The organism is Chitinophaga tropicalis (genome assembly GCF_009758205.1).
GTDB lineage: Bacteria > Bacteroidota > Bacteroidia > Chitinophagales > Chitinophagaceae > Chitinophaga > Chitinophaga tropicalis.
The window spans coordinates 288,357-519,042 of record NZ_WRXN01000005.1 but is presented as its reverse complement, the minus strand read 5'-3'; the positions used below and the strand labels follow the sequence as shown (position 1 = coordinate 519,042).

Below are 230,686 nucleotides of genomic sequence, written 5' to 3'. Positions count from 1 at the left end.
TTTCGGATAGATATTCTTATAAAATAATATCCGCCACGTCCTGCGCAATCTTCAATGTATTGGTCGGCTCTGAATTCGTTAATATAATAATTGCTGTACGCTCCTCGGGAAACCTGTAAAACATCGCCCTGAATCCCGGTAATACCCCGCCATGATATACTGCCTTCCTGTTTTTATAATTGCTAACATAAAATCCATACCCATAATAAACAGCAGTGCTGCTCGTATCGGTGGCATTGGTTTTTGAAGGATTCGACCACATCTGCTGCCACCTGTCCTGGGGTAAGATCTTCCCTCGCTGTATCAGCATTTCCCATTTTATCATATCATCGATAGTTGACAGGAAAGCCCCACTGGGCCTTAGCGCAACATAATTTAAAGCATTAATGATGGTATCTCCTCCCAGGTGCGCGTACCCGTCTGCCCGTCCATAAACCATGTCCTTCAGAGACGTAACCCGTGTTACCGGCAACCCATTCTTTTCGAATATCTCTTTCTTCATATACTCGGTAAAACTTCGCCCGTCTATTTGCCTGATAATGTCTGCCAGCATAAAATATCCCAGGTTGCAATACTGCCATTTACTTCCGGTTGGAAACACAAGCGTGTCCTTGTAGGCTGCCCTGATAAGTAACGAATCTGGTTGCTCCGCCATAGCATCGAAAGCAGGAGATTCCCTTTTCAACCCGGAAGTATGATTTAACAGGTGCCGGATAGTGATTTTACTCCAATGCGATGGCGCATCCGGATAAAATTTAGCCACCGGGTCTTCCAGCTGTAATTTACCTTCCTGCACTAATTTCATAATGGCTACAGCAATTATGTGCTTGCTCACTGAACCCAGTTTAAACACTGTGCTGGTAGTAACAGGGGTATTAAGCTCAAGGTTTGAATACCCGTATCCTTTAACTTTAATAACTTTTCCGTCTTTTATTACTCCAACGGCCAGGCCAACTATATGTTGCCTTGCCATCGTATTTTCAATAAATGTATCAATCCTTTCCTTTTGGGCATGAAGCACTCCGGGAAAGAGCAGCAACGCACAAACAGCAATAACTGATAAAAGTGGGAGTTTAAATGTACCGTTGTTGAATGAAGATCGCATATAGAGAGGGATTTGCTTAATACAGTTCCAAATAAATTTAGGTAAATAAAGGAAGTATGCAATAGCCCTTTGTACCGGTGGAAATTAAACCTTATAACCGGTCCTGATAACCGAAAAGTCCCCCTCCATAAATATAAAAACGAATCTCAGGAAAGGATTTTCATAAAAATACCAGACAATTCTTCATCTTTGGAGAAATCCAACTTAGAAATGAAGTATTATCGATTGTTTTTGTTAGTGCTCTTAAGCAGCATTGCACAGTTTACCTCCGCTCAGAATAAGGTTTTGCTTAAAATCTCAATGGCCCCGGACAAGACTTACAAAACCCTGATGACTAACCTGATGGACATGGAAATGACCGTTAAGGGAGATTCAGCCATGATAAATGAGATACGTGCCAGAGGTATGAAGCTGCCTATTATTATGCACATGAATCAGAACATGGCTATAACAACAAAGACCGGTGCACAGCGGGCTGATAAAAAAATACCGCTGACTATGACCTATGATAAGTTTAGTATTATCCAGTCAGTTGGCGGACAGGAAACCACCCAGGATGTCAACCCTTTCCTGAACACTGTCGTAGAAGGTACAACTATGGGAGATGGAAAGATCTCCATTGATACCATCAAAGGAGAATTAGACGATGCACTGAAAACTTCCCTGCGCCAAATGGTGACCAACCTGCAGGGGAATATCAAATTCCCTGCAGAAGAAATAAAAATTGGTGACTCTTTTGACCAGGAACTGCCTATGAACCTGCCGATTCCACAGGCAGAGATGAAAATGAAACTCATTGCAAAATATACACTGAAAGAGATCAGGGATAACAAAGCAATATTCGATCTGAAGTACACCATTGTTATGGATATGAGTATAACAGAGAATGCCGGCAAAGGAGGCGGTACTGGTACCGGTACAGGTACTATGATTTATGATATAAACAAGAATATAGCGGAGCAAACTGATTCTGATATTCAGTTCCAGTTTGAATTCGCTGTTTCCGGTTTGACAATGAGTGCAACCTGTAAGGGTAAGACAAATGTAAAATGCAGTGTTGAGTAGAATAAACACATTGGTTAGAAGCTGATAATAAATCGGCTTCTAACTTAATTACCTGAAGACTTTCCTTTTAACCAGTCCCGCCAGTCCGCCGCTACTTTATCCCAGTTAAATACATCATAATTGGGTTTATCATCTGGTAATAACGGGAAAAAGTTATGGTCTACGCCAACATAATCCATAAAGGTGAAATTTGTTTTTCGCGTAGCAATTGCAGCAACTCTTAAGTAATCATTCTGTGCAACCGCCCCGAAATCTTTTGTGCCATAAGTAACCAGGACAGGAATGTTTAGCTTTAGTAGAAGCTCTATAGGTGGTGGATTTGAGAACTGGTACAATCCCTTGTAAGTGTCACCTGTAGCATTAATATCATTTCTGTTTTCAACTGTCTTTTCCCAATCACTAAAAGACGCCGTCACATCTACAGTACTATCTTTCCATTGCTCGCTCCTTGCCCGCTCAATAATTGTCATTATTCTTCCTAACGGACTACCTCCGGAATAGATCAACGCTGTTACCTTCTTACATTTGTAAGCAATATTCGCAGCTATAGCCGAACCTTCAGAATGGCCTGCAACAACAAGTTTCGCAGAAGAAACGAAACGCTGTTGCTGCAGGAAATTTATTACTTCAATATTTCTCCCTACATAATAGTCCAGCAGGTTTCTTCTTCTGTAATTACCTGAGCTATCTTCAACAGTAAGATCATTCGATAACGACTGCTGGTCCGCGATCAATGGAACAAAAGGCTTGCTGATAATGGCTAAGTGATAGTCTTCACTTAAACTGTCCGGATTAAAAGGGAAAACACTGTAAATACCGGTCATCCCATTATTGTTATACTTTATTATTAACGGAATTGGCAAACTGCCCTGGCAAAACAGGAGCAAAGGCTTCTTAATTTGCTCTTCCCCTTTTTTTGATTTTATCAGTATGTCAACTGTATCATGTTTATAAATTGTTTGCAAGTGCCTGAACCCAAAATCCTCCGCTTTTTGTCCGGATAGTGAAATGGGAAAAAATAGAAGAAATATGCTGAGCAACGGTTTCATATCCTTGTAATATTATTACTTTAAGTACTACACGATTTAATATAGAGGTAAAATAAATATATTATATTACAGATCAAATTAGTCAATATGCCATCATTTTCAGCATTCCTGGCAAAGCTTTTTAAACCCGGTCACCCCTCAATCCTGACAGAAAGGGAATTTGCAGAGGTATATCTGAAGGCGTTAAGAGAAGAATATCCAACAGTAAATTTTACCCTTAACCCTGACCTTGTCATTATCTCAAAAAAAGATGACATGGAATACAAACAATATATTGATAATGCTTTCGTAGCTTATAAAGCTGAGCCGGATTCAATTGATGATATCATAAACAGGTTCGTTGAAGCCGCGGCCAGCTTATACCAGGAATCAGAAGAAATAGATCTCAATAATGTAGTGCCATTAGTTAGAACGAACGATTTCGTAAAAGAACTAATCAAAGATAACGGTGGCAAGTCTTTTTTATTGAGCCGGAAATATAATGACGAATTGGTAATTGTCTACGCTGAAGATTCAGAACATAGTGTCAGATATTTAGGAGAAGACGATTTAAAAAGTCTCTCTGTTTCAATAGATATTTTAAATACCATTGCAGTAGAGAACCTTGGCAGAATATTATCTGAGATCCAGACTCATGGAGAAAATGGCCTCTATATGTTAACGGCAGGAGGCACCTACGAAGCCAGTTTAATTCTAATGACCACTCTTTGGACTTCCGGAAATTTTCCTATTGATGGAGAGTTAATTGTCGCAATTCCGAATAGAGATCTCCTTTTAATCACTGGAAGTGAAGATGAAGAGGGGATGAGTAAGATCCGGGAAATAGCTGCAGAATCATACAATACAGGGAATTATCGTCTTTCAGAATATTTATACAGATGGACAGGAGCAAAATTCGAAAAGTACAGCTAACAAAATATAAAGGCCGGAGTGAAAGCTCCGGCCTTTAACTATATCTTCACCTGCAGTGTCAGATAATATCCTCTTCTGTCCGATGGTATGATCCCCGGCCCGGGATAGCCATCCGCTCTCCTCGTAAAATATTTAGCATTAGCAAGGTTATTGATACTCGCAAAAATACCCAGCCATCTCCACTGATAACTGAAACTCATATCCATTACCTGGTAAGCCGGCACAACACCATCTACCGCTGTGGGGGTGAATTCTGCATTGGTAGCATCAGAATACTGCCTAGCTACATAAGAATATTGGTAAGTAATATTATACTTCTTATTACCGAACGATAAGCCTGTCCTGAACAGTACAGGAGGCACATATTCCACCAGCTTATCCTTTATCGCAGTTTCCTGTGTATTGATATAACGTGAATCGATCAATGCAAAGTTGGTATAAACTGACAAACGGTGACGTGATACTCCTGCAGAAAGTAGCTTCAGCAGATCTGCTTCGATCAGGCTTTCAAAGCCAATATTACGGCTGTCAGCCACATTGGTACGAAGGCGATACACCATATTATCCTGGTCTTTCGTGAAGATAGAACCTATACGGTCATTATACCTGAGTAAGAAAATACTTGCGTCGAAGTAAAGCCAGTCATTCAGTTTGCCTCTGACACCACCATCAGCTGTAAAGCCCGTTTCATCTTTCAGCAATGAATCTACTTTTGCATTATCATTCTGAACGCGCAGGTCATTAAAGTTAATAGAGCGGTAATTCTGTGAGATGTTCGCATACAACTCTATCCCGCTTTTAAACTGGTAGGAGGTACCAATACCAAAGAGCACAAAAGAACGGTTATTCTCTTTTTGCTCCGGCATTTTCACATTCGGTACAAAACGCATGATCTTGTAATAGTAGCCATCCGCTTTGGTGGAGATATGTTCAAAACGTACGCCGGGAGTGATGCTCCATTTATCCGTTATCTGGAATATATTCTCTGCAAAAGCAGCAATATTGGTGCCTGGGAACTTATAGGATGACAGGTTGGGTTCTTTAGGATCAAAATTAAAAACAGCCCCTGAACCGGCATCGGCATCTCCCTGGTCGCGATAGGTAAGGCCTTTATATACCCTTACTCCGGTAAGTAAAGAACTGGTTTGTCCATTAAACAACCGGTACTGATGTAACAGTCTCAACTCAGAGCCATAGTTCCGGTAAGTGTCTGCCAGGAGATCTCTGGGTCCACCCGGATCAGGACGGTTAATATAACTGAGAATGCCTAATGCTTCCCTTCCTGCCCGCAAAGCATAACTCCGCCAGTTCAACTTTGTGCTGCTGTTGATCTGGTAATCAAATGTGATATTATAGAGATTCCAGTCTACTTTGAACCAGTTCCTGCTTCTGACAGACATGGAAGGGTCTTTATCAAAGTCACTGTCAGTCAATCCCCCTGGCTGCTGGGCAAGGTAATGCATGAAGGTATATTCCCCCGTTATCTTTAATTTATCGGTTATAGGATAATCCACGTGTATATAGGCGGTTTGCTGGTTGAAATGGCTGTTAGCCCTCCAGCTGTCTGCTCTTTTATACTGGAAATAGGAGTAGTAGTTAAGCTTGTGTGTAGTGCCTCCTATGCTGTTGAACGAATTAAAGAAACCAAAAGAACCGCCGGTCTGCCGGCTGATAAACTCAAAAGGCTTATCAGCAGGACCTTTCTTCAGCTGGAAGTTTACTAATCCGCCGAATTGCGTGCCATATTGCAGGCTGGCTGCGCCACGCACTACCTCTATGCGTTCAATGGCTTCAGTAGGAGGGGTATAATAACTTTCAGGGTATCCTAATGCATCCGCGCTGATATCATAACCATTCTGACGGGTGTTGAAGTTAGATACACGGCTGGGATTTAACCCACGGCCCCCAATACCCAGCTGAACGCCGCCGCCATCATATTCCCAGATATTCAACCCTACAATACGGCCGTATACCTGGCGGGGATTATTAGTAGCCAGGTTGGCATTTATATTGGCAATATTGACCACTTCTGTCTTCTTCCCTGCATAGATAGCTGTTCCTTCTACCTGCCTCAATTTACCTGCCCCATGCTCATTGGCAGAGTATACTACTATATCATCCAGCTGAGTGCTTTTTGCAGGTGTAAGACGGAGCGTTAATATTACGTTCTCTGATCTCACTGTTACCTTCTGCTTATATTCTTCTGCACCCACCCTTTGTATAGTAAGCTCATAATTTCCCGGAGCTACTCCAGGAAAACTGAAATTCCCTTTTTCGTCAGTGGTAGTACTTAAACCCCCTGGCGTCAGTTTCACAATAGCCCCATCCACTATGGTCCCATTCATCTCAATTCTGCCACTCAGCGATAGCTGCTGTGCATAAACGGCTACAGTAAAAAGCAGCATGCCTGCCAGGCATACCCATCTTCTCATATTACTCATGTTTCTCTTTATAAGGTAAAATCCATTGATAATGACGCCAGCTGTACGGCTGTGCAGCAAGATTCACAGCCGGATCTATATACAGTGCCGATCTTCTGCCATTCAGCGCCACATAACTTTCCACATAAACTTCGGGTTGCTGTACGCCCCTTATTGCAAAAACTTTTGCCAGGTAATGCGCGTATTGTAATATCATGTCCGGTTGAGTGCTCATCATCTTATCCTGTAACGGAGTGAGGAACTCCCGGTTGTTGACTTCAAATGTTTTACCGGTGGCAGGCTCCTTTACATAGAAAAATGTATTGCCTGATTTCTCCATCAGCATTACCCGCCAGGAAAACCGGAACCCTTCCTCTGTCCAGAACAATTTATCCGGGTATAACAGGTACCTGAAGGGTAGCAGCAGCTGGAAGATAAAATGGATACAAAGCAGGGCAAGTATCAGCTTGTTTGCATAAGGTAAATAGGTATAGGCCTTACCTGTCTGCTTCTTTTTAAAAAACGGCAGATAGCTGAGCAGGCGCAGATGAAAGTCGCTGCTGAAAAATATCAGGCTGCCAGCTATCATCACATAAGGAAACATGCCTATTCCCGGGAAGAATACAGCCGTCGCCAGGTGGAAAGCCAGTACAAAAAGATATGCTACTGGTCTTGTTTTCCGGAACAACAGGAAGAATGCAATGAAAAGATCATAACAGGCGCCAAACCAGCTGAAGAAATAAGCTACCCATTCTTTGTACATCAGCGTACCAATTACCGGCAAATGGCTTTTTGCGGGCAGCCATATTTTCATAGGCATGGCCTCAAAAAGCCAGTCGTGACCCAGCTTTGCAAGCCCGGCAAAAAAGTACACCATCACCATCTGCAAACGGAAGATCCCTATTGTCCAGGCAGGCGCCATTGTCTTTTCAGCAGTCAGCCGTAGCCGTACATCCAGGGAATAGCAGGCATTGGCAGGCACCCATATCAGCAGAAAGCTGATAATGCTGATAAAATAATAGTGATTGAGGTAGTTGGTGATATCTATCAGCTCCACATATGTAAATGTAAAGAAGAAGATAACCACCGCTACCCTGTAGAAAAGCCCCAGCATGATCAGCAGGGCGGCTATTGCCATTACGGCAAAAAGGATATGCATACCGGTAGCGCCCAACGGACGTATCCAGTCCATACCCTGAAGGGGAAAATAGAAAACCGGCGTTACATACAATGACGTGATCCATCCGTTTAACCAGAAACGGATAATACTCAACAGCATCATGGCGCCAAACGTGATCCTGTAGGTGACCAGCGGCGCTATATGTACCGGTCGTTGTATATTAATCCCCATCGCTGTCCTGGTAAGTGATCCTTACTCCGGTGGCAGAAGCCACATCCGTTTTTAACAGGGTGAGCAAAAGCTGTACTTCCTTATAGGCTGCATCTACCAGGTCTGCATTGCCGGTAAAGGCTGCAGACATAGGATCAGGAATAGCTTTTAATTTGGTAAGTGTTACATCAAACTGTTTCAGCACATCTGTATTCAGCTGATCTTTCTTCAGGGATATCAGGTAATCATCTATTCCTTTATTGTCGCCACCTGTATAAGTGTTGCGAAGATTGGTCAGGTTCTCCACCGCCAGTGCTGCTGAAAAACCGGAATAATAAGCCTCACATTTATCAGCAAACACAATACCGCCGGATTGTTTGCCAAACGGCCAGCCTATGCGCGGGCCTTTTAGCTGGTCCATCTCATAGGCAAACTGGTTAACCAGGTATCCTATAGGACTGCCCACATCTGAACGGGTATTACCAATAAATTGAGAGCGATAGGTACTTTTCCAGTCGGCCAGTGTCTTATCAACGAGGCTCTTTACCTGTGCCAGCACATCCTGCACATATTTCTTTCTGCCTGCGCTGCTCAGTTGCTGCACAGCACCAGGGCCAAACAGCAGGTAATCCAGTGCCGGTAACCCTTGCTGGGCAACAGTACCGGTGCTTGCAAAATTGTAGGTGCCGGATTGTATGTTGGTATTTATCTTCACCGTATCGGCAGGGAAGGTATTGACAAAGTTACCTAAGAGATAAGTTTCAGCAGGGCCATACTGGTGTACAGAAACCCGCTCAAATTGCAGATAAGCATTTTTAAAAGCCGACTGCGCCTGTTGCTGATTGGCATCTGTGGGCGTTGTCAGGAATGTGGTAACGGCAGCGTCAAGTGTCTGCAACTGTGTTTGCAAAGTGGTATAACCAGGTATCACCAGGTTATCAGCATAGTTGGTCAGCATAGCTGTTTTATCAAACCCGGTTTCAGGCTGCGGATCGGATGATCCTCCACCTTTACTGCAGGCATAGAAAATGATAGAGATCGCTCCTGTGGCCAACATTACGAATAATGTATTCTTTCTCATCCTGTAAAAATTATCTGGTTTATATACGTTTAACAGCACGCTCCCGGTAGGTTTACCAGGAGCATGCTGCATAAAAGGTTGTTGTGATATCTATCTGTTAATGGTCCTTAGAGACTATAAGTCTTTGTAAGAATATCCTTTGCTTCGTTAAGGCTCTTGAATCCTGCTTCGTTCACCAGTGTATAGAAACTGGTGTTGATGATCGTTACCAGTTTCTGGTAGTCCGTGGCAGACAACTTACTGCTGGAAGCCCTGTATTTAAGTGAAGAAATAAAACCATGACACTCAGACAAAGCATGGAACTGGGCCCCCAGGTTGCCGATGCTGGAAGAGCTCTGCGGTGCAGTCACATAAGCCAGTGCCGCTGCTGCTGCCAACCTTTCCCAGGTGCTCTGAATGGTTTTGATAGCTTCGTCGCGTACAGTGTAGTCTTTTGCCCCAATGGCAGCACGTCCTTTACGGAATGCTTCGAAAAGAATACCACCCGCCTGGATGGCTTTACCTCTTTCTGCCAGGTAACCGCCCCAGAGCAATGGCCTGTTGGCATCAGCGGAAGTATATGTTTTGGAGGAATCGTAATCTGTAGGGATAGCCAGGTAGCCGAATGCCTCATCCCAGTGATGCTGCATAGCCGTACCCTGTCCCGTAACAACAGTGTTATTATCATCCTGTGAGATCTTGCCTAAAATGGTCATCGCTTCTTTAAAGAACAGACCACCCATCATCCCTTTCAGGGCTGCCTGACCATATTCAACACCTTTGGCGCCTACAATGATCTTGCCGCTTCCACGGGGAACGAAGCCCGGAATACCCTCAGATGCCTGCACATCATTCACCTGGCTGTTTGACACTACGCTGTCCACATAACTTTTATACGTTGTAGCATCAGAGGTTTTTTCTGCCAGGCTTAAGCCTGAACCATCCAGTTTGGTATCACTGAATGGATTATTGGTATTATTGAACATGTTGTTAACTGAATCCTGGCTCAGTTTTACAGTCTGGGCCTTCTTCATGTAAGCATCCAGCTTTACCATCATGCTGACACGGGCAGTAGAGGTGCTATAATCCACATTATCAAATGAATATGTTGCAGGTACAGTATACTGCGGAATTTCGGTGTTATCGTCGTTAGAGCAGGAAGACAGAAATGCAGCAGCGCACATGGCTAACGCCACAGCCTTTGCAGGGAGTAAATTTTTCACTGTTACTGTTTAATTTAGATATTTGTAATAGTTTAATAGGATAAAATCCTCTCGATACGGATGCAAAGGAAGGGAGAAATTTTAAAAACCATCGCTCAAATCGGGAAATTTAGCGATCAAAAGCGGAAATTCGGTGATTTAGGAAAAATGAAGGCTCCCTTCCCATATGGAAAGGGAAATATTTATAATATATTATTTTTTTGACACCAGCTGATATACCTGTTCCGTTTTATACAATTCCAGGATTTGACCCCATCCTACTTTTACAGTATAAAACTACAAACAATGAAACGGATACTTTTTAGCTATTTAATTATTGCCATATTCTCATTGTCTTCAGCAAAAGCTGCACCGGGTGAAACACTGGTCCAGGTATTCAGCAATACATTTCCTGATGCGAAATACGCCAGGTGGACTGAAAACGGAGAATACTATATTGTATCTTTTACACGGAATGAAACCCGTTACAGGGTATGGTATGATAAGGCCGGCACACTTGTTTACTCATTAAGGTACTGCCAGGAAGGCGAATTGCCTGTGAAAGTATTGCTGGAAGTAAAGAAAAAGCACCCTGACAAACACATTGATGGTGTTATTGAAATTACAGACACGAATGGTGTTATTTACGAACTTATACTGAAAGGGAAGAAGAAATGGTATGTGGTCCATGCTGCCCCTTCCGGCGATATAGTCCTTAAATACTCTTTGCTGAAGCAGGAGTAGCCTGTCAGGATTCCAGCCAGCGTAAAAAATCCTGGCTCTTTAAACGGCTGATAATGATCTTTTCCGGTGTAGGACAGATCGTATCTATCAGCAACCTCCTGTTGAAGTAATGTTCCACACCGCGGATAATATCCCGGTTAATAATAAACTGCCTGTTGGCCCGGAAAAATTGCTGTTTATGCAGCATGCCTTCCAGTTGATCTATAGTATAATGAATAACATATTCCTGCTTGTCAAATGTGCGTAGTATTACCGAGCCCTCCCCAACATGAATAAAATATATGTCTGTCGTTTTTACAGGAATTATCTTCTCCCTGTAATGTACCAGTATAGACTGTTTATAGTTATTTTCAATCTGTGTCAGCACCTTGTTGAAACTGTTGGTGTACGCGGCTGAAGAGTAATGCTCCCTGATACGCTGGAATTTTCTAAGGCTGCGCTCCAGCATATTTTCTTCTATAGGCTTTAACAGGTAATCTATGCTGTTGGATTCAAATGCCTGTACAGCATATTCATCATAAGCAGTACAAAAGATAACAGGAACATTGACCTGTACTTCCCTGAAAATATCAAAACAAAGCCCGTCCCCCAACTGTATATCTGAAAAGACCAGGTCCGGGGCCGGGTTTTCCCGGAACCATTTAATAGCTGTATTAACAGAAGGTAGAATATTAGCGATAGCAATGTCCTGGTCAATGCCAGACAACATTTTCTTCAGCTCTTTTGCCGTCTTTGGCTCATCTTCAATGATAATAACTTTCATAGCTTATCAGTGGTAAATTGACAACAAACGAGTCCGTTGTTATAATGATCTCCGGTTCTTTCCTCAAAAGTAGCTGGAAACGCTCTTTAATATTGGCCAGCCCCAGGTTGGTACTCTCTTCAGGCGTTTTCCGGAGAGACAATGAGTTCTCTACTCTTAGTATCCCGTTACATGGTATACCGATCTTTATCTGTAAGGGAGATTCTATAGAAAAACTATTATGTTTTATTGCATTCTCGATCAACAGCTGAAGAGTAAGGGGAGGGATCACATAATTATAATGGTCCTCCGGCACATGAATGGTGACCACCAGGGCATTTTCAAAACGCTCCTGGAGTATGTAAAGATACGACCGGACAAATGAAAGCTCTTCTTCAAGCGTAGTTACATCCTTCTCTTTAACATTCAGCAGATAACGGTACACATGAGACAACTGCACAATAAACCTCTTTGTATCCGGGTCAGTAGCAATTGTTTTCAGAGTACTGAGAGAGTTGAACAGGAAATGTGGACTCAACTGCTGCTGTAAGGAAAGCAATTGAGCCCGGAGCTGTACCTGTTTAAAATGTTCATTTTCCAGCTGTTTTTTCTGCAGGGTATCATTCGTGTAAATGATATTAAATATGATGAAACAGAGAGTGGTCAGGAATGCCGAGGTGAGCAAGCGTTTAATGAGATCAATAAATGTAAGTTCAGGGGCCTCCCCCGGGCCCATACGAAGGCTGCTGGGTATAGACATTGCACAGGTGTAATTCAGAAGCAATGCTACCAGTATACCGGCAGTGATACTTATAGCAATTCTTGCATTCCTGGCAAACGGAGGCAGATCAACCTGTTTAAAATAAGCCTGTATCAGCCAGGCAGGGAAAATGTTTATGGAGATCAGTAGAATATGTATCAGGAAGCGATAGGAGTATAATTGCTTCGTATCTCCTACACGTACAATGGCGGCGCCAACAGCTGTGGTACCGATCATAATAAAACACCATTTCAGGTAATATGAACGCTGCATCCGCAAATTTAACGGTTATACCACATTAAGTAAGGACCGGCAGGTGAAGTGTACAGGATAGGGGTTAAACTGTACATTTTCCTTTTCAGAATATCTTCTCATTATTCTATCGTTGCCGCAGCCGGCGCCTGCAGAACATATCCCTGCGAGCCTTTATATGTGTAAAGCCTGGTAACAGTAAAATTACCCTTCTTTTTGTTTTTAATAAGCGGACGGATTTCTTCCGGCAGCTCTTCCATCTCTGTTGTATTATAATTCCCCTTAATAGTAACAATGATATCCCGGAAAAACTTCTTTCCACCTGTAGATACCTTATACGTAGCCGACCATGATGACATCCCCGTTGCTGCATCTACCCCTGTCCGTTCTACATTCGCCGCTGCCATAACCTGCCGGTAGGCGCCCCCGCTTCCGGCTACCAGGTAGAACCAGCTATCATACGGCCCTCCGGCCCCTCCATTTACAGTCCTGATCATAAAGGCATACTGGCCCTGTCCTATAAGCAGGAGGACCGGTTTCGGACAACTTGAAAACGCACCATAAGCAGCTACCGCAGGTTGAAAGAATTTTAATGTCCATACACTGTCTGTCAGCACAAACTTGGCAAGCCCCAATAACCCGCCGGTAAAGCGTCCTACCCTTGCGCCTTCAGGATCATACTCGGAATGATTAATAGCAAGCATCTTATATTGCGTTCCTGAAGAATCACTGTAACTCATTACATTCAGCAGCCTGGTAGCTACCCCTGCTTTATAAGGAAATGAAACATCTCCATCTTCATTTGCATCTGCATATGTTTTAACCTCACAGGTGCTGCATTCCCAGTTGATCACCTTATCCTCGTAATTCTTGTCGGAGAGATCATAGTATTTGCCGGGAAATAATTTCAGCAGGGCTTTTTGTCCGTCAAAAGGAGAGGGGAGGGTCAGAGAACGGTCTTGTAGTAATATAGCGCTGTTCAGCTCCTTCTTTTCAAGATCTCCTTTATTGGCTTGCGCAAAGCAATGAAATACCAGGGAACAATTAAAGAGCAGGAATAGGAATGATTGTTTCATTGAACATATTTATTGACATAATATGCCCGAAATTACTCTTTTCAGCATTTCTCAGGAAATCTCTCTTTAGTGCTTTCAGCAACAACCATAAATAAAAAGGCTGTATCAGAAATGATACAGCCCCAAACCATTATAATTCAAATCAGTTTCCTACCTTCTTTTATATTTTCCATAACTAATAAGAAGAGCAGGTATTACCTGTTAATGTAGCGCCAGCACCGGTTGCTGCCGTCACAGTCGATTTTACAGCAGAAGTATCAATTTTTGAAATACTGTAAGGAGGCGTAAATGCAGCTGTGCCATTACCTTCAGTATTACCTGATACGCTGATGAATTCATTGTTCTTAACTTCTACAGCAGTAGAATTCTTATCCATCAGGTCAATCGGATTTTTCACTTTCTCAAAAACATTCGATTCAATTAACAGGTTAGCTTCAAAACCAGCCTGTATACAGCTCTTGCTTACTGTGCTGCTGTAATAGCTGTTCAGAACATGTACCTGGCCAAATCTTACACGAGGCATACGGGCAACACAACCCTCAGCCCACCAGCATCTTACAAAAGTGATGCGGAAATGCCCCCTGTCAGTAGTAGCGCCATCACTGGAACCTATCAGGTCAGAGAACCTGTGATCATCAGAACCACCAGGTCCGCCCGCTTTAGGCGCTTTCAGATAATTGAACTTGCAGTAAGAAACAGTAATGTAATCGGAAGTATTCTTGATATCAAAGTTCCCGTCAAGACCGTCTCTGAATTCACAATGATCTACCCACACATTAGTGCAGGCATCCAATGTAGCATTGTCCCATCCATCAGTATCATATGCACCGGGACCATCAAAAATAAGATTGCGGATAATAATGTTGCTGCATCTCTTTACATAGATGATGCCGGACTTATCCTTCGTCTGATCTGTCGATACCAGCTTCGCACCGGCAGAACCATAAAGGGTTTTCCCTGACTGGTCCTGGAAAGAGATCCTGCCACCGGAAGGAATTGTAATAGCGCCATCCACCTGTATCACTTTAACAGTCTTATCAGCGATAGCAGCTTTTAAAGCATCATAGGTGGTAACCACTGTAGCAGTTGCGGACCCGCCGCCAGTCACTCCGCCGTTCTCAGACGCCCATCCCTGTACTGAACAGGTAGTGGCGTTTGTTGTGCTGTCTGTAGTCATCGCAGCAGAGCTGGTGTCTATAGTCTCAGAAACTGAGGAATCACTTTTTTTTGTGCAGCTTGAAAATGTACATGCCATTGCAACAGCCACTGCTGCGGCATATAAAGAGTAGGTCTTCATGGGTAATCGGATGGTTTAATTTAATTAATGTTCACTGGTTTAAATAAAAGCAGGTGCTCGGCTTGATTTGCGTTTAATGGTTTTTCAATGCCGCAAATTTACAAAAGGAATTAATATGAAAAAAGTTTAATTTATCTAGTGCATGCCGGAAAGCAATGAAATCACACTCATTAGTTAGCTCTTCTTTCTTTCTGCAAACAGACCTGTAAATCACAACAACCTCACATTGAAGTTTTAATGTTTGTATACCGCCGGTATAGAAATAGAATGTTACCGTATTATTAAATGTTAATTGTCATTATTACATTTATGCCGACCTATAAGTTCACTTAGAAAACCCGGTTATACCCACTAAAAACTACGTTTATGAAAAAACTTCTGACGCTGCTTATGGCCTTCCTGGTCATAGGTACCTATGTCTCAGGACAAAATCCCCCGGTTAATGTCACCGGCAAAATTACAGGCAGGGAAGGCTCTCCACTGCCAGGTGTTTCTGTTCGTGTAAAAGGCACGCCTGCAGGAACATCTACAAATAATGAAGGAAGCTTCACTCTCTCCGGCGTACAGGAAAATGCTGTACTGGTTATCTCAAGCATCGGCTTCGATGTAATGGAAGTTAAAGTGAGACGCGAAAATCCTCACCTGGACATTACATTGAACTCTTCAGTGAAAGACCTGGGAGAAAGCGTCGTCATCGCCTATGGTACCGTCAAGAAAAGAGACCTCACAGGCGCCGTTGTTTCCATCAGGGAGGCTGATATCACCGCTACGCCTGTAAACAATGTAATGGAAGCACTACAGGGCAAGGTGGCAGGCATGGATATTATGCGGCCCTCCGGTGCTGTTGGCTCCAACGTAGATGTACTGCTGCGCGGTACCAGGTCCATTTATGGAGATAACTCTCCCCTGTTTATCGTCGATGGTATTCAAAGCAGTTATTCACAGATCAATCCTTCAGACATCGCTACGATAGACATCCTGAAAGATGCTTCTTCCACCGCCATCTACGGCTCTGCAGGATCAAACGGAGTAGTGATCATCACCACTAAAAAAGGAAAGACCAACAAATCAAACATCAGCTTTGATGCCTTTTACGGCCTCAGCGGTAGTCCGCATTTCTTTCACAGTATGACCGGGAACGAGTACGTAAAATACCGGCGGGAACTCTATCGCACAGTGAATGGAGAATACCCGCAGGACATGTCCCAGATCTTTACCACCGAGTCAGTACTGGATGCTTACAACCAGAACAAATGGATAGACTGGGTAGGGCTGATCACCAACAATACCGCCACACAACAGAAGTATAACCTGTCCCTTTCCGATGGCAGCGCTAAAACAAAGATCTACACATCTTTCACCTACACACAGGAAGATGGCTTGCTGAGTAACGAAAACCTGAAACGCTATGGAGTAAGGATGAACCTGGACCATGATGCCACCACATGGCTGAAAATGGGGACCAACATCAACGTGAATTATACTATCCAGAACGCAAGGGCAAAGAATATCTTCACAAAGTCATTGTCAGCCCTTCCTCTGGGAGATGCCTATGACGCCAACGGAAATATCAATGTCGAATACGTTACAGGTGAGACCACTCCATTGGGAGACCAGCTGCCCAACCAGTTTGCTGATAATACACGTACCACATTTGCTAACCTGAACGCCTATGTTGAACTGAAACCGTTGAAAGACCTTTCCTTCCGCTCCGTTATAGGTACTACACTGAATAATTACAGGAATGGCAAATACTGGGGAAAACAGGCTGTTTCCAATGTGGTATCAGGGTACGCATCTCCGCTTGCTGCCATCTATAACGGCTTCAGCTATGGATATATATGGGAGAATATCCTTACCTGCAACAAAACAATAGCGAAAGACCACAACTTTACCGTTACCGGCATCACCTCATGGGCAAAGAACAGCGCCGATTATAACAATGCCCTGGGTCAGGGCCAGAAGCTGGACTATTACCAGTTCTATAACATAGGGAATGGCACCGACAAGACCGGCAACGCTTCTTCCTACGAACAACGGCAGAGAATGTCTTTTGCCGGCAGGGTTAACTACAGCTTTAAAGGAAAGTACCTGCTGTCATTCACCAACAGGTGGGATGGCGTTTCCCACCTGGCCAAAGGACATAAGTGGAGCGCTTTCCCGGCAGCTGCAGCAGCCTGGCGCATCTCTGACGAACCTTTCATGACAGATGCAGCCGGCTGGCTGAATGAATTGAAACTCCGTGCCGGTTACGGCGTTACCGGCAACTCAGGCGGCATGTCTGCCTATTCCTCACAAACGCAGGCGTACACCTACCAGGTCATTTCCCTGGATGGTAAACTGGTACCCAACGTACAGAACTATGGCACTTATTCTAATCCCAATATCAGCTGGGAAAGAAGCTACAACCTGAATATCGGCGTAGACCTGTCACTAATGAAAGGACGCATAGATCTCGCATTAGACCTGTATAATACAGATACCAAAGGACTACTGTTCAAACGCACCCTACCGGTTACTGCCGGTCTGACGGCATGGGGATCGCCACTGGCCACCTGGCAGAATATCGGACAAACCAATAACAAAGGCCTGGAAGTCACACTCAGAACACGCAACATCGTAACACCGGCATTTGAATGGAGCAGCAGTTTTTCTTTTACAAAAAACAAAGAGAAGATAGTCAGCCTGCCGGATGGAGATATCATCGCTGAAAAACTATTCAAAGGCCAGCCCATCAGCACGCATTACGATTACAAATACCAGGGCATCTGGTCCACCGCTGAAGAAGCCACAGCCGCTCTGTACGGCGCTAAGCCGGGTTTCCTGAAAGTTGCTACCAAAGAGAAGTTTGACGCCAGCGGAGTAGGAGATAAAGGCGTACATCCCTATTCCGCTGAAGACAGGATGATATTAGGCTCATCAGTACCCAAATGGCTGCTAGGCATTAATAACAACTTCACCTACAGGAATTTTGATCTTAACATATTCACTATGATACGCTGGGGACAAATGATCAACAGCGGCCTGCTGGGATGGTACACCACTACAGACGATGGCCAGCCTGCCGGAATCGACTACTGGACACCGGAAAACCAGTCCGCCCATTTCCCCCGCCCGGGCATCAACGGTACCACAGGTATAGAATCACTGAAATACGTGGATGGCTCTTTTATAAAGATAAAGACCATCACAGCAGGATATACGCTGCCTCAACGTCTGACACGCTTCACTCACATGGCCAAAGGCCGCATTTATGCCACTGCCTATAACCCGCTGATCTATACCAGGAACAAAGCTTTAAAAGGCTCAGACCCGGAAACAGGAGGCTCAGACACTTTCCCCCTGTTTACCACCTATGTATTTGGTATGAACATCACTTTTTAATCCTCAAAACTCTAATGATATGATCTCTCGTTTACTATTATTGCTGCTGGCTGTTGCAGGTATCTCTTCCTGCTCGCTTGAGGAAAACAACCCATCAGGATTTACAATTGAATCAGTCGCCGCATCTTCTGTAGAAGGATACAGGAACCTGGTGAACAACTGCTATTTCGGTATGGAAAGGCAACTATACGGTTACAATCAATGGATGATGTTCTGCGAAGCAGGAACAGATATCTGGACATACCAGAAGAACGGTGTATCTTTTTCCCAGTTCTTCAAATATGGAGCAGGAGCTGCCATGAACCTGACTATGGGAGGAACGGTATGGAATGTCTGCTATGACGGGATAGGCTCCTGTAACACTGCTATCAGATATGCCAATATAGCACCCTTTAAAACAGAGGAAGAAAGGAACGCCATGGTGGCGGAAGCCTATTTCCTCAGAGCTATGTATTACTATAACCTGGTAGAACAGTTCGGTGGAGTAACAGTTACAACAGATGTTGTAGTAGATGTAAACCTGCATCCTGAAAGAGCAACGCCGTTAGATATCTATAAAAACGTCATTATTCCTGACCTGGAGTTTGCCGTAAAATGGCTGCCCGTGAATAATGGTATTACCAAACCTTCCCGGAAATCAGCTTTAGGCTTCCTGGCAAGAGCTTACCTGCAGACAGTGGAATACGACGAAACGAAATCCCTGGCCGGAAAAGCCCTCGAAACAGCAAAGCTGCTGATAGACGATTGTGAAGGCGGTGGTAGCCTCTACAATACCTACCTGTATCCTACTTTCGATGAAGTGTTCCTGGAAGCTAATAACGCCGCCAACAGGGAAGCCTTATGGGCACACCGTTTTGTAGTAGGTGGCGTGAGTAATAACGCCTGGTACATGAATATGAATAATGAACTGTTCTACTGCGTTGTGACCGATTTCGGAGCAATGCAGCAGCTGGGCTCGGATTATACCACCTGGGGCCGCCGTTCCGGCGGACAATTCATGCCCACTTCCTACCTGCTGAACCTCTACGTGCAGGAAAACGGAACACTGGACCCCCGCTATCATAAATCCTTCCAGACCTCCTGGACAGTCAACAAAACATCCTATACCTGGACAGATGCAGGCCTGAAGATCTTTGACCGGGATGCATCTGTCACCAATACCACCAGTCTGGCCGCCGGCAACCTGGCTATCGACTTCATTCATCCCAATGATCCGGACTATGCCTCAAAAGTGACCGATAAGCTGAAGAAACCATACCTGGTAGTAGATTATGCAGATGTCTATGACGCCGCTGCCAGGTCTGTCAAAATGCAGTACAACCGGGTAAACAGACCCCTTGATGGCGGCGGAACATTAACCACCAACCCGTTCTTCAGTTTCTATCCCTCGCTGGTAAAACATAACAGCAGTAACTATTACACCAACAACGCATCCAATAACCGCTATGGCAATTTAAACGCCACATTCATGATGCGTATGGCTGAAGTATACCTGATAGCTGCAGAAGCAGATATTTACGCAAATGGTGGCGGAAACGCGCTACGGTATCTTAACAGGATAAGAAGCAGGGCAGGGGCAGCACAGCTAACCACAACCCCCACTGTACAGACAGTACTGGATGAACGGGCCAGGGAACTATGTGGTGAATATGTTAGGTTCTATGACCTGAAACGGGCTAAAAAACTAAACAAAACCTACCTGATGGAAACAAACCCGGACGTAGGTCAGTTCTTTACAGACAACAGGAATGAATTGAGACCTATCCCAACAGGATTCTTAAATACGTTACAGGATGGCGGCTCATATTATCAGAACCCAAATTATTAAAGGGGGATTAAATCCCCACCCCCTTCCCTCAAAAAGAAAGCGTTTGCCGCAGGCAAACGCTTTCTTTTTGAACAATCCCTCTACGCATTTAAAAGCGAATGCCTTTTCTTCGCCCTTCTCCCCCTCTTTAAAAGATACCACTTCTTATTCTTAGGATAACTCCTGTAAGAAGTCCTGTTATTAAAAAATATAGCCACTATCAACAGGATAATACACCCTGTCAGCACAGGACTTAACACATACCAGTACCCCATTGACAATATCCTTTCCGACCCTATATTCGCTATTAAAGCAGTAGCCCCTCCCGGCGGATGTAACGTTTTTGTGATCTGCATACACACAATAGACAGGGAAACTGCTAAGGCCGCTGCCAGCCATATCTCATCCGGCACTATCTTATGCACAGTCACCCCGATAATAGCAGAGATCAGATGCCCGCCCAGCAGGTTTCTGGGCTGTGCCAGCGGACTGTTAATCACACCATAGATCAGTACGGACGATGCTCCAAAAGACCCGATCAGGAAAAGATTATCAGTAGCAACAAGGTATTGGCTGTGCAACAGGCCTATCAGCCCAATACCGGTGAAAGAACCGAGGAAGGTCCATAGATGCTCACGGTAATCTACCAAAGTCTCTTTGTACAATATATAACGGGCCGTACGCGCATGCCGTCTCAATTTTTGTCTCATTTCTTCTCGTGGTTTCCGTATTTGAGGGGCAAAATTAATATTATTTGGATTTTAGCAAAAATGGAGTCCTCAGTTTGGCCCTCTATAAGTTGTGTACATAAGAGAAAAGTAACCCGGTAGAAAAAAAGACACCTTTCACATAACCAGGATTCCCCAAAAGAAGATTATACTCATTCGGATTGTCGAAATTGACCGGCTGTTTATATCGGGACGTTCTGCCATAACTGAACATCAATCCACTGCGAAGGTTAAATTTGCGTCTTCTGAAGTTCCCACCCAGCTGCGCATGCCATGTATTCCAGGTTACCTTATATGGCCTGTTGCCATTAAACTCAGCAGGCTCGGGTGTTGCATAGCTGAAGTCAGTCCGGAATGATCCAAAAGCAGTAAAGTTGGGATTCAGGAAATAGCTTATACCCAATGCAAAATTGGTTACTTTTTTATGTTCATCCCGTAGCCGCAGCAGAGCTGACGTATTTGTGTTTATATTGCCGGTATCAGGCCTAATAAAAGATTCAGTCCTCGGAGTAATAATGTTGTAACCGCTTACCTTGCTGAAATATTCGGCAGCCAGGTATATCTGTCCCTTATTATAGTCAATGGCGTAAGCCGCCGCTATGCTGAATGGAAGTTTGTATCTGGCAGGAAGTTCTGTTTGCCGGTCATTCGCCAGTAGATTTTCATTGAGACCGGTATTGGGAATATGCAGGTTTGATATATACAGGTCACTCTGAATAACAGAAAACCCTTTCAATGTGATCATCGGAGAAGACAACAGCAATCCAAAATGATGTTTGCCCGCATCATATGAAAGACCGGCTTTCATACGCATACCAATATGTGTATAAGATGCTTCATAAGAATAACTGCTGCTGGTAACAGGCCCCAGAACAGTAGTATCTGTGTTGACAATGGCCCTGGACCTGTAATCTTCAAAGATGTCCTGCGATCGTTGCTGCACCTCCATCGTAAAACCCAGCGCCAGCCGTTCATTCAGCTTCCTGCCGGCACTGATGCTCGCAATGGTCTGGTTAATATGATTACTCGCAGAGTATTGCCCTACATAGTATTCCAACCCCGGGCTATATGAATTGTCCAGTACATCCATTTGTTTATCCTGCCTTTGCCCGGTAGTATAACTGATAATTGGATTATGGATCAGCGCATAACCAATAGCCAGTTTATTGAAGATAAGAGTACCAGACACCATTTGAGGAACAATACGGGGCCGGCTGCTTTTCAAAGGCTTATTCCTGCCTATGCCGTCCCTTATCCTTACCCGCTCAAATTCGTATATGTTTGCTGAAATTGAAACACTGTTCTTGGGATGAATGGCCAGTAGGGCAGGGTTATAGTAGAACAACCCACTGTCCCGGTCATTTGCTATCACTGCTCCCGGAAGCAGGAATCCCCCGGGACTGAAAGATGATTCCCAGTAATGGGCATCCTGTGCATTGCTCTTATTAACGATGAAAAGTATCAGTAAAGAAACGGTCAGTAACTTTCTTTTCATTTGCGAACATTTAAATTGGAGATTCGGGGTACTATCCGGATTAACCTGTTAATTAAAGATAGTAAAAAATAACCTTTGCATTTTCCCGCGCTGATACCAACGTTTACGCTATTGTAATATATTTACATTACCCAAACTCATATACTACCGGTATCCTTACATAATTGTTCTTTCATATTTATGCTTTATGGTTAAAAAGAACCTTTTGATCCTACTGATCCTTTTGCGTTACACCTGCCTGTACCCGCAAAGCCTCACATTCACGCAACCCATGACTTTTCTGAAAGGAGCTGCATCAGATAAGGCGATAGATATTACTAACTTCAGACAACACTATTTCGCAACATGGAAGAGCATCGGGAATAATGGCAGTATAAACGTAAGTTACCTCGGCACAAGGGCAGACACAGCGTTTGTCCAGACCAGCATGGCAATACCGGATGCTGTATCCGGTATTGCGCCTGTTTTCCGGACAACGGATAATCATATATATCTTTTCTGGATAACAAAGGATGGTACCGTAAAGTATATTGTTAATACCTCAGATACAGGCTTTGCAATGGCGCCTGTTCATACCTTATCTACCAGTGAACCGGTATCATTCACGAAAGGGATCAACGCAGCATTTGTTGGTAAGAAGGTTATGCTGGCAAGTCATACTGATAATAAAGACGGGATCTTTATTGCTATCAGCCAACCCGGCAAAGATGGTATATTGGAGAACGCAGCCATTGTACCGGTTAAAGGAGCAAAATCGCCGGATTATCCTTTTGTGGTACCGGTCAGTGATCAGGCACAGGTCAGATGCTCCTGGGTAGATATTAAAGACAGGAAGGTATATTATGCTGATTTTGATCCTTCACTGAATACCTGGTCAACACCGCGATCCCTGCCGGATGCGGCTTCAGATATAGCGCCTGCCCTGTACAGTGTATTTCATAATGACTGTCTGTTCTATATATGGAATTGTATTGACAGGAAAGGACAATTAGCCTACCTGACACAGACCGGCGGAACATTTGCCGGTCAGCAGACATACCTGCCTGCTTATTTTTCAACAGATAACCCGGTCTCTGTCAGTTATGTTGACCAGAACAATTTCATAATGGGCTTCACCGGAAAAGACCATCAGCTCTATATCAGCTATTTTTCAGCCTACGATCCTGCCTCCTGGATAGGAGACCTGCTATATCCCGGAAAAGCAGATTACAGTCTCCGGGACATTGTCATCCCGGGTGCGCACGACGCCGGCATGTCTGTGTTAAGCGGCACCGGAGGCAGTGAGAGCGGATCAATAAATGAGTGTAATACGCTTACTCAATCGCTTAAAATAGAAAAACAACTGCAGGCCGGGATAAGGATGTTTGACCTGCGGATAGATAAATATAACGGACAGCTCTATACAAAGCATTCCTCTTCAGATTGTATGGAAGATGCTATTGGAGGCGGATGGGGAGAGAGTATAAATGAAATACTGAATGCCACTAAGACTTTCCTCAATACAAATAAGAAAGAGTTTGTAATTCTCAATTTCAGCCACTTTTGTGAAAGACATATTCCTGTAAAAGAGCAGGCCAGACTAATAACAGATCTGTTGGGAAAAGAATATATATACTACAGGCAGGAGGGGAGACTGGCAGATACAAAATTGAAAAACGTTGCGGGGAAAGTGATAGTACTGTTTGAAAATTATGCCTATCCTGATCTGTTGGTAGATTCAGGGACAATGACCACCGGTTCAAAGGCCTTTATCAATTATCGCCGTGAATATGCTGCCACTAACGATCTTCAGAAACTATTAACAGCACAGCAGCTTTTTTTCAAAGAACTTAAAGGGAATATTCATGATAATGATCTGGTCCGCCTGGACTGGCAATTGACCGAGGCGGGCAGTGAGGCTGCCATGATATGTAATGAGTTCCAGTCAGAAAAGACGAACCCCCTGGTAGATGGAGTGTTGCTGTTAACCAACGTGATAAAACATCATAAAAGCATTATTACACTCTCACTTATCGGCAATCGCTACCTTGCACCAAAAGTAGTGGAGTGGATCAGGGATGGTACTATCAATAGAGAGAATAAGCCCAACATCCTGTATGTAGATGTAGCAGGAAGCTGGATCACCGATTTCTGTATAGATCTTAATCGCACGCCTTTGTATAGTAAACAACCCGATTGATGAGGTAAATACAACTTTTAGCACATTCCTGACTGCCCTAACCTTTTTAAATTTGTATATGCTTAATACCCCTACATGGTGCCGGAAAGGGAACACCGGACGCTTTGTTCTCATAACAGTATACCTGCTGTTGACCCTGTTGATGCAAACAGTCGCACTGCACGCTCAGCAGAAAGGAAGACCTCATTATCAGTTGCTCTGGCGTATTAATGGCCCGGGATTACAAGCCCCTTCCTACCTGTTCGGCACTATGCACCTCACAGATAAACGGGTATTCGAATTCAGCGATTCAGTATTAACCGCGCTGCGCAACGCATCCTCCTTTGCCATGGAAGTAGATATGGACTCACTGATGGCTTATATGTTATCGCCCGACGGACCACTACTCGATACCGTAAACCACCTGCGTCATGTCCTGAGCCCGGATGAATACCGTTATGTAGACAGCCTGGTGATAGAAAAGACCGGCGCTCCCCTGGAAGAGCTGAGACTGAAACGCTTATGGTTTGTAGAGAAGCTGCTTATCGACGAGGACGAAGTATTGGACAAAAGCACCGGTCCCGCCCGTAAAACAGAGAACATATTCCTGGATGGCTGGCTCCACCAGAAAGTTACCGGGCTGCACAAACCGGTACATAGCCTGGAAAGGATCCGGAACCAGATGGATATTATGGACGCTAATATCTCAGATGTACAGAAGGAAGCATTTCTATGGAATCTCGGCTATAATAATACCGGTCAGACACAGAATATAACAGACAGGATCAGAGAGCGGGCAACATCCTTAGAGTCGCTCGTAGACCTGTATTATGAAGGCAACCTGGAAGAGATAGCAAAAGTAGTGAACGATTGGGGGAATAGCGGAGAAGACCTTGATCTTGAGCTCCGTAATAATGAAATGGCCAGGAACCTGGCTGCCCTGATCAATAAAGGCAGCGTTTTTGCGGCCGTGGGAGTAGCTCATCTGCCTGGCGAAAAAGGTATCTTATCATTGTTACGGGAGAAGGGCTATTCTGTAACTCCCGTCAAAGCCACTTTTACTGGTATAACCCAGCGGGAGCGTCAGCGGCTGGACAGCCTGAAAGGCTATTCACTGAACAGGATCGTTGACGGTTACAGTGTCGAGCTGCCGGGCATCCCGATGGCTTATCCCATCCCCAATTTAAACCGTAAAATGTATATAGGTGGCGGCGAGACCGAAGCCGGTTTCGCCTTTACCATGGATATTCCCCAACTGGCAACAGATAAACGGGAACTGGTAAATACCATGATCAACAATATGGCGGCCCAGGGGAATGCTGTACTGCAAAGATCCTATCCTATCACTTATCGCAATATAGCCGGAACAGAAGCTGTGTTGCTGCAGCAAAGCTCACCTTTATATATACGTGTGTTTATCCGTAATAACAGGGCTTTTGTATTCATGCACAGTTATCAGGGAAAAGACAGCAGCGCCAGGAAGACATTTTTCCAGTCCGTACGCTTCTATGATATTGTGCGCCCCGTTACAGTATATGATACCCTCCGTAATGTGCAACAGGGCTTCGCTGTCATCATGCCTTCCGAAGCTAATCATATACAAACCGGTAACAGCGGAAATTCCCGTCCGCAGGAAGTATATTCTGCTCTTGACGATGCTAACAATATCTCCTACGTATTGCAGATCCAGAAGATGCAGGTAGGTTATTATAACATAAATGATAAACAGGTGCTTGAAAGCATCCGGGAACAACTGCTCAGGCAGGATAGCGCTATGAAACCGGCAGATTCAGCACTGGATACACAGGGCGGATTACCACGCTACCGCTATAGTTACCGCTATGGCAATAGTTTTATTTCCCGCTTGCATTTTATACCACGTGGTAACCTCATGTACTGCCTGGTATGCACTTATGACAGCGTCCGTACAGACAGCAGCTACTGGCAACGCTTCCTGTACGGCTTCCAGCTACTGCCTTTACAGGCGCATCCTCCGACTGTTACTTTTACACCGGCAGACAGCAGTTTTACTATAGCAGGGCCGGGTATCTTTACCGGCAATTCCCGCGACTACAGCTACGGCTCATCGCCTGTCAATGTACAGTACTACGCTGTTATGGACAGCGGCTCCAGCTCTATGTACATGATAGAAATAGATAAATACTCGCCTTACTATCACGATGAACCTGACAGTCTCCTGAAGAAATTTGTGCTCGAGGTAGATACCACATTTATCTTAAACAGTAAGAAACAATATGTTTCAGATGGCCTGCCTGTATATGAGGTAGAAATGAAGGTGCGGTCCAGTGGTTTACGGTTCTACCGAAAGGCGGTGATAGCAGGTCATACCGTCTACAGGATGTCTGCCATTCTGCCGGAAGAATTGGTAACCACAGGTTACGGCCCGCAGTTCCTTGCTTCTTTCCGCCCCGGAAGGAAGGAGAAAGCAGATACCCGCCGGCTCCAGCAGAAGAAACTGGATCTGTTGCTGAAAGACCTCCGGAGCACAGATACAATGGCATTTAATGCCGCCAGTAAATACCTGCCCAACTTTACTCCGGACAGCTCAGACATAGGACCTGTTTTAAATGCACTGGCCAAACCTTTTCCGGCAGATACCGGTGATAATAATACCAGGATTAAGCTGCTGCTTTCATTAGGAAAGATAGGAGGGGATGCTGTTGTCCATACAACAGAGATGTTGTTTACTGCCACAACCGATCTTCAGCTAAGAAAGCGTATGCTGCGTTTCCTGAACGGCCTGTCTTCAGATTCTGCTATCCGTACTTTTTTCCGCCTGGCTCCGGAATTGCCGGAAGGTTGTGCCGACAGGGGGATCTTTACAGGCTCTTTCAAGACAGACAGCCTGTATCATCTGTATCTGCCTGACATGATAGCTGCTGCTGAACGTTCCGGAAGCTTCCTCCATGCCTTCACCGCATATACCAGTCACGATTCCCTCTGGCTGCCGCCTCAGTTTAATCAGCATAAACTGGAACGGCTATTGCCTGGTGTAACAGAAATGTTTAAACGACAGTTGAGAAAATGGAAAGACAGGGACCCGGATGCAGATAGCAGCTGGAACTGGGAGAATGACCTGTTGCAGACCGGCCATATACTTGCGTTGCCGGGAATGCCTTCTTCCTCTGCAGAGCAGTTTCGCGAGCTGCTGGCAGATACTACTATGTCATTGCGTGCACTGGGAGCACGTGGATTAATGAGACAGGGTGTTAAAGTAAGTGATAAAATACTTAACAGTATTCTCACAGATCACAGTACAGCATACACATTCATCCAGACAATGAAAGAACAGCAACAGCTGCAGCACATCCGTCACCTGCTTTCCCAGGACCTGCTTGGACGCAGTTATCTGACCTATTACCTGGAAGAGGAATATACTTTGTCAGCTATTGAGATGGTAACTCATATAAGGGTACAACCGGAAAAGACACCGGCTGTATCGCTTATATTATACCGTTATAAAACAGAAGATAGTGAAGACTGGGAGTATGTCTTAAACGGCCCCCATCCGCTGGAGCCTGCTAAGCTTAATTTCGAGCCTGAGCTAACGCATTGGATCAACGATAAAAGTATAGTAATGGATAGAAAGCAATTAACAGCCGTCGCAACAAAAGCATATAAAGATTACCTTGAAGAAAAGGACTAACGTGAGCTGCCGCATAAATCTCATCTCCCAACATTCTTTATAAAGCAGCCGGCCGCAGGCCCTCTCCCTTGCAAAAACGCTTTTGCCCAAGGGGTTTATTACTATTTTCTGCACGGAAAAGGAATGAGACTTGTACCTTTTTTGATAAGTCCGATGAAATGCAACGAGGGTAGTTTTCATTGAAACTACCCTCGTTTGTTTAGAAGAGCTTTTTAAAATACTTATTCAATACCGATAATAAAGACCAGGAATTGTGATCCTTGAAATCATCCTCATCCCACCAGGCCGGAACATCTTTCATCTTTCTTATTTTGCTGGAATTTTCCCTGATTATAAAAGGTGAAGATGGAATTACCTTGCTGTTATCAACACCAGGTAAATTGCTGGTTGTTCCAAACTTTATTGGAGGCTTGCCGGAATTGGTTTTTTTGGCGTCATACATAATGGAATCTAATTTATAAAGATGTAAATTAAGAATTTTCTCCTGCTTAATAATTTTCACTTTCTGAATTTTATCTTCTTTCTTCATAATATGGAACCCCAGGCATATTAAAAATGGGACAGCAGAAAGGAGGCTAAATGTAAGTGCGTTGTAATAAAATGAACTTTTCTTAACAAATGCCCGGATGTTTGTTGTAAGTATACGTTCGAGCTCACCTACATATGATGCCTGTAGCTGTTTATCAATATTTTCCTGCCAATCAAATGATTGTTTTTCGATTAACTGCTCATATTCCCAACGAAGAGTATTATAATACCTCTTCGGTGAGCCGAGATATGCAACATCTTCGGGAATAATCAAACGTATAGTAAAGTATAATGAAAATGAGAATAGCCCCACAAAGATCACGAAACTGCTAATAAATAACCAATGCGTAATCTCAGACTGAAAGAGATCCTGACAGATAGGAATAAAGAAAATTGCAAGTGCGGAATAAACGATTACTATATTGGTAAGTCTTTCCAATATTTTCTGATAGGCAGAAATATATTCTTCTATTCTCTTTTCATTTATCTCAATGAGATACTCAAGATCGTAAAATGATTTTTGACTCATAGTGGTTCAATTTGCAATCCCTATGAGGTTGAGAAGAGAATACCTGACACAAGTATACGTAAAATATTTAACTAAAACGGCAACACCGTCGACTGTTTAATATACCTCATTACAAAAGAACTCTGTATCTTGCTGATATTAGGAATCACTGAAAGCTTCTTCGTAACAAAATCATTAAACGCATCCGGATCTTTAACCACAACTTTCAGTATCACATCAAATATCCCACCTGTAACATAAGCCTCCATAATCTCATCCAGCACAGCTACTTTTTCCAGAAACTCCTCAACATATTCTATCCGCTGACTATTCAACGCAACATTCACAATAACCGTAAAATTCAACCCAACTTTCTTATGATCAACAAGAGCAACATAATCCTTTATATACCCTTCATTCTCGAGCTTTTTAATCCTGTCGTAGACAGAAGTACGGGACATATTCAACCGCTCCGTCAGCTCAGTAATGTCAAACCGGCAGTTCTTCTGAAGTATCCTCAACAGCTCCAGTTCTTGTTTACTTAACTCTTCCATCGGATTTTTTTACTAAGCTAAAAAAATAAAACTACTTTCGTAGAAAGCACAGCGCTTCGCTAAACATCTCAGCTTAGCCCGCAGGACCAGACCACTCCAGGTAAAAAACTTAAATCGGTACGCCGCTGTTTTCAGGAATTATATACAAAAGTTATCTTGATATCTTACACATTGTTTTGTTTATATATAACTTTGTACGCCAACGGCAGCACCGTTAAGCTATCTTGTAACCGGTCATGTTATCAACCACCTGAACATAATCAAAGAAAAGATACTTATAGAACAGAACGCATAACCTTAAGCACATTATTTACTCTAAACATATCCTTATGTCGGATTCCGTTAAAGGAACTGTAAAACGCCGGATTGAATCTATCGACCTTCTCCGGGGAATTATCATCATCATTATGGCACTGGATCACACCCGTGATTATTTTCACGCCTATTCCTATATCAATGATCCAACAGACCTGCAGCACACAACCGCCCCCATCTTCCTTACCCGATGGATCACTCACTTCTGCGCACCCATTTTCATGCTCCTGGCTGGTACTTCCGCCTGCCTCTACGGACTCAAGAATGGCAAAAAAGCCCTTTCCGGATTCCTCCTCACAAGAGGTCTCTGGCTGGTAATAGTGGAGGCACTTTTCGTTACGCTGGCATGGACCTTTAACCCTCATTATCCTGTTTTCATCCTGCAGGTCATCTGGGCATTTGGCATCAGCATGATGACGCTCTCCCTGCTCATCCATTTACCACGCCCGGTACAGTTGTTCATTGGAATAGTGTTAATAGCAGGGCATAATGCTTTGGATAGTGTTCACATTACCGGCAACAATGCGCTGACATTCTTATGGTCTGTTTTACACCAGCCCAACTTTGCAGGATTCAATGTAGGTTTTTCTACTATCATTGTAGGTTACCCGGTTCTCCCATATATAGGCATCATTACCTTAGGCTATTGTCTCGGTAGTCTGTATACACAGGGCATAGCCCCGGAAATCCGTAAAAGATCACTGCGCAACATCGGTATCGGAGCCATCCTCCTTTTCATCGTCTTAAGATGGACAAATATTTATGGTGACGCCGCGCATTGGTCAGCACAGAAAGATTTCCTGTTCACGGTCTTCTCCTTTATCAATACAACAAAATACCCACCCTCTTTTCTCTATATACTCATGACCCTCGGTCCTGCTTTGCTCTTCCTGGCTTATGCAGAACAGCCGCTGAACAAGCTTACCTCTAAGGCAATCGTCTTTGGCAGAGTACCTATGTTCTTTTACCTCGTGCATATCCCGCTCACACATGGCATGGCCATCATTGCAACTATGCTGACAGGGTTCGGTGCCGGGAATATGGTAAATCTCACTACCTGGGTTACATCCAATCCTCAACTGAGAGGATATGGATTTTCTTTACCTGTAGTGTATATTTTATGGGTAGTGATAATAGTGGGTCTTTACCCGTTATGCCTTCGCTTCAGCCAATACAAACAGGCAAACCAGGCAAATAAAAAGTGGTTAAGTTATTTTTAGTGTAATAAGACAGGATCCGCGGGAAATATTTTTTTTAAATTTCATTTGGAAAAAATATTCACTTTGTTATAAATTAGCTGGCCTTTTTTAAAGGCGCTTTTATTTTATTAATGAATTTAATTATTTGTTAGTTTTATGTTAGCGCTAATTCGTCAATCGCGGCGAAACAGGGGCCGCGGATCCTGCTTTTACAACCTTTTTGGTCTTATTGTTGTATTTTCCTTTATCCCACTTTCATTCAAGGGAAGTCCACCCACAAACATCCGGGCTACAACGTTCACCGCCCGCCTGATCAACCTGGAAGCCACCGCCAAAGAAACATTCAGGTACAACGCTTCCTTACACAATGGCAAAGGGCATACCGCCATCTTCGAACTCGCCGCCCGCGTGCCCGCCGGCTGGAACACAGCATTCCGGGTAGAGGGTATGCAGGTCACTTCCTTCAGACTGGACTCAAACAGAACACAGGACATATCTATCGAGTTCACTCCCCCGCCTGCGGTACAGCCAGGTAAATACAATATTCCGGTTACTGCCACAGCGGAAGGAGATACAGTACTGCTGGAATTGGAAGCAGTGGTCAAGGGCACATATACTGTCGAACTGACAACCCCCGACGGACGGCTGAGCGATGACATCACAGAAGGCAGCCGTAAACCCGTTCACCTGACTATAAAAAACACAGGCTCCCTTCCCCTCGATGGATTGGAGCTATCCGCACAATCACCCCCCAAATGGGATGCAACCTTCGATCCCGCAAGAATTGAGCGGCTGGAACCCGGCAAATCCGCAGACGTAATTGCAATGGTACATGTACCAGACAAAACGATTGCCGGCGATTACGTAACAAACTTCTCTGTTAAAAATGCCAATACAAGCAGTAACGCCTCTTTTCGTATGACCGTCACCACCTCCCTGCTCGCAGGATGGCTGGGCGTAATGGTGATATTGCTGGCTGTTGGAATTATCTATTACCTGATCCGGAAATACGGCAGAAGATAAGCGTGTTTACATATGGAAAACGCAATTATTGAACTGGAAGGATTAACGAAATTCTATGGTTCTCTGAAAGCTGTAGACAACCTTCATCTCAAAATTAAAGCCGGCGAGGTATTTGGCCTGTTAGGACCCAACGGTGCAGGTAAGACCACCACCATATTGATGATGCTGGGACTCACTGAACCTTCCGCAGGTACAGCAAAAGTATGCGGCTTTAACGCTACCCGTGACCCCATCAGCGTAAAACGAAAGGTTGGCTACATGCCCGATAACGTAGGGTTCTATGACAACATGACCGCTTTCGAGAACCTGTTGTATATCGCCAGGTTAAACGGACTGGGAATAGATAATGTGCATGATCGCGTACAGGAAATGATGGAACTGGTAGGACTGGGCGCCGCCATGCACAAAAAAACAAGCGCCTATTCCCGGGGAATGAAGCAAAGACTCGGCCTGGCAGATGTATTGATCAGGCAACCCGAAGTGATCATCCTGGACGAACCAACACTTGGTATCGATCCAACCGGCGTAAAAGAGTTCCTTCAGCTTATTCGGGAGTTAAGCCGGCAACAGGGCATCACCGTACTGCTTTCTTCTCACCACCTGCACCAGGTACAACAGGTTTGTGATCGCGTAGGGATCTTTGTCGGCGGTAAGTTGCTTGCAGAAGGAAATATCCATCAGCTCTCCCAAAACCTGTTTTCTGAAGAATCCTGCCTGGTAACTATAACGCTTGCAGATACACCGCCTGATACCGCGGAATTGGAATCTATGCTGTCGGAAATAGGGGCTGTCAGGAAAGTAACAGTATCTGGTAACGGCGTTGATATTTCATGTGTGGAAAACATCACTCCTGAACTGGTAAGACTTTTTGTGGAAAAAGGTTTCGGAATTACAGGGGTATATCGGAAAGAATACGGATTGGAAGAAATTTATCAACAGTATTTTGATAACAATCTAACTGAAAACGTGTCTCATGGAAAGTCCAGCGGTTTATTTCAAAGATCTTTTTTCAGGAAGACTGCGAATTAAAAAAGCAGCAAGGTCAGAGGCTGCATTTTACAACCGGCCATTTGCGGTAATGGTACGTAAAGAAGTTGCCGATCATATTCGCAGCTGGCGGTTTATTGTATTGCTTATACTTATTGTACTGACTTTCGCGGGAGCTATGTATGTTTCCCTGAGTAACCTGAAAGCGGCTGTATCGAATGAAAATGATCCTGACCATCTGTTCCTTTACCTGAAACTACTGACGGCAACAGATGGCTCCCTTCCTCCCTTTCATATTTTCATGAGTTTCCTCGGGGCTCTTCTGGGAATCAGCCTGGGGTTCGACGCAATTAATGCAGAACGGAACAATGGCACGCTGATCAGGTTACTGGCACAACCCGTATATAGAGATAATTTGTTACTCGCCAAATTTGTAAGTGCATTGATCATTGTGGCGGCCTTATTTTTATCACTTAGCCTGTTGATGATTGGCGGCGGGTTGGTCATTACCGGCGTCCCGATTGAAACAGCAGAGGTTTTCCGGATATTGTCTTTTGTTATACTTACCGTGCTGTATGTTGGCTTCTGGTTAAGCCTGGCCATCCTGCTTTCCGTAAAGTTCAAACAAGCCACTACATCGGCGCTTACAGCTATTGGTATATGGTTGTTCTTTACTGTTTTTTACAGGATCATCGTAAATATGATCGTAAGGTCGTTCTTCCCTGATCCCAACCTCCTGGCGCAGGACGATATTCTTTTTTATAACAACCTGATACTCGACCTGCTCCGGTTAGCGCCCAGCCAGCTGTATACCGATGCCACAACAACCCTGCTGATGCCTTCGGTCAGAAGCCTTGGCCCCCTGACCATGGAACAAATGGCAGGAGCTATTCCCTCTCCTCTGCCTTTCCGGGAAAGTGTATTGATCGTATGGCCTCAGGTCAGCGGGTTACTCGCTTCAACAGCAGCCTGTTTTGCATTGGCGTACTTCTGGTTTATGAGGAGAGAAATAAGGACCTGAAGCAGCAATTAAGGTTACTCGTTCTCTCCCGGATGTAAAGACCGGGAGAGAACGAGTAAAAACTATAATAGTGCTCAGCGCCAAAGTCAGTTATTACAGGAATTTATGAGATCCCATATTCAGCGCCTCATTACCAGGCCCTGACACGAAATTGAACAATTTTATGGCTTTAAAGAACTACCACCTCGCTATCTCCCTCACCCTCGCCAGATGATGATCATCATGCTCAGCTACAAAATATGCCAGGTCTATGATCCTCATCGGCGTTTTCAGCCTTGGGTGTAATGCCGATCTTTCCAGCTGTTCATCCGTCAATGCCAACAGCTTGTTCACAAAGGCTTTCCTTTGCTCCCTGAACCGTTGCAGAAGCGTAACCGTTTTTGCAGAATTATGATCAGCTGTATGCGTGGTCTGGTTAGTCAGATCTGCTGCTCTCAGTTCAGTTCCTCCATTTACCAGGTCATCTATTCTTCCGTACCACAATGGCTCCAGGTCGCCAAGATGTCCTATTTCCTCTTTAATGCTCCATTTCCCTTCCTGCTTTAACGTCAGCAGGTCAGGATCTAATGTGCCTATTATCTCCTCCACACGGGCCGGAGTGCCACTAAGTCTTTCTATGATTGTAGGCAACAGCCCGTTATCTTCAATGACAGGGAACGTTCTCTTAAACCATTCAGTTCTTTTCATGGTGTAATGAATATGTCAGACTCAAATGTAGAGAAATTTAGGTTAGTGAATTTCAACCAGGAATATTGTATGTATATAAATTGTTATATTTGAATATGTATAAGATAACTATCCTGAAAACACTTTTTTCCCTGCTGCTGTCAAACTCCCCGGACAAGCCAGCATATGTCAGTATACCTGACACTGTTATCACAGTCAACCATTCCAGTATCCAAACCGGCACTACTACCCCGGCAGAGCTGATAACATTCTCTAAAACACTGAAAGGCATCACTTATAAATACAGTTCAACCGATCCCAAAAAAGGATTCGACTGTTCCGGCTTTATAACATACGTATTCAATCACTTTGATATAAAAGTTCCCAGGACCTCCACCGGTTTTACTAACGAAGGAAAAGAAGTAAAGCTCGCGGAGACCCAACCCGGAGATCTCATTCTCTTTACAGGCACAGACAGTACCATCAGAACAGTAGGACATATGGGAATTATCACCCAATCGGGCGATAAAGTGGTCTTTATCCACTCCACCTCAGGAAAGGCATACGGGGTCACAGAAACAACGCTTAATCCCTATTACATGGGAAGATTTGTAAAAGTGATCAGGGTTTTCTGAACACCGTTACAACTCTTATATGAAATCCATAAGCATGCTTATCTTTGAATACTATATCAAACAATAAATTATGGATATTAAATCGCTGTCACTGACATTGCCATCGCCTTTAGACGCAGTATCAGCTATATGCACAGTCCCCCAAAAGCCCATCTGCATGATGACCCTGGCCCATGGCGCCGGTGCAGATATGAATCATGCTTTTATGGTAACACTGTCAGCTGCCCTGGCCGAAACAGGCATTGGAACATTAAGATTTAATTTCCCTTTTACCGAACAAAAGAAGAAGAGACCAGACTCTCCGGCTGTAGCCCAGCAAACGATAGCGGCTGCTATTGATAAAGCACTTGAATTATATCCCTCACTTCCCCTGTTTGTATCAGGAAAATCCTTCGGTGGAAGAATGTCCTCACAATACTTATCAATAAACCAGCGTAAAGATGTAAAAGGAATAATATTCTATGGATTTCCACTACACCCTGCAGGCAAACCTTCCATAGATCGGGCGGAACATTTGAAAAACGTAAAGGTGCCAATGCTCTTTTTACAGGGAACGAAAGATACCCTTGCTACATGGGACCTGATTGAGACCGTATGCCAGTCGCTAAAGAAAGCAACATTAATAAAGTTGGAAGATGCCGATCATTCTTTTAAAGCCGGTAAGAAAAAAGATACAATGCCACTGTTAACAAAGGCAACAAAAGATTGGATAGAGAAGAAAATCAAATAGCTCCCAATTTAATTATTCCCCGTCTCCTTAAACTTCCTGGGAGAAACACCCATGATCTTTTTAAACACCCGGGAGAAATGATACTGATCATCATATCCTAATTTTGAAGCAACAGTTTTTATGTTGTAATCACTTTCCTGTAACAACTGGCTTGCCTTTTGGATCTTAAGAGAAGTAAACAGACTGATAGGAGAGTATTTGGTTTTTTCCCTGAATAGAGCCGATAAATGAGAAGCTGATATATTTACAGCAGCTGCAAATTCTTCTAGGGTCAGGTTTTTATCCAGGTTGTCCTTCATCAGTGCAATAACGGTTTGAATAGAATTACCTTTTTTATCGGCGGTCTTTAATTGCACTTGCTTAAACGAGGTTATAAAAGCATACAAATTACAATTTGCATAAACAATGCTTTCCGTATTGTTCATAAATTCCAGGTGATGCAGGATATCGTCAAAGATCATCTGCCGCATTGGCGAACGGGCAACCGTTTGCGGGCCTGCTTGCTTCCGCGGAGTTAAAAAGCGATAAAGATGCTCAGCCTGCTCTCCTGTAAAATGTACCCAATAGATACTCCACGGCTCTTTATCTGCTGCCCCATATTCGTGTCCCTGTAGCTTTGGCAGTATAAAGTATTGATCGGCTTTTACCATAAATGTCTTATCATACAACCGGTACCATCCTTCTCCCTCAATACAATAAATGAGGATATATTGAGTACATCCTTTAGGCCGCTCCCTGTTGTGCAGTCCTGCATGCGGATAAAATCCAATGTCAGTAATATATAATTTCCGGCACAGCGCATGCGTTGCACAAAACCTCTTCGTAGCTTCCGGCAAAATACAGGATAGCTGGCCTTCAAAACCCTCGGAAAGCTTTTTTATGGCGTATTTATTGTCCGGCATAATATCCATCCTTTTTATAAGGTGAGCATAAATTAACCATATTTTTACTAAAAAAGAGATAATAATTTTATCCATCAATTTCCCTCTTTTTTCTATTGTTTAAATATGCAAAATGGCGAACCTTTGACTTTAACAAGTATCTGTATATGCAAAATTCCACGACATATAACAATCGGTTTATTCTCCGGGTATCTTTTATATCTGCTCTTGGCGGATATCTTTTCGGGTTTGACTTTGCCGTGATAGCCGGGGCATTACCATTCCTGAAAGCTCAATTCGGATTTAATGAATATTGGGATGGATTTGCTACCGCCTCCCTTGCCTTAGGCTGTATGCTGGGTTGTCTGATAGCTGGTAGAATTGCGGACAGATACGGACGAAAGCCCGGGCTCCTGCTGGCCGCAGGAATTTTCTTCATCTCCTCAATAGCTATGGCGCTCTCGCCAGACAGGATCTTCTTCGTCTCCTGCAGGTTGATCGCCGGAATAGGTGTCGGCATGGCTTCCACATTATCTCCGCTTTACATCGCAGAAATCGCTCCCGCAGAAAGCCGCGGCCGCATGATAGCTATCAATCAGCTTACCATCGTACTGGGAATCCTGATCACTAACATCGTCAATTATCTTCTGCGCAATGAAGGCGTTGATGCCTGGCGATGGATGGTAGGACTGGGAGCTGTCCCTTCAGCATTATTCCTGACCGGCGTATGCTGGCTGCCTGAAAGCCCCCGCTGGTTAATGAATACCGGGAATACAGATAAGGCAACAAAAATATTACTACGTATCGGCGGCACGCATTATGCAAATACCATCATCGAAAAGAATACGCCGGATAATAGCAGAAAAGGTTACGCAGGATTATTTTCCAAAGCCGTTCTGCCGGCTTTACTGATAGGTATGGTGCTGGCCGTCTTTCAACAACTCTGCGGCATCAATGTCGTATTCAATTTCGCCACTACCATTTTCCAAAGCGTCGGCTTCAACCAGGACGACCAGCTGAAACAAACAATTTTCATCGGCATCGTCAACTTGCTGTTTACCATATTAGCCATGTGGCAGGTAGATAAACTCGGCCGAAAACCACTGATGCTCCTGGGTGCCGGCGGACTGGCAATCCTCTACGTTGCCAGCGCCTTCCTCCTTCAGCAGAAGTCTGGCCTCGCCGCCTGGACACTGCTGGCCAGCATCGCTGTATATGCTATGTCATTAGCGCCGGTAACCTGGGTGCTGATCGCAGAGATCTTTCCCTCAAAGATCAGAGGAATAGCAGTATCCGTTTCAGTGCTGGCACTATGGTTCGCTTACGCCATTCTCGTATTTACTTTCCCCATTCTGGCCAGCCGGCTGGGCACTTATACACCCTTTTACCTCTATGCCATCATTTGTGTGCTGGGCTTCCTGTTCATCTACAGGAACGTTAAGGAGACAAACGGCAGATCATTGGAAGATATCGGGGATATCACTCCTGGTCATTAGTGGCATCAATATTACTAATCAGAAAAACAAATAATAATGCAGGTCAAAGCATGGAAGGAATATGTTGTGATCCCCACCTATAAAGTAGGCGATCCCGATAAGAACCCGATGTTTTTAGAAAAACGTGTTTACCAGGGCAGCAGCGGCGTGGTATATCCCCATCCGGTCATCGATAAAGTGTATGATGAAAAAGAAGATAAAGAATGGACAGCCCTTTACCTGGAAAACGATTATATCAAAGTAATGATCCTGCCGGAACTGGGCGGAAGGATCCAGATGGCTTACGATAAAACGAACAACTATCACTTTGTTTATCACAACAGCGTTATTAAACCTGCACTGGTCGGTTTGACAGGCCCCTGGATCAGTGGTGGCATCGAATTCAACTGGCCCCAGCATCACCGCCCTTCCACATTCGGTCCCACAGATTACAAAATTGAAGAACATGCCGACGGAAGCAAAACAGTATGGGTCAACGAATATGAAGTAATGTTCAGAACACGTTGCTCCCTGGGTTTCACACTCTATCCTGACAAAGCTTACATAGAACTGCACGCTAAGCTGTATAACAGAACGCCATTCCCGCAAACCTTCCTCTGGTGGGCCAATCCCGCGGTAGCCGTAGACGAACATTATCAAAGCGTTTTCCCGCCCGATGTGCATGCTGTGTATGACCACGGTAAACGTGACGTAAGCTCTTTCCCCATCGCTACTGGTACTTACTATAAGGTCGATTACTCCCCCGGCACAGATATCTCAGTTTATACCAACATACCCGTGCCTACTTCTTACATGGCGGTAAACAGCTCCTACAACTTTGTAGGAGGCTACCACCATAAGCGCAAAGCAGGACTGATGCACGTGGCAAACCACCATGTCAGCCCCGGCAAGAAACAGTGGACCTGGGGAGCAGGGGAATTCGGTAAAGCCTGGGACCGCCAGCTGACAGATTCCGATGGCCCTTATTTTGAACTGATGTGCGGCGTATACACAGACAACCAACCCGATTTCAGCTGGATCATGCCCAACGAAGTGCGCGAATTCCATCAGTACTTCATGCCCTATAAAGAGATCGGCTACGTAAAGAATGCCTCTACAGATGCCATGCTCAATTTTGAGATTAAAGGCCAAAAGGCAGAGATCGGCGTGTATGTCACGAGCCGGCGACAGGTAAACATAAAAGTCACAACAGGCAATACCCTGCTGTTCAGCAAAGATGTACACCTGTCCCCCCATGCAGCATTCCTGGATACATTTTCCCTTCAGAACGCTGCCCTCGAACCGTCATCTTATACCATTACCATCAGCGACGAACAGGGAAATGAGATACTGTCCTACACCCCGGAAAAGCCCCGGGAAAACGCCTTGCCGGATCCCGCGAAAGCCATACCATTACCTGCCGATGTAGATACAGTGGAATCACTGTACCTGGCAGGCCTACACCTGGAACAATACCGCCACGCTACCTATCGTCCTGAGGACTATTACCTGGAAGCGCTCCGCCGCGATCCTTCAGATATCCGCACAAACAATGCCATGGGACTACTACGCCTGCGAACAGGCGCTTACGAAGAAAGCAAAAAACACTTCACCCGTGCCATTGAAAAGCTGAACAAACACAATCCGAATCCCTACGATAGCGAACCGCTCTACAACATGGGCATAGCCCTATGCTACCAGCGCCGCTATAACGAAGCTTTCCCATACCTGTTTAAAGCTACCTGGACCACATCAGTACAGGATAAGGCTTACTTTGAACTGGCAGCTATTGAAGCTTACCGGGGTAACTGGACATCCGCATTGCAACTGATCGATCGCTCCCTTACCAGGAATCAGAACAGTCAGCAGGCAAAACACCTGAAGACTATCATCCTGCGCAACCAGGGTAAACACCAGGACGCACTGACACATTGCAGGCAAGCCATCCACCAGGATCCTTTTGATTTTGGAAACTACTTTGAACATATACAGTTACTGACACTTACCGGGCAACCGGAACAGGCCACCAGGGGCACAGAAGAGCTACTGTCCCTGATCGGCGGACGGGAACACACCTTCCTGGAAATAGCGATCGACTATGCCCGGACAGGACAATATACAGCCGCTTATGACCTGCTGGCCATCGCAGATCAACAGGGTGCCCTGTTACTTTGTTACCTGGGTTTTTACGCCTTACAACTCGGACAAAGAGAACAAGCCGGTCAGTGGTGGACAAAAGCATTTGCCTGCTCCCCGGACCGCGTTTTCCCCAACAGACTGGAAGATATCGAAGTGCTGAATGAAGTGCTCAAACATCGCCCCGGTGACTATAAAGCTCATTTCTACCTGGGAAACTTCTTCTACGCCAAAAGACGCTATGAAGACGCAAAAACACATTGGGAAAAAAGTATCCGCCTGCATGACGCATTCCCTACCGTTTTACGGAATCTTGGGATCGCCTGCTTCAACAAATTTGACAGGAAGGACGAAGCCCTGCGCCTGTTCGAAAAAGCATTCCTGGCAGATCCGCAGGATGCCCGTGTATTGTACGAGCTTGATCAGCTCCATAAATTGATGCAGGCATCACCAGCAAACCGCCTGTCTGCATTACAGCAACATGAAAATATCCTTAAAGAACGCGACGATTTATTCATTGAATATATAACGCTCCATACGTTAACAGGACAACCTGCTAAGGCCCTGCAACTGTTACAATCCCACAAGTTTCATCCCTGGGAAGGAGGGGAAGGCAAAACCTCCAACCAGCATATTGCCATCCACATCCAGCTTGCGCTTAATGCTATAGCAGATGGTGATTACGAAAAGGCTATAGAACTATTGCATGCAGCTCAATCATACCCTGAAAACCTTGGAGAAGGAAAACTCTTCGGCGCCCAGGAAAATGATATCCATTACTGGATAGGCTGCGCCTGCGAAAAGATGGGCAGACAGAACGAGGCTATCGCCAGCTGGGAAAAAGCTTCCGTTGGATTGAGCGATCCCGGGCAAGCCATCTTTTACAACGACCAGCAGCCGGATAAAATATTCTACCAGGGACTAGCCTTGCTGAAACTCGGCCGGCCGGCAGAAGCCGATCAGCGATTCGCACGACTGATCAAATATGGCGAAACCCACCAGGACGATATCGTTCGCATGGACTTCTTTGCCGTATCTCATCCCGACCTGACTATCTTTGAAGATGATCTTACACGGCATAATGCTATTCACTGTTATTACCTGCAGGGTTTAGGATGGCTCGGGAAGCAGGAATATAAAAAGGCAGCAGAATTCTTTCATAAGGGACTAAGTCACAACCCGGCGCACCTGGGCATTCACCTGCATGAATCACTGAGATCGAAATGGGCTGCAACTACTGAAATACACACTGAAAACAGGCCTGCTTAATATTTAGTTCCCTGGTGTATATATTTTATCTGAACAGGTTTGAGTTGTTGATAATTGGTATCGGGCAGGATGATGTTCATCTGAATTTTGTGAATAAATCACTCTTTAAAAGAAAAGATATGAAAGTCAGGAAAGAACAGATCCGCTTGAAACAGAAGGGAGATAAACTGATTCTGTTGATCGATAGCCAGCAACAGGCAATCGTCCGGAAGAATGCAGTAAACGCATCTGATTGGGAGAAATTATTGAATACACTTACAATTTAAACTGGCAATATGTTCACAATTATTGTCTGCTTGACTTGCTGACTTCTTCAAGTGTCATTTTCCTGAGCTTGCTATATGTCGCATCACTTACCTTTTTATAGTAAGCATATGTTTTACCATTCCATCTCCATACAGGAAATTCAAAACCTGGTCCTCCTATCAGCAGATCAGGATATCCCTGGTAGGAGGTCGCAAGCACATCTGGCGTAGTGCCGGGAAAGCCCAAATTATTTGTATAGACTCCGGCAGCATTTTTAATGAACAGGGCAACACTGGACCCCGCTGCTCCGGATGTGTAAGAATTCCCAAACACAATAAAGATTTCGTCCTTACCATCTTTATTGAGATCTGTAGGATAGACAGTCGCTGCAAAGGGATACTCCTTACTATCTTTATCCAGCGCAAATGGTTCATTCTGATTTCCGGAAGGTATAAAACCAAGTTTAGCGGCAATCTGGTTTTTATCTGCCGCCGTTAGCGTAGTCTTAATATCCTTGAATAATAGTGATGCTACAGCATTTTGATTATTCTGCCGGCTGAATAATGGATTACTCAATAAGAAAGCAATCATTGGTAGAAGGAACTTTTTCATTGTACTGTATTTTAAAAGGACAATGCAGGATTAATTGCTCGCTTTAGGGGGAAGTATAGTAAAACCTGGTTGACAATCTGTTTATGTGAAGTGTTCTTAGTGAAGCTACTACAATTAAGTGGGAAACCGAAAAAATATTACAGGTAGTGCACCAATTTGAATTCTTAGCTGGGCCGTAAACCCAGAAAGGCCGGCCCTTAGGCCAGCCCTTCTTTGAATACAGTCCTGATGTATTAAATGCAGTATTTAATTCGATGTAACGCGGTACACACTGTTTCCCGTATGAGATACAACATACACTTCCCCGCTTTCAGTTTCCCCGAAATCCACAATTCCTGTCGGAGAAAGTGTTTGAGTAGTAACAGTCCATGCAGAGCCATTAGGAACGATCTTATAGAAAACGCCGGAATAGAAATCCGCACTCAGGTAACAACCCTGTAAAGCCGGGTATGCAGTTCCTCTGTAAACCACACCTCCTGTAATACTTGCAGCAGGATTCTGTGTAGCGTAAGCATGCACCGGGAAGATATAATTTGTTCCATTACATCCGGAGGTATTATATGCGGCATTCCCTTCATAACAACGCCATCCATAATTGGCTCCTGAAGTACCAGCTGCTGCGCGGAAATTGATTTCCTCCCACGAATCCTGTCCTACATCACCTATCCACATGTCCTGGGTAGCTCTGTCAAAGCTCCAGCGATAGGGGTTACGTAGCCCATAAGCATATACTGCATTTGAAAAAGGATTACCTGCAGGAATGCTGTAATATGGAGCAGTGGTGGAAGTATTAACAGCCAGGCGCAATATTTTCCCCAGCAGAACAGAGGTATTCTGCGCGTTGTTGGAAACATCACCGCTGCCGCCGCCATCACCGGTAGATAAATACAGGTACCCATCACTGCCAAAGTGGAGCTCGCCTCCATTATGGTTTGAATAAGTAGGGTGGGGGATGGTCAGTACGATCACTTTGGATGCCGCATTCAGCGTATTAGGGTTACTTGTGCTTACACGATACCTGGCAAGCTCAAGATTACCTGCTGTATTGGTATAATAGACATAAACGAACCCATTCGTTGAATAGTTAGGGTGAAAAGCCATGCTAAGCAGCCCTCTTTCACCATTAGTACTCACATTTGACACAGTACCAAACACAGAAATAAAGTTAAACACAGAATCATACACTCTTATACTACCGGTTTTCTGCGGAATAAAAATACGTTTACTGCCGTCACGGACATGCACAAACTGCATCGGACCACTCAACCCGGAAGTAATTACCGGCGTCAGCGATATCTGGGGTGCCGCCGCCAGGGTCGTTGTCTTCTTTAAAATGTTATCTTCTTCTGTTTTACAGCTCAGCATTAAAACTGTCAAAAGGGCTACAGACAATAGTTGCCTGGGAAATAGAGTTGATAGATTTTTCATACTTTGAGGGTTAAGAATTTAAAAAAGGGTCTCATCAGGACTGATTAGTGGATAGTTTCCGTACTTACATTTTTCTGCATTATCCTAAATATACCCAATTTATCAGGAGTATCTCTCCCCTCAGCATATAAAAATTCTTTTAGTTAGATTCTTTGTTCCCGGAGTTGCACCAGTATTTCAGTGTAACGTTCAATCATATTTAACTTTTCAGGCAATGATGCCGCAGAACATTCTGCGGCATCAATATATGCATAAAATCAATAACTCAACGCCTTTTCAGCATTGATCTGGCCATATCCAAAATAAGGGTCCTTCCCCGGCGCGCCATAATCATCAGCTGATCGTCTCAATATCGCATCTACAATTACTGAGTTCGCCCACGGATGTTTACCATATATCAGCGCAATTACCCCCGTTGCATGAGCAGCTGCCAGTGCTGATCCATAAGCCCACCATGAATAAGGAGAATTTCCCTCGTCTGAAGGAACATAGAAGCCAGTGTTGTACACATAATTGAAGAGGTATTCATAATTGGCAAACCCGGCTACCTCTGCAAACGCGCTGAAATCGGTCCGGGGATCGTAATTCCCGCCCGGTGCTCCGAAACGAACATAAGACTTCCCATAATTTGTAAAGTATGATGGAACATAAAGGGAAGTGTCATTGTTAATACCCCAGCCATTAGGCCCGTTAGATCCTATGCAAAGCACCCCCAGGGCAGCAGCGGGGTATATTGCAAAGTCTGTCTCAGTATCGAAGTTGATACGGTCGTCGCCTGCAGGGGCAACAAGTGTAGCTCCGCGAAGGTTGGCGTAAATGGTCGCGCGGTTTAGTGCAATGACCAGGTCTTTAACGTCACGGTCATACACCACTTCATAGTCATCTCCCGGATAGGAAGGAGTGCCATTGTCGTCTGTATAGGTCTTACGCGGCAGTTTTCCTGCTACATTCATCTGGATCACGTTAGCGCCTTTTTTAACAGCATAACAGATCCCATTTATCAGGGTACTCCAGGGAGCCTGAGGTGTCGTTATGTTATCGGAAAGGATCTTGATGAGTATCAGTTTCGCTTCCGGGGCAATACCTACTACTTCCCTGCCATCATGAGCCGCTGCAATAATACCGGCGGAGAAGGCGCCCCGGCTAACATATTCGCGCTGTCCGAGAGCTGGAAATGGCTCAAAGGGCTCATCCGGGACCAGGTTAAGCGTGTCAGTAACCTGGGAGGCTGTCTGCCCGTCAGTAAGCAGAAAGCCTCCATCCAGTATCGCCACTTTGGCGCCATTTCCCTTATAGCCTTTCGCCCAGGCGCCATAAGCGCTGACAGACTGCATATCCCACTGTAATACGCCATAAGGGTCACCCGTTGGCGCAGGTATTAACTTCGACGCTTCCGCCTGTTTACTGATTAACTTTGTTGCCGGCGCTTTAGCTATTTTAACAGGTACCTGCCAGTCGGTCTTAATATCTATGACAACTGATTGTACGCCGGTTATTTTTCTGGCTCTTTCAGGAAAAGTAGGATCGGGCGTCTGTACATAAATAAGCCCCAGTTCAGGAACTACACCTTTTACTTTGTAGTTGACCGCTTTCAGGCCTTCCAGGCTTTCCGCGATCTTATCAGCTTTTTCTCCTTCCTGCGCAATCACTATAAAGGTCCTGTCCTGTTTAGAAGTGCCCGCCACAGTTTCCCTGTTAGTGGCGGCAATGTCTTTGTCGTCTTTACTGCATGACACAATAGAAAGAATAACCGCACATAGCGGCATAGCAATGAATAGTTGCAATGTTTTCATGGTAATTCAATTAAATGGTAACTTAATTAAGGTTAATCTGAATAATAATTGGCAATGGCTCTCGATCTTATCTCCTTGAGGTTCTACATGAAATCTATACCAAGATAAATAGATTTCTGCATTAATCAGCGGTATGATATTTTTGGGCAATTTTTCCAGGTTACCTTATCACCACCCGCTATAAATAACACAAAGTAGAAATGCCATTTTATATCTTTGCATCTTACTTAAGATTTTAATACTATGGCAAACCCATATATATCCCTGTTACGTACAGCCTGGAAGTACGCACGGAAGGAACGGAAGAAGTACGTACTGGTATATGCCATGTTTATAGTTTCCGCTATTATTTACGCATTATATCCAGTGCTGCTGGGATGGTTTATCAGCAAGATCCAGCAGGATACGCAGCAGGTGCTGCACTATGCCTTCTTATACGCTGCCAGCTATTTCGGCCTTAAAATGCTGGAATGGTCTTTCCACGGCCCGGCCCGCGTTATGGAACGTGAGCTCGCTTTTAACCTGAGCCGTAACTTTTTACAGGAACGGTATCACCAGGTATTACATCTGCCGGTAAAATGGCACCAGGACCATCACAGTGGCGCCACAATTAATCGTATACGTAAAGCATATGATGCACTGAAGAACTTTTTTGATCATGGCTTTATGTATTTACGGGCGGTGGGCAAGCTCATTTTCTCCGTAGCAGCCATTATATACTTTTCACCATTATTTGGTACTATCGGCGTTGTGCTTGGTGTCATCACCATCTGGGTACTTTTTAGATTTGATAAACCTTTTATCCGCACGCTGGACGAGGTAAACGAAAAGGAACATGTGGTATCTTCAAACCTGTTCGACAGTCTTTCCAATATCATGACTGTGATCACCCTCAGGCTGGAAAAGAGCATGGAAACCGGACTCCTGGCTAAAGTACACCAGATCCTGCCGCCGTTTAAGAAGAACATCCGGGTCAATGAGTGGAAATGGTTCGTAGCAGATATACTGATAACCATCATTTATTGCGTAGTAACAGTAGGGTATATCATGCAGTACTGGCAGCCGGGAAAGTTGTTTTACGTAGCAGGCCTGGTTACCTTACTGGGATACGTGAACCAGTTCACCAGCGTGTTTTATGACTTTGCCTGGCAGTATACGGATATAACTCAATACAACACCTACGTACAAACGGCTTCCAATATTGACGAGGCTTTTAAACAACACCACCGCCCTGATGCTCCTACAGATCTGCCGGATACCTGGCAGTCTATCCGCATAAAAGACCTGAACTTTTCTCACCGGGAACAATATGATGCCGCACATGCGCCGCAAAGCCTGCACGGACTGAATATCACGATATTCCGTGGCAAACGTATTGCACTGATAGGGGAGAGTGGTAGCGGTAAAAGCACGCTCTTGTCATTACTGAGAGGATTATATGATCCGCAGCCAGGTATGGAGCTTACGGTGGATGGAAAACCATACGACCTGGACACTCTCAATGAAACGGTGACCCTCTTTCCGCAGGAGCCGGAGATCTTTGAGAACACTATCGCTTATAATGTTACCCTCGGCCTGCCTTTCAGCGAAACAGATATCGAGGAGGTATGTGAAAGCGCACATTTTACAGAAGTGGTCAAACAGTTGCCCCTGGGACTGGAATCTGATATACGTGAAAAAGGAGTGAACCTCTCCGGCGGACAAAAACAGCGGCTGGCTCTTGCCCGTGGCATACTCGCCGCTCGCGAAAGCGAAGTCGTGTTGCTGGACGAGCCAACCAGCAGTGTAGATCCCAGAACGGAAGCCATGATCTACAACAAAATATTCAAAGCCTTTGCAGATAAAGCAGTCATATCTTCCATTCATCGCCTGCACCTGCTGGCGCAATTTGATTATGTATATGTACTGCAGCAGGGAAGTATTGTAGATGAAGGCACTTTTGAGCATCTGTTGAACAACAGCCTGATTTTCCAGGAACTATGGAAACATCAGAAAGATGCCATGGGGAAACATTAGTTGCGCATCAGTGGGAATTTCAGCTGGCCGCAGGCCCAATCTCCCTTATTAAAAAATCAGCTGCATGCAGTAAAAAAGTCTTCTCTCAAAAACCAGCTTTTGCGGAATACATGTGATTGCTATAACTATGTTTGAGTTGTCTCATCACTAGTCTGACGCTGTTAACTGTGTTTTCCGAAAACGAATTGGTAAGAATAATATATGCCAAACCCTTTTTACGATCTATCTGAACAAGGGAGTAGTAAGTTCCTGCGGTGCCTGAATGTGTCGAAAAACTGTCGCCATTCTCATAAACATTAAACCATCCTAAGGAATAATCAGGAATGCCCTCGTGAATGAAATGATAGGTGGACGATTTCAGATAGTTATTATGTCCTTTTAAACCATCAAGATTTAGCTGAATGAACCTGATATAATCTTTCAGCCTGATATTAATGTCGCCGGCCGGTTCCGTATAATCCAGGTGATAATCTGTATTTGAAGGCACTGGCGCCAATTTCCCATTTTCTTCTGTATGGCCCCAGGTATCTTTATTTTTCTGATTCTCCGGCCAGGAGAAGCCGATGTTCAGGTGCAGGTCATGATTAAATCTATTGATCATTAATTGTTCCCATGTCTGGTTAGTAACTTTTTCGATCATCAATGTGGCCAGCGTATAACCTGCGTTCGAATAGATAAAATGGTGCGTTGAATCTGGCTTTACCGGCTCCTGCTGCAGCACAAATTTTCCAAATAGTCTTCTCTGCTGCTGTTTCGTTCCCTTAAAACCGGGAATAGCCGGATCATTCTCTCCCTGGAATGGTTGAATCATCGCCCGGTGAGACAACAGGTCTTTAAGAGTGATATCATAGTATTCCTTTCGCGAAGTCCTTTTCCAATCCGGGAAAATATCGAAGAACTTCGTAGTCCACCTCAGCGCACCTTTTTCAACATATTTTGCGATCATAAAAGCAGTCATCGCTTTAGTATTGGAACCAATATGAAACCGGTCATTCAGCATTGCGGTGTCTGGCAGATTGACCGAGTGATGGCCAAGGGCAGAAGTCTCTAAAATGGCTTTATCATTGATAACCGCATAACTAAGCTCAGGAATGTGATTGGCCCTTCTTACAGAATCGGCATATTGGAAATTTTGCTGTGCAGAACTTATTGCTGAGATGAACAGCAATGCGAAAAAAGTTGCACTGAAGATGATTCTTGTCATTTATAACAGATGATAGAAAATTTAATTACTGTCCCGGTTCTATTATCGCAAAAGAAAAGATGAAGTAAGCTTTTTATCTCATTTTGATGAATGTGGATATCCTGTTAATTTCTCTCTTCCCGTGTACCACTTTTGCCACACGTCGTGGTGCAGAATAGCCACACATATGCGTATCAAAAATGCGCCACATATGTGTGCTCAAAGTGCATCACATTGCGGTGCTAAAGTGCACCACATTTATAAACAATATAAACAATTATAAACAAGAGAGAAACACGCGCGCGCGTTTTTTTTTAGTTAAAAAAATAAATTAAAAATTCCGCCGCAAAAAAATCTTCCTCGCCGTCGCGCAGCAGTCGCGCCCGGAAATCTCATATAGCAATTAGTGCGCAGTCTTTTTGCGCAGCTTACTAGATAGAGAATTTATTTTTTACCCCGTTTTTTTTTTCACTTATCCCCCTTAAATTTGCGCAAAGCCCTAAAAACGAGCATTTTTTCACAATCATTATAAATATGCGACACGATGATTTATCGTTCTTTAGCCAAACTATCAATGTTGATCTTAAGAACACCCTGACAGCCTCCAGCGGTGAAACCGCCAGCTTTATTCAGTCAACCACGACTAAGTTGACAACCTACAGGAACAACTTCATTGGCAACTTTAACGCCCGTTTGTATGGAAGCATATCTGATGCAAAGCAGATCGGCCAGCACATACAGTTTTGTCAGCGTGAATTAACCCGGCTCATCGACGATGTCATACGATGCCTCCTACTCGGCGGGAATATACGCTGCGAAGGAGCAGGAAATAAATCATTTTCTCCAATTTATCTGTAATACCCTTCAGGACCTCCTGAATTTTTTGCACAGGGAATACCCCCGGTTTATAGATCCGGACTGCAGGATACCGGCAAAAGATATCCCTGCATTGTCCGATGAGCTGATGTTCAGATGGAGCTCAATACAGGACACTTTCGACAGGAAAGGCATAGACGCTGAACTCTCAGATATCCTGGAGGAGCTTTTCTTTTCCTTTAAGACTGATTATACAGGCAACAGACAGGTTACGCTCTATGAGGCAGGTTATCTCAGGATGTTGTTGGATGAGCTCTGGCTCTTTGCCGGGGCAGATGAAGAAGGAGAGCTGCATCCCGTTTACCAGCTGAATCTGCGGTTACAGTCAATCAATTTCAACCACTGGAAATACGTAAACTATTTCACGGGCTTTATGGAGAAAGAGATTGAGTGCATAGACGATCCTGATGAGAAGTTGATGCAGATCATCCTGCTGCAAAAGAAATTAGCCCGGTTGCCCGGAAAAGCAAACAAAGGATTTAACCCGGAAAATGAATCTCTCAAAGATCAGACGTTGAAATGGCTGGATACGGAACTGCATTACTGTGAAACCTTAAGGAGGCTTAACATAAAAGAACAGCCTCAAAAAAAAGCAGGTAAGTGGGACGGCTTTAAGATAGAAACCAATCTGTCCGTCGCCGAAATAGGCTGTTTCGTTAAACTGTTATCCGATAGCAAGGTGATTGTCCATGACAACAAAAGCCAGCTGTCAGAATTTGTAGCTGATTTTTTTACTTCCAAACGAAACGGGACCATTGCTGCACACAGTCTCCGGAATAAGATGTATATAGGCGATACCGGTGTTATAACATCTCTGAGAAATAAACTGCTGGGGCTGTTAAACTACTTGAAATAGACAGTATATCAGTATGAATTTTTAGCTGGCCGCAGGCCATTTCCTCCTGCTCCCAAAAAAGAGTTTTGCCGGAAAGCAAAACTCTTTTTTGGGAGCATTTTTTTTGCCTTGTATATCTTAAAACAGTCTCCCGGTTAGATCATTTTAAGGCGTGCTATAAACAATTTTAAAAAAATAATTGATTGATATTTAATTAGTTGAAAGGGGTGGTGCCACCCTTGCCACTGTTCTCGTGTTGTTGTTATCAGTTCCTTTGTATCACAAAACAAACAACAACACAAAAAATGAAAAACAAGTTAACACCATTGAATGAAACCTTGTCGCTGAAAGAGGTGCAGGCCCTCCTGGATTCCCAGAGTTTAACCCATCCCCAAAACAGAAGTAAGGCTCGTCAATTACTTGAAATGGTCACAGTAACTGAGACCACCAGCTATGTTATGCACGGCAACCGTGTTATTCCTCACAGCACTAAAAAAACACTTGTCCTATGGGTACCCCGTCCGCAATAAACTATATCGGGCACCTGAATGCTTTTTACCAGCGTACCCGTAACGATCATCGCCTCAGTTCAACCGATGTGGCATTGTACCTGGCACTATTCCATATCTGGAACAACTGGCACTTTAAGAACCCTTTTGCCGTGCGGCGGAATGACGCCATGAAGCTCTCCCGCATCGGTTCTGGTAAGACATACAATGTCAGTCTCAGAACCCTCCAGAAGTGCGGTTACATTGTTTACCAGCCTCCGGAACAACCTTTTATGCACAGTACTGTCTGCATACAGCCGCTGACGGAAATAGCCGTACCTGCACAGACTCCCATCCGGGAGAAAAGGAGCGGTATCGCACCAGACATAGAGGACGTAAAATGCTATTTCATGTCCCATGGACATCCTGCCGATGAAGGGGCCCGCTTCTTCTACTACTACCAGTCTATCGGCTGGTCTAAAAGAGGAAGCCCTATAACCGACTGGAAAGCCGCCGCGCAAAAATGGATGCAGAATATCGAATCATTTTCAAAACCGAAGGGAAGGCCCAGCCACCTTCATATTAACCAGAATAAGAACTATGGAGAGCCATTATAATTACGGATCAATAATCGATCACATCAGGCAGAGATGGAAAGAGAAACACGGCTTTGAATTTAAGATAACAGAGACAGACAAGCCTGTTATCAACAAACTGCTGGCCTACTTCCTGAGAGATGAAGAAATGGCTGCCGCAGCGCAGCTGGACCTGAGTAAAGGAATTATGCTGACAGGGCCTATAGGTTGTGGCAAGACATCCCTGATGTCTTTGATGAATGAGGTCTGTTCCCGTACCCATCAGCATCTTTACAGGTCCGGTAGGGACATCAGCATCGAATATGGAAGATCAGGACTGGACGTGTTGTATAAATACACCAGTAACTCCTTTTTCCCCTATACCAGTGTACCGCGTGTATATTGTTTCGATGACATCGGACTGGAGCCCAGAATGCCTTTCTGGGGCGACTTTAACGTAATGGCCGAGATACTGCTCACCAGGTATCAATTGATGATGTCCCGGAGGATGGTCACCCACGTCATCACTACCTTATCAGCAGAAGAGCTGGAACAACTGTACGGCAATCGTGTCAGAAGCTGCTTTCGTGCAATGTTCAATCTTATTGCATACAGCCATGATGCACCGGATAAGAGAAAATAAACAGGGGAAAGATCCCTTTCTGAAAGAATTAAGCTGATTAGCTGGTGGATTAGTAGTATACAATGTAACAGGCCTGGTACTCTTACCGGGCCTTTCTTATACAAAAAAGGCGCCTCAATATTATTGAGACGCCCTTTACATATCAAACTACATCACCGTAGGTTTACGGTGTTCCCGACACCGCTACAATAGCAAGCGCATTGAAAGTACCATTCTTCAGGCTGTAGGATACACCATTCACCTGTTGAATGAACTGAATGCCCAGCGCCACGAACAGCGGCTTGGTACTGTTGGCGGTTACCGGTACCGTAAGGTTCAGCGCTGCTGTAGCAAGACTGTTGATCGGTAGCTCATTACTTTTAGCAACACCGTTAACATAACTGGCTGCTTCAAAGTCGATCTCCGCGCCACCACAGGAAATAACAAAATGTGTAGCTCCTCCTGGTACAGCAATCATCTGAGCCGGAATAAAGGACGGTATCTCTACTGTCAGGTTACCGGTTGCACGGTCAATATCGCTAATGAAAGGTGCAAACAGTGTGCTCTGTAATGTACTGCCGGCATTGAATTCAAAACCGGTCAATAACTCAGCTTCACCATCAATCACATTCCGCTGACCTCTTACACTGGTAAGATCCGCTTTGATCACCTGTGAAAATGCCTGTACCAACCTTGCCGTAGCCAGGCTATCACTTGCATTCTGCATAAGCGACCGGAAAGATACTCTCAGAAGTTTACCTGCTTTACAGGCTCTTTTAAACTCCTCGCCGTTTTCCCGGGTCCTCGCAAATGCCGGATCACTGGCAATCCTGCTGGCATCTATGCCGCCTTTCTCGCGTACAAGATAACCACCTGATCTGCTCTTATAGAAAGTGAGATTTCCTAGGGTACCTTTAATTGTTAAAATACCTGCTTGTTGAGCCATTTTTTTAAAGTTTTAATTTTGTAAAAAGGTACTTGTATCAGCCGTACCCGTTAGGCTGCATTACTGCGCAGGAAATGTTATATTTGTAATTACATATCAATACTACGGCGCCCAAACCATTGTAAAAAATAACCTTGCCGTATTTGCCGATTATGCATAAAACAATACCTGATCGTATAGTGATTTATGCCCGTGATATTATAAACATAACAGGTTGCAGTGAACGTGCTGCCCGCTATTTATTGCAAAGAATAAGAAAAGCCAATAACAAAGAAGTTGGACAGTATGTAACAGTCTCCGAGTTTTGTTTATACACCGGGTTAAAGGAATCTGAAGTAAACAGATTCCTGACGCATTGATACAGTATGGATATTCCTACTCAAAGGCTACTATAAAGTATGGGTAGTGTATGAACTGCGGTATCACTTTAGCGCCACATAGAACAGGGTATAGTAATTATCTTTACTATACCCTGTTCTTTTTTTTATGATAAAAAAATACACAATAACGTACCCATAATTACAGCGACGTCCTTTATAAGTTTATGAGCTAAAAAACATATACAACTAATCTCTATACACGTATTACTACGCTTTCCCATTCCCCTTAACATCCTATTAACCAATTCCTCAGGAAAAAATCCTTTCTTCGATATACTACTTGTAATACCTGTAGCTATGAAAAAGTTGCCCCTTTGTGTGATACTATTGTTTGGATGTTTAATAAATGCAAAATCCCAGGACAGTACTTTAAGAAAACTCCCTGACAAGTATCTCTGAATTCAAGAGTGAGGAAGAATTCAAATCCCAGTCTATCACGCTTTATGAAACTTATCCCAAAGAGATCAGATGGAGAGGCGGACAGATTTCCTTTGTTAACGCGTGTGACAGGCTAGATGTTACAGGATCAGGCATGAGATTAAATGAAGTATTGGTCTATTCTAACCTCAACGGAAAGCTGAAACAGGTAAAGAGAATGAAATTATATCATTCCTATTTCAATAGTACCGGTTCCGGATATGCCTTCTCCAGCCGCAAGTAAAGCCACCCGTGGAATGGTAACAGGAAAGAAGGCCCGCGTTGACTACGGAGACCAGTTCCTCATGAGCTCAGTCTACTACGATGACAAGGGCCGTACCATCCAGTCTGCTGAAGATAACATGAGGGGAGGAAGAGAGACTACTACTAATCTTTACGCTTTTAATGGTAAGGTTCTTAGCAGCTACCTGCGGCATACCAATCCCCAGAGCACCACCACTCCGCAGACAACTTTACTCTCAATGTATCATTATGATGCAGGTGGAAGAATAGATTCTGTAAAGAAAAGATTAAATGACAATGTTGCCCTTCAGCAAACAATCGCTGTAAACGAATATGATGAGCTGGGAAATCTGAAAATAAAGAGATTAAGTCCTACGGGCGCCAGCACACAACTGGAGTCTCTGAACTATGATTATAACATACGAGGCTGGATGACAGGGCTTAATAAGTCATTTGTCAACACAACTTCCACTGCCAACTGGTTTGGTATGGAATTGAATTATGACTATGGCTTCGGTGTTCAGGAATTGAATGGGAACATAGCCGGAACAAAGTGGAAGAGCCGTTCAGATGGCATAGCCCGTTCTTATGGATTTGATTATGATAACAGCAACAGGTTCATTACGGCCAGTTTCACTCAGCAGAACGCTGGTAGTAGCACCTGGTCAAAGGATAAAGCTGACTTTTCCGTTACCGGCCTTAGTTATGACCAGAACGGGAATATCCTGTCCATGAAGCAGATTGGTCTGAATGGGATTACTATACAGACGATAGATAGTCTGAAGTATGGATATATTGCTAACAGTAACAGGTTATCCTTTGTAACGGATAAGGTGAACAATGCTCAGAGCATCCTTGGTGATTTTAAGGAGATAACCAATAATGAATCTGCTGACTATTTATATGACCCTTCGGGGAACATGTGCAGGGATAACAATAAAGACATTGATTCTGTCTTCTATACCCACCTGAACTTACCATCTATCGTTTACCTGAAAGATGTGAAGGCAAAGATCTTTTACCAGTATGATGGAAGTGGTAAGAAGCTTTCAAAGATAGTATGGGATTCAACAGGTACAACCCTTGTGGTCAGGATTACCTATTATATGAATGGACTGGTATACCAGAAAGATACCCTGGAGTTCATTGCACATGAAGAAGGCCGGATCCGGCCTGTATTCAGAACTGGTCAGCCGGTATCATATGCGTATGACTACTTTGTAAAAGACCATCTTGGCAGCACAAGAATGATATTAAGTACAAAGACGGATACTGCTGTTTATGCAGCCACTATGGAAACTGCTGCCAGTGAGGTTGAAAATGCGCTTTTCAATAATATCGACAACACAAGAAGTCCTAAACCTGCAGCCTACCCGGTGGATAACACCACTAATCCCAATACCTACGTTTCAAAGCTAAATGCGGTAAACGGACAGAAAATAGGCCCTTCCCTTGTCCTGCGGGTTATGGCTAACGATACTATCCGGATAAGCGTAAAGGCATTATATAAGAACGCAGGTGCTAACACTTCCAGTAGTACCTCCGCCAGCATGGTCAGTTCCATTCTGCAGGCGTTTAGTGGTAGCGGTATCAGTCAGGGTGTCCATAACTCAAGTGGTAGTGGTTCACCTATCACTACGTTCACTAATGCTAACTATGACCAGCTTAAAGCCCAGGACAACTCACAAAACCTGGCTAACAAACCCAAAGCCTACCTGAACTATGTTCTTTTTGACGACATGTTCAATATGGTCACAGAGAACAGTGGGATAAGACAGGTACAGGGAGACATCGATTCCCTTGCCACCTTATTCCTGCCCAGCACTACGATAAAAAAGACTGGTTTTCTGTATATTTATGTAAGCAATGAAAGCGGACAGGATGTATACTTTGATAACCTCATTGTTACCCATACATCGGGCGCTCTTTTGGAGGAAACGCATTATTACCCGTTCGGATTGACAATGGCTGGGATTAGCAGCAGCGCACTAAAAGGAATGGATTATCCGGAGAATCGTCATAAGTACAGCGGGAAGGAGTTACAAAATAAGGAATTAGTTAGCGGAGCAGGGTTAGACTGGTATGATTATGGAGCCAGAATGTATGACCATCAGATAGGAAGATGGTTCCAGATTGACCCATTGGCAGAAAAATTCTCTCATCAGTCTCCATATGTATTTTCTGATAATGACCCGGTGAATCGGATGGATAATGATGGCAAGTCGGGAGAAGTGGCAAAGAATAAAAGAAGGAAAACACTTACAGTTCGTTCTGACATAATTTTTTATGGAGATGGAATGAATAGGAGGTTGGCCAGACAGATAGCAAAAGATATTCAGAGACAATGGAATGCGGCTAAAGGAAAAGTAAAAATCGACGGTGCGGAATATAAAGTTAGATTTTCAATTAAAGGAAGCTACAATAAAAACTTAACGAAGCAAGAAGTTTCGAATAATACAAGTTGGAAAAATAATTATGTAAGAGTGGACAAGAATGTTGAAGCTGCTAATTCTACAATGGACCTGGTCTTAGGATCGAATACTGGAGTTTGGAAACTTGATCAGGTTGCGAAAAAGGGTAGTACGACGAAAGCGCATGAATACGGTCATAGTTTAGGTGCTCAGCATCCATTAGATGAAGATTTTAGATTTGGTGGTCAGCCTGGTATTATGCGCCCAAGAGGTACCCTGGTGGATCCTCAATATCAATATGATACAAAGGCAGCTCCTAATACTCCTGGTGGTACTTTAGATCCTGAAAAAAGAAAGGTTACACAAGAAGACATTGATGCTCTTGAATTAAATGAGCTTAAATTTAATAAACAAGGGAAAGCGGTTTTAGGTAATACAACTAATATTTATCACGAAAAAGAGTAAAAATGTTTATCCATTTAATATTTTTTATTTCATCAATTGCTTCACAATCGAATAATAAGGTTAGGCAAGCTTGCCCTATAAAAATTGATAATTTTGATATGGCATCTTGGAAAGCAGATTCACTCGGCTGTCAAAGAAAACGGTTGGGTTTATATATGCTTTTAATTGACAATAAGAAAAAAATTATTAACCATAGTAGAGCAGATGTAGAATGTTTGCTGGGAATAGCCAATTCTGTTAGTAGCACCCATAGGTCTGAATTTTACTATTTGGAATCGGGTATACAATGTACGCCACTAAAAAAAGATAAAGATGGTCTGGTCGATGCAGCTCAACTTGTAATTTCTTATCGCGATGGAAAGGTTGTAGATGTTTCAGCAATTATACCATAAGATTGGAAAAACTGATTGTCAATCATGGTAATGTTACGAAAGATGGCTTAATAGCTAATTGTAGTTAATAGGAGAAGAGAACATGTTCTATCAATATAATTTAAAAAATGATCGTCTTTATAATACTTTTCCCTTTATCAGTTATTTTGCTATCGGATGATAAAGAAAAGCAAGTTTGTTCTATAAAGATCGATAGTTTTGATATGGTAACTTGGAAAGCAGATTCACTCGGCTGTCAAGGGAGACGTTATGGTCTCGCAGATATCTTGACTCAAAACAAGAAAAACTAATTAATAAAAAGAAAGCCGCTATTGAAAGTTTTCTTGGTAAGGCGAATTCCGCTTATATGGATGGGAGGTTCGATTCCTATTATATAGAAGCAGGTATCCAATGTACACCTAAAAAGAAAGACGAAACCGATTATGTAGAAGTAACTAGATTACTTATTGAATATAAAGAGGAAACAGCAGTAAAAAGTTTCTATAATAACACCATGATGAATTGTTATTGTCTGCTTAAATGAGCAAATAATGATATCAGAGGAGAGCTTAGTGGCATGTTGAAGAAATTAGTTAATGTTTTCAAAAAAACAGAAAGGTGATTTACTACCTACTTACAATTTTAGTGTCGCAATTTTTCCAGGACACAAGCATTAATGGCCCCATTAGAATTGAGGGGTTTGGCTGTGTAGCTTGGAAGACTGACTCTCTTGGCTGTCAACAAGTGCGGTATAAGATGTGGAAGGTGCTAATTGATAATAAACAGAAAATTATTGGGCAGAAGAGAGCCGCAGTTGAAAAATTACTAGGCCCACCTAATTCAACATTGAATAATAATGAGATAACATTTTATTTTCTAAATATTGGCTATCAATGTCGAGGTGCAAAGAAGGAAGAATATAATGATGTTGAAACTTTTAAGTTTGGTGTAGATTACAAGGGTGATAAAGCGGTAGAAGTATTTACAATGATTCCTTGATTGCGTTGATTTTATTATGGAGTTAAACGAACAAAAATACCAAGAACTGCTATCCTTTATTAAAAGTGAGATTCTTGGAGAAGGTGATGAAAATGTAATTCTTGACAGAGATACCTCGCTCGAAGACGATCTTGGAGTAACAGGAATTGATGCAGACAAGTTTATATTGAAATTTAGCCGAAAATTCAATGTTGATCTGTCAAATTTTAATATTGATAGTTACTTTGAACCTGAATTCTCTTTTTGGCTCTTTGGAAGGAAAAAGAGAAAACGGTTTACAATAAAGGAATTGGAAAATGCAATTCTAACAGGTGTACTGAAATGAGGATAGTTTCAGATTTGGGCTAAACTCTGGTAAGAGAAATGTTGTCTCCACTATTACCGCGTTTTGATAATAATAAATTCGTTCGGTGAAATTTGCTCAGATTTTTAAGTTAAGTGATCGACATATTATCAATAGCAATTCGAAAACAATGGCTGGATATAGTATTGTTTCTAAACCATATTTTACGTTGAGTGCTGATGCAACAATGGGTGAGATTGTCAATAAAGTTCTAGTTGCAATGGATGCAAGTAGAGACGATGTAGTGCATGAAAATCACCACGAATATTTTATAAACTATCTTAAAGCAGTTCGGCTGAAAAAAGAAACTGAGTTGTATAGGAACTCAATTATGGTTTCTATCCGTGAAGAAGATGGGAAAATAATTTTTTCGCCAATGATTAATTTAGGAGCCAAAGGTGGTTTTGTCAACCATCATGACAATATAAATATAACCTCTCCATCACGCAACGCCTGGATAGGTGCAGGTGCTACCATTCTGCCAGGTGTGACTGTGGGTGAAAATGCTGTTGTTGCAGCTGGTGCAGTGGTAAGCAGGAATGTACCCGCAAATACAGTGGTAGGTGGTATACCTGCAAAAATTATTAGAACTATTAATGAGTCATAGCCTGATATCTTTCAAATAAAAAGCCAGGTAGTAAATGCCTGGCTTTTTTGTTGTAAAAAGATTTAAGAATGGCAGGTTACTATGCTACTTTCTTTTCTTAATTAAGCCGCTGTCCCTTCTGCTGTTTCAGGTCAGGAGAGGCTAAGGCCTGAGAATAATACTACCGGTAGTCTTGCGTGACTCCATATCAGCATGTGCCTTAGACGCATCCGCTAAAGAATAGACTAACGGGTGTTGTACATCAAATATGCCTTTTTCAACCTGTTCGAATACCTCTTTCATTGCTTCGCCTTTCTTATTCTGATACCCGGGATAGTTATTGAGCTGAGCTTGTACAAAATGGATGTTTTTTTGAGCAAGCTGTTCTGCATCTACCTCCGGCCAGCCGGAGGCCCCGCCATAAGAGACAAAGGTGCCGCCTGTTTTGATGAGGTCCATGGATTTGTCAAAGATATCTTTACCAACGCTGTCATATACTACATCTACGCCGGAACCACCCGTGATAGCATTCACGCGGGCAGTAAGATCTTCATTTTGCAGATCAATTACATGCTTATAACCCCGCTGTTCTGCCAGCTGTTTTTTAGCCGGACTTCCCACTGTGCCTATAACAATAGCATCAAGCGATTTAACCCACGCGCTTAACAACGTGCCTACGCCTCCTGTCATTGCAGGTATGAGTACATATTGCCCGGCTTTAACCGCATAACTGTCTTTGATCAGCATTTTGGCCGTAAGTCCTTTTACCATAACAGCGGCCGCTATATCAAAAGTGATGGTATCAGGTAATCTGAAGATATCATCCACGCTGATCACTCTTTTTTGCGCATAGGCCCCTGTGGTAGCATAATAGGCAACCCGGTCTCCGACAGCGAATTCTGTTACGTCATTACCAATAGCTGTTACTATGCCGGCAGCTTCCAGGCCTATCGGCGCAGGATACTCCGGTAGTTGGAATCTGCCACTTCTGAAGAAAACATCCAGGAAGTTTACAGCAATGGCTTTCTGCTCAATTAAAACTTCGTTGGGCCCTGGGACTGACAGATCAATCGTTTCATATTTAAGAACTTCCGGTCCACCAGGTTGTTCAATAAGAACTACACCACTTTTTGTTAAAATACTCATTTGATGTTTGTTTGGTTATTTCTGCAAATGTATTGGCGCTTCTCTTTGTGACGGATGCCAGGTTCCTCTAAGGAAGTGCTTCCCTGCAGGGAAGTGTTCTTCCTAAAAGGAAGTCATTACATTTGTGCAATGAGAACATCAAGGCTTACTGAAGAGACGTTATCAAAAGAATGTATTCAACATTTTAAAGCCATTGAAGATACACAGTACATATTGGCTGGAAAGTGGAGGATATCCATAATTGCGATGCTGGTATTCCGGAAGATGCGCTACCTGGAACTACAACGCTTACTGAATGGTATTGGTTCTAAAATGTTATCAAAGGAATTACAGCATCTGGAGATTAATGGATTGATCAGTCGTACTGTACAGAATACGAAACCCATTACAGTAGAATATGAGCTTTCAGAATATGGAAGATCGCTGAAGCCATTATTGGATGAGATGTCGCGTTGGGGTAAAGAACATAAAAAACGGATTGTAAGGGAAGTGAGTAGAATCTAGTTCTCACCCGGAGCCCGGATCATTTCTTTATAATTAAGATAAAGAAAAATGGTAATTATATCCGCAAAAATAAAGGCGTCTGGCAGCACCAGACGCCTCTTTATTTATTGAAGTTTTCGATGAACTGCTGTATTACTGGTACTTGATCTCGAAGTTATGGATCTTTGGAAGTGGGGGCTCGCCAAAAGAGCCAAAGGTAATTCCGAAAGCATCTCCAATGAACATTGCACTGGGATTGAATTCTGCCCAGAAATTGTTCGGAGAGTTGTCTTCTGCCACGGCCATATTGGCATTCCTGAATTGGTTATTAAGGGTGGGAGACAGATAACCCAAAACAGGAGGATTATTTATTAACTCCGCTGATGCAATAAGTACAGACTCATGGTTTTCTACATTGTCGTCTGCCCAGTTAGGGCCTAGATCTCCTCTCACCACTTGTGGCCAGATCACACCCTGAGTATTCAGTCTGATATAACCTTGATGATGAAGGCTCAGAGCCGAAGTGCGTACCCTGCGCCAGATACCGATCCAGTTCCTGTGTTCCGCCCAGTAAAGTATGGTCACAAATCCTCTGTCCATACCATTTACTAACAGGTTGAAGAGTCTCGCCTGTAAGAAGCCTCTGGCCTCAGGAGAACCTGTAGTAAAAGGCCACTCCTGCTTTATCGGACCGCTTGCAACAGAAAAGGAGTTTGCCGGGGGAGGGGTGCCGGGAATTTTATAATCATCACCTGAAAACAGGCCTACATTCCCGGTCGCTTTATTGGCCCATATAGTACGTTCTTTGTCTGCCATCCTTCCGTTTGAGCCTGCCACTACGGGACGGGCCTTGATAGCATCCCTCCTGAACGACAGAAGCTCCTGGCCCACTTTAACCAGGCCATCCTCATTTACAACGGCCGATTCAATAATTCCGCTGCAATTAAGATCATAAGCGGTGTCCTGGCGCCAGACTGCAACCTTGGAATATTTCTTCTTTACAGCAAAGAAGCCGTCAGCATTATGTGCGGCTTCCATTTCATCCAGTTCCTTGTTAAATTGATCATAAACTGATCTCAGTGAGGTGAATCCTATCTCTTTTTCCCATTGTTTTCTTTGCTGGGTAGTCATGGAACTAACCGATAACATGGTTTGAAAGAATTCACGATTGTCCTTAAAATGAAGTATGCCATCCTCCACTTTAATAGTGGAGTTGACAGAAGATGGGTTATTGTCCTGGACATCAGCGTCTTTCTTACAGGACACAAGAATACCTGCAAATAAAATGCAGCATGAGGCAATGGTTAATTTGAGTTTCATAGTAATGTGTGTCGAGATTTATGTGAAAAAATAAAGACAATGTTGATATTCTATGAAGAGGGTTTCTTTAGGGCATAGTTCTTTTTCATAATGTGGGTTCTTCATTATCAGGGTTCAATGCTAAGATATTTATTCCGGTAAATGCAGGCAATCCCCTTTTTAAGGGATTTAGCCTTATCAAGAAAATTTGAGAGAATTTTTCCTGTGCGGGGGAGACTATTTCGCTATGGCAGGTTACAATTATGCTACTTTTCTTTGTTGATTAAGTCGTCTGCTGCTGTTGTTTCAGGTCAGGATAACGGGAAACCAGTTCCTCATGCAAAAGGCGCATACCAACTACATATGTAGACACCAGGATCCTTTTACCCTTTCCCTTGTGAGGAATGATATGCAGATAGTTCCAGGCAAACTTGTATCCTTTTATATCTTCCAGCAGGATCTCCCTGTTAACAAGCCTGGATACTTTACGAACACTATGATTATCCCAGAAGATCTTTTCATCCACTTGTAAAATACCGCACACTGAAACGCCAATAACAATAAGTGATACAGGTAAAATAAAAAAGAGGCCTTTTTTGAGAAAAGGATCAACGAATGAGTAGATAAGCAGGCTAACAAATACGCATATCAGGGCGCCGAACATAATGTAAGTGGCATTTCTCCAGCCGCGGGTCAGATAAAAAACGTCTTCCATAGAATGAGCGTAAATATTTACTGTAAATATAATTCTTGCCTGTTAAAATCCAACTTTCCGGTTAAGGTCACTGCTTGTATGATAAATAGTGATAAGAAATGAACAACTACTTGCTTTGCGAGTTTAAGCTATCCAGTAAATGGTGAAGCGAATCCCGCTTTTTATCATACTCCAGCATGTCTTCCTTCATTTTTAGGTTTTCCTGTTCCAGCCTTTGGTTTATCTTGTTAAACTCATTCATAATACTGTCTGATTTATTCCGGGAATCAATAGCATCTTTTCTCTGTTGATTGATATTACATGCAGTAAAGGCAAATAAAAAGATAATAAAAGCCTTGATTATGATATTGGTTTTCATAGGTTTAATATTTTGTTTTAGACTTCTGTTCTAAGAACGGATTTTGACCTGTAATATCTTCTTTTTTCGCCTATATAGAATAATTTCTTTATGTATATTTAATATAAGTTATATATTTGCGCCGCAATAGTGAGAGGAAACCTATAAGTGACCCGCTTTTAAGCCCTTTAATACCTGGATAATTTAAATCAGAAATATCTCAATTACCTATGAAAAAGTTACTGTTCAGTGCTGCAGCACTTGCTGTATTATTTACTGCTTGTAAGGATGACGATACCAACCCTACACCTCAGCCAACTAAATTGTTCCTGAACCTGGTTAGGGGAACTGACAGCATCAGTGCCACCTATAATGCCAGCAACAGGATTGCTAAGTATGCCTTAATTGATAGCCGTGTGGGCGGTCATTCTTATTACAACGAGCCCGTGTATGAAAATAACAGGTTGGTGAAATTAAATTCCAGTGAGGACGGTCCTGACGCGCTCCTTCTGAATCGGAGCTATAACTATAATGCAGCTGGCCGTGTAGAGAAAATTAACTTTCATGGAGACGACGGTAAGGTATATGGCTTCGACAGCCTTGCATATGACAACGCCGGACACCTGGTGGCATTCTATGAAAAGGAAGGCGATTACCACGAAAAGTATGCTTTGGTTTGGGATAGCAAAGGCAATATCATAAAACAGCATGGTATCAGGATCGTAGATGGTGTGGAATCGAAAGATACCGTTACCACAACATATACTTACGATGATAAGGTAAACTATGTTGCAAAGCAACCGGAGATCTATTTAATGGAACCCGGAGGTCCGGCTTTCGGTCTTTCTGCTAACAATATTCTTACAGAGAAGACTGTATGGAATGAAACTAATACAGAGGAGTATACTAATGAGTATACTTATGATGAAGATAACTATCCTGTTACGAAGAAGAGTTCAGGAAAGTACATAAATAACGGTACTGTTAATACGAAAGAAGAAAACACCCAGATCCGTTATTTCAGGAAGTAATAAAGGAAGAAGGTGTCTCAATTACTTTTGAGACGCCTTTTACTTAACAGCTAACTGCAAGGGGCCGCCTGTCATACGGGAAGGACCTTTGTAATATTAATATCTGATCAAAAGATAATTCTGCTTTATTAATAACCATGGGATGCCCTCCATCTTTACTCCATTTGTCCATAAAAAACGCTAATGTCCACACATAGCTTAGTTGAATACACAAAATCAAAATATAATTTCACAAAAATTAAACCCAGGATGAAAGTAATTAAACTGTCCTCTGTACTGTTGATTGCTACGAGCCTCGTATTATTCTTTGGCTGTGGCAAGAATGATGATAATGTTACCCGGCCCTCCGCTGATTCCCTTCCGAAGGATACAACATATCTGTTAACGACGGGTTATTATTGGCTTGAAGACTCGACCGAAGACTACTTCTACCATGACAGTATCTATTATAATGCAAAGAACCAGATAGAAAAAGTGATAGGCTATCCTCCCTCTCCGGACGATACCGTTATATCCTTGTTTTATTACAATGATGATGGCGCAATTGAAAAGCTGATCACCGAAGGGGTAACAAGAGACTATTACTTCAATTATTACTTCCATTATGACGGGAATAAACGGCTTGACCGCATAATCGCAAATGGAAATACGACAGGTGATACCTGCTTCATTACCTATAATGCACAGGGGCATATTACTGATATTACAACAATATCGGAGTCTGCAGGTAGTTGGCGTTCTCACCTCACTTATTTCAGAGGTGATAATAGCAAGATAGATTCTTTCCAGTGCGATTACACTTTTAATCAGGAGCCTGCTTATCTCAGAAGGTTAGGTGTGCGGCTGCAAACAGCGGTGCCGGGCGTTGCCTCACTGGAAAACATTGACAGGTCTTATTTGTTTCTGCTGGCAACAAGGCAAAGTCCTAATTTCTTTCTCGCCGTCAGAGGCAATTTCTGCTTTCAGAAATTCTTAAGCCCGGTTGACTTTAACTTTATGAATGGGTTGAGGAACGACTATTTCCCAAACATGCCGGCAGACTATCAGTACAATGACATGAATCAACCGTTCAGCCACGTGCTGTCTTCATTCCCCGATGGCAGGTTGCATACCTATCAATACAAAGAGTCTGTAGGCGGGGTTTCGTCAGTAAAATCGTCAGTAAGGCTGGAATACATTAAAGAAATAAAATAATACAACCCGAAACATAGAAAGAGCCTGTATTTCTATGTTGAAAAACAAGCCCTGAGAAAAAGAGGATAAAAAAAGATCTATAAGGGCTGGTTCTTAGGAACCGGCCTTTGTTATTCCTATAAAAGCAATCTTCTCTAAGCAGACATTGTCCTGCAAGCTGGCGAAACATTTCTTCTAAAGAAAACATCAAAGCGAATTCGGTTCAGTTGATTGCTGTCCGATTATTTTTTGGCGATGATTTTTCCCCCATTCATGCATAGCTGTGATCACCTCCGAAAGTGTGTTACTGTAGGGGGTAAGTTCATATTCCACCATGATGGGACTGGTTTTCACTACCGTTCGGGTGATCAGGCCATTGAGTTCCATCTCCTTCAATTCCTTCGATAATATCCGGGCCGATATCCCCGCTTCCCTGGTCAGTTCCCGAAACTTCAGTTTACCGCCTCTCAATATGGAGATCAGTACCAGTTTCCATTTGCCACCTACTACGTCCAGCGTGTCCTGAAGGTAGAGTCTGGCCCTTTTGCATTCATCGTCGGTTGTGGGCGTTAAGCAACGATTTTTGTTTGCCATAGTAACCTTTTTGTAACTGGTATCCTTCCTGTAACAGAAGACAAAGATATAGCATCTCTCTTGTAGTTTTGTGGAGCAATAAAAACGGGAAAAGACTCTCAACTTAAAAAAAGATCATGAACTCAATCATCACTGACAATAGCGCAGCTCGCGCTGAACGTTTATTTCGAATGCACCTTGCTATGTTTACCGATCCCGCCATGACCAGGGAAGCCTACGTCGATCTATGGACTGAGGATGCTGTGCACGAGTACCCATATGCACCCGCGCCTTATTCCAAACGGCTGGAAGGACGGGACACTATTACCGAATACATAGCTAATGTGACTAAAAGTGCTACCAACTGGAGTTTTACTAACTTTGTCTTCTCTGCTACATCTGATCCCGATACGGTATTTGTGGAGTTCGAAGGCAGTGCCCTGGTGACTGCTACTGGCAGGAAGTACCAGCAGATTTACGTAGGCCGCATTACCTTGCGGGAAGGTAAAATCACAAATTACCGCGAATTCTGGAATCCAGCTTGGATCATAGATGCCTTTGTCTAGGCTACCTCAGAGTTATCTGAATCCATAATATGGATAAGTCTTTGAATTTCTATCAAGTATATAATCAACAGGTTAGGAGTTTCCAACTATCCCGGCAAATGTAAGAAATGGTATAATTAAGCCAGATAATGCTTAGTTATACCATTTTGGTTTAATAGTGTATATATTAAATATTCATTGAAAGTAAAGATCCTGAAGTGGAACAAGCTATGACGATCTGTGTTCAACAGATCATTAACAACCTATACTCTCCGGATTTTTCCTTTGGTGCACGGTGAAGACAAGGAGGGACCTTACTTTCCGGATGATCAACCGCCAGCTTCCATAGGTTACCAATGCCCAGGCTTATTGGATGTGCATCAGGTTTCGCCTGATAGTGTAGATCAAAGAAATGTTCACTTAAGAATGATTCAAAACCTTCATCTGTTCCATGATATAGTTTTCTGAGCTCAGCACGTATTTCTGGAATAAGTACTTTCTTTTCGCCTTGTGAATTTGGCAATATTTCACTCGGCTCACCATAGTAAGTGCATAAAAAGGTTGCGGTTGGTATAGGAGAGCGGTCTACATGAAAAGAGTAAACATCGGTTGGAAAAAAAGGGTAACTATCATCCCGGTCATAGTACTTGATCACATTTAGGCTTGGCGATGCGCCATGAGCTTTCAATAGCTTCAGGTCATTTAAAAGAATTTCACGGGCAAGTTGCCCTTGTTCGCTCAACTGAAGTTCACGAAGCTCTTCTAGTTCAATGACCGTTATATTTCCACTTAGCGCTACCTTTTTAGTGATCTCAGAAAAATCACCTATAAGTTCACGAGCCCAGCAAATTGCATTAATTTTTCCATTGAATGGCGTAGAAACAAGGTCTTGAAAATTCGTGACACAATGAACTTGATTCTCAGCATGAGATAAATCTGTCATGATAGTTAATATAAATACACAATCATTTGACAACCTAGTATACGAATAACCGCCAGTCAAACCAGCACAAATACCAATTGAAAAACTTTGATGAAGATAACAACAAAAAGTTAACAGATAAGTCTGGAATATTCAATCAACACTAACGACCAGTGGTCTTAAAACTCTGAAGATATTTTTTGGGTTTCCTGCCAATATGTTTTTCAAACACTTTTGTGAAATGACCAAGGTTTTCAAATCCCATTTGATAACCTACTTCAGATACTGACAGATCCTCTTCGCGCAAAAGCCTTGCGGCTTCTTTCATACGTAAATTTTGATGGTAGTCGTAGATACCCATGCCAAAGACCTGCGTACATAAGGCGGTTCCATAGGACGGTTGGACTTCCGCTTATTCGTTTGGGTGTCCACATTATCCTGAAAGATGTTGTGAAACACAATACCGATACCATCAGTTATATCCGATTGACCAGTTACCCGTGTGAAATCATCTGTCACGATGAATGAGCCGAAGTGCATGGCCATATCAGGCAAAAAAGCGAAGCCTTTGAAGAAGATGACCTGGAAATGTTGGTTTAAATAGAGCCATTTCGGAACGTGATTCAAAATTAGTTGCATATTGAAGCCGGGTCAATTGATATTCAAATGCTTTGCATGTATATATTGGTTGAAAAGCGCTGGTCCAACGGTTTAAGTAGTGTGTTTATACCATTTTTGGAAGCATTTTTACATTGCTGATATCGATCCGAAACTGGAAGTTTGTATCAAAGAGTATATACCGCTTTTAATGAGCTATCAAAAATATTTGAAGAAGATTGAAAAGTATGTAGAAGAATATTTCGCAACGCATAATCATTCCAGGTTACTGTATCATAATTTAAAGCATACAGTCTACGTAGTCCGTAGTGTTGAAAAAATAGCCGCCTGCCGTGATTTGTTGGAAGAGGATAACTTTATTCTTCTGGCAGCTGCATGGTTCCATGACCTGGGATACCTTCATGCAAAAAACCAACATGAAACCATCGGTGCCGGTATTGCTCAAATATACCTGGAAGGAGAAGGATTAAGAGAAAATATAGTAAGCAGGATCTGCAGGCTTATTATGATCACCACAAGAACAGAACCGCCGGAAAACGAATTGGAAGAGATCTTGCTGGATGCAGACAGTTTTCATTTGGGCAGGAACTCTTTTTCTGAGAAAACGGAATTGCTGCGCAAAGAAATGTGCCTTATAGGAAATGTATTGATTGAAAAGGCAGACTGGTATAAAGATACCATTCATTTTATGCAATCGCATGAGTTTTATACTGTTTACGGGAAGGTAAATCTTGAAGAGAAGAAGCAAGAGAATATCCTGGAGTTAAAGCTGCTAGCTGGAATTACAGATCCTGTTGAAATAGCGGACATTACCAGGATGTCCATAAAAGACTTAATGCGTACTGATAAAAGTATCGAGACAGCTGTTAAAATAGCTTCGCAGAATAACCAGCGCTTAAGCAGCCTGGCGGATAACAAGGCGCATATCCTGATAACGGTGAATTCCATTATACTGTCAGCCATTATTACGCTGGTGCTCAGAAAGCTTGGCGAAAATCCTTACCTCATTATCCCGACTTTTTTGTTGCTCGCGGTCAGCCTTGTTACCATTGTACTGGCGATTATTACAACCAGGCCTACTGTTAGTAATGGCCGATTCTGTAAAGAAGATGTAACGCAGCAAAAAACGAACCTCCTGTTCTTTGGAAACTATTTTAACATGCAACCTGACGAGTACATCAAAGGAATGTTGACGATGTTTGATGGAAGGAACAATATTTACCGGACCATCATCCTGGATATTTACTATCAGGGAGCTGCAATTGGACGCAAATACCGCTACCTGCGACTGGCCTATAACATTTTTATGTGGGGACTAATAAGTGCGGTGATTGCCTTTCTGTTAGCTGCGCTTGTGCATAATGCTGTTGTGGTATAGGTAAACGGGTTTATACATGGTTTTTAGCGCTTTTGCCATTGTCTTCCCCTTTCAAAAGCAGGAAGTTTGTGCTGTTCTTTTAACAATAAAAAAGCGCTATGTCACAACAAAGCCAATACATTCATTCGGGTGAGATCGTTGAAAAGATCGGGAAGATACTGGGCTATTTTCCAGGCTTCCGTTCATTACATGCGGATGGCAGGTTATATCGCGGTGTATTCAAGGCAAATGAGGCTGCAAAGTTATATACCAGGGCGGTTCATTTGCAGGGTGATGAAATTCCGGTTACGGTGCGGTTTTCCAAAGGAGGTGGTGATCCTTACGCACATTTCAGTTCAACCGTAGGCATGGCTACCCGGTTTTATCTCCCGGACGGCTGTGTAACAAACCTGGTAATGCTTAGTCAGAAGTTATTTATAGCCCGTACGGTAGAACAATTTATGGATCTGCTGGAAGCTGGTTTGCCAAAAGAACCGGGTGGTCCCATTAACAAAGAAGGGTTACAACATTTTTTTGCGGCTAATCCCAATAGTGGTGCAGTGTTTAAAATGCGCGCAGAAAGCCTGGCGCCTGTCAGTTTTGCACATACTGAATTTAACGCGGTCCATGCCTTTTATTTCATCAACGCTGAAAGCAGACCCACCGCCGTTCGCTGTCACTGGAAGCCAGCGCTGGGCATAAAAGGGCAATCGCCTGAGGTCCTTGCAGCACAACCGACAGACATCCTCTATACCGAACTAACAGGGCGGTTGGCAAATGAGCCGGTGCATTTTGACCTGGAACTTGAGCTTGCGCAGGAAGGCGATCCGCTCAATGATGCTACAGTCCTTTGGCCCGAGAACCGGCAGCGGGTTGTGATTGGCCGCCTGACGCTGACAGCGCCTACCACGGAGGAGGAGATAGGTGATAAAGTGATGAACCATGATCCAAGCCTGCTGACAGATGGAATTGAACCGACAGATGATCCAATACTGCAGATCAGGCGGGGTGTTTACGAGGTATCCGCAGCACACCGCTCGGGCGGATGGCGTAAATGTCCCTTCACCGGAAATACATCCGCTTCTTAAGATTTTAAAACCAATGATAATATGGAACCGACAACGATCGTAGAAAATGAATTTACCAAATTCAACCAGCATGTTACTACTCAGCCGGACGGGCCGGGGCTACGCATTGGCAAAAGAGGCGAGCTTACGATGGTAGGCAACTTCACACCTGGCGGCGCTGAGTTATTCAGAAAACGCCTTCCGCAGTTTCAGGCTGAAGCCGGCTATTATGAGGGAAGGGTCGGTAGCATCCAGGATTTCAGGATCATTGTTTTTGACAATGATACACGTTACATCCTGTCGCTTGTTTATGACGGTGATTTTAAGCCATACCTGCAGGATATCGCCACTTACGCTGGTGAATGGCTGGACGGCCTTGCCGATGGTGTGCTGGAAGATTATCCGGGCATACACTCACAGCATTTTGCCAAATGGGTGCTTGACCGGTTTATACAGGCAGATTTCTTTTTTGTTGGAGCGCCAGATTCTTCCGTAAGAGATATACAAAAAATGGAAAAACTTACCCGCGCCTGGAATGATTTACTGGATGCCGCTAACTAACCATTAATGAATATGCAATTAGAACTCCATGATATACAGGGAACTGTTTTAAGGAACCGGCCTATGCCTTACTTCGGGTCTTATGTGCTTTTCAGTATTGAAAATGCTGCCGCGGCAAGAACGTTGATCGAAAGGCTTATTCCGCATGTTACCTCGGCCGCTGATTGGGACTCTCCAAAAGAGAACGCCTGGATTAATATCGTGTTCACTTATGAAGGACTTAGGCGGTTGGGGATACCGGAAGCCTTCCTTGACCAGTTCCCTGTTGAGTTCAAAATGGGTATGGCGGCAAGGAAAAAAATATTGGGTGATATCGGCAGAAGTGATCCGGCATATTGGGATCTGCCGCATGGTAATACAGGATTTCATGTCGGATTACTGGTGATGGCAGGCAGTGAGCAATTAAAAGAGAAGAAGCTTAAGATCGGGCATAATGCCATAGCAGAATTGCCCGGTATCACCCTTATTGCCCGGTTGGATGTTGGGGTACCACCGAACCTGCGGGAACATTTCGGATATGCCGACGGCTTTAGCAGGCCATTTATAGCAGGCCAGGGTGGTGAACCACTGCCAGGACAAGGTGAACCGGCCAAAGCCGGTGAATTTATCCTGGGTTATGAAAACGAATTGGGTAAGATAGCTGCCGGACCCGGTCCGGAGATATTCTGGAAGAACGGCACTTATATATCCATCCGCAAGATCAAACAGGACGTAATGGCTTTCCGGAAATTTCTGACTGAGCAGGCAGGATCCAAAGAAGGGCAGGAACGCGTGGCTGCGAAAATAATGGGCCGCTGGCGCAGCGGATGCCCGCTGGCATTGTCGCCGGACAAAGACGATCCAACACTGGTAGCTGACCCGATGCGAAACAATGCTTTTGCCTATTACCAGGATGACCTTGATGGGAAAATAACCCCTCCCGGATGCCATATCAGGCGGGTTAATCCCCGTGATGGTCTTAAAGATAGCATCGTGGATGCCCGTTTACACAGGCTATTACGCAGGGGGGCTGCTTATGGCCCCATGCTGCCTGAAGATGCAACCGAAGATGACGGTATTGAAAGAGGTATTATTATTTCGTTTATCAACGCAAATCCCGCAAGGCAGTTTGAGTTTGTACAATCGCAATGGGTCAACGATGGTGATTTTATTTCAGAAGGTTCCCGTACCGATCCTATCGTGGGGCGAAGGGATATCAAAGATGACTATGCTTATCCGGATAAGCCGGTGAGGAAAAGAATAAAAGGCCTGCCTGACTTTACTGCAACGCGGGGTGGTGAACATACTTTTCTACCCGGTATCAGCGCACTAAAATGGATGGTGTCACAAGGCTGGAACCCGTGAATGCATCTCTTTTCATTCATAATCAAGGCGTAACAGGATCACCACATTTTACAATTGGGGCGTTGCCTTTTTTACCCGCGACCAGGCATTTAGAATGATTATCCGCCCATCAAAACCGATCAGGAATTATTCATCAATAAATCAGCAATAGCATGAAATCACAGGGTAAGATTATTGTTGTAACAGGAGGAGCCAGCGGCATTGGGCTGGCCATGGCCAAAAGATTTATTGCAGAGGGAGCCACTGTTATCATTTCTGATATCAATGAAAAAGCGCTGATAGAAAAGGCACAGGAAACAGGTGCAACGCCTATTGCCGCCAACGTTTCAAAAGAAGAGGATGTCAGATCCCTTGTTGAAAAGGCGACCGGGCTCTTTGGCCGGATCGACGTATTCGTTTCTAACGCTGGTGTAGCAAGGTTTGGCGATGTGGATGCCAGCGAAGAACAATGGGATTTCTCCTGGCATGTAAATGTAATGTCGCAGGTATATGCGGCCAAATATGTATTACCTCAAATGCTTGAAAGAGGCGAGGGGTACCTCATTAATACAGCATCCGCTGCCGGGCTGCTCGTAGAGTTCCACTCCGTGCTTTACAGTACCACCAAACATGCATCCATCGGGCTTGCAGAGTGGCTGGCTGCTACCTACAGGGACAGGGGCATCAGGGTGAGTGTAGTGTGTCCCGGGCCCGTACGCACACCAATGGCAGCGGGTGTAGCAGCTATGCAGGAAGACGCGCTGGAACCGGAAGAACTGGTAGATATGGTGATAAAAGCAATGGACAAGGAAATATTCATGGTTTCTTCTCACGAAAAGATCTGGAAGTTGTACCAGGTGAAGGGCCAGGACTATGAGAAATATATGAACCTACTGGTGGAGCGGAGGGCTTATAAGCTTGGATTGGATGAAAAACAGCAACCCGCCTGATCATGAGGAAATTTTTCGTCATTTACGGTCTGCTGTTGCTTATGAGATCTCCCTTAAGGGCACAGGATAGTATAATCGTCAAACCTGTGACACTGGCTCAGCTGTTTGAGCTGGTGGAAGCGGGCAGCGAACGGATCATGATCTCAAAAACCAATGTGGCACTGGCGCGGCAAAAAACTGAAATAGCAGGCCTTTACCGCTTGCCACAGCTATCTTCGGATTTCACATATGGCTATATCAGCAATGCGGATATCTGGACACCCTCTTTTTCGGAACACCAGAAAGGGCATATTCCGCATCAGTTTACACAATTCTCCGTACTTGCGGCCCAGCTGATCTTTAAAGGAGGGGAAGTGAATGGAGAGATTGTTAAAGCAGGCCTGGAAGCGCAGGTGGCAGGGCTGGCCCTTGAAAAAAATATGGAAGACATCCGCTTTCTTGCAGCAGGCTATTACCTTGATATGCTCCGCGCCTGTAACCAGCGCAAAGTTTACAAAAATAATATCGGCCTGGCAAAAGCAAGACTTGCCAATATCCTGGTACTGCAAAAACAGGGTATGGTAACTGAAAATGATGTATTGCGTAACCGCCTCATTATCTCAGAACTTGAACTGAACGAGCGAAAAGTGGCCAATAATGTGGTGATCCTGAACAGGCAGCTTGGATTACTGACCGGCATGTCAGATAGCGTGCAGTTTCTGCCCGATTCCAGCGTGCTTGAAAAAAACGCGGAAGACCTGTTGCTTACCAGCTCACTGGAGATAGCGCAGCAGCAAAATCATGAGCTGAAGATAGCAGGGATCGAAAAACAGATCGCGCAGACCAATCTGAAGCTGACCAAAGCAGAAAAATATCCGGAGATCGCGGTCTTCGCCGGCAGTAATTTTCAACGCCCATTCCTGAATACCATTCCCGCTGTTGATATTTTTTATAATGTCTGGCAGGCAGGCGTTAGTGTCAAATACAATATCTCTTCCCTTTACCAGACCCGCAGAAAACTAAAAGCAGGCGATATCGCCCTGCATTTGTCTGAACAAAAGGTAATGCTGGAAAAACAGGAGGTTGAGCTCGGGGTAAAGACAACACATGTCAAATATGACGAGGCCCGGGATGAGCTGGGAACATTTCAACGGGACCTGGTTTCCGCTCAGGAAAATTACCGCATCACAGAGAAAAAATACCTTAACCAACTGGCGTTGCTGACTGACCTGGTGGATGCTTCCAATACCAAGATCGAGGCGGAACTTAGGGTCGTTGGCGCCCGGATCAATGTCGTTTATGCCTACCTGCGTGTTTTGAGGGCAATAGGCACGCTTTGAAAATTCACTAAATATGAACGAGCAAAAACGCGGCAGTAAAAGCCGCAAAATCGTGATGATCACCGTAAACGTTTTATTGGTCATGGGGTTGATCGTAGCTATCATATGGGGTATCAGCACCTACCTGGACCTTGACCGGGATCTGTATACCAATGATGCGCAGGTAGAACAATATATTAATCCCGTAAATGCAAGAATACCCGGGTATCTCAGGGAAGTGCGGTTTGAAGAACACCAAAGGGTGAGGAAAGGCGATACACTGGTAATAATAGAAGATGCTGAGTATAAAATACAGGTAGAGCAGGCCGAAGCGGCCTGGCTGTCTGCGCTGGCAGCTAAAAAAGTAAGCGCTTCCGCTGTAAACACCGTGTCCAGCAATCTTACGGTTTCTGATGCCAATATCAATGCTTCCAGGGCCAGGCTTTGGAACGCATCGCAGAACTTCCGGCGCTATGAAAATCTTCTGAAAGAAGGAGCTGCCACACAGCAGCAGTTCGACCAGGTAAAAACGGAGTTCGAATCGTTGCAGGCGCAAACGGCGGCGCTGGTGGAACAGCGCAGGACCGTAGGCCTTTCTACCAGCGAAACGTCCCGCCGCGTTGAAGTGAATGAAGCGGAGATCAAACGGACACACGCGGCGCTTCAACTGGCGAGGCTCAATCTTTCGTATACCGTTATTACCGCACCATATGATGGGGTAACAGGCAGGCGCAATATACAGGAAGGGCAGCTGGTGCAGCCGGGCCAAAACCTGTTGTCCCTGGTCAGGAATGGTAATAAATGGGTGGTGGCCAATTACCGCGAAACACAGTTAACCGGTTTGCACATCGGACAGCACATGAAGCTCAAAGTAGATGGTTTAGGTGGCAGGGAATTGAATGGACGGATTATCGCCATCTCTGAAGCAACCGGGTCAAAATATTCGGCCGTACCGGTCGATAATTCCACAGGCAACTTTGTTAAAGTCCAGCAGCGTGTACCCGTTAAAATAGAGATCCTGCCGGAACAAAACCGTTTGGAGGTTATAGCAAAACTGCTTGCTGGAATGAACGTTGAAGTAACGGTGGCGGGCAACAAATAAAAACCTGGATTTTATGGAGCTTAAAGATCTGTTTTATAAATGGGTGCCTGTTTATATCAAGCTCCCTGTGCTGTTTATCCTCATTTTTGCCATCCTGGTTTCCAATGGAATTTTTTTAGGTAACAGCAATGAAGCATTCAGCAGCCTGGGTGAGTATAGCGAACCATTTACCGAAGCATATAATGCTATGTATATTGGGATGGGGCTTGGGCTGATGATAGAGATGCGGTTAAAATTGCGCTTTACCAATAAAACATTACTGTTATGGGGGCTTGGCGTAATGTTGTTGATGAACGTGGTGTGCGCCACCACTTCCAATACCACCCTGATGGTAGTTGCCTGTTTTGTGACCGGCATGATCAAAATGTCTGCAATGGTAGAGGTTTACGTGATCTGGATGTTTATCTGGAGCAAAAAAGGAGATACGGCAAGGCTATATCCGTTTATTTATTTTACTGCCCTGGCCGGCCTGTATTTTGTGACCTGGGCAACTACTAAGCTTGCCTATTACTTTAACTGGCGTTATGCTTATCTCATTATATGCTGTCTCCTGTTACTGTGCATCGTGTTAAGTATTGTACTGGTGGAAAACCACCGGTTGAAAAAAACATTGCCACTGTACCGGGTAGACTGGTCAGGGCTGGTATTGCTTGCCACAGCGCTGATGGCATTTAATCATTTTGTAGTATGGGGGAAAGTGGAGGACTGGCTGCACTCAGGCAGGATGAAGCTTACGCTTTGCCTGTCTCTGATAGCCCTGGCGCTTTTCCTGCTGCGGCAGCTGCATACCAGGCGCCCATTGGTAGATCTGCATTTATTCACCAAGAGAAGTTTTCAGGTGGGCCTGTTTTATTTCTTTGTGATGGGCATTTTTTTCCCAGCTACGCTTCAGTCGGCTTTTTCGGTAAGTATATTGCAATACGAAGCCCATACGAATGCAGCGCTGAATCTTTACCTCATACCCGGAGTGCTGGTAGGTGCTGTCTGCTGTTTTGTATGGTATTACCGCGGATATGACCAGCGGGTGCTGATCTTTTTGGGGTTCAGTGGTTTTGTGCTTTATCACGTCATCATGTATAACAGCTTTGGCCTCCGGTTTACCCGGGAAGATTTTGTGGCGCCTTCGCTGATCAAAGGGTTCTCCACTGCACTGATCTATATTGCCGTAGGGCTTTATACCACCAGGGGATTTGACCTTAAAAACGTGATTGTGGCGGCGGGTGTAATGATCCTTGTGCGCTCTTTTCTAAGCAGTGCAGTTTTTACGGCGATCTACAACGATGTTTTGTATAAGCAGCGCATCCGTCATTTCAATTTATTGGCGGCACATTTGGATACCGGTGCCGATATTATCCGTCAGCAGGGCGGCGCAATGAGCGTTTTTGGAGATTTGCAACGCCAGGCGATCCTCGCGGCATCAAAGGAAATAACTGGTCAGATCATAATAGCCGGCATCGTATTTTTAATTGTACTGATAGCTGCCTGTATCTACGAGCAATTAAAGGGGGGGCTCAAAGCGAGATCTTAATCAAACAATTCTTTTGGGATGCCTTAAGTGCCTGCGCAAGTGTTTCCGCAGGCACATTGTTTTTTGAGACAGGTTATATCTGTCAGAGCCTAATCCCTCCCGCCAATGTATCGTATTGAGGTACCCGGGACATATTCGTTACTTCAAAGTCTTTCAAATGTTCAACATTAGGGCCCATTAGATAAAGCCGGTCATAGTGGAAAACTCTCGAAAGGATCCCGGTCGTGTCTGCTGAATTCATAAGTTAAAATTACCATACCACTATTGGGCGATCCATTGCCAAAACCCATATTTATTGGTATATAACCGCTTTGTGAATAAAAGTTAGTCAGTTGTAATTCATGACATGCGGGTGTTGATATCCTGATCAGATACAGGATATGTATATTTTAATGAATGTGATGTATAAATCAATGTTTTTGTCAATCTTTATAGCGCGCTATGCTACAAGTTCAGACCTTTGCATACAGAGCAGATCATCGCATGAAATATCACCATCCAAAGCGCCGGCTAATATTGCTGCTTATGCTGTTTGTGGGAGCTTCTTTAACCGTACCACAAGCTTGCCTGGGCCAGCATATCGATGGAGAGACTATCCCCGAACTATACAGGCAGCTTGCGTCCTGTAAGAAAGACGAGGAACGTCTGACTTTATGGCTTGTATTGGGTAAACGTTACCTGCTTAAAATAGGAACGGTCAGATCGGACATTGACAGTGCAAAATATTATTCGGGTCATTCTAAAGCCATCGCTATGCAATTGGGCCTGGATTCTATTGCGGGCGAAGCAGATATCCTTTTGCTCAAAGCCTACCTGGAGATCAATGACCAAAGATCTGCTGCAGCGTTGCTTCACCACCCGGCAAGATCTGTCACGGACATCCGGGTGCTGCTATTGACCGGTGAAAATTATATGTATCGCCACGGTGTTGGAAAAACCGACTATGACAGTACCCGTTATATGTTTTCAGAAGCGCTGCGGCTTAGCAGGGAATTAAGATCTGTTCGTTGGGAAGCAGAAGCGCTGCGTTTCCAGGCGAAGTACTTTTTTGAATTACGCGATCTGGAAAAAGGACGGCAACTGTTTGAACAGGCAATTGAGCTGATTGCCGGAACAGGCAATAAATACCTCCAGGGGATTTTCTGGATAGATTATGGCTATAACATTCCTGATACTGACAGCACTTTTGATGAGAAGATCCGCTATATCTCTAAATCTGTTGAACTCTTTCATGAAGCCGGCAAGGCTGACCGGGAAATTTGGGCGGTCAGGACCCGTGCTGAGGTTTTTCGCAGGCAGGGCAAGCTGGATACCGCGGCTGCTGAATTGATCCGCGCTGTTGAAATGCAAAAAAGGGCTGGTTATAAGAACTTTCACGAAAGCTACCAGCCGCTTACGGAAATATACATGTTCAAAGGGGATTATGATAACGCGCTGATGTTTGCATTAAGTGCTGTGAAAAGCATGGAACAAACGGGAGATACAAGCTATGCGGCTTATATCTATGAACGCCTGGGAGACATCTACAGTGAAATAGGAGAGCCGTCCCAGAGCGTCAGTTGGTACACACGGGCGTCGGATGCCTTTGAAAGGGCTGCTGATAAGGAACCGGTGATACGTATCAAGTGCCATACCGCAATACAGCTTGTAGTATTACAAAAAGCAGGGGAGGCGCTGGACCTGCTGTTACGCGCAAAGGCAGCCTATCAGCCATTGATACCTGTTCACAGGCAGATATTTGCAAGAGCAATGGGTGAATGTTATGAGGCCCTGGGGCAGTACGAACAGGCTGCCAGGTATTTTCATCAGATGATGGACCTGGAACGCACCGTTCACCTGGGCAATCAGATCTCTGCCGGTGCTTACTACGCTTTCGGGAGATTTAATTTTGAAACGGGCGCTTTGCAAAAAGCCGCAGCTTATTTAGACACGGCACTGCACTTTTCACCCGGACGGGTACCACTTGTTAACCTTAAGGACATTCACCTGATGCTTTTTAAAATAGATTCCCTGGGTGGGGATTTTAATGCCGCAATTAGCCACCTGCAGGCATTTCAGCAGATCAAAGACCGGATATTCAATGAAAAAAAGATCCGCCAGTTCAATGAGCTGATGCTCAGGTATGAAGCGGAGAAAAATAAAAAAGATATTGCTTCCTTACAGAATATTGCCAGCCACCAGCAGCGTGAATTGCGGCAGGCGGGACAGATCAGGCAATTTATTCTTATAACAAGTTTTCTGCTGCTGCTGCTCCTGGTGCTTGCCTATAGCCGTTATAGGAGCAAGCAACGTCACAATTTGGTTTTAAGATCAAAGCAGGCGGAGATCTCGCTCAAAAATCAGTCATTGGAAAAAATGGTCAAAGAAAAGGAGTGGCTGGTCAGGGAGGTCCATCATCGCGTAAAAAACAATCTGCAGATTATTATCAGCCTGCTGGAGACGCAGTACGGCTACCTGGAGCATGAACATGCGATCAGGGCGATCCGTGAAAGCACCGGAAGAATGCAGGCGATTTCACTATTGCACCAGAAATTGTACCAGCCGGGTAATTCGGCAACCATAGACATGGAATTGTATGTGCGCGAGCTGGTCAGCTACCTGCGGGAAAGTTATGCATGTGATACCCTGATACAAGCAGACATCCAGGTATCATCTGTAAGGCTGGATATTAGTCAGGCTGTACCGGTTGGCATGATCATCCATGAAGCGGTTTCCAATGCTATTAAATACGCCCTGCCCGGCAACAGCTGCTGCCGGGTAAAGATTAGTCTGAAAGAACTGCCTGGTGATGTAATGAAACTTGTCATCAGGGATAATGGCCCCGGCTTACCTGAAGGGCTTGATTTTGGCGCTTCATCATCCCTGGGGATCCGGTTGATCAGGACATTTACGGAACAACTTGAAGGCAGTTTTACGGTCACCAATGATCATGGTTTAAAACTCCTGATCCGGTTTCAAAAAACAAGATAGGCGGTTTATGGCCTCAATGCTAAACAATCAGCACTTATGCAGTACAAAATATTAATCGTCGAAGACGAGCTGGTAGTTGCGGGTAATCTGCGTATGACGCTGGAAAAAAATGGCTATTATGTCAGCGGCGTGGCAAGGTCCGTGTTCCAGGCGGAGCAACTGCTGTCTGCAAACAGGCCTGATATGGTGATGATAGATATCTATCTCAAGGGCAACCTGACGGGAATTGACCTGGCCATTACACTAAATGAACAGGGAATACCCTTTGTATATATATCCGCCAATTCAAGCAGGGATATTCTTGAAGCTGCAAAAGCCACTGGCCCTTACGGGTTTATTGTAAAACCTTTCCGCGAGAAAGATGTACTGATAGCCCTTGACATTGCTTTTTACCGGCGTGATGCGAAGCAATACCGGCCCAAGGGGTTTTCAATTTCAGGAACAGGACAAACCTGGGAAGAGGAGAAGAACACCACAATAAAAAGCCCTGCGATGATAAAGGTGATGGAGCTTGTAAATGCGGTATGTAAGAGTGATACATCCGTGCTCCTGCTGGGCGAAAGTGGCACCGGAAAAGAATTTCTCGCTGATTACATTTACAGCAGGTCGGCACGTAAGGATGGCCCCTTTATTAAAGTGAACTGCGGAGCTATACCCGCGCAACTCATAGAGCAGGAACTTTTTGGGAGCGAAAAGGGGGCCTTTACAGACGCATTTGAACGGAAAACAGGAAAGTTTGAACAGGCGCAAGGCGGCACACTTTTCCTGGACGAAGTTGCCGAAATGCCCGTAGATGCCCAGGCAAAGCTGTTAAGGGTCTTACAGGAAAAAGAGCTTTACCGGCTTGGGGGTAAGGATCCCGTGTGCCTGAATGTACGCATAATTGCGGCCACTAACCGCATCCTGGAAGAGGAAATTGCCGAGGGCAGGTTCAGACTGGATCTATATTACCGTTTGCAGGTTTTTCCTGTTACAATCCCCCCTTTGCGCGAACGAAAAGAGGATATACCTGTCCTGGCTGAAGATTTCGTCCGTTATTATGCTGATACAATGGGCAAAAAGGTAAGCTTATCTGAGCATGCGGTTCAATTGCTGACCGGTTACAGCTGGCCTGGTAATATCAGGGAATTGCAGAACATTATTGAAAGGCATGTGGTGCTGGCTGGTGGAGCTTTGATCGATGAGATATTGCTTCCCCGGACTGAACTGGAAATAGCTCCCCTGCCCGTAGCGCAAAAGCCCTGGAAAACACTGGAGGACCTGGAGAAGGATCATATTGTTGAAGTACTTGCATGGTGTAATTACCGTATTTCCGGCCCGGACGGAGCCGCTGCGATCCTTGGTGTCTCACCTGCAGTACTGACCGCAAAAATTAAAAAAATGGGCATTGTCAAACAACATACGGGAACATAAAGCGCTGCACCTGCGTAGCGATAACATTGGGTAATACTACCAAAATCTGTAAATTGGCGCTTATGGCAATAGATGTACATCTTTGGGCCATCAGAAGGCTGATAGCACAAGTGAAAGATCGGCAACACCTGCAGCAAATTCTAGATCTTCATGTTGGTCAGCTTATCCCCTTCGATCAGATGGCTGTTTTTAAATGCTCCCGCGACGGAAAAACGCTCAACTTATATATCAGCAGTCCTCAGCCTGAAAAGGCTGACAGAACTTTTCCGGATTATTCCAATCGGTTCGGGAAAGTCCTCGTATCAGGCCAGCCAGCAGTCGTTGCCGCCAATGCGCTGGAAGCCGGCATAAGGGAAACATGGAATGCTGTTTTTGGCCGGCCGGATCCGGAAGCATATGGTGAATTTATGATCTGCCGGCTGGATATAGAAGAGAAAGAACCTGCCCTGATGTTGTTGTACAACAACAATACGGGCTGTTTTAATACAATAGCGGCCGGTATGCCGGATGAATTAACCTCCCTCATAACGATGGCCATGCTCAATATCAGCACTGCTGAACAAATGCAGGCAAGGGAAAGAGAGAAAGAAATGCTCTTGTCTATCAGCAATGAAATGGCGCTGATCCGTGACAAAGCAGAATTGCTCGCAGTGATCAACACTCAGCTGCGCAAACTGCTCTATTTTACGCATTCGAGTATTTCCGTTATTCATGAAGAGGAAGGAACCTTTTCTGCTTTTCTGCTGGACCCCGCTTCCAGGTCAAGGTCGCACCCCGACTATCAATCAATGATTGCTACAAGGTACCCGGTTAGCGGACCTTTCCAGGAAGTACTTGCGTCTGATGACCCGACGGTCTTTAACCTTGAAAAGCTGGTGCCCGGAGGAAATATGCCCTTTTACATAACCATCCACTATGAAGCTGGCATCAAAGAGCTGGCGGCAATTCCCCTTCACGGAGACAAGGGGATATTTGGCGTGCTCACCTTTCTTTCGGACAGGGCAGGGGCATTTGATGAAAATCATCTGCAGATCATCAAGGCAGTGGCCAGCCAGGTCTCCATTGCCATAGCCAATATTTTTGCGGGAGAGCATCTGCGGCGCAGGGAATACGAAAAAGAAACGCTGCTGGCTGTCAGTTATAAGATGGCAAGGATCAGGGATAAGAACCAGTTATTAACCCTGATCAATTCCGAATTAAAAAAGCTGTTTTATTTTACCCACAGCAGTATCTCTGCCATTGATGAAAACGGTGAAACTTTTACGGTGTACCTGACGGATCCGGAGTCAAAATCAAAAACACACGTCGCCTACCAGGAGCTGGTAAACACGGTTTACCCGGTCAGGGACGGCGTTTTTGAAAAATTTATTGAGCGGGAAACCCCTACCGTTTCAGATTATGAGGAAGTCATGAAAATGACATCAGTACCCCAATATGCACGTATTCATTACGAGGCAGGTTTGAAAGAAGCGGTTTCCACACCCTTGTTGAGCGAGAAAGGCGTTTGGGGTGTGCTGCATTTTTATTCAGACAGAAAACATATGTTTACGCAGGATGATATTTCCATTATTAACGGGATTGCCTATCAGGTGTCTATTGCAGTATCGAATATTCTGGCGCTGGAAGGGCTCCGGAAACGCGAAAAGGAAAAGTCCCTGCTGTTGTCCTTCAGCCATGATATCGCTGCTGTGAAAGACAAGGATACCCTGGCGGCTGCTATTAAACGCTATCTTAAAGAATTGTTCCTGATCAAGGAGTATATTATTTCTGTGAGAAATGAAGATGAGCTGACCCATAGCTATTTCCTGTATGATCTTGCTTCCAATTACGTAACCGATCCCGGATTTGAGCGGATCAGGAATAACAGGTGGCCCATTAAAGGCGGCCTGGCAGAAGCCGTTTTTGAGGCGGACAGCCCCGTTGTATTTGTTATAAACAAGGTATTGGCAGAGGGGCGTATTTCTTTTCCGGGAGCAGCCTTCTGGAAATCAATTGGTGTGGAAGAAATTTTGGGAGTGCCACTGAAAGTAGGCGCAAATAAAATTGGTATTCTGTGGACGCATCCCGACCAGGTCAATGACGAGCTGATACTGGGGATCTCTTCCCAGATCGCTATTGCGATTGCCAATATTATGGGCAACGAAAAAATAGCGTCCCAGTTTAATGAGATCAATAGCTATAAGCAACAGCTTGAACAGGAAAATAGGTACCTACAAGAGGAGATCGTTACCGCATATAACTATTCGGAGCTGGTGGGCCAATGCCAGAGTATGCAGCGTGTTTACCAGTTAATTTCCCAGGTTGCTGCGCAAAATACCAGCGTACTTATTTTGGGAGAGACGGGAACGGGTAAGGAGCTGGTGGCCCGCGCCATCCATAACCATTCCCCAAGAAAGGATAAACTCATGGTAAAGGTCAATTGTGCTGCCTTGCCGGCAAACCTTGTGGAAAGTGAACTTTTTGGACATGAGCGGGGCAGTTTTACAGGAGCCTTTGAAAGACGCATCGGGAAATTTGAGCTGGCAAATAACAGCACCCTTTTTTTAGATGAAATTGGTGAACTTTCCCTGGAGCTGCAGGCAAAACTGCTGCGTGCGATCCAGGAAAAAGAGATTGAAAGAGTTGGTGGACGTTCCGTGATCAAGGTTAATGTGCGCATTATTTCAGCCACGAACAGAAACCTGGAAAACGAAGTTAGGATGGGCAGGTTTAGAAGCGATCTGTATTACCGGTTAAATGTTTTCCCGGTGGAACTGCCGGCTTTAAGAGATCGTAAAGAGGATATTCCGGCACTTGTTGCTCACTTTATCAGCCGCTATGCAAAGTCAACGGGTAAAACTGTGACAGGAGTTACCGCAGGTGCGATGAAACAAATGACCAATTATGACTGGCCGGGAAATGTCCGGGAATTAGAGCACTTGCTGGAGCGTAGTATATTGCTAAGTAAAGAAACCACCATACGGCATATAGATCTTCCGTCGCGGGAACGCCGTACAGCGGAAAGATCAGATGAGATCAGGTCACTGGAAGCAATGGAAAAAGATATCATATTGCGGGCATTAAAGCAATGTAATGGCAAGGTGCAGGGGCCTGGCAGTGCTGCAGAATTGCTTAGCCTGCCGGCAACCACCCTGCACTCAAAAATGAAAAAGCTGGGTATCAAACGAAAGCTTTTAAACTTTTAGAAAGATCAGCATCTTTATCAGTTGAACATGGCCATTGACGATTCCTGAAATCAGTAAAATTCATGCCGGTAATATTTTTAAAGAACTTGCTGAAATGGGAAAGATCTTCAAAGCCTAATGTATAGGCTACCTCTTTCAGGGTCTTGGTGCCTTTCTCGGCATGTTGTTTTGCTTCGTGCACAATGCGCTGCTGGATATGGTGCCTGGCGGAATGGCCGGTCACTATACGTACTTTGGTGCTAAGGTAATTGGGGCTGATGCATAACTTATTGGCATAATCACTTACCTTCTTCATGGTAACAAAATTGGAGTGGATCATGCCTAAGAACCGGGTGACCAGATCCACATCGGCCGAAGAGCCGCTTGCTTCAGTGATTAATTGAATTTTTTTGGTCAGATTAGCAAGGAATACTTTCAGCAAGGCTTCAAGCACTTCACGCCGGAAAGTTGAAATACCCAGACATTCCACCTGCATAAGCATCAACAAGTGTTCTATTTCCTGGTACGAGTCATCGGTAATGGTTAACTGGTTAATGGCCATAGGGCTGAACATTCCAGGTGTCATCAGAATATATAATTCTGCATTTAAACGGTTGAAAATGCCGGAGGAAAATTCGATGGCCGTTCCCCTGGCGCATAGGTCGTTAAGATATGTGATCTGACCAGGATATAAAAAATAAACAGTTCGTGCTTTAATCTCTACCCCTCCGTTACTGTGCTCAATTTTTCCATGCCCTTCATGTAAATAAACAATGAAAAAATGGTTAGATCTCCCATCTGAAAGTGACACAGGCATATCGCCCGGATTTTTCATCAACTGGTGGACATCTAAAAACAAAGTGTTCATTGTATCGTTTACAGGTAGCATATAATTGGTATTTATGTCCTGTACTTAGCAATAGCTCTGCCATTATTAATAAATTGATAACCAGTAAATTGAAGTTTTTTTTCTTTTCTTATTGCAACGATATAAAGTTGTTTTTATTCAGTTCAACGATATATAGAGGATGGCGGCTTAGACTCGTGTTGCGTTGATGACGGTTATTAGTGTTGCCTCAATGCTTGCACTTAAATCGAACCAATTGGCGTTGATTATCAGTAAGCTGGTTTAAACAATAGGTTTTAAACGCAATTTTTAAACTCACACAGTTCTTTAAATAGTGCTAATGATATAAATAAAAGCGCCGGAGAGAGAGTAATCTCCGGCGTTTGTTATTAGATGTCCGCTGGCGGATTTATTATTCTATTCGCTATTATGATGTCATTACATCGACTACTATTTTTTCGTCGCAGACCAGACTTATTACCTCATTTAGCTTGAAGAAATTACTTTCGTCCGGATGTACCTTCAGTTTGTAATTTTCGCTGGAAAAAAATGTATTGAAATCTTCCATTGAAGAGAAATAGATATCTGTGATAGCATCGTATTGAGGCGCCGGAAAACCGTCTATTTCGGTCGGGTGGGAGACTACATATTTTTTAACGTACTTTTGAGATTCAGGAATGGACATAAATAATGGCGCATGATGTTGGCGATGATAGTGAACGAATTCTTCTCTACTCATCTCATTAGTCCGGTGAATTAGAAATGTGAATTTCAGCATGTTTTTTTATTTTAAATGCAAAGCTATTTTTAAGCTGACCAACAGTCAACACCGGACAATTTTATGCGGGTATTTTTACTAACACCTCTTTCACCTAATTTTATAACCTCATGTATAAGAAGAAAACACCCATTCAAATAAATTGCGGTCTACATTTCTTTAAAGAATTATTGAATGGAAAATGGAAGTTGATGCTTATTTATTATGTTTCCCAGGGATTTCACCGGCCCAGTGAATTACAACAAAAGATACAAAATGGTGATCGCAGGGTACTTGATAAGCAGTTAGGGGAACTGGTGAATCATGGTTTTATGGAAAAACAGGTATACAATACAAAGGTGCCTAAGGTTGAATATAACTTGACTCAATTAGGTAATGACTTAGTTCCGCTTATTATAGATATGGAAAAATGGGGAGAGGAGCACAGAGAGGATCTTGAAAAAGGATTGAAGAACGATCCTAAGTTCATGAATGTTTTATAAAAGATGCTTGGCGTATTGTTATGGATCGAACCAGTATGTAATTAATAATAAAAAACAGTGTTGTCCGACTAAACTAAAAGAGTAGCGCACAAAAAAGGGGGCAAAGCCCCCAATAGTTTATAAGTTTGGGTTACCACACTCAAAACTATAAACTTGGATAAAGATAGAAAATTTACCGGACAGCCGGTATTATCTCAAATATTATCGGTGATACCAGCGAAGCTGATACGGGACGCAGCTCAAAAGCATCATAGCAATCGTTACTATAAAAAGCTCCCTCTTCGCGTACACCTGGTAAGTTTGTTGTATGGCGTATTCAGCTACTGTAATGGCTTGCGGGAGCTGTGTGAAGGGCTGCTGGCCTGTGAAGGGAAGCTGTCACATCTGGGATTCGACAAGGCTCCAGCCAGAAGTACCCTTTCGGATGCAAACAGTAGTAGAAGCTATTGGGTATTTGCAACAATTTATCAGCAGTTACTAGAGAAGTACCATGGATTTATCTCGGACAGCCGGTTAAAGGGATTAAGCATAAGTAATCTCAAGATCATTGACAGCAGTACCATAAGCTTATTCGGAGATATTCTGCGTGGAGTAGGTCGTCCCAGATTGGACGGAGCAAGGCGTAAAGGTGGAATCAAAGTACATGCTATGATGGATGCTTTTAGTGGAGTTACCAAGTTTGTGCGTATGACACCAGCCAAAGTACATGACCGGCAGTTCCTACTAAGGCTGAAGTTACCCAAGGAAAGCTTTATCATATTTGATAAGGCCTACAATGATTATCGGCAGTTCCATTCATGGAGTAATCAGCAAGTTTGGTTTGTATCCAGGATGAAAGAAAACGCGGTGTTTCATGTTTGTAAGGTATTGTCGGACAAAACAAAGAAGAAGAAAAGTAAAGGAGTACTTAAAGATCAGCTCATAACGGTCGGTTACAAGCAGGAAAAGGAAGAGATAAGGCTGCGTATGCGCAGAATTTCTTACAAAGCAGACGATGGACGAATATATGTGTTTATAACAAACAATCTCAAGATCAGTGCCAGTGAGGTTGCCCGCATTTATAAATACAGATGGATGATAGAACTGTTATTTAAACAGATAAAGCAAAACTTCCCATTGAGATATTTTTGGGGAGATAGCCAAAATGCTATTAAAGTCCAGATCTATTGTGTTTTAATAGCTCAGCTACTGATGGTGGTTTTGAGAAAGAAATCTGAAACGAAAAAGTCGTTTGCTAATATGATAACGGTAATCCGGTTACATTTAATGAGCTATGTAGAGTTGTTAAGTTTTCTAAAAGATACTTATCTGGCATGGCGAAAAGTAAACAATCCGGTGTTGAGTTCCGCTTAGAGGAGGAGCTATATACTGTATTTATTGACTAAAAATCGGATGTAATCCCGTACCGGTATGGACTACATCCGAATAAGTGCGTTTTTTACCGGACAACAATGTTTATAATCATTTTACAGTATTATGTGATTAAAATAATCGTTTTACATCAATTTTTGCTTTTAATAATCGTTTTACAGTGTTAATTATTAACTTTACTGTAAACTTTGACTATATGAATTTAAACCCAGTAGGGAGTCGATGGCTGAAAGAAAAGTTTAATATATCTGAATTTGTATTGACTCATTGTTCTTACATTGGAAGTAATGATTCTATAGAAGTGACTAACAAGGGCAATATTGAGCAGGTATATAGCCGAAAATATGCACCTCATGAAGATTCTCCAATGTCTCATCTTGAATTTTCATTAAAGTATGATGATTTGAGTCTTCCTTTTTTGAGGAGGGTGTTTGGAAATATTGCAATTGAAGATGTTGAAAGATTTATTGAGCTATCGCCTTCAGGCAAATATTCCAGAAGAATAGGTTTTTTATTTGAGTTTTTGACTGGGAAGCAGTTGTCGATAAGGAAGCCCATAAGCGGGAATTACGTAGACCTACTGGACGATGATAAGTATGTTACTGGAAATATAGTAAAGAATACGCGATGGCGTATTAATGATAATCTTTTAGGTACTGTTTCATATTGCCCTATAATAAGGAAAACCAATAGGCTCAAAGAACTATTAAAACAGGATATAACAGCAAAGCTGGAACAATTAAAAACTGACTTTTCGCCAGCAGTATTTCAAAGGGCTATTAATTATTTATATAATAAAGAGACCAGATCTTCCTATGAAATAGAAAAAGAGCAACCAACACCAGATAGGATGGAAAAGTTTGTGGCATTACTAACGCAGGCTGGAGTTGAGGAAACAAGTACAATACTTGATGAGCAGCGATTGACACAATTACAAAATGCTATTGTCGATAGTCGGTTCGCAGCTAAAGGATTTAGAGATTTTCAGAATTATATTGGACAATCCCTGCCAGGATACCTCGATCTGATTCATTATATATGTCCGCCACCTGTTTTTGTTAAGTCGATGATGGATGGACTTGCAGCCGTTGCAAATAAAACAATTGGTGTGTCGTCTGAAATAAGAGCAGCAGTTATTTCCTTTGGTTTTGTTTTTATTCACCCTTTTGAAGATGGAAATGGCAGGATACATCGATTTTTGATCCATGATGTATTGGTGCATGATGGGTCTGTACCTAAAGGTCTGATTATACCAGTATCAGCCCATATGGTAAATAATATTCGGGATTATGATACTATACTCGAACGTTATTCCAAACCTTTGATGCAATTCATTAAATACACTAAAAACAATGAAGGAGGAATTGAAGTACTAAATCCGGAAGAAGTGGAAAGCTATTATCGATTCCCTGATTTGACTGAGCAAAGTATTTATCTTGCAGAAACTATTCACGCTACGTTAAAAGAGGATATGCCTGAAGAATTACTTTTCATACAACGGTATGATGAGGTAAAGCGTGCACTTCAGTATATTGTAGATATGCCTGACCGGAATATAAATTTGATGATTTTATTCTTGCATCAGAATAAGGGGATATTTCCCAAACGGCGAAGGGAACAGTTTTCAAAATTAACAGATAAGGAGGTTGAAGAAATGGAAATTGTGTATCGTAAGATATTTGAGATAGCATAATAAAATAATCAGAATGGCCATTATTATTCATGCAGTGCAAAAATTGTTGAACACTTCAAGGCTGAAAGCTGGACAATATATTTCAGCTGGTGATGAGGGGCAGCTATTACATAGCTGGTATGCGAAATTGATAAGTACTGGTTTTACCGGGAAGTCCTTGGTTATGTATGTTCATGAGCCTTCATTATTAAGTGTTGTTTGCCGGGGGAAGACTATAGGAGGAACCTGGGATGAATTTAATAAGCGATTACCTGCCGTGTTATCAAAAGTAGGATTTAATGAGGACCTAATCCAGTTTGAAGTAAGTCATGCGATAAACTATATTGTAGCAAAAACAAGTAGTAGGTCAATGATTTCCTATATGAATCAAATGACACTAGTATTAGAATGGCATGATTACCCTTCTTTTGAGGCTATTTCATTGGACGAAATGGAAGATCAGTTAATAGATTATTTGTATAGCACGAAGAATAAAAAGGATGGTTACACCAAACCGGGAGAATATTGGCGTGAATTTTTTGATGGGAGGCAGGGGTAGTGAAAAGCTAATGATAATATGCAAGAAATTGAAAAATTAGTTATTGTTTGCTTACGGAGATATCTTTAAACATAAAAATCCAAACATATAGCCTCCTTCATGCGTAAAAATCTGCCACATGTAATAAAATGAGAAAGCCTTACAAATCAATGACTTGTAAGACGTTAGTGCCCAAAACTGGATTCGAACCAGCACACCCTTACAAGCGCTGCGACCTGAACACAGTGCGTCTACCAATTTCGCCATCTGGGCCTCCAAGGCTGCAAACCTTCACATCTTTTCACTCCCCCCCAAAAAACAACCCCACCGGAAACTTCCCAAAACCAATCTGACTGACCTCTTCCCCTGTAAAAACATTCTTCCACTCTACGGGCGCATCTAACGGCAATGACACTGTGAAGGCGGTGTCGCGGAACCCTGGCAGGGGGACTACGACGACTACCCACAAGTGCCTATGTACCCTGGCATATGCTATGACGTCGGGGGTACTGACCTGCAAGGGAAGGTAGTCTCCTTGTAAGAAGATTTGGGGGTGGGTGCGTCGGAAAGTTAGCGCCTTCCAGGTGACGAACAACTTCTCCATGCCTAATGATCTGTTTTCGGTGATATAGGCCAGGACTGTACCCTGTTTCTCCTGCTGGATGAGTGAGGAGAGGTACTGTTTCCGGAGAGTATAGTTTACTGGTCGGCGGTTATCGGGGTCTACGTAGCTGTAATCCCATAGTTCACATCCCTGGTAGATGTCGGGAATGCCCGGTGCTGTGATTTTGATGAGCGCCTGTGCGAGGGAGGCAATGAAGGCGTGCTGATTAAGCTGACCTATAAAAGGCAGCATTTCTTCAAAAGGCGCCTGCTGTATAAAGTTGGTACAAGCCTCTTCATACTCTGTATCCGGTGCTGACCAGGAGGAATTGACCTTACCCTCCCGCAGGGCTTTCACCATATATTGCTGCAGCCGTTCTACGAATTCAGGCGTAACGACGCCATCTGCAGGAAAACCGGCGATGATGGAAAGATAGATGAAGTACTCGTCATTCGGATCGATGTTCGGCTCTCTCCGCTGGGACACGAGCTCTTTCCACTGATCAGGAAACAACGAAAGCATATTCAGCCGCAACCGTCCATCTTCCCCTCGCTTGGTATCATGCGTCGATGTGGTATTCAGCGATTCCGGCGTATACTGCTGACGGGCGGCAAGCCGCTGATGAAAATTAACTGTAGAAACAGGGCTATCACCCACTTCATTATGGGATAATAAGGCATTATAAACATAAAAAGTAGTGTCCTCCACGCCCTTCGCTGTCAGCGGACCAGTAAACTGCATCAGCCGACGAAGGAAAAGCTGTCGGTCTTCTTCCCAGAAAGACTCCAGCAGCATGATCTCTTCCTCCGCTTCCCGGTTCATGGAACGCATACGGGCAAAGGTGGTACGCAGTATCTCATCTGAAGAAGGGTAGAGGCGGTACACAGGCAGGCATATCATAAAGAGCGCCAATGCTTCTTTCAGCAACTCCCGGTTGATACGGGCGTCTGCCAGCTTAAGCGTATAGATGTAGCGCACCAGGTTGTCCAGCTCGCCGGACATATAACGCTCCAGTATATACCGTTTCTTCTCATATACAATATCCTGGTAACTTCCCGATGAAGGCAACATGGAATGGTAGAACTTCACCAGCTGCTCTTCGCCCTTTTTACTCGTCAGCAGGTGATTGGTAAAAGAAAGGAACTCATATCCGCTGGACCCCTGTATCGCCCAGCTGGAAGGAAGCGACTCCTGGTTCTCAAGTATCTTTTCAGCAATGATATAACAGTTGCTGCCAAAAAGCCTGCGCAGCTGATCTATATATCCCTCCGGATCATACAGCCCGTCAATATGATCTATCCGCAACCCCTGTATCAGCTCTTCCCGGTACAGGCTATGCACCAGCTTATGATACTCCTCAAATACCGCCGGTAGCTCCATCCGCACGGCTATCAGCTCATTAACAGTAAAGAACCGGCGGTAGTTGATCTTATGATCTGCCGTCCGCCAGCTGCATAGATGATAATACTGCTGCTGCAGGATGTTGGAAAGCAGCTGCTTATCACTGTTAACCTTCTCAATAAATCCCGGCAATAACGGATGCTGTGCAATCAGCCTTTGTTTAACACGGTCCCATACTTTCAGGGGAATGCCTGTCATGGCCTGCTGATAAAGCTCATCCAGCAACCGTTGTATAGGCAGCGCGTCGCTGGAAGTAATGGCGCTCTGCAATACATCATAAGCTGAGATAGACAACGGAAAGGAGGTGTCAAAATACTGAACTGCCAACCCCTGATCAGTAACCGCCAGCCTGATCTCCCCAACTTCTATACAGGCCTCGGCAGATTGTCCCAGGAAGGGTGTCATCAGCTTGCCCGCCAGCTCAGAATCCGGATGCTGCCAGTCTATATCAAAGTACTCATAATACGGAGAGAGTGGTCCCCGTTCCATCACATCATACAGCCTGGCATTAGACGGATGAAATGCCATATGATTAGGAACAATATCCTGCAGCCAGGTCATATTATGCTCCTGTAACCAGCTACGGATAGCCCGCAACTCTTCTATACTGCCAATAGCAGGATTAATGCTATGCGGATCAGTTACATCATACCCGTGCATACTGCCGGGAGCAGATTTGAAGATAGGCGACGCATATATAGTAGATATACCCAGGGTATGAAGATATTCAAGAATATCCTGCAGATCGGCAAAAGTAAAGCCTGCATGTAACTGCAAGCGGTAAGTCGCAATAGGTGTATCAAGCGGTTTCATAAACAATAGCTGAAAGTGGTTGTAATGATATACTGCTGCCGGCAGTAACTTCAGAGAGTGCCGTTTCACCAGGGCCATTCCAGGAAACAGAAGCAGAATCAAATTTTTTAAGGAGTGTGGTATGATCTGTATGCTGATATATAACCGGTTTATCGCTGAAGTTAAATAGGAGCAATACCGTACCCCCACGTTGTACTATCAGCAACTCTTCAACAGTGCTCACCTGCACACTTTCCCTGGCAGTATTTTTCATAGCTGCCCGTGTACGGCGAAAATCGATCAGAAACCGGTAAAGCTCCATGATCACAACAGAAATATCCCAGCTCAGCACAGAATTATTGAACGTACTCTCTGCCTGCGGCTCCGGCACTTCTCCTTCCCATGCAAAAGAGGCAAATTCTGCCTTACGTCCCTTACTTACGGCTTCTATCAGCATCGGGTCACTATGGTCTGTAAAGTATTGGAACGGATTCTTCTCTCCATATTCCTCTCCCATAAATAAAAGCGGCACATGGGGCGATAACAATATCACTGCCGCAGCCAGCTTCTGCGCCTCAAACGTTATCAGGGTAGAAAGCCGCTCACCCAGCATCCTGTTACCTACCTGGTCATGATTCTGCGCAAAAACAACGAACTGGTGATAGTCGTGCTGACGCGGAGATATACCGAAATACCTTTTACGGGATGAAGAATACTGCCCCGTAAACACATATGAATCCCGGAACGACTTCGCCAGCGGCTCCAGTCCCCCAAAGTCTGCATAATACCCGTTCCTTTCTCCTGTCAAAAGACTATGCAACGCATGATGAAACTCATCTATCCACTGCGCATGCAGGCCATAACCATTTTTCTCACGTGTAGTGATGTACCGCGGACTATTATAATCCACCTCACCAATAAGTATTTTCTGTTTCGGAAGATGGTCCACTGCTGCTGAAAGCTCCTCAAGGAAATGCCGGGCCCCGCAATCCCAGATAGCATGAACAGCGTCAAGCCTTAATCCATCTATATGAAACTCCTCCAGCCACATAAGGGCATTCTGAATAAAATATGCTCTCACACCATCACACCACGCATCATCAAAATTGATGGCAGTCCCCCACGGAGTTCGGAACTTATCAGTAAACCACGGGCCATATTGTGAAAAGTAATTGCCCTCCGGCCCCAGGTGATTATACACAACGTCCAGTATCACAGCAATACCATGCTGATGCGCAGCATCCACAAGATCTTTCAGCCCTTCCACACCACCATAGGAATACTGCACCGCAAAAGGATACACTCCATCATAGCCCCAGTTACGTGTACCGGGAAACTGTGCCACGGGTAAAAGCTCAATAGCATTAATACCTATTGAACGCAGATGCCCCAGCCGGGATATCATTCCCTTGAAATTACCCTGTTGAGTGAATGTCCCGGTATGCAACTCATAGATCACCATCTCCGCCAGCGGGATCCCCTTCCAGTTTTTATCATTCCATTTATAACGGGTATCAACCACAACCGACGGACCATGCACCCCCTCCGGCTGATACCGCGATGCCGGGTCCGGCAGCAGAAAATCATCATCCAGCAGATATTTATATTGTAAGCCGGGAAGAACATCAGGTACACTGACATGCCAGTAGCCCAGCTCATCCTTTATCATGGGATACTCTTTTTGCCACGGTTTAATAACAGATAATTTAACATCTTCACGGAAAGGCGCCCATACACTGAATTTACAGGAACCATTATCCTGTAAAGCGGCCCCTGCAAAAGGATAATTGTTCATATCCGGAAAAACAGAAAATAATATGCCAGCATCCTCCCTTATTATAATGTGGATAATGTGCGTCGTTATTTCTACAGAATGAGCGTGAAATGATATACCTCGCTTAGTAAATCAGACTGTGCAGGATTTTTGTTATGAGAAAAGGCATTAACCCGAAAGAGCTCTTATTATGCCGCAGAAAAATATTTGGTGGAAAGAAGGGATTATTTACCAGATCTATCCCCGTAGCTTCAAAGATAGCAATGGCGATGGGATCGGCGATCTGAAAGGTATCATCTCAAAGCTGGATTACCTGGCACAACTGGGAATCGACATCGTATGGCTGAATCCCGTTTACGGATCACCCAACGACGATAACGGTTATGACATCAGCGACTATTACTCCATTATGAAAGAGTTTGGTTCCATGGAAGACTTTGACGAGTTGCTGAAAGGACTACATGACCGTAACATCCGCCTGCTGATGGACCTCGTGGTAAATCATACCAGCGATGAACATTACTGGTTCAGGGAAGCACGCACATCCCGCAACAACCCGTATTATAACTACTATCACTGGTGGCCTGCAGAAAAAGGAAAACCTCCTTTCAGGCACAGCCACTTTGATATAAGCGGCAACGCATGGACATACAACAAAGCCACAGACTCATACTACCTGCACTACTTTTCCGAAAAGATGCCCGACCTCAACTGGGAAAACGAAAAGACCCGCCAGGAGATCTATGAAATGATGCGCTTCTGGTTCAAAAAAGGCATAGACGGCTTCCGGCTGGACGCCATCTGCTACATCTCTAAAGACACCACCTGGCCTGACGTCCGGGAAGAAATAAAAGTAAAGTATGACAATGACTGGGCTAATTACTACGCCCATGGCCCGCACCTGCACGATTACCTGCGGGAAATGCACGAACAGACCCTCGACGGCTTCGATGTAACCACACTGGGAGAAGCCTCCGGCATAGATATAAACGAGGCATTACTGTTTGTAAAAGAAGACCGCAAACAGCTGCACATGTTATATCACTTTGAAGGAATGATGCTCGGGTATGAGAAAAGTGGTTATAAACGCCCTGACCCCAGGGGCATCAACCTTGTTAAACTGAAAAAGGTATACACAGCGTGGGACCAGGTATTTGAACAGGATGGATGGGGAACCATCTACCTGGGTAATCACGATCAGCCAAGAATGGTCAGCCGCTGGGGAAATGACACAGAACAGTTCAGAGATACTTCTGCAAAAATGCTCATCACCTTCCTGCTTACCATGAGAGCTACACCCATTTTCTTCCAGGGCGATGAGATCGGTATGACCAACATCCGCTTTAAGAAAATAGAAGACTACCGGGATATCGAGACCATCAACATGTACAAATACCTGCAAAGCCAGAACGAAGACCTGGAGCGTTTCCTCAAAGATCAGCAGATAAGTGCAAGAGACAACGGCAGAACACCTTTACAATGGAATGCCACACCTAATGCAGGTTTTACAGAAGGAAAGCCCTGGCTGAAAATAAATGATGATCACACTTACCTCAATGTTGAAGCCCAGGAAAAGGACGACCGCTCCGTTCTCCAGTTCTTCCGGCAACTGGTATTGCTGCGCAAACATAAGCCCTTGCTGGTATATGGTAGATATGAGCTCTTTGATGCCTATCATCCACAGGTTTATTGTTATACCCGTTCACTGGAAAATGAGAAACTGTTGATAGTCCTCAACTTTTTTGCGAAAGAAGTAGCGTATCAACTGCCCTATGAAGTAGATACGGAACCTCTGGTCAACAATCTTCTCACCTTTCAGATGGATGGTAGTATAGTGACACTGGCGCCTTATCAGGCGCTGATCTTTGGCCCGCTGCCTGCTGATGTTGCCCCGCTGAGGGAACAGGAAACAATTTTCTATAAACAATACACTGACACAAAAGAAAAAGAATCAGGTGAACCAATTCTTTAATTATTAACTCAACATACTCCTGCTTTTCCCTGCCTGTGCCCCGCATGGGCGGGAAGAGCGGAGGCCAATCCGTAAATTATGCAGCCACATTCTATAGTATATCCAGGAAGCCCTTACCCTCTGGGAGCCACATGGGACGGCAAAGGAGTGAATTTTGCCCTGTATGCAGACAATGCCACCGGCGTAGAGCTATGTCTCTTCAACACCGTAAAGGACGAAGTAGAAGTAAGCAGGATAAAGATCACTGAACGCTCTCACCAGGTATGGCATTGCTATATCCCTGGTCTGAAGCCTGGACAGCTATACGGCTACCGCGTACATGGGCCGTATGAACCGGAGAACGGACATCGCTTCAACGCAAAGAAACTGCTGATAGACCCCTATGCCAAAGCCATTGCTGGCACTATCAGCTGGAGCGATGTCTTGTTTGGTTACGAACTGGGCCATGCAGATGAAGACCTTAGCTTCAGCGATGTAGACAGCGCTGCTTTTATCCCCAAATGTGTTGTCATTGACCAGCACTTTGATTGGGAAGGGGACAAGGCGCCGAAGATACCATACAACGAATCCATCATTTACGAAACACATGTAAAAGGATTCACCATGCTGCACCCTGAAATTCCGGAAGAGATCAGGGGGACCTACGCCGGAATGGCACATCCCGTTGTCATCAGTTACTTAAAAGAATTAGGCATCACGGCTGTTGAACTGATGCCCGTACATCACTTCGTGGCCGACAGGCACCTGGTAGATAAAGGCCTCACAAACTACTGGGGCTATAACACCATCGGCTTCTTTGCACCTGATGCCCGCTATTCTTCCGGTGGTGTGCTCGGAGAACAGGTGACGGAATTCAAACAACTGGTAAAAACATTGCACAGCGCCGGAATAGAGGTCATCCTCGACGTAGTATACAACCACACAGGTGAAGGCAATCACCTGGGGCCCACCTTGTCCTTCAAAGGAATTGACAACGCTTCCTACTACCGGCTCACGGAAGACAAGCGTTATTACATGGATTATACAGGCACCGGCAACACCCTGAACGCCAACCTGCCCAACGTACTCAGGCTCATGATGGACAGCCTCCGCTACTGGGTGGAAGAAATGCATGTTGATGGTTTCCGCTTTGACCTTGCCGCCACACTGGCAAGAGAGCTGCATGAAGTGAACCGCCTCAGCGCCTTCTTCGATATCATCCACCAGGACCCCGTCATCTCACAGGTAAAGCTCATAGCCGAACCCTGGGATATCGGGGAAGGTGGCTACCAGGTAGGCAAATTCCCCCCGGGATGGGCAGAATGGAACGGGAAATACAGAGACTGCATCCGCGACTACTGGCGGGGGGCAGACAGCATGCTGGGCGAGTTCGCCGAAAGATTCACCGGCAGCTCAGACCTCTATAAGAACGACTATCGCAGCCCCACAGCAAGCATCAACTTCGTCACCGCACACGACGGATTTACCCTGTATGACCTCGTGTCGTATAACGACAAACACAACGAGGCCAACCAGGACAATAACGAAGACGGCGACGAAAATAACCGCTCCTGGAACTGTGGCGCAGAAGGCACCACCACAGACCAGGCAGTACTGGCCCTGCGTAAAAAACAACAACGGAATTTCTTTACCACATTGTTATTATCACAGGGAGTACCCATGATACTGGCGGGCGACGAAGCCGGACGCACCCAGCAAGGCAACAACAACTGCTACTGCCAGGATAACGAACTTTCATGGACAGACTGGAAAAACACAGATAAAGACCTGCTGGAATTCACCCGCCGGCTCATACAGTTACGGAAGGAGCATCCCGCATTCTGCCGCCGCCGCTGGTTCCAGGGACAACCCATCAAAGGCACCGGAACAGAAGATATTGCCTGGTTCCTGCCCGATGGTTCTGAAATGAACGATGAACACTGGAGCCATGACTTCGCAAAATCCATGGCCATTTTCCTCAACGGAAAAGGATTACATGCCAGCGGACCTAAAGGAGAACTGATAGTGGACGATAATTTCTATGTCATTTTTAACGCACATTTCGAACCGCTTGACTTTAAACTGCCACCGGAAAAATACAGCACAGACTGGGTAAAGATCCTGGATACAGCGCATGAACAGCCCACAGACAGGAAAGAGACTTATCAGAACGGTCAGCAGATAAAAGTAGACGCACGCTCAGTAGTACTGCTACAACACAAACTGCTGCATTAACTGAAATACATATATTCACGTTCATTGCCAGGCAACAATATCATCTTTTCATGATGTAACCCTATTTTCTGCAACAGGGCAATAGAATGCTTATTCTCTTCTGTAGTAATAGCCACAATACGCGGCAGCTGTAAAGTATGGCGCCCATAGTCCATAACAGCTGCCGTAGCTTCATAGGCATAACCCTGCCCCTCATAATCAGGATGAAGCGCAAACCCCACATCCACATCATCCAGACCATCCCTTTTAATAAGCCCTGACATGCCGATAGATTTATTCCCCTCTTTCAGCGCAACAAGATATAACCCAAAGCCATACCTGTCATAACTGGCAATAGGGCCATTTACCAGGTAATTACGGGCATCATCCAGTGAGCGCACTTTCCTGTCGCCTATAAAAGTAAGCCAGGTGGGAGAGTTTAAGAGTTGCAATATGAACGGGGCATCGTCCAGGGTAAAGTATCGTACATACAGGCGGGCCGTTTCAGCAATAAGCATACTTTAAATTTATGTGTATTAAATTTAGCGAAAAAAAGATGGTGAAATATACCACGTCCATACTGAAATTTGACCATCAGCAGGGAGAAAAGTCAGGATGGACGTACATTGTGGTGCCTGAAGATGTGGCCCGGGAGCTGAAGCCGGGCAACAGGCAGGTCTTCCGCGTAAAAGGAAAGCTGGATAAATATGCTGTCTCCGCTGTGGCATTACTGCCTATGGGCGATGGTTCCTTTATCCTGCCATTGAACGCAGACATCCGCAAAGGGATAGCCAAAAGAGTAGGAGCCATGCTGGATGTACAGCTGGCGGTGGATAACAATCCCAACCCGGTCACCTCCCCTGAATTTATGGAATGCCTGCAGGACGATCCGGAGGCCCTGGCCTTCTTCAACAGCCTCACCAAAGGGCATCAGAACTACTTCCTGAAATGGATAGAAAGCGCTAAGACAGAACCAACCAAAGCAAAACGTATAGCCCAGTCCATAACAGGCCTCGCCCGTAAGATGGATTATGGAGCCATGATCAGATCGAACAAGGGAAAGTAATTGTACCTTCGCAGTTATCAAAACAGAAAGAGCACATGTATAAAGTAGGTGAATACAACCTTTTGCGGGTAAAGAAAGAGAGTGATTTCGGATTGTTCCTCGACGGGGGCGATCAGGAAATACTGATGCCCAAACGGTTCGTACCGGCAGGCGCCAAAAAAGGGGATGAACTGAGAGTATTCATCTACCATGATTCCGAGAACAGGCTCACAGCCACCAACCAGGAACCATACGGCATAGTAGGAGATATCGTGAACCTGAAAGCCACAGGCGCTACCGAACAGGGAGCATTTCTTGACTGGGGACTGATGAAAGATCTCTTCGTACCAGCCTCCAAACAGCTCACCCGCATGCACCCCGGCCAGGATTACCTCGTAAAGATCTACCTGGATGAGCTCACCGGCAGGGTAGCAGCCACAGAAAAAATAGACCAGTACCTGAGCAACGAAGACCTGACAGTCAAAGAACTGGACGTGGTAGACCTTATCATATACCGCAGAACAGAAATAGGATTTGTAGTGATCATCAACCAGAAACATACCGGCGTACTCCACTACAGCGAAGTATTCGGCACACTGGACATAGGAGATAAGCTCAAAGGCTTTATCAAATCCATCAAAGGAGATAAAATTGACGTGGTAGCAGGAGCGCCCGGATATAACCGCGTTGAGAATGAAGCCGAAAAGATCCTGCGCCTCCTCAAAGAAAACAATGGATACCTGCCCTATCATGATAAATCAGATCCTGAAGAGATCTATTCTTTCTTCAGCATGAGCAAGAAGACATTTAAAATGACCACAGGCAGCCTTTATAAACAACGTAAGATCATATTCACACAAACCGGTATTAAACTGGTGGATGAAGAATAACTGGCTCCACAGGAATGCAGGATAGTCTACAAAATGAAAAAGAACTCTGGCGCCGCACAGCGGCAGGTGATGAAATGGCCTTTACCCGGCTGTTTTATCACTATAACCGTGTGATCTACCCCTTTGTCCTGAAAAAGGTAAGGTCAGAAAGCATCGCCGAAGAGATCATCCAGGATACTTTCATGCGGCTCTGGGCCGGCAGGGAAACCATCGCCGGTATGGAATCGCCGGATGGATACCTCTACCGCATTGCCGCCAACAGGACCCTGGATTACCTGCGGAAACTGTCCCGGGAACAACATTTCCTCGACCGCTACACAGGGCCGGCAGAAAGCCCTGAAAACCTGGAAGACAATATTTATTACAATGAAACGCGTAAGGCGCTGGCAGAAGCAGTAGAACAGCTGCCTGCCCAGCGCCGTACCATTTACCTCCTCAGACAGGAAGGGCTTAGTTACCTCGAAATAGCCGAAAAATTACAGCTATCCCCCAATACCGTGCGCAACCAACTGGTCAGCGCTATGCAATCCATCCGTACATTTATTCAAGAAAAAGGCATTTCCATTCTGGTTTTATTCAGCCTTTGGAGAAATTTTTGAATTTTTTTTAGTTTCCGATAGTCCATTTCTCTTTTTGGGTCGTTTATATAGCAAAATACCCACCCACCATGAGTATTGAGAGGATCAGACAGCTATTTGAGAAATATGACACCGACAGCAGCTCCCCGGCTGAGGAGAAGGAATTGTTTACACTACTGGACAACTACCGGGAAGACGAAGTGCTGGACCTCCTCGTGGAAGAGATCCGCCGTACCAGGGCGGAAGCAGTGGAAGGAGAACGCTGGGAACAGGTATTACAACAGGTACTGGCCGGTAACCGGCAGGAACGCAGGCCGGTCATAAATATAAAACGCTGGCTGGCAGCAGCAGCAGTGATAGCACTACTGGGCGGAGGCGCCTTTTACCTGCTGCAAAGGAATGATAGACCAGGACCGGCAGTGGCCATAACAGGAAATGGAGACATTGCCCCCGGTACCAATAAAGCAGTGCTCACCCTGGCAGACGGAAGCACCATAACGCTGGACAGTACAAACCGTGTCCTGCCCCAGCAGGGAAACGCCAGCATCGCCAGCAGTGGTAATGGCCAACTAGCCTACACAGCCCAGGGCAACCCGGCACAGACCGTCTACAACACATTGGCCACCCCCCGGGGCGGTCAATACCAGCTCACCCTGGCAGACGGCAGCCGGGTATGGTTGAATGCCGCATCCTCCATCCGCTTCCCGGCCAGTTTTACCGGCAACATCAGGGAGGTGGAGATGACCGGAGAAGTATATTTTGAAATAAAACAACTGGCAGACATGCCCTTCAGGGTCGCCATCCCCGGAGGCGTTAAACTGGACGTACTGGGCACAGATTTTAATATCAACGCCTACCATGACGAAGCAGGTATGAAAGCTACCCTGCTCAGCGGCGCCGTAAAAGTGACGCACAACGAGGCTACCATAACATTGAAACCCGGACAGCAGGCCCTGCTAAACAAAGCACAGACGCTAAAGGTTATCAATGGAGTGGATACAGACGCAATAACAGCCTGGAAGAACGGGTTATTTAACTTTCCCAATGCCTCCCTCCAGGAAGTAATGCGTCAGCTGGAACGTTGGTATGACATTACAATAGTATATGAAGGAACTGTCCCCAACAGACAGTTTAACGGCGAAATAGAAAGAAACCTGCAATTATCACAGGTATTGAACATATTGAGAAAGTCTGACGTGAACTTTAGAGTAGAAGGAAAAACATTGATCGTAACACCATAATAGTGCACCAGTTTAAATTCTTAACCGGCCGCAGGCCAGAAAAAGGGGACAAACATTATTAAACGTTAAAAAAGTGTATTGCCAACATGTAGAAACCAACCAGAATCAGGCCCGGAAATAAGCCGGTAATGCTGCGAACATTACCGGCTATGAAAGGGCAATCTTGTAATCAGTAGCTTATTTCTTAATCGCCCAAACCAAAATTATGATTTTAACTGCGTTGTGCCAAAGCAGTATTGGCACTCTATTATCCCTGTTGAACGGGTTATGCAAGGAGGGGAGCATAACTGAAAAAGGGAATCGTATTGTTTCAGGTAAAGTGTGGAAAGTAATGAGATTGTCTGTTATTTTAATTATTGTGGGTGTACTACAGCTCAGTGCAAAGAGCTACTCCCAGACAGTGACAATGACAGGGAAAGACCTTTCTCTGAAAGAGGTCTTCACTGCCATTAAAAAACAAACCGGCTATGTATTCTTCTATGATGCCAATTTGCTCAAAGAAACACGCCCGGTTACCATCAATGTAAAAAGCGCTTCAGTAGAAGAAGTGCTGAACATCAGCATGCAGCATCAGCCGCTCAGCTACACTATCGAGAACAGGACCATCGTGATCAGCCGTAAAAAACTACCTGTCAATACACAGGTAGAAGCAGCGCCGGATCCTGTCCTCATCAACGGTAAAGTACTGGACGATAAAGGAACACCATTACCAGGTGTGTCCGTGCGCATCAAAGGCACCAATAAAGGAACATCTACCAACTCAAAAGGAGAATTCAGCATCAGCGTTCCCGATAAAAACGCCGTACTGCAATTCACCTATGTCGGCTTCCAGACAGTAGAATCCGTTGTTGGCAAGATCCCCGACAATCCTACCCTGGTTATGCAGCAGGCAAGCGGCAGGCTGGATGAAACAGTGGTAATAGGATATGGTACCACCAGCAAACGCTTCAGCACAGGCGCTGTCAGCAAAGTAGGAGCAGAGGTGTTTGACGAACAGCCGGTATCCAGCCCCCTGTTGGCATTACAGGGCCGCGTAGCCGGTTTGCAGATCAACTCTACCAGCGGCAGACCTGGCGCCAACATCAACGTCACCATCCGCGGCCGTAACTCCATCGGCGCCGGTACAGACCCTCTCTATATCGTAGACGGAGTACCATTCCTGTCTACTCCATTAAACCAGTTTGAAGCCATCGGTAACCCTCCCGTAGGTAACCAAAGCCCGCTGAACAGCATCAACCCTGACGATATCGAAAGCATCTCCGTATTGAAAGATGCCGATGCAAGCGCCATCTACGGTTCAAGAGGCGCTAACGGCGTGATCCTGATCACTACCAAAAAAGGAAAGAACGCAGACGGTAAGGTAAGACTGAATGCCAACGTCTACAGCGGTATAGGAAAAGTAGCTAAAAAGCTGGACCTGATGAACACTTCAGAATACCTGGCTATACGCAAAGAAGCATTCGCTAACGACGGATTAACTCCCACCAGCAGCAACGCGCCTGACCTGACCCTGTGGAGCCAGACACAGCAAACCGACTGGCAGAAACTGCTCATCGGTAATACCGCAAAATTCACCAACGCCGAAATAGGCCTGAGCGGCGGCAATGCACAGAACAGGTTCTCACTCAGCAGCAGCTACCGTAAAGAAACAACAGTGTATATAGGAGACGCAAATGATGTAAGAATATCCCTGCATACAGGATATGACTACACATCCTCCAACAATAAATTCAGCATTTCACTCACCAACGATTTCACTAATGATGTGAACAAAACCTATAGTGGCGATTTTACTACTGCTATCTTCTCTGCACCTAACCTGGCGCCTTACGATTCTCTGGGTAAACTGAACTGGCAGGGACTCAATAATAGTAATCCCAATCCTTTATATCAGCTGTACAAACCGTACACTACAAAATCTGATAACCTGATCAGCAACGGCGTATTACGTTATACCGTCATCCCTAACCTGAACATAAAGGTGAACCTGGGATATAACCAGAATACGATGGACCAGTTGGCGCAAACTTACAGAGGGGCCTATGCACCTAATTCTACTTCTCTGCCCAATGCTTCTTTCGGCGCTACCAAAAGAAAGAGCTACATCGTAGAACCGCAGGCAGATTACTCAATTAAGCTGGGCGATGGTCAACTACAGGCCCTGGCAGGCGCCACCTATCAGAAACGTCTTACCACATCCAGCTATATCTACGCCTACAACTACGCCACAGAAGCGCTCCTCGGATCGCTCAGGGGCGCCGGGGCATACAGCGTTTATACTGACGGAACAGTCGATTATCGCTACGTATCCCTGTTCGGCAGGTTGAATTATAACTATAAAGGCAAATACGTGCTGAATGCAAGTATGCGCCGCGACGGCTCCTCCCGCTTCGGCCCTGGCAAACGCTATGGTAACTTCGGCGCTGTAGGCGCCAGCTGGCTCATAAGCCAGGAAGGCTTCATGCAGGACGTTCACTTTGTAAGCTTCGCAAAACTGAGAGGTAGCTACGGTGTCGTAGGTAACGACCAGATCAGCGACTACGCCTACTACGAAAAATGGTCTGCCACAGCTTATTCCTACCAGGGAGTTACATCCCTCTTCCCTTCCAACGTTGGTAACCCCGACTACGGATGGGAACGCGTAAACAAACTGGACCTGGCACTGGAACTGGGCCTGCTGAAAGACAGGATCTTCTTCAACGTTGACTATTACAGGAACAGAACAGGCAACCAGCTGGTAGGATACCCCCTGCCCGCCATGACAGGCTTCACATTTGTTCAGCGCAACCTGCCTGCCGTAGTAGAAAATAAAGGCTGGGAATTTGAACTGAATACCGTAAACATAAGAAGCAAAAAAGTAAAATGGAGCACCTCATTTAACCTGACAGTTCCAAAGAACAGGCTGGTGAAATACCCGGGCCTGGCCGCTTCAGGATATTCCACTACTTACGCAATAGGACAACCACTCTCTGTTGTCAAAGCATACCAGTTCACCGGTGTAGATGCAACAACAGGAGCGCCTGTATTTAAAGACCAGGATGGTAACGGCACGGTGGATTATGTTAACGACAGGGTAGTAGCCGGCAATACCGATCCTAAGTTCTACGGCGGTTTCGGTAACACCGTAAACTACGGTAACTGGCAGCTCACAGTATTCCTGCAGTTCGCTAAACAGGAAGGTTATAACTATGTGAATAACATGTATACTCCTATCGGTGGCAGGATCAACTTTGACAGGGAAGTGCTGGACCGCTGGAAAGCACAGGGCGATGTGAAAAGTGTACCTAAAGCAACAACATTATCAGGCAGCTGGTTTAACTACATAGCCAGCACAGCTAACTGGGATGACGCATCTTACATGCGCCTGAAGAATGTATACCTGTCCTACCATCTTCCTGCCAAACTGTTATCCAGGCTGAAGCTGCAACAATTACAGGTATACCTGCAGGGACAGAACCTGCTCACCGTTACCAGCTACAAAGGGCTTGACCCGGAAACACGCGGCGTCTTCCTGCCCCCTTTAAGAATGTACACAGCAGGTATCCAACTGTCACTTTAAAACGAAGCCACAATGAGTAAAACATATCACAATATAAAAGGATGGTTACTGTCCTCTCTCATACTGACAACTGTAACACTTGTAAACAGCGGATGTGACAAGCTGCTGGATGCAGCGCCACCCAACGATGCCATTCCGGTAAGCGAGATCTTCACAAACGATAACACCGCATTATCTGCCGTATCAGGTATCTATGCAAATATGATCCTGGGCGCCGATCCATTCTATCTCACCAACGGAGGTATCACAGTAACAGGTGGATTATGCTCCGACGAATTTTATGATTTCAGCCAGACATTTAATGACTATGCCATCAACCAGATTGCATACAGCAACTACGGTCCCGTATACTATCACTGGGCTAATACCTATTCCTCCATCTATGCCATCAACTCTGCTATCATCGGCCTGGAAGGTTCCTCACTGGTATCTGCAGCGCTGAAACAGCAACTGCTGGGGGAAGCTTACTTCCTCCGTGCATACTGCTACTTCTACCTGACCAACATCTACGGTAAAGTACCATTGATACTTAACAATGACTACGCAGCCAACGCTGAGAAAGGCCGTGACTCAGTATCCGCTGTATACAGCCAGGTCATATCCGACCTGCAGAAGGCAGAATCCCTGCTTACAGCAACCTATCCAAGCGCAGAACAGGTACGTGCCAACAAATACGTTGCCTCCGCACTCCTGGCCAGGGTATACCTGTACAATAAACAATGGGCGCTTGCAGAAACAAAAGCATCAGAAGTATTACAGGGACCTTACACATTGGTGCCGGACGTTACCAAAGTATTCCTGAAAGCCAATACAGAAGCCATCTGGCAGCTGAAGTCCGTTGCTACCTCGTTCCTCAACGCCTGGGATGCCCGCTGGTTCATACCCGGTTCAACACCTGCATATGTCATCAACAGCGGACTGCTCAACGCCTTCGAAACGAACGACAAAAGAAAGACTGCCTGGATCGGCAACATTACTTACCAGGGACAGGTATATTCTTATCCCTACAAGTATAAGATCAACACCAACGGTGGTACTGCCGCAGAATACAACACCGTATTACGTCTTTCCGAACAATACCTCATCCGCGCTGAAGCAAGGGCTCAGCAGAATGAGCTGAACGGAGCCATCCAGGATGTAGACAGCATCCGCAACAGGGCTGGCCTGGAACTCATTGCCAACACCAACGCAGGCATAACACAAAATGCACTGCTGGATGCCATTGCACATGAAAGAAGGGTAGAACTGTTTGCAGAATACGGTCACCGCTGGTTTGACCTGATCCGCACAGGCAAGGCAGACGAAGTACTGGGTGCACTGAAACCCACCTGGAAACCAACAGCTAAATTATGGCCGGTTCCGCAAAGAGAAAGAGCGGTAAATACCAACCTGTCACAGAACGATGGTTACGAATAAACCTCATAAATAAGATCGTTAAACAGAACACCATGAAGTTATTACCCATTCTATTTTTATTACCCACTGTATGCACTGCATTTGATGGCCCCGGTAAAGGATATACCATCAAAGGCAACATCGCCGGCATGCAGTCAGGTACAGCCTACCTGAGCCACACATGGAAGGAAAAGGAGATCACCGATTCCGTAGCTGTAGTGAACGGCGCCTTTACCTTTAAAGGAGTAACGCCTGAACCGCTCATCTACACATTAAAGCTCTCCGGCAATAAACAGGCTGCCAGCTTTTTTGTGGAAAACCTGCCAATGACGGTAACGGCCGATAAAGATTCTTTGTTCAAAGCAAAAGTGACCGGCTCCAGGGAACAGGATATCTTCAAAGAATTTTACAACGTAAGATGGAAGATAGTTACCGAAACAGCCGGTGGCATCTACCGCAGGATAGACTCTGTCACTGAAAAAGGAAAAGTGAAGATGGACGAGCCGACAAGGAAAGCATTCGACAAAGAATGGGCCTTCGTCGAAAAACTAAATGACAGCGTAATTACTGAATATGTAAAAACTTATCCTGATGCCATTGCATCTGCCGTAGTGGTGCATGACAGGTATATTGCCTACCCTTATCCTGACAGGGCAGAAGCATTATGGCCTGTTTTCACTAAAAAGGTACAGCAATCCTTTTATGGTAAACAAATAAAGGCAGCAGTGGAGCTGGCGGCTAAAACCGCTATCGGCAAAACGGCCCCTGAATTTGCCATGGCAGATAGTACCGGTAAAATGATAAAACTCTCCAATTTCCGTGGCAAATATGTGCTGGTAGACTTCTGGGCCAGCTGGTGCGGCCCCTGCCGTAAAGAGAACCCCAACGTGGTAAAAGCCTACCAGGCTTATCACGACAAAGGATTCGAGATCATTGGCGTATCGCTTGACAGTAAAAAAGAAGCATGGCTGAAAGCTATCGCTGCGGATGGGCTCACCTGGACACATGTATCCGACCTCAAAGGCTGGCAGAACACCGCCGCTGCTGCCTACGGAGTGAAAAGCGTACCGGCCAGCTTCCTGCTGGATAAAGACGGGAAGATTGTCGGGAAAGGATTGAGAGGAGAGGAGCTACATAAGAAACTGGAGTCGTTATTAAATTAAAATGGAAGGGGGCGCTAAGCCCCCTTTTTTATTCCCTCAGCTCAAAAAAAATATTTTTCCCTCACCCAACCCTTTTCCCCCCTCTGAGGGTATTACCATTGATAGTGTCTCATAATTAACTAATATTGACGAATGAGAAATATATTTTTAGCTGTATTACTCACATTTACAGTTTCCTGTAGCACCAGCCGCCTGGCCGTACCCGACCAGTTCAGCAGCCAGGCTACCTTTTACCCGGTTAAAGGAGCAAAGGTCTGGAGCATCAACCAGCACCTCCGCTTCGGAAACTATACCACCTCCCGCATAAAAAGAGGCTGGAACCTCAGCTCCAGCATCCGCTATAATAATCTCTGGACTTCTCCGCAGGAGGTGTTATTGAATATATTCGATATAGAAACGACGAAAGAACGGAATAACGAAAAAGGACGGTTCAGGTACACGCTCAAAAATGAGCATGCCAGCGCTGAAATATTTGGTACTGAAGTGCTTAATAGCCGGAACATGGTGTTTAACAGCAGCGGCCTCTGGAAGTGGATGGGAGAAACCTCCCTGCTCACTGACTATAAATACGCTTTCACCGCCGCTATTATCCCCGCAGATACCGGCAAAATGGGATTATGGTCTCTGTTGATGATCAACAAATATGATATCACTAAAGATACCGCACGCCGCTTTTTCGACAAGCCTTATGTAGAGGAAGAGGGCTACGCCACCAACGGGAAAGACACTATCAGGATAAGACCATTGAACCTCAGTACAGTGGTCAACAGGAACGGGAAGGTATCCAATACACTATTTAAAACAAAGATACTGTCCGGCTATGAGCTCAGCACTGCTGACGGCGTGATAGGGATCATTGATACGATGGATAAGTCCCTCTGGATCTACAACCACCAGGAAGAACACATGAAATTCATCATTTCAGCCATGGGAACGGCAATCCTGTTAAAACAGATCGAAGAACCTGAAGCCAGGACCACTATTTAATAACACTTGCAAAGCCAGGAGCAGGACATATCATTACTGATTGAAGGTTGCCTTGCCAATAACCGTAAGGCCCAGGAACAGCTGTACCGGCAGTTCTACGGCTTTGCCATGTCCATTGCTTTGCGTTACGCCCGGAATGAAGCAGATGCGGCAGATATTATGAGCCTTGCATTTGTAAAGGCCTTTAAAAGCCTCCATACTTACGATCCGCAGAAAGGCTCATTTTACGCCTGGCTCAAACGCATTGTTGCCAACGAAGGCATAGATCATATTAAAAGCCTGGGTAAATTTAATCCCATCGAAATAGAAGAAGTAGCCGATCCGCATATTGACAACAATGCTATCGACAGGCTGCAGGCAGAAGATATCATGACCATCATCAAAAAATTACCTCCCGCCACTCACGCGGTTTTCATACTATATGTCATGGAGGGGCATACACACAAAGAAATAGCAGTAAAACTAAACATCAGCGAAGGTACAAGTAAATGGCACCTGAGCGAAGCAAGAAAGATCCTTAAACAAACATTACAGTTACACACTGGATGAATAAAAGAGAAACATATGAAATCATTATCGCCCGCAAGCTGGAACAGCTATCTGTGCCCGCTATGGAAGATGCTATCTGGAACCGGATAAGCACACAGCTGGACATTGAAATGCCCGAAAACCCACAACCTGAAGATCCACAACCCGAGCCTCCGCAAACTAAGCCTCCACGCCCTGAAGATCTGTTCAGACTTAACAACACAATACTGAAGATTGCTTCACTCTCTATCTCTGCCATAGCAGTTATCGCAATCATTATTTATCTTTCCCTGAAATACAACACCAGCACACCACAGCCGGCTGTTCCACCTGTTAAGGTCCCGGCTCCTGTCATCCAGCCTGTACAACCCCCGCTGCCTGCCGATTCTCCTTTGGCTCCCCCCAGGATAACGCCTGAACACCGTGAGCCCGTTATCACAAAACCGGATACAATATCTGTTCAGAAGCCGGTTTTACTCCCCCCTGTAGCGCCAGACAGTATAGCGGCCGACTCGCCTTTTATCATATATACGCCACCCGTAAAGATTTTAAAACCAGATACTGTCCCCGGCCGGAAAAAGCCTGCAGGGGTAAAAGGAATAAATGATGATGATTACAGGATTGCACCCAGGAAGCATTAATAGTGTATCAGCTTAAATTAGTAGTCATCCTCACTCAGAACTTTTTATCAACATTTCATGCTATAAGGTACAGGTTGTCATACGCTATAGATACTCCCACTTTCAGGTATGTTTCAGGCATGTTTCAAGCATGTCTTAAGCATGTTTAGTGTATGTATTGCGGTATCACTTTAGCACCACGTACTAAATATTTACCCGGGTGTATAGCCCTGGAACAGGTTTACACTTCTGTTAGATAACCCTGTATGAAGTTTACAATCTAACTTTCGGGTCCCGTAACAGGTTTACAATATTGATCAGCTATATAACCGGTTTTAACGCTATCAGCTGCATTTCTCTTTCCTTTCCCCTCAGCTTTATAGCGCCCAGCGTCTGCTTCACAAAATTCCCCGGCAAATGCAGCTCTTCTACCAGGTCTGCAGATGCAATGATCTCTTCATTGAATTGTTTACACATACCCTGTATCCTGGACGTAGTGTTCAGCACATCGCCGGAATAGGTAATATCCCTTTTAATGATCCCTATTTCCCCCGCCACTACTTTCCCGCAATGGATCCCGGCTTTGAAAGAAGGTACAATACCATAACGCTGCCGGTATTTCTCCTCCAGTGTTTGCAGGTGGTATTTGATATCAAAGAAACATTGTATACACTTGCTGTTCTGGATACCATCTTCATATTTCCAGGCCACTATCACCTCATCCCCCGCATATTGATATATCTCCCCCTTATTATCCAGTATAGGATTGGTCATATCACTGAAATAGTCTTTGAGAAAAGCATGATATTGCTTATCTCCCAGCTGTTCCGCAATAGTAGTGGAGGCATTCAGGTCAAGGAACATGAAGATCCTGCGTTCCTCTTTGGGCGTATTATATTTTCCGCGGATAATGTCCCAGAATATTCCATACCCGAACTTACTGTTAACCTGCAGGGCCATTTGCGTAACTGCCACAACAATAGCCCATACAAGACTGTTCTTGCACATCCTGTTATAATCAGGTTTAGCTACAGCTATTACCTTCAGAATGATGTTGACAAGTATAATGATAACAGAAAAAGCCACGATTACGGTCACAATGGTATAACCATACGACTTGTCCCGGAATTTCACATTCACAAAGAAAACAAGAAGACTGCCTCCCAGTATAGCGCCTATTAACGCCGCACACATGTTAACAACAATAGCTCTGGGAAGTGAATAGTCTGCTGCCGGCCCGGCAGAAATATGAGTGTGAAGCGTAAAGTGGTCGTACAGGGCAATGAGTACTCCTATCATCAGCCATACCGCTGTTAATAGGCCCAGCTGCCTGAATTTGAAGGCGGTTCTCCGGTTCATGCAATGGATTTATGTCCGAAAGTATTCTTTTTTCTCAGTTCGGCCCGCAAGACCAGGCTTTCTCTCACAAAAAATAAAACCGATACATTACTATTTGCTAAAACCTTTTTGCAGAAATGAAATTCTTCGTATATTTAAATAATCATAATATACCATAACCTGTCAACATCTATAAAGACAGGGGCCGGACCGGTAATAAAATCTTCCACGTATAACCGCCCGCGCTTTCTCAGGTCTGTTTGCTGCTTTTGAATGGAAGGCCAATGGCTTTTAAAAAGTATTTATCCGGTAGTATCTACCGGCGGATAAAACACGTCCGTCAACTTTTCCCTTAATTTAAATCCATTCATCATGAAAAGACAATTACTTTCAGTGCTGCTGGCACTCTTCCTTCTCCCTCTTCTCCCTGCAAAAGCCCAAACTCCGCCGGAAACATGGCAGGAACACTGGTTTGAACATAACCAGCTGGTCAGTCGTGTATTCTACGACAACGACCTGGCGCTTTACTTTGACAACGACGTAAGCCGCTCAGTAACCTGGCCCAACCAGTATCTCAGCGATGTATGGCGTTACACCAAAAGGACCTATGGCTCCTTTGGCGCCGACCCACGCCTGTTTGCCATCTTCCACACAGGCAAATACAGCGGCGGTCACCCCTCCACTTATTTCGACGCCAGCCATGACAACCGCAACCTGATCGATGTAGGTGCAGGTCCTTTCACCAGCGCCACCCAGGGAGACTATAACCTGGTTACACACGAAGTTGCACATATCGTGGAACTGGGCGGTAAGAACCTGCACGGCTCACCAGCCTTCGGCATCTGGGGAGACAGCAAATGGGCTGAGATCTTCATTTATGATGTGTACAATGCCCTGGGACTAACATCACGGGCCACCACAGCATATAATGACTTTACCGCCTCCAGGGACGCCTTCCCACGGGCCAACACCGCCTGGTTCAGGGACTGGTTCTATCCCATTTACAACCAGTACGGCGGCGCACAGGTGCTCAACCGCTATTTTGTACAACTGGCACTCTATTTCAAAAGAACAGGTACCGAATATGGCAGCATGAACATGGGCGAGTTCGTTCATTTCTGGAGCGGCGCTGCAGGCACAAACCTGAAAGCACAGGCCACTACCGCTTTCGGCTGGACAGCCGAATATGAAGCCCAGTTCGTAAAGGCCCGGCAGGATTATCCCTTTGCTTACAGCGTAGCCCCCATTGCCGTTTCATTATTCCAGGACTACAACTATGGCGGTTATGGCGTGTATCTCCCCGCCGGCAGCTACACGCTGTCTCAGCTGAAAGCTTACGGAGCGCGTAACGATGATATCACTTCACTGAAGGTAACACCCGGTTACACCGTAACCCTGTATGCTGACGATAACTTCTCCGGCGCCTCCCTTACGCTTAGTTCAGATGTAGCACTGCTGGACATACCTGCCTGGAACGACAAGGTCTCTTCTATCGTAGTTTCTGCAAATGCTGCAGTAGCGGCAGATAAAGTGGCTGGTGAAGAACTGCTGGCATATCCCAACCCGGTAGTGAACAACGGCAGCCTCACCGTAGAAGTGCCAAAGTATGATGCCTCCGCCCCGGTGCAGATACAGCTGGTAGACGTGAATAAGAAAGTAGCATTGTACAGGAAGGAAAACACACAACGCGTAATAGTGAACACCGGCAAAATAGCAGGTGGGTTTTACATCCTCGTAGTAAAGAACGGAAAGAACACCTTTACCAAAAAGGTGCTGATCCAGTAATTAAAGAAAATAAGAAAGGCGTCCCTGACAGCAGGACGCCTTTCATTTTCTCTTGTACTAATCCTTTCTACTTGCCTGTTTTAACATTCTTCAGCTCTTGTCCTTCTCTAAGCTCCTCCGTGGCTACCGATACTATCGTATCGCCAGGATTGAGGTTTCCGTATATTTCAATGTTCCCGTCAGCTTCGCGCCCTGTCTGTACCTGTACCCTTTCTGCTTTACCATTTACCACCCTTACCACAAATACATTTACTGTTGAATTAACCACGGCTGTCTTCGGAACGATGAATGCGCTGTCTGCTGTGTTCATCGGGATATGCACCTCGGCTATCATACCGGGCAGCAGTTTTTTATCATTGTTCGGAACATCCATTTCTATACGCTGGGACCGCAAACGGTTGTCCAGCGCACCTGCCAGGCGGTTCACCCTGGCAGCGAATGTCTTGCCGGTAAAAGCCTTTACCGTGAACTCCACTTCGCTGTTATTACCCAGGTAACTGGTGTACGCTTCCGGTACGGAGATGACCAGGCGAAGTTTCTTCTGTTCCTGCAACGTAAACAGGGGAAATTCGGAGCCTTTGCCGCTTGGCCCTACATAGGCCCCGGCACTTACATTTCTGGCCGTTATAACGCCTGAAAATGGCGCGCGTATCTCCAGGTAGTTCCGGGTATCGGCAATTTCCCTGTAAGCAGCCCTCGCTGCATCCAGCTGAGCCTTGTCAGAATTCTGACGGGCCAGGGCAATATCCAGGTCATTCTTTGAAACAGTACCGGGCGTAAGACTGGTCTCATGCAAACGGTCATAGTTAGCCTTGCTGGCCAGGTAAACCGCCTCCTGCGATTTCAGCTTTGATTCCGCACCTGCCAGCTGTGAACTGATCTCCGGAGCCTCCATAGTAGCCAGCAGGGTACCTGCGCTTACCTCAGAACCTACATCCACATTCAGCTTTTTAACGAAGCTGTTCACTTTAGCATAAATATCCACCTGCTGGAAAGCTATCAGCTCCCCGGGTATCTGCAGTGAAGAAGAGAGTTTTCCTTTGTGAAGGGTCACAGCAGCTACGGCAGGCGCCTCTGCAACAGGGCTTTTGTTCTCTGCTTTACCTTCTGTCTGTCCGCAGCTGCTCAGCAGCAATGCTGCCGGTATACCGCAAAATATCGTGAGAGCGAATGCTTTTATGTTGTTCATACTATTCATATAAGGATGGTACATAGTTTTTACTTTGTTTATCTTCCGGATCAAGTGATACAGACTGTACAGATGCTTTGCCCTGTGCCCATGCAAATACAAGCGGCAGGATAAAAAGGGTACTGAAAGTAGAGGCTACCAGTCCGCCTATAACGGCGCGTCCCAGTGGAGAGGTCTGATCACCGGATTCTCCCAGGCCGCTGGCCATAGGTATCATGCCCGCCACCATGGCAAGGCTGGTCATCAGGATAGGACGTAAACGCAAAGCTACCGCTTCTTTGGCAGAGAGCAGCGCATCGCCGTTGTTGAGACGCAATTGCTCTGCATTCGTAATAAGCAGCACCGCATTGGAAATAGATACACCTACTGACATGATGATACCCATATAAGATTGCAGGTTCAGTGTAGAGCCGGTAAGCAACAGTAAAGCAAGTGACCCTATCAGTACCGCAGGTACAGAAGACAATACCACCATAGATACTTTGAACGACTGGAAATTGGCGGCCAGCATCAGGAAGATCACCACAATAGCCACCAGCAAACCTGACTGCAGGCTGTCCAGCGTATCGGTAAGCGTCTGGCTCAGACCAATCATCTCCATGTTCAGACCACGGGGCAGCTCACCCAGCGATGCAATAGCGGCATTCACATCTTTAGTGGCAGTACCCAGGTCAATATCACTCGTATTGGCTGTCACTGACAGCGTAGGTATAGCTCCCAGGTTGTCAGCTTCGCCGTAAGTTGTATCCCTCGTAATAGTAGCAACATCTCCCAGTACAGGTCTGCTCGCACTTTTCAGCACCGGGATCTCAGCTATATCCTGTATGTCCGTCATCTTATTTTCAGGTACTAACACCTGCACACTATAACTCAGGTTAGACTTCTCATCTATCCAGATGTTCTTCTCCGTATAACGTGATGAAGAAGTAGATGCCGTGAGAGAACGGGAAATATCTCCTACATCCACACCCAGCTGCGCCGCCCGTATACGGTCTATCGTAATTCTCAGCGAAGGATATTTGGTAGACTGCCCCAGCTGCACATCACGCAGGTAAGGTATCTTTTGCAGCTTCTCTATGATCTTTGCGGCATACTGTTCATTCAACTGCTTATTCCTGCCCGAAACCCTTACCTCCACAGGAGTAGGAGAACCCTGGCTGAGTATCTTATCTGTCAGCTCAATTGGCTCGAAAGATGGTTTCACATCCGGCTCTGCTGCCTTCAGCTTTTCCCTGATCTTATCTTTCAGCTCATCAAGATCAGTTTTGTAATGCTCTGACAACGCTACCTGTATCACCGATTCCTGCGGACCGCTCATAAACAGGTAAATAGGACTGATGGAGAACTGACCGGGATGCTGGCCCACATAGGAAGAAGTAATGGCCACATTCTCCGGTCCCACGATATCCTTAATGATATTAATGGCCTTAATGGTCTTTTCTTCCGTACGTTCCATCCTGGTACCTTCCGGTGCACGTAACCTGAGCTGGAACTGGCTGCCATTGGCACGTGGTAACACATCACGGCCTATAATGTTGATAAGGACCAGCACAAGCCCTATACCCAGTATCAGGTAAAGACTTACTACCACTTTACGCGCAGGCATGATCCTGTTGATAAAACGCATGAAACGGCCACGTACCTTTTCAAAGAAAGATATCTTTCCATCCTTGTTGGAATCCGCTCTCTCTACCAGTTCCTTCTTCTCGTTCCATGTATTCTTATGCAGCTCAGGATTATATTCCGGGTGATGTTTATGCTCCTTCATCAGCCAGTTAGCCATGATAGGCACAAAGGTCTGCGCCAGGAAATAAGAGATGACCATCGCAAAACCTATCGCCAGCGCCAGCGGAAGGAAGAGTGAGCCGGGAATGCCGCCCATAGTGAACGCAGGGGCAAACACCGCCAGTATACAGAAAAGAATGAGCAGCTTGGGAAAGGCTATTTCCTTACACGCATCCCATATAGCCAGCCCCTTAGGCTTACCCATATCAAGATGCTGGTGAATATTCTCTATCGTCACCGTACTCTCATCTACCAGTATCCCGATGGCAAGTGCCAGACCACTCAACGTCATGATGTTAATGGTTTGACCTGCTATCTTCAGACATAACACCGCCGCAATAACAGAGGTAGGAATGGTGAGGATCACAATAAGAGCGCCACGCGGGTCACCCAGGAACATAAGTACCATTAACCCCGTCAGGATAGCGCCTATAGTACCTTCACTGATCAGGCTTTTCACAGCATTGATCACATATACTGACTGGTCAAATTCGTAGGTCAGCTTCACATCTTCCGGCAGCTGCGCCTGGAATTTAGGTAACGCTGCCTTCATCTTCTGCACCACTTCCCAGGTAGAAGCATCACCCGCTTTGGCAACGCTGAGATACACGGAACGGCGTCCGTTCACCAGCGCATAACCAGCAGTAATATCTGCGCCATCTTCTACACTTGCAACATCACGCAGGTAAAGGTTCTGCACTCCTCCTTTATAGAGAGGGATGTTCTCAAAATCTTTCACTGTCCTGATAGCAGTATTGGCAGGTGTGATATAGTTCACATCACCAATACGCACGTTGCCGGAAGGAGAGGTCTGGTTGTTAATACGCAGGGCCTCCACCAGCTGGTCCGGCGTCATGTTATGCGCACGCAGCAGCTCAGGATCTGCCTTGATCACCACCGTACGAAGGTTACCTCCAAAAGGAGGCGCCGACACCAGGCCGGGAATGGAGGTGAATGATGAACGGACATATGTATTGGCAAGGTCCAGCAGCTCATTGTTACTGCGGATAGGGCTGCTTAATACCAGCTGCCCCACAGGCAGCGTAGATGCGTCAAAACGGATGATGAAAGGAGGCTGCGAACCCGGTGGAAAGATAGCCTGTATACGGTTACAGAATGCACTGAGCTCTGCCTGTGCCTGGGCCATATTAGTGCCGGGATAGAAACTCACTTTCATCAATGTGAGGCCCTGTATATTCTTTGTTTCAATAGTTTTAATACCATTCACATAAAGCAGCACGTTGATGTACTGCTTACCGAAATAAGCTTCCATCTGGTTAGGCGTATATCCTCCAAACGGATGCGCTATATACATTACCGGCAGGTCCAGCTTGGGGAATATATCTATCTTGATGGTGCGTATCGCGCCTATTCCAAAGAAGAAAAGGGCGGCTACTATCACCAGTATGGTTATGGGTTTGCGTAATGCTGTTCTTATCAGGTTCATCTAATTAAAATTCATTGATAAAAAGAGAGAAGTTGCCACTGGCGGCAGCCTTCAGTAACAATGCCTGCCATACATTGGTATAAGCTATGTCACGGTCTGTCTCCGCACGGTTCAGCGTATAGAATACCTGTGTTACATCAACAATAGTGTTCAGCCCGTTCTTATAAAGAACTGTTCTCTGTGTATATGCTTCTGTTGCAGCACTCACCTGTACAGGAGCTTCCGCATAGTTGGCCAGGGCATTTTTGATCCTGTTATCTGATAATGAAAGCTGGGCTACAAGTTGCTGACGGGCCAGTTCATATTCATCCTGTAATCCTTTGGATGTAAACTGCTGTGCATTGAACTGCTGCTTCACTCTCAGCAACGAGGTCAGGTTCCAGCTAACTCCCACACCCAGCAGGTAGTTGGATCGGTTGGGTTTCACACCGTCCCAGTACCCTTTTGTATATGCTGTCTGATCAGTTGCATAGGCAGAGTTGAAGCCCGAACCTCTTGACTGCATAACACTGAACAAAGAAAATACCGGGTAGTTCTGAGTATGTATGTAACGGGCCTGTTCATCGCTCAGCTTTATACGGTTCTCATAGTATTTTAATATCGGATGCTCTTTCACATTTGTTGTATCCGGCCTGTCTGTTAGGGCTGCAGGAATACGGGCGATGAACAGCGTGTCCAGTACAAAGCCCTGTACAGGCACACCCATCAGCTGCGCCAGCTGGTTGGCCTGTGTCTGTTCAAAATCCTTTGCTTTAGTGTAAGAGATCCTTGCATTGGAAACCTCGGCATTGGCCAGCGTAGAATCCACACCGGCAATCAGCCCATTCCTGGCTCTTGTCACCACCACCGCGCGGAAAGTGTCCGCACGTTCCAGGTTCTTCTGCCAGGACCTTGTAAGACGCTGTGCCGCCAGCAGGTTCAGGTAGGCGCCCGCCACCTTTACTGATTGCTGGAATTGCTCCTGCTGCCAGTCTGACTCATCTCTTGCCACCTGCGCCTGCGCCGTTTTGATCCTTTCCTTCGCCCGGCCAAAAGCAAAGAAATCCCAGTTCAGATTAGCCAGGTAAAGCGCCCCAAAAGCAGCGTTCCAGTTCTGGGAAGAGAGCGTCGGACCGGAAGATGCAGCATTCCCGAAAATGCCGTAAGCCGGACCGAATAATGAGTTAACTGTGCCATAATCCTGCTGCGCTGCAAGATTCAGGTTAGGCAGGTACTCCCGCTTTGCCTGTGTGGCGGCCGACTTTGAAGCGTTGACATAATTGGCCTTGGCCCTGATCGTTCCGTAATTGGTAAGTGCCGTTTGTACCGCATCCTTTAAAGTCAGCATCTGTGCATGCAGTTCTCCTGTAACCCCGTACAATAGTAACAGGAAGAGAAGCCCTGCGGTTCTTGTTCTTTGCATGATAAATAATGAGCGTTTGACCATTAGCTCTGGAGTTGGCCGGCCGGATAGCTTTTCCTGCTGGAACTTTTTGAGCCCCTGTTGATTTATTCCCGTGAAATGTATTCTAACCTGAGGTAATCCTTCCTTACTCCGATTGCCTTTATTAAACAGCAAAAGGACCCCTGCTAAAAACGTGGTCCTTTTTATTTTTACTTCCTGCTGAGTTCCGTAAATTCTAATGCAAAGTTGATAAGATTAAGGGTGTTCTTTATTGTTCCATTCAAATGAATAATTGTAAAATTCAAAGAATTTGATGACCGGCAAAGAAACACTTTAACCGGTCATCATTTTTTTATAAATACTACCAGCCAGCCGTCTGCCTGAATATCTCATTACCATAAGCAGCAGCTATATCCATTTCTGACTGTGGCACCGGCCACAACGTATCCCGCAACGGAAAGGTCCTTAAAGCACCACTGGGATCTTTCACCCCGGGAATAACAATCCTGTCAGTTCCCCAGCGTTTCAGATCAAAATACCGCTGCCCTTCCATTGCCAGCTCAATCCTTCTCTCATGACGAATAACAGTACGCATAGCATCCCTTGATAACCCCGCCGCCACTACCGGCATCCCCACACGGGTACGCACAGCATTCACCGCATCATACACACTCGCATCAGCGCCAACAACTTCATTCTGTGCTTCCGCATACATAAGCAATACATCCGCATAACGCAGATATACCCAGTCCTGGTCACTCTGTGTACCTATAACAGTTGCACGGGTAGAATCAACTCCTTTTTTATTCAGGAAACCAGCCGAAGCGCCAATAGCAGCAGGATCAAAAGCAATACCTCCTTTGTACAATACACCAGGCACCAATATAGTTGCCAGCAACCGCGGGTCCCTGTTATTATACGGATTGGCAGGATTATATAAAGGTGAACTGGTAATAGGCAGGCCATCTGTACACTCATAGTCATTCACCAGGTAACCCAGCGGCTGAAGGCTTGAACTATAGGTATACAGGTAATCTGCAGGGCTATAAGCATTCGGTACCTGGTAACGGCCGGAGAACATAATTTCCGGGTTATTCTCCTGCCCGGGCTTCAGGAATAATTTCCGGTAACCACCTGCATACAAACTGAACCTGCCTTCTGTCATGATCGTTTTAGCTGTGGCAGCAGCCTCCTGGAAGTTATGAACAGTGAGGAACAGCTTTGTTATATATCCCAGGGCAGTACCCCTCACCACATGCCCCTTATAAGACGTATTCGGAAGATTGGCAGCAGCAAAGCGGAAGTCGCTCATTACAGAGTCCAGCACCACTGCTTTCGGCGCTCTTCCCAGCTGATAGGATGCCGGTTCCTTACCCAATGGCTGAAAGGTCAGCACAGCATCCCCATATAACTGCGCCAGCAGAAAGTAATAGTATCCGCGTATGAACCTTACCTCTGCTATATAGGTATTCCTCTCCGTATCATCCATCGTTACTTTGGCAATATTGGCCATGAATATATTACAGGCTTCTATTGCCTTGTATGACGTATTATACGCATCAGACTGAATAGTGCCTGTAGTAGCTTCTATAGCACCAGTGGCAACATTTGAAAAAGCCCCGCTGTACGCATTGTCTGTCAGCGTCTCCCAATACGGTGTACCAGCGCCCCATCCCTGACCGGTATTGGTGGAATTGGTATAATTGTATCCCTGTATCAGGTAACTGTAAATGGCAGTCAACGCCTGGTCTGCATCAGCTTTGGTCTTCCAGAAAGTTCCGGACGACTGCTGATCCAGCGGATTCCGGTTCAGAAAATCCTTCCCGCAACTATAAAGAGCTATCAGTACCATCAACAGGATGGTCCGGTGTTTTATATCGTACTTCATTTTTTTTAAGATTAAACTGTTTTAGAAAGCTGCTTTGATACCGAAAGCAAATACCTGGTTCTGTGGATGTGCTACAAACCTTGTGTTACTGGACACCCTTTCCGGATCAAGTCCTGAAAAACCGGTGAAGGTAAGCAGGTTGTCGCCGGCAAAGAACACACGTAAACTGCTGAGCGCCACCCGCTTCACAATAGATGCAGGAAACGTGTACCCTATCTGCATATTCTTAAGCCTTAAAAAAGAAGCTCCTTTCAGATAATAGGTAGATGCAGTGCTTATATTACTGCTGGCATTCCCCTGCCCGGTAATATAGAGCAGCGGCATAGTCGTGCTGGGCTTTTCCGGCGTCCATGCATTCAGCCAGTCTGTCGATGGGGGAGAACCCTGGTTAAACGGCTGAACACCCCAACCATTCACAAACAGTTTCTGCCCATAAGAGCCATAAAAGAAAACAGAGATATCAAAATTCTTCCAGGAGGCGCTTGCATTAAAGGAATAATCAAACTTTGGGAAAACCCCTGGCACAATAACCCTGTCACTGGCATTAACAGTATCGTTGCCGGTTACATCTTTGAATTTCAGATACCCGGGTTGAGGGTTGTACTGCTGAATAGGAGAGCGGGCAATTTCCCCGGCCGACTGGAATATCCCTGCATACTCATACATGTAAAAGCTTCCATATGGCAGCCCTTCCTTGATGATGGTATTATTTCCTGTATTGATGGATGGTGCGCCAAACTTGATCACCCTGTTCCTATTTGTCTGAAAAGTACCTCCTGCAGAAAACCTTACATTACCTATGTTATCTGTATACTGAAAGGAGGCTTCCAGCCCCGTATTCTTCATTTTACCCTGGTTAAGAGTAGGCGCATTCAAGCCAATGTATGCAGGAATTAATGGTGTATACAGGATATCATATGTCAGTTTATTATACCACTCCAGGGTCATATCAAGTTTATTGAACAACGTGATATCTGCACCAACATTAAAAATGCGGGTGGTCTCCCACATAATGTTCTGATCTGTCAGCCCATTCTGCGCCACACCTGAGCTCAGGGTGTTACCGGAAAAAGAATAAGCATAACCCGTATTGGAGTTATAGGAGTTCTGGCTTGTGTACACATCCTGGTAAGGATAGTTACCTATGTTCTGGTTCCCCAGCTTTCCCCACGATCCACGCAGCTTAAGATTATTCAGCCATGAAATGTTATGAAGGAACTGTTCCCGTGTCAGCACCCAGCCGGCTGAAACAGACGGAAAAAGTCCCCAGCGGTTATTGGGTGGAAAACGGGAAGAAGCATCATAACGGGCATTAACCTCCAGCAGGTATTTTTCAGCATAGTCATAATTCAGCCTTCCGTAATAGGAGCGTAAAGCCCATTCCGACGAAGTACCGGTTGCAATCTGGGAACCCGCAGGCCCTGCATTCAGTTCATGCAGACTATTACTGGGGAAAGGGGTATTACGGCTGCCTGCCAGTCGTTGTGATTTATTGTATTCTGCCTGGGTACCCACCAGCAGCTTAGTATTATGCCGGTTAAACGCTTTGGTATACGTAAGCTGGGTATATCCAACCGGGTAAAGCGTGTTATTATCTGTAACCACAAGCCCCTGCCCGTTCACGTCCAGTGTACGTTCGGGTGCATCTGTCAGTTTGGCGAACCAGTTATACTGGTTTATCACAGGTTTGAAGTCATATATCTTTTCGTAATTGAAATTAAGTCCTCCGCTTGTTCTCCATTCCAGGCCCTTTAAGAGACGGATATTCAGGAACAGGCTGCTTTGCAGGTTGTACTCATTGCTGTTCACAAGTGCATTCTCTGCAATAGCAACAGGATTTTTATTAGGCGTTTGTACACTGGGGTAAATTGAGTTTACATAACGTCCGCTGCCATCAGGCAGTTTAGGACCGTACATAGGCGATTGAGAGAGCGTGGACAGGAACATATCCTGGCTACCCCTGGAGGCATACTCTCTTTTCCCATAATTAAGCGTAACGCTGGAACCAAAAGTTGCCCAGTCAGTGATCTTCGAATTCAGGGTAAACTGCAGGTTATATTTTTTGTACGAAAACCCGATCATGATATCCGGCTGATCTACATAACCAAGACCAACATTATATACAGTACCATTACTGCCGCCCGTCATCCCTATATGATGTGTTTGCACCTGCACCGTCCTCATAACAGCATCCAGCCAGTTGAAATCAGGGTACCGGACAGGATCAGAAGGATTGGTATAGGCGGCGATCATGTCGGCAGTAAAACGGTTAGGATAACCAGAATTGACGGCCGCCTGGTTGTACATCCGCATATACTGTGCAGAATTATAGATCAGGTTATCAGGCAGGGCCGTGGGTTGGGTGATGCCAAGACTGTAGTCGTATGACAACTGGAACCGCCCGCTTTTCCCTTGTTTGGTGGTCACCAGTATCACACCATTGGCTGCCCTTGTACCATAAATAGCGGCAGATGCAGCGTCCTTCAGCAATGTAACAGACTCTATATTCTGCGGGTCAAGCACGGTGAGGCTTCCCGGTATACCGTCAACAATTACCAGGGGGCTGCTTCCTGCCGAGCTGTAAGTGCCCAGCCCTCTGACCCGCAGCACAGAGCCTTCATTCCCCGCTTCACCGGAGCCTTGTGTGAGAGATAGCCCGGGCAGTTTGCCCTGCAACAGCTGCACAGGATCTGTAGCTATCCTTTTATTCAGTTCGGTGCCATTCACCGTAGCAACAGCACCTGTCAGGTCACTCTTTTTCTGGGTGCCATAACCAACTACAAGTACTTCGTTCAATCCTTTACTGCTTTCCGCAAGCGAAATATTTATCTGCTGGCGGCCATTTACAGGTAACTCCTGTGTCTGGAAACCGAGAACGGTAACAACCAATGTTGCATTAACGGGCACATTGGCCAGGGAATAGCGGCCCTTATCATCTGTAGATGTCCCGGTGTTACTACCTTTTACTCTTATAGTAGCTCCGGGGATGGGCTGCTGATCGCTGTCACGTGTAATTATTCCGGTTATTGTCCGGACCTGGGCATGTACGGCTGCCGTCCAGGTAAAAATCAATGTGATGCACAGGAACAATAGCCTGATGCGTGGGCTGTGAGCATTAATCATAACGTATGGATTTAAGTGATAGAAAACATGCCTGGCGGATTAACAGCTGCAAGAGAAAAGAAGTCACGGGTAACAACCTTGCAGTAATGCAAACGTTTGCATATAAGTGCCTGATTTTAACGTGGAAAATGGGATAACGCGCCGTAAAGTCTTGTGATTAGTATTACTGACTGTCTGTAATTATGATGCCAGTACTAAGGAATCAGATATTGGGCTAAATAGCTCTCATAATTTTCTCAAATACACATACTTTTTTCGCTTTTTATTTATAACTGACCGCCGGCCAGCTCTCTCTCAAAAAAAAGAGCCTGTATCAAAAGTATGATACAGGCTCTTTTTATTCGGATACCTGATGGACTCAGGTAGTCATATAAGCGATACTCAGGACGTTTATTTATTTTTGATACATCCTCTTTTTTTTGAGCAGTTCTATTACTACCCATTTATCTCAATAAATTGATCGCCCCTTTCCTGACAATCTCCTCTTTATTATTAAGCACAACCTTCACCGTATATGTATACACCCCGCTGGGCTGCATCTTTCCTTTATAAGTCCCATCCCATCCTTTCAGATCACTGGTCTGGTATATCATCTCTCCCCACTGGTTAAATACCCGCAGCAGTATACTGGAAATAGTCGTCCCCTCCGGCCTGAAATAATCATTCAACCCATCGCCGTTCGGCGTAAACGCATTAGGAATAAAGATCTGACCAGGCTTCAGCTTAGCCACAGCCTCCCCTGGAATACTATTCTGGCAAGCCAGCGCTCCCAGCGCAATAACCCGGATAGTAACTGTTTCCTGCTTCAGGCCCGATACTTCATGACTGGTACCCTGACTACCTGAACTGGGCGTTACATACGGACCATTATCCACAGATACCAGGTACCCCGTAGCATCCGGTACCGGCGCCCAGGTAAAAGTAACGCCGCTGGTAGTGATATTATCTGCTTTTATAACAGGAACAGCCACTACTTCAAATGGAGTGACAGTTACAGCAGAACGGTTACTGGTACAGCCATTGTTCACAGCTTCTGCATAGAAAGTGGTCTCATCTGTAATGCCCGGCGTAGTATATGTACTTCCTGTACCGGCAATGCTGCCTCCGGATGGGAAGGTATACCAGTTATAGATAAAAGGAGGAATAGCATTGCTGATAGTTAAAGTGGCAGTACTGTCAGGACAGATGCTGAGCGGGGAAATTACCGGCGCCTCAGGCTTTTCTGTCACAGTTATTTCTACGCTATCTATCACATTACAACCATTGGCATCTTCACCGGTTACCCTGTACATAGTAGTAACTGCAGGCGTAACTATTGCACTGGAATCTGGTAACGCTCCCGGCTCCCAGGTGTATTTAACCAGCCGTCCACCGGTAGGCACCGCATAAATAGTAGTAGAACTACCCGTACAGATAGCCGCAGGTTTAGCCAGGGCCTTCAGGAGAATGGTAGACTGCTCGATCACATCTGCACTGAAAGATACAGGGCATCCGTTGGCATCTTTAACAACACAGCTGTAACTGCCTGCAGCAAGATCTGTGGCCGTGGCAGTGGTCTGAGCAGGAGTAGTGCTCCATTCATAACTGAAAGGCGCCAGCCCGCTGGTAACAGACAGCGAAATACTGCCGTTGGCATTGCCACAGGTGGCCTGCGTGGTTTCAGCCGTCAGCGCAACAGGCTGGTAAGATATACCTGCCACTGCCAGGAATACCGCCCTGGAACCACCGTTAACAGGATCTACGTCAGTGCCGCTGATATAATCTACCTGGATAGATTCCAGCAGCTTGGGCTGATCTTCACAGGCAGGTGTAATATCAATGGCATACATGCGGGGATCATTACTTGGAAGCCCTTCTACATTATAAGGCGGAGCACTGATACGCGCCACACGTCCATAGGAATTAAAGATAGGATTAGTACCGCCAAACCAGTCCAGTATCGTGAATGTGCCTGCATCTGCCGCCGTACCGTCAGTAAAGTGGAGTGTGATGGTAAGCGTACTTTTCTGTTCGGTAGAAAAACAGAGAAAACTCAGTTTGCTGTATGCAGCCGGGGTAACAAGACTGAGAAAACCGGCAGCAGCACTGTTGACAGCCGCACCGCCATCTGAGAGGTACAGACAGTTATTAGCTGTATAATCCGCCAGCTGATATGTACGCAGGCCATTGGACAGGATACCATTATCCGGTATTCCCGCCTGTAAGCTGTTGGTAGCCGCAAAGCCCTGCGTATATAAGAGCTTATCCTGTTTGTCAAGACCTGTAGTAGTAACGGCCAGGGCATCTGTGCCTGTCTCGGCAACAGCATCATTGTTGAAACCCGTTACGGCAACCGGCGTATAGGTTTGGGCATATAACCTGCAGGCACACATTACCAGCATGGAGGCAACAATAAGAACACGTTTCATTCAATTGTTTTTTTGGTTGATATGATATTGTTTACCGGAGCAGTTGCACCCATCCAGTGTAGGGCTTTTCTGTTGCCGATGTTTTGATTACATAATAATAGGTGCCGGTAGGCAATGGCTTCCCTTTATGGGTGCCGGGCCATTCCGAATAACCATTGCTTTTAAAGACCAGCTGCCCCCAACGGTTAAATACTTCCGTTGTGGAAGCAGGACGTGCCTTAAGACCATCTATCGCCCAGTAATCGTTTATGCCGTCGCCATTAGGACTGAAAGCATTCGGGATCTGCAATACGAGGTCAGGAATAACCTTATACCACGAATGACTGATACTGTCTTTACAGCCTATTTCATTGGTGGCATAAAGCACAACACGGTAAGCGCCCGGCAGCTCATACTTATGCTCAGGAGAAGTAAGGATGGAGGTAACACCATCCCCGAAATCCCATTCATACGAAGCCGCATACTGAGAGCTGTTGGTAAATAAGAAAGTAGCTTCCTTGAATTCCACTTCTTTGTTCTCTCCGGGCTTTGCAGTGAAAGCGGCTACCGGTGGAGGCAATATGTTGATAAGCGCTGTTCTGGTGAGCGTATGTGAACACAATCCCTGTGCAGTTGCTTTCAGGGTAACTGTATATGTACCTGGGGTACCATAGGTATAAACCGGGTTGGCAGCAGAAGCTTGCTGCCCGTTGCCGAACTGCCATTGATAGGTATCTGCATTTTGAGAGCTATTGGTAAACCTGATCTCGGCAGGAGCACAGCCGGTTAGCAGGTCTGTCGTGAAATCAGCTACAGGTACCGGCACGGCCGTTACCATCACAGGGGTAGCATCCACAGTACAGGCGCCATCAGTAACGGATAAGCCTATACTTCCCGTCTGCCTGAATATAACATTGTAAGGCCCCAACCCACTGCCGCTTTGCACAACACCACCATTCCAGTTCCAGGTAGCAACAGCCGCTGCTGATGCAGAGCCGGTAAAGTTGACAGTAACAGGTTCCCCTGAACAGATAGGCGTCTTGCTGACCTGCATGCTAACCACCGGAGGTTGTGATACTGTAAGCTGTTGTGTGCTGAGTGCAGAAGCACAGCCATTTTCAGTGACCTGTAGCCGTATATCATAAGTGCCTGCGGCGCTGAACAGGATAGTATAAGGTCCGGCCCCGCTGCCGCTTTGCACAGTAGCGCCGGCAAAATTGTTCCAGTTGTAGGTTGAAGATGGATTGGCAGTTGCTGTGAAAGTGAGTGTTTGTGCCGTACCCAGGCAAACAGTACCGGGGCTGACGGTAAAAGCTGCAGCTGGCGTAGCTTTTACGTTGACGGTGACGGTAGAGCTTACCTTACACCCAAAAGCATCATCGCCGGTAACAGTATAAAGGGTAGTGTCTGCAGGAGAGACTGAAAGCGTGTTTGTAGTAGCAGCTACCGGGCTCCATGAATAATTGGATAACGTACCGCCTGCAGGCGTGGCCGTCAATGTAGTGCTTTCACCGGAGCAGATCTCTGCCGGGCTGGCAGTAGTAGTCAGTGTAACAGGAGAGCTTTTAGTGATCGTGCCACGATAGCTGGTAATACAGCTGTTGGCATCCCTGATAGAACAGATATAGTTGCCTGCCGGCAGATTGGAGGCCGTGGCAGTTGTTTGCACCGGTGTAGTGTTCCAGGTGTAGGTAATGGGAGCAGTACCGCCGGTAACGTTCAGCGCAATACTGCCATTGGCGCCACCACAGATAGCATTGGTAATAGTTTCAGTATAGGCGAGCGGAGTGAACGTCACGCCGGAAAGCGCCAGTATTACTGCACGGGAGCTGATATTGGCGCCAGGTATATAAGTAAAGGTAACAGACTTCAGCAGCTTTGACTGATCAGCACAGGGCACGGCAAAATCAAATGAATACATCCTCGGATTGCCGGGAAGCCCATCTACCGTATAAGGAGCCGCCGTTAACCTTGTAAGCCTGCCAAACGCATTGAAGATATAAGGAGTACCATTGAACCAGTCTTTGATAGTAATATTGCCGCCGGCAGATGTTGTGCCGTCCATAAAATTAAAAGTGACAGTAACAGTGCTGGTGCCTTCTGTGCCAAAAGCCAGCAGGCTTAAACGGCTGTAGGAGGCAGGAGTATTGAGCGTCAGCGTACCCACTCCCTGTGAATTGGCTACATTGCCTGCCGCCGAAAGATATAAGGCATTGGATGTATTGTAGGGCGCCATCTGGTAAGTACGGGTACCGCTTACATAGGTCCCTGTATTAAGAATACCTCCGGTCAACCCATTGGCAGCAGCAAAGCCCTGCGTATAAATGACATGATTGCTGCCATCTATTACCGTAGATGTTGTAGCTACTGCATTGGTGCCCGTTTCAGCCACAATATCATTGTTATACCCGGTGATGGCTACAGGAGAATAGGTTTGAGCAAACAATACAGAGAAGCCGGTATGCAATACCAGTAATAGGGTGAGAGTAAAAATATGCTTCATGAATGGTCATTATAGGTTCGTTAGCTATAAATGAAATCTGCACGTTCAGGCATAGGCGTAACCGGGTTATATGGGTATATGCCGGAAGCCCGGGAGGGAGCTTCCGCCAGAGACAGTTAACTTTCATTTGTAAATACTGATCGACGAATAAAAAGGGTGGGTAAAGAGATGTATATTTTTTATTTTAATAGCTAATATTGCTGTTGGAATGATAATTGCTGACAATGGCGAAAATTTTAAAACCTATTGAATGAAAACAATGAAAGTTCTCTGTTTATCCGTTTTAGGCCTATGCCTGGTCTTTTTAACCGCCTGTAACACCGTTACCCCCCGGCAGTATTTTGAGAAAGCTGTGTTGAATACTAATACGTTCGCTGATTTTGGCACTGAACATATGATGAGAGAGCTGACATCAGCGCAGCCGGCCTACCCTGCAACCAAAATGATGGAGCACAGGGCGCAACGGGTAGAGATGGTGCTGAATGACCTTAAAACACTGAGACAGACAGAGGAAACAAAAGACATGGTGCAGACCTCCATTGCATTACATGAATACATATTGCCTATATACAAAAATGAATACATGGCACTGGCCAGGTTGTGTGACAACAAAGCTCCTAAAGAAGAAATTGATGCAAAAGAAGAGGAAATAGTCAGCAAATACGGACAGAAGGTTGATGAGCTGTTCAGCAAACTGACAGATATTGGTAAAGAATACGCTAAGAAGAATGACATCAATGTAACCTGGGGCCACTAACAGCCTTTAAATCACTTACATAATCATTAAGCTGCGCACAGCGCAAAAGATCTTCCTCTCAAAAAAGGGTTTTGCCTTCGGCGAGGGCACTGAAAAAGTAGTTTTCTTTAAAGAAATATTCGGGTAGGGGGTGGAGAATATTTTCGAATAGACGATTCTCAGAGCCTACGTAAGGACTTTTTCAGTGCCCTCGCCTTCGGCAAACCCTTTTTTGAGCAATCCATGTCCTACCCAAAAACAGCCATTTTCCCCCAAATGATTGGCTATGTGAAATTATTGTTATACTTTTTCCCTATCATTTTCAAAGTCATGAATACAGATTTGTTTGATCAACTTCAAAAAGACGGCCTCATTTCAGCCACTTCAGCAGAAAAGGTCCGTACTGTAGAAGCAGGTAAATTATTTTCCCTGCACTGGGAACTGAAAACCATCCTGTACCTGGGAGTATTATTATTGAGCGGGGGATTAGGAATACTGGTCTATAAGAACATTGATACTATTGGTCACCAGGTCATTTTGCTGTTCATTGCAGCAGTATGTGGATGTTGCTTTTACTATTGCATGAAGCATAAACCACCATTTTCCAGGCAAAAGGTGGAAGCGCCCAATGGCTTTTACGATTATGTACTGCTGCTGGGGTGTCTGCTGTTCATAACATTCATCACTTATTTACAGGTACAGTATAATGTATTTGGCACCAGGTATGGCGCCGCTACATTTATTCCTTTACTGGTGCTGACCTTTTCCGCTTATTATTTTGATCACCTGGGCATACTGAGCATGGCTATTACCAACCTGGCCGCCTGGATGGGTATCACAGTATCGCCATTCAGCGTGATGTCTATGGACCTGTCAGACGAAAGGCTTATCTACACGGGAGTATTGCTGGGCGGTATACTTGTACTTGCAGCTTTCTTAAGCGAGTGGAAGAACTTCAAACCGCATTTTGGATTTACCTACAGAAACTTTGGTATGCACATATTCCTCATAGCCTGTACCGCCGGTATGTGCACATCGGAAAGTCTGTACCCGGCCTGGTTCCTGCTGGAAATACTGGCCTGCTGGTATTTTTACGTGCTGGCAATTAAACAACGTTCATTCTACTTCCTTCTGATATTAACCCTGTATGCCTATGTAGGATTGAGCACAGTGGTGGTCAGAGGGCTGGTTGATATGCGTGAAGGAGCTATAGAACTGGGGATGCTCTACTTTGTAGCTTCCGCTATAGGCACTGCTGTATTCCTTATTTCCCAGAACAAAAAAATGAAAAAAGCATGATCGCATATAATAGTAAGGAGCTGGATAATATATCCATACAGGAAGAGGCCACTGCTGCACTGGAGAAAGAATGTATCACAGCGGAAGAGCATGCAGCAATAGTGGCGGCACATCCTTCCTCGCTTTATACACCTAATATTTTTATGAGGATAGGCTTGTTCATCCTGACAAGCATCATCATGCTGTTCTCTTCCGGTCTTTTTGCGCTGATGTCATTGGGTGGGGGAGATGAAGGTATAACCGCTTTGTCTTTCATCCTCGGCATTATTTCTTATATAGTGCTGGAAGTGATGGTGCGCGAAAAAAAACATCACAAGTCAGGTGCAGATTCAGCTCTCATGTGGTGGGCCTCAGTCAGCATACTGGTAGGAATAGGGGTTGCCACTTCAGGAGATCTGGGCATCCTGGCGTGGAGCCTGACCGTACTCCTGTTGTCCCTGTGGTTTACGCTGAGGTTTGCTGATGTAAGCATGAGCATTATAGCGCATCTGGCATTCCTTGCAACATTATTTTCTATCAGTATCCGCCTGGGAACAGCCGGCCGTATCATCACTCCTTTTTTGTTGATGGGCGCTTCACTTGGTGTATACCTGCTGGCAGGAAAATTATCCCGCATACACACTTACAGGCATTACAGGCGTTGCCTGGAAGTATTGAAGGCATTGGGCCTGCTTACGCTCTACGTGTCAGGAAATTATTTTGTGGTGAGAGAAGTGAGCAACGAGATGTTTGGACTGGACCTGCAGCCAGGAGAAAGTATTCCGGGAGGATGGATCTTCTGGATATTTACCGTGGTATTGCCCCCGTTATATATTTACCTGGGTTTACGCTGGAAAGACAGGATCCTGTTAATAGCAGGATTGATACTGCTGGCAGCAATTGTATTTACTATACGTTATTATCATAGTGTGGCGCCAATAGAGGTGGCTATGACCCTGGGAGGTGCTTTTATGATACTGGTAGCGTACTTTGTAACAAAATATCTTAAAGAGCCTAAAAAAGGGTTTACTGCTGCCGGGGATGATGAAAAACATGCCCTGCAGCGTTTACAGATAGAAGCTGTTATTATATCCCAGACTATGTCACATACGCCCCAGCCAACGCAGGGAGAAGTGAACTTTGGAGGTGGTACCGGCAGTGGTGGCGGGGCTACGGGAGAATATTAATAGAAAAGTGGCCGCTTCCTTCGCGGTTGCGGCCACCGGAGTGCTTGCCAGCAGGTGTTGTTAAATAGTGAATCTGAAATAGCACCAGTTAGACCATGAGCAGTAGCGGTCGCCCACCTTTGCTCTTACACGCCAGCGTCCTGGTTGGGCGCCAACGAAATTGTGATTGAAGCTGGTACCTGGAATGTCGTGGTATACAGCAAAACTACGGAACGATTGTGCTGCCCACTGACCAGCATTAATAGCGCCGAAGGCATCTATTTCAAGGGTATAAGTAGTGCCGGGAATATTAACAGGAGCCCAGCGGAATGTCATTGCCCGCGGATAGTGATTGAACACAGCTCCTTCTGCAGGCTCCAGCAGGCGCGGAACAGCGCCTTTCCACCATGTGAGGGTAGGATCGCCGAGAATGCTCATGCCATAGAACCATTGTCTTTCACCCAGGTCATGATCTGCACCACGTGCTTTCCACCAGTCAGAGAGGGCTTCCCCTATACATTTACCTTTCCCGATAGGCTCGTAGAAATCAGCAAAGAACAGCATAGAACCGGTTTTGGTACTGCCTACTACAGTAAGTCCCATATTGGTCTCTCCACCGGCCTTGTCAAAGATGTACCAGCCGCCCAGGTAGTCACTTTCTGTGAAGCGTGCAGTGCTGCAACAGAAGAGATTGAAGAAATTGGCGTTAGGACAACGTTCATCACGGAAGTAAGAACGGTCTATCCATTCGGTAACGCCGTCAGACGGTACACGGAAAGAGTGAACGTGTGGTGATGAATGAGAGCAGAGCTGTACAAAGGAGCGTGTTTTATTGATCTCCGTTTTGTACAGGTCTGCATCTGTGATGTCCGGGTTCGTGTATTTGGTGATAAAAGCGGAAGGAGTCATCAGGTCCATTTCACAATCATCGAAGCCGGTCCAGTCATCTTCCACATAAGCCAGTGCAGAGCGGGAGTGGCCAAGGGCGCCGATACGGAACAGGTGATTGCGGTCAAAGTAGTTGTTGATCAGGGTTACATCGTTACCATTGGAAGTAGGTGTCCAGATGCGCCCCAGCCAGATCTCCGGTGTTACGTGACCGGTTACAGAATTGTATTTACCGTCAGCATCAGAGTCTGTCCAGGTACCATTGGTATCCATGTAGAACAGGTCACAGGGAAACTCTGAATGTGCACCGTAGAAGTCATCGTCCATTTCAAACCAGGCTACAGGAATAGCACCAACCATGACTACGCCGGCAGGCGCTTTGTCACGTATATAATTGCGGATGAAAGCAGGCTTGCCGCCTCTTACCACATGAATAGTGGCCCAGAAGCCGTCACGTCCAAGGTCCAGTACATACCGGTGTATACGGGATTCTACCTGGGCGTAGATGTCAGCATGTACCATTACCAGCACTTTACCGCGTGGAAAACGGAAAATACTGTAGTTGTTCAGATACTTTTCACCTTCAGGGTATGAAGGACGGGGCTTTTCTTCAATCAATGGAACCAGGTCAAGGAATTTCTTATACAGTGTGAGATACTCAGCGTAGGTTTTTAATTTAATGTTGTCTTTGTCGGTCAGCCGCAGGTTGCGAACACTTTTATACGCCTGACCAAGTTTGTAATTACGGCCTACTGCTTCCAGGTTGAAGATGGTCCTGTCCTGTACCACCTGGGTACGGATATGCTGCAGATCTGTCAGCGATTGCTTTTGACCAGCTTGTGGCTGGCCGTTCAGTTTTTCAGACATTTTGTGGGGTTTTTGAGGTTAATACTGTGAAGCAAAGGTAGGGGGCTGTATAGGCTCGGGAGAAGGTAGGAATTACTTGAAATGATACGTATTTGTACGTAAAAAGGCCTTTTGGTTAATAGGAAGTTAAGGGGAAGCGGGCTACAGGCCTTACTTCCCCTGATAAAATACTTAGAACTGCAATTCTCTCACCCCTATCATCCTGTTAGCCTCGGGGCTCCATATTTTTAATTTAAGACAAGCTATAATAGCTTTAGGCGTCAGAGAGGTAGTCTTAGCCTCCTGCAACTCCGGAATAGCAGCCATTGCCTCCGGAAGACGGTAAAAAGGTATACGTGAATTAAGATGATGAATATGATGATAACCAATATTAGCAGTAACCCATTTCCAGAACGGATTCATAAGCATATAACTGGAAGAAGCCATTGCAGCATTATCATGGCACCAACCCTCCTTATCCCTGAATGTAACACCCGGAAAGTTATGCTGGGCATAGAACAGGTACGCTCCTATAGCACAGGCAATGAAGAATGGCATAACAAGCAGTAACACCAGGCTCAGCCACCCCATATAGATACAGATCAATGCCCCGGCTGAAAAGTGCAGTATCAGAGCCAGCAGCGAATCTATATGCCTGGAAGGACTGCTCAGGAAAGAACGGATGCTCATTCCCACCATGAACATACTGAGATAGCCAAACAGGATAGTAAGCGGATGCCTGGTTATCAGGTATGCCCTCTGTTCTGCCGGAGTAGATTCCAGGAACTTCTGCTGCGTCATGATAGGATAGGAACCTATACTGGCAGTGAACAACTTGGAATTATGCGCATGATGATAGTCGTGCGAGCGTTTCCAGATACTGGCAGGAGCCAGGATGAATACGCCGAAAGCCGTAAAAAGCGCATTGGCAGCTGCCGACCTGTGCAGGATAGTATGATGCTGAAAGTCATGATAAATAACGAACAGACGTACAATGACAAGTCCGCTCATAACACTGCAAAGTATCTGTACAGGCAGGAAAGGAACAAATGCTGTTCCTGCATAAAGCCCCAAAAGGATAGCGATCGTAGAAAGGGTATAATACCAGCTTTTCCATCGGGTTTCGTTAGCAAAAGGTTTTGTCGCAAGAATAAGTTGTTTTCCAGTTAGCATCGGACGTTGAAGGTATAGGATATTAATGTTATAGTACTGTTAATGCGGGCGAAACCTTTGCAGCTACTGGTTCCGGACGCTTATGCTTCCATCTTCTGTGACTCCACAGCCAGTATTCCGGCTGTGCACAGATATCCGCTTCCAGTGCTTTGGTATGCGCGGCAGTGATCTCGCCATCTGCTGTTTTGGAAGGCTCTTCGAAAAGCGTACGGGCAGAGATCTCATAGTAACCGCGTTTTACCCTTTGCACGCATACATACACCACAGGATAATTCATTTTACGGGCAATTTTCTCTGTACCCTGGAATACAGGTGTATCCTGGTTCAGGAAAGTAGTCCAGTAAGCGCTGTTGGGCGCCGGTGTCTGATCAGCTATAAAAGCAGTGGCATCCAGTTCGCTCTTATGCGCCACCATGTCACGGAAAGTATCCTTCATGGCAATAAGGCCCGTACCAAAACGGGTACGCATCCTGTAAATAAGCCCGTTAAAATATTTATTGGAGAGCGGATGATATACCACATACAGGTGATGCCTCCCCTGCAGACTGAAAGTATTACCCGCCCATTCCCAGTTACCATAATGCCCCATTACGATCATAATACTCCTGTTTTCCGCTGCATAACGGTTAAAAAGAGCCAGGGCTTCCGGTTGCAGTTTACAACGTCTGATGGCAGCCTCTCTTGAAATGGTCAGCGTTTTGAATGTTTCCAGCAGCAGGTCGCAGAAGTAGCGGTAAAAGCGGCGGGAAATAGCCCTGATCTCCTTTTCAGATTTCTCAGGGAAGGAGTTGCGCAGGTTTTGTAAGACCACCTTTTTACGATAGCCGGTTACATAATACAGCAACACGAACATGAAATCACAGACACCGTAAAATAACGCGAACGGTAACAGGGAAATCAGGTAGATAAATGGTAGTACCAGGTAATAAGTCAGCATTTGGCGCAATAATACATATTATTAATTTATAACGCAATGTATTTTAGTTGTATATCTGTTAAAATTCTCCGGGAAGGAGTCCTTACTGGTAAAATCAGTGCAGAGCAGCCTCTTGGCTTGCATTCCCCGGTTTTTCTCCGTATTATTATCGCCGTCTCATTTTAAGTCTCTGGCTGGTGGAGCACTTAAAGGGAGACCCTATCAAAAAAATAGTTAGTTATGCTGAGAAAAATTCTATTGGCAGCGGCCGGCTGCCTCCTTATGTGCATTCACACCAGCGCACAGAAAACCACTAATGACCCTGCCAAAGAACAATGGTTCATGGACCTTGGCCTGGGAATGTTCATCCACTGGAGCGTTGACGTCCAGGTAGGCGCCGTGATCAGCCATTCCATGGCAGGCGCCTCAGACGATTACCTGGAAAAGTTTACCACTGAACTGCCCAAAACGTTCAACCCGCACAAGTTCAACCCGGACGACTGGGCCGTGCTGGCCAGGCTGGCAGGAATGAAATATGTGGTGTTCACCACCAAACACCATTCCGGCTTCTGTATGTGGGACACTAAAACCACCCCGTTCAATATCATGAACACGCCCTTTAAGAAAGATGCCACCCGTGCCATCTTTGACGCTTTCCGCAAACAGGGCATCGCTATCGGTATCTACTTTTCTCCTGAAGATTTCTATTACCTCTATAAACAGAAAGTACCCATTGGCAGAATGCAGCTGCCACAGCATTTCCCGGAAAAGAACCCCGGCCTGATGGCGCATGATAAAGCACAGTTAAAAGAACTGCTCTCCAACTACGGTAAGATCGACTTTATATTTTTTGACGGACCGGCAGAAGGACTGAAAGAATACGCCTGGCAACTGCAGCCTGGTATTGTGGTAACAAGAGGGCAGATGAACACACCCGAACAGGAACTGCCTGACAGCGTCATGCCCGGCCCCTGGGAAGCCTGCTTTACAATGGGTACCGACTGGCAGTATAAACCTACCAATGACCCTCAGAAATCAGGTACGGAGATGATCAATATGCTGATAGAGACCCGCGCAAAAGGCGGCAACCTGCTGCTCAATGTAGGCCCTAAACCGGATGGGGAGATACAGATAGAACAGGAAGCATTACTGCGCGAGCTGGCCCTCTGGAACCTGGCAAACGGGGAAGCGGTACAGGCAGTAAGACCCTGGAACATTGTAAGGGAAGGGAATATATGGTTTACAAGAGGAAAGGATACCAGTACGGTATATGCCTTCGTCCCAGGAGGAAAAGACTGGAAATATGGAGAACGGAAAGAAATAGTGCTGCGCACACTGGAAGGAACAGCCAACACCAAAGTATCTATCCTGGGATATGCGAGCCAGTTAGTAGAATATAAAGAGAACTTTGATGCAGGTATCTATTCCCAGTCAACACCCGTCGGATTGCTGATCAGCGCCGTGAACGGTCAGCGGTTCTACACAGACAGGAAATGGCCTAACCCGGTAGTGATAAAGATAGAACATGTGAAGTACAGACCGGTGATAAACACTTATAAACAAAGCACCATTGATGGTGCAAAATAATCTGAAAGCCGTCTCCTTACACAGAGACGGCTTTTTTTTCGGGGATGTATAACTGAATGAAAGGCCCGCTTTTCTATTGGCATTTTTAAAGGCAGTCCTGTTTCACGGATCAGTAGGGATAAAAGACAGATCCTGTTAATTTTTATATGATAGATTACGGCAATATTCAAAGATGAATGTTTTGCCTGGGGTAGTTTTTTATGATACAAACCTAAAGGCAGCAGGAAGTTTTTACAATGTGAAAATTCCTTGGTAGATTACGGGGAATTTCCCGTATGTACCGAACCCCATATAAATGATATTGCATTCCATATTTATTATTCCAATCACTCAAAACAACTACTTATGAAAGGAGCAAATAAGTGTATCAACCGGATGGTGGTCAATGGCAGAACCATCAAGGGAGAAGGAGAAATGACCTGTAATCTTGCAGATGACCGTATGGAAGTGAGAGGCTTTGGGAAGCCGGTAACGGAAGCTGCAGCCAGGAAGATGGTAGACGACTATTATAAAGAAATTAAGTCTGCATTTGACTTCTTTGATATCATAGAAAAGGACGCACGTTACAAGGAATTAAAAAAGAATTCCAAATACAAGGCATTAAAAAATTTTATTAATCCCAATTCACAAACTGTATCCGGGGTATTTGGAAAAGAAATTATTCTGCAGATACTTGCTCAGCGAAACTGTGAAGGTATTCGTTATGTTGTAGGAAAGGATAGTCTGAATAAGCTGAATACTGTAATTCTCTTTGGAGTGGATCAGGTCTCTGATAAACCTACCGCCGGTACCCGGAAAAGACCTACAGTGGCATCTGTACCACTCGGGAAGAATGATCCCTCTGCAAAGGGCAGCAATGAGCCCCTTCATGGCGAAGTGCATGAGCATAGCTATACACTTGCACAATACCTGGAAAACAAGCCACTGAATGACAGATTATCAGATGTGCTTTTTGACTCCTACTAACTGTTATGATAACCACCTACGATATTTTCTATTACCTGATTTATATCATCTGTTTGTTTTGTTCCATCAAAGCCAGGGAAGAGCATATCCCTGGCCTTTTATTCCTCAGGCTCTTACTTTACTGCGGACTGATCACCGAAGGTATAGTAGAGATCATGCAGTATTATGAACTGAAAAGAAGTGAGAACATACCTTATTATTTTTACATCCCCACAGAGTATTTTCTCCTTGTTTTCTTTTACGCAAAGAACACAACCAGGCCATTGCTGAAGAAGATAATGCTTTCTTCCACCGGCATCTATCTTGGCATCTGCAGCTATATCGTAGCCAGGCAGCAGGGCATGGTAGAATATCCGGCCTGGGTGTACAGCAGTAGCTGTGTATTGAACACCATCTGGGTAACGCTGCTTTTCCTGGAAATGCAATATGTGGAAAGCACCGGTATTACAAGATTGCCTGTATTCTGGATCTATACCGGCCTTCTTGTGTTCTATGCATCTGTTTTCTTTTTCAACGGCCCTTACAGCTACCTGCTGAAGGCCAACTCTGGGCTGGCAGATACGCTCAGGACACGGCTGAATATCACCATGAATTACGTGTTATATTTAACATTGACATACGGTTTTATATGTTCACTAAGAATGAAGAGATCATCATAACTGTTATAGTCGGCGTTTTGTTAATCCTTTTCCTTGCTGCTGTTTTTATTGTTTCCATTGTACGATATAAAAGAAGGATGGAAAAAGAGCTGCATGAAAGGACCTTGTTGAGAAGGCAATATGAACAGGAGTTGCTGCAATCCAGACTGGAAACACAGGAATACACATTCCAGCAGATAGGAAAAGAATTGCATGATAACATCGGACAGCTGCTCAGCACCGCCAGAATGCTATTGGGTATAACGGAAAGAAACCTTGCAAACCCGCCGGAAACCTTATGCACCGCCAATGAAACATTAGGCAAGGCTATTGTGGAACTACGCTCGCTTTCCAAATCGCTGGACAAAGAATGGCTGGAACAGTTTAACTTCTACGATAACCTGGCGGCAGAGATCACGAGGATCAACAGTACAGGCAGTATTATCCGGCCGGAAGTTTCTTATACCGAAGACCTGCTGCTGAAACCCGAAGAGCAGATAGTGCTTTTCAGGATAGTGCAGGAAGCCATCCAGAATGCTATCAGGCATGCCGCCATGGATGTTATTATTATCAGGATGGCGCAACAGGGAGAATTACTGTCTATTATGGTCATAGATAACGGAAAAGGATTTACGGCCGAAAGCGTGAATATGGGTATGGGACTGAAGAACATGAACCATCGCGCCGCTATCCTGGGAGGAACGCTCACATGGAACTCAATCCCCGGAGAAGGAACAACAGTACATATTACTTTACCAGTGAAAAAAGGCGTTACATGAAAACAACTGTCGGACTGGTGGACGATCACCAGCTTTTTATCAAATCTCTCAGTATGATGCTGGACAGTTTTGAGGAATATGACGTGATAGTAGAAGCGCTTAACGGAAAAGATTTGCAGCAGAAATTATCTGCGCTGAACGTTGTACCGGAGATCATGCTGATAGATGTTAATATGCCTGTAATGGATGGTGTTGCCACTGCTGCCTGGCTGAGTGAACACTATCCTGCCATGAAGCTGATAGCGCTGTCTATGAATGATAAAGACACCTCGGTGATAAAGATGTTCAAAGCCGGCTGCTGCTCCTACCTGCTGAAAGACGCTCACCCGGCAGAACTGGAAAAGGCGCTGAACCAGGTAAGAGAAAAAGGGTATTATAATTCGGAGACAGGACAGCTGAACTTTGGCCGGTTACTTATGAAAGCAGAAGGGAAACCGGAGATCACCGTCAGTGCCAAGGAACTGCAATTTCTCAAGCTGGCATGCAGTGACCTTACCTATAAGGAAATAGCCGGTATGATGAACCTGGCTGAAAGAACAATAGACGGCTACAGGGAATCCCTGTTCCAGAAGTTTGGCGTGCAGAGCCGTGTTGGACTATGCCTGGAAGCACTACGCAAGGAGTTTGTAACGTTGTAGTACATAACATTAATATAACTTTACAATTGCCTGTTTATACCCAACTTTAAGGCTGGCTTTAAAAGTTCAGATCATGAAGTATACTTTCCTGGTAGCGTTAGGCGCTTTTACTTTCTCTCATATCCATGCACAACAAAAGACCGATGTGCAGGCCCACAGGGGCGGCCGCGGATTAATGCCCGAAAATACCATACCTGCCATGCTGCATGCGGTTGACCTTGGTGCAGGAACACTGGAGCTGGATTGCGTTATCTCGGCAGATAAAAAAGTGCTGGTATCGCACGATGTTTTTATGTCGGCCGATTTTATGCGTAAACCAGATGGAACAGATATCAGCAAAGCAGAAGAAAAGCAATATGCTGTTTATACAATGACATATGACAGTATCCGCAGGTTTGATGCAGGCAGTAAAGTGAATACAAACTTTCCTGACCAGGTGAAGATGAAAACATATAAACCACTGTTGTCTGAACTGATAGACAGTGTAGAAGCCTATGTAAAGAGAAAACACCTGAAACCCGTTTACTACAATATCGAAACAAAATGCTCTCCCGACGGAGACGATAAATACCATCCCAAACCGGATGTATTTGCAGAGATGGTGATGGATGTGATCAGGAAAAAGAAGATCACAAAAAGAACAACTGTTCAATCTTTTGATATAAGAACATTGCAAACCATTCACCGCAAATATCCTGAACAGACGTTGGCGCTGCTGGTATACAAACCCCGCAGCCTGGATGAGGAGCTGACAAAACTGGGCTTTACACCAGTGCTTTTCAGTATCTCGTTATCTTCCAGCATCCACATATTCCGGATGTTGAGAGGATCATATTTTATGACGGTGATATTATTGAGTGTCTGGTCTGTCCATTTTACCGGCACCTGCTCAAAGGTCTTGCCACCGTCGCGGGTATGGTACAGAGCTTCCGGCGTCTGACCGAAGGATATGCCGGTGCCTATAAAGAACTCGCGGGAATTCCGTGGATTAAACTCCAGCGGATCAACAACAACTCCTTTCAGCTGTTCTGACCAGGTAGCACCTTCATCGTCAGAAATGAATAATCCACCGTCAATACCAGTCGCACCATTGCCTCTTGCCAGGAATAACCTGGACGGATTATCGGGCGAGATAGCTGTGTTGTTGATATGCACCGTGTTATAGTCTTCACTGAAATAGATCATTTTCCAGTCCTCTTTGGAAGCATTTTTAGTATAGTACACTTCGGTATAAGGAGTGAAGCCCATTGAGTAGCTACTGTTAACCAGCACTGTCTCTGCTGCTTCATTGTAGATGTTATAGGAGCGTATGGCCGGCATCAGGTAACGGTTAGGCAGTTTGTAATGCCGGTGGATGGTCCTGCTCCACAGATCAAGTATATATATACCATTCTGTTCCGGATCATGATGGGTGTTTATGGCAAAGGACAGGTACCTGCCGCCGGGCAATAGTTTCAGGAGATCAATGGTAGCCCTGCTGTTGGGAAAGGAGTACAGGATATTCCAGGAGGCGCCATTGTTGGATGAAACCATGATGTGGTTGACAAGCGTTCGGGCATACAACCTGTTCGGTATGATACGGTCATACGTGATATCCCATAGTTTGCCGTAATTACCGGCCGATTCAAAGGAAAGTTGTGCGCTGGTTGTCAGAAAGGAGGCCAGCAGTAAGGTTAGCGTAAAAATTCTTTTCATAGTTTCTGATTAATGGTTATCTGATAAAAGAGCCTTGTTTTCCTAAAAAGATGTAACTACTAAACAGGACAAGGTTGATTTTCGGTTGTTTCCCACGTGGAGCGTTTGAGAAGAGGTAAATGTTACTGAGAGAAATTTCAGGATATAGTCATAAAAAAAACAATCCTGGCATTACTGATTTTAGTATATGAAAGAAATATTATATTTGTCTTAAATCGTGTTTAATGACATTCCGCGGAATCGTCCCCTATATCAGCATTGTTTTGTGTTTTGGCTTTATTTATTTGTTGACGATGCTTATCCCTAATCATGTCCTCTATCTTGGGTTCAAAAGTCAGATCCCTGAAGTAGAGCAGAAGATGGTGTACCAGGAGAAGATATTTACTTATGTATTGAGTATCATCCTGTTATTGATGAATGTGGCGGAAATGCTGTCGTCGAGACAGGACAGGTTCTGGGTACGGTTCGGGAAATCGGTCTTCACGGTGGTCCTGTCTTATGCGGCAGGTGCTATTATATTCCTGCTGATGGATACCCGGGAGTGGAACATGTACCTTTACTACCGGGATATTCCTGCCGGATTTTTCATTTGTGTGACGCTGGGAATGCTTATTCTCCTCCTGGGGTTTTTGCAGGCAATGCGTCCTTTCCTGCTGGCAAAACTGAATAACAGGTTTGTGGAAAACTATATTCCCGCCTGGTTAAGATTTGACAGATAGCTTAGTTTGAATACAGCCAGCCGGGGCCAAACTCGTTACTTTCCGGCAATTATAGTTTTAACCTTCTCTTATAGTTGGCCACAGGCCATTCCCTCTCTCAGAACAGCGCTTTGACCTTGGGCCAGAGCGTTGTTCTGAGCAATTTTCCTCACTAAGCATCCTGTAAAAGTGAATATGCAGGATTAGCAGTACCTTTGCCGTTCATTTTTAGTGATATGACTTTTGAGGAATTAAACCTGAGCAGACCTTTACTGAACGCATTAAATGACCTGGGGTATAAAGAGCCTACAGTTATCCAGCAAAAGGTCTTCTCTGTTGTAATGTCCGGCCAGGATGTTTGCGGAATAGCCCAGACGGGTACAGGAAAGACTTTTGCCTACCTGCTTCCCTGCCTCCGGCAATTTAAATTTTCCAAAGAACGCTTCCCTCAGCTGCTGATCATTGTTCCTACAAGAGAGCTGGTAGTACAGGTAGCTGAAGCGATAAAACAGCTTACGCCCTACATGAGCGTAGAGATAGGCGCGTTTTATGGTGGGGTGAACATGAAACCCCAGATGGAGACTGCCAATGGCAAGCTGGATGTAGTAGTAGCTACTCCCGGCCGGCTGGTAGACCTGGTGCTGAGCGGTGCACTGAAGCTGAAAGCTATTAAACGGATAGTGATAGATGAAATGGATGAAATGCTGAACCTGGGTTTCCGGGCGCAGCTGCAAAATATACTTGACCTGCTTCCCGCCAGGAGACAGAACCTCCTGTTCTCAGCCACTATCACGGAAGATGTGGAGAAGCTGATAGAAACACATTTCAATTTCCCTGTAACAGTAGAAGCGGCGCCGGCCGGCACTCCGCTGAAGAATATCAGTCAATCCGGTTATTACGTTCCTAACTTCTATACCAAGGTAAACCTGCTGGAATTATTGCTGGCTAAGGATACTGAGATGACAAAGGTATTGGTGTTCGTTGATACCAAAGAACTTGCTAATCAGCTGTATGAACAGCTGGAAACAAAATATCCTGAGCAGGCAGGGGTGATCCATTCCAACAAGGAACAGAACCATCGTTTTAATACTGTAAAGAGATTCAAAGACGGTACCTATCGTTTTATCATTGCAACAGATATCATTGCCCGCGGACTGGACATCGCCGAAGTAAGTCATGTGATCAGCTTTGACACCCCGGAAACACCGGAAAACTATCTTCATCGTATTGGCCGTACCGGTCGCGCTGATAAAGACGGTCATTCCATTATCTTCATCACGGAGCGGGAGAAAGAGAACCAGGAAAAGATAGAAGCGTTGATGAATTACCAGATCCCTATAAAGGAACTGCCTGAAGACCTGGTGATCTCTGATGTGCTGACGGAAGATGAAAAGCCCCAGGTAAAGATGAAGAACTTCCTGGTCAAATTACCAACCCGGGAAGAAGCGGGACCTGCTTTTCATGAGAAGTTACCGAAGAACAGGAAAGTGAATGTGAAGATATCACATGCGGAGAAGATGATGAAGAAATATGGTAAGCCTAAAACCAGGGGGGCTAAGAAGAAGAAAAGGTAATAGGAGGGTATGTGGTGCAGAAGTGGGGTCACCATGTATTTTCCCCTTTCTGCATCTTATCCATAACTTCCTGGTAATCCGGCTGTTCACTTTCCGGCGCCAGCGTCACCGCTTTTTCCATCCACGTCAACGCATCTTCCTTTTTATTCAGTTTATATAACAGGTTTGCATATGTGCTCATCGTAAAGGAATTCCGTTCCATATCCACTGCCTTTTCCATCCATTTCAATGCCAGGGTGAGCAATGTAGCATCATCTGTACCTTCAAATACCTTTTTAGCCATACTGCTGATCTTGGCAGGAGAGAAGCTGGTACCTCCCTTACTGAGGTAATCGGAAACATTTTCAGCCAAAGCCCTGTAATTCTTTGTCTTTTTAACGTCAGCATCCAGTTCCAGTATAGCCAGGAATTGTTTGCGGTTAGGATCGGGTATAGAGGCGGTATCTGCATCTTTCAATGCCAGTGATGGCAACAGGCGTTTGCTGTATGCTTGCGGAGTGAACGGGGCATGGATCTTTCTCAACGTAGTCAGCGGTACTTTGATCACTTCCCTGTCATACGTAATAAGGCCGTTCTCTTCGATTTCCACATCAAAGGGCTCAGTGTAGATAGACCCTGACTGTCCCTCTGTTTCATATGTTTTCAGCTTTTTCACCATGGAAGCATATTTACCTGACATCTCTGCAGGAGTGATCTTTACATACCCCCATCCGGCGGCAGCATTCCACTGATGACCTTTCACCGGTACACCTACTCCGCCCCATTCGCCCAGCACGCGTGCTTTGCCGGGAAGGGCAGGGGCAATGCCGGGACCGGGATAATCGTGTATGTCAGTCAGATCGCTGTTAGCCCATTTCTCAGCTATATTTTTTGGCCCGTCTTTACCATAGTTTTCTCCCGTATGCCCGTTAACGAGGCGGGTGGTGTCTGTGGCCTGTAACCAGTTGGTAATGCGAAGCTGATCATAGGTATACCATCCTTCATTGAAGATGACCCAGCAGACAATAGAAGGGTGATTACGCAGCTGTTCTACATTGGCGGCGTTTTCTGTTTCGAAAGCAGCTTTAGCTTCCGGCTGCAGGCTGGCGCAGGTCACCATATCCTGCCATACCAGAATGCCCAGCTTATCTGCATGATAATACCAGCGGTCAGGTTCTATTTTGATATGTTTGCGGATAGTGTTAAAGCCCATTCCCTTGATAGCGGCAATGTCAAAGCGCAGGGCTTCATCTGTCGGAGCGGTATAGATGCCTTCAGGCCAGAAGCCCTGGTCAAGTACTCCCAGGTTATAGGTGTATTTGCCGTTCAGGAAGATGCGTTCCTGCCCTTTGCTGTCTTTCTGTATCCCGATCTTGCGCATGCCAAAGTAAGATCCTACCTGGTCTGTGGTAGTGTTGTTTTTCACAAGTTTTACGGAGAGGTCATACAGGAATGGATCTTCAGGGCTCCACAGGCGTGCTTTGGGCAGGGATATCCTGAGCGGCTGATTGGCGCTGCCGTTTATAGAACCAACCTGTACACCGTCCGCACTCGCTTCTGCTATTATGTTGTAATCATCTGCTTCCTGGGAGGTATGTACGGTAAGGGAGAGATATCCTCCATCTACTTCAGGCACTATGTCCAGGGAGGAGATATGTATGGCAGGGACCGTTTCCAACCATACGGTCTGCCAGATACCGGTAGTGGCGGTATAGCGTATACCCTTGGGAGCAAGCACCTGTTTACCATGTGGATTAGGCCCCTGGTCGGTCGGGTCGTAAACACTGAGCAGCAGTTCATTCTGTCCTTCTTTCAGCAGGTCGGTGATATCGAGTAAGAAATGCTGGTAACCGCCGGTGTGATTGCCAGCTTCCATCCCGTTAACGGATATGGTGGTTTGCCAGTCAACAGCGCCGAAGTGGAGTAACACCCTTTCTCCGTCCTTTATAGCGGGTTTTGCAAAGGTGCGCCGGTACCAGAGCCGTTGAGTTGGTAAAACGGCTCTTTTAACGCCGGACAGGGCTGATTCTATGGGGAAAGGCACCAGGATGGAGCCCTCAAACTGTGTGGGTTTGCCGGCTTCCTTTGGAGTAATGGCATACTGCCACAGGCCGTTGAGATTCTGCCAGTTGGAGCGTACCATCTGCGGGCGTGGATATTCAGGCAGCACATTTTCAGGATCCACTTCTTTTGCCCAGCGGGTCTGTATTGGGGCCGGCTGCATCTGCCAGGTTGACTGAGTATAGCCGTTGGTCTGGAGCAGGCAGCAGATAGCGGCGCAGAGGGGTAGGTGTTTCACAAAACGTTTCATTATAAAGAGCAGGAGGTTTTAACTCCGGCAATATAACAGCTGACTATGAAATATGTTTGCAGCAGGTCAAAAAATGGGGTTTCGCCTTTGGCGAAACCCCATTTTTCGCTCAGAAATTCTTTATTTTCTCTCCTATATCAAACACTTTTACCTGCAATGCATCTTCCAGTATGCTACTGGCTGCAGCGCTCCGGTACCCGCCGGCACAATGTACTGCCAGAGGCTTATCAGCAGGAATTTCCACTATTCTTTTCCGTAGTTCAGGCAACGGAATATTTACAGCGTTGCTGAAAATGGGCTTGTTCTTTACCTCTTCACTATTACGTACATCAACGATCGTGTATTCTTCCTGGTGCTTTCTGAAATATGCTTCATCAAACAGCGATTGTGTACGGGTACCTTCAGCATGTATGATACCGCCTTTTATGAATGGCTCGTAACCTATCTTACACGTTCTTTCCATTGCTTCCTGTAGCTTCTCCTTATTCTCTGCCAGCAGGTAAAATGGCTCGTCCGGTTCCAGCAGACTACCCAGCCAGGTCTCAAATTTACCTTCCAGCATGATGTTGAATGAACGGGGCAGGTGTCCTGTCTTGAAGTCTGCTGCTGGACGGGTATCTATTACAATATGGCCCGGAGATGTTAGTCCGCCGGGAATTACCTGCACCAGTCTTAATCCTTCCACTATACTGGGAGCGCCCCGCCTGTTTACCTCTACATCGTAGGGAAAATATTGGGGGATGAAGGGTTGGTCTGTCAGCAGTGCCTCTGTAAAAGCGTTGACATCCATAGGTTGTAAAGACCAGTTCGTTTTCTTTTCTTCTCCTATGGTAGCGTGCCCTGCTTCACTGAGCGCTTTGCCACACAGTGTTCCTGCTCCATGTGCAGGGTAGATGATCACATCGTCGTTTAACAGCATAAGTTTATTGCGGAGGGAATGATACATCATCCCGGCCAGTTCCAGCCTTTCTGCTTTGTGATTACCGGCGTTCTCCCGGAGGTCCGGCCGGCCGCAATCTCCGATAAAAAGGGTATCTCCGGTAAATACGGCTTTATCTTTTCCCTGGTAGGAGGCAACAATGGAGATGCTGTCAGGCGAATGTCCCGGTGTATTCAATGCGCGTAAGGAGATATCTCCGTTTTGTATTACAGCGCCTTCATCAAAGGGTATATGCTGGTAAGAGGCTCCTGTCATTGCTGAACAGTAAATGGCGGCGCCTGTTTGTTGCTGCAGTTCCTGGTGGCCGCTCACAAAATCAGCATGCGGATGTGTTTCTATCACGGCAATGATCTTTGCGTTGTGGGCGCCCGCATATGCGAGATAAGGTTGTATGTTCCTTGACGGATCAATGAGAATGATCTCTGCCAGGGCTTCATTCAGTATGGCGTAAGAATAATGGGAGAGCGGTTTATCTTCAAACTGTTTAATATTCATAATACCTGTTTTAGTGTGGTAAGCGATCTTTTAAAAGTCCATATGAAAAAGTGCCCAGCAGGGCGCCTGCCAGAACGATGAGCATGACACTATAACCTTGTCCTATCAGTACAAATATTGGTCCGGGACATGCGCCGGTCAGTGCCCAGCCTGTACCGAAGATTATACCGCCAAACAGGTAACGTTTCCAGACACGGTCTTTGGGCGGGAATTTCGTTTTATTCAGTCGCAGTCCCAGAATACCGGCTATGACGGCTGTGCCGATAATGCCGTACATATGGAAGGACTGAAAGCGGAACATTTCCTGTATGCGGTACCATGATATTGCTTCGGATTTGCTCATAATGATACCGAAGAGGATACCTGTAAAAATGTATTTCATGTTAAAATATTAAAGGGAAGATGAGATGTGTCATAAGCAGTCCGCCGGTGAAAAAGCCGGTAACAGCAATAAGGGATGGCCATTGCAGGTTTGATAGCCCGCTGATGGCATGACCTGAAGTACAGCCGCCTGCATAGCGGGAGCCCAGGCCTACCAGGAAGCCACCGGTCAGCAGGACTGTCCATCCAAGTTGCGCAGGCAGCATTTGTCCGTTAAAGGTGATGTGCAGCTGTTGCAGATCGTGGATGGTATCAGCAGATAATTGCAGGGGTTTACCGGAGGATAGCCATTGTTGTGAAATAAAGCCACCTGCAATGGTGCCGGCCAGGAAAAGCAGGTTCCAGTACTGGCTTTTGCGGTCAAATGAAAAGAAGGAAGCTACTTTCCCGGCGCCTGCTATGCTACAGATGGTGCGCAGGTTGGAAGAGAATCCGAAGGGTTTTCCCTGCCAGGCCAGTATAAGCATGATGCCGGCAATAGACAGACCGGAAACATACCAGGGCCAGGGTTGTTGAAGGTAATAGAGTAATTGCATCACATCGTTATTTTAATGATGCAAAGTTCAGGAGCAGGGAGGAGAAGTACAGTGACCCAGATCACACAGGGCGTATTCCATTTTTACCCTGGCAATATTTCTATATAGTTCCGGTGAAGAACAAGTTTTTTTTGTTGTTCCAGTTTTTTGAGCAGGCGGGATATTACTTCGCGGGAGGAGTTCAGGTCGTTGGCTATTTCCTGGTGGGTAAGCTGCAGTTGCGGGCTTCCCAGGGCCTTTTGCTGATGTTCAAGGTAAATGACCAGCCTTTCGTCCAGTGCTTTGAAAAGCACCTGGTCTACTATCTGCAGGAGTTCTTCAAAGCGGCTGCGGTACGTTTCAACAACAAAGCTGTACCAGCTTTTAAATTCCTGCATGAGGGATTCCATGAGTTGTAAGGGAATCATCAATACTACACTGTCTTCTATGGCTTTGGCCATGATCTCGCTGGCAGGGTGGGGGCGGCTGGCGCACACCATGGATAGGGCGCAGGCATCGCCGGGCAGCAGGTAATACATGAAAAACTCATCGCCTTCTTCTCCTTCCCGGTATAGTTTCAGCCGGCCTTCGGTGACAAGCATAGTGGAACGGAAGTATTGCCCTGTCTGGATAAGCCTTTCTCCTGCAGAGATCTGTCTGACAGTGCAGTGTGCGGCTATCTGTTCTTTCAGTCCCTGTTCGAAATGCGGGAAGTGCTGATCCAGGTATGCGATGGCATTCATAATTTCGGTATGGTTGGAATGGCAAGGTAAAGAATCGCAGCCTTAAAATGATATTTTTGCTTTTGTCATAGCGGTGAAAGAGTATTTTAGTGATTATTGAATTTTTCCGGGCAAATGACAAATATCATAGCACCATGATACCTATTTAGTAGCTTTGAGCAGCAAATTAGGGGTCAATGAATGATTTTATAGCCGCCAGGTCACAAATGGCCTTATCCTTAGGCTTCCACATTGTATTTTCCTGCATAGGCATGGTCATGCCGTTCTTTATGGCAGTAGCGCATTTCTTATGGTTAAGAACAAATGATGTAGTATACAGGAATATCACCAGGGCCTGGAGCAAAGGCGTAGCCATTTTCTTTGCTACAGGAGCGGTATCCGGTACTGTCCTCTCCTTTGAATTAGGCCTGTTGTGGCCTGAGTTCATGAAACATGCAGGCCCTATTTTTGGTATGCCTTTCTCTCTTGAAGGAACGGCATTTTTCATAGAGGCGATAGCGTTAGGCTTCTTTCTGTATGGCTGGGACCGTTTCAACCGCTGGTTCCATTGGATCACCGGTGTGGTGGTAGGTGTAAGCGGCCTGATATCCGGTATACTGGTGGTTGCAGCCAATGCCTGGATGAACAGTCCTGCAGGTTTTGATTATGTGAACGGGCAATACCTTAATATAGATCCTATTGCTGCAATGTTCAATGACGCCTGGTTCTCACAGGCCCTGCACATGTGTGTGGCGGCCTTTGTAGCTACAGGTTTTGCCGTAGCTGGTATTCATGCCCTGATGATAGTAAGGAAGAGGAATGTACATTTTCACACACAATCCTTTAAGATAGCAGCGGTCTTTGCCTGTGTGGCAGCCATATTACAACCGTTAAGCGGAGATATTTCCGCGAAGGATGTGGCTAAGAGGCAACCGGCAAAGCTGGCGGCCATGGAAGCGCATTATCATACGGAAGCTGCTGCTCCGCTGATCCTGGGCGGTATACCGGACGATGAAAAACAGGAAGTGAAATATGCAGTGAAGCTGCCTGGTATGCTGAGTTTTATGGTGCATAGTGATTTTAACACACCTGTTACCGGGTTGGATAAAGTGCCTGAGAATGACAGGCCTCCGGTAGCAATAACACACTTCGCATTCCAGATCATGGTAGGACTTGGTATGCTGATGCTGCTGATCTCTTTGTTATATTTCCTTGCCCTGTGGAAGAAGAAGAGCTGGCTGGAAGGCAAGTGGCTGATGAGATTGTTTGTGCTGGCTACTCCTATGGGCTTTATTGCCGTGGAAGCCGGATGGACAGTGACGGAAGTGGGCCGTCAGCCGTGGATCATCAATGGTATTATGCGTACTGCCGATGCTGTTACTCCTATGCCCGGTATTGTATACTCATTTTACATCTTTACGGCAGTATATATTTCCCTTTCACTTATAGTAACTTTCCTGTTATACAGGCAGATAAAAATGGTGGGCAGATTATATGATGTTTCACCTGCAGTTTAAAAGTTCAGTATCATGATTTATATAGTGATCGCATATTTATGGGCAGCTATTCTGTTATACATCTTATTGGGCGGAGCAGATTTCGGGGCGGGTATCATCGAGATGTTCACATCCCCGAAAAATAAGCAGTATACCCGTACTACCATGTACCAGGCCATAGGGCCGGTATGGGAAGCCAATCATATGTGGCTGATCATTGCCATTGTGGTACTTTTTGTTGGGTTTCCTGCTATTTATACCACTGTTTCCACCAGTCTGCATATACCATTGGTGATCATGTTATTTGGCATTATTGCCAGGGGAACGGCCTTTACCTTCAGGCACTATGATGCTGTGGTAGATAACATGCAGAAGGTATATAACAAGATCTTCGTGTATTCCAGTTTTGTAACGCCTTTCTTCCTGGGCGTAATAGCTGCCAGCACTGTATCGGGTAAGATAGATCCTTCTGCGGGCGATTTCCTTTCTGCCTATGTTTTCAGCTGGCTGAACTGGTTTTCCGTAGCAGTAGGCTTTTTTACAGTTGCCATTTGTGGCTACCTGGCCGCCATTTTTATCATTGGCGAAACAACTGACGATGGCAGCCGCCGCCGTTTTATCCGTAAAGCAAAGCAAATGAATGTTGCGGCAGTGGTGTTTGGGGCGTTGGTGTTCATTGCGGCAAAGACAGAAGGTATTCCGCTGGATAAATGGATGTTTGATAATGTAGTGGGAGTGGTGGCAATCATTGCCGCATTGGCTTCGCTGGCATTGTTATGGTACCTGTTGCTGAAGAAGGGGAAGGTAGTGATTATCCGTGTACTGGCAGGATTTCAGGTAACAATGATCCTGCTGGCCATTACCCTCAGGCACTATCCTAATATTGTGATCATGAAAGGAGGGAAGTACCTCTCTCTTGTAGAGCATGCGGGCCAGGAGAAGACTATTTATTCTCTTGCCATGGCCCTGCTGCTCGGTAGTATTCTCATCCTGCCGGCCCTGTTCTACCTGATCTATAGTTTTCAGAAGAACAAGGGAGAATGGCATTGATATTATTTCAGTTGCCGTTGTAATTGTACAAAGGCAGAAAGGAACATTTTGTATTTGCTTTCCGTATCCGGCCAGTTGATATTATTTGTTTCAAACAGCCTGGCAATGATCTCACTGGACTTTCTGCAATCGTCCTTATCGAAGAAAATGAATATCCAGTCCTGCGGCAGCTGATCAAAAGATTTCAGTTCAAAGCCATTTCCGTATATCTTCAGCGGAGTAGGGATCGCCCGCACTTCCAGCGATTGTTTATTGATGGCCATAGCCCAGTCAAAATATGCTTCCCAGAAATGGAAGTGGCTTTTCAGGCGTGCAACAAGCTCCGCATCACTTTCCTTGTGAGAAGCAGGTATGCGCCATTCATTATTTTTTCTGGAAAAGGGATCATGTTTATCGTCTTTTACTTTATTGGAAGAGCCGTAAAAGGTATATGCCCCATCTGATCTTCCTCCTGTCAGCGTGAAGACCATTTCTTCTTTATCAAGCGATTTTATTTCCAGTTTTTTTACCTCGTTACGTTGGTTATTGAGGGATAAGGTTTTACCGTTCATGCCCCAGGTGCCGTATTCAAAACTGTACAGGTAACTGGTGTAGGTGCCATCCGGCATGATATTGATAAAACTGCCTGCATTCAGGGAGGTATCATCACTGAGATTATGAAACCATACTTTACTGAGTTTACTCTTATCCGAATTGCATCCCGCAAAAATAAGGCAGCAGATAGCGGCAAAAAGGAACAGGGATCTTGTTTTCATGTACGCAATTTAGTCTTTATATTTTATATTTTACAATATGATGACGGGAGAAGAAAGTATCATAACCTGGTTTTTGACCGGTGAAAAGAGGAAAAGGGCAACTTCCCGGTATTTTAACAGGAAGAGTAAAAAATACCCTTTATTTATCGCTGTTTACCTCCCGTTTTATATATTCCTCCCCGTTAGAAAAAGGTAGTATTCCTAATAAATGTTCCCCGTACATTTATAATATTAATGTGACGTATTAAAAATAATTATGTATATTTAATTTAATAATGAGATAAGCCTGTATTGTGTTCCAGGCGAAAAAAAACTTTGATTCTTTACATAATATTTTAACTTCGCTCTCGTTTTGACATAGTCAACTATGTAATTTTTCATAACTATTTAAAAAAAGGAGGTATCGTATTAATGCATGATTTATAAAAGAGGTTAATATCTGAACATTAAAGGGGACTGCCAATAAAGCCCAACATTAGAGTATTTTTTAATTTTAAACCATATCATCGAGGCCGCTTGCAGGGGGAAAAACGCAAGATGGATGACGGCTTGTATGACCATAACATTTGAAAAACCATGACATTAAGACCGAACCAGCGCGGGCAATTGCTCATTGCCGCAACTCTATTTTCATTTCTTGTAAGTTGTACGAAAAAAGAAGACCTTAGTTTAGAGAAGCTCGATACAACTGCAGCGACAAGTACTACCACCACAACCACCCGCCAGTTTACACTGGTTCCGGATGCCTATGGCAGATTGACCATAGATAACAAAAGTGGTACCTATAAACCTGGTGATATACTTAATCTGAAAGGCAATTTTTCTTCAATTTCCATCTCCAACATGAGTGGAAGCAGTTCCGGCTTCATTGTTATTCAGAACCTGCCTGGTACTGTTGTGAATGTAGGGAATCCTTCCTGGAACGGAGGCGCTTACAGCTGGGCACTTTCTTTTTCAAACTGTCACTATCTCAGGGTAGGCGGTGTTGCGGGCAGCAAGACCAATTTTATTGTCAACGGTTCAACACAGGCTTACAGGGAGGCATATTTTAACGTTCACCTGGGTAATCATACGGACAACTTTGAGCTTTGCCGCATGACTATCAACAATGGTGGTACCGGTATTGTTGCCAAAACTGAACCAGTGAAAGGAGACGCTACTACGGCATATCCTAATTCAACAATGGCTAATCTGTCCATTCATGATCTGACCATTAACAATACCAGGAATGAGGCAATGTACATAGGCCATACCGCTACTTACTGGGACCTGACTGCTAATGTGCCTTATTATGGCGCTCCATCAGGTTTCACTGCAGGGCATACCTACGTACAGCCAATTAAATGGTATAATGTGAAGATCTATACCAACCTGGTACAGAATTCAGGTCTGGATGGTATTCAGACAGCTGCTATTGACAAGCTGGAAGTGTATAACAATGTTGTTACCAACTGGGCTACACAGCACAACTCCGGTCATAATGGAGGGATACTGATAGGTGGCCGTACCCGCAATACTTATACTCACGATAACTGGGTACATGATGGCTGGGGTGAACTTTGCCAGTTCTATGGTTCCGGTGGTACAGGCATTACACACATCATTAAAAACAATCTTTTTGTTAATAACGAGAGCGATGGTGTAAGCATGAGAGGAGCTGAGAACGCAATTGTACAGGTGCTTAACAATACTGTTTCAATGACAAAAGGTGTAAGTGTGCGTATCAATGGTTACAGCGGACAAACAGGCAAGAACATCGCTAATGCGAATGCACTCATTGCTCCGATGAAAGGTGTGGGCACTATCTATTCCAAGTATTACATCTACCTGGAAAACGGGGCTCAGGCAGTTGAAGGCACTGGTACACTGGCTAACGTGAAAGCTGCTACTGTAGCGGCTGCAGGTGTGAATGTGAATTCATATTATGCTCCCCTGGCTACCACGCTGTTAACTACAGCAGGTTTCAGGAAGAGCTGATCATTTTTTCTCAAAAGATCACTGTTTCTCCCTGTACTCAGAGTAGTGCTGAAGTATTGTTTTTACTTCCGGGTAATGGCAATGCTTCAGTATCCTATGACTGCTATACACATAAGAAAGAAGGACTGCCTGCTGGCAGTCCTTTTTATTGCACCCCCATAAATAAATAGCATCAGGGCATTACTGTTATCTCCGTTCCTGCGCTCCAGTGTTTAAACTCTGGTGTATAATAGAGATAGGTATTACCAGCTTTGCCTTTGTAGGTACCTGGAATTTCCGCTTTCAGATCAAGGCTGATCTTTTTGGTTTCTTCCCTGCCAAAGCCCATCCAGTACAGGACCAGGTAATTATCGAATGTTTCATAGAAAGCTACCTGGCTTTTCTCCATGATCTCTTTCAGCTGCCAGGATTGTGCTGTAAGCCCAGCGGGAATACCGATCTTTGCAATAGCCATAGGTTGTAACGCCGCTTTTACATTCTTTACTTCAATGTCCATCCTGACAGTCTCTCCGACCTTTGCTTTATTGGTGCTCAGGCGTGTAGCCATTTGCAGCTCTGCTTCGGGACTGTTGGGTGGCAGTAAGGTAAAGTAAGATATCTCCAGGTTGTAAGGCATCGTTTCATTGTTTGTTGCATAACGTACAGAGAACGTATTTGCTCCTTCTTTCAAACCGGTATTGACATTCTTTCCTGTGATAGCCTTGCTGCCGTTAAGCTTCATTTCCATAGAAGATTGCGCTGCTTTGGCGCCGGCTGCTTTGTAATATTCTACAATAGCCTGTAGGGCCAGTACGGTAGCCTGTGTGGAGCCATACCCGAAGTAAGATTTCTTCTCCATGATCTTAGTAAGTATCTCTGCCATCAGTGACAGGCGTGGCGTTTTCTCCCTTGCCAGCGCCAGTACATACAATGCCTGTGTTTCTATCTGCAGAGACTCTGCACGGCCATTCACCATACTTGTCTGTGAGGTGAGGCCCGGTGTGTTCAGCACATCCATCAACGCGGCATAATCTTTTTCATTACCCATATTACTGGCAGATAATGCCGTCATTGCCAGCCTGTAGGCATCCCTGGTTTCCAGCGCACGCTGTACAGCCGTTTTATATTCCAGGTCAATCTCCTCTTTTATTCCAGCCTGTGTCAGCGCATACACAATATAGGTGTTGGCAACATCAGACGGTACTGAATAGAAATTGTAATGCCCTCCGCTCGTTTTAAAGCCGCCTTTACCATCTTTCCGGCTCAGCAGGAAAGATCTTGTGCGGTCCATCATCTTCTGATCTACTTTGATGAAAGGCTGCATATCTGTGAATTCCAGTAAACCATAAGCCGTCAGCGCTTCATGCGGAGGTGTATGACCGAACCACTCAAAACCATTTACAGGTGTTTCAAAACCTATCAGCCGCTGGTATCCTTTTTCTATATAGTCAAGCGCTTTTGCTTCTATCTCAGGATTGATCCTGCCTGATTCTTTCAGGTATTTCAGAATGAGAATGTTGGGATAGGTACTGGAAGATGTCTGCTCAAAGCAGCCATGCGGCTCCCGCAGCATGGACGCTATGCCGTCCAGCAGCTGTCCTTCCACGCTGGCAAATGTTTTCAGCTCAGATTGCAGGCTGCCGGGAACTATAGCGCCGATATTAAAGCTCAGGTCTGTTTCCTTGTTGCCTGAAATAGTGGTAATAACGGGGAAGCCTTTCTCTGCTGCTTCCACCGGCAGGGATATTGTTTCCGTATTGTATGCGCTGCTGACGGTGAACCGGATATTTCCTTTCAATGCACTGGTTACAGTTACCGGTATTAACATCTGCCTGGAGCTGTTGGCCGGCACTTCGATCTTATTCTCAAAATTCCCTGTCACTATCTGAGGTGGCACTGATACACCAACAGTAGCTGAAAGGTCTGTTTTACCGTTGTTGGTGATCACAAGTGGCAGCTGTGCGTTATCGCCTACAGTCAGATAAGGAGGTATTTTAGCATCAACGCTCATAACACCTTGCACTGCATAGGTAAACTCTGTTCTTCCCGGTGTTCCCTCATAGCCCAGGCCTTCGGCAATGGCGCGAAAAGTAGTGGTAGCGTCGGAATTATAAAATTCAACCGTGGCGTCTCCGTTGGCATCTGTCTGGATAACAGGGTTCCAGTAAATGGTTTCACGGAAATCGTCGCGTTGCTTTGTTTCAGGCGAATGATACAGGGGGGCGTAAAACCGCCTTGCCACATCATAGGAATTGTTCTTTGCACTGATTTCCTTTGTGCTATAGTAATAGGTCCTGGACAGGTTGACATGAAATCTCTTGTATCTCATGGATTTGGAAGTAATGACAATAACCCCGTTTGCTGCCCTGCTGCCATAGAGGGCTGTAGCTTCTGAGTTTTTGAATACTGTCACACTTTCAATATCGTCAGGCTGAATATCTCCCAGTTTCTCAAAGGGTATACCATCTACGATAATAAGCGGCTGCTGTGTACCGGCCAGGGAGCCAGATCCCCTTATCCTGATCTGGGGATCACTTCGGGTAGCCCCGGCTACTCCTGAGATGCTTATACCTGCTGCTTTCCCTTGCAATGCGGTTAATGGTGATTGAGCAACGATAGCATCTTCCCTGATAGTGACGATACAGCCTGTGGCGGTACTTCTAGTGGTAACACCATAAGCTATTATGACACTCTCGTTCAACTGCTGGACTTTAGCCAGATCGCCTACAGGTTTATCGTCCAGTATCTTGTCCATTTTCTTTTTTGTGATCAGTGGAGGAGGAAGCCTGTCATCATCAAAAGGAGAGGTGTTGTTTTTCACGGGGAGAGGAGTATACCCTGTTCCATGCTGCAGCACTTTGATATTCACTTTTTCTCTTCTCTGCTCAGAGCGGGCTACCAGCTGGTAACTGGTCTCCGGTGTTATATCTGTGAAGAAAAAGATGCCATCCTCATTGGTTTGCTGTTTGATCACGGTTGCAGGCGTATTGTTCAGTACCTTAGCCCTGTCTGTTTCTATGAGGTATACAACAGCTTTTACCGGTTTCCCTTTCTTATCCTGTACTACTCCGCTGAGAATATTATTCAGATCAGGATTATATGCCGGTTCCTTTGCTTTTTCCACAGCTTCTATATAATCGAAATACCGGTAACCATGGGTGAGCATAACCAGGTCTAACGCCGGCACAGCGTTCTTTTCTTCTTTCTTAAAATAAAACTGCGGCTCTTCTATTTTACCTTGCAGCTCAGAGCTCATCAAAAGCCAGGAAAGGATATGGTCCTGTTTATCATCTGCGAGTGACCATAGCTTGTCATCAATAACAGCCATGGAAAAGTTTGAAGGTATAGGATTACCTTTCTCATCAAGCGTTTTCAGGCGAAGGGATACTTTTTCCCTGGGCAGGTATTTCTCTTTATCTGCTGTGATCTTTACCTGTAAGATCCGGTTGTGATGCAGGAAGGCTATTCTTTCCGCCAGCGGCGTTCTGTATTCGTCTGTGATAGTGAAACGTGCTATGCCTGAAGGAAAATCAACCGGATCCACCTCTATAAACTGTTCTCCTTTCTTTAACTGCATTTCTTTCCGGTAATACACTTTATTCCTGCTTTCGCCGGTAAGCGTGATCCTGATAGCTTTTGTGGCGGCTATCCTGAACAGCAGGAGGCTGTCCTTCCGTGTTGCATTCATCACCACCCCATTCTTTACAGCAACAGGAAATTCATACGCCTGACCTATGCCGGCAGGAGAGGTGATCTTTGCCGTATAACGGATGTTGGGCTGTGGTGTGAAGGAAAATTGACCCATACCGTTGTGATAACTCTCAAAGGAAGCTACTGTCTTCCCGGCAGGATCAGTTATTATACCTCTTGCATCTACCGGTTTGCCAAATTCATTGATGGCTTTAAATGCTACGTTGGTAACCAGTCCCTCTACAAATGCGCCTCCTTCGGGCATGAACTGAAGATCTACTTTATCCAGCGAAATCGGTATGCTGCGGGAAATAGCTTCTGTATAAAGTTCATATTTAACAGTAACATTCAGCAGTCCATCATTTGTATTCAAGGCTGCAGGAAGCTTAAACCTGATCTCTGCTTTACCGTTCGCATCAGTTTTAAAAGTACCTGATTGTACTTTTATTCCGCCTATAGAGACCGTATAGTCGGCTACATGATTTGTTATAGGATGGTCCTCCAGGTTGCGCATGGAATAAGTAGCGGTCACCTCGTCTCCCGGTCCGTATCCTTTCCTGGGGAAGTCCAGTTTCATCAGTATTCTCGGGGCTATGGTCTTCTGGAGGGTGATCTCTTTTGTAAACCAGGTGCCTTGTGTCTCGTTCTGCATCCATGCAGTATAGGCCCTGAGCTTGTAGATGCCGCCATTGAAGTCCTTGCCAAATTCGAAACTACCTTCGGCATAGCCATCTTCAACCCTGTAGCTGAGTTTCTTCAATACATTGCCCGAAGGGTTCAGAATCTCGACATATACTATCCTGCTGACAGTAGTAGGTGTCTGGTCTTTGGCGTTGACCAGGTACACTTTAAAGAACATGTCTTCTCCGGGTTTAAAGAATACGTGATTGGTATGTATATAGATCTTTTCCTTGTTGTCATTGTAGTTATACAGCTGCGCAAAGCTTTTGACTGTAAAGAGGCAAAGCAGGAGCATAGTCCGGCAGCATATTTTTATAGCGTCCCCCATGGTATCAGAATTGTAGTGAAGCATTTAAACCGTACGTCTTTACAGAGGGGATATTGAAGTAATCCAGGCCATCTGTATTATACTGATCATATAGCAGCTGATTGGGATCAGCGCCTTTATAAGCCGTCCAGAGGAAGATATTATTGACATAGGCAGATAACCTGATGCGTTGAGAATAGTTCCATGCTTTTATTGTATAACTAAGCCGGATGGTATTGAGCTTCAGGAAGTCTGCTTTTTGTATATATGCCTCTGCTACTCCGCCAGGGCCGTATCTTGTCCACCGGTTGCTTTCAACAGGCAATGCGGGATTATAAAAGCTCACCGGTACTGTATTAAGATGACCGGCCTGTGTAACCCCATTGAAAACATAACCAGTGATATTCCTTTGTTGTCCGCTTACAGCCGACCTTCCATAATAATCCAGTGCAGCCTGTGTTCCGTTCCACATATCACCACCTTTCCTCCATTCCCAGTCAAGGTTCAGGTCAAATCTTTTCAGACGGAAGTAGTTGCTCATTTTCATGGTAAAGTCAGGGATGGCGTTGCCTATTACTTTGAGCTGCGGATCAACAAGCGGAAATCCGTCATCACCAATAACAATTCTGCCGGCAGCATCTCTCAGGTAGGTGTTGCCTGCTATTGCCCCCATAGAGCCGCCATTTACCAGTACTTTGTGCACATTGCTGAAGCCTGCTACCGGTGTGAAATTATATCCGTCCCTTACTCCTGTGACGGTACTGGTATAGGTAGAGAACGAGATGTTGCCTGCAACATCGAAGAGCCAGTTTGAGTTGCCGAAGTTTCTTCCCAGCTGTATCTCGAATCCTTTATTCCTGTGATCTGCAATATTTTTTAACTGCAGCTGTCCGCTTTCGTATACAGGAAAGACGTCATTCCGGGTATGGCGGATAAATGTGCTGCCTTCTATATAATATCTGTAATTATAGGATAACCGCAGGCCGGCTGTCCATTCTTTATGATCAATGGGAGTGAGCCGGTCAAAACTGCCTGCTTCCTGTAACGGCTGGTATTGAAAAGCCTGTTCAGCAGAATAACGTAAGAGGTTTACATGTCCGATAGACCTGTCTATCGGTAGTTCACTTTTGAAATAGCGCAGAGCGGTGTTTCCTTGTACCGAAAACCTGGCCAGAATGTGATCCAGCCTTGCATCTGCACTCAGCGATGGCAGGAAGTAATGCGCGGTTGTGGCGGTATTGGAAAGAAAGATACTGTTGCCGGCTTCCAGTGTGGCGGAAAGCTTTCCGGTGTGGATGATATCTTTGGCCGCTACAGATGCAGCATGCGATGATCTCTGGTACCGGTAGTGGTTACCCGGAGCATTGTAGCTGATCCTGGTATGAGCATCTGTATAGGTATAGTTTGCAATAAATGCAGGCCTGAGAAAGTCATTTATATAGGGTACCTCGTACTGGAAGCGGGATTGGAGCATATAGTTCAGGTCCTGCTTTTTCCTGTCTGTCTGCATTCCATCCTGCCACGAAGCCGTACCTGGTTTATATACTTCTTTGTTTTCTTCTCCCGTATGGTGTATACTGTGGGTGATAGTACCCTCAAAATTATTGGTCTTTACCGTTGTTTTCAGGCTTCCGATATGTTGTGACCATATGTATTTGTTACTGTTATCTTCCAGCAAAAAACGGGGATTATCGGCAGTATTGCTATAGCTGCGCTGGGCTGTACCATTCATGGTACCCTGGCTGTTATCGAAAGATACGGGAGTAAGCAGTGCATTCTGCCATACCCTGTTCAGGAAGCCGTTCCTGTTACCATTATTTGCATCGGTATGTACATAGGTATAGTTGCCGGAAACCTTGAACCATTTGATACTTGTACCGGCGCCGGCCCCGAAGGTCACAGTATTATCCTTTGTATCCCGGATAAGGGTCTGGTTTCCCGTATGCGCCATTTTCGTATTGAAATTCCAGGTACGCTTGCCATACCTGTAAAGATCTCCCTGCACATTCAGGGATTGTGACAGGGAAGTAGCTGTTCTGAGGATATTGTTATCATAGATGTGGGCTTTGTTGCCATTACCGGCACCAATTGCTGTAAGTCTGCCGTATTTATCGTACACATAAGCAGTGCCATCAAATTCAAGCAGCTGCATAGCCGGGCCGTAACTGAATATTTCCCCTGTTTCGGGTCCGCGCCAGGCTGGTGTGCCATTAACCGGGCGCCCCTGTGCATAGCTATGCTGCAGGTCTGGCTGGCGGTTAGCCGTTTTCACCTCAACATAGGTGCTGAAAGAGCCTGCTATATCCAGGTATTTTTCAAGCCTGGGCATGATCTCCACCTGGTTTTTGGTGGTCTTCATTTTATAAACAGGTAACCTGGGGTCGAAAATGCCTTCCAGGGTCATGACCGTATTACGCCGGTTACTCACTGAATCGACAGGGTCAGTTTTGCCTCTGAGCTTCCGTACCTGTTCGGTGTAATCGCCGGACAGAATGGGTCTTACGGGGCTCATTACCTGGGCTGATGCTACAGCAGGAAGAAATATAAGTAGTAGAAGGTATTTCAAAGGCACCAGTTTTAGTTGATAAATATACGATATGCTCTTCGGGGGTATGATGCCGGGTTTTTTAAGATTCCATAAATTATCCCCAAAAAAAATTGCCTTACACAAAGATGCTATTACACAGGCCGTTACTGTGAAATACTTTTGCACCTCATGTGTAATGTCCTATAACCAACCCATGCAACGAGTACTATCAGCATTTATTTTCCTTTCAGCTTTACCGGCATTTGCCCAGGATTCCTTAAAATATCGCAGGGATACGACCCGCCACCTCGGGGAAGTGGTTGTTTCTTACCAGGCGGTTGCTTCTACGCCTGTCACTTACCGGAACCTCAGCGCTGCTGTACTGGAAGAAAAGAACACAGGGCAGGAGCCTTCTTTCATATTGTCAGAAACGCCGGGAATCACGGTACAATCTGATGCCGGTAACCAGCAGGGATATTCCTATTACAGGATGAGGGGTATGGACCAGACCAGGGTGAATATGACACTGGACGGTATGCCTATGAATGAACCGGAAGACCAGGGGGCATATTTCTCTAATTACCCGGATATCCTTAATTCTGTGAGCAGTATACAGATACAGCGGGGGGCAGGCACTACCCAGAACGGTAGTGCAAGCTATGCCGGCAGTGTACAGCTGTTTTCTCCCAACCTGAAGGATACAGCACATAGTTCCGTTGGTATTGGTTATGGTTCCTGGAACAGTGCACGCATATATGGAGAGTACCAGAGCGGGCTGAAAAACGGGAAAGCGCTGTATGTACGCGCCTCCCAGCTTTATACGGACGGATATAAGTATCATTCCTCCAATAATGCGCAGTCGGTTTTTATTAGCGGGGGTTTGTACTATGACAAGACCAGCTGGAAGATCAATATGCTGGCAGGGCAACAGCGCAACGGGCTGGCCTGGCTCGGCGTAGTGGACTCACTGGTACGTAAGGACAGGCGCACAAATGCCAACAGCCCTGACGAGAAAGATCATTTCTTCCAGGCACTGGTACAATTACAGAATGAATGGAGGCCGGGGCGCCGTTCTGTGATCAACACCAGCGTTTATTATACCTACCTGAAAGGCAACTACGATTTTGATCCGGCTAACTATGTATCCGGTACGCCGGGAGAAGATGGTTATATGTTCAATTATTCCTTCCTCTCACATTTTGCCGGCATATTCAGTAACTATACGCTCTCCGGGCAATCATTGAAATGGACAACCGGTGTTAACGGTAATGCCTACCAGCGCCGGCATCTGGGAAGTGATAATGCAGATGGTGAATTGTACAGGAATACCGGTTACAAAAAGGAATTCAGCGCTTTTACCAAACTGGAATACTACCTGGGGAAATTTACATTCTTCGGCGATATCCAATACAGGTTAACTACCTTTGATTATACCGGCAACCTGAAACTGAAACAGTTGAAATGGGACTTCCTGAACCCGAAAGCAGGCGTTAGCTATGCGCTGAATAACAGGATAGATCTTTATTACAGCATAGCCCGTACCGGCAGGGAGCCTACAAGGAATGATTTTTTTAACGGGGAAGATAACCTGACAGTGGGGAGCAATGGCGTAGGACAGGTATATAATCCCTGGGCAGAAACGGTAACAGACCAGGAAGCTGGTATCAGATGGGCGGGCGCTAAGATCGTAGTGAACCTGAACGGTTACCGGATGGCCTTCAGCAATGAACTGGTACTGAACGGAGAGACCGGGCCTAACGGGTTACCGCTTACAGATAATGTATTGCACAGTTTCCGCAGGGGAGTGGAGTTATACCTGAAGTATGCACCTGACGCCCATTGGAGCTTTACCAGCAATGCAGCCTGGAATAACAGCCGTATTAAGGAGAAAGAGGCGGTCTTCACTCCGCTGATGACCCCATCCTGGATCATCAACCAGGAAATAGGCTGGAAATACGGCAGATGGGGGACTGCATTATCAGGAAGGTATCAGTCAAAGGCATATATTGATTTTTCCAACCGGTATACCCTGAACAGTTATTTCCTGGTGAATGCAAGAGCACATTATACATTGAAGCACTATGAGTTTTCATTGTTCCTGAACAATATCACCAATGCAAAGTATTACGGCAGCGGGTACCGGGAGGGAGATCATGTGAAGTATTTTGTACAGGCGCCGGTCAACTACTATATAGCAGTAAAGTATAGTTTCTAATGAACTTTTTCAGTATTGAGCATATTGCATTCAGTGTAGCGGGATATAATCTCAGTTATATTGAACTGATAGGCACCCTCTTTGGGCTGATCTCAGTATACTACGCTTCCAGGGCCAATATCCTGACATGGCCTTCCGGTATCATCAATGAGATCGCATTGTTCGTATTATTCTACCAGGTACAGTTGTATGCTGACATGTTCCTGCAGGTATATTTTCTTGTTGTTACCATCTTTGGATGGCGTAACTGGAAAAGTAATAAAGCCGATGTTCCTGTTACCCGTTCAGATAACCGGGGGCGATTGCTGCTGGTGTGGCTGCTGATAGCAGGTACAATGATCATAGGTTGTCTGATCAGGGAGCTGCCTCACTGGCTGCCTGTATATTTCCCTTTACCTGCTTCCTATCCTTTTGCCGATGCTTTTGTAATGACCAGCAGTATCCTGGCTATCATGCTGCAGGCGCGCAAACAGATAGAGAACTGGTTCATGTGGATCATAGTGGATATAGTGAGTGTAGTGCTTTACCTGGTGAAAGGTATTTATTTCCTGGCAGCGGAGTATGTTGTATTTTTAGGGATATGTGTGTATGGCTGGTATCAATGGAGAAAATATCTCACGCGTGATTAAAGCATTTGTATTCGGGAAGTTCATGCCTTTTCATAAGGGGCACCAGGCGTTGATCAGTTTTGCATTGCAGCATTGCGACGCCCTGAGCGTACTGGTTTGCTGCGGTGATAAGGAAACGCTGCCTGCGGCAGTCAGAACACAATGGCTGAAAGATATTTATGCGGATGAACCCCGCATCAGCGTTATTACATACGAATACGAAGAATCGTTCCTTCCTAATACCTCTGTAACGTCAGAGACAGTATCTCAACTATGGGCGGCGCAGTTCTTAAAGCTCTTACCCGGGCATTCCCTTGTTATCACTTCTGAGCCTTATGGCGACCTGGTAGCAGGATTTATGAACATCCGTCATATCCTCTTTGATAAAGAGCGGGTGCAATTCCCTGTCTCTGCAACCCGTATCAGAACAGAGCCTGCTGCTTACTGGAAATACCTGCCCTACAGGGTGAAGGAAGACCTGGTTACCAAAGTAGTGATATTGGGTACTGAATCTACCGGTAAAACCACGCTTACGGAACGTTTGTCAAAGCATTTTCACTGTGCTGCTGTAATGGAAGCAGGGCGGGATATTGTAAGTGATTCAAATGAATTCAGTATGGATGATATACGGTTGATAGCTGTTACGCATGCAGAGAGAATAGCTGCCGCTGCAGATAAAAGCCCGCTGCTGATCATCGATACGGATATTCATATCACATTGTCCTATGCACAATATGCTTTTGGTGAAGAGCCTGTTATAGATACATCTGTTTTTAAAAGGAATAAAGCCGGTCTGTATCTTTATCTGAAGAATGATGTGCCTTATATGCAGGATGGTACAAGATTAAGCGAAGAGGAGAGGAATTTATTAGATGTTTCACACAGGAAGACACTGGAGAAGTATGGAATAAACTATATTGAGATCTGCGGGGATTGGGAACAACGTTTTGAACAGGCTGCTACGGCAATAGAAGCTTTTTTTAAATAAAAAAGATCAGAAAAACTACCGTAAAAATCGCTTTCACCGAAGGCGGAAAGCGATTTTTACGGCATGTTAAAAAGTTCCTTATGGCAAAGTACAGGTCAGTGTACCATATCCCAGCTGATCATATCCTCCGCTACCGGAACCATAGTTCCCTCCACCGCCTTCGGGCCTTACTTTCTCAGCATAACGGGCAGTGTAAGGAGCTGACAGCCCTTTACGTTTTACATAGTGATTATAGATCAGTTCCCATACAGGGCGTGAGTTACCTCGGGAAGCTTCACTCACTACAGTCTGTGTTACTCCCACGCAATTGGAATATGTTACGAACGGTACATCTTCCATCAGGTTATATTTTGCCACGTATTCGGCTCCTTTCAGGAAGCGGTTATCATCATAACCATACATATCGTCTCCCTGGCTCCATGCCATTTCACAGAAAGCTCCCATAAGCGCCATACCCAGCATAGTATGCCCCTGATCGCGACCGCTTTCCTGCCATTGTCCTGTTCCATCCGGATGGATATAATAAACGGCTTTGTCAATAGCGCCATTTCCCGGGCCATATTTGAAGTAGGTGATGGCTTCATTGTAGATATCCCTGTCATCACAAAGTACTCCTATCGCTAATGCAGAGCACATATTACAGAGGTCCCAGTTGGCATAGAAATGTGACATGCACCTTTCTTTTCTTGTCAGGAAGCTGTGATTTACCGGGTAGAATATATCCAGCATCATTCTCTGGAAGCGGGCAAATTCTGAAGAGCTCCAGCCTTTATAGTTTCGCATGATCTCGCCGGCATTGGCAAACTGGTAGCCATATAACCCGGCAGCCAGTACGGAGTCATTGTTGCCGGCCAGTAATGTCAGTTTGGAAGACCAGGCGTTCATGATAGCGATAGATTTTTTGGCATAGGCTTCATCGCCGGATACTTTCCATCTTACCGCAGTAGCGTAAGCGGCAGCTATATCATTGAACAGCAGGGAGTAATTCTCATCATGTACTCCATCATAGCCCCTGTATACAATAGGTACTGCGCTGATGTTCCATGTAAGAGAGGAGTGGTTATTGGATGTCAGCTTGTTCCAGCCTGACAGCCAGGGTTCGGCGCCTGCATCTACTTTTGTCTTCATGCGGTCAAATGCCGCTTGTGTGTTTAACAGGCCCGGATGTACGAAAGCGGTGTCATGGTCCTTAATTGCCAGCGGGGCAGTTGTAGCATCCCCGTCTTTTTTACAGGCAACAGATACCAGCAGTGTAATGGCACAGATTAGCACTGGAAGGTTTTTCCTGGTCATAGGTGTTTCGGTTATTATCTGAATATTGTTCACTGGGAGCGTGTCGACAGTCATCCCATGTCAAATATACATTTAAAGTAACCAATACAATTAATTGCTAATATTAAAAAAGCGCTTTCGCATATGCGAAAGCGCTTTCAGGATAATTTTTTACTTATTCAAGTATCATGGCATACTATACAGTTTCACATTGAAGACTTTGAAGAAGGTGCCGGTATCCGGCAATTTGGCCTGGAAGCCGATAGATATCTGTGTGGCTTCTGTCAGCTCAAATTGCAGTTTGTTGGTAGTGTATTTGCTGATAGTGATATACTGCAGCGCTTCAGTAGCCACATTATCTATATCAGGTAATGAAGCGCCTTTGGCAACTGATATATACTTTGTGGTGGGAGAGTCAGAGCAATCTCCTGTTACTACCTCAAAGGCATATTTACCTGCGGGCAGGGTGAAGGTCTGGTAGATCTTGCCATTTGGTACGGCAGGCAATCCCCAGCCGGCTTCCATGGACAGTGCTGCGCTGGGCAGCCAGCTACCTGCATCAAGGCCTCCGTAACCACCGGCGTTCTTTACGTCGGCATTAACGGTCCAGTCGGCAGGAATACCCCATCTGCCTCCACTGCTGGAAGCCAGGAAGGGAGGGCCGGCATTTTTGATATATGTTGCCGTGATATTGGCTTTTACTCCCTGGTTATCTGAAGCGCTGTAGAAGGTGTCTATAGCGCTGCTGTCTGGCAGGTATACGGTTTTATAATCATACCTGGTGCCGGCTTTGTAACCAGGCAGTTTGGTAGTGGTTTGTTGTACGGGAGCGTAAACAGATACGGTTTCATTACTGTTGTTAGTGTAGGTATGGATAGTGCCCCTGGCGCCGCTGGTGATGTCAAAATCACCCCAGGTGATCACTGCATTGCCTTCTGCATCCAGCTCTGCGCTGGTAACGGGACGGTTGAGCAGCGCTCCTTTATAGCGGTCTCCATATACGTACCCGGAGCCTTTTACGCTTACCGAGTGGTTGCCTGACATATCGAAAGTAACTATTTCGAATGAGTGTGAACCTTCACTCAGGCCGCTAATGATATGCCTCAGCGTATCTACACCGGAGGTACGTTTAACCAGCAGGGTTACAGAGTCCCGGCGACTGTCCCAGTATATCTTGCAGGAAGCTACATTGGGGTCTCCCATGAAAAGTCCGCTGACCTCCACCCTGTTATAACCGGACCTGATCTCCATAGAATCCAGTTTACCGGTATAACGTATTTCACTCCCGTTTGTGATGTACTTTTTGTACTCATCTTCTTTGGTACAGGACATGACAGCAACCAGTCCCATTACCAGTAACAGCAGGAGAGATCTTTTATTATTATTCTGACTAGGCATGTTTTTCTTTTTTGTGTTTGCAATAGTATCCGGTCAATCATTAACGCGGATCGCCATAAACCTTGAGCTCATTAATACTTTGTGAAGTACCGCCGGCAAAGTTTTCCAGGCAGCGAACGCGCATATAACGGATCTTAGGCGCCAGCAGGTCTGCGTCCCAGTTGAAGCCTGCGGCTGCAGTTGCCTGGTCTTCGCTGTTATCGGTACCATATGGAAGTCCTGATGGTTTTACTACTGTGTAGCTGCCCAGCAGTACCCAGGAATCATCCAGTGCACCGCTCAGGGAAGGAGCGACAGAACCGTAGATCTCGAAACGTTTCATGGTGGTCAGGTAATAATACCTGCTGCCTTCCGGATAGGGTCTGATCCATACGCGGCTTACTTTACCGGTTGTGCCAAGATCGAAGGTGATGGTATGGGGGCCCTGACCGCCTGGCACCTGGTTGGTGAAGCTGGTGTAGGGCCAGCCCAGTTTGCCGTCCCAGATGTATTGCAAAGCAGCTCCGTTTGTTACTTGTGGAGCATCTCCAGGCAGGTTGAATGTAGCAAACTTTGAAGGCGAGAACTCTGTTTCATACAGCGGTTTGAATGTATGGTACAATGTATCTGTAATATTGCCCCATTTGTCTTTTACTACGAAGCCATAGGTATAGTTGATGGTATCCAGCCCGCGTACTTTGGATGTGATGGAGTCTGTGCTGGTATACACGCTTTTATCTATATCAGTTTCGTACTCGTTAAAGGCATTCTTTTTCAATACGAGGATGTTGATATCCGCTTTTGTTTCATTGACAGCGCTCATGTTATATCCGCCAAAAGCAGTCAGGATATTGATACTCTTGTATACTTTCCAGATGGGTGCTTCCTGTGGCCTGATCTTTATGGTGAGCGGCTCAGACATTACCTCGCTTCTGCTTACGGAATAGAGTTTTACTTCATGTTCCAGGGTATCTGCAAACCCTTCCACTGTCAGTGAGGTAGAGTAATAAGAAGCTTTGGTTGATGCTTCGTTGCCGTTGGCCAGCTTGTAGGTGGCTTTCACATACATCAGGTTGGAATCTTTAGGCAGGACATAGGATACTACAGCTTTGCCGGGAAGATTTTCAACTTTGATACCTGTTACCTGTGCAGGTATTGCAGTACTGCTGCTAATGGGTTTGTGCAGTTCTTCGTCCCTGGTACAGGAGAATGTAGCAAAGGCTGCAGCCGTTATGAATGTATATAGAAGTTTTTTATTGCTCATTGTTATAAGATTGAGAGATTGAAGAATATTACCATCCCGGATTTTCTACAAGATTCAGGTTCCTTCTGGTGTCGTAGTTGCCGATAGGCCAGAAGTAGTCGCGCGGAGCCACAAAGTTCTGGCTGAATATCAGTCTTTCCTTGTAATATGAATCGGCGGTTTTACCGGTTATATTCCAGCCGGTGATATCCTTGTTCAGTTCTTCATCAGCTTCTTTCCACCTGCGCAGGTCCCAGAAACGTTGCCCTTCAAACACCAGTTCAATGCCACGTTCGTGGTGAATGATCTTTCTCAGACCGTCCTGCGATGCGTATTTGGTCGGGTTGGTAGAATACTGGCTCCAGGAGGTGACAACTCCGCTCAGCCCTGCACGTTCGCGTACTTTATCCAGGTACTCAATGGCAACAGAAGAAGCAGGGTCTACTTCGTTCACTGCTTCAGCATATAGCAGGTAGAGATCCGCCATTCTCATTTCTGGCCAGGGGTAAGATCTCCAGGTAGGAGAGGAGGTACTGTTGGTAGTAGATTCCCAGCTTACCAGTTTCTTAACAAAATATCCTGTTTCGCTCCAGTTGATATAGTGCCCGAAACCAGCTCTTTCTGTGTTCTTTGCTTTCACGTAGAAGGTGTTGATGTCGCTGCCGGTGCTGTTACCGTCTTTCTGGTACCATACACCACCGTCAAAGCCAAGGTCTGCATAGAAGCGTGGTTCCCTGTCAAAGTTCAGGCGGGCGGTCACAAAGTTAGGCTCAATGTAATAGCGTTCGTCTGTTGTTGCTGTTCTCAGTTGTTCGTAATTGTTGAAGTTGAGTGTTTTGTCTTCATCGATAGGTACACCGTTCTTTGTATAGAACATTTTGGCTATTTTGATAGGTGGCGCCCATACACCCTGTAAGGTACCTCTGTCTGTATTGGAACCTCTTTCCATGGGAGGCATGCACAAAGCCTGGTTTGCAAAGTACATCTGTGAGTTGCCCCATACGTGTTCTACGTTCCATTTCTGGGTCATAGCGTTCCGTATGTTCAATTGTATTTTGGTGGCGGCGTTGAGGTTGAATACATCATTTGTATACTTATACAGTGCAAAACCATTTTTTTCGGCAGATTCGATCGCTGCTTTTACTGCATCCCTGGCCTTTACCCATTTGCCTGCATCGACAGAAGGATTGAACAGGTGTACGCCTTCTTTGTCTGTGAAGTTTGCATAGTCAGGGTTGCCGTTGAAGAGCGGGCTGGCCGCCATTACCCATAAGCGGGCTTTGACAGACAGTGCAATTGGTTTGGTAGCTCTTCCCAGCTGCGTATTCTCGTCCTGTATTCTTTCCGGCAGCCTTGCTGCGGCAGAATCCAGCAGGCTGGAAATATAGTTTACGCAGGAGTCTACCGGCATGCGTTTTGAAAATGTGCTTTCTATTGGTGCATCTATAGGTATGTTTTCTTTAACTAATGGAATTGGCCCGTACATGCGCAGCATATAGAAGAGATAGTATGCTTTCAGGAACATCCCTTCACCGATCCAGGTAGAGCGCTCATCTGGTGTAATATCGGGCACTTTGTTCAGGTCAGTTATGTTCTCCAGGAAGATGTTGCAGTTACGGATGCCTACCCACATTTTCTGGTGATCGAAACGGGTATTGCCGGTTCCTCCTTTGCGCAGGCCGGTCCATTCGTCAAACAGGGGGGCATCTACGTTCTGCTGGCCCTGGGCAATCCTGAATGCAGCGTGCCAGTGGTTCTGGTCTGTTTGCGGATACCATATCTCATCGGCAGAGGTCAATGCTGCATTGTACCAGCCATCACCGTTCTTAGGCATGTAAGAATAGCAGGTGAACAGGTATTTCTCTGCTTCTACTCTCAGTTTGAAGGCATTTTCCAGTACGGCCACGTTATCCGGCACCACATCCAGGTATTTCTTACAGGAGGAGATACCTGCAGCCAACGCCAGTACCAGTATTGCAGCAATGCTGTAACGGGTACGTTTTTTATTATTGTTAGTTATTGAGATCATTTTCGAAGTATGTGAGTTCATAAATCATTATACCATCATCAGAAATTCAGCTGTGCGCCCATGTTGTAAACAGATTGGATAGGGTAACCCAGTCCGTTGCCGCCCATTTCCACGTCCCACAGTTTGAAGTTGCTGATGGTAAAGAGGTTGTTGGCAGAGAAATAGAGGCGGGGAGATTTCAGGCCCATTCTTCTGAAGTCAGGGAAGGTATAGCCCAGGTCCACACTTTTCAGGCGGATAAAGTTACCGCTACGCATCCACCAGGTTGAGTTCTTGAGATTGGATTCCACTCTCCATGTGCTCATACGGGGCCAGAAAGCATAGAGGTCCTGGTTATCGTTTGACCAGTGGCTGTCAGCAACCACCTGCAGCAGGTTGGTCTGGTAACCTTTATCCTGGTAGAATGGCTGTATAGCTCTTGGATCAATAAAGAAGGTAGAACGGGCAGAACCCTGGAAGTAAAAGCTGAAGTCCAGCCTTTTATAGCCCAAAGAAGCGCCGAAACCGTAAATGATCTCCGGTTGCTGAGGAAGACCCAGAGGCACCATATCATCACTGTTGATCTGGCCGTCGCCGGTCACATCACGGTATTTGATATCGCCTGCCAGCAGGCCTGCATCACTGAACTGCAGGGGAGAGTTCTCAACTTCTTTCTGATCTATGAAAAGACGTTCGGCAATATATCCCCATCCCTGGCTGACAGAGCGGCCTTTGCCAGACAGGTGCGACAGAGACGCCGGGTATTGTATTTCGTCTGTAACAGTTCTCTTGTTAACTGCCCAGGTGAATGTACCTCGGATGTTGGCCCAGAAGTCGCGTGAGAAACTATGCTGATATTTAGCAGCAATATCGATCCCTTTGGTCTCTGCCTTTCCATAGTTGGAAGATGGAACAACAGCCAGCCCGTATGCTGATTCGGTATAAGACTTAGGTTGCAGTATCTGTGACCTGTATTGTTTGTAAACATCAACGGTCATATCAAAGTCGTTGAACAGCCTCAGGTCCATGCCCAGGTTGATCTGCCTTGACAGTTCCCAGGTAATATTGGGATTGGCATAGCGGGAAATGGAAATACCATTTCTGGTATAAACACCGACACCATCATTTTTACCAAAGCTTGCAGAATAACCGGCATTATTCATATCGATATTGGACAGGTAGAAGAAGCGGTCTTCCACTTTGCCGATCTGGTCATTACCTACAATACCATATGTTGCCCTGAGTTTAAGATCGGTAACGGCCTTTTTCAGCGGCTCAAAGAAAGGTTCGTTGGAGATGCGGTAGCCAAGGCCTGCGGAGGGGAAGAAGCCATACCGTTTTTTCTCGGAGAAACGTTCACTGCCGTTATAGCCGAAATTCAGTTCCACGAGATATTTATCATCGTAAGCATAGGTAAACCTGCCGGAAAGACCCTGGTTACGTTGAGGCAGAGAAGCTGTTACACTACCTGCATTACCTGTTTCATAACTGGACATGTAGGAGATCAGGGTACCACCTACTGTATGCAGTTTGCCGAAAGTATGATTATAGTTCAGTGAGCCTTCCAGCCAGAGCCGTGAATCTATGGTCTTATTGCCTTCACTGTAACCCAGGTATTCTGTACCTACTGTGCCTACTGAGGTAGCAGAACCGTCATTCAATACGCTCAGGCTGTAATCCTGTGTAGCGGGGTTGATGATGGCGCTGTAGTAGAAAGGATTATAGCTCCTGTTTACTGTGTAATAAGTGTATCTTCTCAGGTATCCCATTGCACGCGCACTCAGGCCGCTGGTAATGGCATTCAGGTTCTGTTTCAGTTCCAGCTGTGGCTGTATGTTTGAAGTTTTATAAACGCTGTAACCCTTCACCATATCTGCATATGGGTTTACATAGAGGGTAGAAGACAGTGCTCCGTTGGTCACGGTACGGGCGGAACCGAAGAGAGGATGTTCAATATATGGCAGCTTTGAAGATGGATATACGGCAGGGAACATTACCGGGTTGGCGCGCAGTGCTTTGTCAAAAATGGTCTGGCCACCGGTTTTATTGTCTTCGGGAATTGGTCCCTGGTAGTCATCAAACTGTCCGTACATACGCACTATCAGTTCTGTGCTATTGGTCACATTGATGTTGATATTGGTCCTGAGAGAATAGTTGGCCAGTTTGATGTTATTGTTGAAACTATTGATAGGATCTACTTTCAGGACGCCGTTGTCCAGGTTGTATGTACCGGCTATATAGTAGCGCGCTCTTGATGAACCTCCACTGATGTTGAGGTTGTAACCCTGATTGCGGGTGGTGTTCCTGATCAGTTGTTTGATCCAGTTATTATTCGGATAGAGATAGGGATCATCTCCCGCCATGGTATGATTGATCTTGTTCTGCGTATAAGGCTGAATGGCTGTGGGAGACCTTGTCAATGTTGCTTCATTGGCCAGGTTCATATAGGTGATGTTATCAGCCATTTTAAAGTTCTTTGTGTTGGTGGAAAGGCGGTTCTCTGCCCGGAAGCTGAATTTGGCCGCTCCTTCCTTACCTGTCTTGGTGTTGATCAGTACCACACCGTTTGCACCGCGTGCGCCATAAATGGAAGATGCAGCGGCGTCTTTCAGTACAGAAAAATCAGCGATATCGTCCGGCTGTACACGGGCCATATCTGTGGCAGAAGATTCCACACCATCTATAAGGATCAGCGGGTCCTGTTTACCTGTACCAAAGGTGGAGAGGCCGCGTATATAGAATGTAGAGTTATTGGTGCCAAAGCCTGGCTCGCCACTCTGCTGGAAAGAGATCATACCTGCAATCCTGCCCGCCAGCATGTTGGTGAGGTTACCGGTGGGGCCTTTCAGCTCTTTCACGTTCACTGTTGTAATGGCGCTGACCATACTGGCTTTTTTCTGTGTACCACCAAAACCGGTGATGGTCACTTCATTCAGGCCATTATCTTTTGTGGCCAGCAGTACATTCAGCGATGGCCGGCCATTGATAGGCACTTCCTGCTTTTCAAATCCTATCATGGAGAATATGAGCACGCCATTTGAAGGTACCTTCATGGAGAAGTATCCTTTTTCGTTTGTAAGCGTACTTTTCCTTATATCAGATTTCAGTACCACTGTCACGCTTTGCAGCGCGGAAGAGTCGGACGTTACTCTTCCCTGTACAGTAATTTCATTGTCCTGCGCATATGTCTTTTGAGTAATACAGGTAATAAAAAGGAGCACAACGATTGTAGAAATGTTGGCAACATTGCGTCGTATTTTTTTCATATAGTTGGAATTTATTGTGAGGTTATATACAGGCTACTGGCAGGTTATACCGGCTATAGTCAAGCCTTTTGGTACATGTGCACTTAGGGTGGCATGCAGCATACAATGCTCACAAGTATAGAGTTGGTTGGTCGGCCGTTCACGAATAGCAGTTCAGGCTGACAGAAATTATTTAAAACATTCATAACCGGAATTTGGACTACAATGGAAATACCAGCTCCTGGCGAGGCATAGCCTTTGCTATGTCACCTGGTATTTGTTCACAGTTAAATGCACTTATTAGCTTAAGACAAAAAGTAATATCCCGTTCACCTCAGTACATTTATACAGGGAGTTCGTTCACATCGATTGCATGTATTTGTTTGCTACATCTTTTTCTGATTTGTTCGCCGTTAAATGCACCTCTTAGCTTATTAAGACAAAAAGTTATCTCATGCACCGGGTACAATTGATACAGGAGATTCGTTCACGTGGTTGTAATTGCTACATTTAACTCCGAATTGTAATGTGTAATCGATTACATTTTATTTTACATCTTTGCCCCTTTTGTTGTTCACTACATGGAATTCGCTATAGTTTTTTACCTGTCATGTTTAATAATTGTGATATTGACAATTATTAAACTGATGGTAAAGTAGCTATTTATTGTGAATTAAAAAATAATTTTTAATTTTTTTTTAACAACTCTGCCCGGGTACCTTCACAGTTACAACCATGATATATACAACTCTATCCTCAGAAACTGCCGGGAAATAATATTATTTTGCTCCTCATTTTCTATATCTGTATAAATAATGCGAACTTAGCTTAATCCTACCCTGTTACCTGCTGATGCTGAACACCGCCATAGCACAGGATACACTATCAGACACTGTTCCCCAGAAGGAAAAGGTCTATAATGTTAAATGGAAATATGAGCTACCCATTTCCGGCGCATATATCCTCGCTCCCTCCTGTGCTTTCAAGGAACTGGATAAAGTTGCAAAATTTGATGAAAGCGATGTGCTGAAGCTAAATGCGGCGGATGTGAACTGGTTTGACCGTCCCATTATTTTCAGGGATCCGGCAGGGTTCAATAAAGCACACAGCTTAATTAAATAGCTCTCAAAAAAAAAAGCACTGGCTGGCCTCAGGCCAGCCAGTGCTTTATAAAAAGAAATTTACTTCGTCTGCGCCAGCGCACTGCCAAAAACAGCCTTCAACAGATCTGTAACGCGTGCAGCGGGGTCCTGACGGATCTTCTGCTCTTCCAGTGACACTTCATGAAAGATCCCCGCAATAGCTTTCTCAGTTACATATCCAGCCAGATCAGTATTCACCGGTGTAGATGAGAACTTATTGTATGTTGAAAATACATCAGACCAGTATTTGGTAGCATTCACTTTCTGCAGTGAATTAGTAATAACAGGACGGAACGCTTCTGTCAGCGCGGCCGTTGTTTTCTGCTTAAAATAGTTGGTAGCTGCAAAGTCACCACCTCTCAATATCCCTATCGCATCAGTGATGGTCATCTGTTTAATAGCATTCACGAAAATAGGTGTTGCCGCGCTGGCGGCTTCTTCTGCGCCTCTGTTCATAGAAAGCACAGCTTTGTCAACTACGCTTCCCAAACCCAGGTTACGCAAAGTTGATTCTACTTTCTGCGCTTCGGGAGGCATCAGTATTTTCAGCGCTGCATTGGCAAAGAAGCCGTTTACTGCAGAAAGTCTGCCGGTACTGTTCTGTGTACCAATTGTCAGTGCTTCTTTCAGGCCTGCAGCTATCTGCATAGCGTTGGTTGTTTGACCGGATTGCGGCAGGTTGTTCAATATCTGTTGTGCTGATTCACAGCTGCTGCAAACCAGGACTGCAAAAAGTGATACGGTAAATATTCGCTTCATATATTGATTTATAACGAAGCAAATATAGATATTTAGATTTATTTGTCATAAACAGGCCATTACAAACCTATCTTACCCTCTGCCCAGTAAGCCTGCGTGAGTATATTACGGCTGCTCACCCCTCTTGCCAGCAATCCTTTCCTGACCATTTGTATAGAAGCTGCATTACCTGCCAGGTAACAGGTCATATTCTGCCACAGGTCTCCCATATCCTGGCGGATCTCATCTAAACATCCGGATACCAGTGCAGCTTTATCTTTACTGTTCCTGTCAAGAATATAAGGCGCCAATTGCAGAGAGGAGGGAAGCTGTATCCCGGTCTCCACTTCCAGTATGCCGGTATATTGCCCGCTTCTTTCCAGCACACCTTCACTGATGGAAAGGAATAATCCGAGGGCCGTTTCATCGCCGGAGAAGAAATGGAGAGGACTGTCTTCCCTGTACATCTTTTTACCTCCGGGAGCCATCATCTTTACCTGGTCGCCTGGTTTCAGACTGTCTGCAAACAGGCTGCCGGGGCCATTGCCATGCAGGTGGAAGATAATGTCGCAATATCCTTCCTCTTTATTAAAAGTTACAGGTGTATAATGCCTGAAATCTGTATCGTTCACACGGAAAGAGATTGCATAGCCGGTATGAAAACCGGCATGTGCAAGATCTCCTTCAAAACGTATCCTTTTTATCTGAGGAGTCAGGTATTCTGTTTCAGTAACGGTGACAGGCAGAATTTTGGACGCGAATATATTTTCCATGGCATCGCCTATCCATTTTGGCACTCTTGGCATAACGCAATCATTTAGTGTTATAATTCAGCAATGGCATGCTGGTAATTGATAGTAGCTGTCAGGTAGTCATAGACGGACTGTATATATCCCTGTTCTGTCGACTGCATGGCTTTTTCTGTATCCAGCAGATCACTATACTGAAACACGCCCAGCTCAAACTGTTGCCGCTGATTACTGTATATCTGCTGTGAAAGATCATAGTTCTTCCTGGCCTGCTGCATATTGAGCAAAGCATTGGAGAGTGAGGTGCGCGCCTGCTGTACCTCATAACTGATATCGGCTTTCTTCTGTTCCAGCATCAGTTCATGCTGCCTGACCTGGTGTTTATATTCCTGTACATTGGTCTTATTCTTAAAATGTGCAGAAAGCGGTATGTCAAGCTTAATACCTGCGTAGCTGAAGGGGCTCCACCATTTACTTTGTCCGTAGTTGAAATTATCATTGAGATATTGTTGCGAATAATTGGCCATAAGAGAAACAATCGGCAACGTGCTTTGCTTTGTTTTCTTCAGCAGCAGCTGATCTTCTTCCAATGAAAGCCTCAGCTGGCGGATCTCTGTTCTTTCATTTTGTGCTTCCTGCATGGCGGTGGCTTCAGGCATGCCGAGATGATCGGTCAGCAGGAGGGGAGTGCCTGCCGGTATGTTCATCTCATATTTCAACGCCATTAATGCCAGCGCATATTGCTGGTCAGCTTCTGTGGCAGAAAGCTTTGCATTTTCCAGGTCAAGCTTTATACGCAGGTAATCATTCTCTATTAATGCTCCATGCTGATACTTACCTTCTGCCAGCAAAGCATAAGCTTCATTCCTCGCTACATTGTCTGCAGCTATCTGTTGTTGCAGCTCTTTCAGCAGCACATCCAGGTATGCCTGCGCAATCCTTGTCCTGATCGTGATCTCATCTGCTTTGTTCTTCTCCTGTTGTTGTGCCGCTTTGTTTTCCGCGATCTTTATATTGTTGGTCCTGTTACGGTCAAATACAGGTTGCTGCAGGCTGATACCGAATATGCTCATGTTTTTGGTGGGACCTAATGCTACGAGCTGCGCTTTGTCATAACCCGGAAGGATACCACCGGGAATAACGGATTGCTGTAGCTGCATGTTATATCTTACGTCGGCGCTGCCATTCACTTCCGGCAGGCGTTCATTTTTCGCCTTACGTACATTGGTTTCGGCTACTTTGATATTGTACTGGTTGGCCTGTATATCAAAACGGTTCTTTAACCCTGTTTCCATAGCCTGCTGCCTGCTGATGCGCAGGGTGTCTGCGTTTGTCTGTGCGCGGACTGTAATAAGGACTGTTAGTGATAATATGCTGAGAATTATTTTCTTCATGCTGATAATGTTTAATGCATCTCCATTGTTTCTTCCTGTCCGTTCGTTGTTTTTTTATTGCGGATAAGCAGTACTACCGGCAGGCATAGTGCTATCAGGATGGCAAACAGCAGGAAACCATGATTGTAGGTGATAAGCGTCTGCTGTTTTACCAGGGTATTTTCCAGTACCCTCCATGCGGCGCTGGCTGATTCGTCTGTGGCATAACCTGCAGCTGAAAAGGACTGTTGAGCCATAGCTGCTCTTTCCTGCGCTGCATAACTGTAGTCTGAAATATGCCCTGCCAGGTGATGACGTACAAAGGCGCCGTTGTTGGTAGTATAGATACCGATGATAGCCACACCTATGGCACCTCCCAGTTGCCGTAGCATAGTGGAAAGGCCGGTAGCCTGTGCCAGCGCTTTGCCACGGAGATCTCCCACGGCAAGGCTCACCATGTTAGGAATGATCAGCGCCGTACCAATATTGCGTACAATGAAAGGCCAGTAGAAGTTATTGCTGCCGGAGTCGAAAGAAGAAGCTCCCAGGGGCAGCAGTGAAATGATTACAATAACAAGCCCTGAGAACATCAGTATCTTCGGACCGGTGGTCGGGAAGAGTTTCTTTCCCGCTATCATAGCCAGGGCGCCCACTATACCTCCGGAGATAAGGAATGCGCCCGTTTGTGTAGCTGTCCATCCCAGCGATCCCTGGGTAAGCATAGGAAAGATGAAAAGAGTACCATTGAGCATCATTCCCACCAGCAGGCTGATAATATTACCCAGCACCAGGTTGAAGTTGCGGTACAGCTTCAGGTCAACCGCGGGCTCCGTTGTTGTCAGCTCACGCCACGTAAAGGCAATGAAGCCAATAATGGAGGCAACGAAGAAGAAGACGATCTCACTGCTTTCAAACCAGTCATGTATGGCTCCTTCTTCCAGTACGAACTGCAGGCTGCCGAGTGCAATGGCAATGAAGGCAATTCCCCACCAGTCTATAGTGCGTGGCTTTTCCGCCCCTGCCAGGTTGGAAACGTATTTCCAGGAAAGGATAGCAGCAGTGATGCCTACGGGTACGTTGACAAAGAAGATCCAGTGCCAGGACAGGGTATCTGTAATGTAACCACCCAGCACGGGGCCGAAAATAGGCCCCAGCATAATACCCATGGCAAAGGTGACGAAGGCTGTTTTGGCCTGGTCTGGCGGAAAAGCGCCTATTACAATAGACATTGCTGTTGATAGTAGTCCGCCGCCTGCAAGGCCCTGTATGAAACGCCAGAATACCAGTACCCATAGCCCGGATGATAGTCCGCATAACAGCGATGCCAGTGTGAAAACAATGACTGATCCTGTGAAGTATTTCTTTCTTCCATAAAGGTTGGAAAGCATACCGGAAAGAGGTATCACGATCACGTTGCCGATGCCATATGCAGTAGATACCCAGCCTATTTCCATTGTAGTAGCCCCGATGTTGCCGCTTATTTCCCGTAGGGATACATTCACTATGGTGGAATCTATCAGCTCCAGCACAGCACAGGATATAGCGGTGATCACCAGTATCCACCGGGTTGCGCCGGTAGGGTACTGTGGTTCTTGTGCCGTCATGATCAGTTGATTTTAACTGTTACGAATGCACTGAGACCGGGGTACAGCTTTTCTTTGGCAGGTATTTCATCTACGCTGATCCTGAGCGGGAAACGCTGTGCTATTTTGATGAAGTTACCGGTAGCATTATCCGGCGGAATGAGGGCAAATTTTGCACCTGTTGCCCCGCCAAATGACTCTATCTTTCCCTTCAGCTTTATGCCTGGATAGGCATCTATTGTGATCTCCGCTTCCTGTCCTACGTGGATCTGCTTTAACTGTGTCTCCTTAAAGTTGGCGGTCACCCACAGGTGATGATTATCTATGATGGCGCAGAGTGATTGCCCGGTAGATATATATTGTCCCACCTGTATCGTTCTTTTGGTAACAATACCTGTATAGGGCGCAATGATATAGGAATGACTGAGATGTTCCTTTGCTTCTGCCAGTTCAGCTTCCCTTTGCTGTACTTCTGCCTGTGCTACAGATATTTGTCCCTGTTGCGCGCGGGCTTCAGTCTTTAACCCTTCAGAAGATGACAGGGATGATTGCTGCATACGCATGGCTCTTTCATGATCTGCTTTTGCCAGTTCAACTTTGTTGAGCGCCGTTTCATATTGTTCCTGTGTTGCAGCTTTTATTTTCAGCAGGCTTTCGGTACGTTTAAGATCCTGTACTGCTTTGTCGAGCGATGCTTTTGCCGCTATGACCAGTTGCTGATCTGACTGTGATGCAAGCAATGCTGCCTGTGCATTGTTCATACCGGCTGCTGCTTTGCTGCCGGATACAAGTATATCTGCCTTTGCTTTGGCCAGTGCTGCTTCTGCCTGTTGCACCCTGGCAGAGAGTTCATGCGTATCAAATACTATCAGGGTATCTCCCTGTTTTACCTGCTGATTATCTTTAAAACGGATGCTTTCAACGTAGCCCGCAATTCCTGCGCGGACGGGCAGGAGGTCGCCATCCAGCTGGGCATTGTCAGTTGTTTCTATCTGTTTGCTCCGTAAGTAGGAATTAAAAGCATAACCGCCTGCACCCAGTATTATTAAAGCCAGTATAATGAGCCGTATGGGTTTTCTCTTAGGTTTAGTTTCCATTTGATCTGTTGTTTTGATACTGCAAAACAACTTCAAAAGGCAGCCCGGGGCAATGGGCTATTAAGGGGGAAGATTGGACTATTCGCGGTATTTCTTCCGGAAGGCAAGAGGAGACATGCCAACTGCTTTGGTGAAAAGACGGGTAAAATAGGTATGGTCTTCATATCCCAGTTCATAGCCGATCTCTTTTGCTGTATTATTGGTGTAATATAGCATACGCTTGGCTTCTATGATGATCTCCTGCTGGATCCAGTGCGTTACAGACAGCCCTGTTGTAAACTTCACCGCTTCATTCAGATAGGAGAGGGAGATATTGAGCGCAGCTGCATAGGCAGAAGGACTTTTCATGGTCCGGTAGCTATGCCGCAGCAACACCCTGAACTGGCGGGTAATGATAGTGGTACGATGGTTGGACGGAGCGCCTGATTGCTCATTGTTGTAATATGCTGCAGCAAACATACCTATGCAGGCATCTGCAAGGGAACGCATTACCTGTTCGCCGAATTTTCCGTTTTGCCTGCCATCCTCCTGTACAAGCAATGAAAAGCATTTCTTCAGCGAATGCCCTTCTGCTTCGCTGACAGGTACAGGTTTGTACAGGGAGATATACTCCTCAAAAACAGGGCGGTAGGTATTACTTACAAGTTCTGTATTTATTGCCAGGAACCAGGCCTTTGTTTTGTTTACTGATAAAGCATGGTGAACCTGCCCGGGCAGTATACAGAGCGTACACCTCCCTGTTGCCGAGAGCTCATGAAAGTCTACCATCATCCTGGTAGTGCCGCTTTCCTGGAAAAGGAAGATATAATTATTATCCCGGTGGGCCAGGTTGGTAGGAGGAGAATGTAGTTCTACGTCCCGGTAATCAAGTTGCCTTATCCTGATACCGGATTCCAGTGAAAAAACCGGAATAGATGTTTTTTTTGCCATGATTGGAATGTGTACCAAAGGTAAAGAAAGCTGTTATATATTTGTTGCGTAAAAATCATAATATGATAAAGCATTGGACACTTTCGGTATTGATGTTCATGACATTAGCCCCGGTGTTTGCACAAACAGAAGACAATGAGGAATCCTACTATAACCTCTGGAACCCCCAGCCTGGCGCTACAATGGTAGTATTTGCCGATAAAGCCTATATAAGAACAGAGCCCAGTCTGCAAGGCTCAATTGCAGATTCCCTGACTCCCGGAACAACGGTGACAGCTATACAGCAGACAGGCAGGAACATTGTTGTAAAAGGTATAACAGCGCCCTGGCTGAAGATCAGTTATAACCGTGAAGGAAAAGCAAAAGAAGGATATGTCTGGCTGGGACTACTGGCATTGGGACGCTATACAACAGAGAACACAGATATTATATACGGTCTTGAACGTGGTTATACCGTGGATGATTTTTTCCGGTATAACCTCCGTGTGAAAGCAATAGATGCCAACCTGCGTGTGCTGGATATGAAGGAAAAGGCGATTGACGGGGAAAGCTCTGCCAGCACAGAAGGAAAGCTGCTGGGTGATCTTGGACTGGAAAATACCAAAAACATTCTTCGTATATACTTCAGCGGTGACGCCTGTGGGTTACCTACCAATTATTACTATTTCGGATGGACAGGCACCAACTTCCTGGAGCTGCCCGGAAAAATGTCTGTCGGCGATGCCGGGGCATACTATCATTCTGAAACATTATTGTTTCCTAAAGAGGCCGGCGGACAGCCAGGAAAGATCATCCGGCTGACAGAAGATGAAGAAGTAGGGGAAGATGGTGAAACAGTGGCAAAGAAAACTTATTCCAGGGAAGTATATCTGTGGGATGGAAGGCAGGCTGTAAAACAGTAGTATCTGTATCAGACAAAAACACTTTTGCCTCAGGCAAAAGCGTTTTTGTTTTGAGATAATATCATCCTTCCTGCAATACAGATAAAATATTCCCGGCAGGATCTTCAAACCAGGCGATGCTATGCCCTCCTGCATTGAAAATACCCTTTTCATTTGTTTTAATGGCGCCTTCATACTGTGCAAAATGTACGCCCAGTAAGTTAAGTTTATCTACCGTTTCTTCAATATCCTGGACGGGGAAATTGAGAACGGTAAAAGTAGCAGGAGTATGATCTGGCTTGGGATAGATAAGAATGGGATTGCCGTCTTTAATATGCAGCTCCAGCAGGTCCATATCGCTCCTTTCCTTCACTTCGAGGCCCAGGACCTGTTGATAGAATTCTTTTGCTTTTTGCAGATCATTTACAGAGAAACTGCTGAAAGCTTTGGTGTCTTTAAACATGCTCGTCAGTTTAGAAGTCAGTAATTGTATGATCAATACAAACTTACCTAATCTTACTGATCCACTCCTTTATAACACTGATTACTTTTAGTAGTTCTTCTTCACTGATAATATAGGCAGGCATCAGGTATACTACTTTACCTATCGGGCGCAGCCATACGCCTTTATCCATGGCAAAGGCTTTAAACCCTGCCATCATATCTTCATGCTGTACTTCTATGGCGCCTATTGCTCCCACTATTCGTTTTTCAGTAATGGCGGGGGAGTTGATATCAGCAAACTGTTCCCTGATAATAGCTTCAATACGCTTTATCTTACTGAGGTAGTTTTCCTGTTCAATAACAGATATACTGGTAAGTGCCACAGTACATGCCAGCGGGTTACCCATAAAGGTGGGGCCATGCATCAGCGCTTTGGAATAGCCGTCTCCCAGGAAGCCATTAAATACTCTCGTATTGCTCAGCGTGGCGGCATGTCCTATATAACCCGCTGTCATGGCTTTACCAATGATCATGATATCAGGGCTGATGCCGGCATGCTCTGCGGCAAACATTTTGCCTGTACGGCCAAAGCCGGTAGCAACTTCGTCAAATATGAGCAGTACATTGTATTTATCGCACAGCTCCCTGGCAGCTTTCAGGTAGAGCGGTGAATAGATCCTGAAGCCTCCGGCGCATTGTACAACAGGCTCCAGTATAAAACAGGCTATCTCAGAACTATGATTGCGCAGTAGTTCTTCCAGCTTGTCAGCATCCTGCTGAACAGTAGCCGGAGCGGCATTAAATCCGCCGGCAGGCGTATCCAGGAAGAAGCCCCTGTTCAGTACATCAGCAAAGGCATTGCTGAAATCAGAATCGTCACTTACTTCCATTGCCTTGAAGGTATCTCCATGATAACCGTTCTTCAGGGAGATAATTTTATGCTTGCCTGTAAATCCTTCATTCTTCCAGTACTGCAGGGCCATTTTAAGCGCTACTTCCACACCTACAGAGCCGCTGTCAGAGAAAAATACATGGTTCAGCCCGGCAGGAGTGATCTCACATAACTTTTCTGCCAGCGCCATGGCAGGATTATGTGTGATACCTCCCAGCATTACATGGGAAAAGCTGTTGATCTGCCTGATCAGCGCCTCATTAATAACGGGATGGTTGTAGCCATGAATAACAGCCCACCAGGAAGATATGCCGTCTATCAGCGTGCGTCCGTCTGCCAGGTGCATCTTTGTGCCCTGCCCGGATTGCATGAGGGGCAGGGGCTCTGTATTCTTCATCTGTTTGTAGGGATACCACAATTTCATCCTGCAAATGTAAAAAGAGAAACGTTATGTTTCTTCAGCTGGTTATCTCCAAAAAAAAACGGCCTTGCCCATGGCAAAACCGTTTTCTTTGAGCCGTTTCTCCGCACTATGGTTATGTAGAGCACAAAAAACAACTCCGGGTTGTCTGGATATGGATATACGTGGAGCTATTTTAAATAACGCAGGGGAGAAGACGTTTCTTATAAATTATTGTTTATCTATTTCAGCAAATTTCCCTGGAAGTACTCCAGTAATTCCCGGCGAAAGGTATTCCCAACCGGCAAAGTGGTATTATTTTTCAGGCATACCTGCGTTCCGGTAATACGCTGTACCTGGTCCAGTGCAACAATATAGGATTTATGAATACGCCTGAAGCGGGATCTATCCAATTTTTGCTCTATCTCTGTTGTTGTAGCAGCACTAATATATATAGTGTCATTCGTATGGACTTTAATATAATTCCCCCAGCTCTGGATGTATGAAATATTTTCCAGCATTATCCTCAGCATATCACCTTCTACTTTCAGCATCAGGAAATCGGGGAATGCAGGCGCATGTGGGGCTGCAACCACCCGGGGCTTATACCTGGAAAATACTTTGTTAACTGCAGCAACGAACTTTGGCAGCTCAATAGGCTTTACAAGGTAGTCAACCACCTGGTATTTATAGCCTTCCAGCGCATACTCACTATAGGCAGTTGTTAATATGATCAGAGGGGGATTGGACATAGCTTCCAGCATTTCCATCCCGGAAAGACCGGGCATGTTAATATCCAGGAAGACCAGGTCTACCGGGTTTCTGTAGATATGATCCATTGCTTCAATCGCATTATAGAATGTGCCACACAACGTAAGGCAGCGCATTCCCTGAAGATAATGCCCGATCACTAAATGAGCCCCTTCCTCATCATCTACAATAATACAGCGTAATGGTTCCGACATGTCAGAAATGATTTAATTGCAATGTTAAACTTGTCCGGTATTCCTGTTCATTGCGGGATGTCACAAAGTGATAATGCCCTTTATACAGTAATTCAAGCCGCTGACGGATATTGATCAGCCCTATACCGGTAGATTCATTTTTGAGCGATTCATCAGGTAATGAATTAAGGATATTGACCCTTAATGTATTGTCGGTCAGATCGATATTGATCGTAACAAACCATTTGTTTATAATGGTCAGGCTATGTTTAAAGGCATTCTCCACTAAAGTGATCAATATCAGCGGAGCAATCTGGTAGCGGCTTAGCCTTGCACTATCATCAGGGAACACAAAAGATATCTCACAACGCTTACCGATACGTTCTTTTTCCATGACAATATAGTTTTCAATGAATTTTATTTCATTGTCAATACTGACGGTAGGTTTATTCCCGTTTTCCAGCTGATACCGCATCAGGCTGGAAAGCTTTAAGATCAGGTCAGGGATCCTTTCCGGCGAGGTCAGGCTCACACCGTACAGGTTATTGAACATATTAAAGAAGAAATGCGGATTCAGCTGGGCATGGAGAAATTTAACATTCATTTCGCTTAACAGCACCTGGTCTTCATTCCTCCTTTGCAGCTCCATGGAATATTTGCGGACCAGGAAAAGGGACATGATGGTAATGGTGCTGATAATACAGATAACAAAATGGTAGATGATGGACATGGTAACTCCCACTTCCCGGTAAAAATCAGGGTCAAGGTAATAATAGTCAGCTATATAGAGCAGTAACGCTCCCACCAGGGTGGAAGAAACAGTTACTATGGCATATATGTTGTACCGCCTGTTTAATAGTAATGGAAGTACAAAAAATCTATGGAGCTGTGCCTGTATATACAGGATCAGGAAGAAGATCACTCCCTTGATAAACCCGATAACCGTATCTACTTCTATCCATTCATGCAGTGTAGTAACAATAAACATGGCGATCAGAAACCCTATTTCCTGGATATATGCGCTATGGTACCATTTCCCTTTTTTCATCGTTTTCAGTCTTTTCAGCAGTGTATCGGTTTGAATTTTTTTGATCAGGAATAGTTTGGGCCTGTGGACAAACCGAGACACTACCAAAAATCTGATTTTTTTTATTGTGCGGCAAGAATAGTTGACCAACGTTATTGGTCATTAAAAGATAGCTGTTGCTCATTTTTATTTTAGCCTGTTCGAATAAACCATTTCTTTTGGGTAGTACACGGAAACTAAAATTTAATAGCATAACCTAATGTTAAAAGATACTGTAGCGGTAGAACTTCCTTTAATGGACACCAGTGAAGGAATTGTCCTGTTTCATCCCAATATTCCTGAAAATGCCGTTAAACAGCTGAAAGATGTGCTGGAAAGCAGATGGATTGGCCAGGGGCCCAAGGTTCAAATGTTCGAAAACCTTTTTGATACAAGAATTGCGGCCCCCTGTAAAAGTATAGCGGTCGGTTCGGGAACAGATGCCTTGCACCTGGCTTACTTATTAGCTGATATTCAGCCGGGAGATGAAGTGATAGTCCCTGTTTTTACCTGCACTGCCACCAATATTCCCTTATTATATATAGGTGCTAAAATTGTCTTTTGTGATATAGATGAAAATCTGAACATAAATGCAGATGCTGTTGAAGATCTCATTACAGACAAAACAAAAGCCATTGTATGCGTCCATTACGGAGGCCTGCCATGCAATATGGATGTGCTCTGGGAACTGGGCCGGAAATATGACTTGAAGATCATTGAGGATGCTGCTCATGCCCTGGGCGCTAAGTACAGAGGGAAAACAATTGGGAGTGAAAGTGACTTTTCCATGTTCTCATTCCAGGCTATTAAACATATTACTACAGGGGATGGGGGGATGTTGACCATAAAGGACGAAGAGCTGGTAGAAAAGGCTAAAAGACTCAGATGGTTTGGTATTGACCGCCTCCGGAAACAAAAGGGGATATGGGAAAATGACATTACAGAAATAGGTTATAAGTACCAGATGACAGACCTGTCGGCAGCATTGGGAATTGCCTCCCTGGAAGAATTTGACAAGCACCTGGAGCACAGGCAAAGGCTATACAGGAAATACTGTGAACAGCTGGCCGGGGCAGATGGTATCAGGATAATAGGGAATGAATATCCTGAAAGGGAGCATGCCGCCTGGCTGTTAACCGCGGAAGTAGATAACCTGGGAGATTTTATCAGGCATCTCAGGCATTATGGTATTGAATCGGGTCAGGTACATTACCGGAACGACAGGTACTCCATTTTTGGCGGGAGCGTGAAAGGCAGATTTGATATGATGGATAGAATGGAAGACCGCTATGTAGTGCTGCCGCTTCATTCCAAGGTTTCTGAACCGGATGTGGAGAAAATAGCAGGTATAATAAAGAGAGGCTGGTGATCTCTCGCATATCATTAATTATCGGGCATAAAATGAATTATAAAGTTAATGCGGTAAAACTGGACTTTAATCCGGTTTTTTCAATCCTGATCCCAACCTGGAATAATCTTGATTACCTGAAATGTGTAGTGAACAGTATCCGGAAAAATAGTATATACAGGCACCAGATCCTTGTGCATATAAACCAGGGAAATGATGGAACAGAGGACTGGGTCCTAAGTCAGAAAGATATTGGTTATACAAAAAGTACAGAGAACAGCGGTGTTTGTTTCGGCTTTAATGCTATTTCTCATTTAGCAATTTCAGCGCGGCTTGTTTTAATTGACGATGATCTTTATCTGTGCCCGGAATGGGATGAACATCTGTTGTCAGAAATAGAGAAAATGCCTGATGAGAAATGGTGCATAAGCAGTACCATGATAGAGCCCCGAAAAGGAAATAACCCTTGTGTTATACAGAACCAGGATTTCGGAAGGCATCCTGCTGAATTTGAAGAAGAGAGATTTCTGCAGCAGTATAAGCGCTTTGAAAAGAAAGACTGGAATGGTAGTCAATGGTATCCTCTGGTGTTACCAACCTTTGTTTTCAGGGCAATAGGAGGACTGAGCGTTGAATTTTCGCCAGGCATGCACAGTGATCCGGATTTTATGATCAAGCTATGGCGGTATGGGATCAGGTACTATAAAGGGGTGAGCAGAAGCAGGGCGTATCACTTTGGCAGTATCAGCACTGCAAAGGTGAAGAAAAATGATGGCAGAAGTACCTTCATTCTGAAATGGGGGATGAGCAGTAATACTTTTTTTAACAATTATATCAAGATAGGGACTGATTTTAACGGATACGTAAAAGATCCGGAAGAAACAAAGTTCCTGCAATTCAAAAAGCTTATTGACAGATGGAAGGTGAAGTTTAAAACAAGGCCTGTTCCCATCTCAAAAACGCATCATTGATGACGGGCCCTGATCGGGGAAGGCATTGCCGGCCATTCTCTAACCTGGTATTTTTTTCTGTACTTCCCTGATCATTTCCACCAGCTCTTCATTCTGTTTTAGAAAGGTATTTGCGGCAAAAGCATTATCCACCTTGGCTATCCTGTCAAACAGGTCATTGAGCTCAGCATCCGGTACACCTCCGTTCAGCGCCAGCCGCGCCTGAGCTTCAGATTGTAATATCCAGATGTAATCCCTGTTGGCAGGAGAATGATCGATCTTTGACAGTTCGTCCTGGCATATCTCAATTACGCGTTTCCAGATCTTCTGCGCATTTCCGTAGTTGGTCATGATATCAAGGTGCTCTGTCGATCTCGTAGCATTCAGCAGGTACATGAATGCGCAGTTAATGCCATTGTAATAATTCTCACAGATCACATATCCTTTTTCATAGTATCTGAGAGCCTTCCGGATATTTTCTTTCTCATTCTCCAGTTTTGCAAGCCGCTTGTAAATGGCGCCTGCCAGTCCCAGTGTTTCAACATCTATCTGTTCGTCAGGATGTAAGTGATTATGCAGCAGGTTTTCTGCCAGCTTCAGTGCCGTCAGTTCATCCGGCTCGGTGAGTTTATAGGTCATGAGCACAATACGCTGGATAATGAAACGGCTGCTGGGATCGCGCTGTAAGGCTATGGCATAGTAAGCCAGCGCTTCTTTGAACTGGTTTGCGTTCTTCTTCTCTTCTGCCTTGTCAAGCAGTTCAGACAGGCACATCTTTTCATCTTCCAGGTTCGTTTTTATTTTTTCAAGCAATGTTGCTATGGCGGGTATGTCTTTCATATCATTGTCATCAGTACCAGCTTTCTTTTCTTTTATGATCTTTTCATTCAGATCTTTGATCAGGTAAGAGGTACCGAGGAAGCTTACCCGTGGTATTTTACTGAAAATATCTTCGTAGGGGCCATATTCGACCACATTCCTGTTACCCAGGCCAATTGTGGAATAGGCTGCATCGTACATCTTCCTTAATACTGTATTCTCCTTTATTTCTGTCTCTGACATGACATGCCCTTCGTCATCTGTGATAATATCAACTATTTCTGACTGAGATATTTTATTCAGCAGGTTTCTGCTGATCACCTCGTCAGTATCAGCTGCCTGTAATACATTGGATACGGTTTTATCCCATCCTGCCACTTCGCTCTTACCAGCTCTTTTCTTTTTCCTTTTGGGAGGAAACAGATCAGCTTTAAGATAATCATATACGGGGCTGTCATTACATTTATCTCCTTCTGCTTTCTGTTTTTCCAGTATCCATTCTATCAGTTCTGTCAGTGTTTTGGAAAACCGGGCTACTTCTGCATCTTCTATATCATTACCTCCGTGGGTGTATTGTTGAATAAGCACATGTGAAAAATCAAAAGGGAATTTTAATCCTTTCTCACTGATCACTATAGTGGAAAATGGTTTTAGTGCATATCTCACTCCCAGTTCATAAACAGCATTGGGATTTAATGTACTCAGGTCTGCAATGGCAATATCTGCCTCCAGTATCCATTTGTACATAAAGGCATCTATTGTGCCGGTATATAGTTTGTCACATGCCCGGAAGCAATCTATTTCGAAAGTATCTGTTTTAAAGGAGTCGCATACCGGCTTAAGTATCTTTTTGTAGACAATGTCGAGGTTCAGCACTCTGCCTGTGGCAAGGTCTGTTTTTTCTCCGAAGCCTGTAATTACGAAGCAGGATAATTTGGTTGTTGTTGCCATATCGGGGTTGTTAAAAAGGTATGTTATTGGGGATTGGGGCGTTTTACCTGTTCAAATTTACAGGTTTGCGGTAACAAATTGTTAAATTAAAATTCGTCATGTATTAAACTTATTCTAATTTGTTTGCCCATGCAAAAGGGGGTGCCTTGATATATAGATACTATATGGATACTCCTACTCAAAGGCTAGTATAAAGTATGGATAGTGTATGCATTGCGGTATCACTTTAGCGCCACATGGAACAGGATATTTACCTCCCGGGCCACTCCCTTTTCCATATTCCCGGATAGTCCCATACAACTCCGTCCTCATCTGTTTCCAGTTCCGACTTAAACCCTGACCAAAGGCTCTCATACATATAAAGGCTTCCTGCAAGGCGTGTATACCGCTGTTGTACAGGTTTTGCTTCCATGGCAGGCAGATCAAAATACAGAACAGTGATCTCCCGGACGTCTCCTTCCTGTAGCAATAGCCTGTTTATTGGCAGTGTATTCGTAAATGGTGTGATGGAAATGTCAATATCTGTGCAAGGCGTAAAAGCTTCCTGAACAACCCCGTGCCTGTCATACCATTTACCATTCTTCCTGGTAAACTGTAACTCCCTCTCTGTCTGATCATATGTTCTGATCATAACAGAAGTTGTTTCCCAGTTAAGATCGGCTGTAATGTGATAATTGACATGTAAGGGCTGATCGTTCACCAGCCCGGTAATATATCCCCGGATCTGATGAGCGGTGTCTGATTGAAGATGAAGATATTCGATCGTATTATAGTAAATACCTTTCCAGATAATTTGTTTTGAGGTCATACGGCGGTTTTCTTCAATTTACAGAAAAATTGACAGGGCCTGTTCTTAAACATCTTTGTCTTTTTCCGGAATAGGTAGCTTAACGGGGTCAACCTTCATATTTTTGCTGTAAAGATATCCTAAGGCGCCGCCTGCAAGCAGGCCCAATGCTGCTGCCCCGGTCAGCAGACCGCCTCCTGCTAAAATGCCTGCTGCCAGTCCTCCCAATGTTATTCCGGCCCGGGCCTTCTTTTTATCTTTTTCGGGTGCGTTTATTTTTGCCTGATTCCACTTCAGTGCAGCCTCTATAAACTCTTTTGTAGGAAGATCATCTTCAAATAAGGTTATTTCTTCAGGGTCTTCACGATGTCCTTCGTCATCTTTTATCCATCCCCATTTAATGCCTCCAAGATATTTTCCTTTAAGAGGGCCTGAAAGGCCTAAAACTCTTACTTCAAACTCATCACGATTGAATACTTCATATACCGCAGGTTTATCGGCCGCCAATCCGCCGATAAATGCTTCTTTGTCCTCAGTTAAATACCGGAAAACGGCAGGCTTATCATCCAGTTTTGCATTACTTTTCACTGTGCTGTTATTCACTACTGATATTTCATTGGAAGGTCGTTCCATGGTTGTAGGTTCGATCTCCAGACCTGTATGTTTTCCAAGACTTCCATAAACAGGATGATCCGTTTTAAATTTGCCGTTACCGTAATCTTCTGCCAATGAATCTATATGTTGTTGTTCGGCTCCGTCGGTCGTAATGCGTTTAAAGAAATCATGTATACCATCAGGTTTGGAATGTTCGACAGGTCCTCCATCCTTTATCTTTCTTATACCCAGCTGTGTTCTGTTCACCTTCTGTACCAGGCCAAATGTTCCATCCTGTATCACAGAAGTATCAGGTTGCCATTGCAGCCTGAATTCTGCGCCAACCATATCACGCCTGGTATCTGTAGGATGGGGGGAATACGCGGTAGCGGTAAATTTACCGTATTGATTTTCAACGGAGCTGGCTTTAAGCTGTAATGCTGGCACAGCTGGCCGGCTGATACCTGCTCTGCCGGTAGTGGCAGCAGCAGAACGGGGCGGGGGAATAGTATTCCGGAGTTTTGTCGTTTGAGGCATGGGAACAAATAATGCAGAAGTTAGGAAATAGGACGGATAAATCCAATACCGGCAGGAATGTAGTAAATTGTCATGCTCAAAATCTCAGACTATGCTACATTATAAAACAGGCCAGATACCAGATCTCCCTTACAAACAGGCGGTTAAAAAACCAATACCCATCCGCTGTATACAGATCAACGAACCTTTCCGCGTAAATTCCATGGAAGGGGTAGTGGAAGGGAAAGCGGGAGATTACCTGATGATAGGGGTCCATGAGGAGATGTACGTCTGCGACAGGGAGATATTTGAAAAAACATATGACCTGCTTCCTTAGAAGGAGCAGATCTTACCTCCTGCTTTCCACGGTATAGATAAAGCTGTCGGATTTATAATACCCCAGGTTAAACTCTATTGGTTTATCTGCCTGGTCATAAACGAACCTTTTCCTGAACAATACCGGGCTGCCGGTATCTATTTCCAGCTTACCGGCAATAAAGCCGTCAGCTGCTCTGGCGCTGATCTCTTCTTTGGAAAGGGTAGCTATGACGTTGTATTCTGTTTCCAGTATCTCGTAAAGAGGGCGTTTAAAATCTTCATCGCCTGTCAGTCCTATGTTGGGATGAAAGAAGGAAACAAAATAAACAAAAGGACCTTCCGGCCTGCCTCTCAGTCTTTCCAGCTTAAGCACTTTCTGATCTGTCTTTATTTCAAAGAAGTGGGCCACATCTTCATTCGGCTTTACCCAGCTGATATGCAGCTCAAAGTTCCTGATAGGGATACCCCTTGCCGCCATTTCCTGGGAGAAGCTCTTCCAGTTCATAGATTTCGAGCTGACCGTCTTTTCCGATACTTTAGTGCCTATTCCTTTTTTACGTACCAGCAAGCCTTCATACACCAGTTTATTCAATGCCTGCCGCAGGGTGGTGCGGGAAATTTCCAGTTGCTGTGAGAGCTCCACTTCATTAGGCAGGAATTTACCGTTCCTGAACTCAGGGTCTTCTATCATCTTGCGTAGTAACTCTTCTGCCTGTATATGCAGGGGCACCGGGCTACTATGATCTATCGACAATTTCATGGATACAATACTAGGAAAAATAATTTGCTTTCTACAAACAATGTATATATGTTTGTACATAGTAAGGAACAGGTAGTTCACGTTTTTAGTCGGCCGCAGGCCAGGTCTCTTCTTTCAAAAGATCGCTTTCATTCTTAGGTGGAAGCGATCTTTGAACCAAATTTCACGTTGATGTACTATGCTTGATCATTTGTCTTTATATTTATTATGTATATACATATTAAAATGAATTTCACCTGGCTGCTGACAGTATTGTGTTATACTGCCTCAGCGCAGGATTATACATCTGTTGAATTGCAGCCAACAGTAGCTTACCTGAAACATAACGGAAGGGAAGCGCGTATGGCCCGGCTCATTTTTCATGGCGGCAGCAGCCATAAAGCCGCTACAGTCAGGATATCTTTTAACGGACTGCAGGACAGCATACAGCTACCTGCCAGCCAGCAGGGCTTCACAACATATGAGTTACCCTTACCCGGTAGCCCCGTTCAGCAGGAAACCCAGCTAAGCGTAAAGGTATCTTCTGCCGGCAGGGAATATGACGCCCGCTGCCTGGTAGGGCCGGCGCAAAAATGGAAAGTATATGTCCTGCCACACTCTCATGTTGACATTGGCTATACCAACGTCCAGGAAAAAGTGCTGCAGATCCATATGAACAATATTGATGAAGCAATTAAAATTGCCCAACGTACCCAAAACTACCCGAAAGAAGCCCGTTTTAAGTGGAATACAGAGGCTTTCTGGGTGGTAGACAGGTATCTGGCCGCAGCAGACGAAACCCGGAAGAAAGCCTTCTGGGAAGCGGTTAAGAAGCAATGGATCAACATCGATGCCGCATATGGTAATATCAATACCAGCATAACAGATTCCCGGCAGCTGGTACAGATGTTCCATTCAGCTATTAAGAGGGCAAAGGAACAGGGAATAGACATCAACACCATGCTGCAGGTAGATGTTCCCGGCGCATCCTGGGGACTGGCAGCCCAGACCGCCATCACCGGTATAAAATATTTCTGGGGGGCTCCTAACGCATCTGACAGGATAGGTAAGTTATATGAATGGCAGGACAGGCCCTTTTACTGGAAAGCTCCCGGCGGACAACAACTGCTTTACTGGCAAAGCCAGCCCTATTCCATCGGTTATGCACTCAAAGGCACGAAGATCCCCAACTTCTTTACAGTAGAAGATCCTAAGCCTTTTTATACAGGCAGGCCATCAGAGAACTTTCTCAACCCTTTCATCTTTGGCTACCTGGCAGACCTGCAAAAGAAACAGTTCCCCTATAACATGACCATTATCACCTGGGCCATGAGCGACAATGCACCCATAGACCCTGAGCTGCCGGAGGCCGTAAAGGAATGGAACGACAGGTATGCTTCTCCCCAGCTGATCATCACATCCACCAAACAGTTCTTCCATGATTTTGAAAACGCATACAAAGAAAAGATACCGGTGGTATCTGGCGACTATACAGAATACTGGACAGACGGGCTCGGCTCCGCAGCGCGGGAAACAGGTTACAACAGGGTAGCTTCCGACCGGCTGCAGGAAGCCGATGCCATCTGGGCCTTAAGGAATAAACCCGCTTATCCGGCTGCCCGTTTTGACAGTGTATGGAATAATATCCTGCTTTTTAATGAGCACACCTGGGGCGCATATAACAGCGTATCTAACCCGGAAGACCCGAAAGCGGTGTCACAATGGAATTATAAACAGTCCTTCGCCTTCAAAGGAAAGGACCTCTCTCAGGAATTGCTGATGACGGCTGCCGGCGGAGTGGATACAATAAGTAACGCCATAGATGTATATAACCCGCTGGGACAACCACGTACAGAACTGGTCATTATCCGGAACAATACCGGCAACCTGGTGAAAGATGTGACAGGAAAGCCCGTGCCCTCCCAGAGGCTAAGCACAGGAGAACTGGCATTCCTGGCAGAAAATATTCCTGCCTACACGAAAAAACGCTTCACTGTTCATACAGGAAAAGCAGCGATAAAAACGAAAGCCATAGTTAGCCATAACACCTTACAGAATGGTATTTACAGGATCTCTGTGGATGAACGCACAGGAAATATAACCCTTCTTGAAAAGAACGGCTTGCAGGCTAACCTGGCAGATTCCGGCGGACTAAACCAGTACAGCTATCTGCCTGGAGATTCCCTGGAGAAGATCCTCTATGCAGGAAATGCACAGCTTCGCATCAAAGAGAATGGTCCGCTGGTGGTAAGCATAGAAGCTACATCTGCTGCACCCGGTGCTGCTTCTCTCAGCAGGGAAATAAGGCTGACAGCCGGCGTTGACCGTATAGAGATCATCAATACAATAGACAAGCAGGGCATCGCCCGTAAAGAAGGCGTACACTTCGCTTTCCCCTTCAATGTTCCGGGCGCACAGGTCAGGTACAGCATTCCCTGGGGAAGTATCAAAGCAGAAGCTGATCAGCTGCAATATGCCAACAGAAACTGGTATACAGCCCAGCGCTGGGTGGATGTCTCCAACAAAGAATATGGCATTACCTGGTCCAGTCCGGACGCCCCCCTGTTTGAAATAGGTAATTACACAACAGCCGGACTGCTGGGTGGGCTGCATCATTCTCCTCTCTGGATAGATTTTACAGAACAGCGTCCTGCTATCTATTCATGGGTTATGAACAACCTGTGGCATACCAATTTCCGTCATGAGCAGTCAGGCGTTACAACATTCCGCTATTATATGCAGGTACACAAAGCATATGATCCGCTGAAGGTAAATTACGAGGGACTGAACAATCACCGGCCGCTGATAGCCGTACCTGCCAGCGGTCCGGCAGAGGAATCGCTGTTCTTCACTATACAGTCAGACAATGTGTATGTTGAAAGCATCAAACCCACAGCAGACGGAAAAGGAGCACTGGTATGGCTGGTAAATGCCGCAGACAGGGAAACAGCGGTAACATTCACGCCCAGGGAAAAGAATAACACCCTGGCTGTATGGCAGAGTGACATACTGGAACAACATAAACAACTACTGGATACACACATAACAATACCTGCAAAAGGAATACAACTGGTAAGAATAGAAACTAAATGACTGTGAATACAATAACTGCATGGCGTAACTCCCGGCAACGGCTATTACCGGAGTTTTTAACGGAAGAACAGACCGCCGGGTATGATATATACCCCATCCACTCACTGGGCGCCAATAAGATCAGGAACGGATATAAAAGCCTGGTTGCATGGATGGTAACGCAACAGGAAGTGATGATAGACGGTTATACCGGCATACTGTGGCATGAAGTGAAAGAGGCACTGGATGAGGTATTGCAGGAGACCGGCATAGAAGTACAATGGCATTTTACTCACGATGCTTTTAAGGATGAAGACGAGGTCACACAACTGACAGCCCCTTTTATGGGAGAAGAGGGCAGCGTCTGGGGCAACCGTACAACACTGACACTACAGGATTTTTTTCATACCGGGAAACTGGCAGGTATGAACAATGAGAAAAGAGAGCATGTCCTGCACATCGTAATAGGTACCGGCGCAGCCCTTGTGAATAGAGCTGCCCCCGTTATTTACCTGGACATTCCTAAAAATGAGCAGCAATACCGTATGCGTGCCAATGCCGTCACTAATCTTGGCTACAGCCAATACACCGATGCCACGGAAATGTACAAGCGGGCCTATTTTATTGACTGGGTAGTGTTGAACAATTATAAGCAGTCGTTACTTCACAGGATCAGCATCTTTGCAGATACACAATGGGGTGATAGCGTCAGCTGGATCTATGCAGAAGACCTGCAGGCGGCAGTCAGCAGTATCACACATAACCATTTCCGGGTACGTCCCTGGTTTGAACCGGGCGCCTGGGGCGGGCAGTGGATGAAAGAGCATATTACACAGTTGCCGAAGGAGGAAGTCAACTATGCCTGGTCTTTCGAAATGATAGTGCCGGAAAACGGGGTGGTGTTTGAAAGTGATCATCACCTGCTGGAAATACCTTTTGAATGGCTGATGTATTACAGCTATAAAGCTGTGCTGGGAAAGCATGCGGAGATCTTCAGGCATGAATTCCCCATCCGTTTTGATTTTCTCGATACTTTCGGCGGAGGTAACCTTTCCATACAGTGCCATCCATCTTTATCCTATATCCGCCAGCATTTCGGAGAAACCATCACACAGGATGAAACCTATTACATCCTGGATTGTAAAGAAGATGCGGGTGTTTATCTGGGGCTGCAGGAAGATATTGACCCCTCTGGTTTCAGAAAGGCGCTGGAGGATAGTCAGCAGGATAACGTACCCATAGATATCACCAGGTATGTACAGCTGCATGACGCACATAAGCATGATCTCTTCCTGATACCCAACGGTACTGTACACAGTGCCGGTGCAAATAATATGGTGCTGGAGATCAGTGCAACGCCTTACATCTTTACCTTTAAGATGTATGACTGGCTGCGCCTGGGGCTTGACGGCAAACCCCGCCCTATCAATATTGAACATGCTTTTAATAATATTGATTTCAGCCGGAAAGGGGATGTTGTAAAGAATGGGCTGATATCCCGGCCGTCGTTACTGGAGGAAGGTACAGACTGGCAATGCTGGCATCTGCCTACGCACAGGGAGCATTTCTATGATGTGCACAGGATAGAGTTTGATACAGAAGTATCTTTTACAACAGGCAACTGCTGCCTGGTAATGATGCTGGTAGAAGGCACCGCCATTACTGTAAAGACTTCCGGCGGCTCAACCACTTATCATTATGCAGAAACTTTTGTAATTCCCGCAGCTGCAGAAAAGTATAGTATTATCAACAATGGCGAAGGAAGGGCAAAGGTGATCAAGGCTTTTATAAAAGAAGACCATCCGGTTTTCAGTACCATCGTTTATGAAAACACAATCTGATCGTTTACTTATTATGACCACACTGGTAGCCTCTCTGGGAGGTTTCCTGTTTGGATTTGATATGGCTGTTGTATCGGGCATATTACCTTTTGTAAAGCAGCAGTTTGCATTGTCTGCCTTCCGGGAGGGATGGTTTGTTTCTTCTGCGCTGGCAGGTTGTATTGGAGGAGTATTGTTTTCCGGCCACCTGGCAGACAGGTTTGGGCGGAAAAAACTGCTGCAGCTCTCAGCCGTTCTCTTTCTGCTGGCAGCCCTGGGATGTGCGCTGTTGCCCTCTCTTAACCTGATCATTGTTGCCCGTATTACAGGGGGCATAGCTGTTGGCATCGCTTCCAGCATTGTACCGCTGTATCTTTCTGAAATAGCGCCAGATCATATAAGGGGCCGGCTGGTTACCTACTACCAGCTGGCGGTGACCATTGGTATACTGGTGGCATATTGTACCAATGCAGGACTGTTGTCATACGGGGGAAGAGAAGTCTGGCGGCTTATGTTCGGCGTGGGTGTTATCCCGGCCATACTGTTCTTCCTGGGACTGATATGGGTGCCTGAAAGTCCCCGGTGGACAGGCAGCCGGCAAACGGAACATAACTACAGTGAACTGCTGTTGCCTGATCTGCGCAAAGCCCTGCTCTTAGGTATCCTGTTACCTTTATTTTCCCAGTTCAGTGGTATCAATGCCATCATCTATTATGGGCCCAGTATACTGAACGGTGCGGGTATAACCCTGAGCAACTCTTTTCTCAGCCAGATCATCTTTGGTGCAGCTAATGTGTTCTTCACATTGTTCGCTATCTGGAAAGTAGATGGACTGGGAAGGCGGCCACTTTATCTCTGGGGCACCGCCGGCGCTGCTGTGAGCCTGGTAATGACCGGGACCTGTTTTTATACCGGAGCTACAAACGGCATATGGTTGCTGCTTTGTGTATTATGTTTCCTGGCTTTTTTCGCATTTTCTATCGGACCTTTGAAATTCGTGATAGCTGCAGAGATCTTTCCCGATGGTATCCGCGCCCGCGCATTATCATTAAGCATACTGGTGATGTGGGTGGCAGATACTGTAGTAGGGCAACTTACTCCCATGTTACTGAAAGCATGGGGCACGGCACAGACGTTCTGGTTCTTTGCCTCATTCTGTCTTTGCGCATTTATTACGGTTTACAGGTTATTACCGGAAACAAAAGGACAGTCTTTCGAGCAGATCAGGCAACATTGGAAAAACTCAATTCAGCAGGGATGAAGAAGTCAATAGTATTAGCAGCAGATATAGGCGGTTCGCATATCACAAGCGCCCTTGTGAATATGGCAGAATGCCGTATAGTACCCGGTTCTGTATTCCGTGCCCGCGTGGATGCCAATGGCTCAGCAGCAACGATCATAGATAGCTGGAGCCGGATAATGCAGCACAGTATGGAGGAAGGTGGTGGGGCAGACTGTTTGGGCATTGCCATGCCGGGACCATTCAACTATGAAGAGGGGATTAGTCTTATACAGGGATTGCATAAGTATGAAGCGCTCTATGGACTGAATGTAAAGGCGCTGTTGGCAGAGAGCCTGAATATGCCTGCCGCTGATATCAGGATAGCTAACGATGCCAGTTGCTTCCTGCAGGGAGAATTGTTTTGCGGGGCCGCAAGAGGACAGCGGAATGTCCTGGGCCTTACACTGGGTACTGGCTTTGGCTCTGCCATTGCTGAGAATGGAATGGCTGTCGAAGCTGCGTACTGGAATGCGCCATTCCTCTCATCAAGAGCAGAAGACCATTTCTCTGCCCGCTGGTTCCTGCAACGTTATTATGAACTGAGTGGTATGCAGGAATCGGGGGTGAAACAGATAGCCCTGCTGGCAATGGAATCTGAAGCAGCAAAGACGGTATTCAGGGAGTTTGGCAGTAACCTCGCCGTATTCCTGCAGGCGCAGTCATTTAAACCATCTGTGGTGATGCTGGGAGGGAATATTGCTCATGCCTTTCATCTCTTCATTGCGGAGCTGGAAAGAGGGGTGCCAGATACCCGTTTCATACTGTCTGCATTAGGAGAAGAAGCTCTTTTGCTGGGCGCGGCAGGTTTCTGGGAAATGGCGGCATATTAACTTCATTGCAACTTTATATCAATTATTTATAGCCCTGCAGTGGCGGTTTTGCGGCAATGCGGAAACGTTGTTACATAATCTTTAGTATCTTTTTATAAGAAAAGAAGAATAGTATAGATTATGGAAGAGCATTCACATAACCATGAACATGGGCACGACCATGATCATGATCATGGGTACAGTGAGATAGGGCAAGGCAAATGGAAACAATATTCTGCAGTTATCATCAGCTTATTCATGCTGGTAGGAGGCATGCTGACAGACCATTTTATTCAGCCGGCCTTCTTTACGGGATGGCTGCGTTTTGCCTGGTACCTGACCGCTTATCTGCCTGTAGGCTGGCCGGTAGCATCCAACGGCTTCCGCCTCATGCGCAGGGGAGATGTATTCACTGAATTTACTTTAATGACCATTGCCACTGTGGGCGCCTTCTTTTTAGGAGAATATCCTGAAGGGGTAGCAGTGATGGTGTTTTATACTATAGGAGAACTTTTCCAGGATGCGGCAGTGAACCGTGCAAGACGCAGTATCAAAGCCTTGCTTGACATCAGGCCTGCTACGGCCAACGTACAACGTAACGGTAGCTTTACAGAGATCTCTCCCAAAGAAGTGCAGCCTGGAGAAATTATACAGGTAAAGGCCGGAGAACGTGTACCGTTGGATGGTGAGCTGCTTTCTGATAATGGTATCTTCGACACTGCCGCTTTAACCGGGGAAAGCCGCCCTTCTGATATTGAGAAGGGAAGTACCGTGCTGGCAGGTATGATCAACCAGGGAAAGGTAATAGAGATGCGGGTAACAAAGCCTTATAATGACAGCGCATTATCACGCATTCTCAACATGGTACAGCTGGCAACTACACGTAAAGCCAGGACAGAACAGTTCATCCGTAAGTTCTCACGCATTTATACACCTGCAGTTGTATTTATAGCTGTTTGTATTGTATTGATACCCTTCTTCTTTACACCGGACTACCAGTTCAGGGACTGGCTGTATCGCGCCCTGATCTTCCTGGTGATATCCTGCCCATGTGCGCTGGTCATCAGTATTCCTTTGGGTTATTTCGGCGGAATAGGAGCTGCATCACGGAACGGTATCCTCTTCAAAGGTTCCAGTTTTCTTGACCAGATGACCAAAGTAACCACTGTTGTGATGGACAAAACAGGCACCCTTACCAAAGGTGTTTTTAAAGTACAGTCAGTAAAGAGTTATTCCCACGATGAAAGCTGGCTGCCTGTAGCTGCAGCGCTGGAAGCAGGTTCCACTCACCCGGTAGCGCAGGCAGTAGTGGCCTATGCAGGAGAGGCGGCAAAAGCTGTGAAAGTAGAAAGTACAGAAGAGATCAGCGGGATGGGGGTCAGAGGCATTGCAAACGGGAAAGAGGTACTGGCAGGGAATGTCAGGCTGCTGGATAAAATGAAGATCTCTTATAACGGAGAACTGAAAGATGTGGCGGACACTGTGGTTGTAGTGGCGGTAGACCGGAAACTGGCCGGGTATATCACCATTGCAGATGAGGTTAAAGAAGACAGCAGAACGGCAGTATCTGTCCTGCATAATGAAAAGATAGAGACGGTAATGCTCTCCGGCGATAAGCAGGCGGTAGTAGATAAGGTGGCGCGTGAACTGGGCATTGATAAAGCTTATGGCGGCCTGCTGCCTGAAAATAAAGTAGAGCATATGGAGGCGCTGAAGAAAGTACCTGGCAAAGTAGTGGCCTTTGTGGGAGATGGTATTAACGATGCGCCCGTGCTGGCATTGAGCGATATAGGTATGGCAATGGGAGGGTTGGGAAGTGATGCCGCTATAGAAACGGCAGATGTGGTGATACAGACAGATCAGCCTTCAAAGATAGCAAAGGCTATACAGATTGGCCGCGCTACTAACAGGGTAGTATGGCAGAACATAGGCTTTGCTTTTGGAGTGAAAATAATAGTGATGATATTAGGTGCAGGTGGGATCGCTACAATGTGGGAAGCCGTTTTTGCAGATGTAGGTGTTGCTTTGTTAGCTATATTGAATGCTGCACGTATTCAACGTATGAGATTCTAACCAGCCCAGGGCCGGTTAGAATCCCGGAAAAAGCTTAGAACTTAACAGCACAACCTATATTCACAACATAATCTGCAAATGCAGCATCCCCGTTCACCTTATTAGTAGGGGTACTTCTTTCTTTATCAGTAACGCTCTGCGTCCTGTTACGCACCAGGGCAATGGGCACAGAAGCAAACAGATTCACTTTCTTAATACCATAAGACACAGAGGGCTCCAGTGAGATCACATAACCAGGGCGCCTGAAATCACCACTACCTCCAACCAGGTCATGTACCGGTATACCTTCCAGTCTTGCGCCTACAGCACCAATAAAACGTTGTTGTGTAAAAGTAACACCACCCCTTGCCATGTATTGGTCCGGCACACTGGAAATAGCTTCATTGGCCAGTGCAGGAGAGAGTGTTTCACGATAGGTACGTACGCCATTCTGTTCTCTCGGGTTGATGAGGTAGTAGAAGTTACCATATACACCCAGATGGTGGCTGAAATGATAGAAAGCATTCAGCTCTGTAGTAATGCCTGTACCGCCATCGCCCAGCTGTATGGACTGATCTACTGTTCTGAGCTCTTTGGTACCGTTAGGCCCTACATTGTACCAGTAGTCTTTGTAGTCATAGTCGCCCGTAGCGAGTTTAATACCCAGGCCGGCCTGTATATTACCTTTCAGGTTCTTTTTAGGGTTCAGCAGCCAGCGGTACACAGCAAAGCGGATATCACCCAGGCCGTAAGAGTGCATGGAATGTCTTTCATTGTAGTTATTCACGCCGTTTACCAGGCCATGCTCATAAAGGGAAGAACGGGCATTGATAAGCAGGGGTACATCTACCATGATGCTCCAGCGGTCGTCCAGCAGTCTTGTCAATGCAAAGTCTATTGCGGTCTGGTGATTGATCACTTCTGTTCCCTTTTCAACACGTTCCTTTTGCTCTTCTCTTCCCTTAAAATGTTTATAGGATTTAAAATACCGGCCGCCAATGTTGAGGATCCATTTATCTGCCGGGTCTTCATCCGGATGTGCTAACATACATGATTGTCCGCTGCCGCGTAATGCAACGCAACCTTGTGAATGTACTCTGACAGAAATAAAGGAGATCCCTGCCAGCAGCAGGATGGTTGATAAAAGTCTGTTCATGTTCTGATTCTATATTGTGGTATAATTAATGCTTCAACAACGTGATTCTGGCTGACTGTTCATTGTTCCGTATTGTTTGGACAAACTACCTTAGTACCTCGTATTATATTTTTACGAAATGTGGAATGTACGAATGCTGACCCTAAGCTAAGGCTTTTTCTTACAGATAGTATGCTACTTTCATGATAGATAATGATAGTTATTTAACATCCTGGATGGTAGGGAAGCCCTATAATTCAGAATTTCTTCAGGATCTGTCAGCATATTTGGTTTATGAAGGCTTACAGATACCTATTTTCCTTATACCTGGCTGTATTGGCAGGACAAATACACGCACAGCAGACAACTGTTGATAGCTTACCGGCTATACATCGCCTGAAATATACTCCCCGCCAGCTGTACATTCCCGGAGCGCTGATGCTGGCCGGCCTGCTGGCTAACCGGGGAGGGCAGGAGTCCCTGAAGATGGAGGTAGTAGAAGAGAGGAATGAACATATGCCCCGGTTCCACACTCATATTGATAATTACCTGCAATATTCTCCCATAGCGGCAGCCTATCTGCTGGACGCATGTGGTGTAAAATCGCGTACAGACGTGTTGAACCGCACGGCTATCCTTATTAAGGGAGAGCTGATGATGACGGCTTTGGTATCTGCCGGTAAATCGGGCTTTCATGTCTTGCGGCCTGATGGAAGTACACATAATTCCTTTCCTTCAGGCCATACAGCACAGGCCTTTGCCGGTGCAACCTTCCTTTCCACTGAATATGGAGAACGTTTCAGGTGGATGCCTTATGCAGCTTACGGCGTTGCATCCGGTGTAGGTTGTTTAAGAATGGCCAACAACCGGCATTATATCAGTGACGTGTTAATGGGAGCAGGATTAGGAGTATTGACCATGAAAGTAGCCTACTGGACGCATCGCTATAAATGGGGGCGACACAGACAGCAGATAAGGCCTGTTGAATAGGACCTGAACTACTCTTCATAGAATTTGTTGTATTTTAATAGTCATTAGCGCACCATGAAGATACTGATCATAGAAGACGAGCCTCAACTGGCACAAAGCATCAGCGAATATCTCTCTGTAGAGAACTATCTGTGTGAGCTGGCCGCTACCTTCGCTGAAGCAACGGAAAAGATCACCCTCTATGATTACGATTGCATACTGCTGGACCTTATGCTGCCCGGTGGTGACGGAATGAAAATACTGGAAGAGATCCGCCGTCAGCAGAAACAGGATGGAGTGATCATCATTTCTGCAAGAGATTCCTATAATGACAAGATAAAAGGGTTACAGACCGGGGCGGATGATTACCTGGCCAAGCCTTTTCATCTGCCGGAGCTGGCTGCCAGGGTATATTCGGTGATACGAAGAAGGAATTTTAACAATACCAACATCATACAGCAACATGAACTGCAGATAGACCTGCTGGCAAGGACAGTGAACATAAATAACAAACCGGTTATCCTCACAAGAAAAGAATTTAACCTGCTGCTCTATTTTATGGGCAACGCCAACAGGGTGATCTCCAAGAATGCCCTGGCAGAACATCTTTCCGGCGATCTGGCAGATATGATGAATAGCTATGATTTTGTATATGCCCATATCAAAAACCTTAAAAAGAAATTGAATGAAGCAGGATGTGATAATTATCTCAAAACAGTTTACGGAACAGGTTATAAGTGGGAAGTATGAGTAAATTGCTGAACAGGTCCCTGAAGGTATTTATACTTTATGCGGCCTTCGTACTGGCCTGCAGTATTCCTGTGTATTACCTGATAGTAGATTATATATGGAAGTCTGAACTGGATGAGCACAATGTCATTATTGGTGAGAATATAAAAAAACGCATACAGTCTGTTCCCATGACAGACGTTGAACTGGAGCAGAGCATACTGTTGTGGAACAAGCTGCAGCCACATGCGCAGATAAAAAGTACAGACAGGGGGCGGCCGGACAGCATCTATAATATTTACAAAAAAAGAGAAGTTACAGGTGAGATGGACCGTTTCCAGGGACTGATCACTTATTTTGAATATAATGGCAGGTATTACTGCCTGATGGTGGAAACCAACATAGAAGAATCTTATGAAACTATTGCAGTCATTACAGTAATTACCATCGTTTTCTTTATCATCCTGCTTGGAGGTCTGATACTCCTTAACCGTAACCTCTCAAAGGCTTTATGGCAGCCATTCTACCAAATCCTTGAAAAGATACGGGGCTTTTCCCTGGAAAAGGGGCAGAAGATAACCTTTGATGATACTGGTATATCAGAATTCAATGAACTGAATGAAAGTCTTGACCGCCTGATAAAAGGAAATATAAATGTTTACCAGGAACAGAAGGAATTTACAGAGAACGTGTCTCATGAATTGCAGACGCCCCTGGCCATTGTACAGTCTAAACTGGACCTGCTGCTGCAGGACCGGGAGCTGACAACAGAACAGTATAATATCATCAATGACGCGCAGGCTGCCCTGGGCAGAAGCGCCAGGATCAACAAGACCCTTTTGCTCTTTGCCAGGATAGGGAACGGGCAGTTTGCTGATAAAGAACCAGTCAACCTGGAAGAGCTTGTCCATTCAAATCTTGATCTGCTGGCCGATTTTGTAAAAGAAAAGCATCTGCATGCTGAAACGGAAGGGCTGACAGTAACAGCCAACCGTTTGCTGGTAGAAATGATGGTAGCCAATCTTCTGCTGAATGCTATCAGGCATAGTGCAGCAGATGCCAGCATCAGTATTACACTGGGCAATGGTACGCTGAAGGTGGCAAATTCTGGGAGCGCTCCACTGGAACAGAAAAACCTTTTTAAACGTTTTATGAGAGCTGCGTCGCATACGCCGGGCACCGGCCTGGGACTGGCGCTTGTACGTGAAATATGCCAGAGATACGGATGGGAGATAACCTATCATTTTGAGGAAGGCATGCATGTATTCCGCGTTGCATTTTCATGATTCAGAATTTCTACTAAATCTATCCCCAATTTTACCTGCGCATTAAATACCAATAGCCAGGATGAAATACATTGTCCCCTTTTTATTTCTTTTATTTTCGTTTATACATGGTTATACGCAGACCAAAGTAACCGTCTCCGGCCAGGTAAAGGATGCCGGTAATAAAGCTCCGCTGCAGTTTGTAAATGTTACCCTGCATAAGGTAAAGGACAGCACTTTTGTTACAGGCACTATTACCGATCAGGAAGGCCGTTTTTCCATTGCAGATATTGGCAATGGAAATTACTTTGTAAAGATATCCCTGCTGGGATATGGTACAAAGCAATTGCCTGTACTGGTAGGGCAGCTGAGCCAGTTCCTGGACCTGGGCGCTGTTCCGTTATCTGCAGAGAACAGGCAGCTGAAGGAAGTGACCGTTGCAGGGAGAGAGGAGACTGTGACAGAAAAAATGGACAGGAAAGTCTTTAAACCGGCAGATAATATCAGCCAGATGGGAGGATCTGTACTGGAGGCAATGAAAAACCTTCCCGGAATAACAGTGTCCCAGGATGGAAAGGTACAGCTCAGGGGCAGCGATAAGGTAATGGTGCTGTTAGATGGTAAACAGACGGCGCTTACCGGTATTGGCGGGCAATCAGGCCTGGATAATATTCCTGCCTCCGCAATAGAGCGTATTGAAATCATTAATAATCCCTCTGCCAGGTATGATGCAAACGGAAATGCAGGCATTATCAACATCATCTATAAGAAGGAAAGCAAGGAGGGGTTTAACGGTAAGATAGGGCTGGCCGGCGGATTAGGTGCGTTGTGGGAGAAGAAGGGGAATTACCCTGGTATAAGGCCACAATACAGGGCTACTCCCAAGATCAATCCCTCTGTATTCCTCAACTACAGGAAAAATAAAGTGAACCTCTTCCTGCAGGCAGACGATCTCTACACCAAAACATTGAATAAGAACGAATTTACAGATCGCTTTTACAGTAATGGAGATACCATCAGGCAACAGACAAAGCGGAACCGGACAACCAATATCATCACTGTTAAAACGGGAATGGACTGGTTTATGGATAACAGCAATACCATCACCTTTTCAGCCCTGGGAAGCCGGGAAAAGATACTTGACAGGGGAGACGAGCCTTTCTTTAACAAAGATCTTTCAGAACGTCAGCGCTTATGGCAGTTCCTGGAAGATGAAGTGAAAACCACTGCAACCATCTCTGCCGGCTGGCAGCACAGGTTTGCACAGCCAGGACGTTCTCTTAATATAGGTTTCAATTATACCTTTCACCGGGAAGATGAACGGTATTACTTTAATAACATCATGCCCGCATTTACAGGGCTGGACTCTTTCAGGGTATTGTCTGACGAGCATGTTGCAGACCTGAACATAGACTACATACACCCCCTGAAGTATGGCAGGGTAGAAGGAGGCATGAAATTCAGAAGAAGATATATCCCTACAAATATGAAATTCATGCCGGGGCTGAACTCCCCGCTTGATACCTCTGCCGGTGGATGGGCCAATTACAGTGAGGTGATTCCCGCCGTATATGGGAATTATGTACTGGAAACGAATAAATTTGAGGTAGAGGCCGGTATCAGGATGGAATATGTGAACCTGGAATACAAAGTGAACCCACACCATAAAACATACAAAAGCGACGGTTATAACTATACAGAGCCCTTTCCCAACCTCCGTATTGCCTATAAGCTGAATGACAGGAATAAGCTTTCCTTTTTCTACAACCGCAGGGTAGACAGGCCTAATGAAGTGGATATCCGTATATTTCCCAAGTATGATGACGTAGGTACCGTTAAGGTAGGAAATCCCGGTCTGCGCCCCCAGTTTACCAGTTCTTTTGAATTAGGATATAAAGCAGGCTGGAATGAGAGCGCTGTCTACAGTGCCGTTTATCATAAAAGGATGGATGCAACCATTACCCGTATTGGCACTACTGTTCCGGGAAGTGATATCATCTATAACATATTTCAGAACACCGGTAAGAGCTATAACACCGGCATTGAAATGCTGTTGTCGCAGAATATAGGGAAGAAGGCAGCGCTTAGCCTGAATCTTAACGGTTATCAACATATCATAGAAGCATATACGGTAGTGAACATGTACCCGGAAGAGAATGTTTTCAGTGCGGCCCGGCAGGAAACCTATTCCGGCAATATAAAGCTGAACAGCCTTTTCCATTTTTCGGGGAAGACCGATCTGCTGCTGACGGCAATTTATCTTGCCCCGGATATTGTACCACAGGGTAAGACCTATTCCCGTTTTTCCATTGATGCCGGTATAAAAAAGGCTATACAGCAGGGAAGGGGAGAGGTGTTCCTGAATGCAACTGATATTGCCAATACCCTGAGAAATAAAATGGAAATACGCGGGGACGGATTTAAATATAGAAGTACAGACTATAATGAGACCCAGGTAATAAGAGTGGGATATAGCTATAAATTATAAACGCTTATTATCTTAGCCGGCCTGTACCTTGAAAAGAGACTTTAACAATATTTTGTTCCTCTCAAATTCTTTATATATTGTGCTCCTGGTTTCACGTTATTGGTTTTTCAAATTAATCATGCAGCATAATGTTTAAAAGAATCGCTTTTAGCTTACTCATTTCATTGGGAACGGGTCTGATCTACGCACAGGAGAACAACTATCCGCTTATCCCAAAACCGGCCTCTTTACAGGCAGGCGCCGGCAGTTTTACACTGAACCAGCAAACTTTCCTTGTGGTAAAGAATGATGCCGCCAGGAAAAATGCAGATCTATTCAATGAATTTCTCTGGAACAGGTACGGGCTGAAACTAGCTGTTTCCCAGCAGGAGAAAGACAAAGCCATCATTATTGACGCCACAGCAGGCACCAGCGATGAGGCATACAGCCTTACTGTAACGCCCGGACAGGTAAGGATAAACGGTGGCAACAGCGGCAGCTTTTACGCCCTGCAATCACTGTTACAGCTGATAGAGAAAAAGAACGGCAGCTTGTCTGTACCGGCAGTAACCATTAACGACAAACCGGAATTTGGTTACCGTGGTATCATGCTCGACGTGTCCCGCCATTTCTTCACCCTCGATGAAGTGAAGAAAATAGTTGATGTCATGGCCTATTTTAAATTTAACAGGCTGCACTGGCACCTGACAGACGACCAGGGCTGGCGGCTGGAAATAAAGAAATATCCCAGACTGACACAGGTATCCGCATGGCGCGATTCTACTATGATTGGTCAGTATGGAGACTTTAAACCGTTCGTATATGACGGTGAAAAACATGGCGGCTATTATACCCAGGAAGAAGCCCGTGAACTGGTGAAATACGCAGCAGACCGGAAGATCACAGTTATCCCGGAAATAGAGATGCCGGGTCATAGTACAGCAGTACTGGCCGCATATCCTGAACTGGGATGTAAGGATACTACCTATCATGTACCCGGTTACTGGGGCGTGCATTACAGTATTTTCTGCCCTAAGGAGGAAACCTTTAAATTCCTGGAAGATGTGCTGACAGAAGTGATGAGCATTTTCCCGGCAGAATATATACATATCGGCGGTGATGAGGTGCCTAAAGAACACTGGAAAGAATCAGCCTTTGCACAGAAACTGATCAGCAAACAGAAACTGAAAGATGAGCATGAGCTGCAGAGTTATTTTATTACCCGCATGGAAAAGTACCTGAATAAGAATGGCAGAAGACTGGTAGGATGGGATGAGATCCTGGAAGGCGGTCTTGCGCCCAATGCCACTGTTATGAGCTGGAGAGGAGAGAAAGGCGGTATTGCAGCTGCCAGGATGGGACATGATGTGATCATGACGCCTAACAGTCATATGTATGTTGACCACTACCAGGCAAAGGATAATAAAAATGAGCCTGTAGCTATAGGCGGTTTCCTGCCGCTGGAAAAAGTATACAGCTATCATCCCCGTCCTGATTCACTGAACGCAGAAGAGCAGAAACATGTACTGGGCGTACAGGCTAATCTGTGGACAGAATATATAGCTACCAACGGGAAGCTGGAATACATGCTCTTTCCCCGTGCTCTGGCGCTGTCTGAAGTAGCATGGACAGGCAGGGGCCAGCAGGATTATGACGATTTCTCTACCAAACGCTTACCGGCACGCCTGCAGGAACTGGAGGAAATGAATTTCTTCTACCGTATACCTGAAGCAAAGATCCGTTTCGGTACTGCCGCTAACGGCAGAAGAACTGCAGAGATCATTCCATTTATAGCTAACAGTACTATTTATTATACTGTTGACGGAAGAAAGGCAGATCAGACGGGTACATTGTATACAGGACCTGTAGTACTGCCCCGGTCAGCAAAACCACTTACCCTGAATTATATTATTGTAACTCCGGGCGGAAGGGTGAGCAATATGTTCAGTGTGCCGCTTGAATCAAAGTAAAATTGCTTCTGGCCGCAGGCTGCCCTCCTATTCAAAAAAAATGCTTTTGCCATCCGGCAAAAGCATTTTTTTTGAGCAATTTTGCTCGCTGTGATAAAGATAAACTGATATACAATCTTTTACATCTTTTCTTCTCTTCTTTGTTGTTCATCACGTTGTTCCTGTACAGGATCGTCCGGCGGCAGATATCTTTTCCTGTCCCACCTGTTCTTAAAGATCATAAATAACAACAGTGCAAGTGCTGCCAGCCCGACAATAAAAACCAGGGTCAGATTTATTGCATGCATATAGCTGTTTTGTTAAACAATGCCCAAGAAGCATGCCTGTTATCCAGGAAAAAAATGCTACGCTGATAGACTGCGTAGTGCCGCTATACCTTTGAGTCCTCTTTAGAAATTACCACGATGATCAACGGACTTTTGCTTTAAGATATTTATTAACCCTTAATGTTAACCGTTTAAAAATTGAAAAACATGAAATTTGTTTGTTCACGTCCCCTTTTAGCCTGCCTGTTCGCCATGCTCAGTTTCATGGCATGCCGGCGGGAAGAGACGCCGGTCCCGTCCGACGCTCTTACATTAAATGAGACAGCTTCCCTTTATACCACATCGGGAGGCGATGCAGCTATAGCTGTTTCCTGGTACGAGCTGCAGTTAAAACTTATCAGGGAAACCAGCGGATTTACACCGCCTGTAGCGGCAAGAGCTATTGCTTATACCGGTGTAACCCTGCATGAGGCAGTGGTATGGGGTATGAGAGGCATGCCTACATTGAAAGGGCAGCTGAATGGCCTTAATTATCTTCCCACTCCGGAAAGAGGTAAGTCCTATAACTGGTCTGTAGCTGCCAACAGTGCACTCGCTGCCATTACGAGGGATATGTTCCCGAATGCCAGCGCTGCCAACCAGGAGCTGATCACCCAACTGGAGATCAATAACCTGGAAGTGCTTTCAGACAGCTGTAACCAGGAAGAGGTGATCCGTTCTGTCAATTTTGGCAGGCAGGTAGCCGGAGGTATTTACCAGTGGTCTGTTTCCGATGGCGGCAAGGATGGGTATTTAAATACTTTCCCTGCTGATTATGTGCCTCCTGTTGGCCCGGGCTTATGGGTACCTACACCTCCGCTCTTCCAGCGGGCAATGTTACCTTACTGGGGCAACAACAGGCCTTTTATCAAACCCCGGAGCTCGGATACGGTATGGATAAAACATCCTGCGTATTCGACAGATACGGCCTCCACTTTTTACAAGGCGTCTTTCCTGGTGTACAACACCGTGAATACACTCACTCCTGAACAAAACCTCATTGCACGTTACTGGGCAGATGGCGGCGGCACTTTTACGCCGCCCGGCCATCTGATCGCTATTACGGCGCAGCTGGCAGAAGAACAGCATCTGTCTCTGTTTGCCGCTGCAAAGGTGCTTACACAGGTAGGCATTGGCCTGAACGATGCCGGTATACTCTGCTGGAAGTACAAGTATAAGTACAACCTGCTCAGGCCTGTTACCTATATCAGGGCACAGATAGATTCCACCTGGCTGCCGCTTATAGGCACACCTCCCTTCCCTTCCTATACTTCCGGTCATGCTACCTTTACCAGCGCTGCCGGAAACATCCTGGCTGCTAATTTCGGCAGCAGTTTTTCATTTACAGACAAGCAGAAAGTACCTGAAGGTTTCTCTCCCCGGTCTTTCAGCAATTTCCAGAGTATGATACAGGAAGCTTCTGTTTCCAGGGTCTATGGCGGCATCCACTACCAGTTTGATAGTGAGGCAGGCCAGACAACCGGGAAGGATATAGCTACGCGTGTATTGTCCTTACAGTATTGAATTAGTTCCTGTGGTAATTTAAAAGCCCGCTTTGATGAGCGGGTTTTTTATGCCGCAGGAATTCCCTATATTAGTAACGCTGGTGAGATCTTAAATCTTGACTCTAAAACACCACTTATGTTGGACAACTCTCTCTTACTCAGATGGGGTCTTATCAGTATGTTCACTATTTTCTCCCTGCAATGTAAGAACAAAACTCCTGAAGGCCTGCCCCCGGCAGATCCGGATAACGGCGGACTAATCCTGCCTGAAGGCTTTGATGCCCTGGTAGTGGCAGACAGCGTAGGCCGCGGAAGGCATATTACCGTGAATGATAACGGCGATATCTATGTGAAGCTCTCTTACAATGACATCATGAACGGCGGTGGCGGCACCGTAGGATTAAGAGATAATGACCACGATGGTAAGGCAGACGTCATTGCCTATTTCGGTGATTATAAAGATGAAGGCGGTCTACCCGTTGGTATTATGGTACATAACGGTTACCTCTATGTATCTACGCTCAGAAATATCCTCAGGAATAAACTAACTCCCGGTCAGCTGATACCTGACAGCAAAACAGAGGTCATCCTCACAGATGAAGACCCTGATGTAAGAAAACACTGGCATACCGCCAAACCTTTTGCATTCGATAATAAAGGCAATATGTACGTGCCTTTCGGCGCACCAACAGATGCGGCGCAGGACATCAACACTGCCGGTCCCGCAGGCATGCCCGGAGGTAAAGGTCTGGACCCGGCGCCAGACCTTAAATGGCATGCAGGCATCTGGCGTTTTGATGAAGCAAAGGAAGGACAGACACAGAAAGACGGTTATAAATATGCCACCGGCATACGCAGTGTGCTGGGCATTGCCTGGAACCCTGCAGACAATCACCTGTATGCGGTGATGAATGGTATGGACAACTTCCATACCCGCTACTCAGAACTGTATACTGCCTGGCAGGCAGCTGTGCTGCCATCAGAACCGCTGCTGAAAGTAACCGACGGATCAGATTTCGGATGGCCCTATGCCTATTATGACCATCTGCAGGGAAAGAACATGCTGCAACCCGGTTACGGCGGAGATGGTAAAAAGACCGGACGGACAGAGAAATTTGACGTACCGGTATTCGGCTTCCCGGGGCATTGGGCGCCTATGGAGCTGTTATTTTACCAGGGTGACCAGTTCCCCGAAAGATATAAGAAAGGAGCATTTATAGCCTTTCACGGCTCCACAGACAGGGCCCCTTATCCGCAGGCAGGCTATATAGTATGTTTTTTACCTTTTGAAAACGGCGCCCCTACAGGGAAATGGGAGATCTTTGCAGACGGATTTACCGGGGTGGATACAGTAGTGAATACCAGCGATGCCCATTTCAGACCTATGGGGCTGGCCACAGGTCCGGATGGATCATTGTATATCTCAGAGTCAAATAAGGGCAGAATATGGCGCGTAATGTACAAAGGAGACAGGAATAAGTTCGGTGAGTCCCAACTGGCAAAAATGGAAGAGAGAAAAAACCGTACCTACATCAAAACCCCTGACGAGGTAAAGGACAACATAGGCAAAGGCGGTGTGATGAACGGGCTGATCCTTTATAACTCCTATTGTAACAGCTGCCATCAGCGGGACGGTAAAGGAGATAATAACCGTTATCCGCCGCTGGTAGGTTCTGACTGGGTGAGTGGGCCCAGAGAACGGCTGATCAGGGTTGTACTGAACGGACTGCAGGGAGAGATCAAAGTGAACGGTAAGACCTATAACGGCGTAATGCCCGCACATGGCCAGGCCCTGGACGATCATGCCATTGCATCCATACTCACATACGTGAAAAAACGGTTCAATAACCAGGACAGCATCATCACTTCTGCCGAGGTGAACAAGGTCAGGAACAGTGGTAAATGATGTCCGTAAGCGGACATGCTGTATGCTGAAACCGGACAGGGAGCATAATGTAATTTGTTGGTTATCATGCGATTGTTATGGTGGTGTCATCTTTGCCTCTATAGTTGCACTGAAATCACAGATGTTATGTTCAAAAGTTACTTCAGAATAGCAATAAGGCAACTGTTAAAGCAGAAAATGTATACTACCGTCAAGGTAGGCGGCTTTGCGCTGAGTATAGCCGCCTGTTTGCTCATTGCTTTATATATCAGGCATGAGGTGAGCTATGATAGCTACTATCCCCAGGCAGACCGCCTGTATCGTTTGGTAGGAGAGCTTACTGACAATGGTATATCTCACAAAGATCTGTCCATGTTCCCGCCTATGAAAAAGGCATTGGAGGATGATTGCCCTGAAGTGGAGCTGGCCGCCAGGGTGCTGCGCAACCGCCTGTTCACAGGCGCCGGCAGCAACCAGATGAGGCTTGCAGATAACGCGGAAAATACATATGAAGATGGTTTTGCGTTTGCAGATCCGGAGCTCCTGGAACTATTCAGTATCCCTATGATCTATGGCGATCGTCAGCATGCGCTGGATGGCCCTAACACCATTGTGATCTCTAAAAGGAAAGCAGATAAATATTTTCCCGGCCAGGACCCCGTTGGTAAAGTGCTTATCTTAAATGACGACCTGAGTAAACCATACAGGATAGGAGGGGTGATGGCAGACTTTCCTTCCAACTCCCACCTGGACTATGATTTTCTCATTTCCCTTAAAGGCGTTGAATTATGGAAGGGGGAACAAAATTCCTGGGGCTCCAGTAACTATGAGATTTATGTGAAACTGCGTGAGGGTAGTGATCCGGAAAAGTTCAGCAAGACAATGTCTGACATTATACTGAACAAATATTTCATCCCGGAAATGAGACAGGCAGGTAACAAGATGGTCGAAAAAATAGGCACAACATTGCAGCTGAGGATCTATGCGCAACCGGTAAAAGATATTCATCTGAAATCGATCGGGTTTGAAGACAGCCGCCAGTATGGAGATATACGCCTGGTATGGCTGTTTGGCGCTATTGCCCTGTTTATCCTGATCATAGCCTGTATCAACTTTATTAACCTCTCCACTGCCAGATCCGCCAACCGTGCAAAAGAAGTAGGATTGAAGAAAGCAATAGGTTCTTACCGCAGTGACCTGGTAAAGCAATTTCTCGCAGAATCCCTGTTATACAGCTATCTCTCCTTTGCAATAGGAATTTGCCTGGCATGGTTACTCCTGCCATTTTTCAATACCCTGGCTGATAAATCCCTCTCTTTCCCATGGACGGCCTGGTGGCTGGCGCCTGTACTCATCACTGCTGCCTTCGTTATTGGTATAGTGGCCGGTATTTACCCCGCATTCTATCTTTCTTCCTTCAAACCCATTGCTGTATTAAAAGGCAGGGTAAGCAGCGGCGTTAAAAACTCAAATCTGCGCAGTGCACTGGTGGTTTTCCAGTTCACAGCTTCTATTATCCTGATCATCGGCACATTTGTGATTTACCGGCAAATGCAGTATATCCTTAATAAAGAGCTGGGATATGGAAAGGACCAGGTACTGATAGTGCAGGGAGCCAATCAGTTAGGACGGGAGGTGAATACCTTTAAGGAAGAATTACTGAAGCTGCGGCAGGTGAAAAACGTATCAATAAGCGATTTCCTTCCGGTAACCGGAACCAAACGAAATGGTAATCCTATCTGGAAAGAAGGAAAGACAAAGGAAGATGTGGACGTGCAGAGCCAGTTCTGGACAGTAGATGCTGACTATATAAAAACATTGGGGATGCAGATCGTAGCAGGAAGAGACTTTTCGAAAGATATACGTACAGACTCGCAAGGGATTGTCATCAACCAGCTGCTTGCTGCAAAACTTTTTCCCGGTGGTGAAGACCCGGTTGGAAAACGTATCACCAATGGCGGTTCAACATATACCGTATTAGGTATAGTAAAGAACTTTTATTTTGAAACCATGCGTCTCAATATTGAACCGCTGTGTATGACACTGGGCTACAGCCCTACCATGATAGCTGTTAAACTGAACGGGGATGGTAAAGATATGCAGCAGACAATAGCTGCTGTTACAAAGGTCTGGAAGGACATGGCGCCTCACCAGCCGTTCAGGTATACCTTCCTGGATGAACGCTTCGCAAATATGTATGCGGATGTGGAACGCACCGGCAATATTTTCACCAGCTTTGCAATCCTGGCCATTATTATAGCCTGTCTTGGCTTATTTGCCCTCTCTGCTTTCATGGCGGAACAGCGCAGCAAAGAGATCAGCATACGTAAAGTACTGGGGGCTTCCGTAACACAGGTCACCACTCTTATATCGAAAGATTTTGTGAAGCTGGTACTGATCTCTGTTCTGCTGGCGTCGCCCATTGCCTGGTATGCCATGAAACAATGGCTGCAGGACTTTGCCTACCAGGTAAGTATCAGCTGGTGGATATTCCTGGTAACCGGTGGTATTGTAATAGTAATAGCACTCATCACTATAAGTTTCCAGTCAGTTAAAGCTGCAATAGCTAACCCCGTAGATAGTCTGAAATCGGAATAGAAATAGTATGCGCAGGATCCTCATTTTTTTATACGGAATACTTGTCTTTCCATTGGTGATGCATGCAGGAAATATTCCTCCTGCAGATACCAGTCTGACCGATGATGAGAAGATAGAACGCTGGTTATTTGAACACAAGGTACCGGCATTAGGCATAGGCGTTATCAGGAACGGTACCTTACGGCAGGTGAGTGTATACGGTGAACTGAAAAGTGGCAGCCCTGCCCCTTTTAACACCATCTTTAATGTAGCCTCCCTGACAAAGACCGTTGTTTGCCAGCTGGTACTGGAACTGGTCAGTACCGGCCAGTGGGACCTTGATGAACCACTGTATAAATACTGGACAGATCCCGATGTGATCAGCGACCCAAGGCATGAGAAACTGACCGCCCGTCATGTGCTGACCCACTCTACCGGCTTTGTTAACTGGCGATGGCTGCACAAAACCGGGAAGCTGACCTTTGACTTTGAGCCCGGCACCCGGTTCCAATATTCCGGTGAAGGATATGAATACCTGAAGAAGGCGCTGGAAAACAAGTTCAATATGCCGCTGACTCAGCTGGCTGATTCCCTGTTATTTAAACCCCTTAAAATGAACGATACTCATTTCAGCTGGGCAGATGAAGTGGATGAAACACGGTTTGCAGTGGGGCATAATGAAAAGGGAGAACCTTATCCTGTTGAAAAATACACACGTGTTAGCGCTGCAGATGACCTGCTGACCACCATAGCAGATTACGGTAAACTCTCTCTTGCCGCCATGCAGGGAACAGGATTGTCCCGTAAGGTTTACAGGGAAATGCTGGAACATCAGCTAAAGATCAAAACAGATAAATACGTGGGCCTGGGCTGGATGCTATATGATAACCTGGGAAATGGGGAGTATGCTCTTTCGCATGGAGGTAGCGATAATGGATGCAGAACAATGGTATTCCTGTTACCGAAGTCGGGGAGAGGGTTGATCATTATGACTAATTCAGATAATGGAATGAAGATAATACCGGAGTTACTAAAATATTACCTTGGGGAAGCCGGAGAGAAACTATATGAGATAGAAATGAGTAAGGAATGATCCAGCGGCTTAACTATATGAAGAGGGTGCCTCATTTATTTATGAGACACCCTTTTTTTTATAAAGATATCGGAGATATTACCTGCGTTTTCTTCTTATCAGCATCACCGTAACAGCTACTACAATAATACCCGGAAATATCACCGCCAGCAACCATCTTAATCTTTCCACACCACTGGCATCAATGAAAAGCTGATCATCTTTTAACGGAGGTCTGGAAGTATCTATCGGGAACTCTCCATAAGTAAACCAGCGGAATAATTCAGTAGTGAAAATAAAATTAGCTGACTGAACATTGCTTCTCAGCAATTCAGAGTTGCTCATGAAATCAGCATCACCGGATACTATTATCTTTTGTTCCCTGCCATTATGTTTCCTTGTCAAAGCCACCGCCAGCGGGAAAGAACCATGCTCATCTTCCAGGCCGGCATGGAAAGTGGCGGTACGCAGACTATCATCTATAGGCGCTGTTCTCCTGAAAGAGTTAGCACTGTTGGAAACGATCAGTGGCGTAACAGTATAGACGCCGCCGGTTTTATAACTAAGCCCCCCGGCACCAGCAAACAGGATAGTGCTGCGCTGACGGAAAACAGGAGAATTACCGAGCAGCTTTAAACCAGGAGCAGACAGGGTTGTTTGTACAAGGACCGGCGACAATTCCTCGCTGCTCTGCAATATTGTACCCTTATTCACATGCACATCCAGCAGGCTCAGGATAGGCTCTGTCAACTCATTTCTTTGTGGTTCAGCTGCTATCAGCACATTACCTCCCTTCTCAATAAATGCTTTCACCTGTTCTACTTCTTCTACAGTATAAGGTGTACGTGGATCGGCAATGACCAGTACTGCAATATCATCCGGTAATGCCCCGTTAAACGCTGGTATTTCTATTACCTCAAAACCCTGGTTCAGTAGTGCGTGACGGAAGGTTTTCTCAATGGTAGACAGTTTGTAATCATTGTCTGCAATACGTTTGATACTTCTTTCATTATGACCACTCAGGAAAGCTACTTTAGGCACCTGCACAATAAGACGTTTTAATGCAGCAGTGATCTCTTTTTCGTCCGGCTGACGCATCAGGTCATTATACATTCTCAGGAATGTTTTCTTTCCGTTATATTCTACCAGCCTTACGCTTCTGTTACCTTCTGCTGACAGATCTATCTTTTGCCTGATCTGAGCAGGAGTGAGGAATTCATCCATATCCATTTTTACAGATGAAGCCACCCTTTTAGCCAGTTCTTTAGTAGATAATCCTTTGTTACGCTGGTATAGGTCAGGGTTGTTATCAGTACTATCGTAGTAATAAACATAATTCATTGTGATATCCGGCTTGAAGCGGATATACTTATCAAATCTTGCCTTGTCATCATTCCTGTATTCCGGCATGAAAGAATAGAAATTCTGGTCCAGCAGGTTCACATAAGCAGTGATAGTCAGCTGATCTTTCATTTTTGCTACTACTTCCTGGCTGCTCTTTGTCAGTGTCCTGTTCAGGTTACCGGTCATATCTTTATAATAGACAAAACCGGGACGGGAGGTCAGATATCCGGTTAACAGGCAGCAAACTACAAATACAGCATAACGGGTGATCTTTACAGCTGTGGACTTAGATTCTTTACCTGACTTCAGTTTGAGTATTGTCAAACCTACAAACAGCAGTATCACTATCATGAAATAGGCGATATCCCTGCTGGTGATCAGGCCCTCCACGAAGTTTTCAGATCTTCCTGAAATAGAGAGGAAGTAAGTGATGTCACGTACAAAATCTATATCCTGCCATAATTTACCTACATAGTTAAGTCCTGCCAGTAAGGCCAGGGTGCTGATAGCTGCTACTACCTGGTAAGTGGTAAGTGAAGACATGAACAGGCCTATGGCTGCATAGGCGCATATCAGCAGGAACAATCCCAGTAAACCGGAAGCAATGAAAGAGAAATAGGCGTCCTTCAGTACTATTGAAGTCACTATCCCTGTGATGAGCAGGCAGGTAATGAGCAGCATGCAGTAAAACACCATAGCCAGGTATTTACCCCATACCACTGCGCTTACTTTGACGGGAGATGAGAATACCAGCTTGATGGAACCACTGCCGGTTTCCCGGCTGATAAGCCCCATGGTGAGCAGTGGTATATATAAGTAGAGGTTTTCCTGCATTTTGGTGAAAAGACCGGCAAAACCGGAGTACAAATAGTTTGTAACGCTGTTGCCCATCATACCCAGCTGTTGTGATCTTTCCATACGTTCCAGCAAATGAGCATATTCCCATCCTGTCTGGACCATAAATATCACCAGTACCACCCAGGCTACGGGAGAAAAGAAAAGGTTACTGAGTTCCAGCCTGGCTATCCTGAAAGTAATTTTCATACTGAGAGTTTGTAATTATTTATTCTTGTTTGACAATTTTGCGAATATCTCTTCCAGGGAGCTTCTTTCCAGTTGTATCTCCCTGAGTTTCCATCCTTTCTGCACACTCATTTCCACCATGGATTCGGCAATGTCCGGCGCAGTATCAAAGTGAAGTCGTATACGTTCATTCTCAAGGAAGGCAACTTCAGTTATACCTGGTATTGCTTTCAGCGTTTCTTTGGAAGGAGGGTTGCTGAGATGCAGCAACATGGAATTGGGGGCTATATAGTTATTAAAGTCGTATACAGTACCTGAGAATACAACGTTGCCCTGTTCAATCATTTTAATAGTATCGCATGTTGCCTGTACTTCAGACAATATATGAGAGGAGAAGATCACAGAGCGTTCCTGTCCTATCTCTTTGATCAGCATTCTCACTTCTGTTATCTGGTTAGGGTCAAGACCGTTTGTGGGTTCGTCCAGTACAACAAGTTTAGGTTTATGGATGATGGCTTGTGCAATACCTACTCTTTGCTTATAGCCGCCGGAGAGATTTTTCAGTATCCTTTTACTGAAATGGGCTACACCACACCTTTCTTTTGCTTCTTCTATTGCCGCTTTTATCTGCGGACGTGGAATGAGCCGTAGATGGGCGCAGTGGGTAAGGTATTCGTCTACCGTCAGATCAAGGTATAATGGTGCATTCTGAGGAAGGAACCCTATCAGTTTTTTGGCTTCAATAGGGTTCTGGCGCAGATCGATATTATCTATCAATACGGTTCCTTCAGTCTGGTTGAGTACCCCGCAAAGGATATTCATAGTGGTAGATTTTCCCGCACCGTTAGAGCCCAGTAAACCTGTCACACCCTTGTGTTTGATGTCCAGGTTTATGTCCTTGATTGCCCAGGCACGACTGTACCTGTGTGACAGGTTCTCAATTTTTACAATACTTGTTTCCATATTAGCTGATTCTTTGCCGGATGATGGTAAAACATGCCCGGAGGTGGTTGTTTTACCACCTTCCGGGTTACATGCTTCCAGGAAATAACTGTTTAAATATGACTGTTAATAGTCGTCGTTTTGTTTGAGATTTGGGTTAGCATCTACGGCTGACTGAGGCAGGGGGAAATAAGCGGCGCGTGCCTGCCAGGTTGGCTTTTTAGCACCCAGCACCTCATTTATTTTACCAGTACGCTTCAGGTCCAGCCAGCGATGCCCATATTCATTAAAAAACTCCCTGCGGTTCTCAGCGGCCAGTTCAACAATGAGATCATCCTGTGAACTTGCTGTAGTAGCGCCGGTATTAGCCCGGATACGTACCTGGTCCAGGTCGGCAGTTCCTTCTGCAAGCTTCATCTGCTGAACCCTTGCTTCTGCCCTGATCAGGTATTGCTCTGCCAGTCGCAGAACAGTAGGCGCTTCCTGCCTGCCCAGCGCTGTAGCGTTTGTAGTTGAAGTTGCCCTGTATTTAAATGACTGATGATTCTTTACACCAGAGAAAGTAGTGTCCCTGATCCATTTTGCCTTACGCACATCTGCAGCAGAGAATGTGCTGTACAGGTCTTCCGTCAGGGAATATTGTGAGGAGGATGTTACAAATGTAGATCCTTCATAGGTATACCCTGAAGTTGGAGAAAGATAAGGACCATACTGGAAAATAGCTTCCGCATTGGCTCTTACAAAGCAGTTTTCAAGGCTGGCGGAAGGTATGAGAGAGTACAACCCCGCACTATCTATCACTTTGGACGCTTCCAGTTCTGCCAGCTCCCATTGCTTATTGTACAGGTACACTCTTGCCAGCAGGGCGCATGCCGCCCATTTGGTAACAACTGTTCTGTAACCGGGAGATTTACTGTAATTGGTGGTCAGGTTATTACGCGCTTCTACCAGGTCCTGGATGATCTGCCTGTTGATCTTTGCAATACTGTCTTTAGGAGCAAGAGATGTTTTGGTTACATCTGTTTCCAGGATCAGCGGCACTTGTCCAAACAGGTTAGACAGGTAGAAATAACAATATGCACGCATGAACTTAGCCTCTGATGTCAGGCGCAGTTTTACGCTGTCTGATAAGGCAGTAGAGGATTGCGCTCCTTCAATGAGACTGTTGAAGCGATAAATGCCCTGGTACATACTGGTCCAGATATCATTTATCTGGTTCACAGCAGAGGTGCTTGAAGTGGGCAGATATGTATTCTTTGTCAGCTCATCAAAATTAGTGCTTGACAGGTGGATCACATCGTCAGAAACAAGCGATGTGGTAGTTGTCATCCCGTATGCAAAAGAGATGGAGTTGAAAGTACTGGAAAACGCTCCTGACAGGGCAGCCAGCGCCAGCTTATCAGTGCTGTAGACCCGTGAAGAAGATGTTTCTGTTATGGGCGCAGGAATATCTATCATTTTCTCGCATGCAGCAAGAGAGGTGACAGACGTTAGCCCGATGATTATATTTCTCAGAAGTTTATTGCTTAACATCGTAATAGTTTTTAAAAGGAAAGTTTGAACCCGGCGGAGAATGTGCGTAAAGGAGGCAATGATACCCCTCTTGACTCCGGATCAAATCCCTTGTATGATGTAATGGTGAACAGGTTCTGTCCCTGTATGAACAATCTCGCCTGGTATATGTGTGCCCTGCGGATCAGGGACGGAGAGAAATCATAAGAGAAAGAGAAGTTCTTCATGCGTATAAATGAAGCGTCCACAAACGTTCTGTCAGATGAAAAATAGTTGGATGCGGCAGCATTGTATGATGCCAGGACTGCCTGCTGATTGGGGCCTGTTGCGGCAAGATATTCTTCCAGCACATCTTTAGACAGGTTATAGCTATAACCAGGAGGGTAGATTCCGGTTGATGACAGGCTGCGTCCTTTCTGTTTCACGAACTGGAATGTAAAGTCGAGTGTGAAATTCCGGTAAGTGAATGTGTTGGTAAGACCGCCATAGAATTTAGGATATTGCGTCCCCACAAAATACCTGTCGCCTCTGCCAATAGCTGCAAGACCGAATGTAGTAGCTTTATCGCCATTCAGGTCTTCCATTACAGGTAAGCCCAGGGAATCATAACCTGCATATTTATACACGTAAGTGCTGCTTACCGGGTTACCTACAATGTAGGTAGTGTAGTAAGAGCTCTTTTCAATATTCGGGAAAGCCTTCAGTTTATTCCTGTTGGCAGAGATGTTGAAATTGGTAGACCAGGTGAAGTATTTACTGCGGATGTTCACTGAGTTCAGAGAGAATTCCAGGCCTGAGTTCTGTACCTGGGCCGGCAGGTTAGCCTGGTAGCTGGTAAAACCTGTCTGGGAGCTGAGGGTATAGCTTACCAGCTGATTGCCGGTGGTGTTCCGGTAATAGGCGGCTGTCAGCTGTAACCTGTCATCCAGTATACCCAGCTCTAATGCTCCTTCCAGTTTTTTTGTTTCTTCCCAGCGGAAGTTGCCGTTTGCTATACGGGAAGGCACCAGTCCTGTACTGCCGTTAAGGGAATAGGTGGTTGTGCTGTATGAATCCAGGTAACCGTAGTTGCCTATATTGTCACTACCTGTAATACCATAGCTGCCACGCAGCTTGCCGCTGCTTAACCATTTGAGGTGGTTGTTGAAGAACGATTCTTCCGTAAATAACCATGCAGCCCCGATGGAACCAAAGTTGCCGAAGCGGTTATTTGGCCCGAAACGGGAGGAACCATCACGCCTGAAGATAGCGTTCAGCACATATTTGTCGTTATACACATAGTTCAACCTGCCCAGTATGGAAGCAAATTTATAGTCAGTAGAACTGGAGTAAGTGCTCACTGTTGCAGCGGAAGTAAGATTTTCAATGAAATCGTCAGAAATGAAATCAGTAGCTATTACATAATAAGGCTGGCGTGAACGGCGGTACTGCCAGGAGCCGCCCACCAGGGAAGATATCCGGTGTTTGCCGAACAGCTTTGTATAGCTTACCTGTGGCTCAACAATGTAGTTTTTGGTATAGCTGTAAGCAAAGGCTGCACGGGAAGCGTTGGTGGTATTTACCTGGTCCTGCGATGATTGGGGTGTCAGCTGCGCCTGTTCCATATCGGCTCTGCCAAAGCCGCCCAGTACCTTGAACTCCAGCCCTGTTACCGGCTCATAGCGCAGGTTGAGGGAAGTGTTCAGGTTGGTGGATTTGTTCCTGTTGGTACGCATCATCGGGCCCAGTGGATTCTGGGAGAAGAAGTCGGTAGACCAGTAAAGGCTGCCGTCCGGATTATATAAAGGGAAGTTAGGAGCAAGCTGGTATGCGCGGGAGGTAAGGTCTTCAACGGCCAGTGTGTTATTATCTGCTGTATAGGTGGCACTTATTGCTGCTTTGAACTTATTGTCTGCGCTGCTGTGGTTGAAGCTGAAGTTGGCGCCGCCACGTTTATAGAATTTATCCAGGTAGTAGACGGTGGTTTCATGGTGGTAGGTACCGCTTAACAGGAAGTTGTTGTGGAGATCGCCGCCGGAAAGGCTCATGTTAAGGTCTGTGAAGTTAGCGGTATTGCCTATCAGCAGCTTCTGGAAGTTGGTGTATTTATTCTGGTCCCATACCATCAGGTCAGGTGCATTGGCCGCTGTTGGCGTGAGTTTGGAGTTTTCGAAACCTTTCCGTCTCAGCGCCAGGAATTCTTCTGTATTGAGGGTAGGTACCAGGTGAGATACTTTAGACATACCGGTGTTCATATTAATGTCCAGCCTTGTTTTACCTGCTCTTCCTTTTTTGGTGGTGATGAGTATCACGCCGTTGGCGCCCCTGGAGCCATAGATGGCAGTAGCATCGCCGTCTTTCAGTACTTCAATGCTCTCAATATCTGAAGGGTTGAAGCTGTTCAGCGGGCTGGTAGCACCATTTGCGCCGTTTATCACGTTGCCTGTCTGGGCGTTGATGGCGTCTGACAGGAAGGGAACGCCATCCACTATATATAATGGCTGTGAAGTTCTGAGCATGGAGTTCACACCACGTACCTGTACGTCCATAGATGCACCGGGAAAACCATTGTTCTGTACAATGGTTACGCCGGCCATACGGCCCTGTAATGCCTGCAGTACGTTGGTAACAGGCTGTCTTTCTATGATCTTTGAATTAACGCTGGTAACGCTGCCGGTAGACAGGCGCTGGGATTCTGTGTAATATCCCTTATTGATGACAACTTCCGTGAGTTTTTTGGTGTATGGCTCTATAGCGATAGTGCCTATGTTGGCACTGGTGATCTTTATTTCTTTAGTTACAAAGCCTACAGAAGTGATCATCAGCATATCCCCGATATTGGCTTTGATGCTGAAGCGGCCGTTTTCGTCTGCCGCTACCATTAATCGCTGTCCTACTATATGAACGCTGGCGCCTGCCACTGGTTCATTGGTACGGGCATTTACCAGTTTACCGGTAATGTCCTGCATGGTAACAGATTCCGGAAGATAGCGGTATGTTGAGGTGGAAGGAGCAGGTACAGGACGTTCGGTAATAAAGATGGTATTGTTCTGCATGCTGAATTTGAGCGGCTGATCTTTTAAGAGCAGCTGCATAAACTCTTCCACCGGCATATTGTGTACATCCAGTGTAACTGGTTTAGCTGTGCCCAACACCTCTTTTGAATAGGCCACCATGTAACTGGTCTGTTTTCTTACAACCTGTAAGACCTTTTCCACAGGCATTTCTTTGCCTGATAGTGTGATTGATTGTCCGAATCCTTTTGCTGCAACATTTAATACTATTGCAGTCATGAGCACGAAAGTTAATTTCATCGCATTCACTGTTGTTCTGTTCAAAACGCCCCTTGTTATGGCCGGCGTGATTTTGGTTGTCCTCCAAGGTAACAGGAAGGCTGCGGCTGCCTTGTAAAAGGCACGCAAAGCCCCCTCCACACATTGGTTGCAATGTGTTTTAATTTGCATAGATTTGCAATGTTTGGGATGATGTTAATAATAATTCTAAGCCAATTGTTGTACTACTGAATTCCCAATATGTAACCGGTGGCGGGTCCAATCGCCATCGGTTTTTTAGTATCCAGTATTCTTTTCATTAAGTTGCATTCATGTTTTTTAATGTTGGTTGATAATGTACGATCGTGGTAAAGATGGTAGTGCTTTAAAAGCACTACCGTAATGGTTGGTTTTTGATTTTTGCCTTGCTGATTTAAATTGTTGGCAACGTTGGTTGTATTATTTAGTCACTATAAGTCTTTTACCGTTTTCTTCCAGCCTGAAATGAATACGTGAGTCTCTCAGGAAGTCCAGTACTACTTTAAGGTTTACCTCTCTGCTCATGCCTCCGCCAAAAGATATAGAAGGTACCCCGTTCTCAAATACCACATCAATATCATACCATCTCGATATCTGTTTCATTACCTCTTCAAGCGTCTGGCCTTCAAAGTTGAAGTTCCCGTTTTTCCAGGCCATTTCCTGGTCAGTATTCACATCTCTGACAAGTTGTAATGATCTGTCATTCTCTCTTAACTGGACCTGTTGGCCAGGCTTTATTACAATGCTCTTTTCATTGGCGCCTGTAAGGCTGGCTTTTACCGCACCTGTCAGCAGGGTGGTTTTAAATGGCTGTTCATCAGCATATGCTTTAATGTTAAAGCTGGTGCCCAGCACATAAATGGCATAATGATCGTTTATAACTACCTTAAAAGGTTTGTTGTGATCTGCAGCTACTTCGAAATAAGCCTCTCCTGTAACTTCCACTATTCTTTCGCTGCCGGTAAAGGCAGTAGGATACTTTAAGGAGCTGGCGGCATTGATCCATACATTGGTGCCATCCGGCAGTTTTATTTTAAACTGGCCGCCTCTGGGCGTGCGCAGGGTGTTATAGGTAAGCGGGCTTTCGCTGTTGCCGGGCTGGTAGTCCAGTTCCCCGCCGGTTTGCCTTACATAGGCACTACCCTGATCAATAGTTTGCCGTCCTTTGTTATCCAGGCTTATCACTGAGCCATCACTCAGTGTAAGCTGGGC

The 230,686-nt window shown here is 45.4% G+C and carries 175 protein-coding genes and 1 tRNA gene (1 of these 176 running past the window's edge); 95 read left to right on the top strand and 81 right to left on the bottom strand.

What is annotated here, in order from left to right; genetic code table 11:
* Window positions 1-16: 16 nt before the first annotated feature.
* The gene (locus GO493_RS14590) at window positions 17-1,105 is read right to left on the bottom strand and encodes a serine hydrolase domain-containing protein (protein ID WP_157306939.1); all 1,089 of its coding nucleotides are present in this window, start codon (window positions 1,103-1,105) and stop codon (window positions 17-19) included.
* A gap of 300 nt (window positions 1,106-1,405) precedes the next feature.
* Between GO493_RS14590 and GO493_RS14585 the strand changes: the two genes are divergently transcribed.
* Window positions 1,406-2,170, top strand: coding sequence for a hypothetical protein (locus GO493_RS14585; RefSeq protein WP_157306938.1), 765 nt, complete (start codon window positions 1,406-1,408; stop codon window positions 2,168-2,170).
* 44 nt (window positions 2,171-2,214) lie between these two features.
* Here GO493_RS14585 and GO493_RS14580 read toward each other — a convergent pair whose 3' ends face one another.
* Window positions 2,215-3,219, bottom strand: a complete 1,005-nt coding sequence (locus GO493_RS14580) for an alpha/beta hydrolase family protein (protein ID WP_157306937.1) — start codon at window positions 3,217-3,219, stop codon at window positions 2,215-2,217.
* Between the two features lie 87 nt (window positions 3,220-3,306).
* Between GO493_RS14580 and GO493_RS14575 the strand changes: the two genes are divergently transcribed.
* The gene (locus tag GO493_RS14575) at window positions 3,307-4,131 is read left to right on the top strand and encodes a DUF1444 family protein (protein ID WP_157306936.1); all 825 of its coding nucleotides are present in this window, start codon (window positions 3,307-3,309) and stop codon (window positions 4,129-4,131) included.
* 38 nt (window positions 4,132-4,169) lie between these two features.
* Here GO493_RS14575 and GO493_RS14570 read toward each other — a convergent pair whose 3' ends face one another.
* The 4 genes from GO493_RS14570 to GO493_RS14555 all read right to left on the bottom strand — a co-directional run bounded on the left by GO493_RS14570 (window position 4,170) and on the right by GO493_RS14555 (window position 10,164).
* The gene (locus GO493_RS14570) at window positions 4,170-6,563 is read right to left on the bottom strand and encodes a TonB-dependent receptor (RefSeq protein ID WP_198315714.1); all 2,394 of its coding nucleotides are present in this window, start codon (window positions 6,561-6,563) and stop codon (window positions 4,170-4,172) included.
* A 1-nt stretch (window position 6,564) separates the two neighbouring features.
* Entirely contained in the window at window positions 6,565-7,902 is a 1,338-nt protein-coding gene (locus GO493_RS14565) for an HTTM domain-containing protein (RefSeq protein WP_157306934.1), read from the bottom strand.
* Complete coding sequence (locus GO493_RS14560; RefSeq protein WP_157306933.1) at window positions 7,892-8,962, bottom strand: imelysin family protein; 1,071 nt, start codon at window positions 8,960-8,962, stop codon at window positions 7,892-7,894. Before GO493_RS14560 ends, GO493_RS14565 begins: the two co-directional genes overlap by 11 nt.
* 107 nt (window positions 8,963-9,069) lie before the next feature.
* Window positions 9,070-10,164 carry a DUF4856 domain-containing protein gene (locus GO493_RS14555; protein ID WP_157306932.1) on the bottom strand — a complete coding sequence of 365 codons (1,095 nt, stop codon included), beginning with the start codon at window positions 10,162-10,164 and terminating at the stop codon, window positions 9,070-9,072.
* A 285-nt stretch (window positions 10,165-10,449) separates the two neighbouring features.
* Here GO493_RS14555 and GO493_RS14550 point away from each other — a divergent pair, with 285 nt between their 5' ends.
* The gene (locus GO493_RS14550; RefSeq protein WP_157306931.1) at window positions 10,450-10,887 is read left to right on the top strand and encodes a hypothetical protein; all 438 of its coding nucleotides are present in this window, start codon (window positions 10,450-10,452) and stop codon (window positions 10,885-10,887) included.
* A 4-nt stretch (window positions 10,888-10,891) separates the two neighbouring features.
* Here the strand turns inward: GO493_RS14550 and GO493_RS14545 are convergent, their stop codons facing one another.
* From GO493_RS14545 to GO493_RS14530, 4 genes are all read right to left on the bottom strand, one after another.
* Entirely contained in the window at window positions 10,892-11,650 is a 759-nt protein-coding gene (locus GO493_RS14545; RefSeq protein WP_157306930.1) for a LytR/AlgR family response regulator transcription factor, read from the bottom strand.
* Window positions 11,631-12,662: a sensor histidine kinase gene (locus GO493_RS14540; protein ID WP_157306929.1), complete on the bottom strand. Its 1,032-nt coding sequence runs from the start codon at window positions 12,660-12,662 to the stop codon at window positions 11,631-11,633. Before GO493_RS14540 ends, GO493_RS14545 begins: the two co-directional genes overlap by 20 nt.
* Window positions 12,663-12,763: 101 nt before the next feature.
* The gene (locus GO493_RS14535; protein WP_157306928.1) at window positions 12,764-13,717 is read right to left on the bottom strand and encodes a hypothetical protein; all 954 of its coding nucleotides are present in this window, start codon (window positions 13,715-13,717) and stop codon (window positions 12,764-12,766) included.
* A 175-nt stretch (window positions 13,718-13,892) separates the two neighbouring features.
* The gene (locus GO493_RS14530; RefSeq protein ID WP_157306927.1) at window positions 13,893-15,014 is read right to left on the bottom strand and encodes a pectate lyase family protein; all 1,122 of its coding nucleotides are present in this window, start codon (window positions 15,012-15,014) and stop codon (window positions 13,893-13,895) included.
* 366 nt (window positions 15,015-15,380) lie between these two features.
* Here GO493_RS14530 and GO493_RS14525 point away from each other — a divergent pair, with 366 nt between their 5' ends.
* Together GO493_RS14525 and GO493_RS14520 are read left to right on the top strand one after the other, a co-directional pair.
* Complete coding sequence (locus GO493_RS14525; RefSeq protein ID WP_157306926.1) at window positions 15,381-18,398, top strand: SusC/RagA family TonB-linked outer membrane protein; 3,018 nt, start codon at window positions 15,381-15,383, stop codon at window positions 18,396-18,398.
* 19 nt (window positions 18,399-18,417) lie between these two features.
* Window positions 18,418-20,226, top strand: coding sequence for a RagB/SusD family nutrient uptake outer membrane protein (locus tag GO493_RS14520; protein WP_157306925.1), 1,809 nt, complete (start codon window positions 18,418-18,420; stop codon window positions 20,224-20,226).
* Between the two features lie 80 nt (window positions 20,227-20,306).
* Here GO493_RS14520 and GO493_RS14515 read toward each other — a convergent pair whose 3' ends face one another.
* Window positions 20,307-20,915, bottom strand: coding sequence for an HPP family protein (locus tag GO493_RS14515; RefSeq protein ID WP_157306924.1), 609 nt, complete (start codon window positions 20,913-20,915; stop codon window positions 20,307-20,309).
* Window positions 20,916-20,997: 82 nt separating this feature from the next.
* Window positions 20,998-22,428, bottom strand: coding sequence for a hypothetical protein (locus GO493_RS14510; protein ID WP_157306923.1), 1,431 nt, complete (start codon window positions 22,426-22,428; stop codon window positions 20,998-21,000).
* 205 nt (window positions 22,429-22,633) lie between these two features.
* Here GO493_RS14510 and GO493_RS14505 point away from each other — a divergent pair, with 205 nt between their 5' ends.
* Both GO493_RS14505 and GO493_RS14500 read left to right on the top strand, forming a co-directional pair.
* Window positions 22,634-24,607 carry a PI-PLC domain-containing protein gene (locus tag GO493_RS14505; RefSeq protein ID WP_157306922.1) on the top strand — a complete coding sequence of 658 codons (1,974 nt, stop codon included), beginning with the start codon at window positions 22,634-22,636 and terminating at the stop codon, window positions 24,605-24,607.
* 58 nt (window positions 24,608-24,665) lie between these two features.
* A complete protein-coding gene (locus GO493_RS14500) occupies window positions 24,666-28,253 on the top strand; it encodes a TraB/GumN family protein (protein ID WP_157306921.1) in 3,588 nt (1,195 codons plus the stop codon).
* Between the two features lie 199 nt (window positions 28,254-28,452).
* On the opposite strand, the gene GO493_RS14495 is transcribed toward GO493_RS14500, so the two are convergent.
* Window positions 28,453-29,310 carry a hypothetical protein gene (locus GO493_RS14495; RefSeq protein WP_157306920.1) on the bottom strand — a complete coding sequence of 286 codons (858 nt, stop codon included), beginning with the start codon at window positions 29,308-29,310 and terminating at the stop codon, window positions 28,453-28,455.
* Between the two features lie 71 nt (window positions 29,311-29,381).
* A complete protein-coding gene (locus GO493_RS14490; RefSeq protein ID WP_157306919.1) occupies window positions 29,382-29,843 on the bottom strand; it encodes an Lrp/AsnC family transcriptional regulator in 462 nt (153 codons plus the stop codon).
* A 329-nt stretch (window positions 29,844-30,172) separates the two neighbouring features.
* On the opposite strand from GO493_RS14490, the gene GO493_RS14485 reads away from it, so the two are divergent.
* From GO493_RS14485 to GO493_RS14470, 4 genes are all read left to right on the top strand, one after another.
* Window positions 30,173-31,378: a DUF1624 domain-containing protein gene (locus tag GO493_RS14485; RefSeq protein ID WP_157306918.1), complete on the top strand. Its 1,206-nt coding sequence runs from the start codon at window positions 30,173-30,175 to the stop codon at window positions 31,376-31,378.
* A 135-nt stretch (window positions 31,379-31,513) separates the two neighbouring features.
* Window positions 31,514-32,380: a COG1470 family protein gene (locus tag GO493_RS14480; protein ID WP_157306917.1), complete on the top strand. Its 867-nt coding sequence runs from the start codon at window positions 31,514-31,516 to the stop codon at window positions 32,378-32,380.
* A gap of 12 nt (window positions 32,381-32,392) precedes the next feature.
* Window positions 32,393-33,409 carry an ABC transporter ATP-binding protein gene (locus tag GO493_RS14475; RefSeq protein ID WP_157306916.1) on the top strand — a complete coding sequence of 339 codons (1,017 nt, stop codon included), beginning with the start codon at window positions 32,393-32,395 and terminating at the stop codon, window positions 33,407-33,409.
* Window positions 33,354-34,388 (top strand): ABC transporter permease, encoded by a 1,035-nt coding sequence (locus GO493_RS14470; protein ID WP_157306915.1) that lies wholly within the window; start codon window positions 33,354-33,356, stop codon window positions 34,386-34,388. Before GO493_RS14475 ends, GO493_RS14470 begins: the two co-directional genes overlap by 56 nt.
* A gap of 177 nt (window positions 34,389-34,565) precedes the next feature.
* Here GO493_RS14470 and GO493_RS14465 read toward each other — a convergent pair whose 3' ends face one another.
* A complete protein-coding gene (locus GO493_RS14465) occupies window positions 34,566-35,075 on the bottom strand; it encodes a DinB family protein (RefSeq protein WP_157306914.1) in 510 nt (169 codons plus the stop codon).
* A 95-nt stretch (window positions 35,076-35,170) separates the two neighbouring features.
* On the opposite strand from GO493_RS14465, the gene GO493_RS14460 reads away from it, so the two are divergent.
* Window positions 35,171-35,689, top strand: a complete 519-nt coding sequence (locus GO493_RS14460; protein ID WP_157306913.1) for a C40 family peptidase — start codon at window positions 35,171-35,173, stop codon at window positions 35,687-35,689.
* Between the two features lie 70 nt (window positions 35,690-35,759).
* Entirely contained in the window at window positions 35,760-36,419 is a 660-nt protein-coding gene (locus GO493_RS14455; RefSeq protein WP_157306912.1) for an alpha/beta hydrolase family protein, read from the top strand.
* Between the two features lie 8 nt (window positions 36,420-36,427).
* On the opposite strand, the gene GO493_RS14450 is transcribed toward GO493_RS14455, so the two are convergent.
* On the bottom strand, window positions 36,428-37,321 hold the full coding sequence (locus tag GO493_RS14450) for an AraC family transcriptional regulator (protein ID WP_198315713.1): 894 nt from the start codon (window positions 37,319-37,321) through the stop codon (window positions 36,428-36,430).
* 146 nt (window positions 37,322-37,467) lie between these two features.
* Between GO493_RS14450 and GO493_RS14445 the strand changes: the two genes are divergently transcribed.
* From GO493_RS14445 to GO493_RS14435, 3 genes are all read left to right on the top strand, one after another.
* Window positions 37,468-38,796, top strand: coding sequence for a sugar porter family MFS transporter (locus GO493_RS14445; RefSeq protein WP_157306910.1), 1,329 nt, complete (start codon window positions 37,468-37,470; stop codon window positions 38,794-38,796).
* Window positions 38,797-38,832: 36 nt separating this feature from the next.
* Entirely contained in the window at window positions 38,833-42,180 is a 3,348-nt protein-coding gene (locus GO493_RS14440) for a DUF5107 domain-containing protein (protein WP_157306909.1), read from the top strand.
* A 119-nt stretch (window positions 42,181-42,299) separates the two neighbouring features.
* Window positions 42,300-42,446 (top strand): hypothetical protein, encoded by a 147-nt coding sequence (locus tag GO493_RS14435; protein ID WP_157306908.1) that lies wholly within the window; start codon window positions 42,300-42,302, stop codon window positions 42,444-42,446.
* Between the two features lie 19 nt (window positions 42,447-42,465).
* Here the strand turns inward: GO493_RS14435 and GO493_RS14430 are convergent, their stop codons facing one another.
* The 3 genes from GO493_RS14430 to GO493_RS14420 all read right to left on the bottom strand — a co-directional run bounded on the left by GO493_RS14430 (window position 42,466) and on the right by GO493_RS14420 (window position 46,259).
* Entirely contained in the window at window positions 42,466-43,038 is a 573-nt protein-coding gene (locus GO493_RS14430) for a hypothetical protein (RefSeq protein WP_157306907.1), read from the bottom strand.
* A gap of 246 nt (window positions 43,039-43,284) precedes the next feature.
* Entirely contained in the window at window positions 43,285-44,466 is a 1,182-nt protein-coding gene (locus tag GO493_RS14425) for a PQQ-dependent sugar dehydrogenase (RefSeq protein WP_157306906.1), read from the bottom strand.
* A gap of 257 nt (window positions 44,467-44,723) precedes the next feature.
* A complete protein-coding gene (locus GO493_RS14420; protein ID WP_157306905.1) occupies window positions 44,724-46,259 on the bottom strand; it encodes a S8 family peptidase in 1,536 nt (511 codons plus the stop codon).
* Window positions 46,260-46,502: 243 nt separating this feature from the next.
* On the opposite strand from GO493_RS14420, the gene GO493_RS14415 reads away from it, so the two are divergent.
* Window positions 46,503-48,275 (top strand): ABC transporter ATP-binding protein, encoded by a 1,773-nt coding sequence (locus tag GO493_RS14415; RefSeq protein ID WP_157306904.1) that lies wholly within the window; start codon window positions 46,503-46,505, stop codon window positions 48,273-48,275.
* An 85-nt stretch (window positions 48,276-48,360) separates the two neighbouring features.
* On the opposite strand, the gene GO493_RS14410 is transcribed toward GO493_RS14415, so the two are convergent.
* Window positions 48,361-49,479, bottom strand: coding sequence for a serine hydrolase domain-containing protein (locus tag GO493_RS14410; RefSeq protein ID WP_157306903.1), 1,119 nt, complete (start codon window positions 49,477-49,479; stop codon window positions 48,361-48,363).
* Between the two features lie 754 nt (window positions 49,480-50,233).
* On the opposite strand from GO493_RS14410, the gene GO493_RS14405 reads away from it, so the two are divergent.
* The 4 genes from GO493_RS14405 to GO493_RS14390 all read left to right on the top strand — a co-directional run bounded on the left by GO493_RS14405 (window position 50,234) and on the right by GO493_RS14390 (window position 52,875).
* Window positions 50,234-51,190: a hypothetical protein gene (locus GO493_RS14405; RefSeq protein ID WP_157306902.1), complete on the top strand. Its 957-nt coding sequence runs from the start codon at window positions 50,234-50,236 to the stop codon at window positions 51,188-51,190.
* A 284-nt stretch (window positions 51,191-51,474) separates the two neighbouring features.
* Window positions 51,475-51,699, top strand: a complete 225-nt coding sequence (locus tag GO493_RS14400; protein ID WP_157306901.1) for a hypothetical protein — start codon at window positions 51,475-51,477, stop codon at window positions 51,697-51,699.
* Entirely contained in the window at window positions 51,678-52,274 is a 597-nt protein-coding gene (locus GO493_RS14395) for a hypothetical protein (RefSeq protein WP_157306900.1), read from the top strand. The genes GO493_RS14400 and GO493_RS14395 overlap by 22 nt, the downstream gene beginning before the upstream one ends.
* The gene (locus GO493_RS14390) at window positions 52,258-52,875 is read left to right on the top strand and encodes a P-loop NTPase family protein (protein WP_157306899.1); all 618 of its coding nucleotides are present in this window, start codon (window positions 52,258-52,260) and stop codon (window positions 52,873-52,875) included. The genes GO493_RS14395 and GO493_RS14390 overlap by 17 nt, the downstream gene beginning before the upstream one ends.
* Before the next feature lie 163 nt (window positions 52,876-53,038).
* Here the strand turns inward: GO493_RS14390 and GO493_RS14385 are convergent, their stop codons facing one another.
* Complete coding sequence (locus GO493_RS14385) at window positions 53,039-53,800, bottom strand: hypothetical protein (protein ID WP_157306898.1); 762 nt, start codon at window positions 53,798-53,800, stop codon at window positions 53,039-53,041.
* A 912-nt stretch (window positions 53,801-54,712) separates the two neighbouring features.
* On the opposite strand from GO493_RS14385, the gene GO493_RS31245 reads away from it, so the two are divergent.
* The 6 genes from GO493_RS31245 to GO493_RS31355 all read left to right on the top strand — a co-directional run bounded on the left by GO493_RS31245 (window position 54,713) and on the right by GO493_RS31355 (window position 60,036).
* Entirely contained in the window at window positions 54,713-54,841 is a 129-nt protein-coding gene (locus tag GO493_RS31245) for a hypothetical protein (protein WP_262885963.1), read from the top strand.
* On the top strand, window positions 54,819-57,716 hold the full coding sequence (locus GO493_RS14380) for an RHS repeat domain-containing protein (RefSeq protein ID WP_198315712.1): 2,898 nt from the start codon (window positions 54,819-54,821) through the stop codon (window positions 57,714-57,716). The genes GO493_RS31245 and GO493_RS14380 overlap by 23 nt, the downstream gene beginning before the upstream one ends.
* A gap of 2 nt (window positions 57,717-57,718) precedes the next feature.
* Window positions 57,719-58,108, top strand: coding sequence for a hypothetical protein (locus GO493_RS14375; RefSeq protein WP_157306896.1), 390 nt, complete (start codon window positions 57,719-57,721; stop codon window positions 58,106-58,108).
* 597 nt (window positions 58,109-58,705) lie between these two features.
* Window positions 58,706-59,086, top strand: a complete 381-nt coding sequence (locus GO493_RS14370; protein WP_157306895.1) for a hypothetical protein — start codon at window positions 58,706-58,708, stop codon at window positions 59,084-59,086.
* 16 nt (window positions 59,087-59,102) lie between these two features.
* Window positions 59,103-59,411, top strand: a complete 309-nt coding sequence (locus GO493_RS14365; protein WP_157306894.1) for a DUF1493 family protein — start codon at window positions 59,103-59,105, stop codon at window positions 59,409-59,411.
* Between the two features lie 85 nt (window positions 59,412-59,496).
* Entirely contained in the window at window positions 59,497-60,036 is a 540-nt protein-coding gene (locus GO493_RS31355) for a DapH/DapD/GlmU-related protein (protein ID WP_317165429.1), read from the top strand.
* Window positions 60,037-60,177: 141 nt separating this feature from the next.
* On the opposite strand, the gene GO493_RS14355 is transcribed toward GO493_RS31355, so the two are convergent.
* A complete protein-coding gene (locus GO493_RS14355) occupies window positions 60,178-61,161 on the bottom strand; it encodes a quinone oxidoreductase family protein (protein WP_157306893.1) in 984 nt (327 codons plus the stop codon).
* 129 nt (window positions 61,162-61,290) lie between these two features.
* On the opposite strand from GO493_RS14355, the gene GO493_RS14350 reads away from it, so the two are divergent.
* Window positions 61,291-61,665: a winged helix-turn-helix transcriptional regulator gene (locus tag GO493_RS14350; protein WP_157306892.1), complete on the top strand. Its 375-nt coding sequence runs from the start codon at window positions 61,291-61,293 to the stop codon at window positions 61,663-61,665.
* A 132-nt stretch (window positions 61,666-61,797) separates the two neighbouring features.
* Here the strand turns inward: GO493_RS14350 and GO493_RS14345 are convergent, their stop codons facing one another.
* From GO493_RS14345 to GO493_RS14335, 3 genes are all read right to left on the bottom strand, one after another.
* A complete protein-coding gene (locus tag GO493_RS14345) occupies window positions 61,798-62,964 on the bottom strand; it encodes a DUF4848 domain-containing protein (protein ID WP_157306891.1) in 1,167 nt (388 codons plus the stop codon).
* Window positions 62,965-63,226: 262 nt separating this feature from the next.
* The gene (locus GO493_RS14340; RefSeq protein WP_157306890.1) at window positions 63,227-63,658 is read right to left on the bottom strand and encodes a hypothetical protein; all 432 of its coding nucleotides are present in this window, start codon (window positions 63,656-63,658) and stop codon (window positions 63,227-63,229) included.
* Window positions 63,659-63,764: 106 nt separating this feature from the next.
* Window positions 63,765-64,016: a hypothetical protein gene (locus GO493_RS14335; protein WP_157306889.1), complete on the bottom strand. Its 252-nt coding sequence runs from the start codon at window positions 64,014-64,016 to the stop codon at window positions 63,765-63,767.
* 209 nt (window positions 64,017-64,225) lie between these two features.
* Here GO493_RS14335 and GO493_RS14330 point away from each other — a divergent pair, with 209 nt between their 5' ends.
* Both GO493_RS14330 and GO493_RS14325 read left to right on the top strand, forming a co-directional pair.
* Window positions 64,226-65,026 carry a hypothetical protein gene (locus GO493_RS14330; protein ID WP_157306888.1) on the top strand — a complete coding sequence of 267 codons (801 nt, stop codon included), beginning with the start codon at window positions 64,226-64,228 and terminating at the stop codon, window positions 65,024-65,026.
* A 249-nt stretch (window positions 65,027-65,275) separates the two neighbouring features.
* A complete protein-coding gene (locus GO493_RS14325) occupies window positions 65,276-66,220 on the top strand; it encodes a hypothetical protein (protein WP_157306887.1) in 945 nt (314 codons plus the stop codon).
* A gap of 186 nt (window positions 66,221-66,406) precedes the next feature.
* Here the strand turns inward: GO493_RS14325 and GO493_RS14320 are convergent, their stop codons facing one another.
* Window positions 66,407-66,793, bottom strand: coding sequence for a winged helix-turn-helix transcriptional regulator (locus tag GO493_RS14320; RefSeq protein ID WP_157306886.1), 387 nt, complete (start codon window positions 66,791-66,793; stop codon window positions 66,407-66,409).
* Window positions 66,794-66,963: 170 nt separating this feature from the next.
* Between GO493_RS14320 and GO493_RS14315 the strand changes: the two genes are divergently transcribed.
* Window positions 66,964-67,338 carry a nuclear transport factor 2 family protein gene (locus tag GO493_RS14315; protein ID WP_157306885.1) on the top strand — a complete coding sequence of 125 codons (375 nt, stop codon included), beginning with the start codon at window positions 66,964-66,966 and terminating at the stop codon, window positions 67,336-67,338.
* Window positions 67,339-67,561: 223 nt separating this feature from the next.
* On the opposite strand, the gene GO493_RS14310 is transcribed toward GO493_RS14315, so the two are convergent.
* The 3 genes from GO493_RS14310 to GO493_RS14300 form a co-directional block, all read right to left on the bottom strand.
* A complete protein-coding gene (locus GO493_RS14310) occupies window positions 67,562-68,260 on the bottom strand; it encodes a hypothetical protein (protein ID WP_157306884.1) in 699 nt (232 codons plus the stop codon).
* 142 nt (window positions 68,261-68,402) lie between these two features.
* Complete coding sequence (locus GO493_RS14305; protein WP_198315711.1) at window positions 68,403-68,600, bottom strand: helix-turn-helix domain-containing protein; 198 nt, start codon at window positions 68,598-68,600, stop codon at window positions 68,403-68,405.
* Window positions 68,564-68,878, bottom strand: a complete 315-nt coding sequence (locus GO493_RS14300; protein WP_157306883.1) for a hypothetical protein — start codon at window positions 68,876-68,878, stop codon at window positions 68,564-68,566. The genes GO493_RS14305 and GO493_RS14300 overlap by 37 nt, the downstream gene beginning before the upstream one ends.
* A gap of 187 nt (window positions 68,879-69,065) precedes the next feature.
* Between GO493_RS14300 and GO493_RS14295 the strand changes: the two genes are divergently transcribed.
* The 11 genes from GO493_RS14295 (at window position 69,066) to GO493_RS14245 (ending at window position 85,611) form a co-directional block, all read left to right on the top strand.
* Window positions 69,066-70,235: a Pycsar system effector family protein gene (locus tag GO493_RS14295; protein ID WP_157306882.1), complete on the top strand. Its 1,170-nt coding sequence runs from the start codon at window positions 69,066-69,068 to the stop codon at window positions 70,233-70,235.
* 98 nt (window positions 70,236-70,333) lie between these two features.
* Window positions 70,334-71,302 carry a catalase family peroxidase gene (locus GO493_RS14290; RefSeq protein WP_157306881.1) on the top strand — a complete coding sequence of 323 codons (969 nt, stop codon included), beginning with the start codon at window positions 70,334-70,336 and terminating at the stop codon, window positions 71,300-71,302.
* Window positions 71,303-71,323: 21 nt separating this feature from the next.
* A complete protein-coding gene (locus GO493_RS14285) occupies window positions 71,324-71,842 on the top strand; it encodes a hypothetical protein (RefSeq protein ID WP_157306880.1) in 519 nt (172 codons plus the stop codon).
* Between the two features lie 12 nt (window positions 71,843-71,854).
* Complete coding sequence (locus GO493_RS14280; protein WP_157306879.1) at window positions 71,855-73,186, top strand: Dyp-type peroxidase; 1,332 nt, start codon at window positions 71,855-71,857, stop codon at window positions 73,184-73,186.
* A gap of 152 nt (window positions 73,187-73,338) precedes the next feature.
* Window positions 73,339-74,115, top strand: a complete 777-nt coding sequence (locus GO493_RS14275) for an SDR family oxidoreductase (RefSeq protein ID WP_157306878.1) — start codon at window positions 73,339-73,341, stop codon at window positions 74,113-74,115.
* 2 nt (window positions 74,116-74,117) lie between these two features.
* Complete coding sequence (locus GO493_RS14270) at window positions 74,118-75,434, top strand: TolC family protein (protein WP_157306877.1); 1,317 nt, start codon at window positions 74,118-74,120, stop codon at window positions 75,432-75,434.
* A 13-nt stretch (window positions 75,435-75,447) separates the two neighbouring features.
* Window positions 75,448-76,515 carry an HlyD family secretion protein gene (locus GO493_RS14265; protein ID WP_157306876.1) on the top strand — a complete coding sequence of 356 codons (1,068 nt, stop codon included), beginning with the start codon at window positions 75,448-75,450 and terminating at the stop codon, window positions 76,513-76,515.
* 13 nt (window positions 76,516-76,528) lie between these two features.
* Complete coding sequence (locus GO493_RS14260; protein WP_157306875.1) at window positions 76,529-78,043, top strand: efflux MFS transporter permease; 1,515 nt, start codon at window positions 76,529-76,531, stop codon at window positions 78,041-78,043.
* A gap of 441 nt (window positions 78,044-78,484) precedes the next feature.
* Window positions 78,485-81,013: a tetratricopeptide repeat-containing sensor histidine kinase gene (locus tag GO493_RS14255; RefSeq protein ID WP_157306874.1), complete on the top strand. Its 2,529-nt coding sequence runs from the start codon at window positions 78,485-78,487 to the stop codon at window positions 81,011-81,013.
* Between the two features lie 36 nt (window positions 81,014-81,049).
* Window positions 81,050-82,426 carry a sigma-54-dependent transcriptional regulator gene (locus tag GO493_RS14250; RefSeq protein WP_157306873.1) on the top strand — a complete coding sequence of 459 codons (1,377 nt, stop codon included), beginning with the start codon at window positions 81,050-81,052 and terminating at the stop codon, window positions 82,424-82,426.
* Window positions 82,427-82,488: 62 nt separating this feature from the next.
* Window positions 82,489-85,611 carry a sigma-54-dependent Fis family transcriptional regulator gene (locus GO493_RS14245; RefSeq protein WP_157306872.1) on the top strand — a complete coding sequence of 1,041 codons (3,123 nt, stop codon included), beginning with the start codon at window positions 82,489-82,491 and terminating at the stop codon, window positions 85,609-85,611.
* On the opposite strand, the gene GO493_RS14240 is transcribed toward GO493_RS14245, so the two are convergent.
* Together GO493_RS14240 and GO493_RS14235 are read right to left on the bottom strand one after the other, a co-directional pair.
* The gene (locus GO493_RS14240) at window positions 85,586-86,479 is read right to left on the bottom strand and encodes an AraC family transcriptional regulator (RefSeq protein ID WP_157306871.1); all 894 of its coding nucleotides are present in this window, start codon (window positions 86,477-86,479) and stop codon (window positions 85,586-85,588) included. The two genes, GO493_RS14245 and GO493_RS14240, sit on opposite strands and share 26 nt — an antisense overlap.
* 385 nt (window positions 86,480-86,864) lie before the next feature.
* On the bottom strand, window positions 86,865-87,215 hold the full coding sequence (locus GO493_RS14235; protein ID WP_157306870.1) for an EthD domain-containing protein: 351 nt from the start codon (window positions 87,213-87,215) through the stop codon (window positions 86,865-86,867).
* 110 nt (window positions 87,216-87,325) lie between these two features.
* Between GO493_RS14235 and GO493_RS14230 the strand changes: the two genes are divergently transcribed.
* The 4 genes from GO493_RS14230 to GO493_RS14215 all read left to right on the top strand — a co-directional run bounded on the left by GO493_RS14230 (window position 87,326) and on the right by GO493_RS14215 (window position 91,299).
* Window positions 87,326-87,697 carry a winged helix-turn-helix transcriptional regulator gene (locus GO493_RS14230; protein WP_157306869.1) on the top strand — a complete coding sequence of 124 codons (372 nt, stop codon included), beginning with the start codon at window positions 87,326-87,328 and terminating at the stop codon, window positions 87,695-87,697.
* A gap of 153 nt (window positions 87,698-87,850) precedes the next feature.
* Window positions 87,851-89,050 (top strand): IS4 family transposase, encoded by a 1,200-nt coding sequence (locus GO493_RS14225; RefSeq protein WP_157306868.1) that lies wholly within the window; start codon window positions 87,851-87,853, stop codon window positions 89,048-89,050.
* A gap of 214 nt (window positions 89,051-89,264) precedes the next feature.
* Window positions 89,265-90,761, top strand: a complete 1,497-nt coding sequence (locus tag GO493_RS14220; RefSeq protein WP_157306867.1) for a Fic family protein — start codon at window positions 89,265-89,267, stop codon at window positions 90,759-90,761.
* A gap of 13 nt (window positions 90,762-90,774) precedes the next feature.
* Window positions 90,775-91,299 carry a DUF6933 domain-containing protein gene (locus GO493_RS14215; protein ID WP_157306866.1) on the top strand — a complete coding sequence of 175 codons (525 nt, stop codon included), beginning with the start codon at window positions 90,775-90,777 and terminating at the stop codon, window positions 91,297-91,299.
* A 168-nt stretch (window positions 91,300-91,467) separates the two neighbouring features.
* Here the strand turns inward: GO493_RS14215 and GO493_RS14210 are convergent.
* The 3 genes from GO493_RS14210 to treZ form a co-directional block, all read right to left on the bottom strand.
* Window positions 91,468-91,551, bottom strand: a tRNA-Leu gene (locus GO493_RS14210).
* Between the two features lie 28 nt (window positions 91,552-91,579).
* Window positions 91,580-94,096, bottom strand: coding sequence for a malto-oligosyltrehalose synthase (treY, locus tag GO493_RS14205; RefSeq protein ID WP_157306865.1), 2,517 nt, complete (start codon window positions 94,094-94,096; stop codon window positions 91,580-91,582).
* The gene (gene treZ / locus GO493_RS14200) at window positions 94,083-95,870 is read right to left on the bottom strand and encodes a malto-oligosyltrehalose trehalohydrolase (RefSeq protein ID WP_157306864.1); all 1,788 of its coding nucleotides are present in this window, start codon (window positions 95,868-95,870) and stop codon (window positions 94,083-94,085) included. Before treZ ends, treY begins: the two co-directional genes overlap by 14 nt.
* Window positions 95,871-96,039: 169 nt before the next feature.
* Here treZ and GO493_RS14195 point away from each other — a divergent pair, with 169 nt between their 5' ends.
* Both GO493_RS14195 and glgX read left to right on the top strand, forming a co-directional pair.
* Window positions 96,040-97,821 carry a glycoside hydrolase family 13 protein gene (locus GO493_RS14195; protein WP_157306863.1) on the top strand — a complete coding sequence of 594 codons (1,782 nt, stop codon included), beginning with the start codon at window positions 96,040-96,042 and terminating at the stop codon, window positions 97,819-97,821.
* Between the two features lie 78 nt (window positions 97,822-97,899).
* Window positions 97,900-100,035 carry a glycogen debranching protein GlgX gene (glgX, locus tag GO493_RS14190; RefSeq protein WP_157306862.1) on the top strand — a complete coding sequence of 712 codons (2,136 nt, stop codon included), beginning with the start codon at window positions 97,900-97,902 and terminating at the stop codon, window positions 100,033-100,035.
* Here the strand turns inward: glgX and GO493_RS14185 are convergent.
* Window positions 100,032-100,532 carry a GNAT family N-acetyltransferase gene (locus tag GO493_RS14185; protein WP_157306861.1) on the bottom strand — a complete coding sequence of 167 codons (501 nt, stop codon included), beginning with the start codon at window positions 100,530-100,532 and terminating at the stop codon, window positions 100,032-100,034. The two genes, glgX and GO493_RS14185, sit on opposite strands and share 4 nt — an antisense overlap.
* Before the next feature lie 11 nt (window positions 100,533-100,543).
* Between GO493_RS14185 and GO493_RS14180 the strand changes: the two genes are divergently transcribed.
* From GO493_RS14180 to GO493_RS14135, 10 genes are all read left to right on the top strand, one after another.
* Window positions 100,544-101,080, top strand: coding sequence for a YdeI/OmpD-associated family protein (locus tag GO493_RS14180; RefSeq protein ID WP_232538843.1), 537 nt, complete (start codon window positions 100,544-100,546; stop codon window positions 101,078-101,080).
* A gap of 35 nt (window positions 101,081-101,115) precedes the next feature.
* Window positions 101,116-101,949, top strand: a complete 834-nt coding sequence (locus GO493_RS14175; RefSeq protein WP_157306860.1) for a CvfB family protein — start codon at window positions 101,116-101,118, stop codon at window positions 101,947-101,949.
* 14 nt (window positions 101,950-101,963) lie between these two features.
* Window positions 101,964-102,548, top strand: a complete 585-nt coding sequence (locus GO493_RS14170; RefSeq protein ID WP_157306859.1) for an RNA polymerase sigma factor — start codon at window positions 101,964-101,966, stop codon at window positions 102,546-102,548.
* 68 nt (window positions 102,549-102,616) lie between these two features.
* The gene (locus GO493_RS14165) at window positions 102,617-103,768 is read left to right on the top strand and encodes a FecR domain-containing protein (RefSeq protein ID WP_157306858.1); all 1,152 of its coding nucleotides are present in this window, start codon (window positions 102,617-102,619) and stop codon (window positions 103,766-103,768) included.
* Between the two features lie 358 nt (window positions 103,769-104,126).
* Complete coding sequence (locus GO493_RS14160) at window positions 104,127-107,327, top strand: SusC/RagA family TonB-linked outer membrane protein (RefSeq protein ID WP_317165428.1); 3,201 nt, start codon at window positions 104,127-104,129, stop codon at window positions 107,325-107,327.
* Window positions 107,328-107,339: 12 nt separating this feature from the next.
* Window positions 107,340-108,743 carry a RagB/SusD family nutrient uptake outer membrane protein gene (locus tag GO493_RS14155; protein WP_157306856.1) on the top strand — a complete coding sequence of 468 codons (1,404 nt, stop codon included), beginning with the start codon at window positions 107,340-107,342 and terminating at the stop codon, window positions 108,741-108,743.
* Between the two features lie 32 nt (window positions 108,744-108,775).
* Window positions 108,776-109,885 (top strand): TlpA disulfide reductase family protein, encoded by a 1,110-nt coding sequence (locus GO493_RS14150; RefSeq protein WP_232538842.1) that lies wholly within the window; start codon window positions 108,776-108,778, stop codon window positions 109,883-109,885.
* A gap of 132 nt (window positions 109,886-110,017) precedes the next feature.
* Window positions 110,018-110,872, top strand: a complete 855-nt coding sequence (locus GO493_RS14145; protein ID WP_157306854.1) for a hypothetical protein — start codon at window positions 110,018-110,020, stop codon at window positions 110,870-110,872.
* 6 nt (window positions 110,873-110,878) lie between these two features.
* Window positions 110,879-111,421: an RNA polymerase sigma factor gene (locus tag GO493_RS14140; RefSeq protein ID WP_157306853.1), complete on the top strand. Its 543-nt coding sequence runs from the start codon at window positions 110,879-110,881 to the stop codon at window positions 111,419-111,421.
* Entirely contained in the window at window positions 111,418-112,041 is a 624-nt protein-coding gene (locus GO493_RS14135) for a hypothetical protein (RefSeq protein WP_157306852.1), read from the top strand. The genes GO493_RS14140 and GO493_RS14135 overlap by 4 nt, the downstream gene beginning before the upstream one ends.
* A gap of 300 nt (window positions 112,042-112,341) precedes the next feature.
* Here GO493_RS14135 and GO493_RS14130 read toward each other — a convergent pair whose 3' ends face one another.
* A complete protein-coding gene (locus GO493_RS14130; protein ID WP_157306851.1) occupies window positions 112,342-113,379 on the bottom strand; it encodes an adenylate/guanylate cyclase domain-containing protein in 1,038 nt (345 codons plus the stop codon).
* Between the two features lie 351 nt (window positions 113,380-113,730).
* On the opposite strand from GO493_RS14130, the gene GO493_RS14125 reads away from it, so the two are divergent.
* Window positions 113,731-115,143: a T9SS type A sorting domain-containing protein gene (locus GO493_RS14125; RefSeq protein WP_157306850.1), complete on the top strand. Its 1,413-nt coding sequence runs from the start codon at window positions 113,731-113,733 to the stop codon at window positions 115,141-115,143.
* Window positions 115,144-115,210: 67 nt separating this feature from the next.
* Here the strand turns inward: GO493_RS14125 and GO493_RS14120 are convergent, their stop codons facing one another.
* The 7 genes from GO493_RS14120 to GO493_RS14090 form a co-directional block, all read right to left on the bottom strand.
* Window positions 115,211-116,332 carry an efflux RND transporter periplasmic adaptor subunit gene (locus GO493_RS14120; RefSeq protein ID WP_232538841.1) on the bottom strand — a complete coding sequence of 374 codons (1,122 nt, stop codon included), beginning with the start codon at window positions 116,330-116,332 and terminating at the stop codon, window positions 115,211-115,213.
* 1 nt (window position 116,333) lies between these two features.
* On the bottom strand, window positions 116,334-119,564 hold the full coding sequence (locus GO493_RS14115) for an efflux RND transporter permease subunit (RefSeq protein ID WP_157306848.1): 3,231 nt from the start codon (window positions 119,562-119,564) through the stop codon (window positions 116,334-116,336).
* Between the two features lie 4 nt (window positions 119,565-119,568).
* Window positions 119,569-120,966, bottom strand: coding sequence for a TolC family protein (locus GO493_RS14110; protein WP_157306847.1), 1,398 nt, complete (start codon window positions 120,964-120,966; stop codon window positions 119,569-119,571).
* Between the two features lie 343 nt (window positions 120,967-121,309).
* Window positions 121,310-122,836: a RagB/SusD family nutrient uptake outer membrane protein gene (locus tag GO493_RS14105; protein WP_157306846.1), complete on the bottom strand. Its 1,527-nt coding sequence runs from the start codon at window positions 122,834-122,836 to the stop codon at window positions 121,310-121,312.
* A gap of 21 nt (window positions 122,837-122,857) precedes the next feature.
* On the bottom strand, window positions 122,858-125,959 hold the full coding sequence (locus tag GO493_RS14100) for a SusC/RagA family TonB-linked outer membrane protein (RefSeq protein WP_157306845.1): 3,102 nt from the start codon (window positions 125,957-125,959) through the stop codon (window positions 122,858-122,860).
* A 443-nt stretch (window positions 125,960-126,402) separates the two neighbouring features.
* A complete protein-coding gene (locus GO493_RS14095) occupies window positions 126,403-128,367 on the bottom strand; it encodes an Ig-like domain-containing protein (RefSeq protein ID WP_157306844.1) in 1,965 nt (654 codons plus the stop codon).
* A 31-nt stretch (window positions 128,368-128,398) separates the two neighbouring features.
* The gene (locus GO493_RS14090; protein WP_157306843.1) at window positions 128,399-130,849 is read right to left on the bottom strand and encodes a PKD domain-containing protein; all 2,451 of its coding nucleotides are present in this window, start codon (window positions 130,847-130,849) and stop codon (window positions 128,399-128,401) included.
* A gap of 250 nt (window positions 130,850-131,099) precedes the next feature.
* On the opposite strand from GO493_RS14090, the gene GO493_RS14085 reads away from it, so the two are divergent.
* From GO493_RS14085 to GO493_RS14075, 3 genes are all read left to right on the top strand, one after another.
* Window positions 131,100-131,606 (top strand): hypothetical protein, encoded by a 507-nt coding sequence (locus tag GO493_RS14085; RefSeq protein WP_157306842.1) that lies wholly within the window; start codon window positions 131,100-131,102, stop codon window positions 131,604-131,606.
* 309 nt (window positions 131,607-131,915) lie between these two features.
* The gene (locus GO493_RS14080; protein WP_157306841.1) at window positions 131,916-132,884 is read left to right on the top strand and encodes a DUF2157 domain-containing protein; all 969 of its coding nucleotides are present in this window, start codon (window positions 131,916-131,918) and stop codon (window positions 132,882-132,884) included.
* On the top strand, window positions 132,881-134,050 hold the full coding sequence (locus GO493_RS14075; protein WP_157306840.1) for a hypothetical protein: 1,170 nt from the start codon (window positions 132,881-132,883) through the stop codon (window positions 134,048-134,050). Before GO493_RS14080 ends, GO493_RS14075 begins: the two co-directional genes overlap by 4 nt.
* A gap of 60 nt (window positions 134,051-134,110) precedes the next feature.
* Here the strand turns inward: GO493_RS14075 and GO493_RS14070 are convergent, their stop codons facing one another.
* From GO493_RS14070 to GO493_RS14060, 3 genes are all read right to left on the bottom strand, one after another.
* A complete protein-coding gene (locus tag GO493_RS14070) occupies window positions 134,111-135,784 on the bottom strand; it encodes a C25 family cysteine peptidase (RefSeq protein WP_157306839.1) in 1,674 nt (557 codons plus the stop codon).
* A gap of 171 nt (window positions 135,785-135,955) precedes the next feature.
* Window positions 135,956-136,936, bottom strand: a complete 981-nt coding sequence (locus tag GO493_RS14065) for a fatty acid desaturase family protein (protein WP_157306838.1) — start codon at window positions 136,934-136,936, stop codon at window positions 135,956-135,958.
* A gap of 28 nt (window positions 136,937-136,964) precedes the next feature.
* Entirely contained in the window at window positions 136,965-137,873 is a 909-nt protein-coding gene (locus GO493_RS14060; RefSeq protein ID WP_157306837.1) for a lysophospholipid acyltransferase family protein, read from the bottom strand.
* Window positions 137,874-138,092: 219 nt separating this feature from the next.
* Here GO493_RS14060 and GO493_RS14055 point away from each other — a divergent pair, with 219 nt between their 5' ends.
* The 8 genes from GO493_RS14055 (at window position 138,093) to GO493_RS14020 (ending at window position 146,427) form a co-directional block, all read left to right on the top strand.
* Window positions 138,093-139,439, top strand: a complete 1,347-nt coding sequence (locus GO493_RS14055; RefSeq protein WP_157306836.1) for an alpha-L-fucosidase — start codon at window positions 138,093-138,095, stop codon at window positions 139,437-139,439.
* Window positions 139,440-139,784: 345 nt separating this feature from the next.
* A complete protein-coding gene (locus GO493_RS14050) occupies window positions 139,785-140,405 on the top strand; it encodes a hypothetical protein (protein WP_157306835.1) in 621 nt (206 codons plus the stop codon).
* A 5-nt stretch (window positions 140,406-140,410) separates the two neighbouring features.
* Entirely contained in the window at window positions 140,411-141,064 is a 654-nt protein-coding gene (locus GO493_RS14045; protein ID WP_157306834.1) for a hypothetical protein, read from the top strand.
* A complete protein-coding gene (locus tag GO493_RS14040; RefSeq protein ID WP_157306833.1) occupies window positions 141,034-141,822 on the top strand; it encodes a sensor histidine kinase in 789 nt (262 codons plus the stop codon). Before GO493_RS14045 ends, GO493_RS14040 begins: the two co-directional genes overlap by 31 nt.
* The gene (locus tag GO493_RS14035; protein ID WP_157306832.1) at window positions 141,819-142,460 is read left to right on the top strand and encodes a response regulator transcription factor; all 642 of its coding nucleotides are present in this window, start codon (window positions 141,819-141,821) and stop codon (window positions 142,458-142,460) included. The genes GO493_RS14040 and GO493_RS14035 overlap by 4 nt, the downstream gene beginning before the upstream one ends.
* A gap of 73 nt (window positions 142,461-142,533) precedes the next feature.
* Complete coding sequence (locus GO493_RS14030; RefSeq protein ID WP_157306831.1) at window positions 142,534-143,400, top strand: glycerophosphodiester phosphodiesterase family protein; 867 nt, start codon at window positions 142,534-142,536, stop codon at window positions 143,398-143,400.
* 1,048 nt (window positions 143,401-144,448) lie between these two features.
* Complete coding sequence (locus tag GO493_RS14025; protein WP_157306830.1) at window positions 144,449-144,874, top strand: hypothetical protein; 426 nt, start codon at window positions 144,449-144,451, stop codon at window positions 144,872-144,874.
* A gap of 215 nt (window positions 144,875-145,089) precedes the next feature.
* Window positions 145,090-146,427 carry a DEAD/DEAH box helicase gene (locus GO493_RS14020; RefSeq protein WP_157306828.1) on the top strand — a complete coding sequence of 446 codons (1,338 nt, stop codon included), beginning with the start codon at window positions 145,090-145,092 and terminating at the stop codon, window positions 146,425-146,427.
* A 28-nt stretch (window positions 146,428-146,455) separates the two neighbouring features.
* Here the strand turns inward: GO493_RS14020 and GO493_RS14015 are convergent, their stop codons facing one another.
* From GO493_RS14015 to GO493_RS13995, 5 genes are all read right to left on the bottom strand, one after another.
* A complete protein-coding gene (locus tag GO493_RS14015) occupies window positions 146,456-148,705 on the bottom strand; it encodes a glycoside hydrolase family 2 protein (protein WP_317165427.1) in 2,250 nt (749 codons plus the stop codon).
* 121 nt (window positions 148,706-148,826) lie between these two features.
* Window positions 148,827-150,152 (bottom strand): MBL fold metallo-hydrolase, encoded by a 1,326-nt coding sequence (locus GO493_RS14010; protein WP_157306826.1) that lies wholly within the window; start codon window positions 150,150-150,152, stop codon window positions 148,827-148,829.
* 10 nt (window positions 150,153-150,162) lie between these two features.
* A complete protein-coding gene (locus GO493_RS14005; protein ID WP_157306824.1) occupies window positions 150,163-150,534 on the bottom strand; it encodes a DUF6691 family protein in 372 nt (123 codons plus the stop codon).
* A 1-nt stretch (window position 150,535) separates the two neighbouring features.
* Window positions 150,536-151,069, bottom strand: a complete 534-nt coding sequence (locus GO493_RS14000) for a YeeE/YedE family protein (protein ID WP_157306822.1) — start codon at window positions 151,067-151,069, stop codon at window positions 150,536-150,538.
* Between the two features lie 83 nt (window positions 151,070-151,152).
* Complete coding sequence (locus tag GO493_RS13995) at window positions 151,153-151,791, bottom strand: Crp/Fnr family transcriptional regulator (protein WP_157306820.1); 639 nt, start codon at window positions 151,789-151,791, stop codon at window positions 151,153-151,155.
* A 176-nt stretch (window positions 151,792-151,967) separates the two neighbouring features.
* On the opposite strand from GO493_RS13995, the gene GO493_RS13990 reads away from it, so the two are divergent.
* Window positions 151,968-153,287, top strand: coding sequence for a cytochrome ubiquinol oxidase subunit I (locus GO493_RS13990; protein ID WP_157306819.1), 1,320 nt, complete (start codon window positions 151,968-151,970; stop codon window positions 153,285-153,287).
* A gap of 12 nt (window positions 153,288-153,299) precedes the next feature.
* Window positions 153,300-154,316: a cytochrome d ubiquinol oxidase subunit II gene (locus GO493_RS13985; RefSeq protein ID WP_157306818.1), complete on the top strand. Its 1,017-nt coding sequence runs from the start codon at window positions 153,300-153,302 to the stop codon at window positions 154,314-154,316.
* Window positions 154,317-154,318: 2 nt separating this feature from the next.
* Here GO493_RS13985 and GO493_RS13980 read toward each other — a convergent pair whose 3' ends face one another.
* Window positions 154,319-155,071, bottom strand: coding sequence for a hypothetical protein (locus GO493_RS13980; RefSeq protein WP_157306817.1), 753 nt, complete (start codon window positions 155,069-155,071; stop codon window positions 154,319-154,321).
* A 576-nt stretch (window positions 155,072-155,647) separates the two neighbouring features.
* Here GO493_RS13980 and GO493_RS13975 point away from each other — a divergent pair.
* Window positions 155,648-157,048, top strand: a complete 1,401-nt coding sequence (locus GO493_RS13975; protein WP_157306816.1) for a right-handed parallel beta-helix repeat-containing protein — start codon at window positions 155,648-155,650, stop codon at window positions 157,046-157,048.
* A gap of 172 nt (window positions 157,049-157,220) precedes the next feature.
* Here the strand turns inward: GO493_RS13975 and GO493_RS13970 are convergent, their stop codons facing one another.
* Both GO493_RS13970 and GO493_RS13965 read right to left on the bottom strand, forming a co-directional pair.
* The gene (locus tag GO493_RS13970) at window positions 157,221-161,693 is read right to left on the bottom strand and encodes a TonB-dependent receptor plug domain-containing protein (protein ID WP_232538840.1); all 4,473 of its coding nucleotides are present in this window, start codon (window positions 161,691-161,693) and stop codon (window positions 157,221-157,223) included.
* Window positions 161,694-161,730: 37 nt separating this feature from the next.
* A complete protein-coding gene (locus tag GO493_RS13965) occupies window positions 161,731-164,271 on the bottom strand; it encodes a hypothetical protein (RefSeq protein WP_157306813.1) in 2,541 nt (846 codons plus the stop codon).
* A gap of 175 nt (window positions 164,272-164,446) precedes the next feature.
* Here GO493_RS13965 and GO493_RS13960 point away from each other — a divergent pair, with 175 nt between their 5' ends.
* Genes GO493_RS13960 through GO493_RS13950 form a run of 3 tightly spaced genes read left to right on the top strand, consistent with a single transcriptional unit; the run spans window position 164,447 to window position 168,043 of the window.
* Complete coding sequence (locus GO493_RS13960; RefSeq protein ID WP_157306812.1) at window positions 164,447-166,447, top strand: TonB-dependent receptor; 2,001 nt, start codon at window positions 164,447-164,449, stop codon at window positions 166,445-166,447.
* Window positions 166,447-167,076, top strand: coding sequence for a nicotinamide riboside transporter PnuC (pnuC, locus tag GO493_RS13955; protein WP_157306810.1), 630 nt, complete (start codon window positions 166,447-166,449; stop codon window positions 167,074-167,076). Before GO493_RS13960 ends, pnuC begins: the two co-directional genes overlap by 1 nt.
* Window positions 167,069-168,043: an AAA family ATPase gene (locus tag GO493_RS13950; RefSeq protein WP_317165426.1), complete on the top strand. Its 975-nt coding sequence runs from the start codon at window positions 167,069-167,071 to the stop codon at window positions 168,041-168,043. Before pnuC ends, GO493_RS13950 begins: the two co-directional genes overlap by 8 nt.
* Before the next feature lie 78 nt (window positions 168,044-168,121).
* Here GO493_RS13950 and GO493_RS13945 read toward each other — a convergent pair whose 3' ends face one another.
* The 5 genes from GO493_RS13945 to GO493_RS13925 all read right to left on the bottom strand — a co-directional run bounded on the left by GO493_RS13945 (window position 168,122) and on the right by GO493_RS13925 (window position 177,209).
* On the bottom strand, window positions 168,122-169,336 hold the full coding sequence (locus GO493_RS13945; protein WP_157306808.1) for an alginate lyase family protein: 1,215 nt from the start codon (window positions 169,334-169,336) through the stop codon (window positions 168,122-168,124).
* Between the two features lie 165 nt (window positions 169,337-169,501).
* Window positions 169,502-170,713, bottom strand: a complete 1,212-nt coding sequence (locus GO493_RS13940; protein WP_157306807.1) for a DUF4998 domain-containing protein — start codon at window positions 170,711-170,713, stop codon at window positions 169,502-169,504.
* Between the two features lie 40 nt (window positions 170,714-170,753).
* Entirely contained in the window at window positions 170,754-171,956 is a 1,203-nt protein-coding gene (locus GO493_RS13935; RefSeq protein WP_157306805.1) for a DUF4959 domain-containing protein, read from the bottom strand.
* 28 nt (window positions 171,957-171,984) lie between these two features.
* The gene (locus GO493_RS13930; RefSeq protein WP_157306803.1) at window positions 171,985-173,964 is read right to left on the bottom strand and encodes a RagB/SusD family nutrient uptake outer membrane protein; all 1,980 of its coding nucleotides are present in this window, start codon (window positions 173,962-173,964) and stop codon (window positions 171,985-171,987) included.
* A gap of 38 nt (window positions 173,965-174,002) precedes the next feature.
* Window positions 174,003-177,209: a SusC/RagA family TonB-linked outer membrane protein gene (locus tag GO493_RS13925; RefSeq protein WP_157306802.1), complete on the bottom strand. Its 3,207-nt coding sequence runs from the start codon at window positions 177,207-177,209 to the stop codon at window positions 174,003-174,005.
* Between the two features lie 831 nt (window positions 177,210-178,040).
* Between GO493_RS13925 and GO493_RS13920 the strand changes: the two genes are divergently transcribed.
* Window positions 178,041-178,310, top strand: a complete 270-nt coding sequence (locus GO493_RS13920; RefSeq protein WP_157306801.1) for a hypothetical protein — start codon at window positions 178,041-178,043, stop codon at window positions 178,308-178,310.
* Window positions 178,311-178,369: 59 nt separating this feature from the next.
* On the opposite strand, the gene GO493_RS13915 is transcribed toward GO493_RS13920, so the two are convergent.
* The 6 genes from GO493_RS13915 to GO493_RS13890 all read right to left on the bottom strand — a co-directional run bounded on the left by GO493_RS13915 (window position 178,370) and on the right by GO493_RS13890 (window position 184,800).
* A complete protein-coding gene (locus GO493_RS13915) occupies window positions 178,370-179,089 on the bottom strand; it encodes a DUF4197 domain-containing protein (RefSeq protein WP_157306799.1) in 720 nt (239 codons plus the stop codon).
* Between the two features lie 59 nt (window positions 179,090-179,148).
* Complete coding sequence (locus GO493_RS13910; RefSeq protein WP_157306798.1) at window positions 179,149-179,874, bottom strand: siderophore-interacting protein; 726 nt, start codon at window positions 179,872-179,874, stop codon at window positions 179,149-179,151.
* A 17-nt stretch (window positions 179,875-179,891) separates the two neighbouring features.
* The gene (locus tag GO493_RS13905) at window positions 179,892-181,211 is read right to left on the bottom strand and encodes a TolC family protein (protein WP_157306796.1); all 1,320 of its coding nucleotides are present in this window, start codon (window positions 181,209-181,211) and stop codon (window positions 179,892-179,894) included.
* An 11-nt stretch (window positions 181,212-181,222) separates the two neighbouring features.
* On the bottom strand, window positions 181,223-182,794 hold the full coding sequence (locus GO493_RS13900; protein ID WP_157306794.1) for a DHA2 family efflux MFS transporter permease subunit: 1,572 nt from the start codon (window positions 182,792-182,794) through the stop codon (window positions 181,223-181,225).
* A gap of 2 nt (window positions 182,795-182,796) precedes the next feature.
* Window positions 182,797-183,870, bottom strand: coding sequence for an HlyD family secretion protein (locus GO493_RS13895; protein ID WP_157306792.1), 1,074 nt, complete (start codon window positions 183,868-183,870; stop codon window positions 182,797-182,799).
* A gap of 78 nt (window positions 183,871-183,948) precedes the next feature.
* Window positions 183,949-184,800, bottom strand: coding sequence for a helix-turn-helix domain-containing protein (locus tag GO493_RS13890; RefSeq protein ID WP_157306790.1), 852 nt, complete (start codon window positions 184,798-184,800; stop codon window positions 183,949-183,951).
* 62 nt (window positions 184,801-184,862) lie between these two features.
* On the opposite strand from GO493_RS13890, the gene GO493_RS13885 reads away from it, so the two are divergent.
* On the top strand, window positions 184,863-185,702 hold the full coding sequence (locus GO493_RS13885; RefSeq protein ID WP_157306789.1) for an SH3 domain-containing protein: 840 nt from the start codon (window positions 184,863-184,865) through the stop codon (window positions 185,700-185,702).
* Window positions 185,703-185,763: 61 nt separating this feature from the next.
* Here the strand turns inward: GO493_RS13885 and GO493_RS13880 are convergent, their stop codons facing one another.
* The 5 genes from GO493_RS13880 to GO493_RS13860 form a co-directional block, all read right to left on the bottom strand.
* Window positions 185,764-186,144: a VOC family protein gene (locus GO493_RS13880; protein WP_157306787.1), complete on the bottom strand. Its 381-nt coding sequence runs from the start codon at window positions 186,142-186,144 to the stop codon at window positions 185,764-185,766.
* A gap of 43 nt (window positions 186,145-186,187) precedes the next feature.
* Entirely contained in the window at window positions 186,188-187,441 is a 1,254-nt protein-coding gene (bioA, locus tag GO493_RS13875) for an adenosylmethionine--8-amino-7-oxononanoate transaminase (RefSeq protein WP_157306785.1), read from the bottom strand.
* 218 nt (window positions 187,442-187,659) lie between these two features.
* Complete coding sequence (locus GO493_RS13870; protein WP_157306784.1) at window positions 187,660-188,382, bottom strand: LytR/AlgR family response regulator transcription factor; 723 nt, start codon at window positions 188,380-188,382, stop codon at window positions 187,660-187,662.
* 1 nt (window position 188,383) lies between these two features.
* Window positions 188,384-189,409, bottom strand: a complete 1,026-nt coding sequence (locus GO493_RS13865) for a sensor histidine kinase (protein ID WP_157306782.1) — start codon at window positions 189,407-189,409, stop codon at window positions 188,384-188,386.
* The gene (locus GO493_RS13860; RefSeq protein ID WP_157306780.1) at window positions 189,384-189,641 is read right to left on the bottom strand and encodes a hypothetical protein; all 258 of its coding nucleotides are present in this window, start codon (window positions 189,639-189,641) and stop codon (window positions 189,384-189,386) included. Before GO493_RS13860 ends, GO493_RS13865 begins: the two co-directional genes overlap by 26 nt.
* A gap of 6 nt (window positions 189,642-189,647) precedes the next feature.
* Here GO493_RS13860 and GO493_RS13855 point away from each other — a divergent pair, with 6 nt between their 5' ends.
* A complete protein-coding gene (locus tag GO493_RS13855) occupies window positions 189,648-190,796 on the top strand; it encodes a DegT/DnrJ/EryC1/StrS family aminotransferase (protein ID WP_157306778.1) in 1,149 nt (382 codons plus the stop codon).
* A gap of 32 nt (window positions 190,797-190,828) precedes the next feature.
* The gene (locus tag GO493_RS13850; RefSeq protein ID WP_157306777.1) at window positions 190,829-191,746 is read left to right on the top strand and encodes a glycosyltransferase family 2 protein; all 918 of its coding nucleotides are present in this window, start codon (window positions 190,829-190,831) and stop codon (window positions 191,744-191,746) included.
* Between the two features lie 39 nt (window positions 191,747-191,785).
* Here GO493_RS13850 and GO493_RS13845 read toward each other — a convergent pair whose 3' ends face one another.
* From GO493_RS13845 to GO493_RS13835, 3 genes are all read right to left on the bottom strand, one after another.
* Window positions 191,786-193,495, bottom strand: coding sequence for a tetratricopeptide repeat-containing protein (locus GO493_RS13845; protein ID WP_157306775.1), 1,710 nt, complete (start codon window positions 193,493-193,495; stop codon window positions 191,786-191,788).
* A gap of 250 nt (window positions 193,496-193,745) precedes the next feature.
* A complete protein-coding gene (locus GO493_RS13840) occupies window positions 193,746-194,303 on the bottom strand; it encodes a putative glycolipid-binding domain-containing protein (protein WP_157306774.1) in 558 nt (185 codons plus the stop codon).
* A 45-nt stretch (window positions 194,304-194,348) separates the two neighbouring features.
* Entirely contained in the window at window positions 194,349-195,413 is a 1,065-nt protein-coding gene (locus GO493_RS13835; RefSeq protein ID WP_157306773.1) for a hypothetical protein, read from the bottom strand.
* A 91-nt stretch (window positions 195,414-195,504) separates the two neighbouring features.
* Between GO493_RS13835 and GO493_RS13830 the strand changes: the two genes are divergently transcribed.
* The gene (locus GO493_RS13830; RefSeq protein WP_157306772.1) at window positions 195,505-195,729 is read left to right on the top strand and encodes a hypothetical protein; all 225 of its coding nucleotides are present in this window, start codon (window positions 195,505-195,507) and stop codon (window positions 195,727-195,729) included.
* A 12-nt stretch (window positions 195,730-195,741) separates the two neighbouring features.
* On the opposite strand, the gene GO493_RS13825 is transcribed toward GO493_RS13830, so the two are convergent.
* The gene (locus tag GO493_RS13825) at window positions 195,742-196,470 is read right to left on the bottom strand and encodes a GntR family transcriptional regulator (RefSeq protein WP_157306771.1); all 729 of its coding nucleotides are present in this window, start codon (window positions 196,468-196,470) and stop codon (window positions 195,742-195,744) included.
* A 225-nt stretch (window positions 196,471-196,695) separates the two neighbouring features.
* Here GO493_RS13825 and GO493_RS13820 point away from each other — a divergent pair, with 225 nt between their 5' ends.
* The 5 genes from GO493_RS13820 (at window position 196,696) to GO493_RS13800 (ending at window position 205,505) form a co-directional block, all read left to right on the top strand.
* Window positions 196,696-199,542 carry a glycoside hydrolase family 38 N-terminal domain-containing protein gene (locus tag GO493_RS13820; RefSeq protein ID WP_232538838.1) on the top strand — a complete coding sequence of 949 codons (2,847 nt, stop codon included), beginning with the start codon at window positions 196,696-196,698 and terminating at the stop codon, window positions 199,540-199,542.
* 2 nt (window positions 199,543-199,544) lie between these two features.
* Window positions 199,545-201,362 (top strand): class I mannose-6-phosphate isomerase, encoded by a 1,818-nt coding sequence (locus GO493_RS13815; RefSeq protein ID WP_232538837.1) that lies wholly within the window; start codon window positions 199,545-199,547, stop codon window positions 201,360-201,362.
* Entirely contained in the window at window positions 201,346-202,602 is a 1,257-nt protein-coding gene (locus tag GO493_RS13810) for an MFS transporter (RefSeq protein ID WP_157306768.1), read from the top strand. Before GO493_RS13815 ends, GO493_RS13810 begins: the two co-directional genes overlap by 17 nt.
* Complete coding sequence (locus GO493_RS13805) at window positions 202,599-203,453, top strand: ROK family protein (RefSeq protein WP_157306767.1); 855 nt, start codon at window positions 202,599-202,601, stop codon at window positions 203,451-203,453. The genes GO493_RS13810 and GO493_RS13805 overlap by 4 nt, the downstream gene beginning before the upstream one ends.
* Window positions 203,454-203,573: 120 nt before the next feature.
* A complete protein-coding gene (locus tag GO493_RS13800) occupies window positions 203,574-205,505 on the top strand; it encodes a heavy metal translocating P-type ATPase (protein ID WP_157306766.1) in 1,932 nt (643 codons plus the stop codon).
* A gap of 34 nt (window positions 205,506-205,539) precedes the next feature.
* Here GO493_RS13800 and GO493_RS13795 read toward each other — a convergent pair whose 3' ends face one another.
* Window positions 205,540-206,640, bottom strand: a complete 1,101-nt coding sequence (locus GO493_RS13795; RefSeq protein ID WP_157306765.1) for a hypothetical protein — start codon at window positions 206,638-206,640, stop codon at window positions 205,540-205,542.
* Between the two features lie 273 nt (window positions 206,641-206,913).
* Between GO493_RS13795 and GO493_RS13790 the strand changes: the two genes are divergently transcribed.
* The 5 genes from GO493_RS13790 (at window position 206,914) to GO493_RS13770 (ending at window position 214,019) form a co-directional block, all read left to right on the top strand.
* Entirely contained in the window at window positions 206,914-207,609 is a 696-nt protein-coding gene (locus GO493_RS13790) for a phosphatase PAP2 family protein (protein WP_157306764.1), read from the top strand.
* Window positions 207,610-207,663: 54 nt separating this feature from the next.
* Window positions 207,664-208,338, top strand: a complete 675-nt coding sequence (locus GO493_RS13785) for a response regulator transcription factor (RefSeq protein WP_157306763.1) — start codon at window positions 207,664-207,666, stop codon at window positions 208,336-208,338.
* On the top strand, window positions 208,335-209,603 hold the full coding sequence (locus tag GO493_RS13780; RefSeq protein ID WP_157306762.1) for a sensor histidine kinase: 1,269 nt from the start codon (window positions 208,335-208,337) through the stop codon (window positions 209,601-209,603). Before GO493_RS13785 ends, GO493_RS13780 begins: the two co-directional genes overlap by 4 nt.
* Before the next feature lie 61 nt (window positions 209,604-209,664).
* Entirely contained in the window at window positions 209,665-212,070 is a 2,406-nt protein-coding gene (locus tag GO493_RS13775) for a TonB-dependent receptor domain-containing protein (RefSeq protein ID WP_157306761.1), read from the top strand.
* 128 nt (window positions 212,071-212,198) lie between these two features.
* On the top strand, window positions 212,199-214,019 hold the full coding sequence (locus GO493_RS13770; RefSeq protein WP_157306760.1) for a beta-N-acetylhexosaminidase: 1,821 nt from the start codon (window positions 212,199-212,201) through the stop codon (window positions 214,017-214,019).
* A 119-nt stretch (window positions 214,020-214,138) separates the two neighbouring features.
* Here GO493_RS13770 and GO493_RS13765 read toward each other — a convergent pair whose 3' ends face one another.
* Window positions 214,139-214,306, bottom strand: coding sequence for a hypothetical protein (locus GO493_RS13765; protein ID WP_157306759.1), 168 nt, complete (start codon window positions 214,304-214,306; stop codon window positions 214,139-214,141).
* A 186-nt stretch (window positions 214,307-214,492) separates the two neighbouring features.
* Between GO493_RS13765 and GO493_RS13760 the strand changes: the two genes are divergently transcribed.
* The 4 genes from GO493_RS13760 (at window position 214,493) to GO493_RS13745 (ending at window position 221,384) form a co-directional block, all read left to right on the top strand.
* The gene (locus GO493_RS13760; protein ID WP_157306758.1) at window positions 214,493-215,848 is read left to right on the top strand and encodes a vanadium-dependent haloperoxidase; all 1,356 of its coding nucleotides are present in this window, start codon (window positions 214,493-214,495) and stop codon (window positions 215,846-215,848) included.
* Window positions 215,849-215,965: 117 nt separating this feature from the next.
* Complete coding sequence (locus GO493_RS13755) at window positions 215,966-217,735, top strand: c-type cytochrome (RefSeq protein WP_157306757.1); 1,770 nt, start codon at window positions 215,966-215,968, stop codon at window positions 217,733-217,735.
* 126 nt (window positions 217,736-217,861) lie between these two features.
* Complete coding sequence (locus GO493_RS13750) at window positions 217,862-220,312, top strand: ABC transporter permease (RefSeq protein WP_157306756.1); 2,451 nt, start codon at window positions 217,862-217,864, stop codon at window positions 220,310-220,312.
* A 7-nt stretch (window positions 220,313-220,319) separates the two neighbouring features.
* Window positions 220,320-221,384, top strand: coding sequence for a serine hydrolase domain-containing protein (locus GO493_RS13745; protein WP_157306755.1), 1,065 nt, complete (start codon window positions 220,320-220,322; stop codon window positions 221,382-221,384).
* A gap of 78 nt (window positions 221,385-221,462) precedes the next feature.
* Here GO493_RS13745 and GO493_RS13740 read toward each other — a convergent pair whose 3' ends face one another.
* The 5 genes from GO493_RS13740 to GO493_RS13720 all read right to left on the bottom strand — a co-directional run.
* A complete protein-coding gene (locus GO493_RS13740; protein ID WP_157306754.1) occupies window positions 221,463-223,751 on the bottom strand; it encodes a Gldg family protein in 2,289 nt (762 codons plus the stop codon).
* A gap of 15 nt (window positions 223,752-223,766) precedes the next feature.
* Entirely contained in the window at window positions 223,767-224,693 is a 927-nt protein-coding gene (locus tag GO493_RS13735; RefSeq protein WP_157306753.1) for an ABC transporter ATP-binding protein, read from the bottom strand.
* A 105-nt stretch (window positions 224,694-224,798) separates the two neighbouring features.
* The gene (locus GO493_RS13730; RefSeq protein WP_157306752.1) at window positions 224,799-226,205 is read right to left on the bottom strand and encodes a RagB/SusD family nutrient uptake outer membrane protein; all 1,407 of its coding nucleotides are present in this window, start codon (window positions 226,203-226,205) and stop codon (window positions 224,799-224,801) included.
* An 11-nt stretch (window positions 226,206-226,216) separates the two neighbouring features.
* Complete coding sequence (locus GO493_RS13725; RefSeq protein ID WP_198315708.1) at window positions 226,217-229,456, bottom strand: SusC/RagA family TonB-linked outer membrane protein; 3,240 nt, start codon at window positions 229,454-229,456, stop codon at window positions 226,217-226,219.
* Window positions 229,457-229,894: 438 nt separating this feature from the next.
* Window positions 229,895-230,686: the 3' portion of a FecR family protein gene (locus GO493_RS13720; RefSeq protein WP_157306750.1), read on the bottom strand. It continues 402 nt past the right edge of the window; 792 of the gene's 1,194 nt are visible here — the last part of the coding sequence; its start codon lies beyond the right edge, outside the window — the gene reads right to left on this strand; the stop codon is at window positions 229,895-229,897.

Coding starts and splice junctions, on each gene's coding strand:
- GO493_RS13975 (WP_157306816.1), top strand. CDS start 155,648: ATGACATTAAGACCGAACCAGCGCGGGCAATTGCTCATTGCCGCAACT.
- GO493_RS13860 (WP_157306780.1), bottom strand. CDS start 189,641: ATGCTATTAAATTTTAGTTTCCGTGTACTACCCAAAAGAAATGGTTTA.
- GO493_RS14290 (WP_157306881.1), top strand. CDS start 70,334: ATGTCACAACAAAGCCAATACATTCATTCGGGTGAGATCGTTGAAAAG.
- GO493_RS14215 (WP_157306866.1), top strand. CDS start 90,775: ATGGCCATTATTATTCATGCAGTGCAAAAATTGTTGAACACTTCAAGG.
- GO493_RS14150 (WP_232538842.1), top strand. CDS start 108,776: ATGAAGTTATTACCCATTCTATTTTTATTACCCACTGTATGCACTGCA.
- GO493_RS14260 (WP_157306875.1), top strand. CDS start 76,529: ATGGAGCTTAAAGATCTGTTTTATAAATGGGTGCCTGTTTATATCAAG.
- GO493_RS14470 (WP_157306915.1), top strand. CDS start 33,354: ATGGAAAGTCCAGCGGTTTATTTCAAAGATCTTTTTTCAGGAAGACTG.
- GO493_RS13780 (WP_157306762.1), top strand. CDS start 208,335: ATGAGTAAATTGCTGAACAGGTCCCTGAAGGTATTTATACTTTATGCG.
- GO493_RS13960 (WP_157306812.1), top strand. CDS start 164,447: ATGCAACGAGTACTATCAGCATTTATTTTCCTTTCAGCTTTACCGGCA.
- GO493_RS13785 (WP_157306763.1), top strand. CDS start 207,664: ATGAAGATACTGATCATAGAAGACGAGCCTCAACTGGCACAAAGCATC.
- GO493_RS14500 (WP_157306921.1), top strand. CDS start 24,666: ATGCTTAATACCCCTACATGGTGCCGGAAAGGGAACACCGGACGCTTT.
- GO493_RS13750 (WP_157306756.1), top strand. CDS start 217,862: ATGTTCAAAAGTTACTTCAGAATAGCAATAAGGCAACTGTTAAAGCAG.
- GO493_RS13800 (WP_157306766.1), top strand. CDS start 203,574: ATGGAAGAGCATTCACATAACCATGAACATGGGCACGACCATGATCAT.
- GO493_RS14105 (WP_157306846.1), bottom strand. CDS start 122,836: ATGAAGTACGATATAAAACACCGGACCATCCTGTTGATGGTACTGATA.
- GO493_RS13825 (WP_157306771.1), bottom strand. CDS start 196,470: ATGAAATTGTCGATAGATCATAGTAGCCCGGTGCCCCTGCATATACAG.
- GO493_RS14075 (WP_157306840.1), top strand. CDS start 132,881: ATGATCGCATATAATAGTAAGGAGCTGGATAATATATCCATACAGGAA.
- GO493_RS14320 (WP_157306886.1), bottom strand. CDS start 66,793: ATGGCAAACAAAAATCGTTGCTTAACGCCCACAACCGACGATGAATGC.
- GO493_RS14165 (WP_157306858.1), top strand. CDS start 102,617: ATGAGTATTGAGAGGATCAGACAGCTATTTGAGAAATATGACACCGAC.
- GO493_RS14255 (WP_157306874.1), top strand. CDS start 78,485: ATGCTACAAGTTCAGACCTTTGCATACAGAGCAGATCATCGCATGAAA.
- GO493_RS14520 (WP_157306925.1), top strand. CDS start 18,418: ATGATCTCTCGTTTACTATTATTGCTGCTGGCTGTTGCAGGTATCTCT.
- GO493_RS14535 (WP_157306928.1), bottom strand. CDS start 13,717: ATGAAACAATCATTCCTATTCCTGCTCTTTAATTGTTCCCTGGTATTT.
- GO493_RS14170 (WP_157306859.1), top strand. CDS start 101,964: ATGCAGGATAGTCTACAAAATGAAAAAGAACTCTGGCGCCGCACAGCG.
- GO493_RS14390 (WP_157306899.1), top strand. CDS start 52,258: ATGGAGAGCCATTATAATTACGGATCAATAATCGATCACATCAGGCAG.
- GO493_RS14590 (WP_157306939.1), bottom strand. CDS start 1,105: ATGCGATCTTCATTCAACAACGGTACATTTAAACTCCCACTTTTATCA.
- GO493_RS13885 (WP_157306789.1), top strand. CDS start 184,863: ATGATAAAGCATTGGACACTTTCGGTATTGATGTTCATGACATTAGCC.
- GO493_RS14490 (WP_157306919.1), bottom strand. CDS start 29,843: ATGGAAGAGTTAAGTAAACAAGAACTGGAGCTGTTGAGGATACTTCAG.
- GO493_RS14180 (WP_232538843.1), top strand. CDS start 100,544: ATGTGTATTAAATTTAGCGAAAAAAAGATGGTGAAATATACCACGTCC.
- GO493_RS14115 (WP_157306848.1), bottom strand. CDS start 119,564: ATGAACCTGATAAGAACAGCATTACGCAAACCCATAACCATACTGGTG.
- GO493_RS14110 (WP_157306847.1), bottom strand. CDS start 120,966: ATGCAAAGAACAAGAACCGCAGGGCTTCTCTTCCTGTTACTATTGTAC.
- GO493_RS13935 (WP_157306805.1), bottom strand. CDS start 171,956: ATGAGCAATAAAAAACTTCTATATACATTCATAACGGCTGCAGCCTTT.
- GO493_RS14120 (WP_232538841.1), bottom strand. CDS start 116,332: ATGAACAACATAAAAGCATTCGCTCTCACGATATTTTGCGGTATACCG.
- GO493_RS14310 (WP_157306884.1), bottom strand. CDS start 68,260: ATGACAGATTTATCTCATGCTGAGAATCAAGTTCATTGTGTCACGAAT.
- GO493_RS14475 (WP_157306916.1), top strand. CDS start 32,393: ATGGAAAACGCAATTATTGAACTGGAAGGATTAACGAAATTCTATGGT.
- GO493_RS14585 (WP_157306938.1), top strand. CDS start 1,406: ATGGCCCCGGACAAGACTTACAAAACCCTGATGACTAACCTGATGGAC.
- GO493_RS14575 (WP_157306936.1), top strand. CDS start 3,307: ATGCCATCATTTTCAGCATTCCTGGCAAAGCTTTTTAAACCCGGTCAC.
- GO493_RS14245 (WP_157306872.1), top strand. CDS start 82,489: ATGGCAATAGATGTACATCTTTGGGCCATCAGAAGGCTGATAGCACAA.
- bioA (WP_157306785.1), bottom strand. CDS start 187,441: ATGAAATTGTGGTATCCCTACAAACAGATGAAGAATACAGAGCCCCTG.
- GO493_RS14350 (WP_157306892.1), top strand. CDS start 61,291: ATGAGAACATCAAGGCTTACTGAAGAGACGTTATCAAAAGAATGTATT.
- GO493_RS14435 (WP_157306908.1), top strand. CDS start 42,300: ATGAAAGTCAGGAAAGAACAGATCCGCTTGAAACAGAAGGGAGATAAA.
- GO493_RS13945 (WP_157306808.1), bottom strand. CDS start 169,336: ATGACCAGGAAAAACCTTCCAGTGCTAATCTGTGCCATTACACTGCTG.
- GO493_RS14445 (WP_157306910.1), top strand. CDS start 37,468: ATGCAAAATTCCACGACATATAACAATCGGTTTATTCTCCGGGTATCT.
- GO493_RS14550 (WP_157306931.1), top strand. CDS start 10,450: ATGAAACGGATACTTTTTAGCTATTTAATTATTGCCATATTCTCATTG.
- GO493_RS14340 (WP_157306890.1), bottom strand. CDS start 63,658: ATGGAAGACGTTTTTTATCTGACCCGCGGCTGGAGAAATGCCACTTAC.
- GO493_RS14280 (WP_157306879.1), top strand. CDS start 71,855: ATGCAATTAGAACTCCATGATATACAGGGAACTGTTTTAAGGAACCGG.
- GO493_RS14410 (WP_157306903.1), bottom strand. CDS start 49,479: ATGACAAGAATCATCTTCAGTGCAACTTTTTTCGCATTGCTGTTCATC.
- GO493_RS13795 (WP_157306765.1), bottom strand. CDS start 206,640: ATGAACAGACTTTTATCAACCATCCTGCTGCTGGCAGGGATCTCCTTT.
- GO493_RS14285 (WP_157306880.1), top strand. CDS start 71,324: ATGGAACCGACAACGATCGTAGAAAATGAATTTACCAAATTCAACCAG.
- GO493_RS14400 (WP_157306901.1), top strand. CDS start 51,475: ATGAAAAACAAGTTAACACCATTGAATGAAACCTTGTCGCTGAAAGAG.
- GO493_RS14220 (WP_157306867.1), top strand. CDS start 89,265: ATGAATTTAAACCCAGTAGGGAGTCGATGGCTGAAAGAAAAGTTTAAT.
- GO493_RS14485 (WP_157306918.1), top strand. CDS start 30,173: ATGTCGGATTCCGTTAAAGGAACTGTAAAACGCCGGATTGAATCTATC.
- GO493_RS14030 (WP_157306831.1), top strand. CDS start 142,534: ATGAAGTATACTTTCCTGGTAGCGTTAGGCGCTTTTACTTTCTCTCAT.
- GO493_RS14000 (WP_157306822.1), bottom strand. CDS start 151,069: ATGCAATTACTCTATTACCTTCAACAACCCTGGCCCTGGTATGTTTCC.
- GO493_RS14195 (WP_157306863.1), top strand. CDS start 96,040: ATGCCGCAGAAAAATATTTGGTGGAAAGAAGGGATTATTTACCAGATC.
- GO493_RS14480 (WP_157306917.1), top strand. CDS start 31,514: ATGTTAGCGCTAATTCGTCAATCGCGGCGAAACAGGGGCCGCGGATCC.
- GO493_RS13900 (WP_157306794.1), bottom strand. CDS start 182,794: ATGACGGCACAAGAACCACAGTACCCTACCGGCGCAACCCGGTGGATA.
- GO493_RS14395 (WP_157306900.1), top strand. CDS start 51,678: ATGGGTACCCCGTCCGCAATAAACTATATCGGGCACCTGAATGCTTTT.
- GO493_RS13730 (WP_157306752.1), bottom strand. CDS start 226,205: ATGTTAAGCAATAAACTTCTGAGAAATATAATCATCGGGCTAACGTCT.
- GO493_RS14080 (WP_157306841.1), top strand. CDS start 131,916: ATGAATACAGATTTGTTTGATCAACTTCAAAAAGACGGCCTCATTTCA.
- GO493_RS13740 (WP_157306754.1), bottom strand. CDS start 223,751: ATGAAAATTACTTTCAGGATAGCCAGGCTGGAACTCAGTAACCTTTTC.
- GO493_RS13880 (WP_157306787.1), bottom strand. CDS start 186,144: ATGTTTAAAGACACCAAAGCTTTCAGCAGTTTCTCTGTAAATGATCTG.
- GO493_RS14020 (WP_157306828.1), top strand. CDS start 145,090: ATGACTTTTGAGGAATTAAACCTGAGCAGACCTTTACTGAACGCATTA.
- GO493_RS13995 (WP_157306820.1), bottom strand. CDS start 151,791: ATGAATGCCATCGCATACCTGGATCAGCACTTCCCGCATTTCGAACAG.
- GO493_RS13840 (WP_157306774.1), bottom strand. CDS start 194,303: ATGACCTCAAAACAAATTATCTGGAAAGGTATTTACTATAATACGATC.
- GO493_RS14305 (WP_198315711.1), bottom strand. CDS start 68,600: ATGGGTATCTACGACTACCATCAAAATTTACGTATGAAAGAAGCCGCA.
- GO493_RS14045 (WP_157306834.1), top strand. CDS start 140,411: ATGATAACCACCTACGATATTTTCTATTACCTGATTTATATCATCTGT.
- GO493_RS13845 (WP_157306775.1), bottom strand. CDS start 193,495: ATGGCAACAACAACCAAATTATCCTGCTTCGTAATTACAGGCTTCGGA.
- GO493_RS14450 (WP_198315713.1), bottom strand. CDS start 37,321: ATGCCGGACAATAAATACGCCATAAAAAAGCTTTCCGAGGGTTTTGAA.
- GO493_RS14365 (WP_157306894.1), top strand. CDS start 59,103: ATGGAGTTAAACGAACAAAAATACCAAGAACTGCTATCCTTTATTAAA.
- GO493_RS14495 (WP_157306920.1), bottom strand. CDS start 29,310: ATGAGTCAAAAATCATTTTACGATCTTGAGTATCTCATTGAGATAAAT.
- GO493_RS14545 (WP_157306930.1), bottom strand. CDS start 11,650: ATGAAAGTTATTATCATTGAAGATGAGCCAAAGACGGCAAAAGAGCTG.
- GO493_RS13765 (WP_157306759.1), bottom strand. CDS start 214,306: ATGCATGCAATAAATCTGACCCTGGTTTTTATTGTCGGGCTGGCAGCA.
- GO493_RS14565 (WP_157306934.1), bottom strand. CDS start 7,902: ATGGGGATTAATATACAACGACCGGTACATATAGCGCCGCTGGTCACC.
- GO493_RS13775 (WP_157306761.1), top strand. CDS start 209,665: ATGAAATACATTGTCCCCTTTTTATTTCTTTTATTTTCGTTTATACAT.
- GO493_RS14300 (WP_157306883.1), bottom strand. CDS start 68,878: ATGCAACTAATTTTGAATCACGTTCCGAAATGGCTCTATTTAAACCAA.
- GO493_RS14315 (WP_157306885.1), top strand. CDS start 66,964: ATGCACCTTGCTATGTTTACCGATCCCGCCATGACCAGGGAAGCCTAC.
- GO493_RS14335 (WP_157306889.1), bottom strand. CDS start 64,016: ATGAAAACCAATATCATAATCAAGGCTTTTATTATCTTTTTATTTGCC.
- GO493_RS14135 (WP_157306852.1), top strand. CDS start 111,418: ATGAATAAAAGAGAAACATATGAAATCATTATCGCCCGCAAGCTGGAA.
- GO493_RS14515 (WP_157306924.1), bottom strand. CDS start 20,915: ATGAGACAAAAATTGAGACGGCATGCGCGTACGGCCCGTTATATATTG.
- GO493_RS14275 (WP_157306878.1), top strand. CDS start 73,339: ATGAAATCACAGGGTAAGATTATTGTTGTAACAGGAGGAGCCAGCGGC.
- GO493_RS13890 (WP_157306790.1), bottom strand. CDS start 184,800: ATGGCAAAAAAAACATCTATTCCGGTTTTTTCACTGGAATCCGGTATC.
- GO493_RS13760 (WP_157306758.1), top strand. CDS start 214,493: ATGAAATTTGTTTGTTCACGTCCCCTTTTAGCCTGCCTGTTCGCCATG.
- treY (WP_157306865.1), bottom strand. CDS start 94,096: ATGAAACCGCTTGATACACCTATTGCGACTTACCGCTTGCAGTTACAT.
- GO493_RS14125 (WP_157306850.1), top strand. CDS start 113,731: ATGAAAAGACAATTACTTTCAGTGCTGCTGGCACTCTTCCTTCTCCCT.
- GO493_RS14405 (WP_157306902.1), top strand. CDS start 50,234: ATGTCATACGATGCCTCCTACTCGGCGGGAATATACGCTGCGAAGGAG.
- GO493_RS14330 (WP_157306888.1), top strand. CDS start 64,226: ATGAAAAAGTTACTGTTCAGTGCTGCAGCACTTGCTGTATTATTTACT.
- GO493_RS14185 (WP_157306861.1), bottom strand. CDS start 100,532: ATGCTTATTGCTGAAACGGCCCGCCTGTATGTACGATACTTTACCCTG.
- GO493_RS14415 (WP_157306904.1), top strand. CDS start 46,503: ATGGCAAACCCATATATATCCCTGTTACGTACAGCCTGGAAGTACGCA.
- GO493_RS13755 (WP_157306757.1), top strand. CDS start 215,966: ATGTTGGACAACTCTCTCTTACTCAGATGGGGTCTTATCAGTATGTTC.
- GO493_RS13790 (WP_157306764.1), top strand. CDS start 206,914: ATGAAGGCTTACAGATACCTATTTTCCTTATACCTGGCTGTATTGGCA.
- GO493_RS14085 (WP_157306842.1), top strand. CDS start 131,100: ATGAAAACAATGAAAGTTCTCTGTTTATCCGTTTTAGGCCTATGCCTG.
- GO493_RS14510 (WP_157306923.1), bottom strand. CDS start 22,428: ATGAAAAGAAAGTTACTGACCGTTTCTTTACTGATACTTTTCATCGTT.
- GO493_RS14355 (WP_157306893.1), bottom strand. CDS start 61,161: ATGAGTATTTTAACAAAAAGTGGTGTAGTTCTTATTGAACAACCTGGT.
- GO493_RS14540 (WP_157306929.1), bottom strand. CDS start 12,662: ATGCAGCGTTCATATTACCTGAAATGGTGTTTTATTATGATCGGTACC.
- GO493_RS13915 (WP_157306799.1), bottom strand. CDS start 179,089: ATGAAGCGAATATTTACCGTATCACTTTTTGCAGTCCTGGTTTGCAGC.
- GO493_RS14580 (WP_157306937.1), bottom strand. CDS start 3,219: ATGAAACCGTTGCTCAGCATATTTCTTCTATTTTTTCCCATTTCACTA.
- GO493_RS13850 (WP_157306777.1), top strand. CDS start 190,829: ATGAATTATAAAGTTAATGCGGTAAAACTGGACTTTAATCCGGTTTTT.
- GO493_RS14270 (WP_157306877.1), top strand. CDS start 74,118: ATGAGGAAATTTTTCGTCATTTACGGTCTGCTGTTGCTTATGAGATCT.
- GO493_RS31245 (WP_262885963.1), top strand. CDS start 54,713: ATGAGATTAAATGAAGTATTGGTCTATTCTAACCTCAACGGAAAGCTG.
- GO493_RS13805 (WP_157306767.1), top strand. CDS start 202,599: ATGAAGAAGTCAATAGTATTAGCAGCAGATATAGGCGGTTCGCATATC.
- GO493_RS14065 (WP_157306838.1), bottom strand. CDS start 136,936: ATGCTAACTGGAAAACAACTTATTCTTGCGACAAAACCTTTTGCTAAC.
- GO493_RS14430 (WP_157306907.1), bottom strand. CDS start 43,038: ATGAAAAAGTTCCTTCTACCAATGATTGCTTTCTTATTGAGTAATCCA.
- GO493_RS13970 (WP_232538840.1), bottom strand. CDS start 161,693: ATGCTCCTGCTTTGCCTCTTTACAGTCAAAAGCTTTGCGCAGCTGTAT.
- GO493_RS14025 (WP_157306830.1), top strand. CDS start 144,449: ATGCTTATCCCTAATCATGTCCTCTATCTTGGGTTCAAAAGTCAGATC.
- GO493_RS13830 (WP_157306772.1), top strand. CDS start 195,505: ATGCTACATTATAAAACAGGCCAGATACCAGATCTCCCTTACAAACAG.
- GO493_RS14460 (WP_157306913.1), top strand. CDS start 35,171: ATGTATAAGATAACTATCCTGAAAACACTTTTTTCCCTGCTGCTGTCA.
- GO493_RS14090 (WP_157306843.1), bottom strand. CDS start 130,849: ATGAAGCATATTTTTACTCTCACCCTATTACTGGTATTGCATACCGGC.
- GO493_RS14100 (WP_157306845.1), bottom strand. CDS start 125,959: ATGATTAATGCTCACAGCCCACGCATCAGGCTATTGTTCCTGTGCATC.
- GO493_RS14525 (WP_157306926.1), top strand. CDS start 15,381: ATGAAAAAACTTCTGACGCTGCTTATGGCCTTCCTGGTCATAGGTACC.
- GO493_RS13865 (WP_157306782.1), bottom strand. CDS start 189,409: ATGAAAAAAGGGAAATGGTACCATAGCGCATATATCCAGGAAATAGGG.
- GO493_RS14425 (WP_157306906.1), bottom strand. CDS start 44,466: ATGAAAAATCTATCAACTCTATTTCCCAGGCAACTATTGTCTGTAGCC.
- GO493_RS14070 (WP_157306839.1), bottom strand. CDS start 135,784: ATGTCTGAAAAACTGAACGGCCAGCCACAAGCTGGTCAAAAGCAATCG.
- treZ (WP_157306864.1), bottom strand. CDS start 95,870: ATGAACAATTATCCTTTTGCAGGGGCCGCTTTACAGGATAATGGTTCC.
- GO493_RS13895 (WP_157306792.1), bottom strand. CDS start 183,870: ATGGAAACTAAACCTAAGAGAAAACCCATACGGCTCATTATACTGGCT.
- GO493_RS14230 (WP_157306869.1), top strand. CDS start 87,326: ATGTATAAGAAGAAAACACCCATTCAAATAAATTGCGGTCTACATTTC.
- GO493_RS14240 (WP_157306871.1), bottom strand. CDS start 86,479: ATGCTACCTGTAAACGATACAATGAACACTTTGTTTTTAGATGTCCAC.
- GO493_RS14530 (WP_157306927.1), bottom strand. CDS start 15,014: ATGAAGACCTACTCTTTATATGCCGCAGCAGTGGCTGTTGCAATGGCA.
- GO493_RS13920 (WP_157306801.1), top strand. CDS start 178,041: ATGCTGAACACCGCCATAGCACAGGATACACTATCAGACACTGTTCCC.
- GO493_RS14265 (WP_157306876.1), top strand. CDS start 75,448: ATGAACGAGCAAAAACGCGGCAGTAAAAGCCGCAAAATCGTGATGATC.
- GO493_RS14035 (WP_157306832.1), top strand. CDS start 141,819: ATGAAAACAACTGTCGGACTGGTGGACGATCACCAGCTTTTTATCAAA.
- GO493_RS13870 (WP_157306784.1), bottom strand. CDS start 188,382: ATGTCGGAACCATTACGCTGTATTATTGTAGATGATGAGGAAGGGGCT.
- GO493_RS13905 (WP_157306796.1), bottom strand. CDS start 181,211: ATGAAGAAAATAATTCTCAGCATATTATCACTAACAGTCCTTATTACA.
- GO493_RS13725 (WP_198315708.1), bottom strand. CDS start 229,456: ATGACTGCAATAGTATTAAATGTTGCAGCAAAAGGATTCGGACAATCA.
- GO493_RS14145 (WP_157306854.1), top strand. CDS start 110,018: ATGAGAAATATATTTTTAGCTGTATTACTCACATTTACAGTTTCCTGT.
- GO493_RS14325 (WP_157306887.1), top strand. CDS start 65,276: ATGAAAGTAATTAAACTGTCCTCTGTACTGTTGATTGCTACGAGCCTC.
- GO493_RS13925 (WP_157306802.1), bottom strand. CDS start 177,209: ATGAAAAAAATACGACGCAATGTTGCCAACATTTCTACAATCGTTGTG.
- GO493_RS13855 (WP_157306778.1), top strand. CDS start 189,648: ATGTTAAAAGATACTGTAGCGGTAGAACTTCCTTTAATGGACACCAGT.
- GO493_RS14455 (WP_157306912.1), top strand. CDS start 35,760: ATGGATATTAAATCGCTGTCACTGACATTGCCATCGCCTTTAGACGCA.
- GO493_RS13735 (WP_157306753.1), bottom strand. CDS start 224,693: ATGGAAACAAGTATTGTAAAAATTGAGAACCTGTCACACAGGTACAGT.
- GO493_RS14130 (WP_157306851.1), bottom strand. CDS start 113,379: ATGAACCGGAGAACCGCCTTCAAATTCAGGCAGCTGGGCCTATTAACA.
- GO493_RS14050 (WP_157306835.1), top strand. CDS start 139,785: ATGAAAGGAGCAAATAAGTGTATCAACCGGATGGTGGTCAATGGCAGA.
- GO493_RS14060 (WP_157306837.1), bottom strand. CDS start 137,873: ATGCTGACTTATTACCTGGTACTACCATTTATCTACCTGATTTCCCTG.
- GO493_RS13985 (WP_157306818.1), top strand. CDS start 153,300: ATGATTTATATAGTGATCGCATATTTATGGGCAGCTATTCTGTTATAC.
- GO493_RS14375 (WP_157306896.1), top strand. CDS start 57,719: ATGTTTATCCATTTAATATTTTTTATTTCATCAATTGCTTCACAATCG.
- GO493_RS14440 (WP_157306909.1), top strand. CDS start 38,833: ATGCAGGTCAAAGCATGGAAGGAATATGTTGTGATCCCCACCTATAAA.
- GO493_RS13930 (WP_157306803.1), bottom strand. CDS start 173,964: ATGATCTCAATAACTAACAATAATAAAAAACGTACCCGTTACAGCATT.
- GO493_RS14250 (WP_157306873.1), top strand. CDS start 81,050: ATGCAGTACAAAATATTAATCGTCGAAGACGAGCTGGTAGTTGCGGGT.
- GO493_RS14570 (WP_198315714.1), bottom strand. CDS start 6,563: ATGAGAAGATGGGTATGCCTGGCAGGCATGCTGCTTTTTACTGTAGCC.
- GO493_RS14380 (WP_198315712.1), top strand. CDS start 54,819: ATGCCTTCTCCAGCCGCAAGTAAAGCCACCCGTGGAATGGTAACAGGA.
- GO493_RS13980 (WP_157306817.1), bottom strand. CDS start 155,071: ATGAAAACAAGATCCCTGTTCCTTTTTGCCGCTATCTGCTGCCTTATT.
- GO493_RS14055 (WP_157306836.1), top strand. CDS start 138,093: ATGCTGAGAAAAATTCTATTGGCAGCGGCCGGCTGCCTCCTTATGTGC.
- GO493_RS14385 (WP_157306898.1), bottom strand. CDS start 53,800: ATGGCTCAACAAGCAGGTATTTTAACAATTAAAGGTACCCTAGGAAAT.
- GO493_RS14235 (WP_157306870.1), bottom strand. CDS start 87,215: ATGCTGAAATTCACATTTCTAATTCACCGGACTAATGAGATGAGTAGA.
- GO493_RS13820 (WP_232538838.1), top strand. CDS start 196,696: ATGAATTTCACCTGGCTGCTGACAGTATTGTGTTATACTGCCTCAGCG.
- GO493_RS14040 (WP_157306833.1), top strand. CDS start 141,034: ATGTTCACTAAGAATGAAGAGATCATCATAACTGTTATAGTCGGCGTT.
- GO493_RS14420 (WP_157306905.1), bottom strand. CDS start 46,259: ATGAAAACATTGCAACTATTCATTGCTATGCCGCTATGTGCGGTTATT.
- GO493_RS13910 (WP_157306798.1), bottom strand. CDS start 179,874: ATGCCAAGAGTGCCAAAATGGATAGGCGATGCCATGGAAAATATATTC.
- GO493_RS13745 (WP_157306755.1), top strand. CDS start 220,320: ATGCGCAGGATCCTCATTTTTTTATACGGAATACTTGTCTTTCCATTG.
- GO493_RS14345 (WP_157306891.1), bottom strand. CDS start 62,964: ATGAAACTCAAATTAACCATTGCCTCATGCTGCATTTTATTTGCAGGT.
- GO493_RS14155 (WP_157306856.1), top strand. CDS start 107,340: ATGAGTAAAACATATCACAATATAAAAGGATGGTTACTGTCCTCTCTC.
- GO493_RS13810 (WP_157306768.1), top strand. CDS start 201,346: ATGAAAACACAATCTGATCGTTTACTTATTATGACCACACTGGTAGCC.
- GO493_RS14175 (WP_157306860.1), top strand. CDS start 101,116: ATGTATAAAGTAGGTGAATACAACCTTTTGCGGGTAAAGAAAGAGAGT.
- GO493_RS14095 (WP_157306844.1), bottom strand. CDS start 128,367: ATGAAACGTGTTCTTATTGTTGCCTCCATGCTGGTAATGTGTGCCTGC.
- GO493_RS14465 (WP_157306914.1), bottom strand. CDS start 35,075: ATGAAAAGAACTGAATGGTTTAAGAGAACGTTCCCTGTCATTGAAGAT.
- GO493_RS13770 (WP_157306760.1), top strand. CDS start 212,199: ATGTTTAAAAGAATCGCTTTTAGCTTACTCATTTCATTGGGAACGGGT.
- GO493_RS13835 (WP_157306773.1), bottom strand. CDS start 195,413: ATGCCTCAAACGACAAAACTCCGGAATACTATTCCCCCGCCCCGTTCT.
- glgX (WP_157306862.1), top strand. CDS start 97,900: ATGCAGCCACATTCTATAGTATATCCAGGAAGCCCTTACCCTCTGGGA.
- GO493_RS14005 (WP_157306824.1), bottom strand. CDS start 150,534: ATGAAATACATTTTTACAGGTATCCTCTTCGGTATCATTATGAGCAAA.
- GO493_RS14010 (WP_157306826.1), bottom strand. CDS start 150,152: ATGAATATTAAACAGTTTGAAGATAAACCGCTCTCCCATTATTCTTAC.
- GO493_RS13990 (WP_157306819.1), top strand. CDS start 151,968: ATGAATGATTTTATAGCCGCCAGGTCACAAATGGCCTTATCCTTAGGC.
- GO493_RS14560 (WP_157306933.1), bottom strand. CDS start 8,962: ATGAGAAAGAATACATTATTCGTAATGTTGGCCACAGGAGCGATCTCT.
- GO493_RS13940 (WP_157306807.1), bottom strand. CDS start 170,713: ATGCCTAGTCAGAATAATAATAAAAGATCTCTCCTGCTGTTACTGGTA.
- pnuC (WP_157306810.1), top strand. CDS start 166,447: ATGAACTTTTTCAGTATTGAGCATATTGCATTCAGTGTAGCGGGATAT.